This window comes from Paractinoplanes bogorensis, from assembly GCF_018829635.1.
In the GTDB taxonomy this organism is placed as follows: Bacteria; Actinomycetota; Actinomycetes; order Mycobacteriales; family Micromonosporaceae; genus Actinoplanes; species Actinoplanes bogorensis.
On sequence record NZ_JAHKKG010000005.1, the window covers coordinates 509,397 to 729,099 of the forward strand.

At 71.0% G+C, this 219,703-nt stretch carries 232 protein-coding genes, 1 pseudogene and 2 riboswitches (2 of these 235 only partly in view); of the genes and pseudogenes, 107 read left to right on the forward strand and 126 right to left on the reverse strand.

Annotated elements, in window-relative coordinates; all coding sequences use genetic code 11:
• The 3 genes in view from KOI35_RS17755 to KOI35_RS17765 are tightly spaced (each overlapping or abutting the next) and all read left to right on the forward strand, a layout consistent with a single transcriptional unit that may run on beyond the window.
• Nucleotides 1-652, forward strand: partial view of an aminoglycoside phosphotransferase family protein gene (locus tag KOI35_RS17755; RefSeq protein ID WP_215788564.1) — the 3' portion only. It extends 230 nt beyond the left edge of the window; 652 of the gene's 882 nt are visible here — the last part of the coding sequence; its start codon lies off the left edge, out of view; the stop codon is at nucleotides 650-652.
• Complete coding sequence (locus KOI35_RS17760) at nucleotides 649-912, forward strand: hypothetical protein (protein WP_215788565.1); 264 nt, start codon at nucleotides 649-651, stop codon at nucleotides 910-912. Before KOI35_RS17755 ends, KOI35_RS17760 begins: the two co-directional genes overlap by 4 nt.
• A complete protein-coding gene (locus tag KOI35_RS17765; RefSeq protein WP_215788566.1) occupies nucleotides 909-2,054 on the forward strand; it encodes a cytochrome P450 in 1,146 nt (381 codons plus the stop codon). Before KOI35_RS17760 ends, KOI35_RS17765 begins: the two co-directional genes overlap by 4 nt.
• On the opposite strand, the gene KOI35_RS17770 is transcribed toward KOI35_RS17765, so the two are convergent.
• The 7 genes from KOI35_RS17770 to KOI35_RS17800 form a co-directional block, all read right to left on the reverse strand.
• The gene (locus KOI35_RS17770; RefSeq protein ID WP_215788567.1) at nucleotides 2,021-3,208 is read right to left on the reverse strand and encodes a cytochrome P450; all 1,188 of its coding nucleotides are present in this window, start codon (nucleotides 3,206-3,208) and stop codon (nucleotides 2,021-2,023) included. The genes KOI35_RS17765 and KOI35_RS17770 overlap by 34 nt on opposite strands.
• 17 nt (nucleotides 3,209-3,225) lie before the next feature.
• Complete coding sequence (locus KOI35_RS17775; RefSeq protein WP_215788568.1) at nucleotides 3,226-4,023, reverse strand: trypsin-like serine protease; 798 nt, start codon at nucleotides 4,021-4,023, stop codon at nucleotides 3,226-3,228.
• A gap of 329 nt (nucleotides 4,024-4,352) precedes the next feature.
• Nucleotides 4,353-4,964: a maleylpyruvate isomerase family mycothiol-dependent enzyme gene (locus KOI35_RS17780; RefSeq protein WP_215788569.1), complete on the reverse strand. Its 612-nt coding sequence runs from the start codon at nucleotides 4,962-4,964 to the stop codon at nucleotides 4,353-4,355.
• Nucleotides 4,961-5,980, reverse strand: coding sequence for an alpha/beta hydrolase (locus KOI35_RS17785; RefSeq protein ID WP_215788570.1), 1,020 nt, complete (start codon nucleotides 5,978-5,980; stop codon nucleotides 4,961-4,963). Before KOI35_RS17785 ends, KOI35_RS17780 begins: the two co-directional genes overlap by 4 nt.
• 191 nt (nucleotides 5,981-6,171) lie before the next feature.
• Nucleotides 6,172-7,563: an NAD(P)(+) transhydrogenase (Re/Si-specific) subunit beta gene (locus KOI35_RS17790; protein ID WP_215788571.1), complete on the reverse strand. Its 1,392-nt coding sequence runs from the start codon at nucleotides 7,561-7,563 to the stop codon at nucleotides 6,172-6,174.
• Nucleotides 7,560-7,844, reverse strand: a complete 285-nt coding sequence (locus tag KOI35_RS17795; RefSeq protein ID WP_215788572.1) for an NAD(P) transhydrogenase subunit alpha part 2 — start codon at nucleotides 7,842-7,844, stop codon at nucleotides 7,560-7,562. The genes KOI35_RS17790 and KOI35_RS17795 overlap by 4 nt, the downstream gene beginning before the upstream one ends.
• A complete protein-coding gene (locus KOI35_RS17800; RefSeq protein ID WP_215788573.1) occupies nucleotides 7,841-8,914 on the reverse strand; it encodes an NAD(P) transhydrogenase subunit alpha in 1,074 nt (357 codons plus the stop codon). The genes KOI35_RS17795 and KOI35_RS17800 overlap by 4 nt, the downstream gene beginning before the upstream one ends.
• A 67-nt stretch (nucleotides 8,915-8,981) precedes the next feature.
• Between KOI35_RS17800 and KOI35_RS17805 the strand changes: the two genes are divergently transcribed.
• Together KOI35_RS17805 and KOI35_RS17810 are read left to right on the forward strand one after the other, a co-directional pair.
• Nucleotides 8,982-9,698 carry an acetoacetate decarboxylase family protein gene (locus KOI35_RS17805; protein ID WP_215788574.1) on the forward strand — a complete coding sequence of 239 codons (717 nt, stop codon included), beginning with the start codon at nucleotides 8,982-8,984 and terminating at the stop codon, nucleotides 9,696-9,698.
• Nucleotides 9,699-9,918: 220 nt separating this feature from the next.
• Nucleotides 9,919-11,499, forward strand: coding sequence for a methyl-accepting chemotaxis protein (locus tag KOI35_RS17810; RefSeq protein ID WP_215788575.1), 1,581 nt, complete (start codon nucleotides 9,919-9,921; stop codon nucleotides 11,497-11,499).
• A 9-nt stretch (nucleotides 11,500-11,508) separates the two neighbouring features.
• Here KOI35_RS17810 and KOI35_RS17815 read toward each other — a convergent pair whose 3' ends face one another.
• The 3 genes from KOI35_RS17815 to KOI35_RS17825 form a co-directional block, all read right to left on the reverse strand.
• Nucleotides 11,509-13,035 carry a methyl-accepting chemotaxis protein gene (locus KOI35_RS17815; protein ID WP_215788576.1) on the reverse strand — a complete coding sequence of 509 codons (1,527 nt, stop codon included), beginning with the start codon at nucleotides 13,033-13,035 and terminating at the stop codon, nucleotides 11,509-11,511.
• A gap of 48 nt (nucleotides 13,036-13,083) precedes the next feature.
• Nucleotides 13,084-14,460 carry a transaminase gene (locus KOI35_RS17820; protein WP_215788577.1) on the reverse strand — a complete coding sequence of 459 codons (1,377 nt, stop codon included), beginning with the start codon at nucleotides 14,458-14,460 and terminating at the stop codon, nucleotides 13,084-13,086.
• Nucleotides 14,461-14,529: 69 nt separating this feature from the next.
• A complete protein-coding gene (locus KOI35_RS17825; RefSeq protein ID WP_215788578.1) occupies nucleotides 14,530-16,170 on the reverse strand; it encodes an alkaline phosphatase family protein in 1,641 nt (546 codons plus the stop codon).
• A gap of 207 nt (nucleotides 16,171-16,377) precedes the next feature.
• On the opposite strand from KOI35_RS17825, the gene KOI35_RS17830 reads away from it, so the two are divergent.
• Nucleotides 16,378-18,765 (forward strand): phosphoketolase family protein, encoded by a 2,388-nt coding sequence (locus tag KOI35_RS17830; RefSeq protein ID WP_215788579.1) that lies wholly within the window; start codon nucleotides 16,378-16,380, stop codon nucleotides 18,763-18,765.
• A gap of 154 nt (nucleotides 18,766-18,919) precedes the next feature.
• Here KOI35_RS17830 and KOI35_RS17835 read toward each other — a convergent pair whose 3' ends face one another.
• Nucleotides 18,920-19,519, reverse strand: a complete 600-nt coding sequence (locus KOI35_RS17835; protein WP_215788580.1) for a hypothetical protein — start codon at nucleotides 19,517-19,519, stop codon at nucleotides 18,920-18,922.
• An 885-nt stretch (nucleotides 19,520-20,404) separates the two neighbouring features.
• On the opposite strand from KOI35_RS17835, the gene KOI35_RS17840 reads away from it, so the two are divergent.
• Nucleotides 20,405-20,881, forward strand: coding sequence for a GNAT family N-acetyltransferase (locus KOI35_RS17840; protein WP_215788581.1), 477 nt, complete (start codon nucleotides 20,405-20,407; stop codon nucleotides 20,879-20,881).
• On the opposite strand, the gene KOI35_RS17845 is transcribed toward KOI35_RS17840, so the two are convergent.
• Complete coding sequence (locus KOI35_RS17845) at nucleotides 20,878-23,112, reverse strand: putative bifunctional diguanylate cyclase/phosphodiesterase (protein WP_215788582.1); 2,235 nt, start codon at nucleotides 23,110-23,112, stop codon at nucleotides 20,878-20,880. The two genes, KOI35_RS17840 and KOI35_RS17845, sit on opposite strands and share 4 nt — an antisense overlap.
• Before the next feature lie 106 nt (nucleotides 23,113-23,218).
• Between KOI35_RS17845 and KOI35_RS17850 the strand changes: the two genes are divergently transcribed.
• The gene (locus KOI35_RS17850; RefSeq protein WP_215788583.1) at nucleotides 23,219-23,689 is read left to right on the forward strand and encodes a hypothetical protein; all 471 of its coding nucleotides are present in this window, start codon (nucleotides 23,219-23,221) and stop codon (nucleotides 23,687-23,689) included.
• Nucleotides 23,690-23,768: 79 nt separating this feature from the next.
• Nucleotides 23,769-24,809 carry a hypothetical protein gene (locus KOI35_RS17855; RefSeq protein ID WP_215788584.1) on the forward strand — a complete coding sequence of 347 codons (1,041 nt, stop codon included), beginning with the start codon at nucleotides 23,769-23,771 and terminating at the stop codon, nucleotides 24,807-24,809.
• On the opposite strand, the gene KOI35_RS17860 is transcribed toward KOI35_RS17855, so the two are convergent.
• From KOI35_RS17860 to KOI35_RS17875, 4 genes are all read right to left on the reverse strand, one after another.
• A complete protein-coding gene (locus KOI35_RS17860; RefSeq protein ID WP_215788585.1) occupies nucleotides 24,793-24,945 on the reverse strand; it encodes a VOC family protein in 153 nt (50 codons plus the stop codon). The two genes, KOI35_RS17855 and KOI35_RS17860, sit on opposite strands and share 17 nt — an antisense overlap.
• Nucleotides 24,946-25,014: 69 nt before the next feature.
• Complete coding sequence (locus KOI35_RS17865; RefSeq protein ID WP_215788586.1) at nucleotides 25,015-25,695, reverse strand: hypothetical protein; 681 nt, start codon at nucleotides 25,693-25,695, stop codon at nucleotides 25,015-25,017.
• Nucleotides 25,696-25,755: 60 nt separating this feature from the next.
• Nucleotides 25,756-26,418: a GNAT family N-acetyltransferase gene (locus KOI35_RS48960; protein WP_215788587.1), complete on the reverse strand. Its 663-nt coding sequence runs from the start codon at nucleotides 26,416-26,418 to the stop codon at nucleotides 25,756-25,758.
• Nucleotides 26,415-26,972 (reverse strand): cysteine hydrolase family protein, encoded by a 558-nt coding sequence (locus KOI35_RS17875; RefSeq protein ID WP_215788588.1) that lies wholly within the window; start codon nucleotides 26,970-26,972, stop codon nucleotides 26,415-26,417. Before KOI35_RS17875 ends, KOI35_RS48960 begins: the two co-directional genes overlap by 4 nt.
• A gap of 185 nt (nucleotides 26,973-27,157) precedes the next feature.
• On the opposite strand from KOI35_RS17875, the gene KOI35_RS17880 reads away from it, so the two are divergent.
• From KOI35_RS17880 to KOI35_RS17895, 4 genes are all read left to right on the forward strand, one after another.
• Complete coding sequence (locus tag KOI35_RS17880) at nucleotides 27,158-27,361, forward strand: hypothetical protein (RefSeq protein ID WP_215788589.1); 204 nt, start codon at nucleotides 27,158-27,160, stop codon at nucleotides 27,359-27,361.
• A 53-nt stretch (nucleotides 27,362-27,414) separates the two neighbouring features.
• Nucleotides 27,415-29,022 carry a beta-propeller fold lactonase family protein gene (locus KOI35_RS17885; protein ID WP_215788590.1) on the forward strand — a complete coding sequence of 536 codons (1,608 nt, stop codon included), beginning with the start codon at nucleotides 27,415-27,417 and terminating at the stop codon, nucleotides 29,020-29,022.
• A gap of 73 nt (nucleotides 29,023-29,095) precedes the next feature.
• Nucleotides 29,096-29,656 (forward strand): sigma-70 family RNA polymerase sigma factor, encoded by a 561-nt coding sequence (locus KOI35_RS17890; RefSeq protein ID WP_215788591.1) that lies wholly within the window; start codon nucleotides 29,096-29,098, stop codon nucleotides 29,654-29,656.
• Nucleotides 29,653-30,348, forward strand: coding sequence for an anti-sigma factor family protein (locus KOI35_RS17895; protein WP_215788592.1), 696 nt, complete (start codon nucleotides 29,653-29,655; stop codon nucleotides 30,346-30,348). Before KOI35_RS17890 ends, KOI35_RS17895 begins: the two co-directional genes overlap by 4 nt.
• Here KOI35_RS17895 and KOI35_RS17900 read toward each other — a convergent pair.
• The 4 genes and pseudogenes from KOI35_RS17900 to KOI35_RS17910 all read right to left on the reverse strand — a co-directional run bounded on the left by KOI35_RS17900 (nucleotide 30,345) and on the right by KOI35_RS17910 (nucleotide 34,098).
• Entirely contained in the window at nucleotides 30,345-31,652 is a 1,308-nt protein-coding gene (locus KOI35_RS17900) for an FAD-binding oxidoreductase (protein ID WP_215788593.1), read from the reverse strand. The genes KOI35_RS17895 and KOI35_RS17900 overlap by 4 nt on opposite strands.
• Nucleotides 31,649-32,500, reverse strand: coding sequence for a sulfurtransferase (locus KOI35_RS47450; RefSeq protein WP_246613368.1), 852 nt, complete (start codon nucleotides 32,498-32,500; stop codon nucleotides 31,649-31,651). The genes KOI35_RS17900 and KOI35_RS47450 overlap by 4 nt, the downstream gene beginning before the upstream one ends.
• A 60-nt stretch (nucleotides 32,501-32,560) precedes the next feature.
• Nucleotides 32,561-33,448, reverse strand: a pseudogene (locus tag KOI35_RS47455) (ketopantoate reductase family protein); the annotation flags it as partial.
• Nucleotides 33,445-34,098: an alpha/beta hydrolase gene (locus KOI35_RS17910; RefSeq protein WP_215788595.1), complete on the reverse strand. Its 654-nt coding sequence runs from the start codon at nucleotides 34,096-34,098 to the stop codon at nucleotides 33,445-33,447. The pseudogene KOI35_RS47455 and the gene KOI35_RS17910, both read right to left, overlap by 4 nt.
• Nucleotides 34,099-34,239: 141 nt before the next feature.
• Here KOI35_RS17910 and KOI35_RS17915 point away from each other — a divergent pair, with 141 nt between their 5' ends.
• The 7 genes from KOI35_RS17915 (at nucleotide 34,240) to KOI35_RS17945 (ending at nucleotide 40,741) form a co-directional block, all read left to right on the forward strand.
• On the forward strand, nucleotides 34,240-35,076 hold the full coding sequence (locus tag KOI35_RS17915) for a LysR family transcriptional regulator (protein ID WP_215788596.1): 837 nt from the start codon (nucleotides 34,240-34,242) through the stop codon (nucleotides 35,074-35,076).
• Nucleotides 35,077-35,104: 28 nt separating this feature from the next.
• A complete protein-coding gene (locus KOI35_RS47460) occupies nucleotides 35,105-35,944 on the forward strand; it encodes an ABC transporter permease (RefSeq protein WP_215788597.1) in 840 nt (279 codons plus the stop codon).
• Nucleotides 35,945-35,963: 19 nt separating this feature from the next.
• Nucleotides 35,964-36,983: a taurine ABC transporter substrate-binding protein gene (locus KOI35_RS17925; protein WP_215788598.1), complete on the forward strand. Its 1,020-nt coding sequence runs from the start codon at nucleotides 35,964-35,966 to the stop codon at nucleotides 36,981-36,983.
• A complete protein-coding gene (locus KOI35_RS17930) occupies nucleotides 36,970-37,737 on the forward strand; it encodes an ABC transporter ATP-binding protein (RefSeq protein ID WP_215788599.1) in 768 nt (255 codons plus the stop codon). The genes KOI35_RS17925 and KOI35_RS17930 overlap by 14 nt, the downstream gene beginning before the upstream one ends.
• Nucleotides 37,734-38,561, forward strand: coding sequence for a TauD/TfdA dioxygenase family protein (locus KOI35_RS17935; protein ID WP_215788600.1), 828 nt, complete (start codon nucleotides 37,734-37,736; stop codon nucleotides 38,559-38,561). Before KOI35_RS17930 ends, KOI35_RS17935 begins: the two co-directional genes overlap by 4 nt.
• A gap of 78 nt (nucleotides 38,562-38,639) precedes the next feature.
• Nucleotides 38,640-39,575, forward strand: a complete 936-nt coding sequence (locus KOI35_RS17940) for a hypothetical protein (RefSeq protein ID WP_215788601.1) — start codon at nucleotides 38,640-38,642, stop codon at nucleotides 39,573-39,575.
• 23 nt (nucleotides 39,576-39,598) lie between these two features.
• Nucleotides 39,599-40,741, forward strand: coding sequence for an LLM class flavin-dependent oxidoreductase (locus KOI35_RS17945; protein ID WP_215788602.1), 1,143 nt, complete (start codon nucleotides 39,599-39,601; stop codon nucleotides 40,739-40,741).
• Here the strand turns inward: KOI35_RS17945 and KOI35_RS17950 are convergent.
• Nucleotides 40,728-42,734, reverse strand: a complete 2,007-nt coding sequence (locus KOI35_RS17950) for an MMPL family transporter (RefSeq protein WP_215788603.1) — start codon at nucleotides 42,732-42,734, stop codon at nucleotides 40,728-40,730. The two genes, KOI35_RS17945 and KOI35_RS17950, sit on opposite strands and share 14 nt — an antisense overlap.
• Nucleotides 42,735-42,807: 73 nt before the next feature.
• Between KOI35_RS17950 and KOI35_RS17955 the strand changes: the two genes are divergently transcribed.
• Nucleotides 42,808-43,308, forward strand: a complete 501-nt coding sequence (locus tag KOI35_RS17955; RefSeq protein ID WP_308121047.1) for a MarR family winged helix-turn-helix transcriptional regulator — start codon at nucleotides 42,808-42,810, stop codon at nucleotides 43,306-43,308.
• A 21-nt stretch (nucleotides 43,309-43,329) separates the two neighbouring features.
• On the opposite strand, the gene KOI35_RS17960 is transcribed toward KOI35_RS17955, so the two are convergent.
• Entirely contained in the window at nucleotides 43,330-43,521 is a 192-nt protein-coding gene (locus tag KOI35_RS17960) for a hypothetical protein (protein ID WP_215788605.1), read from the reverse strand.
• A gap of 234 nt (nucleotides 43,522-43,755) precedes the next feature.
• Here KOI35_RS17960 and KOI35_RS17965 point away from each other — a divergent pair, with 234 nt between their 5' ends.
• The gene (locus KOI35_RS17965; protein WP_215788606.1) at nucleotides 43,756-44,595 is read left to right on the forward strand and encodes a tetratricopeptide repeat protein; all 840 of its coding nucleotides are present in this window, start codon (nucleotides 43,756-43,758) and stop codon (nucleotides 44,593-44,595) included.
• Between the two features lie 70 nt (nucleotides 44,596-44,665).
• Here KOI35_RS17965 and KOI35_RS17970 read toward each other — a convergent pair whose 3' ends face one another.
• Entirely contained in the window at nucleotides 44,666-45,085 is a 420-nt protein-coding gene (locus KOI35_RS17970; protein WP_215788845.1) for a MarR family winged helix-turn-helix transcriptional regulator, read from the reverse strand.
• 96 nt (nucleotides 45,086-45,181) lie between these two features.
• Between KOI35_RS17970 and KOI35_RS17975 the strand changes: the two genes are divergently transcribed.
• Nucleotides 45,182-46,969 (forward strand): ABC transporter ATP-binding protein, encoded by a 1,788-nt coding sequence (locus KOI35_RS17975; protein ID WP_215788607.1) that lies wholly within the window; start codon nucleotides 45,182-45,184, stop codon nucleotides 46,967-46,969.
• A 3-nt stretch (nucleotides 46,970-46,972) separates the two neighbouring features.
• Here KOI35_RS17975 and rox read toward each other — a convergent pair whose 3' ends face one another.
• The 5 genes from rox to KOI35_RS18000 form a co-directional block, all read right to left on the reverse strand.
• Nucleotides 46,973-48,403 carry a rifampin monooxygenase gene (gene rox / locus KOI35_RS17980; protein WP_308121048.1) on the reverse strand — a complete coding sequence of 477 codons (1,431 nt, stop codon included), beginning with the start codon at nucleotides 48,401-48,403 and terminating at the stop codon, nucleotides 46,973-46,975.
• Nucleotides 48,404-48,567: 164 nt separating this feature from the next.
• Nucleotides 48,568-49,206, reverse strand: coding sequence for a hypothetical protein (locus tag KOI35_RS17985; protein WP_215788608.1), 639 nt, complete (start codon nucleotides 49,204-49,206; stop codon nucleotides 48,568-48,570).
• 203 nt (nucleotides 49,207-49,409) lie between these two features.
• Nucleotides 49,410-49,730, reverse strand: coding sequence for a VOC family protein (locus KOI35_RS17990; RefSeq protein ID WP_246613262.1), 321 nt, complete (start codon nucleotides 49,728-49,730; stop codon nucleotides 49,410-49,412).
• 20 nt (nucleotides 49,731-49,750) lie between these two features.
• A complete protein-coding gene (locus tag KOI35_RS17995) occupies nucleotides 49,751-50,386 on the reverse strand; it encodes a nitroreductase family protein (protein WP_215788610.1) in 636 nt (211 codons plus the stop codon).
• A 96-nt stretch (nucleotides 50,387-50,482) separates the two neighbouring features.
• The gene (locus KOI35_RS18000) at nucleotides 50,483-51,661 is read right to left on the reverse strand and encodes a citrate synthase family protein (protein WP_215788611.1); all 1,179 of its coding nucleotides are present in this window, start codon (nucleotides 51,659-51,661) and stop codon (nucleotides 50,483-50,485) included.
• A 67-nt stretch (nucleotides 51,662-51,728) separates the two neighbouring features.
• Between KOI35_RS18000 and KOI35_RS18005 the strand changes: the two genes are divergently transcribed.
• The 3 genes from KOI35_RS18005 (at nucleotide 51,729) to KOI35_RS18015 (ending at nucleotide 53,655) form a co-directional block, all read left to right on the forward strand.
• Nucleotides 51,729-52,823 (forward strand): citrate synthase 2, encoded by a 1,095-nt coding sequence (locus KOI35_RS18005; protein ID WP_215788612.1) that lies wholly within the window; start codon nucleotides 51,729-51,731, stop codon nucleotides 52,821-52,823.
• 88 nt (nucleotides 52,824-52,911) lie between these two features.
• Complete coding sequence (locus KOI35_RS18010) at nucleotides 52,912-53,202, forward strand: hypothetical protein (protein WP_246613263.1); 291 nt, start codon at nucleotides 52,912-52,914, stop codon at nucleotides 53,200-53,202.
• 225 nt (nucleotides 53,203-53,427) lie between these two features.
• The gene (locus KOI35_RS18015; RefSeq protein ID WP_215788613.1) at nucleotides 53,428-53,655 is read left to right on the forward strand and encodes a hypothetical protein; all 228 of its coding nucleotides are present in this window, start codon (nucleotides 53,428-53,430) and stop codon (nucleotides 53,653-53,655) included.
• Here the strand turns inward: KOI35_RS18015 and KOI35_RS18020 are convergent.
• Both KOI35_RS18020 and KOI35_RS18025 read right to left on the reverse strand, forming a co-directional pair.
• Nucleotides 53,652-54,152, reverse strand: a complete 501-nt coding sequence (locus KOI35_RS18020; RefSeq protein ID WP_215788614.1) for an SET domain-containing protein — start codon at nucleotides 54,150-54,152, stop codon at nucleotides 53,652-53,654. The two genes, KOI35_RS18015 and KOI35_RS18020, sit on opposite strands and share 4 nt — an antisense overlap.
• Before the next feature lies 1 nt (nucleotide 54,153).
• Nucleotides 54,154-55,329 carry a serine hydrolase domain-containing protein gene (locus KOI35_RS18025; RefSeq protein WP_215788615.1) on the reverse strand — a complete coding sequence of 392 codons (1,176 nt, stop codon included), beginning with the start codon at nucleotides 55,327-55,329 and terminating at the stop codon, nucleotides 54,154-54,156.
• A gap of 41 nt (nucleotides 55,330-55,370) precedes the next feature.
• Here KOI35_RS18025 and KOI35_RS18030 point away from each other — a divergent pair, with 41 nt between their 5' ends.
• The gene (locus tag KOI35_RS18030; protein WP_308121049.1) at nucleotides 55,371-55,958 is read left to right on the forward strand and encodes a sugar O-acetyltransferase; all 588 of its coding nucleotides are present in this window, start codon (nucleotides 55,371-55,373) and stop codon (nucleotides 55,956-55,958) included.
• Nucleotides 55,955-56,899 (forward strand): LLM class flavin-dependent oxidoreductase, encoded by a 945-nt coding sequence (locus KOI35_RS18035; RefSeq protein ID WP_215788616.1) that lies wholly within the window; start codon nucleotides 55,955-55,957, stop codon nucleotides 56,897-56,899. Before KOI35_RS18030 ends, KOI35_RS18035 begins: the two co-directional genes overlap by 4 nt.
• Here the strand turns inward: KOI35_RS18035 and KOI35_RS18040 are convergent.
• Genes KOI35_RS18040 through KOI35_RS18050 form a run of 3 tightly spaced genes read right to left on the reverse strand, consistent with a single transcriptional unit; the run spans nucleotide 56,892 to nucleotide 59,163 of the window.
• Nucleotides 56,892-57,380, reverse strand: coding sequence for a DUF1990 domain-containing protein (locus KOI35_RS18040; protein WP_215788617.1), 489 nt, complete (start codon nucleotides 57,378-57,380; stop codon nucleotides 56,892-56,894). The two genes, KOI35_RS18035 and KOI35_RS18040, sit on opposite strands and share 8 nt — an antisense overlap.
• Nucleotides 57,377-58,543 (reverse strand): PrsW family intramembrane metalloprotease, encoded by a 1,167-nt coding sequence (locus tag KOI35_RS18045; protein WP_215788618.1) that lies wholly within the window; start codon nucleotides 58,541-58,543, stop codon nucleotides 57,377-57,379. Before KOI35_RS18045 ends, KOI35_RS18040 begins: the two co-directional genes overlap by 4 nt.
• A complete protein-coding gene (locus tag KOI35_RS18050; RefSeq protein WP_215788619.1) occupies nucleotides 58,540-59,163 on the reverse strand; it encodes a hypothetical protein in 624 nt (207 codons plus the stop codon). Before KOI35_RS18050 ends, KOI35_RS18045 begins: the two co-directional genes overlap by 4 nt.
• Before the next feature lie 84 nt (nucleotides 59,164-59,247).
• Here KOI35_RS18050 and glgX point away from each other — a divergent pair, with 84 nt between their 5' ends.
• The gene (gene glgX, locus KOI35_RS18055; RefSeq protein ID WP_215788620.1) at nucleotides 59,248-61,350 is read left to right on the forward strand and encodes a glycogen debranching protein GlgX; all 2,103 of its coding nucleotides are present in this window, start codon (nucleotides 59,248-59,250) and stop codon (nucleotides 61,348-61,350) included.
• Between the two features lie 322 nt (nucleotides 61,351-61,672).
• Complete coding sequence (locus tag KOI35_RS18060; RefSeq protein WP_215788621.1) at nucleotides 61,673-63,163, forward strand: hypothetical protein; 1,491 nt, start codon at nucleotides 61,673-61,675, stop codon at nucleotides 63,161-63,163.
• Between the two features lie 216 nt (nucleotides 63,164-63,379).
• Here KOI35_RS18060 and KOI35_RS18065 read toward each other — a convergent pair whose 3' ends face one another.
• Entirely contained in the window at nucleotides 63,380-63,868 is a 489-nt protein-coding gene (locus tag KOI35_RS18065) for a GNAT family N-acetyltransferase (RefSeq protein WP_215788622.1), read from the reverse strand.
• Nucleotides 63,869-64,114: 246 nt separating this feature from the next.
• On the reverse strand, nucleotides 64,115-65,374 hold the full coding sequence (locus tag KOI35_RS18070) for a YbiU family protein (RefSeq protein ID WP_215788623.1): 1,260 nt from the start codon (nucleotides 65,372-65,374) through the stop codon (nucleotides 64,115-64,117).
• Between the two features lie 91 nt (nucleotides 65,375-65,465).
• Here KOI35_RS18070 and KOI35_RS18075 point away from each other — a divergent pair, with 91 nt between their 5' ends.
• Nucleotides 65,466-66,530 (forward strand): ROK family transcriptional regulator, encoded by a 1,065-nt coding sequence (locus KOI35_RS18075; RefSeq protein ID WP_308121050.1) that lies wholly within the window; start codon nucleotides 65,466-65,468, stop codon nucleotides 66,528-66,530.
• Here the strand turns inward: KOI35_RS18075 and fliQ are convergent.
• From fliQ to KOI35_RS18095, 4 genes are all read right to left on the reverse strand, one after another.
• Nucleotides 66,527-66,799: a flagellar biosynthesis protein FliQ gene (fliQ, locus tag KOI35_RS18080; protein ID WP_215788624.1), complete on the reverse strand. Its 273-nt coding sequence runs from the start codon at nucleotides 66,797-66,799 to the stop codon at nucleotides 66,527-66,529. The genes KOI35_RS18075 and fliQ overlap by 4 nt on opposite strands.
• An 81-nt stretch (nucleotides 66,800-66,880) precedes the next feature.
• The gene (locus KOI35_RS18085; RefSeq protein WP_215788625.1) at nucleotides 66,881-67,471 is read right to left on the reverse strand and encodes a maleylpyruvate isomerase N-terminal domain-containing protein; all 591 of its coding nucleotides are present in this window, start codon (nucleotides 67,469-67,471) and stop codon (nucleotides 66,881-66,883) included.
• 13 nt (nucleotides 67,472-67,484) lie between these two features.
• Nucleotides 67,485-68,123, reverse strand: coding sequence for a hypothetical protein (locus tag KOI35_RS18090; protein WP_215788626.1), 639 nt, complete (start codon nucleotides 68,121-68,123; stop codon nucleotides 67,485-67,487).
• Nucleotides 68,124-68,149: 26 nt separating this feature from the next.
• Nucleotides 68,150-68,635: a ricin-type beta-trefoil lectin domain protein gene (locus tag KOI35_RS18095; protein WP_215788627.1), complete on the reverse strand. Its 486-nt coding sequence runs from the start codon at nucleotides 68,633-68,635 to the stop codon at nucleotides 68,150-68,152.
• A 112-nt stretch (nucleotides 68,636-68,747) separates the two neighbouring features.
• On the opposite strand from KOI35_RS18095, the gene KOI35_RS18100 reads away from it, so the two are divergent.
• Nucleotides 68,748-69,920, forward strand: coding sequence for an acyl-CoA dehydrogenase family protein (locus tag KOI35_RS18100; RefSeq protein ID WP_308121051.1), 1,173 nt, complete (start codon nucleotides 68,748-68,750; stop codon nucleotides 69,918-69,920).
• Here the strand turns inward: KOI35_RS18100 and KOI35_RS18105 are convergent.
• On the reverse strand, nucleotides 69,883-70,686 hold the full coding sequence (locus tag KOI35_RS18105; protein WP_215788629.1) for an isocitrate lyase/PEP mutase family protein: 804 nt from the start codon (nucleotides 70,684-70,686) through the stop codon (nucleotides 69,883-69,885). The genes KOI35_RS18100 and KOI35_RS18105 overlap by 38 nt on opposite strands.
• Before the next feature lie 151 nt (nucleotides 70,687-70,837).
• Between KOI35_RS18105 and KOI35_RS18110 the strand changes: the two genes are divergently transcribed.
• The 3 genes from KOI35_RS18110 (at nucleotide 70,838) to KOI35_RS18120 (ending at nucleotide 72,462) form a co-directional block, all read left to right on the forward strand.
• Nucleotides 70,838-71,188, forward strand: a complete 351-nt coding sequence (locus KOI35_RS18110; protein ID WP_308121052.1) for an ArsR/SmtB family transcription factor — start codon at nucleotides 70,838-70,840, stop codon at nucleotides 71,186-71,188.
• The gene (locus KOI35_RS18115; RefSeq protein WP_215788631.1) at nucleotides 71,185-71,676 is read left to right on the forward strand and encodes an SRPBCC family protein; all 492 of its coding nucleotides are present in this window, start codon (nucleotides 71,185-71,187) and stop codon (nucleotides 71,674-71,676) included. The genes KOI35_RS18110 and KOI35_RS18115 overlap by 4 nt, the downstream gene beginning before the upstream one ends.
• A 63-nt stretch (nucleotides 71,677-71,739) precedes the next feature.
• Complete coding sequence (locus tag KOI35_RS18120) at nucleotides 71,740-72,462, forward strand: hypothetical protein (RefSeq protein WP_215788632.1); 723 nt, start codon at nucleotides 71,740-71,742, stop codon at nucleotides 72,460-72,462.
• Here KOI35_RS18120 and KOI35_RS18125 read toward each other — a convergent pair.
• Genes KOI35_RS18125 through KOI35_RS18135 form a run of 3 tightly spaced genes read right to left on the reverse strand, consistent with a single transcriptional unit; the run spans nucleotide 72,441 to nucleotide 76,833 of the window.
• Nucleotides 72,441-73,028, reverse strand: coding sequence for a DinB family protein (locus tag KOI35_RS18125; RefSeq protein WP_215788633.1), 588 nt, complete (start codon nucleotides 73,026-73,028; stop codon nucleotides 72,441-72,443). The two genes, KOI35_RS18120 and KOI35_RS18125, sit on opposite strands and share 22 nt — an antisense overlap.
• Nucleotides 73,029-73,064: 36 nt before the next feature.
• Complete coding sequence (locus tag KOI35_RS18130; protein WP_215788634.1) at nucleotides 73,065-73,721, reverse strand: GNAT family N-acetyltransferase; 657 nt, start codon at nucleotides 73,719-73,721, stop codon at nucleotides 73,065-73,067.
• 52 nt (nucleotides 73,722-73,773) lie between these two features.
• Nucleotides 73,774-76,833, reverse strand: coding sequence for a putative bifunctional diguanylate cyclase/phosphodiesterase (locus KOI35_RS18135; protein ID WP_215788635.1), 3,060 nt, complete (start codon nucleotides 76,831-76,833; stop codon nucleotides 73,774-73,776).
• 264 nt (nucleotides 76,834-77,097) lie between these two features.
• Here KOI35_RS18135 and KOI35_RS18140 point away from each other — a divergent pair, with 264 nt between their 5' ends.
• On the forward strand, nucleotides 77,098-78,543 hold the full coding sequence (locus KOI35_RS18140; RefSeq protein WP_308121053.1) for an MFS transporter: 1,446 nt from the start codon (nucleotides 77,098-77,100) through the stop codon (nucleotides 78,541-78,543).
• Here KOI35_RS18140 and KOI35_RS18145 read toward each other — a convergent pair.
• Nucleotides 78,481-79,023 carry a TetR/AcrR family transcriptional regulator gene (locus KOI35_RS18145; RefSeq protein ID WP_308121054.1) on the reverse strand — a complete coding sequence of 181 codons (543 nt, stop codon included), beginning with the start codon at nucleotides 79,021-79,023 and terminating at the stop codon, nucleotides 78,481-78,483. The genes KOI35_RS18140 and KOI35_RS18145 overlap by 63 nt on opposite strands.
• Before the next feature lie 57 nt (nucleotides 79,024-79,080).
• On the opposite strand from KOI35_RS18145, the gene KOI35_RS18150 reads away from it, so the two are divergent.
• A complete protein-coding gene (locus tag KOI35_RS18150) occupies nucleotides 79,081-79,566 on the forward strand; it encodes a GNAT family N-acetyltransferase (protein WP_215788636.1) in 486 nt (161 codons plus the stop codon).
• Here KOI35_RS18150 and KOI35_RS18155 read toward each other — a convergent pair.
• On the reverse strand, nucleotides 79,555-80,466 hold the full coding sequence (locus KOI35_RS18155) for a 5'-3' exonuclease (protein WP_308121055.1): 912 nt from the start codon (nucleotides 80,464-80,466) through the stop codon (nucleotides 79,555-79,557). The two genes, KOI35_RS18150 and KOI35_RS18155, sit on opposite strands and share 12 nt — an antisense overlap.
• 59 nt (nucleotides 80,467-80,525) lie before the next feature.
• Here KOI35_RS18155 and KOI35_RS18160 point away from each other — a divergent pair, with 59 nt between their 5' ends.
• From KOI35_RS18160 to KOI35_RS18170, 3 genes are read left to right on the forward strand one after another with little or no spacing between them, the layout of a single operon-like run.
• Nucleotides 80,526-81,671 (forward strand): acyl-CoA dehydrogenase family protein, encoded by a 1,146-nt coding sequence (locus tag KOI35_RS18160; protein ID WP_215788637.1) that lies wholly within the window; start codon nucleotides 80,526-80,528, stop codon nucleotides 81,669-81,671.
• Between the two features lie 38 nt (nucleotides 81,672-81,709).
• A complete protein-coding gene (locus KOI35_RS18165; protein ID WP_215788638.1) occupies nucleotides 81,710-81,940 on the forward strand; it encodes a hypothetical protein in 231 nt (76 codons plus the stop codon).
• Nucleotides 81,941-81,963: 23 nt separating this feature from the next.
• A complete protein-coding gene (locus tag KOI35_RS18170) occupies nucleotides 81,964-82,425 on the forward strand; it encodes an Lrp/AsnC family transcriptional regulator (RefSeq protein ID WP_215788639.1) in 462 nt (153 codons plus the stop codon).
• Nucleotides 82,426-82,439: 14 nt separating this feature from the next.
• Here KOI35_RS18170 and KOI35_RS18175 read toward each other — a convergent pair whose 3' ends face one another.
• Nucleotides 82,440-83,162 (reverse strand): class I SAM-dependent methyltransferase, encoded by a 723-nt coding sequence (locus tag KOI35_RS18175; RefSeq protein ID WP_215788640.1) that lies wholly within the window; start codon nucleotides 83,160-83,162, stop codon nucleotides 82,440-82,442.
• A 104-nt stretch (nucleotides 83,163-83,266) separates the two neighbouring features.
• Here KOI35_RS18175 and KOI35_RS18180 point away from each other — a divergent pair, with 104 nt between their 5' ends.
• Entirely contained in the window at nucleotides 83,267-83,458 is a 192-nt protein-coding gene (locus tag KOI35_RS18180) for a CsbD family protein (RefSeq protein ID WP_215788641.1), read from the forward strand.
• 40 nt (nucleotides 83,459-83,498) lie between these two features.
• Here the strand turns inward: KOI35_RS18180 and KOI35_RS18185 are convergent, their stop codons facing one another.
• Complete coding sequence (locus KOI35_RS18185; protein WP_215788642.1) at nucleotides 83,499-84,863, reverse strand: KamA family radical SAM protein; 1,365 nt, start codon at nucleotides 84,861-84,863, stop codon at nucleotides 83,499-83,501.
• Nucleotides 84,864-85,032: 169 nt separating this feature from the next.
• Here KOI35_RS18185 and KOI35_RS18190 point away from each other — a divergent pair, with 169 nt between their 5' ends.
• From KOI35_RS18190 to KOI35_RS18205, 4 genes are all read left to right on the forward strand, one after another.
• Nucleotides 85,033-86,562 (forward strand): amidohydrolase, encoded by a 1,530-nt coding sequence (locus KOI35_RS18190; protein ID WP_246613264.1) that lies wholly within the window; start codon nucleotides 85,033-85,035, stop codon nucleotides 86,560-86,562.
• Between the two features lie 795 nt (nucleotides 86,563-87,357).
• Complete coding sequence (gene lnt / locus KOI35_RS18195) at nucleotides 87,358-88,953, forward strand: apolipoprotein N-acyltransferase (RefSeq protein WP_215788854.1); 1,596 nt, start codon at nucleotides 87,358-87,360, stop codon at nucleotides 88,951-88,953.
• A complete protein-coding gene (locus tag KOI35_RS18200) occupies nucleotides 88,950-89,738 on the forward strand; it encodes a polyprenol monophosphomannose synthase (RefSeq protein ID WP_215788643.1) in 789 nt (262 codons plus the stop codon). The genes lnt and KOI35_RS18200 overlap by 4 nt, the downstream gene beginning before the upstream one ends.
• Before the next feature lie 59 nt (nucleotides 89,739-89,797).
• The gene (locus KOI35_RS18205) at nucleotides 89,798-90,325 is read left to right on the forward strand and encodes an FxsA family protein (protein WP_215788644.1); all 528 of its coding nucleotides are present in this window, start codon (nucleotides 89,798-89,800) and stop codon (nucleotides 90,323-90,325) included.
• A 210-nt stretch (nucleotides 90,326-90,535) separates the two neighbouring features.
• Here KOI35_RS18205 and KOI35_RS18210 read toward each other — a convergent pair whose 3' ends face one another.
• The 8 genes from KOI35_RS18210 to KOI35_RS18245 form a co-directional block, all read right to left on the reverse strand.
• On the reverse strand, nucleotides 90,536-90,874 hold the full coding sequence (locus KOI35_RS18210) for an RNA polymerase-binding protein RbpA (protein WP_203809726.1): 339 nt from the start codon (nucleotides 90,872-90,874) through the stop codon (nucleotides 90,536-90,538).
• 903 nt (nucleotides 90,875-91,777) lie between these two features.
• Nucleotides 91,778-92,725: a hypothetical protein gene (locus KOI35_RS18215; RefSeq protein WP_215788645.1), complete on the reverse strand. Its 948-nt coding sequence runs from the start codon at nucleotides 92,723-92,725 to the stop codon at nucleotides 91,778-91,780.
• Nucleotides 92,726-93,055: 330 nt separating this feature from the next.
• Complete coding sequence (locus KOI35_RS18220) at nucleotides 93,056-94,207, reverse strand: coiled-coil domain-containing protein (RefSeq protein ID WP_215788646.1); 1,152 nt, start codon at nucleotides 94,205-94,207, stop codon at nucleotides 93,056-93,058.
• A gap of 791 nt (nucleotides 94,208-94,998) precedes the next feature.
• Entirely contained in the window at nucleotides 94,999-95,961 is a 963-nt protein-coding gene (locus KOI35_RS18225) for a LysE family translocator (RefSeq protein WP_215788647.1), read from the reverse strand.
• Nucleotides 95,962-96,248: 287 nt separating this feature from the next.
• On the reverse strand, nucleotides 96,249-97,043 hold the full coding sequence (locus KOI35_RS18230; protein WP_215788648.1) for an alpha/beta fold hydrolase: 795 nt from the start codon (nucleotides 97,041-97,043) through the stop codon (nucleotides 96,249-96,251).
• Nucleotides 97,044-97,204: 161 nt separating this feature from the next.
• Nucleotides 97,205-97,915 (reverse strand): SRPBCC family protein, encoded by a 711-nt coding sequence (locus KOI35_RS18235; RefSeq protein WP_215788649.1) that lies wholly within the window; start codon nucleotides 97,913-97,915, stop codon nucleotides 97,205-97,207.
• 2 nt (nucleotides 97,916-97,917) lie between these two features.
• Nucleotides 97,918-98,736, reverse strand: a complete 819-nt coding sequence (locus tag KOI35_RS18240) for an ArsR/SmtB family transcription factor (protein WP_246613265.1) — start codon at nucleotides 98,734-98,736, stop codon at nucleotides 97,918-97,920.
• A 44-nt stretch (nucleotides 98,737-98,780) separates the two neighbouring features.
• Nucleotides 98,781-99,821 carry a DUF4037 domain-containing protein gene (locus KOI35_RS18245; protein ID WP_215788650.1) on the reverse strand — a complete coding sequence of 347 codons (1,041 nt, stop codon included), beginning with the start codon at nucleotides 99,819-99,821 and terminating at the stop codon, nucleotides 98,781-98,783.
• A gap of 53 nt (nucleotides 99,822-99,874) precedes the next feature.
• On the opposite strand from KOI35_RS18245, the gene KOI35_RS18250 reads away from it, so the two are divergent.
• Nucleotides 99,875-100,888 (forward strand): phosphotransferase, encoded by a 1,014-nt coding sequence (locus KOI35_RS18250; RefSeq protein ID WP_308121056.1) that lies wholly within the window; start codon nucleotides 99,875-99,877, stop codon nucleotides 100,886-100,888.
• Here the strand turns inward: KOI35_RS18250 and KOI35_RS18255 are convergent, their stop codons facing one another.
• Both KOI35_RS18255 and KOI35_RS18260 read right to left on the reverse strand, forming a co-directional pair.
• The gene (locus tag KOI35_RS18255; protein ID WP_215788651.1) at nucleotides 100,889-101,662 is read right to left on the reverse strand and encodes a CbtA family protein; all 774 of its coding nucleotides are present in this window, start codon (nucleotides 101,660-101,662) and stop codon (nucleotides 100,889-100,891) included.
• Nucleotides 101,653-101,856 (reverse strand): CbtB domain-containing protein, encoded by a 204-nt coding sequence (locus KOI35_RS18260; RefSeq protein WP_215788652.1) that lies wholly within the window; start codon nucleotides 101,854-101,856, stop codon nucleotides 101,653-101,655. Before KOI35_RS18260 ends, KOI35_RS18255 begins: the two co-directional genes overlap by 10 nt.
• 57 nt (nucleotides 101,857-101,913) lie before the next feature.
• A riboswitch (cobalamin riboswitch) is annotated at nucleotides 101,914-101,984 on the reverse strand.
• 102 nt (nucleotides 101,985-102,086) lie between these two features.
• On the opposite strand from KOI35_RS18260, the gene mycP reads away from it, so the two are divergent.
• From mycP to KOI35_RS18275, 3 genes are all read left to right on the forward strand, one after another.
• Nucleotides 102,087-103,310, forward strand: coding sequence for a type VII secretion-associated serine protease mycosin (gene mycP, locus KOI35_RS18265; RefSeq protein WP_246613266.1), 1,224 nt, complete (start codon nucleotides 102,087-102,089; stop codon nucleotides 103,308-103,310).
• A 111-nt stretch (nucleotides 103,311-103,421) separates the two neighbouring features.
• Entirely contained in the window at nucleotides 103,422-105,674 is a 2,253-nt protein-coding gene (locus tag KOI35_RS18270) for an NACHT domain-containing protein (protein WP_215788653.1), read from the forward strand.
• A gap of 3 nt (nucleotides 105,675-105,677) precedes the next feature.
• Nucleotides 105,678-106,346, forward strand: coding sequence for a phosphotransferase family protein (locus tag KOI35_RS18275; protein ID WP_215788654.1), 669 nt, complete (start codon nucleotides 105,678-105,680; stop codon nucleotides 106,344-106,346).
• Here the strand turns inward: KOI35_RS18275 and KOI35_RS18280 are convergent.
• The 6 genes from KOI35_RS18280 to KOI35_RS18305 are packed head-to-tail and all read right to left on the reverse strand — an operon-like array spanning nucleotide 106,330 to nucleotide 113,625.
• Entirely contained in the window at nucleotides 106,330-108,102 is a 1,773-nt protein-coding gene (locus KOI35_RS18280; RefSeq protein ID WP_215788655.1) for a GH39 family glycosyl hydrolase, read from the reverse strand. The genes KOI35_RS18275 and KOI35_RS18280 overlap by 17 nt on opposite strands.
• Nucleotides 108,099-109,616, reverse strand: a complete 1,518-nt coding sequence (locus tag KOI35_RS18285) for a glucoamylase family protein (protein ID WP_246613267.1) — start codon at nucleotides 109,614-109,616, stop codon at nucleotides 108,099-108,101. Before KOI35_RS18285 ends, KOI35_RS18280 begins: the two co-directional genes overlap by 4 nt.
• A 56-nt stretch (nucleotides 109,617-109,672) precedes the next feature.
• The gene (locus tag KOI35_RS18290; protein ID WP_215788656.1) at nucleotides 109,673-110,497 is read right to left on the reverse strand and encodes a carbohydrate ABC transporter permease; all 825 of its coding nucleotides are present in this window, start codon (nucleotides 110,495-110,497) and stop codon (nucleotides 109,673-109,675) included.
• A complete protein-coding gene (locus KOI35_RS18295; protein ID WP_308121057.1) occupies nucleotides 110,490-111,380 on the reverse strand; it encodes a carbohydrate ABC transporter permease in 891 nt (296 codons plus the stop codon). Before KOI35_RS18295 ends, KOI35_RS18290 begins: the two co-directional genes overlap by 8 nt.
• Nucleotides 111,377-112,633, reverse strand: a complete 1,257-nt coding sequence (locus tag KOI35_RS18300; RefSeq protein ID WP_246613268.1) for a sugar ABC transporter substrate-binding protein — start codon at nucleotides 112,631-112,633, stop codon at nucleotides 111,377-111,379. The genes KOI35_RS18295 and KOI35_RS18300 overlap by 4 nt, the downstream gene beginning before the upstream one ends.
• On the reverse strand, nucleotides 112,630-113,625 hold the full coding sequence (locus KOI35_RS18305; protein WP_215788657.1) for a LacI family DNA-binding transcriptional regulator: 996 nt from the start codon (nucleotides 113,623-113,625) through the stop codon (nucleotides 112,630-112,632). The genes KOI35_RS18300 and KOI35_RS18305 overlap by 4 nt, the downstream gene beginning before the upstream one ends.
• 334 nt (nucleotides 113,626-113,959) lie before the next feature.
• Here KOI35_RS18305 and KOI35_RS18310 point away from each other — a divergent pair, with 334 nt between their 5' ends.
• From KOI35_RS18310 to KOI35_RS18330, 5 genes are all read left to right on the forward strand, one after another.
• A complete protein-coding gene (locus KOI35_RS18310) occupies nucleotides 113,960-115,102 on the forward strand; it encodes a hypothetical protein (protein ID WP_215788658.1) in 1,143 nt (380 codons plus the stop codon).
• A 10-nt stretch (nucleotides 115,103-115,112) separates the two neighbouring features.
• Complete coding sequence (locus tag KOI35_RS18315) at nucleotides 115,113-116,093, forward strand: RNA polymerase subunit sigma-70 (protein ID WP_215788659.1); 981 nt, start codon at nucleotides 115,113-115,115, stop codon at nucleotides 116,091-116,093.
• Nucleotides 116,094-116,123: 30 nt separating this feature from the next.
• Complete coding sequence (locus KOI35_RS18320; protein ID WP_215788660.1) at nucleotides 116,124-116,666, forward strand: dihydrofolate reductase family protein; 543 nt, start codon at nucleotides 116,124-116,126, stop codon at nucleotides 116,664-116,666.
• Nucleotides 116,667-117,052: 386 nt separating this feature from the next.
• On the forward strand, nucleotides 117,053-117,433 hold the full coding sequence (locus tag KOI35_RS49320) for a DUF6896 domain-containing protein (protein ID WP_438870609.1): 381 nt from the start codon (nucleotides 117,053-117,055) through the stop codon (nucleotides 117,431-117,433).
• A gap of 32 nt (nucleotides 117,434-117,465) precedes the next feature.
• Nucleotides 117,466-118,011, forward strand: a complete 546-nt coding sequence (locus KOI35_RS18330; protein ID WP_215788662.1) for a hypothetical protein — start codon at nucleotides 117,466-117,468, stop codon at nucleotides 118,009-118,011.
• Here KOI35_RS18330 and KOI35_RS18335 read toward each other — a convergent pair.
• From KOI35_RS18335 to KOI35_RS18370, 8 genes are all read right to left on the reverse strand, one after another.
• On the reverse strand, nucleotides 117,963-118,799 hold the full coding sequence (locus tag KOI35_RS18335; RefSeq protein ID WP_215788663.1) for a dihydrodipicolinate synthase family protein: 837 nt from the start codon (nucleotides 118,797-118,799) through the stop codon (nucleotides 117,963-117,965). The two genes, KOI35_RS18330 and KOI35_RS18335, sit on opposite strands and share 49 nt — an antisense overlap.
• Before the next feature lie 58 nt (nucleotides 118,800-118,857).
• The gene (locus KOI35_RS18340) at nucleotides 118,858-119,838 is read right to left on the reverse strand and encodes a MerR family transcriptional regulator (protein WP_215788664.1); all 981 of its coding nucleotides are present in this window, start codon (nucleotides 119,836-119,838) and stop codon (nucleotides 118,858-118,860) included.
• Between the two features lie 70 nt (nucleotides 119,839-119,908).
• The gene (locus tag KOI35_RS18345; protein ID WP_215788665.1) at nucleotides 119,909-121,099 is read right to left on the reverse strand and encodes an RNA polymerase sigma factor; all 1,191 of its coding nucleotides are present in this window, start codon (nucleotides 121,097-121,099) and stop codon (nucleotides 119,909-119,911) included.
• Nucleotides 121,096-121,500, reverse strand: coding sequence for a YciI family protein (locus KOI35_RS18350; RefSeq protein ID WP_215788666.1), 405 nt, complete (start codon nucleotides 121,498-121,500; stop codon nucleotides 121,096-121,098). Before KOI35_RS18350 ends, KOI35_RS18345 begins: the two co-directional genes overlap by 4 nt.
• 66 nt (nucleotides 121,501-121,566) lie before the next feature.
• Nucleotides 121,567-122,058, reverse strand: a complete 492-nt coding sequence (locus KOI35_RS18355; protein ID WP_215788667.1) for an AAA family ATPase — start codon at nucleotides 122,056-122,058, stop codon at nucleotides 121,567-121,569.
• Nucleotides 122,059-122,095: 37 nt separating this feature from the next.
• Nucleotides 122,096-122,860 carry a hypothetical protein gene (locus KOI35_RS18360; protein WP_215788668.1) on the reverse strand — a complete coding sequence of 255 codons (765 nt, stop codon included), beginning with the start codon at nucleotides 122,858-122,860 and terminating at the stop codon, nucleotides 122,096-122,098.
• 261 nt (nucleotides 122,861-123,121) lie between these two features.
• Nucleotides 123,122-123,667, reverse strand: coding sequence for a GNAT family N-acetyltransferase (locus KOI35_RS18365; protein WP_215788669.1), 546 nt, complete (start codon nucleotides 123,665-123,667; stop codon nucleotides 123,122-123,124).
• An 11-nt stretch (nucleotides 123,668-123,678) separates the two neighbouring features.
• Complete coding sequence (locus tag KOI35_RS18370; protein WP_215788670.1) at nucleotides 123,679-124,458, reverse strand: thioesterase family protein; 780 nt, start codon at nucleotides 124,456-124,458, stop codon at nucleotides 123,679-123,681.
• Between the two features lie 28 nt (nucleotides 124,459-124,486).
• Here KOI35_RS18370 and KOI35_RS18375 point away from each other — a divergent pair, with 28 nt between their 5' ends.
• Complete coding sequence (locus KOI35_RS18375; RefSeq protein WP_215788671.1) at nucleotides 124,487-125,116, forward strand: HAD family hydrolase; 630 nt, start codon at nucleotides 124,487-124,489, stop codon at nucleotides 125,114-125,116.
• 94 nt (nucleotides 125,117-125,210) lie between these two features.
• Here KOI35_RS18375 and KOI35_RS18380 read toward each other — a convergent pair whose 3' ends face one another.
• A complete protein-coding gene (locus KOI35_RS18380) occupies nucleotides 125,211-125,783 on the reverse strand; it encodes a chloramphenicol phosphotransferase CPT family protein (protein WP_215788672.1) in 573 nt (190 codons plus the stop codon).
• Between the two features lie 1,168 nt (nucleotides 125,784-126,951).
• On the opposite strand from KOI35_RS18380, the gene KOI35_RS18385 reads away from it, so the two are divergent.
• The gene (locus KOI35_RS18385; protein ID WP_308121067.1) at nucleotides 126,952-127,770 is read left to right on the forward strand and encodes an NAD-dependent epimerase/dehydratase family protein; all 819 of its coding nucleotides are present in this window, start codon (nucleotides 126,952-126,954) and stop codon (nucleotides 127,768-127,770) included.
• A 226-nt stretch (nucleotides 127,771-127,996) separates the two neighbouring features.
• On the opposite strand, the gene KOI35_RS18390 is transcribed toward KOI35_RS18385, so the two are convergent.
• Entirely contained in the window at nucleotides 127,997-128,365 is a 369-nt protein-coding gene (locus KOI35_RS18390; protein ID WP_215788673.1) for a hypothetical protein, read from the reverse strand.
• A 632-nt stretch (nucleotides 128,366-128,997) separates the two neighbouring features.
• Between KOI35_RS18390 and KOI35_RS48420 the strand changes: the two genes are divergently transcribed.
• The 5 genes from KOI35_RS48420 to KOI35_RS18415 all read left to right on the forward strand — a co-directional run bounded on the left by KOI35_RS48420 (nucleotide 128,998) and on the right by KOI35_RS18415 (nucleotide 131,782).
• Entirely contained in the window at nucleotides 128,998-129,546 is a 549-nt protein-coding gene (locus KOI35_RS48420) for a hypothetical protein (RefSeq protein WP_215788674.1), read from the forward strand.
• Between the two features lie 9 nt (nucleotides 129,547-129,555).
• Entirely contained in the window at nucleotides 129,556-130,080 is a 525-nt protein-coding gene (locus tag KOI35_RS18400) for an alpha/beta fold hydrolase (RefSeq protein ID WP_215788675.1), read from the forward strand.
• 71 nt (nucleotides 130,081-130,151) lie between these two features.
• Complete coding sequence (locus tag KOI35_RS18405) at nucleotides 130,152-130,499, forward strand: DUF6204 family protein (protein WP_281420147.1); 348 nt, start codon at nucleotides 130,152-130,154, stop codon at nucleotides 130,497-130,499.
• A gap of 47 nt (nucleotides 130,500-130,546) precedes the next feature.
• Nucleotides 130,547-131,293, forward strand: a complete 747-nt coding sequence (locus KOI35_RS18410) for a maleylpyruvate isomerase family mycothiol-dependent enzyme (protein WP_215788677.1) — start codon at nucleotides 130,547-130,549, stop codon at nucleotides 131,291-131,293.
• A 57-nt stretch (nucleotides 131,294-131,350) separates the two neighbouring features.
• Nucleotides 131,351-131,782 (forward strand): hypothetical protein, encoded by a 432-nt coding sequence (locus KOI35_RS18415; RefSeq protein ID WP_215788678.1) that lies wholly within the window; start codon nucleotides 131,351-131,353, stop codon nucleotides 131,780-131,782.
• A 12-nt stretch (nucleotides 131,783-131,794) separates the two neighbouring features.
• Here KOI35_RS18415 and KOI35_RS18420 read toward each other — a convergent pair whose 3' ends face one another.
• Nucleotides 131,795-132,361, reverse strand: a complete 567-nt coding sequence (locus tag KOI35_RS18420) for a hypothetical protein (protein WP_215788679.1) — start codon at nucleotides 132,359-132,361, stop codon at nucleotides 131,795-131,797.
• Between the two features lie 308 nt (nucleotides 132,362-132,669).
• On the opposite strand from KOI35_RS18420, the gene KOI35_RS18425 reads away from it, so the two are divergent.
• Both KOI35_RS18425 and KOI35_RS18430 read left to right on the forward strand, forming a co-directional pair.
• Nucleotides 132,670-133,026: a YciI family protein gene (locus KOI35_RS18425; RefSeq protein WP_246613269.1), complete on the forward strand. Its 357-nt coding sequence runs from the start codon at nucleotides 132,670-132,672 to the stop codon at nucleotides 133,024-133,026.
• Nucleotides 133,027-133,036: 10 nt separating this feature from the next.
• Nucleotides 133,037-134,245: an RNA polymerase sigma factor gene (locus tag KOI35_RS18430; protein ID WP_215788680.1), complete on the forward strand. Its 1,209-nt coding sequence runs from the start codon at nucleotides 133,037-133,039 to the stop codon at nucleotides 134,243-134,245.
• Between the two features lie 391 nt (nucleotides 134,246-134,636).
• Here the strand turns inward: KOI35_RS18430 and KOI35_RS18435 are convergent, their stop codons facing one another.
• Both KOI35_RS18435 and KOI35_RS18440 read right to left on the reverse strand, forming a co-directional pair.
• Nucleotides 134,637-134,975, reverse strand: a complete 339-nt coding sequence (locus tag KOI35_RS18435) for a hypothetical protein (RefSeq protein ID WP_215788681.1) — start codon at nucleotides 134,973-134,975, stop codon at nucleotides 134,637-134,639.
• A 168-nt stretch (nucleotides 134,976-135,143) separates the two neighbouring features.
• The gene (locus KOI35_RS18440) at nucleotides 135,144-135,515 is read right to left on the reverse strand and encodes a hypothetical protein (protein WP_215788682.1); all 372 of its coding nucleotides are present in this window, start codon (nucleotides 135,513-135,515) and stop codon (nucleotides 135,144-135,146) included.
• A gap of 356 nt (nucleotides 135,516-135,871) precedes the next feature.
• Between KOI35_RS18440 and KOI35_RS18445 the strand changes: the two genes are divergently transcribed.
• The gene (locus tag KOI35_RS18445) at nucleotides 135,872-136,318 is read left to right on the forward strand and encodes a DUF2569 family protein (RefSeq protein ID WP_215788683.1); all 447 of its coding nucleotides are present in this window, start codon (nucleotides 135,872-135,874) and stop codon (nucleotides 136,316-136,318) included.
• Between the two features lie 68 nt (nucleotides 136,319-136,386).
• Here KOI35_RS18445 and KOI35_RS18450 read toward each other — a convergent pair whose 3' ends face one another.
• From KOI35_RS18450 to KOI35_RS18465, 4 genes are all read right to left on the reverse strand, one after another.
• Entirely contained in the window at nucleotides 136,387-137,043 is a 657-nt protein-coding gene (locus tag KOI35_RS18450; protein WP_215788684.1) for an endonuclease VII domain-containing protein, read from the reverse strand.
• Nucleotides 137,044-137,309: 266 nt separating this feature from the next.
• Nucleotides 137,310-137,627 carry a mercuric ion transporter MerT gene (gene merT / locus KOI35_RS18455; RefSeq protein WP_215788685.1) on the reverse strand — a complete coding sequence of 106 codons (318 nt, stop codon included), beginning with the start codon at nucleotides 137,625-137,627 and terminating at the stop codon, nucleotides 137,310-137,312.
• On the reverse strand, nucleotides 137,624-138,058 hold the full coding sequence (locus KOI35_RS18460) for a MerR family transcriptional regulator (protein WP_215788686.1): 435 nt from the start codon (nucleotides 138,056-138,058) through the stop codon (nucleotides 137,624-137,626). Before KOI35_RS18460 ends, merT begins: the two co-directional genes overlap by 4 nt.
• Nucleotides 138,055-138,384: a hypothetical protein gene (locus KOI35_RS18465; RefSeq protein ID WP_215788687.1), complete on the reverse strand. Its 330-nt coding sequence runs from the start codon at nucleotides 138,382-138,384 to the stop codon at nucleotides 138,055-138,057. The genes KOI35_RS18460 and KOI35_RS18465 overlap by 4 nt, the downstream gene beginning before the upstream one ends.
• 125 nt (nucleotides 138,385-138,509) lie before the next feature.
• Here KOI35_RS18465 and KOI35_RS18470 point away from each other — a divergent pair, with 125 nt between their 5' ends.
• Nucleotides 138,510-139,595 carry a hypothetical protein gene (locus KOI35_RS18470; protein ID WP_215788688.1) on the forward strand — a complete coding sequence of 362 codons (1,086 nt, stop codon included), beginning with the start codon at nucleotides 138,510-138,512 and terminating at the stop codon, nucleotides 139,593-139,595.
• Here KOI35_RS18470 and KOI35_RS18475 read toward each other — a convergent pair.
• Genes KOI35_RS18475 through KOI35_RS18485 form a run of 3 tightly spaced genes read right to left on the reverse strand, consistent with a single transcriptional unit; the run spans nucleotide 139,585 to nucleotide 142,651 of the window.
• Nucleotides 139,585-140,415: a carbohydrate ABC transporter permease gene (locus KOI35_RS18475; RefSeq protein WP_215788689.1), complete on the reverse strand. Its 831-nt coding sequence runs from the start codon at nucleotides 140,413-140,415 to the stop codon at nucleotides 139,585-139,587. The two genes, KOI35_RS18470 and KOI35_RS18475, sit on opposite strands and share 11 nt — an antisense overlap.
• Nucleotides 140,412-141,281, reverse strand: coding sequence for a carbohydrate ABC transporter permease (locus KOI35_RS18480; protein WP_215788690.1), 870 nt, complete (start codon nucleotides 141,279-141,281; stop codon nucleotides 140,412-140,414). The genes KOI35_RS18475 and KOI35_RS18480 overlap by 4 nt, the downstream gene beginning before the upstream one ends.
• A complete protein-coding gene (locus tag KOI35_RS18485; protein ID WP_215788691.1) occupies nucleotides 141,278-142,651 on the reverse strand; it encodes an extracellular solute-binding protein in 1,374 nt (457 codons plus the stop codon). The genes KOI35_RS18480 and KOI35_RS18485 overlap by 4 nt, the downstream gene beginning before the upstream one ends.
• A 188-nt stretch (nucleotides 142,652-142,839) precedes the next feature.
• On the opposite strand from KOI35_RS18485, the gene KOI35_RS18490 reads away from it, so the two are divergent.
• Together KOI35_RS18490 and KOI35_RS18495 are read left to right on the forward strand one after the other, a co-directional pair.
• Complete coding sequence (locus KOI35_RS18490) at nucleotides 142,840-143,823, forward strand: LacI family DNA-binding transcriptional regulator (protein WP_215788692.1); 984 nt, start codon at nucleotides 142,840-142,842, stop codon at nucleotides 143,821-143,823.
• A 10-nt stretch (nucleotides 143,824-143,833) separates the two neighbouring features.
• On the forward strand, nucleotides 143,834-144,952 hold the full coding sequence (locus KOI35_RS18495) for a winged helix-turn-helix domain-containing protein (protein ID WP_215788693.1): 1,119 nt from the start codon (nucleotides 143,834-143,836) through the stop codon (nucleotides 144,950-144,952).
• Here the strand turns inward: KOI35_RS18495 and KOI35_RS18500 are convergent.
• Nucleotides 144,934-146,031, reverse strand: coding sequence for an NAD(P)/FAD-dependent oxidoreductase (locus KOI35_RS18500; RefSeq protein WP_246613270.1), 1,098 nt, complete (start codon nucleotides 146,029-146,031; stop codon nucleotides 144,934-144,936). The two genes, KOI35_RS18495 and KOI35_RS18500, sit on opposite strands and share 19 nt — an antisense overlap.
• Before the next feature lie 54 nt (nucleotides 146,032-146,085).
• On the opposite strand from KOI35_RS18500, the gene KOI35_RS18505 reads away from it, so the two are divergent.
• Nucleotides 146,086-146,595 carry an NUDIX hydrolase gene (locus KOI35_RS18505; protein ID WP_215788695.1) on the forward strand — a complete coding sequence of 170 codons (510 nt, stop codon included), beginning with the start codon at nucleotides 146,086-146,088 and terminating at the stop codon, nucleotides 146,593-146,595.
• On the opposite strand, the gene KOI35_RS18510 is transcribed toward KOI35_RS18505, so the two are convergent.
• The 5 genes from KOI35_RS18510 to KOI35_RS18530 all read right to left on the reverse strand — a co-directional run bounded on the left by KOI35_RS18510 (nucleotide 146,592) and on the right by KOI35_RS18530 (nucleotide 152,140).
• Nucleotides 146,592-146,948, reverse strand: coding sequence for a GntR family transcriptional regulator (locus tag KOI35_RS18510; protein WP_215788696.1), 357 nt, complete (start codon nucleotides 146,946-146,948; stop codon nucleotides 146,592-146,594). The two genes, KOI35_RS18505 and KOI35_RS18510, sit on opposite strands and share 4 nt — an antisense overlap.
• Complete coding sequence (locus KOI35_RS18515) at nucleotides 146,948-148,324, reverse strand: MFS transporter (RefSeq protein ID WP_215788697.1); 1,377 nt, start codon at nucleotides 148,322-148,324, stop codon at nucleotides 146,948-146,950. Before KOI35_RS18515 ends, KOI35_RS18510 begins: the two co-directional genes overlap by 1 nt.
• A gap of 77 nt (nucleotides 148,325-148,401) precedes the next feature.
• Nucleotides 148,402-148,893 carry a hypothetical protein gene (locus KOI35_RS18520; RefSeq protein WP_215788698.1) on the reverse strand — a complete coding sequence of 164 codons (492 nt, stop codon included), beginning with the start codon at nucleotides 148,891-148,893 and terminating at the stop codon, nucleotides 148,402-148,404.
• Nucleotides 148,890-150,689 (reverse strand): dynamin family protein, encoded by a 1,800-nt coding sequence (locus tag KOI35_RS18525; RefSeq protein WP_215788699.1) that lies wholly within the window; start codon nucleotides 150,687-150,689, stop codon nucleotides 148,890-148,892. The genes KOI35_RS18520 and KOI35_RS18525 overlap by 4 nt, the downstream gene beginning before the upstream one ends.
• Nucleotides 150,686-152,140 carry a dynamin family protein gene (locus KOI35_RS18530; RefSeq protein ID WP_246613271.1) on the reverse strand — a complete coding sequence of 485 codons (1,455 nt, stop codon included), beginning with the start codon at nucleotides 152,138-152,140 and terminating at the stop codon, nucleotides 150,686-150,688. Before KOI35_RS18530 ends, KOI35_RS18525 begins: the two co-directional genes overlap by 4 nt.
• 236 nt (nucleotides 152,141-152,376) lie before the next feature.
• Between KOI35_RS18530 and KOI35_RS18535 the strand changes: the two genes are divergently transcribed.
• The 4 genes from KOI35_RS18535 (at nucleotide 152,377) to KOI35_RS18550 (ending at nucleotide 157,079) form a co-directional block, all read left to right on the forward strand.
• Nucleotides 152,377-155,013, forward strand: coding sequence for a LuxR C-terminal-related transcriptional regulator (locus KOI35_RS18535; protein ID WP_308121059.1), 2,637 nt, complete (start codon nucleotides 152,377-152,379; stop codon nucleotides 155,011-155,013).
• On the forward strand, nucleotides 155,010-155,555 hold the full coding sequence (locus tag KOI35_RS18540) for a LuxR family transcriptional regulator (RefSeq protein WP_215788701.1): 546 nt from the start codon (nucleotides 155,010-155,012) through the stop codon (nucleotides 155,553-155,555). Before KOI35_RS18535 ends, KOI35_RS18540 begins: the two co-directional genes overlap by 4 nt.
• A 292-nt stretch (nucleotides 155,556-155,847) precedes the next feature.
• A complete protein-coding gene (locus tag KOI35_RS18545; RefSeq protein ID WP_246613272.1) occupies nucleotides 155,848-156,465 on the forward strand; it encodes a maleylpyruvate isomerase N-terminal domain-containing protein in 618 nt (205 codons plus the stop codon).
• Entirely contained in the window at nucleotides 156,462-157,079 is a 618-nt protein-coding gene (locus KOI35_RS18550) for a histidine phosphatase family protein (protein WP_215788703.1), read from the forward strand. The genes KOI35_RS18545 and KOI35_RS18550 overlap by 4 nt, the downstream gene beginning before the upstream one ends.
• Here the strand turns inward: KOI35_RS18550 and KOI35_RS18555 are convergent.
• Nucleotides 157,044-157,592 (reverse strand): DUF4279 domain-containing protein, encoded by a 549-nt coding sequence (locus tag KOI35_RS18555; RefSeq protein ID WP_215788704.1) that lies wholly within the window; start codon nucleotides 157,590-157,592, stop codon nucleotides 157,044-157,046. The genes KOI35_RS18550 and KOI35_RS18555 overlap by 36 nt on opposite strands.
• A gap of 69 nt (nucleotides 157,593-157,661) precedes the next feature.
• Between KOI35_RS18555 and KOI35_RS18560 the strand changes: the two genes are divergently transcribed.
• Nucleotides 157,662-158,525 (forward strand): dienelactone hydrolase family protein, encoded by an 864-nt coding sequence (locus KOI35_RS18560; protein ID WP_215788705.1) that lies wholly within the window; start codon nucleotides 157,662-157,664, stop codon nucleotides 158,523-158,525.
• Here KOI35_RS18560 and KOI35_RS18565 read toward each other — a convergent pair.
• Complete coding sequence (locus KOI35_RS18565) at nucleotides 158,522-158,965, reverse strand: VOC family protein (RefSeq protein ID WP_215788706.1); 444 nt, start codon at nucleotides 158,963-158,965, stop codon at nucleotides 158,522-158,524. The two genes, KOI35_RS18560 and KOI35_RS18565, sit on opposite strands and share 4 nt — an antisense overlap.
• A gap of 121 nt (nucleotides 158,966-159,086) precedes the next feature.
• Here KOI35_RS18565 and KOI35_RS18570 point away from each other — a divergent pair, with 121 nt between their 5' ends.
• Nucleotides 159,087-159,938, forward strand: coding sequence for a phosphotransferase (locus tag KOI35_RS18570; protein WP_215788707.1), 852 nt, complete (start codon nucleotides 159,087-159,089; stop codon nucleotides 159,936-159,938).
• 107 nt (nucleotides 159,939-160,045) lie between these two features.
• Entirely contained in the window at nucleotides 160,046-160,837 is a 792-nt protein-coding gene (locus KOI35_RS18575; RefSeq protein WP_215788708.1) for a lysophospholipid acyltransferase family protein, read from the forward strand.
• A gap of 274 nt (nucleotides 160,838-161,111) precedes the next feature.
• Here the strand turns inward: KOI35_RS18575 and KOI35_RS18580 are convergent, their stop codons facing one another.
• On the reverse strand, nucleotides 161,112-161,711 hold the full coding sequence (locus tag KOI35_RS18580; protein ID WP_215788709.1) for a helix-turn-helix domain-containing protein: 600 nt from the start codon (nucleotides 161,709-161,711) through the stop codon (nucleotides 161,112-161,114).
• An 89-nt stretch (nucleotides 161,712-161,800) separates the two neighbouring features.
• On the opposite strand from KOI35_RS18580, the gene KOI35_RS18585 reads away from it, so the two are divergent.
• Nucleotides 161,801-163,156: an MFS transporter gene (locus KOI35_RS18585; protein WP_215788710.1), complete on the forward strand. Its 1,356-nt coding sequence runs from the start codon at nucleotides 161,801-161,803 to the stop codon at nucleotides 163,154-163,156.
• Nucleotides 163,153-164,058, forward strand: a complete 906-nt coding sequence (locus KOI35_RS18590) for an NAD-dependent epimerase/dehydratase family protein (protein WP_215788711.1) — start codon at nucleotides 163,153-163,155, stop codon at nucleotides 164,056-164,058. The genes KOI35_RS18585 and KOI35_RS18590 overlap by 4 nt, the downstream gene beginning before the upstream one ends.
• Nucleotides 164,059-164,137: 79 nt before the next feature.
• Here the strand turns inward: KOI35_RS18590 and KOI35_RS18595 are convergent, their stop codons facing one another.
• Both KOI35_RS18595 and KOI35_RS18600 read right to left on the reverse strand, forming a co-directional pair.
• Nucleotides 164,138-164,893, reverse strand: a complete 756-nt coding sequence (locus tag KOI35_RS18595) for a hypothetical protein (protein ID WP_215788712.1) — start codon at nucleotides 164,891-164,893, stop codon at nucleotides 164,138-164,140.
• A 146-nt stretch (nucleotides 164,894-165,039) separates the two neighbouring features.
• Nucleotides 165,040-165,867, reverse strand: a complete 828-nt coding sequence (locus KOI35_RS18600; RefSeq protein ID WP_308121060.1) for a VOC family protein — start codon at nucleotides 165,865-165,867, stop codon at nucleotides 165,040-165,042.
• Between KOI35_RS18600 and KOI35_RS18605 the strand changes: the two genes are divergently transcribed.
• On the forward strand, nucleotides 165,790-166,119 hold the full coding sequence (locus tag KOI35_RS18605) for a DMT family transporter (RefSeq protein WP_215788713.1): 330 nt from the start codon (nucleotides 165,790-165,792) through the stop codon (nucleotides 166,117-166,119). The two genes, KOI35_RS18600 and KOI35_RS18605, sit on opposite strands and share 78 nt — an antisense overlap.
• Nucleotides 166,116-166,436 (forward strand): DMT family transporter, encoded by a 321-nt coding sequence (locus KOI35_RS18610; protein ID WP_215788714.1) that lies wholly within the window; start codon nucleotides 166,116-166,118, stop codon nucleotides 166,434-166,436. The genes KOI35_RS18605 and KOI35_RS18610 overlap by 4 nt, the downstream gene beginning before the upstream one ends.
• On the opposite strand, the gene KOI35_RS18615 is transcribed toward KOI35_RS18610, so the two are convergent.
• Nucleotides 166,433-166,597, reverse strand: coding sequence for a hypothetical protein (locus KOI35_RS18615; protein ID WP_215788715.1), 165 nt, complete (start codon nucleotides 166,595-166,597; stop codon nucleotides 166,433-166,435). The genes KOI35_RS18610 and KOI35_RS18615 overlap by 4 nt on opposite strands.
• An 83-nt stretch (nucleotides 166,598-166,680) precedes the next feature.
• Between KOI35_RS18615 and KOI35_RS18620 the strand changes: the two genes are divergently transcribed.
• Nucleotides 166,681-167,385 carry a hypothetical protein gene (locus KOI35_RS18620; protein WP_215788716.1) on the forward strand — a complete coding sequence of 235 codons (705 nt, stop codon included), beginning with the start codon at nucleotides 166,681-166,683 and terminating at the stop codon, nucleotides 167,383-167,385.
• 709 nt (nucleotides 167,386-168,094) lie between these two features.
• A complete protein-coding gene (locus tag KOI35_RS18625; protein WP_215788717.1) occupies nucleotides 168,095-169,099 on the forward strand; it encodes a tyrosine-type recombinase/integrase in 1,005 nt (334 codons plus the stop codon).
• Here KOI35_RS18625 and KOI35_RS18630 read toward each other — a convergent pair.
• Together KOI35_RS18630 and KOI35_RS18635 are read right to left on the reverse strand one after the other, a co-directional pair.
• A complete protein-coding gene (locus KOI35_RS18630) occupies nucleotides 169,048-169,473 on the reverse strand; it encodes an organic hydroperoxide resistance protein (protein ID WP_215788718.1) in 426 nt (141 codons plus the stop codon). The genes KOI35_RS18625 and KOI35_RS18630 overlap by 52 nt on opposite strands.
• Nucleotides 169,470-169,901, reverse strand: a complete 432-nt coding sequence (locus KOI35_RS18635; protein ID WP_215788719.1) for a MarR family winged helix-turn-helix transcriptional regulator — start codon at nucleotides 169,899-169,901, stop codon at nucleotides 169,470-169,472. The genes KOI35_RS18630 and KOI35_RS18635 overlap by 4 nt, the downstream gene beginning before the upstream one ends.
• A gap of 79 nt (nucleotides 169,902-169,980) precedes the next feature.
• Between KOI35_RS18635 and KOI35_RS18640 the strand changes: the two genes are divergently transcribed.
• Nucleotides 169,981-170,484, forward strand: coding sequence for a GNAT family N-acetyltransferase (locus tag KOI35_RS18640; RefSeq protein ID WP_215788720.1), 504 nt, complete (start codon nucleotides 169,981-169,983; stop codon nucleotides 170,482-170,484).
• On the opposite strand, the gene KOI35_RS18645 is transcribed toward KOI35_RS18640, so the two are convergent.
• Entirely contained in the window at nucleotides 170,463-171,242 is a 780-nt protein-coding gene (locus KOI35_RS18645; protein WP_215788721.1) for an endonuclease/exonuclease/phosphatase family protein, read from the reverse strand. The genes KOI35_RS18640 and KOI35_RS18645 overlap by 22 nt on opposite strands.
• Nucleotides 171,243-171,371: 129 nt before the next feature.
• On the opposite strand from KOI35_RS18645, the gene KOI35_RS18650 reads away from it, so the two are divergent.
• A complete protein-coding gene (locus KOI35_RS18650; protein WP_215788722.1) occupies nucleotides 171,372-171,830 on the forward strand; it encodes a heme-degrading domain-containing protein in 459 nt (152 codons plus the stop codon).
• Nucleotides 171,831-171,879: 49 nt separating this feature from the next.
• On the forward strand, nucleotides 171,880-172,842 hold the full coding sequence (locus KOI35_RS18655) for an NAD-dependent epimerase/dehydratase family protein (protein WP_215788723.1): 963 nt from the start codon (nucleotides 171,880-171,882) through the stop codon (nucleotides 172,840-172,842).
• Here KOI35_RS18655 and KOI35_RS18660 read toward each other — a convergent pair.
• Nucleotides 172,828-173,781 (reverse strand): pyridoxal-phosphate dependent enzyme, encoded by a 954-nt coding sequence (locus KOI35_RS18660; RefSeq protein WP_215788724.1) that lies wholly within the window; start codon nucleotides 173,779-173,781, stop codon nucleotides 172,828-172,830. The genes KOI35_RS18655 and KOI35_RS18660 overlap by 15 nt on opposite strands.
• A gap of 45 nt (nucleotides 173,782-173,826) precedes the next feature.
• Here KOI35_RS18660 and KOI35_RS18665 point away from each other — a divergent pair, with 45 nt between their 5' ends.
• Nucleotides 173,827-174,567, forward strand: a complete 741-nt coding sequence (locus KOI35_RS18665; protein ID WP_215788725.1) for an alpha/beta fold hydrolase — start codon at nucleotides 173,827-173,829, stop codon at nucleotides 174,565-174,567.
• Nucleotides 174,568-174,872: 305 nt separating this feature from the next.
• On the opposite strand, the gene KOI35_RS18670 is transcribed toward KOI35_RS18665, so the two are convergent.
• The 5 genes from KOI35_RS18670 to KOI35_RS18690 form a co-directional block, all read right to left on the reverse strand.
• Nucleotides 174,873-175,685: a sigma-70 family RNA polymerase sigma factor gene (locus KOI35_RS18670; protein ID WP_215788726.1), complete on the reverse strand. Its 813-nt coding sequence runs from the start codon at nucleotides 175,683-175,685 to the stop codon at nucleotides 174,873-174,875.
• Between the two features lie 106 nt (nucleotides 175,686-175,791).
• Nucleotides 175,792-176,403 carry a response regulator transcription factor gene (locus tag KOI35_RS18675; RefSeq protein WP_215788727.1) on the reverse strand — a complete coding sequence of 204 codons (612 nt, stop codon included), beginning with the start codon at nucleotides 176,401-176,403 and terminating at the stop codon, nucleotides 175,792-175,794.
• A complete protein-coding gene (locus KOI35_RS18680) occupies nucleotides 176,400-177,500 on the reverse strand; it encodes a sensor histidine kinase (RefSeq protein WP_215788728.1) in 1,101 nt (366 codons plus the stop codon). Before KOI35_RS18680 ends, KOI35_RS18675 begins: the two co-directional genes overlap by 4 nt.
• 17 nt (nucleotides 177,501-177,517) lie before the next feature.
• Nucleotides 177,518-178,300, reverse strand: a complete 783-nt coding sequence (locus tag KOI35_RS18685) for an ABC transporter permease (protein ID WP_215788729.1) — start codon at nucleotides 178,298-178,300, stop codon at nucleotides 177,518-177,520.
• Nucleotides 178,297-179,226 carry an ABC transporter ATP-binding protein gene (locus KOI35_RS18690; RefSeq protein ID WP_215788730.1) on the reverse strand — a complete coding sequence of 310 codons (930 nt, stop codon included), beginning with the start codon at nucleotides 179,224-179,226 and terminating at the stop codon, nucleotides 178,297-178,299. Before KOI35_RS18690 ends, KOI35_RS18685 begins: the two co-directional genes overlap by 4 nt.
• A 93-nt stretch (nucleotides 179,227-179,319) precedes the next feature.
• On the opposite strand from KOI35_RS18690, the gene KOI35_RS18695 reads away from it, so the two are divergent.
• On the forward strand, nucleotides 179,320-179,844 hold the full coding sequence (locus tag KOI35_RS18695) for a 2'-5' RNA ligase family protein (RefSeq protein WP_215788731.1): 525 nt from the start codon (nucleotides 179,320-179,322) through the stop codon (nucleotides 179,842-179,844).
• Here the strand turns inward: KOI35_RS18695 and KOI35_RS18700 are convergent.
• Nucleotides 179,841-181,949, reverse strand: a complete 2,109-nt coding sequence (locus KOI35_RS18700) for an MMPL family transporter (RefSeq protein WP_215788732.1) — start codon at nucleotides 181,947-181,949, stop codon at nucleotides 179,841-179,843. The genes KOI35_RS18695 and KOI35_RS18700 overlap by 4 nt on opposite strands.
• A 142-nt stretch (nucleotides 181,950-182,091) precedes the next feature.
• On the opposite strand from KOI35_RS18700, the gene KOI35_RS18705 reads away from it, so the two are divergent.
• From KOI35_RS18705 to KOI35_RS18715, 3 genes are read left to right on the forward strand one after another with little or no spacing between them, the layout of a single operon-like run.
• The gene (locus KOI35_RS18705) at nucleotides 182,092-183,198 is read left to right on the forward strand and encodes a sensor histidine kinase (RefSeq protein ID WP_215788733.1); all 1,107 of its coding nucleotides are present in this window, start codon (nucleotides 182,092-182,094) and stop codon (nucleotides 183,196-183,198) included.
• Nucleotides 183,195-183,872 (forward strand): response regulator, encoded by a 678-nt coding sequence (locus KOI35_RS18710; protein WP_215788734.1) that lies wholly within the window; start codon nucleotides 183,195-183,197, stop codon nucleotides 183,870-183,872. The genes KOI35_RS18705 and KOI35_RS18710 overlap by 4 nt, the downstream gene beginning before the upstream one ends.
• A 9-nt stretch (nucleotides 183,873-183,881) precedes the next feature.
• On the forward strand, nucleotides 183,882-186,047 hold the full coding sequence (locus tag KOI35_RS18715) for an ATP-binding protein (RefSeq protein ID WP_215788735.1): 2,166 nt from the start codon (nucleotides 183,882-183,884) through the stop codon (nucleotides 186,045-186,047).
• Here the strand turns inward: KOI35_RS18715 and KOI35_RS18720 are convergent.
• The 10 genes from KOI35_RS18720 to KOI35_RS18765 form a co-directional block, all read right to left on the reverse strand.
• Nucleotides 185,972-186,427, reverse strand: coding sequence for a response regulator (locus tag KOI35_RS18720; RefSeq protein ID WP_215788736.1), 456 nt, complete (start codon nucleotides 186,425-186,427; stop codon nucleotides 185,972-185,974). The two genes, KOI35_RS18715 and KOI35_RS18720, sit on opposite strands and share 76 nt — an antisense overlap.
• A complete protein-coding gene (locus KOI35_RS48965) occupies nucleotides 186,420-187,991 on the reverse strand; it encodes a PP2C family protein-serine/threonine phosphatase (RefSeq protein ID WP_215788737.1) in 1,572 nt (523 codons plus the stop codon). The genes KOI35_RS18720 and KOI35_RS48965 overlap by 8 nt, the downstream gene beginning before the upstream one ends.
• Before the next feature lie 65 nt (nucleotides 187,992-188,056).
• Nucleotides 188,057-188,908: an ATP-grasp domain-containing protein gene (locus KOI35_RS18730; protein WP_215788738.1), complete on the reverse strand. Its 852-nt coding sequence runs from the start codon at nucleotides 188,906-188,908 to the stop codon at nucleotides 188,057-188,059.
• A gap of 10 nt (nucleotides 188,909-188,918) precedes the next feature.
• On the reverse strand, nucleotides 188,919-189,257 hold the full coding sequence (locus tag KOI35_RS18735) for a DoxX family protein (protein ID WP_215788739.1): 339 nt from the start codon (nucleotides 189,255-189,257) through the stop codon (nucleotides 188,919-188,921).
• A gap of 63 nt (nucleotides 189,258-189,320) precedes the next feature.
• Nucleotides 189,321-190,256, reverse strand: a complete 936-nt coding sequence (locus KOI35_RS18740; protein ID WP_215788740.1) for a DUF3626 domain-containing protein — start codon at nucleotides 190,254-190,256, stop codon at nucleotides 189,321-189,323.
• The gene (locus tag KOI35_RS18745) at nucleotides 190,253-191,089 is read right to left on the reverse strand and encodes an undecaprenyl-diphosphate phosphatase (protein ID WP_215788741.1); all 837 of its coding nucleotides are present in this window, start codon (nucleotides 191,087-191,089) and stop codon (nucleotides 190,253-190,255) included. Before KOI35_RS18745 ends, KOI35_RS18740 begins: the two co-directional genes overlap by 4 nt.
• Nucleotides 191,090-191,146: 57 nt before the next feature.
• Nucleotides 191,147-192,076 carry a tyrosine-type recombinase/integrase gene (locus tag KOI35_RS18750; protein ID WP_215788742.1) on the reverse strand — a complete coding sequence of 310 codons (930 nt, stop codon included), beginning with the start codon at nucleotides 192,074-192,076 and terminating at the stop codon, nucleotides 191,147-191,149.
• A gap of 12 nt (nucleotides 192,077-192,088) precedes the next feature.
• Nucleotides 192,089-193,669, reverse strand: a complete 1,581-nt coding sequence (locus KOI35_RS18755) for an ABC-F family ATP-binding cassette domain-containing protein (protein WP_246613273.1) — start codon at nucleotides 193,667-193,669, stop codon at nucleotides 192,089-192,091.
• Between the two features lie 146 nt (nucleotides 193,670-193,815).
• On the reverse strand, nucleotides 193,816-194,151 hold the full coding sequence (locus tag KOI35_RS18760; protein ID WP_215788744.1) for a hypothetical protein: 336 nt from the start codon (nucleotides 194,149-194,151) through the stop codon (nucleotides 193,816-193,818).
• Between the two features lie 38 nt (nucleotides 194,152-194,189).
• Entirely contained in the window at nucleotides 194,190-194,483 is a 294-nt protein-coding gene (locus KOI35_RS18765; RefSeq protein WP_215788745.1) for a hypothetical protein, read from the reverse strand.
• Between the two features lie 15 nt (nucleotides 194,484-194,498).
• On the opposite strand from KOI35_RS18765, the gene KOI35_RS18770 reads away from it, so the two are divergent.
• From KOI35_RS18770 to KOI35_RS18790, 5 genes are all read left to right on the forward strand, one after another.
• On the forward strand, nucleotides 194,499-194,666 hold the full coding sequence (locus KOI35_RS18770; RefSeq protein WP_215788746.1) for an SDR family oxidoreductase: 168 nt from the start codon (nucleotides 194,499-194,501) through the stop codon (nucleotides 194,664-194,666).
• Nucleotides 194,663-195,610, forward strand: a complete 948-nt coding sequence (locus KOI35_RS18775; RefSeq protein WP_215788747.1) for a zinc-binding dehydrogenase — start codon at nucleotides 194,663-194,665, stop codon at nucleotides 195,608-195,610. The genes KOI35_RS18770 and KOI35_RS18775 overlap by 4 nt, the downstream gene beginning before the upstream one ends.
• Before the next feature lie 248 nt (nucleotides 195,611-195,858).
• A complete protein-coding gene (locus KOI35_RS18780; RefSeq protein WP_308121061.1) occupies nucleotides 195,859-197,367 on the forward strand; it encodes an IucA/IucC family protein in 1,509 nt (502 codons plus the stop codon).
• Nucleotides 197,364-198,854, forward strand: coding sequence for an IucA/IucC family protein (locus KOI35_RS18785; RefSeq protein WP_215788749.1), 1,491 nt, complete (start codon nucleotides 197,364-197,366; stop codon nucleotides 198,852-198,854). Before KOI35_RS18780 ends, KOI35_RS18785 begins: the two co-directional genes overlap by 4 nt.
• Entirely contained in the window at nucleotides 198,841-199,956 is a 1,116-nt protein-coding gene (locus KOI35_RS18790; protein WP_215788750.1) for an alanine racemase, read from the forward strand. Before KOI35_RS18785 ends, KOI35_RS18790 begins: the two co-directional genes overlap by 14 nt.
• Nucleotides 199,957-199,960: 4 nt before the next feature.
• On the opposite strand, the gene KOI35_RS18795 is transcribed toward KOI35_RS18790, so the two are convergent.
• Nucleotides 199,961-200,581 (reverse strand): hypothetical protein, encoded by a 621-nt coding sequence (locus tag KOI35_RS18795; protein WP_215788868.1) that lies wholly within the window; start codon nucleotides 200,579-200,581, stop codon nucleotides 199,961-199,963.
• A gap of 62 nt (nucleotides 200,582-200,643) precedes the next feature.
• On the opposite strand from KOI35_RS18795, the gene KOI35_RS18800 reads away from it, so the two are divergent.
• Both KOI35_RS18800 and KOI35_RS18805 read left to right on the forward strand, forming a co-directional pair.
• Entirely contained in the window at nucleotides 200,644-200,991 is a 348-nt protein-coding gene (locus tag KOI35_RS18800; protein WP_215788869.1) for a sulfotransferase, read from the forward strand.
• Nucleotides 200,988-201,455: an NUDIX domain-containing protein gene (locus tag KOI35_RS18805; protein WP_438870610.1), complete on the forward strand. Its 468-nt coding sequence runs from the start codon at nucleotides 200,988-200,990 to the stop codon at nucleotides 201,453-201,455. Before KOI35_RS18800 ends, KOI35_RS18805 begins: the two co-directional genes overlap by 4 nt.
• Before the next feature lie 161 nt (nucleotides 201,456-201,616).
• Here the strand turns inward: KOI35_RS18805 and KOI35_RS18810 are convergent, their stop codons facing one another.
• The 3 genes from KOI35_RS18810 to KOI35_RS18820 all read right to left on the reverse strand — a co-directional run bounded on the left by KOI35_RS18810 (nucleotide 201,617) and on the right by KOI35_RS18820 (nucleotide 203,574).
• The gene (locus KOI35_RS18810) at nucleotides 201,617-202,102 is read right to left on the reverse strand and encodes a DinB family protein (protein WP_215788751.1); all 486 of its coding nucleotides are present in this window, start codon (nucleotides 202,100-202,102) and stop codon (nucleotides 201,617-201,619) included.
• A 119-nt stretch (nucleotides 202,103-202,221) separates the two neighbouring features.
• Nucleotides 202,222-202,743, reverse strand: coding sequence for a 2'-5' RNA ligase family protein (locus KOI35_RS18815; RefSeq protein WP_215788752.1), 522 nt, complete (start codon nucleotides 202,741-202,743; stop codon nucleotides 202,222-202,224).
• A 12-nt stretch (nucleotides 202,744-202,755) separates the two neighbouring features.
• Nucleotides 202,756-203,574: an EamA family transporter gene (locus tag KOI35_RS18820; RefSeq protein ID WP_308121062.1), complete on the reverse strand. Its 819-nt coding sequence runs from the start codon at nucleotides 203,572-203,574 to the stop codon at nucleotides 202,756-202,758.
• A gap of 65 nt (nucleotides 203,575-203,639) precedes the next feature.
• Between KOI35_RS18820 and KOI35_RS18825 the strand changes: the two genes are divergently transcribed.
• Nucleotides 203,640-204,125 carry an Lrp/AsnC family transcriptional regulator gene (locus KOI35_RS18825; RefSeq protein WP_246613274.1) on the forward strand — a complete coding sequence of 162 codons (486 nt, stop codon included), beginning with the start codon at nucleotides 203,640-203,642 and terminating at the stop codon, nucleotides 204,123-204,125.
• Here the strand turns inward: KOI35_RS18825 and def are convergent.
• The 4 genes from def to KOI35_RS18845 are packed head-to-tail and all read right to left on the reverse strand — an operon-like array spanning nucleotide 204,122 to nucleotide 207,254.
• Nucleotides 204,122-204,610, reverse strand: coding sequence for a peptide deformylase (def, locus tag KOI35_RS18830; RefSeq protein WP_215788755.1), 489 nt, complete (start codon nucleotides 204,608-204,610; stop codon nucleotides 204,122-204,124). The genes KOI35_RS18825 and def overlap by 4 nt on opposite strands.
• A gap of 30 nt (nucleotides 204,611-204,640) precedes the next feature.
• Complete coding sequence (locus KOI35_RS18835) at nucleotides 204,641-205,132, reverse strand: sigma-70 family RNA polymerase sigma factor (RefSeq protein WP_215788756.1); 492 nt, start codon at nucleotides 205,130-205,132, stop codon at nucleotides 204,641-204,643.
• Complete coding sequence (locus tag KOI35_RS18840) at nucleotides 205,129-205,986, reverse strand: hypothetical protein (protein ID WP_215788757.1); 858 nt, start codon at nucleotides 205,984-205,986, stop codon at nucleotides 205,129-205,131. The genes KOI35_RS18835 and KOI35_RS18840 overlap by 4 nt, the downstream gene beginning before the upstream one ends.
• 47 nt (nucleotides 205,987-206,033) lie before the next feature.
• The gene (locus KOI35_RS18845; RefSeq protein ID WP_215788758.1) at nucleotides 206,034-207,254 is read right to left on the reverse strand and encodes a chorismate-binding protein; all 1,221 of its coding nucleotides are present in this window, start codon (nucleotides 207,252-207,254) and stop codon (nucleotides 206,034-206,036) included.
• Nucleotides 207,255-207,379: 125 nt separating this feature from the next.
• Here KOI35_RS18845 and KOI35_RS18850 point away from each other — a divergent pair, with 125 nt between their 5' ends.
• Nucleotides 207,380-207,580, forward strand: coding sequence for a DUF5999 family protein (locus tag KOI35_RS18850; RefSeq protein WP_215788759.1), 201 nt, complete (start codon nucleotides 207,380-207,382; stop codon nucleotides 207,578-207,580).
• A 143-nt stretch (nucleotides 207,581-207,723) separates the two neighbouring features.
• Here KOI35_RS18850 and gcvP read toward each other — a convergent pair whose 3' ends face one another.
• Complete coding sequence (gcvP, locus tag KOI35_RS18855) at nucleotides 207,724-210,528, reverse strand: aminomethyl-transferring glycine dehydrogenase (RefSeq protein WP_215788760.1); 2,805 nt, start codon at nucleotides 210,526-210,528, stop codon at nucleotides 207,724-207,726.
• Nucleotides 210,529-210,605: 77 nt separating this feature from the next.
• Nucleotides 210,606-210,698: riboswitch (glycine riboswitch) on the reverse strand.
• 51 nt (nucleotides 210,699-210,749) lie between these two features.
• On the opposite strand from gcvP, the gene mgrA reads away from it, so the two are divergent.
• The 4 genes from mgrA (at nucleotide 210,750) to KOI35_RS18875 (ending at nucleotide 213,756) form a co-directional block, all read left to right on the forward strand.
• Entirely contained in the window at nucleotides 210,750-211,745 is a 996-nt protein-coding gene (gene mgrA / locus KOI35_RS18860) for an L-glyceraldehyde 3-phosphate reductase (protein ID WP_215788761.1), read from the forward strand.
• A 14-nt stretch (nucleotides 211,746-211,759) separates the two neighbouring features.
• Nucleotides 211,760-212,422 (forward strand): nucleotidyltransferase domain-containing protein, encoded by a 663-nt coding sequence (locus tag KOI35_RS18865; protein WP_215788762.1) that lies wholly within the window; start codon nucleotides 211,760-211,762, stop codon nucleotides 212,420-212,422.
• Complete coding sequence (locus tag KOI35_RS18870) at nucleotides 212,419-213,171, forward strand: nucleotidyltransferase domain-containing protein (RefSeq protein ID WP_215788763.1); 753 nt, start codon at nucleotides 212,419-212,421, stop codon at nucleotides 213,169-213,171. Before KOI35_RS18865 ends, KOI35_RS18870 begins: the two co-directional genes overlap by 4 nt.
• 243 nt (nucleotides 213,172-213,414) lie before the next feature.
• Complete coding sequence (locus tag KOI35_RS18875; RefSeq protein WP_215788764.1) at nucleotides 213,415-213,756, forward strand: hypothetical protein; 342 nt, start codon at nucleotides 213,415-213,417, stop codon at nucleotides 213,754-213,756.
• Between the two features lie 112 nt (nucleotides 213,757-213,868).
• Here KOI35_RS18875 and KOI35_RS18880 read toward each other — a convergent pair whose 3' ends face one another.
• Both KOI35_RS18880 and KOI35_RS18885 read right to left on the reverse strand, forming a co-directional pair.
• Nucleotides 213,869-214,243 carry a DUF1801 domain-containing protein gene (locus tag KOI35_RS18880; RefSeq protein ID WP_215788765.1) on the reverse strand — a complete coding sequence of 125 codons (375 nt, stop codon included), beginning with the start codon at nucleotides 214,241-214,243 and terminating at the stop codon, nucleotides 213,869-213,871.
• A gap of 587 nt (nucleotides 214,244-214,830) precedes the next feature.
• Nucleotides 214,831-215,280: an SgcJ/EcaC family oxidoreductase gene (locus KOI35_RS18885; protein ID WP_215788766.1), complete on the reverse strand. Its 450-nt coding sequence runs from the start codon at nucleotides 215,278-215,280 to the stop codon at nucleotides 214,831-214,833.
• Between the two features lie 69 nt (nucleotides 215,281-215,349).
• Here KOI35_RS18885 and KOI35_RS18890 point away from each other — a divergent pair, with 69 nt between their 5' ends.
• The 5 genes in view from KOI35_RS18890 to KOI35_RS18910 are tightly spaced (at most 30 nt apart) and all read left to right on the forward strand, a layout consistent with a single transcriptional unit that may run on beyond the window.
• On the forward strand, nucleotides 215,350-215,796 hold the full coding sequence (locus tag KOI35_RS18890) for a MarR family winged helix-turn-helix transcriptional regulator (RefSeq protein WP_215788767.1): 447 nt from the start codon (nucleotides 215,350-215,352) through the stop codon (nucleotides 215,794-215,796).
• Nucleotides 215,797-215,826: 30 nt separating this feature from the next.
• Nucleotides 215,827-216,480: a nucleotidyl transferase AbiEii/AbiGii toxin family protein gene (locus KOI35_RS18895; RefSeq protein ID WP_215788768.1), complete on the forward strand. Its 654-nt coding sequence runs from the start codon at nucleotides 215,827-215,829 to the stop codon at nucleotides 216,478-216,480.
• A 10-nt stretch (nucleotides 216,481-216,490) separates the two neighbouring features.
• Nucleotides 216,491-218,983, forward strand: a complete 2,493-nt coding sequence (locus KOI35_RS18900) for a DEAD/DEAH box helicase (RefSeq protein ID WP_215788769.1) — start codon at nucleotides 216,491-216,493, stop codon at nucleotides 218,981-218,983.
• Nucleotides 218,980-219,648, forward strand: a complete 669-nt coding sequence (locus KOI35_RS18905; protein ID WP_215788770.1) for a response regulator — start codon at nucleotides 218,980-218,982, stop codon at nucleotides 219,646-219,648. Before KOI35_RS18900 ends, KOI35_RS18905 begins: the two co-directional genes overlap by 4 nt.
• A gap of 9 nt (nucleotides 219,649-219,657) precedes the next feature.
• Nucleotides 219,658-219,703, forward strand: partial view of an alpha/beta fold hydrolase gene (locus tag KOI35_RS18910; protein WP_308121063.1) — the start only. The gene runs 836 nt beyond the window's last position; 46 of the gene's 882 nt are visible here — the first part of the coding sequence; its start codon is at nucleotides 219,658-219,660; its stop codon lies off the right edge, out of view.

Below are 219,703 nucleotides of genomic sequence, written 5' to 3' on the forward strand. Positions count from 1 at the left end.
GATTCCGGCTCCTCGGAGCATCGCCCTTGATACGGCGGGGGCTCGGGCCGGGGCGCCGGCACACCTGATGACGCGGCTTCCGGGGCGGCTGTGCCTCGACGATGCCACGGACGGCGTGCTTGCCGTGCTGGCGGGTGCTCTGGCCGACATCCATCGCTTCGTGCCGGAGGGGAGCCGGCCGCGGGACTACCAGTCGTGGGCGCCGATGGGTAAACGGGTGGTTCCCGGGTGGGCGAAACGGCCGGAGCTCTGGAACGGGGCGTTTGCGCTGTTGGGGCGGGCCGCTCCGGCGTACGAGGGAACGTTCTTGCATCGGGACTTTCATCTCGGGAACGTTCTGTGGTCTCAGGGGAGGGTCACCGGCGTGGTCGACTGGGTGGAGACGTCGTGGGGGCCGGCTGCGCTGGACGTCGCGCATGCCGCGACCTACCTGGCCATGCTGCACGGGGCGGAGGCGGCAGCACGCTTCACACGTGCTTACGGCCCGCATGACGAACACGAATACTGGAGCGTCATGGACATCGTCGGCTACCTCCCCGACCCGGTCAAAGTGGCCGGACCGTGGCGTGATGCCGGCCTGGACGTCGGTGACGACCTGGCCCGTGGACGCCTCGAGGAGTATCTCGCCCAGGTACTTTCCATGGGATCGTGATCGCCGTGGACACGGGGTGGATCGAGCGGTGGCGGGCCGCTGCTGCCCGGCTGGTGGACGGGTTCGAGGCTCGGCACGGGTTTGCGCCGGCGGAGCACGAGGTCAGCGGACCGGCGACCGGGGCTGAGCTCGCGGGGTTGACCGATGACCTGGTGACCTTCTACCGCGTGGTGGCCGGGGTGCGGCTGCCCGACGTCGGCAACGGCTACTGGATTCGACGGCCCGGAGACGATTCGGGGCGCGAGGCGGAGGCGGCGTGACGATCGACTTTGCCGCGCCGGGGTTCATTCAGGATCCGTATCCGGGGCTGGCCGAGCTGCGGGCGAGCGGCGAAGTGACCTGGCACGAGGGAACCGGGCAGTACCTGGCGGCCAGTCACGCGGCGGCCAGTGCGGTGTTGCGGGACCGGCGGCTCGGGCGGTTCTGGGTCGATCGGGAACCGGCCGACGTGTACGAGCCGTTCAACCTGCTGCACCGCAACCAGATGATGGAGAACGAGCCGCCGGTGCACACGCGGCTGCGGTCGCTGGTGGCCAAGGCGTTCGGGCGGGGCCACGTGGATCGGTTGCGGCCGGCCGTGGGCGCGGAGGCGCAGCGGCTCGTTGCGGAGACGGGTAAGACGTTCGACCTGCTGACGGAAGTGGCCGAACCGCTGGCGGTCACGGTGATCGCGGAGCTGCTCGGCGTGCCCGTGGAGGACCGGAGCAAGCTGCGGCCCTGGTCGGCGGCGATCGTGCGGATGTACGAGGTGGAGCGCAGCGCCGAGACGGAGACCAGGGCGCTCGAGGCGTGTCGCGAGTTCGCGGACTATCTGCGGGACCTGGCTCGCCGCCGTACGGAGGAACCGCGCGACGACCTGATCAGCCATCTCGTGGCGGTCGGCGACCTCACGCCGGACGAGCTTGTCGCGTCGGCGATTCTGCTGCTCAACGCGGGTCACGAGGCGTCGGTGAACGCGCTCGGCGGGGGCATGGTCGCGCTGCTGCGCCATCCCGGGCAACTCGTGCGGGCGAAGGCCGACAAAGCCACGGCGGCCGAGGAGATGATCCGGTACGACTCCCCGCTGCAGATGTTCGTCCGGACGGCGGCGCACGACGTGGTGATCGCGGGCCGGAAGATCGAGGCCGGCGCCAGGATCGCGGCGCTGCTCGGGGCGGCCAACCGGGACCCGGAGGTGTTCGCCGAGCCGGACACGTTCGATGCGGGACGCGACCCCAACCCGCACCTCGGGTTCGGGGCCGGCCTGCACTTCTGCCTGGGAGCGCCGCTGGCCCGCATCGAGTTGCGGGCCGCCCTGAACGCCTTGCTGCCGCTGAACCTGGAACTGGCCGCCGAGCCGGTCAACCGGCCGACCTTCGTGCTCCGTGGCTATGAAGAAGTGCGGATCGGCAGGGTCGAGTAGCCACGCAGCACGAGACGGTCACGGCGTACGGGATCGCCGTTGAGGGCCAGCCGGGGCAGCATGGTCAGCAGCAGCGGGAACGCCACCTGCGCCTCCATCCGCGCCAGGGGAGAGCCGAGGCAGTAGTGCGCGCCCCCGCCGAACGACACCGGCTGGATGGTCGGGCGGTCGGGGTCGAAGCGGTGCGGGTCGGGATAGCGCTCGGGGTCACGGTTGGCCGCGCCGAGCAGCATCGTCACCCCGGAACCGGGAGCCACCGTGACGCCGTCGCCCAGGTCGAGCGGCTCGGTCGCGAAGCGGGACGTCAGCTGCACGGGGGAGTCGTACCGGAGGATCTCTTCCACAAAACTGGAGGCCAGCGTGGCGTCGGCGCGCAACCGGTCCGCCTCGGCGGGGTGGTCGAGGAGCAGCCGCAGGCCGATGCCGAGCAGGTTGGCCGTGGTCTCGAAGCCGGCGACCAGCAGCAGCACCAGGTTGGCCAGCATCTCTTCGCCGGTCAGGGCGCCCGCCTCGACGAGGGCCGTGGTCAGGTCTTCCTGGGGTGAATGCTGACGTGCGGCGATCAGGCCCACGAAGTAGTCCTCGAGGTCGCGGCCGGCCACGTCGGCCAGGCGCATCTCCTCGTCGGTGCTGATCGGCTCGAGGACGACGGTGAGGTCGTGGGCGCGCTGCCGGAACCACGGGCGGTCGGCCGCGGGCACGCCGAGCAGGGCGCAGATCACGCCGACCGGCAGTGGATAGGCGAAGGCGGTCATGTAGTCGGCCTCGGACGGCATCGCCTCGACCAGATCCTCGACCTGGCCGGCGATCACGTCGCGCATGGCGGCGATGCGGCGCGGCGTGAAGGTGGCCGCGGCGGCCCGGCGCACCCGGGTGTGGTCGGGCGGGTTGGACTGCAGCATGGACAGCACCACCGAGGCGACCCCGCGGTTCTCCCGCCACGTGGGCCAGAACTCGTCGTAGTTGCGGGTGTCGGCCACCCGTACGGTGGGCTCGCGCAGCAGCCGGTTCACCAGGGCGTGACTGGTCACGAAGACACCCTGCTCGGGGACGGCGATCGCCGGCGCATGGGCCCGGATCGCGTCGTAGGCCGGGTACGGGTCGTCGCGGCCCTCGGCCGTGAACAGGGAACCGATCGCCGTCAGATAGTCCATCCGACCATGATGGCCGGTCACAGGCCCGGGATGTGCCCCGACAGGAACGTCCAGGCGGCGCTGGCCCGGTCGACCCGGTTGTAGATGCCGACCCACTCCTGCGGGCGGGCCGTCAGGCTGGGGGAGCCGCAGGTGGACCGGTCGGCCGCGCCCGCGGTGACCGTGAGCAGCACCGGACGGCCGTTCCGCCACTCGAACATCGGGCCGCCGCTGTCGCCGGGCGACGAGCCGCCGTGCACCGACGTGACGAAGGTCAGCGACCCGCGCGGGAACAGGCACGGTCCGTCGTTCACCATCGCCCGCGAGGTCACCCGCACCTGGGCCGAGTGCCACGCCGCGGACGGGCCGCCGAAGCCGTAGACGCTGGCCTCGGCGGACGAGCGCAGCGGCTCGGCGGCGATCCGGGCCGGGGTCATCGTCGTGATCGGCGCCGCCAGCTGCAGCAGCGCGACGTCGTTGACCAGGCTGCCGGCGTCGTATCCGTCCATCCGGAAGACGGCCGCGACCCGCGTCGAGGCCACCCGCAGGTCTTTCGCCGGATAGGGGCGGCCGGGCTCGCGTCCGATGTTCGTGCAGTGCTGCGCGGTGACCACCCAGCCCGGCGCGACGAGCGTGCCCGTGCAGCGCAACCCGCGATCGAGCACGCCGTGATCCGCCTCGACCAGCACCACCGGCGATCCGTCAGCGGAGGCGGACGAGGAGGCGGCAGCAGCGGCGCCACCGGTCACGAGGGCCGACGCCTGCCCGGTCATCGCCCAGGCCACGAACGCGACCAGGCCGACCGAGAGGGAACGCCACCACCCCTGCCTGGTCACCGCGTCCCCTCCCGCCGGGCCGACGCCGCGTAGTCGCGACGACACCTCACGCTACGAAGAGAGGTCAACCCCGGGAACCCGCCGGGAGGCCGATGCGTTCCGCCGAACTGCCTACCCCGAAAGAGCTTTTCCCGTACGCCACGTCAAGTCAGCAACCGCACCAACCTTGAACCGGAGTCTCGCCGGCCTGATCAGTGGTCCGGGCATCCACGCCCGACCGGCGGTAGCGTCACTCACCCAGCAAAGCGTCGCAGAAGGTCCGCAGCCGCCGGGACGTCGTCCGGCGACATCAGCGGCGCCGCGCGACGGCTGGCTGCACGCGGCCAGGGCTACGTGAGCACCGGAGTGAAGGGCGTCCGCCCGGTCAGGCCCTCGATGACGTCGACCGGTGTGGCCATCGCGGCCAGCACGGACGATGTGCGGGCGAGGCCCTCCGCGGGCACGGCCGGCTCCACACCGAGGGCCCGCTCGAGGTCGAGCAGGTGGACGGTCGCCTCGACGATGCCGATGCCGAGCATCTCGGCCAGCGGTATCTGCCCCATGCCGAAGTAGTCGATGACCACGTCGTCGCCCAGGGCCCGGGCCGCGTCCAGCGCCGGCGGCCCGACGACCGCGAACGCTTCCGTCATCTGCTCCGGTGTGAACTTCGCGGCGTCGTCGACCGCCTGGCCGGACACTTGGGTGCGGGCGCTGCCGGCCACGCCGCCGGGGGCGTTGAACGAGCGAAGCAGGTCGGCCGTGGTGGCGAACGTCGGCGGGGTGTCGCGGGTCCGCGTGACGAGGTGGGTCAGCCAGTGCGGCCACTGGGCGGTGTGCGCGAACAGGGCCCGTACGGTCCACGGCTCGAGCCGCGTCGGGGTCTCCCACTGGGCCGGGGTCAGCGACGACCCGTACGAGGCCCACACCGACCAGAGCGAGCCGAGAGTGTCGTACGGGGTCATGACGCGTGCACCCCGGCCACCGCGATCAGCCCGTCGGCGAACGTCCGGCGCCAGTTCACGTAGTCGTGCCCGCCCGAGTATTCGGCGTAGGCCACCTGATACCCCCTCTTGCGCAGCGCGTCGCGCATGGCCCGGTTCATGTCGACCTGCGACGGTACCCCGCCGGGCGCCGGGAACGTCTCGAAGATGCCCACGTCCAGCGAGAACCGCACGTCGGCCACCGGTCGTTCGGCGACCTCACGGATCAGCTGCCCGGGGTGGTCGCTCGGCCACCAGAAGCTGCCCGACTGCGAGATCACCGCGCCGAAGCTCTCCGGCGCCGTCAGTCCGATGTACGCCGCGGTCAGCCCGCCCCGGGACGCGCCCGCGATCATGTTGGCCCGGGCGTCGAGGCCGGCCCCGAGCGTGTCGCGGGCCCAGGGCAGCAGCTCGCCGGTCACGAAGCCGCCCAGGTTCGAGCCCGGCGCCAGGTCGTCGTCGCGGACCGCGGTGCGGTTGGTGACGAACAGGGCCACCAGCGGCGGGATCTCGCCCGCGGCGATCAGGTTGTCGAGCACGGCGGGGATCCGCTGCACCTCGCGGGCGACCCAGCCGTCGAACACGACCAGCACCGGCAGCCCGGCCGTAGACACGCCGGACGGCTGGTAGACGACCACCTCACGGTCGAAGGGGGCCGGGCTGAGGATGCCCGGGGTCACGCCGGGGCGCGGGGCGAGCCACGGCTCGGGCGGCGCGTCGGGCAGTGTCAGCAACGAGACCCAGGCGTCGTGGTCGTCCGGGTCGGACGGGTCGGCGGCGAACCGGTAGCGCCCGGGGTTGCCCGCGTCGACGTGCGACTTCCCGCGCCCGGAGGCGTCGCGCGGCAGCTCGGCGGCGCCGTCGTGGACGAAGCAGTAGGCCGTGGTCAGGTCGGACGGCAGGACGCGGGTCGCGTACCAGAGGTCGTTGCCGGGCATCCGCTCGATCGGCACGTCGAGGCCCCACCAGACCCGGGTGCTCCGGGCCGAGCCCGCCACAGGAACGTCACCAGCCGCGAGCCGTCCCGCCAGGGCTCGACCAGCGGGGTGCCGGCCCGTGGCCACCAGTCGTGCAGGGAGGCCGGGTCCTCGAGCAGGGCGGCGATCTGCGGACTGAGCACGGCGACACTCCCGGGCGCGGCGGACGGTGAGCGATCCGCCACCGAGAGTCCCAAGTGGACCTTGTCAAGTCAAGACGCGTAGGCCGACACTCCGGCCACGAGAGCGTTCAGGCCGGCCTTGGCGTCGGCGAACAGCATGGCCGTCCGCGGGTCGGAGTAGAGCTCGTTGTCGATCCCGGCGTAGCCGTGCCCGAGCGAGCGCTTGATCACGATGACGCTGCGGGCCCGGTCGACGTCGAGGATCGGCATGCCGGACACCGGGTTCCCGGGCCGTCGGGCGGCCGGGTTGGTCACGTCGTTGGCGCCGATGACCAGCGCGACGTCCGTACGGGGAAAGGCGGGGTTGCTCTCCTCCAGGTCCTGCAGCTGCTCGTAGGGGGCGTTGGCCTCGGCCAGCAGCACGTTCATGTGTCCCGGCATGCGCCCGGCGACCGGATGGATCGCGTAGACGACCTCGACGCCGTGTGACGTCAGCGCCTGGGCCAGCGCCACCGCCTCGTGCTGGGCCTGGGCCGCGGCCAGCCCGTAGCCGGGGACGATCACGACCCGGCCCGCGTACGCGAGCTGGATCGCGGCGTCGTCGGCGGTGATCTCGCGGACCGGCGCCGACCCGGCCCCGGCCGCGACGGCGATCGCGTCGCCGGTGCCGTAGCCGCCGGCCATGATCGCGCTGATCGGCCGGTTCATCGCGTCGGCCATCAGCTTGGTCAGGATCGCGCCGGCCGCCCCGACCAGCGCCCCGGCGATGATCAGCGGGGTGCTCTCGAGCACGAACCCGGCCATCGCCACCGCGGTGCCGGTGCAGGCGTTGAGCAGCGAGATCACCACCGGCATGTCGGCCCCGCCGATCGGCAGGGTGAGCAGCACCCCGGCCGCCAGCGCGGACACCGCCGCCCCGGCCAGCGCCCACACGCCGCCGTCGAAGCCGACCACGAGCACCGCCATGACGGCCGCCACGACGGCCAGGCCGAGCGAGATCCACCGCCCGTACGGCACCACGATCGGGCGGCCCGGCACCCGTCCGGCCAGCTTGCCCGAGGCGATCAGCGACCCGCTGAACGTGAGCGCCCCGATCAGCACGTCGAGCACGCCGGTGACCTCGGCCTGGGTCGACGCCGGGCGCTCGCCCAGGGCGATCAGGGCCGCCGCGCCGCCGCCGACCGCGTTGAACAGGCTGACCAGCTGCGGCATGGCGGTCATCCGGACCCGGCGCGCGGCCACCAGCCCGGCCACCGCACCGGCGGCCGTGCCGAGACCGAGCGCCCATGCGGCGTACGGGGAAATCTCCTGACCCTGGATGAGGACGGCCAGCGTGACCAGGATCGCCAGCCCCATGCCGGCCGCCGAGACCTGGTTGCCGCGGCGGGCGGTGGCGGGCGCGTTCATCAGGTGCAGACCGAGGACGAAGGCCGTCGCGCACAGCAGGTAGATCAGGTGGACGACGGTGTCGAAGGCGCTCACGACCGGCTCCGGAACATCGCCAGCATGCGGTCGGTGACCACGTAGCCGCCGGCCACGTTCATGGCGGCGAAGAACGCGGCCACGAACAGCAGTGCGTAGCCGGCCGGGGTGGAGATGGTGGCCGCCAGCAGCATGACACCGACCAGCACCACGCCGTGGATCGCGTTGGCGCCGGACATCAGCGGGGTGTGCAGGGTGGCCGGCACCTTGCTGATCACCTCGAAGCCGACCAGCAGGCCGAGCGTGAAGACGGTGAGATCGGCCAGCAGAAGCGGGCTCATCGGCGCTCCTTGTCGAGGTCGTGCAAGGGACGGACCGTCATGGCCGACACGAGTTCGTCGTCGTCGAGGGCGCCGAGCGCGGCCACCACGTTGCGCGCGTACGCGGTGGACGCCGCCACCGGCACGGTGGAGGCCAGGTTGGGGGCGCCGATGACCGTGACGCCGTGGCCGGTGACGACGCGCGTGTCCGGGGCCGAGCCGGCCACGTTGCCGCCGCCCAGGTCGAGCACCACCGAGCCCGGCCGCATGGCGTCCAGCGCCTCCGCCGAGACGAGCAGGGGCGAGCGGCCGCCGGGCACCTTGGCCGTAGTGATGACCACGTCGAAGCGGGGAACGGCCTGGGCCAGCGAGTGGAGCTGGGACGCGGCCTCGTCGCCGGTGAGGGCCGAGGCGTAACCGTCGCTGCCGTTCTGCACCGCATCGGAGAGCGCCAGCACAAGAGCTCCGGTCGAGGCGATGTCGGCCTGTGCCGCCTCGCGGACGTCGTAGCCGGTGACCTGGGCCCCGAGCCGTCGTGCGGTGGCGATGGCCTGGAGGCCGGCCACCCCGGCTCCGAGCACGAGCACCTGGGCCGGCCGTGAGGTGCCGGCCGCGGTGACGAGCATCGGGAAGAAGCCCCCGTACGCCTCCGCGGCCAGCAGCGCCGCCTTGTACCCGGCCACGTTGGCCTGCGAGGTCAGCGCGTCGAGGGGCTGGGCCCGGCTGAGCGTGCGGGGTAGCAGGTCGAGGCTGATCGCCGTGACCCCCTGCGCGGCCAGGGTCTCGGCCAGCCCCGGATCGCCGAGCGGATCGAGCAGCCCGATCAGCGTCCGGCCGGCCGGCAACGCCGCGATGTCGTCCGGCGGCCGCACCACCACCAGGATGTCGCTCTCGGCGTAGACCTGTTCCCGCGAGCCGACGTCGGCGCCCGCCTCCACATAGGCCGGATCGTCGAACCAGGCCGACCGGCCCGCGCCCGCCTCGACCAGCACCCGCACCCCGGTTCGGCGCAGGCGGACCACGCCGTCCGGGGTCATCGCCACGCGGCGTTCGCGTCCCGCGGTCTCGCGCAGCACGCCCACTGTCGTCATCGACATAACCGAAGCCCTATCACTTCGCGCCCGCGGCGGCCACCCGGTGCCGGGTAGGGTCCACGGGATGGCGGAGCGTGTCGGTGACGGCGTCTGGACTTTGCAGGGCGAGACGGTCACTCTGCCGGTCGAGATCACTTCGGCCCGCCTGACCGCCGCCGTGTTCACCACTCCGGTCCGGTCGGCGCGGGCGGCGCTGGGGACGATCCCGGTGCGCCCGTTCACCGTGGCCGGCCGGGCGCTCTCGCTGGTCATGTGCGTGCACTACGACGAGTGGGCGCTCAAGTCGTACGACGAGGTCGGCGTCGGCCTGCTGGTCCGCGGCCCGTCCGGTCCGCCCGGCCTGCACCTGCTCGACCTGCCGGTGACCGGCGCGTTCACCCGCGAGGCGGGCCAGGACTTCTGGGCTCTGCCGAAGTGGCTGATGGACGCCGAGCTGCGCTTCTCACCCCGGGAGACCGACGTCGTGGTGCACGACCGGGCCACCGAGGTGCTGCGGGCGTCGCTGCGGCACGGGCGGATGCGACTGCCGTTCGGGGTGCGGTCGAGCCTGCCCGCTTGGTCCTATCTGGAGCATGGCGCGCAGGCGGGCGTGCTGTTGCGCGGCACCCTGCCGATGCGCCTGTCCGGGGTGAGCGTGGGTCGCGGCTCGTTCCGGGGTCACCTCGGCGATCATCCGATGGCGGCTCGGATGCGGGCGCTGGGCATGACCGGGCGGCCGCTGCTGACCGTGCACGCCGAGCGTCTGCACGGCCCGCTGGGCGAGTTCCGGCCCGCCCTTTAGAGCAAACCCGTTTTCCCGTACGCCGTGACAGCGCGCTCCTGACCAGCCTCCTAGGACGCTCTACGCGCGGTGCGCCCTGCCGCATGACGCCTCAGTGAGCGCACCTGTCCCGGATGCGTCCAAGGCGCACACGGTGCCGCCCCGCCCCGATTAGCGTGCTGACAAGGGCTTATGTCGGATCCGGGCCGCCGGTGCCCGCACCTGGGGGAGGGCACCACGCATGGGAATGCTGGCAGCGTTCGACAACCGTTCACTCCGCACCAAGATCGGGACGGCCGTGCTGGTCGGCACGCTCAGCGGCGCCCTGGTCGGCGGGGTCGCCCTGGTCACCCTGCACCACCACAACAAGGACGCGGCCACGGCCCAGCGCGAGACGATCACCGTGGACGCCGCGGCCGGCGCGTTCGCCAAGAACATCGAGGCGTTCGGCGGCAACCTGTCGGCCAGCCGGCTCTACCCGTCGCTGCGCACCGTGATCAGCCAGAACATGGAGGAGAACAAGGCCGCCGTGCAGAACGCGCTGGCCACCCTCCGTTCCGCGTACGAGGGGGATGCGACCGGTTCGGCCGAGGTGGAGAAGGCGTCCCAGGACTGGACCGCGTTCCTCGCCTTCCTGCAGGAGGACCAGACCTCGGCCACCCCGGCCCAGCTGCAGCAGGCGCTGACCCGCTACAACACCCTCTACGCGGCGCTCGGCGCCGACCAGAACGCGCTGGCCGCCCGGGCCAAGGCGCGCTCGGACGCCGCGATCAAGGACGGCGAGGCCGATGCCACCCGGGCCACCTGGCTGATCGCCGGTCTGCTCACCCTGGGTGTGGTGGTCAGCCTGCTGCTCGGGTTCCGGGTGGCGGGCCGGGTGCGGGGCACGGTCCGGGTCACCGCCTGGGTCGCGCAGGGGCTGGCCGAGGGCGACCTCACCCGTACGGCCGGAGTGAACGTCCGCGACGAGGTGGGCCGGATGGCCGAAGACCTGGACCAGGCCGTGACCCGGCTGCGCGACGACGTGGTCACCCTGGCCGGCAACGCGAACAGCCTGCACGCCGCGGCCGGTCAGCTGACCGCGGTGTCGGGAGCCGTCGGGTCGGCCGCCTCCGAGGCGTCGGCGCAGGCGGGCACGGTCGCCGCGGCGGCCGACGCGGTGTCGAACAATCTGCAGGTCGTCTCGTCCGGCTCGCAGGAGATGGGCTCGGCGATCCGGGACATCAGCGTGTCGACCACCGAGGCATCCGAGGTGGCCGTGCAGGCGGTCGAGGTCGCCTCGGCCACCAACGCGATCGTGGCCCGGCTCGGTGAGTCGTCGAGCGAGATCGCCACCGTGGTCAAGACGATCACGGCCATCGCCGAGCAGACGAATCTGCTCGCGCTCAACGCCACCATCGAGGCGGCCCGGGCGGGCGAGTCGGGCAAGGGCTTCGCCGTGGTGGCCGGTGAGGTCAAGGATCTGGCCCAGGAGACGGCCAAGGCCACCGAGGACATCTCCCGCCGGGTGCAGACCATCCAGGGCGACACCGGCAACGCGGTCACCGCGATCGGGGAGATCTCGGCGATCATCGAGCGGATCAACGGCATCCAGATGACGATCGCCTCGGCGGTCGAGGAGCAGACGGCCACCACGCAGGAGATGAACCGGACGCTGTCGGAGGCCGCGGCGGGTGCCGGTGACATCGCGGCCACGATCGGCGGGGTGTCCGAGGCGACGCGGCGTACGTCGGACTCGGTCGACGAGACCCGGCACGCCGCCGACGGTCTGGCGACGACGGCGAGCCAGCTGCAGAACCTGGTGTCGCGGTTCCGCTACTGAACGACCGGCTCAGTGCTCGAAGGCGTGGGCCATCATGGCCTGTTCCTCGAGCACTTCGCCGATCCGGGCCTGGACGGCGTCGAGCTGGGCGATCGTGTCGCTGGTGCTGCGGATCCCGCCGGCCACCGACTCGGCGCTCGACTGCAGGGCCGCGATCTGCTCGGAGACCTTCTTGGTGGCGTCCGCGGTCTCCCGGGCCAGCTCCTTGACCTCGCCGGCGACGACCGCGAAGCCCTTGCCGATCTCGCCCGCCCGCGCCGCCTCGATGGTGGCGTTGAGCGCGAGCAGGTTGGTCTGGTCGGCGATCGACGAGATGATCTGGATGACGTCGCCGATCGCCGCCGACGCGTCGTTGAGCGAGGCCACGTCGCCGGTCATGTCCGAGGCGCGGCCGACGGCCTCGTCGGCGACCCGGCTGGCGTCGGCGGTGGCGGTGCGCAGCCGCGACACGGTGTCGAGCAGGTTCCGGGCGTTGCCGGCCGCGGTCTCGGCCCCGCGGATGACGTCGAGCCGCTGGGAGACGAGCTGCTGCACATTGCGCAGTGCGTCCATCCGTGACTCGGACAGCTCCACGAACTCGGTGGTGAAGAAGTCCATCGTGCCGATGATCCGGTCGCCGCTGGAGATCGGGAAGCAGACGCCCGACCGGACGCCCGCCCGCTGGGCCGCGGGGGCGCGCACGCAGTCGGTGAGCTGACCGATGTCCCGGACGAAGACCAGGTCGCGGGCCCGCCAGGCGCGGCCGGACAGGCCCACGCCCTCGGCGAAGGTGGCGGCCAGGGTGACCCGCTTGAACTCGTCGCCGGCGTCGCCCGACTCGACCGCGAAGCGCAGGACGTTCTCCTGCTCGTCGATCTGCCAGTACGAGCCGTAGGCCCAGCCGAAGGCGGTCCGGACGGCGTCCAGCGCGGCCCGCAGGCCGCTCGAGGAGTCGTTGGTGTGGCCGAGGGCGGCGACCACGTTGGTGACGGCCAGCCGATCATCGGCGACCTGACGGGTGAAGAAGGCGGCGAGCGCGGCCACCCGGGCCTGCTCGGCCAGCCGGGCGATGGCGGTCCACTTGCTGAGCAGCGCCGGGTCGACCGGCGATTCCTCGCGCCAGCACATCTCGACCACCGCGATCACCTTGTGGCCGCGGGCGACGGGCACCACCAGGATGCCCTTGGTGCCGGCCCGCAGCGCCGCGGCGGCCCGCGCGTCGCGCTCGCCGGTGTGGCCGGCGTCGGCGAAGACCGCGTGGCTGCTGCGGATGGCCTGCCCCACGAGGCCGCCGCCGCCACTGCTGGTGCCGGCCAGGGCACCGCTGATCCGGCCGACCTCGTACTCGAGGCGGGGACCGCTGCTCTCGACCATCCAGACGCCCACGTAGTCGAGGTCGTGGAACTCGAGGTAGGTGGAGGCGTAGATACGCCAGCTGCTGGCCTCGTCGGTCACGCCTTCGAGATTGTTCACCAGCTCTTCGAGCGCCTCGATGTCCCGAGGCGGCTGACGCTGCACCACGGGCTGAATCTCGACCCGCTTTCCGAACAGACCCATGATGTCAGGCTACGGCCGGTATTGCCGGTGTTAGGTGGCTATCACGGATTATGCCGTCGCCGCGGTGAGCTCGCCGAGCGCCGCCGCGAAGATCTCGTGGTGGCGCTCGACGTCGGCCACGGTCGTCTGCGGTGCCATCAGGGCCATGTTGTGGAACGGGGTGAGCAGCACGCCCCGGTTGGCCAGGTAGGTGTGCAGGAAGTCCTCGAGCTCGCCGTCCGCGGCGGCGGCCGACTCGGTGCCGTTGCGGGGTGCGGGATCGGCGAACCGGTATTCGACCCGGGCGCCCAGCCGGCTGACCGACCACGGCAGGGCGTACCCCTCAATGATCTTGCGGAGGCCGCCCGCGAACGCGGTCGCCGTGGCGATCATCGAGTCGAAGGCGGGCTCGGTCAGCACGTGCTCGAGGCAGGCCCGCGCGGCGGCCATCGACACCGGGTTGCCGGCCAGGGTGCCGCCGACGCCGCCCATGTCGACCAGGTCGAGGTCGGTGCGGGCCAGGATCGCCTCGGCCAGCCCGGCGCTCAGCCCGTAGGCGCCGATCGGGATGCCCCCGGCGATCGCCTTGCCGATGGTCAGCACGTCGGGTTCGAGGCCCCAGGCCGCGGTGGCCCCGCCCGGCCCGGCCGAGAACGTGTGCGTCTCGTCGTTGATCAGGTAGGTGCCGTACGTGCGGGTCAGCTCGCGGACACCGGCCAGGTAGCCGGGCTCGGGCAGCACGATGCCGATGTTGGTCAGCGCCGGCTCCATCAGCACCGCCGCGACGTCGCCGTGGGCCAGCTCGCGCTCGAGGCCCTCGAGGTCGTTGAACTCGGCGACCCGGCTGGTCGTGGTCACGTCGGTCGGCGCTCCGACGTTGCCCTCGCGGCTCCGCCCGCGCCCGTCCGGTCCGACGACGATCAGCGACTCGTCGACCGAGCCGTGGTAGCAGTAGCTGTTGACCAGGATCTTCGGCCGGCCGGTGACCGCCCGCAGCAACCGGATGGCCCAGCGGTTGGCGTCGGTCGCGGTCAGGGCGAAGCTCCAGTACGGGATGCCGAAGCGCCGGGCCAGCTCGGCGCCCACGGCCGCCGCGTCCTCGGTCGGCAGCATCGTGGTCGCGCCGCCCGGCCCGGCCAGCCGACGGGTGACCGCGTCGACCACCGGCGCGGGGGAGTGGCCGGCCATCGCACCCGTGTCGCCCAGGCAGAAGTCCAGGTACTCGTGCCCGTCGACGTCGGTGATCCGGTTGCCGTGCGCGGTCTCGAAGTAGATCGGGAAGCCCGCGGCGGTTTTGTTCATCCAGGTCATCGGCACGCGGCCGAACAGGTGGTCGGCCCGCTGATAGGCGGCGGCCGAGCGGGGGCGGCGCTCCGCGAACGAGGCGCGTTCGCGGTCGGCCAGGGCGGCGAGTCGGGCGCGATCAACTCCGGAATCCGTCGGCATGGCGGCACGCTACCAACATTTCCCGTACGAAAGGGAGCCCCTTCTACTGATTCCGTATGAGTCGACGGCCTACGACGCGGGTGTCTGCTGGCCGAACGCGGTCAGGAACTTGTCGCGGAAGTCGCTCATCGGCCAGACCGGGGTGTCGGAGCGCGGGCGCAGACCCTCGGCCCAGCCCCAGCCGGTGATCCGGTCGAGCACCTTCGGGTCCTTGGCCACCAGCGTGATCGGCACGTCGTGGCTGGCACCCGCGCCGGCCGCGATCGGCGACGGCTGGTGATCGCCGAGCAGCACCATGACCAGGTTGTCGTCGCCGTACAGCTGGATCCAGTTGATCAGCGAGGTCATCGAGTAGACGATCGACTTGCCGTACTCGGCCCGCACCTTCTTGGGCTCGGCCCACAGCGCCTTGGGCTTCTGACCTTCGGCCTCCATGCTCGTGTAGATCGAGCCGTCGCCGATCGAGTTCCAGTCGGTCAGGTAGTCGGGGATCGGTGCCCACGGGGTGTGGCTCGAGACCAGCGGCATCTCGACCATCAACGGGCCGCGGCCGGGCTTCTTGTACTCGATCTCGTTGAGCTTCTTGAGCGTGTACTGGTCGGGCATCGGGGCCCAGCTGAACTTCGGGCCCTGGTAGCCGAGATTGCGCGAGTCCCACACCGCCTCGTACCCGTAGAAGTTGCCCTCGGGCCAGGCCCGGGTGGCGCCCGGCATGACGCTGACCGTGCGGTACTCCTTGTCGCGGAACGCCCGGGTCAGGGTCAGCCGGTCACTGGCGACCAGGTTGCGGTAGCGCTGCTCGTTGTTGATCCACAGCCCCGACTCGAAGGTGGCGTGGGCGAGCCAGCTGCCGCCGCCGAAGGTGGGCGAGGTCAGCCAGCCGCTGCGCGCCGCGTAGCCGGCTTTGCGCAGCTCGGCGGTGCCGTTGTCGAGCACCGGGCGGGTCATCGGGGAGAGGGCGGTGCCTTCGACCGCGCTGCGCCCGTACGACTCCACGAAGGTGAAGATGACGTCCTTGCCCTGCAGTGCGGTGAGCATCTGCGCGGGCGGAACCGTCTTGAACGGGTCCTGCTGCACCTCGCGGCGGAAGTTGGCCTCGTCGCGCAGGCCGGCGCGGGCCTGGTGGGCGCGGTCCCAGGCGTACGTGGAGGTGCTTCGCGCGGCGACCGGGATGGCACCGAACAGGCTGATGCCGAGCGCGAAGGTCAGGCCCCACGCTCCGGCCGCGCCGGCCGCTGCGATCGCACTGCGTTTGCGGTTCTTTGTTACGAGCGCGCCCACGCGGAGGACGGACCAGCTGGTCAGGGCCAGGATCGCGACGACCAGGGCGATGACCGCGACCACGGCGGCGATCGAGGCGGCGCGGCCGTACGAGTCGACGGCGAAGCTGAACGCGTCGTCGAACAGCACCCAGTCGAGCACCGGGTCGAACGGGCGGTTCAGCTCCTCGAAGAAGCCCATGTCGAGGCATTTCTCGATGACCAGGAGGCCGATGAGCGTGCCCGCGACGATGGCGAACGGCTTCTGCGCCTTCCGCGGGAGGACGGCCAGCAGGGCCAGCAGGACCGCGCCCTCGATGGGAATGCGAACGAATCCGGCCGGAGTCAGGCGCGACAGGATGTTCGGGAAGATCAGCGCGGCGAAGAGCAGGACGGCGGCGGTGATCGTCAGGGCGCGCTGGGTTCCTGGCTTTTCTATGACTGCTTTCATGCGAGCGCGTCTGGTGGTCTTTGGCGCGGCTGGCGGGCCGTCCGTTGTTTCTGGCACGACAGGGGGAACGGATGGACCGGGCTTGTCGGTTCATCGACACGCGAAAGTCACTTTCACCCAGTACCAAAGACCCTGTCGGTCGTGCTCGGGCCGCCGATAGCTTCGACCCGTCCTGCGCGAAGCGCTGCTGACGAAGGGACTCCGCGAGTGACTACGGCCGTTTCCGACCTGCTGCCCACGCTCGACGAGGCTGACCTGGCCCGTCTCGACGCCTGGTGGCGGGCCGCCAACTACCTGACCATCGGCCAGATCTATCTGCAGGCCAACCCGCTGCTGCGCGAGCCGCTCACGGCCGAGCACATCAAGCCCCGCCTGCTCGGCCACTGGGGCACCAGCCCGGGCCTGTCGTTCGTCTACGCCCACGTGTCCCGCCTGATCCGGCACACCGGGCAGGACACGATCTATCTGACCGGCCCCGGCCACGGCGGCCCGGCCCTGGTCGCGGCCGGCTATCTCGAGGACACGTACACCGAGGTCTACCCCGCCGTCACCCGGGACGAGCTCGGCCTGCGCACGCTGTTCCGCCAGTTCTCCAGCCCCGGCGGCATCCCGAGCCACGTCTCGGTGACCACCCCGGGCTCCATCCACGAGGGTGGCGAACTGGGCTACGTGCTGGTCCACGCGTTCGGCGCGGTGTTCGACAACCCCGGCCTGCTGGCCGTCGCCGTGGTCGGCGACGGCGAGGCCGAGACCGGCCCGCTCGAGGGCTCGTGGAAGGGCGTGTCCTTCCTCAACCCGAAGCACGACGGTGCGGTGCTGCCGATCCTGCACCTCAACGGGGCCAAGATCTCCGGCCCCACGGTGCTCGGCCGCAAGGACCCGGCCGAGGTCCGCCGGCTGCTCGGCGGGCACGGCTACGACGTGATCGAGGTCGAGGGCGACGACATCCCCGGCATGCACCACCGATTCGCGGCGGCGCTGGCCGAGGCGTGGGGCCGCATCCGCGAGATCCAGCGCTCGGCCCGCGAAGGCGACTGGGACGGCACCCGGCCGACGTGGCCGCTGATCGTGCTGCGGACGCCCAAGGGCTGGACCGGCCCGGCCGAGGTCGACGGGGTCAAGGTGACCGGCACGTTCCGGTCGCACCAGGTGCCGCTCTCCGGTGTGCGCGACAATCCCGGGCATCTGGCGTTGCTGGAGCAGTGGCTGAAGTCGTACCGGCCGGACGAACTGTTCGACGACTCCGGGGCCCCCGTGCCGCTGGTCCGGTCCCACAATCCGTCCGGCGACCGGCGGATGAGCGCCAACCCGCACGCCAACGGCGGGGTGCTGACCCGCGAGCTCGACCTGCCCGGCTTCCGCGACTACGCCGTCGAGGTCAAATCACCGGCCAGCGACCGGGCCGAGTCGACCCGCAAGCTCGGCGAGTTCCTGCGTGACATCTACCGCGACAACCCCGACCGGTTCCGGCTGTTCTCGCCCGACGAGACCAACAGCAACCGGCTCGGCGCGGTGTTCGAGGTGTCCGACCGGTCCTTCCTGGAACATGTCGACGCCTCCGACGTGGCGATCGGCCCCGACGGCCGGGTCATGGAGGTGCTGAGCGAGCACAACTGCCACGGCTGGCTCGAGGGCTACACCCTGACCGGCCGGCACGGCCTGTTCGCCACCTACGAGGCGTTCGCCATGGTCAGCGCCTCCCAGACGATCCAGCACGGCAAGTGGCTCGAAGAGGCCGAGCACCTGCCGTGGCGGGCCCGGGTGCCGAGCCTCAACGTGCTGCTCACCTCGACGGCGTGGCGCAACGACCACAACGGTTTCAGCCACCAGGGCCCCGGCCTGATCCAGAACGTGCTGACTCAACGCGGCACGGTCAGCCGGGTCTACCTGCCGCCCGACGCGAACTGCCTGCTGTCGGTGGCCGACCACTGCTTCCGGTCCCGCTCCTACATCAACCTGATCGTCATCGACAAGCAGCCCCAGCTGCAATATCTGACGATGGACGAGGCCGTCGACCACTGCGCCCGCGGCGCCGGCATCTGGGACTGGGCCAGCGATTCCCCCGACGATCCGGACATCGTCCTGGCCTGCGCCGACGACGTGGTGACGATGGAGACGGTGGCCGCCGCCGACATCCTCCGGCAGCGCCTGCCCGGCCTGCGGGTCCGCGTGGTCAACGTGGTCGACCTGATGACCCTGGTCCGGCCCAAGGACCACCCGCACGGCATGAGCGAGACCCAGTTCAGCGAGCTGTTCACCGACACGGTCGACGTGGTGTTCGCCTTCCACGGCTACCCGGGCGCCATCCACCAGCTGGTGCACGGCCGCCCCGACGCCGACCGGTTCCGGGTGCGCGGCTTCATCGAACAGGGCACGACCACCACCCCGTTCGACATGACCGTGCGCAACAGGGCGTCCCGCTACCACCTGGTGATGGACGCCCTCAACAACGCCCGGCGGCTGCCGCAGGGCGCGTCCGACCTCAAGGCGTGGTGCGAGTCCCAGCTGGCCCGCCACGAGCACTACGTGGTCGAGCACCTGGAAGACATGCCCGAGGTCCGCGACTGGACCCTCGGCGACTGGGCCACCTCCTGACAGCGGTTCACGTCTCGGCGCGGCCCGGTCTACTTTCCGAATATCGGGCTGCACCGGAGACGCGGCGATTTCGTGGCGGCGCCAGCCAATCCCGGCCGATCAACTCGCATGTTACAGAACTAGTGAACCGTGCGCGCTTAACGGGGTAGAGGTATCAGCGTCGGCTTTGCTTCTCAATTGAGTGGGACGTGTGCAGCCATGGTGGGTTCCAGTCTTCTCTCTGGCATACAACTTGGAAATCGTCGGTGACAGTCGATAAGACGTCTCGATCGCTGAATATGTCGTCAAGTGTTAGTGCGAGAATATCGATCGCGGTAGCGTTGTCGTCCCGCCCTCCGATGTCCTGTCGGATGGCCAATAGGAGCTCGGCATATAAGCGCAGTCGTATGAACGGTGGCACATTATTTGCGCCCGCCTGATGAAAATTCCTGTAAGCGATCAGAGCGTCAGCTGAACCGTACATGGTCAGCCATGTTGCGAAATCTCGCCGGATTCTCTGAGCTTCGCGCTGTTTCGTCTTATCGTCTATCAGCTCTTGGGCCCAATCGGCGTCCATCATCTTGGCGAAGAGCTCGACTGCAGGCTTGTACATCTCCACTTTCTTCTCTGAAAGTCGGCTCTCGAGGTCGCGAATGTGTTGAGCGTCAATCTCGCGACCTTTTATTTTTAGGGCAACAATGCCTGCAAATATTGCAGCAGAAATAGCTGCTACTGCCGACATGAGTGCGACCGCAAGAGGCTGCCACGCGTTCATGACACGCTGGAACGTAGTTCAAGCTTCGAATCCACGTCTGAACTGTTCCACTCCAGATCGTTTGCTTGACAAAACCGACGCCAAGCCTTGCTGCATCGGATGGCGAGATCTAATGCATCCACGATCCCTTCCGCGGACGTAGTCGTCCACTTCAGTGATACTCGAGCACCCTCGGGAGTGCTCGTGATTTCGTGTATCCGCGTTGAGATCTGCCGATCTGGCTTGTCGCGTGTCCGGTGCTTCGTCACCTGTGCCATTCCATCACCTATGTTCAAGTCGGTGTCGGCATGCACGTAAGCCTTTGCTGATTTCGGTGGAAGGCTCAGTTCGTCATCGATAAAATCCGCAACCTCGCGGCATACACGAAAGAAATGCTGTACGGCCCTCCTGGCTTCATCAGTGGATTTGGCTAGGCTCGCGTATGCGTAGCGTAGGTCCTCCAGTGCGGCCTCGATATCGTCGCGCCGTTCGATCCAAGGGCGGCTTGGCCCCAAGTTCAGCGTGACAGTTGGAGGGTATGCCGTCGCGAACGCGATTGCCGACTGAACGGTGACGGTAATATTCCGTCGTGTGCCGCCACAGTCTGGACAGGGCAGCCGTTCCGGTGCCGCCTCAAGTTCCCGGTCGCACTCTGTGCAATTCTCCATACTCGGCAAGGTATCAAGTGCAGCAAGCGGATTACGGACGCTGAGTGCGCCTCTTCCTGCGGCCGACGTGCTTTCGGATGCCATGCATCTGTATCGAAATCTGATCGAGCCGACGTCCTGTGCGGATCCACGGCGGATCCGAGACCGCTGGCTGGTTGCCGGGACCCCTATTTCCGTCGGTCGGGACCTCGTTGCGGTCCAGTGATCTCGCCTGACGCGGCGTGCTTATGCTCGGCCGGTGCTGATTCGTGATGCCGGACCGAACGATCTGCCCTTCCTCAAACTGATCGTGCTGGAGGCCTACAACTGGGACGGGCCGCGCTTCACACTCGACCAGATCCTCGCTGACGACCATGCTCGGCGTTACCTCGACGGCTTCCCAGGTCCCGGTGATCTCGGCGTGATCGCGATGGACGAGGCCCGGCCGGTCGGGGCGGTCTGGGGGCGGGCGTTGCCGGCCGATCGCGCGGGCTACGGATTCGTCGCGGCCGAGATTCCCGAGCTCACGGCCGGGGTGCTGCCCGATGCTCGCGGGCGCGGGATCGCCACGGCCCTGCTCGACGCGGTGATCGGAGTCGCGCGGGAGCGGGGTTTGCCCGCGCTCAGCCTCAGCGTCGAGGACGGTAACTCGGCCCGCCGGCTCTACGAGCGGGCCGGCTTCGAGGTGGTCGGGCGCAACGGAGGCTCCGACACCATGCTTCTGCGCCTGAGCTAGCCGGCGATCGCCGACGTGCTCTGGCCGGCGATCGCCGACGTCAGGGCGAAGTCGGGGTCGGCGACCGGGCGGCCGTAGTGGTAGCCCTGCAGATAGCGGTAACCCAGCCGGTGCAGCGCCTCGGCCTGGGCGGCGGTCTCGACGCCCTCGGCCACCGCGACCAGGCCCAGACCCGAGCTGACCTGGAACAACGCCTCGGCGATGACGGTGTGCCGGCCGGCCTCGGTGACCTGGTCGACGAACGACTTGTCGACCTTGAGGATGTCCACCGGCACGGTCTGCAGCAGGCCGAGCGACGAGTGGCCGGTGCCGAAGTCGTCCAGCGCGATCCGCACGCCCAGAGCGCGCAGCTCGTGCAGGGCGATGACCGCCTGGCCGCCCTCGAACACGGCCGTCTCGGTCACCTCGACGGCCAGGCACGCCGGCGGCAGGCCACTGTCGGCCAGCGCGGCGGCCACCGTAGCGGCGAAACGTGGCCGGGCCAGCTGCCGGGCCGACACGTTGACGCTCACCCGGCGGGGTGCGGCGTCGCCCAGTTCGGCGCGCCACTCGGCCAGGCGGCGGCAGGCGGTGCGCAGGATCCACTCGCCGAGCTCGACGATCAGGCCGTTACGCTCGGCCACCGGGATGAACGCGGCCGGGCTGACCACGCCGCGGACCGGGTGCTCCCACCGGACCAGGGCCTCCACGGCGGCGACCCGGCCCGACGGCAGCTCGACGATCGGCTGATAGACCACCCGGAACTGGTCCTGGTCGAGCGCGGCCCGGATCTCCGCGCCCAGCCGCACGAACTCGCCGGCCCGTTCGTCGAGCGCGGGCGTCCACCGGCGTACGGGCTCGCCGGTCTGTTTCGCCGCATACATGGCCGCCTCGGCCTGGCGCATCACCTCGACCGGGGTCAGCCCGGTGCCGCCGGCCAGACCGATGGCCACGCCCAGATAGAGCTCGTGCCCGCCGGCCACGACGGGCGCCGTCAGGATGGACGCCAACTGCGCGGCGGTTGCGCGCGCCTCGTCCGCACTGGCCGAAACGAGCAGGATCGCGAACTCGTCGCCGCCCATCCGCGCAACGACCGACGATTCCGGCGCTGCGGCCGACAACCGCGCGGCCAGCAGACTCAGCACCTGGTCGCCGACGGGCCGGCCCAGCTCGTCGTTGACGTTCTTGAAACCGTTCAGCCCGAGCAGCACCACCTGCGGACGGCCCGCGGTCAGGGCCTCGCCGAGAGCCAGCTCGAAACGGCGGCGGCTGGCCAGCCCGGTGTGCGGATCGTGCATGGCCGCGTGCGCGAGTTCGGCCGAGCGGCGGCGCACCTCGTACACGAAACCGCTCATGCGCGCGATGACGAGCAGGATGAGCGCACCGGCACCGATCGACACGGACAACCGGCCGACCGGGTCCTGGCCGATCCGCGGCACGAGCAGCAACGCCGGCGCCAGCAGCGAACACACACCGAACAACGCCAGCCGGCCCGGACCGACCCGGGCCGAGACCCGTCCCGTGGCCGGCCGCGCGGCCATCGACGGGTGCAGCGCGGCGGCCGCCCACATCACGTACGAAAGCAGGAAAATGGGGTCGGTCGGATGCGTGCCCGCGCTGGAGTAGAGCGGGATGACCGCGAACGCCGTGTCCCCGGTGAGCATCAGTGCGATCGAGGCCACCAGCAGGTGCACGCTCGGCGTGCGCCCGCCGCCACTGGTGAACAACCGGGCCAGCAGGGCGATGAGCAGCACATCCATGACCGGGTAGGCGATCGACACGACATGTTCGGCCACCGAACGGCCGGCCTCGGCGGCCACCGGATGCAACACGAAGATCCAGAAGACCAGGCCCGCGCCGGTCGCCACGATCGCGGCGTCGATCAGGTCGCCGACCGAGCTGCGGCGCTGCCGCACGAGCAGCAGCAGACCCGCCGCGAGCAGCGGATAGCAGCCGAGATAGAAGGCGTCGGCGACCGACGGGTACGGCGACAGGTGCAGGACGTTGTCGTAGAACTCCCAGGTCAGGTCGCCCAGCACGGAGACGATCTGACCGGCCGCGATCAGGTACCACAGGGCCGGCCGCGCGGGGCGGTGCAGCCGCACGCCGAGCAGGATCGCCGCCGCCGACAGCGCGCCGATCGTGTCGTAGGCCAGGCTGGCGGTCAGGCTTCCCTCGCGCAGCACGTACTGGCCCGCGATCGCGGCCAGCCCGCCCGCGAGCCACCAGACCCAGAGTCGTCCCTGCTTCACGCCCGGTCATCGGAACCCCGCTCGTGCGACCTGAGCGACTGTCATGGACTTCACAAGATCAGGTGCAGTAGCCTCCGGAGACCACAGATCCAAGGGGGTGGATGCCGTGGCCCGTTCCGCAAACCTGATGATCCCGGCCCCGACCGTCGGCATGCTCAGCATTCCGGCCCGTGCCGTCACCACCGGCGAGCCCCATCCGACCTGGGTCTCCGTCCGCGTCGGGGTGCGAGGACCGAAGATTTCCCTCCCGTACGACCGTACGAGCGCCGCGAGAGTGCGGGTGTGGGCCTGGTACCGGCCGCTCTACGCGATCTTGACGCTCGTGGTCGGCGGCTACGGCATCTGGCGGATCACCCAGGAACACACGTTCCCGCTGGATGCCCTGGCCGCCTCGGCTCTGCTCTACCTCGGCGTCCTCGTCTTCCGGATCCGCGTCCACCCGGAGGCGACCGACGACGGCGACGTCTTCCTGCCCGGCGTGCATGACGACGTCGCCGCCGAGTGGCTCGACGCGAACCCGTCGATCTACCAGCACGACCCGCCCCGGACCTTCTTCCGCAGGGGGTTCCCCTTCTGACCCCCGGCCGCGGGCGTTTCGTTGCTGGCGGCCGTCGCGCATGATCTAAGGAGGGGCGGACGGCGACGGGGGTTGATGGATGCGGCGGTCTCGCAGCGATCTGAGGTCACGACGCGTCTATTACGGAGCCCTCGGCCTCATCCTGCTGCTCGGTGCCGCCCTCACCGCGATCGGCGTCCCGCTCGACGGCGCCGCCCAGGACGTGCTGATCAACCTGGGGTCATCCGTGCTGGGGGTGTTCCTGGTCGCGGTCGTGCTCGAGCCGATCATCAAGTTCGGCCGCCGCTACGAGGAGCAGATCCACGGTGGGTTCCCGCACCGCCGCTTCCTCGACGGCATCGCGAGCTGCTCGCAGCGGGTCCGCATCATGGGCGCGTGGCCCTACGTGATGGAGGCCCAGTGGCGGGCCGAGTTCCTCGACGCGTTGCTGGCCGCCATCCGGCGCAACGCACAGGTCGAGATCCTGATCCTCGACCCGACCAGCCCGGCCGCGCTGCAACGCCGCTCGGACATGCGCGACTCGAGCGAGATCTCCCACCTGGTGACCGAGATCCTGGCCGCCCTGGACACGTTCCGTGCGCGTATCCCGCGCGAGAAGCAGACCCGCTTGCGCGTACGCATCTACAACACGCTCCCGCCCGCCCGTCTCTACCGCTGGGACAACCGGGCACTGAGCTCGTTCTTCCCGGCCGGTGACCGCTGGGGTTCCGACGTACGCCACTACGAGACGAACGTGACGTCCGGCCTCGGCCACTTCGTCGACGACCAGTTCTCGCTCATCTGGAACGACCCGCGCTCCCGCGACCTGACCACCTACCTGCGCCTGCCGGTCCGGATCCAGGCCACCGGCCGGACGTTCCAGGTGCGCTACGTCGTGCTCGACGACGGCGTCTACGCGATCGACCCGGCGCTCACCGACAGCCTGATGCGCAACGCCTCCACCGACTGGCGGGTGTGCGTGCTCGACGCGGCCGAGACCGAGTACACCGCCCAGGGCGTCCCCGACGACGATGACGAAGCTTGGGAGTCGCTCCTCGAGTTCTACACCCTCAAGTACGGCGAGCCGCCCACCCCCGGCCGGCTCCCCGGCGCCGTCCGCCTCGTCACCCGTGGCGGCTGAGCGGGGACGTGTCGCCGACGAGCCACAGATGACCGAACGGGTCGAAGTAGCCGCCCTGGCGGTGCCGGCCCCAGGACATCTCGTGGTCGCGGACAAGATCGTGGCTCTCGGCGCCGGCTGCGGTGGCGCGAGCCACCGGACGCCTCCGCCGCGTCCGGCACGGCGAGCATGAGCGAGATCTGGGCCATGACCGGAGTATGCGCGGTCAGAAGTCGATGACGACCAGCCACTCGCCGCCGCGCTGGGGGCGGTAGCCCAGCCGGCCGGCCAGCAGGCGCACCACGGCTGGGAGGTGGGCCGCGCCGTAGATGACGGCGACGTCGATGTGCTCGTGCCGGCGCTCGTGGTGAATGCCGGTGAGCGTCGCCAGCAGCAGGTGGTCGCGTTCCTCGAGCAGCATGCGGTGCAGGATCGCCGGGCGCAGGCGGGGCTCGCTGTCGTCGCTGATCTCGAAGTTGCGGCGCAGCAGGAAGTCTCGCCCGCCGATCGCCATGGTCACGGTCAGGTAGGGGACCATCGTGATCAGGTCGAGCCAGCCCCACAACGGCATCCGCCGGTGCCGGCCGGGGATGACCTCGCCGTCGGGCCACACGGTCGGGACGCCGAGGGCCCGGTAGTCGATGTTCTGGTGCACCAGCGGCCCGCCCCGGTGCTGCCGGGTCAGCCGCAGTGCGGTGAGGTAGGCCAGGCCGGTCGAGCTGGGCCCGTCGTACATCTCGGCCACGATCAGGTCGCACGTGGCCAGGCGGCGGGCGAGTTGCTGGTAGTAGTCGGGCCGCCCGAGATGGACGGTCGGCAGCAGGACGAAGCGGAGCGGGCTCTCGCGGTGCCGGAGAACCAGCACCACCGACCGGAGCCCGAACACACTGACCTCGGTGAGTTGCATGACCCGAACCTCCCCCCGGTGCAGGTCAGACCAGGGTAGGAAGGCCGTGCCAGCCGGCCGTCAGCCGCGGGAGTGCCAGTTGACCTGGCCGACCTCGGTGAAACCGACCGACTCGTAGAGCGGCCGCCCCACGTCGGTCGCGACCAGGCTGTGCGGGCGCTCGGGGGCGACGGCGATCGCGGCTGTCATCACCGCCCGGCCGAGGCCGTGGCCGCGATGCTCGGGGAGCGTCGCCACCCAGTAGACGCCGTTCGACTCGCCGTCGTCGTAGGTGTAGGCGCCGGCGGCCGGCACCCCGTCGCAGTAGGCCAGCCAGACCCGCCAGCCGGGCAGCTCGAGCACCCGCGGGGGCAGCGCCGTACCGGTGCGGAGCGGCTGGTAGCGCCGCAGCGGAAAGCCGTCGATCATCACCCGCTCGGCCACGGCCAGATCAGCGGCCGACCGCACCTCAGCCGCGCGGGCGGCGGGCGGTGCCGGGGCCGCACCGGGCGGGCGCACCATGATCGGCAGCCGGTCCACCCCGTCGACCGGCGGGCCGAACGCGTCTTCGTATGTGAAAGGGCGCCCGGCCGGTGGCTCGACCGCGCCGGGGGCCAGGGCGATCATCCGGACGAAACCGGGGAACTCGGCGCGGAACAGTGCAGCGCTCTCGGAGGCCTGCGACGGCTCCAGGGACCTCCACATGCGGGTGGCGTTGCGCAGGTAGACGCCGGACGGGCTCACGACCGGCCGAACCCGACCTCCGCGGCCGGCACGACCTCTGCCGTGCGACCGGGGGCCGACGTGTATGACCAGTACAGATTGGTGTGCGCGACGACCTGGCCGGGCGGGGGAGCACCCCACGCGGAAAGGTCTTCGGTCGTGTGGGCATCGGCGGCCAGCGTGACGTCGTAGCCCCGCGCGAACGCACCGTGGATCGTCGCCCGGATGCAGGCGTCGGACTGCGCCCCGGCCACCACCAGCCGGCCCACCCCGAGCCCGGTCAGGATCGACTCGAGCGCAGTGGCCTCGAACGAGTCGCCGTAGGCCTTCTCGATCGACGGGTCGTCACCCGCCGGGGTGAGCTCGGGCACGATCTGCCAGCTCTCGGAGCCGTGGACGAGATTGTCGTCGGTCTGCTGCACCCAGACCACCGGCACCGACTCGGCGCGGGCCCGGGACACCAGGGAGGCGATGTTGGCCAGCACGCTCTCGCGCTCGTAGCCGTTGGCGACGACACCGTTCTGCACGTCGACGACCAGCAGCGCGGTGCCGGTGCGGCCTTCCAGCGTGGTCATGAAGCATCCCCCTCGACTCGATCTGTCCGTCACAACATAGAGGGACCCCCCGACAAAAAAGGCGGGACAAGGCAGAGAGAACTGAACCGGAGACGGACCACGACGCGTGTGGAAGGGACCACGGGGAGGGACGAGAATGTGGAGCACTGTTGAACCCGGCGGCCACCCCGCCCGTACCTCACGGCATGTGGGATGACGGGCGGTTGCTGGCAGCGCTCGCCGCGCTGCCGCCCGAGGCCTTCATCGAGGGCCCGGCCGACGGCGACGAACTGCGATGGCGGCGCACGGCCCGGCGGCTGCGGCGCGAACTCGGCGCGGAGCCGACCTCCGCACCCCCGGAGGGTTACCTGGCCCCGGTTCTGGAGCTTCGGCCTACCCCGGGGGACTGACCGGACGGTTTCGCCGGTTGACCGGCGACCCCATGATGGGGCGCGGTGATCACATGACAACGGATGAATCGGGACGAGCCGACCGGCTCGCGGCGGTCGCCGAGCTGCGGGAGCGGGCCGGCGGCACCGACCCGGAGGCCGCGGTGGCCGCCCGCGCCGCGCTCGGACGGCTGACCAGCGACGACAGTCGCCAGGTCTCGTCCGCGGCCGAGGAGGCCCTGGCCGCGACGTCGATCGCGCTGGACCCGCCGCGGATCGACTTCGGACCGGTCTCGCCCGGCACACCCCGCCTGTCCGCCTCGGTGAGCATCATCGGCGCGCCGACCGCGCGGGCGTCCCGGATCAAGGTCACCGGGCCCGGGCTTCGGGCCCGTATCGCCGGCGACCAGCTGCAGGTGCAGTGGCTGCCTGGTGCGGGCACGCTGAGCGGCAAGGTCTCGCTCGACGGCCCGGCCGGGGCCGCCGACCTCACGGTGACCGGCCACCTCGGGTCGGGCCCGCTCACCGGTTTCGCGGCTGAGGCCCGGCAGACCGCGTTGGAGCAGCTCGGCAGCCTGCGACCGGTCGCCGTGGAAAGAAAACCACCGAGGAGAAGCGGCAAGGGGCTGATCATCGGCCTCGCGGCCACCCTCGTGCTGCTGGCCGGAACGGGTATCGCGGCCGCCGTCTCGACCAACCGGTCCGCGACGCCGGCCGTGTCGGCGCCCCCGTCGGCCCCGCCGACGACGAAGCCGGCTCCGCCCCGGGAGGAACGCCTGGCCAGCGTGGACAAGCCCACCGTGGCGGGCACGATCCGGGTCGGCGACGAGCCGGAGGGCGTCGCGGTCTCGCCGGACAGCCGGACCCTGTACGTCGCCAATCAGAGCTCGCGCATCCTGTCGGTCGTCGACCTGTCCACCCGTACGGTGAAATCGGTGACGCTCCGCAACACCGCCCGGTTCGTCGCCGTATCGCGGGACGGCAAGCGGGTCTTCGTCTCGATGTACGAGAAGGATCTCAGCGGCAGCGGGGTCGCCGTCGTCGACGCGGAGAAGCTGACCGTGCTGCAGAACCTGCAGACCGGGGTTCAGCCGTACGCCCTCTCGGTCGCGCCCGACGGCCGCCTGTGGGTGCCGATCCACGGTGGCCGCAACGTCGAGGTCTACCGGGCGGCCGACCTGACCCTGACCGGCCGGGTGTTCGTGCCGGAGAACCCGCACGCGGTCTCGTTCGACGCCGACGGGCAGCGCGCGTTCACCCCCGACCACGAGTCGAGCACGGTCTCGGTCATCGACACCCGCAACGACCAGCGGCTCCGTTCGATCCCGGTGAGCGCCTTCCCGCACAGCCTGGCCGTGTCACCCGACGGCCGTACGGTGGTGGTCGCCTGTTTCGGTGCCAACGCGGTCGACATCATCGACACCGTCACGCTGGCCCGCCGCGGTCCGTTCCGGGTCGGCACGAAACCGCAGGCCGCGGCGTTCGCGACCGACTCCGGGCACGCCTATGCGGTCAACGAGGCGAGCAACTCGGTGTCCGTGGTGGACCCGCGGACCGGCCGGGTCACGGCGACTGTCCCGGTCGGCCGCAGCCCGCGCACTATGGCGGTGTCGCCGGACGGACGATTCGGGTACGTGTCCAACGGCGACGACGACACGGTCACCATTTTGCGGGTGAGTTGATGCCCGAACGTGTGATTGCCGCGGTGCAAGCAGATCTGGGCATGATCACGTGACGTGGCGGGAAAGGACGGCAATGGCTTCGTGGTCGCGACGGCGGGAGAGCAGCGCCGATGAGGTGCTGATCCGCCGGCTGTACGAGGAGCACGGCGGTGCCCTGCTGGCGTACGCCACCCGGCTGATGGGCGATCGGCCCCTCGGCGAGGACGTGGTGCAGGAGACCCTGATCCGGGCCTGGCGCAACCCCGAGGCACTGACCAACGACAAGGGTTCCGTACGCGGGTATCTGTTCACGATCACCCGCAACATCGCGATCGACCGGCACCGGGCCCGCCAGGCCCGCCCGGCCGAGGTGGCCGAGACACCGGGCAGCACGCCGGTCGAGAAGGACCACGCCGACCAGGTGGTCGACTCGATGGTCGTGCTCGGTGCCATGGAGAAGCTCTCCGACGAGCATCAGCAGGTGCTGAAGGAGATCTACTTCCAGGGCCGCTCGGTCGAGGAGGCCGCCGAGTCGCTCGGCGTCCCGGCCGGCACGGTCAAATCGCGCAGCTACTACGCGCTGCGACGATTACGCGAGGCGATCGCCGAGAAACCGGTACCGTCGCAGGTCGTCGCGGAAGGAGCAGCGGGATGAGCGAGCACGACAACGAGCTGCTCGGCGCGTACGTCCTGGGTGTGCTCGAACCGGACGAGCGGGCCGGGGTGCAGACCCACCTGGACGGCTGCGAGCAGTGCCGCAAGGAGGTCGGCGAGCTCCGCGAGATGGAGGCCGCGCTCGGCGAGCTGCCGCCCGAGGCGCTCATCGACGGCCCGCCGGTCGACGGCGAGCTGCTGCTGCAGCGCACCCTCAAGCAGGTGCGCGGGGAACGTACCCGCGGCGAGCGGCAGCGGCAGGCCGTCTGGCTGTCCGCGGCCGCGGTGGTCGCGGTGGCCGTGCTCGGCGGTGGCGTGCTGCTGGGCCGGGGCACAGCGCCGTCCGAACCGGTCGCCGGGGGTGAGGTCGTCCCGACGGTCGGCTCCGACGTCCGTACGGGCTCGGCGACCGACTCCGGCACCGGCGCCACGATGACCGTGGCCCTGAGCCCGGCCGCCGGCTGGGTGCGGGTGCACGCGGCCGTCAGCGGCATCGCGGCGGGCGAGCAGTGCCGTCTCATCGTGGTGGCCAAGGACGGCTCCCGCCGCGAGGCCGGCAGCTGGCTGGTCTCCGAGAAGGCGGCCACCGAGGGCGGCACGGTCGACGGATCCGCCCTGGTCGCCCCGGCCGACGTCGCCTCCGTGCAGGTGGAGACGTTCGCCGGCCGCCCGCTGGTGACCGTGCCGGTCTAGATCGCCTTGCCCGGGTTCAGGATGTGGCCCGGGTCGAACAGGGCCTTGATGCGGCGCTGGAGGTCGTGGCTCACCGGCCCGGCCTCCCGCGCCAGCCATGCCCGTTTGAGGGTGCCGATGCCGTGCTCGCCGGTCAGGGTGCCGCCGAGCGACAGGGCCAGGGCGAAGATGTCGTCGGCGGCGCGGGTGACGGCGTCCGGGATCGTGGTGGCGGCCGGGTCGGCCACGATGATCGGGTGCAGGTTGCCGTCGCCGGCGTGGGCGAGCGTGCAGATGGGCACGTCGTGGCGGGCGGCGATGGCGGCGATGGCGGTCACCGCTTCGGCCAGGCGGGAGCGGGGGACGGCGATGTCCTCGATCAGCGGGCGGCCCAGCCGTTCGATCGCGGGCAGCGCCCGACGTCTCGCCGCCAGCAGCGCGGCCGGGTCGTCGCTCACCTCGACCGTACGGGCGGTCTCGGCCAGGACCTTCTCAGCCACCAGTTCGTCGCCGGGGGCGTCGGTCTGGACGATCAGCAGGGCGCCGGCGTCGTCGAAGCCGCCGATTGCGCGCAGGGTGGCCGCGTCGAGCAGTTCGGCCATCGCGGGTTGGATGCGGGCCGAGGTCAGCGCCACGGCGGCCGCGGCTGCGCGGGCGACGTCGTCGAAGGTCGCGGCCAGGGTGACCGCGGCGCGGGGGAGCGGGCGCAGGCGCAGGGTCGCCTCCACCACCACGCCGAGCGTGCCCTCCGAACCGACGATCAGGCCGGTCAGGTCGTACCCGGAAACGCCTTTGAGGGTGGACCGCCCGGTGCGCAGGCGGCTGCCGTCGGCGAGCACGACCTCCAGGCCGAGGACGGCGTCGCGGGTGACCCCGTACTTGGCGCAGCGCAGGCCGCCGGCGTTGGTGGCGATGTTGCCGCCGATGGTCGAGATCTCGAAGCTGGCCGGGTCGGGCGCATAGCTCAGGCCGACGGCGGTGGCCGCCCGGTCGAGGTCGGCCGTGATGACGCCGGGCTCGACCACCGCGGTGCCGTCGTCCGCGTCGAGGGCCACGATCCGGTTCATCCGGCTCAGATCGAGCACCACCGTGCCCGCGCCGGCCGTGGTCGCGCCGGTCAGCGCGGTTCCGGCGCCGCGTGGGACCACCGCCGTACGGGCCGCGTTCGCCAGCCGTAGCGTCCGCGCGACCTCCTCCGCACCGGCCGGGAAGAGCACGGCCGACGGCAGGCCGGGCGGGGCCCACCCGGAGCGGTCGGCCGACTTCGCGCGCAAAATGTTCGGATCGACGGAAAAGGCGACGCCGCTGCCTACCCACCAGCTCACGCCGGATCGCCCTTTTCGAGGGGCCGGTCCGGGTCGGACGACCAGGCCGACCACGAGCCCGGATACAGCGCCGCGTCGATCCCGGCGATGGTCAGCGCCGCGATCTCGTGCGCCGCGGTGACCCCGGATCCGCAGTAGACGCCGACCGGGCCCGCGACGTCCTGGAAGCGCTCCGCGAGCTCCGGGGTCTTCAGGAACCGGCCGTCGGCCAGGTTGCCGGTGGTGGGCTTGTTGACCGCGCCCGGGATGTGCCCGGCCCGCGGGTCGATCGGCTCGACATCGCCCCGGTAGCGTTCGGCCGCGCGGGCGTCGATCAGCGTCCCCGACCCGGGCCGCGCGGCCGCCTCGTCGGCGGTGAGCGTGGGCAGATGACCCGGCGTGAGCGTGATGTCTCCGCCCGGCTGGGGACGGGCCTCGCCCGGCACCGCGGCGTGCCCGGCGGCGGTCCAGGCGGCCAGTCCGCCGTCGAGGATCCGCACGTCGGGGACCCCGGCCCAGCGCAGCAGCCACCACGCCCGGGCCGCGGACAGGCCGCCGTTGTCGTCGTAGACCACCACGCCCCGCCCGCGGGTGATGCCCCACCGGCGGGCCGAGGCCTGCAGGTCCTCGACGGTGGGCAGGGGATGGCGACCCTCGCCCTCTCCGGCCAGCTCGGTGTCGAGGTCGACGTAGACCGCGCCCGGGATGTGCCCGGCGCGGTAGTGGTCGGCGCCGTGCGGGTCGCCCAGCTTCCAGCGCACGTCGAGCAGCACCGGCGGCGGGGGCGGCTCGGCCACGCGGGCGTAGAGCTCGTCCACGCCGATCAGCACCGACGCCCGATGCCGCTCGGCGCCGACCGTGGCGGCCAGGTCGTCCTCGCCGAGCGAACCGGCCGGGGTGCCCGCCGCGGCGGCGCGGTGCACGCGGGCCTGGACGGCGGCGTTCAGCGGGGCCGACCGGCCGTGCAGCCGGGCCAGCAGCACGATCTCGCCGCTCAGGTAGTCGATCTCGGTGCGGGTGCCGCGGGCCAGGCTCTGCCAGGTGGAGTTGCGGCCGCGGTCGCGCCCGGGGATCTCGGCCACCGAGAACGGGACGTCCGGGCGGGGCGCGGGAGTGATGCCGGCCGCGGCGAACACGGACCGGGCCTCCTCGCGCAGGGCTTCGATCGCGGCGTCGCGGGCCGCCGAGGGCGGGTAGAGCGCGTCGAGCCCGTTGACCAGATTGCCGAGCAGCTTGGTTGCCTTGTGCCCGACGATGTCATCGGTGACATATGTCGGGATGGCCGCCTGGCGCAGGTCAGCCGCAACCTCTTCGGCGCGGGAATCGGCTCCGGACGGGAATCGGCCCAGCCACACCACGGCCGGAGCGGGCGCGGCCGGGTTCACCACCTCACCGGCGACCAGATACTGCGCCGGAATCCAGATGACCGCACCGAGCACGGTCGCGAACGAGCGCAGCGCGAGCCGCTCGTTGACGAGCCCGTTCTGCAGGGTGACGGCGGGCAGGGCGGCCGCCGCGGTGGTGCCTCCCCGCACGGGCTGCCAGGCCCATTCCCGTACGGCCTCGGCCGTGTCCTGGGCCTTGGTGGCGAACACGAGCACGTCGTCAGCCGTCAGCGAGACCTCGGCCGGCCCGGCGGCGACCGGGATGTCGACCCGGTGCTCGCCGTCCGGGCGTACGTAACGAAGGCCCCGGGCCCGGATCGCCGCCAGCTGGGCCCCACGGGCGATCAGGAGCGTGGTGATCCCGGCCCGATGCAGTTCGGCGGCCAGGGTCGCGCCGACCGCGCCCGCCCCGACGATGACGTATCGGCTCATCGCTGCACCTGCGCGATCACCGGCAGATCGGCGCCGAGCCGCAGGCGTTCGAGGAACAGCACGACGGTGGCGGCGACCGTCCGGTGGGTCACGTCGTTCAGCACGTCGTGCTTGCCGCCCGCGATGGCCACCAGTGTGCCCGGATACAGCGGGCGGGCCTCCTCGAGCGGGCTGATCGTGTCGGCGTCGCCGTGCAGCCCGAGCGAGGGCAGCGTGACTCCGGTCGCGGCTTCTCCCGGAGCGACCGAGAGGCCGCCCCGGAGCGCGCCACCGCCGGTCAGGACCCGCTGGTGGTTGGGGCAGGAGGTACGCGCCTCGACCTCGGCCTCCCAGTTCGTCAGGTTGACCGGCCGGGGCACGGGGAGGCCGGCCAGCACGATCGCGTCCAGCCCGGGCACCTGACGGGCCGCGAGGTCGAGCGCGACCAGCGCGCCGGTGTCCGACCCGACGATCACCTTGGGACCGGGCAGGCCGTCGTCCACCAGCAGCTTCTCCACGCCGGCGCGGTCCGGGACGCGGACCCGGTAGCCGTCGGCGGCGATCCGCCGGCCGAACCGGGCGTACGCCGCGGCGGTCTCACCCCGTCCGGGGGCGACGATGACCGTGCCCCGCGGTGCGATGCCCTCGGGTTCGTCGTAGGCGTTCGTCATCTCTTTCCCGTCTATCGACACAGTAGGATATGACCGCCAGCATGACCTGCGAGCCCGGCCGGTGTCCAACGACGATCCCGCATCGGAACCGAACGCGATCGCTTATCAATGGCTTATCAATTCGTTGTTAGCGTCCGGCCCATGGCCCAAGTGCTCGACATCGTCTCGCTCCGCAGCCTGGTCGCCGTGGCCGACTGCGGCGGCTTCCACCGGGCCGCCACCACCCTGCTGATCAGCCAGTCGGCGGTCAGTCAGCACCTGCGCCGGCTCGAGAAGGTGATCGGCCGCCCGCTGGTCGAGCGCCGGGGCCGGGGCGCCGCGTTCACCCCCGACGGGCAGGCGCTGCTGGCCGAGGCGCGGCGGATCCTCACCGCCCACGACGACGCGCTGCGCCGGCTGGTCGGGGCCGAGCGGCCCGCGGTCACCGTCGGCACCACCGAGCACGCCGCCGCGCTGATCCTGCCCGCCGTCGCGGCCGCGCTGCCCGAGCATCAGGTGCGCTTCCGCATCGACCGGACCCGGCGGCTCGACGACGCCATCGACCGGGGCGCGCTCGACCTGGCCGTCCATCTGGCCGAGGCCTCGTCGTCGCCCGGTGTGCCGGTCGGGCCGCTCGCGCTGAGCTGGTACGCCGCCCCGGGTTGGGCGCCTCCGGCCGGGCGGGCGTGGCCGGTGGTTGCCATCGAGGAGCCCTGCATGCTGCGCCGCCGTGCGCTCGCCGCCCTGGCCGCCGAGGGCCTGGATCCGTACGTGGTCTGCGACAGCGGCTACGTCGCGGGTGTGCTGGACGCCGTGCGCAGCGGCCTCGGCGTGGCCCTGATGGCGACCGCGGCCTCCACTCCGGACGGTGTCGCCGTACGGGAAGACCTGCCCCCGGTCGAGCCGGCCGAGCTGAGCTTCCGGGCCCGCGCCGGCGCCGACCCGGCTCTCGCGGCGGCCGTCGTCGACGGGCTGCGAACCGCCCTCGCCCTTGCTTAAAACCGATAGGCACGGTAGGAATTAGCGCGTGACCACCACGCTCTCCCCTCCCGCTGTCGTGCGGCCGGCCGCACCGGTACCGCGGAGCGACCGCCGCCGCCGGATCGCGCTCCGGGTGCTGGCCCTCGTCATCCTCTACGGACTGTGGGAGGTGGCCGCCCGTACCACCCGGAACCCCACCTTCATCCCGTCCGCGGGCGCGGTCTGGCACCAGCTGATCCAGACCTCGACCGTCCACGACGGTGTTCGCGGCTACTCCGGCCACCTGCTGATCGAGCACCTCGGCGTCTCGTTGCGGCGCATCCTGATCGGCTCGGTCATCGGTGTCGCCGGCGGTCTCGTGCTGGGCGTGCTGATGGGCGTCGTGTCCTGGCTGCGGGTGGTCACCGAGCCGGTCGTCACCTTCGTCCGGGCGCTGCCCCCGCTGGCCTACTTCAGCCTGTTCATCATCTGGTTCGGCATCGACGAGACCCCGAAGCTGTGGCTGCTCTCCATCGCCGCGCTGCCCCCGGTCGCCGTGGCCACCGCGGCCGCCGTGCAGGGCGCGCCGACCGGGCTGGTCGAGGCGGCCCGTGCGCTCGGCGCCGGCCGGTGGGCCGTGGTGCGCGACGTGACTCTGCCGAACGCGCTGCCCGAGATCTTCACCGGGGTGCGCCTCGCGGTCGGCATGGCCTACAGCTCGGTTGTCGCCGCCGAGACCATCAACGGCGTCCCCGGCATCGGCGGCATGGTCCGCGACGCCCAGCGCTACTCGCAGACCGACGTCGTCGTGCTCGGACTGTTCGCCATCGGCCTCTCCGGCCTGCTCATCGACGCCCTGCTGCGGACGGCCGAGAACCGGCTGATCCCGTGGCGGGGCCGTGCCTAGACAGGGGTTGTTCCGCAAAATGCGAAAGATCATTGCCCTCGCGTCCGTCCTGGCCCTGGCGGCCTGCGGCAACGGTGCGGCCAGTGGGGGCGCCGACCCCTCGACGAAATCGATCCGGATCGCCTACCAGGCCTTCCCCAGCGGCGACCTGATCGTCAAGAACCAGGGCCTGCTCGAGAAGGCGCTGCCCGACTACAAGATAACCTGGACCAAGTTCGACTCCGGCGCCAGCATCAACACCGCCTTCGTGGCCAGGAGCATCGACATCGCGGCCATCGGGTCCAGCCCGGTCGCCCGCGGGCTGTCGGCCCCGCTGAACATCCCGTACCAGGTGGCCTTCGTCCTCGACGTCGCCGGGGACAACGAGGCGCTCGTCGCCCGCAACGGCAGCGGCGTCACCGACGTCAGGTCGCTCAAGGGCAAGAAGGTGGGTACGCCGTTCGCCTCCACCGCCCACTACAGCCTGCTCGCCGCGATCAACCAGGCCGGGCTGAAGGAGGGCGACGTGAACATCGTCGACCTCGAACCGCAGGACATCCAGGCCGCCTGGACGCGCGGGGACCTCGACGCGGCGTACACCTGGCTGCCGTCCCTGGCCGAGATCAAAAAGACCGGCCAGGTGCTCATCTCGAGCCGCGAGCTCGCCACCGCGGGCAAGCCGACCCTCGACCTGGGCGTGGTGTCGACCGACTTCATCACCAACCACCCCGAGGCCGTGGACGCGTGGCGCAAGGTCGAGGCCCAGGCGCTCGAGCTGATCGCCGCGGACCCGGCCGCCGCGGCCAAGGCGGTCGGCGCCGAGCTCAACCTGAGCCCGGAGGAGGCCCAGGACCAGCTGTCGCAGGGCGTGTTCCTCAAGCCGGCCGACCTGGCCTCCGACGAGTGGCTGGGCACCCCGGGCAAGGTCGGCAAGCTGGCCGACAACCTGGTCAGCGCGGCCGAGTTCCTCAAGGGCCAGCAGAAGATCGACGCCGTCCCGGCCCTGGCCGACGTGCAGAAGGCCGTCTACGTGCAGGGGCTCCCCGATGTCCTCAGCTGACACCGCCATCGAGCTGTCCGAGGTCGTGCACCGCTACGGCGACGTGACCGCGGTCGGGCCGATCAGCCTGACCGTGCCCGAGGGCGAATTCCTGGTGCTGGTCGGGGCGTCCGGCTGCGGCAAGAGCACGCTGCTGCGCCTGATCGCCGGTTTCGAGGAACCGACCTTCGGCACCGTACGGGCGGCCGGCGAACCGCCCGTACCCGGGCGCGGCGCCGGATTGGTCTTCCAGCAGCCCCGCCTCTTCCCGTGGCGCAGCGTCGGCGGCAACGTCGCGCTGGCCCTGAAATACGCGGGCCTGCCCGCCACGCCCGCGCATGTGGACGCGCTGCTGGCCCGGGTCGGCCTGCACGACGTGGCCCGCCGCCGCACCTGGCAGATCAGCGGCGGCCAGCAGCAACGCGTCGCCATCGCCCGCGCCCTGGCCGTCGAGAACCCGCTGCTGCTGCTCGACGAACCGTTCGCCGCCCTCGACGCGCTCACCCGTGAACGCCTCCAGGAAGACCTGCGCGGATTTTCCCAGGGCCGGACGTCCGTCTTCGTCACCCACAGCGTCGACGAGGCCGTCTTCCTCGGCACCCGCGTGGTCGTGCTCACCCCGCGCCCGGGCCGGATCGCCCTCGACCTGCCCATCCCGTTGCCCCGCACCGGCATCACCCCCGACGAGTTGCGCCGCCGGCCCGACTTCGCCGCCCTGCGCGCCGAAGTGGGAGCGGCCGTCCGAACCCGTTCCACCGAGGAGGTCCCCGCATGATTCTCGATCACCTGTCGCCGCACTTCGGCGCCGTCGTGCACGGCGTCGACCTGCTGGACGCCGACGCCGCCGAGATCCGGGCCGCCCTGGTCCAGCACAAGGTGCTCTTCTTCCGCGACCAGAAACTCGACGACGACGCCCAGATCGAACTCGGCCGGCGCATCGGCGAACTCACCGCCGCCCACCCGGTCGTCGGCGGCGTCGACGCGGAACACCCCGAGGTGTACGCCCTCGACAGCACCGACAACGGATTCGCCGACGTCTGGCATACCGACGTCACCTTCATGCGGCGGCCCCCGCTCGGCTCGATCCTGCGCGCCGTCACGCTTCCGCCCACCGGCGGCGACACCAACTGGGCCGACGCGCAACTGGCCTACGACTCGCTCTCCGCGCCGGTCCGCTCGTTGGTGGACGGACTGGTCGCCGTCCACGACGGCAACCGCGAGTTCGGCTACTACCTGGCCCAGCGCCGGGGCGGCCGCGGCAACGAATGGGACGGCGAGGTGGTGACCAAGCTCGAGCCCATCGAGCATCCGGTCATCCGCGTGCACCCCGAGACCGGCCGCCGGGGCATCTTCGTCAACCCCGGCTTCACGTCGCACATCGTCGGCGTCTCCGAGTTCGAGAGCCGGGCCATCCTCGACCTGCTCTACGCCCACCTGACCAAGCCCGAACACATCGTGCGGCACCGGTGGCGCGCGGGCGATGTCGCCATGTGGGACAACCGCAGCACGTCGCACTACGCCAACCGCGACTACGGCACCGAACGCCGCATCATGCACCGGATCACCCTGCGCGGCGATGTTCCGGTGGGCGTTTCGTAAAGATCAAGTTCGCGGGCGGAACGGAATTCTTCCGGCGCGCGTCGAATCCCCCGTGACTGATCACGGGGGAGGGCACCGATGAGACGCCGGGCGGCCTGGTTCACGATGACGGTTCTGCTCGCGGGCTGCGCGTCCACGACGCCGGAGACGCCGCCCGGACCCGGTGGGCCGGCGTCGGGCGCGGTCCCGGCGCCCGGCTCGGCGGCCACCCTGGACCGGCTTCGCGAACGTGCCCGCGTCGTGCTGGCCAACTACGACGCGGCGCTGGCGAAGAGCAAACTCGTCCTGGTCCCGGGGCAGGAGTCGCGCGAGGTCGGAGCGCTCGAGCCGGCCAACGAACACCTGAAACAGGTGATCGGTGCCGGACGTCTGCGCCCGGCCGGCGAGCTTCCCGGGGCGCCGCGCGAGAAGGGCGAAGCGGTGTGGCCGACCGGCGAGCGCGTCTCGCTCTCGGTCATCTCTGCGGCCGAAGGGCTGAGCCGCCTGGCGCAGGGCCGGGACTGCGCCGGCTGTGTGCCGCACACGGTCACCGCCGCGCGCCTGACCACCATGCGGGTGGCGACCTCGCGCGGTCCGGCGACCGTGCCGGCCTGGGAGTACACGTTGCAGGGCACGAAGATGCGCGTGCTCCGGACCGCCCTCGACAGCGGCCCGACGTCGGTCGACCCGCCCGCGGGCAACCCCGACGACATCCCGGACGGCAACGCACCCGAGTCGTTCCGGGTGGAGGGCCGGCGGCTCATCCTGAAACTGGTCGGCCCGGCCGAGGGCGCCGACAAGCCGTGCGGCGAGGACTACCGGCCCGAGGCGGTGGAGGGCGAGAACGCCGTGGCCGTGCTGGTCCAGCGCCGTCCCTACAGCGGCCCGGAGCCGAGCACACCGTCCGGAACCGAGTGGGGCTGCACCCTTGTCGGCCACGAGCGCTTCGCCACGGTCACCCTGACGGCGCCGCTGAACGGCCGGACCGTGCTGGAGGTCCAGCAGGGCCAGCCCGTACCTCTATCGACTTTATAGGAAATGGGGCTAGGGTGGCGGGCATGGACTTTCACTGGTTCCTGCCCACCAACGGCGACAGCCGCGACATCGTGGGCGGCGGCCACGGCACCCCGGTCGGGTCGGCCGGCGGCGTGCGCCCGCTGACCGTCGGCTATCTCGGGCAGATCGCGCGCAGCGCCGAGCAGCTCGGTTTCGTCGGCGCGCTCACCCCGACCGGCGCCTGGTGCGAAGACGCGTGGCTGACGACCGCGATGCTCGCCTCGGTCACCGAGCGGCTCAAGTTCCTGGTCGCCTTCCGGCCCGGGCTGCTCTCGCCGACGCTGGCCGCGCAGATGGCGTCCACGTTCCAGCGCCTGTCCGGCGGGCGGCTGCTGCTCAACGTGGTGACCGGGGGCGAGTCGCACGAGCAGCGCCAGTACGGCGACTTCCTGGACAAGGACGACCGCTACGCCCGTACGGGGGAATTCCTGGGCATTGTCCGTTCGCTCTTCCGCGGTGACACGGTGACGTTCGAAGGTGCGCATCTGCGCGTCGAGGATGCGCGTCTGAGCAAGCTGCCCGAACCGGCTCCGGCCATCTATTTCGGTGGTTCGTCAAAGGCGGCCGGGCCGGTGGCGGCCGACCACGCCGACGTCTACCTGACGTGGGGTGAGCCGCCGGACAAGGTCGCGCAGAAACTCGACTGGATTCGCTCGCTCAAGCCGGACATGCGGTTCGGCATCCGGCTGCACGTCATCACCCGCGACACGGCCGACCAGGCGTGGGCCGAGGCCGACCGGCTGCTGCGCGGAGTGAGCGAGGCGGACATCGCGGCGGTGCAGGCCGGGCTCCGCCGCAGCGAGTCCGAGGGGCAGCGCCGCATGCTCGACCTGCACGGCGGTTCCCGTGACGGTCTGGTCGTCTCGCCCAACCTGTGGGCCGGGGTGGGCCTGGTCCGCGGTGGCGCCGGCACCGCCCTGGTCGGCAGCCATCAGGAGGTGGCCGACCGGATCCAGGAGTACGCGGCGCTCGGCATCGACGAGTTCATCCTGTCCGGCTACCCGCATCTCGAGGAGGCGTACTGGTTCGGTGAGGGCGTGCTCCCCGAACTGGCCCGTCGCGGCGTGTGGCAGCACCCGGCCGGCGCGGGTGCTGCCGCTACGACTGCCATCCCGTTCGCGGGAGTGCCGGTCAGCTCGCGGTGACGCCCTCGGCCGGGGTGTCCGCCGGTGCGCGGTGCCGGCGGGACGGCCACCAGAACCGGTCGCCGCACATCGTGGCCAGCGCCGGCACCAGCACGGTCCGGACGAGCAGGGTGTCCAGCAGCACGCCGATGCCCACGATCACACCGATCTGGGTCAGCGTGATCACCGGCAGCACCCCGAGCACCCCGAACACGGCCGCCAGCAGGATGCCCGCGCTGGTGATGACGCCACCGGTGACGGCCAGCGCGTGCACCATGCCGTCCCGGGTGCCGCGGGCCGGTGTCTCCTCCTTGGCCCGGGTGACCAGGAAGATGTTGTAGTCGACGCCCAACGCGACCAGGAACAGGAACGACAGCAGCGGGACGCCGGTGTCGAGCGCCGGATAGTCGAACACGTGCCGGAACAGCCAGCTCCCGGCGCCCAGCGCGGCCCCGAAGCTGGCGATGACCGTGATGAGCAGCAGCACGGGAGCGACCAGAGCGCGCAACAGACCGATCAGCACGAGCAGTACGACGATCAGAACTGCGGGCACGATGACGGTCAGATCGCGGCGGGCCGCGTCCCGGTCGTCCAGCCCGGCCGCCACGCTGCCGCCGACCAGCGCTTGTTCGCTACGGACGTTCTCGCGCAACGCACGGACAGCGTCGTACGCCTCCGGGGTGTCCGGCGCCGCGGTCAGCACCGCGCTGATGGTCGCCACGTCACCCGCCTGCTCGCCGATGCGCGCCGAGGCCACGCCGGGCGTCCTGGTGACGATGGCGAGCACCTCTTCGGCCCGGGCCGGGGTGGTCACGATGGTCGCCGGGTCGGTGGCCCCGGCCGGGAAGTACCTGCTGACCGTCTCGAGCCCGTCCACCGCCTCGGCCTCGACCCGGAACTGGTCGGCCTGCGAGAGCCCCAGCTTGGTGCCGATCAGGCCGCTGCCGAGCACGGCCAGCACGGCCACGGCGGCGGCGGTGACGACGACCGGACGGTGCGACACGGCCCGGCCGATGCGCGCCCACAGGCCCTGGCCGGCCTCGACCCCGGCCTGGCCGACGCGCGGGACGAACGGCCAGAACAGTCCGCGGCCGCAGACGAGCAGGGCGGCGGGCAGAACGAACAACGCGAACACCGCGGCGATCGCGATCCCGGCCGCTCCGGCCACACCGAGCGCCAGGTTCTTGCCCAGGCTGGCCAGCAGCAGGGTGAGCAGGCTGAGCACCACCGTGCCCGAACTGGCCAGCACGGCCGGGCCGGCGCCCTTGAGCGCCACGCGCATGGCCTCGAACCGGTCCTCGTACCGGTGCAGCTCCTCGCGGTAGCGGGAAATGATCAGCAGGGCGTAGTTGGTGCCGGCGCCGAACACGAGGACCGTGATGATGCCGTTGGTCGAGGCGTCGATGGCCAGGTCGGTGTGCCGGGACAGGATGGCCACCACCGACCCGCTCAGCCGGTCGGCCAGGCCCACCACCGCGAGCGGGACCAGCCAGAGGACCGGGCTGCGGTAGGTCACGAGCAGCAGCAGGGCCACGACCACCACGGTGACGATGAGCAGGCGCAGGTTGGCGCCGGAGAAGCTGTCGGCCAGGTCGGCGGTGAAGCCCGCGCCGCCGGTGACCTGCACGGTGATGCCCGGGGGAGTCTGGGATCGCATCTGCTCGCGCAGCTGCCCGACCGCGTCCACGATCTGCTCGGCCGAGTAACTCGCGGGGTACGGCTTGGAGACGATCGCCGCATCCTTGCCGGGCGCGACGATGGGCGTACCGAAGGAACCGATCGTCCGTAGCTCGTCCTCGGTGAGCGGGGTGCCGTCGTCCTTGGCGAAGACGATCAGGGCCGGGTTGACCTGCCCGGACGGCAGTTGCCGCTCGAGCTCGGCGACCCGGGTCGACTCGGCCGCGCCGGGCAGCGAGGCGGTCGGGTCGTTGGTCGTCTCGAGCGGGCCGGCGAAGGCGAGCACGCCACCGCCGATCAGCATCGCGATGATCAGCGTGAGCCAGGCGCGTCGCATGAACCCTCCACGGTCAAGTATCTCGACGATCGAGATTCTTACCCATCGGTGGAGGATCTGCAACACTGGCGCTGTGAACGAGCGGGACGATCTGCGCGCGGATGTGGTCGACCTGCTGCGGCTCTACAGCATCGAGGCGCAGCACGTCGCCCACTCCTTCGCCGCGCAGGAGGGGTTGCACTTCACCGACCTGCAGGCGCTGATCGCGGTCATGCACGCCGAACGCCGCGGCGACCCGCTGACGCCCGGCCGGCTCGGCGAGAGTCTGGGCCTGTCGTCGGGTGCCACCACGGCGGTGATCGACCGGCTGGAAAAGGCCAACCACTTACGCCGTACGCGGGAAAGTGCCGACCGCCGTGTCGTGCATCTGCGCTACGGGGAGCCCGGCATGGAACTCGCCGCGGCCTTCTTCCGCCCGCTCGGGGTGCGCAGCCACGCGGTCATGGACGAGTTCACCGCCGACGATCTCGAGACCGTGCGCCGGTTCTTGAGCGGAATGCTCGGTGCGATCACGGATCACCATCGCGACCTGCGCACCCGAACTCCTACCCGGCGCACAGGTCCCGACGCTTAACCGCGCGGCGCCGGCCGCCGATCAGACAGTCACGTCGATGAGGGCGGCCCGGTGCACGTTCAGCACCCGGCGGCTGTCCTGCACGGCGGCCCGGTCGGCGGCGATGATCTGCTCCTCGGCCCCGGCCACGAAGTCGGCGCGCAGGCGCTGGACGTCGGTGTGCAGGTGGACCAGGCTGATGTGGGACATCCAGGGGCTCGACGTGATCGTCATGTCTGTTCCTTAACTCTTCCGTGAGGGGCTGCCGGGCTCGTCCGTGAGCGCCGGCCGTGTCGCCGCCCGGGGGTGGGCGGTTCCACATCGCCGGGAGCGGCCGGGGTCGGTGGCTGCTCCGCGTTGGCAACCACTCTCGATCGGCACTGCCACCGAGCGGTTGAGGATTTCCGGCAACCCGAAGGCACCCATCGGGTACCGGGTTCCGCGCCCGCCGCCGCCGATCACACCACCGTGCAGACGGAACTCCTTCTCGACCAAGCCGGCGACCTGATCTCCACCGGGCGCGCCGGACAGGCCGCGACCCTGTTGACCCCGCTCGTCGGTGCCGAGCCCGGCAACGGCGTAGCGTGGCTGCTCATGGCCCGTGCGCGGATGGCCCTCGGCTCCTACCCGGAGGCGCTCGAGGCTGCCCGGACGGCGCTGGCCCTGGAACCGCAGGGGGTCGAGGAGCTGTTCTGGGTGAGCGCCGCCTACACCGCGCTCGGCCGGCACGAGCTGGCCATCACCGCCGCTGTCGCCGCCTGCGACGAAGACCCGGGCAACCCGCGGACGGCCGAGCGCCACGGTCGCGCCCTGCTCGCGGCGGGCCGTACCGCCGAGGCGACGCTCGTCCTCGAGGCGGCCGCCGAGATCGCCCACTACGACGCCGACGTCCAGGTCGCGTACGGGATGGCCCTGTTCGCCGCCGGTCGCCCGCTGAGTGCCCGCGAGCTGTACGCCCGCGCGCTGCGGCTCGACCCCCAGCACGCTCGTGCGCTGGCCGAGTTGCGCCGTCTGAGCGCGGCCGAGCAGCAGATCAAGGACGCCGATTCCCTCGTACGCGTGGCCGACGAGTTCGCCGAGTCGCTGCGCGTCCCCGCCGGCGGTGTGCGCCGGCGCACCGATCCGGCCCGTTCGGCCGCGGCGCACCTGGCCGCGGTCACGTTCGCGGTCTGCCTGGGCGCGCTGCTGGTGCTGGCCGTCCTGACCCGCCTGGCCGGGGTCGACGTCCCGGCCCCGATGTTCGTCTCGATGTTCTGCGTGACCGGCGCCGCGGCCTGCCTGACCGCCCACACCCGCCGCAGGCGATAAGGCCAGTTTCATAGCTGGGGCGGGGCTGCGGAGGGGCCCGGATCCCGCCCGGCGGCGTCTCGCGGAAGCCTCAGCCGGTCGGATCGTCGCGGAGAGACCGCAGCAGGCGGCTCAGCTCGGTGCGGTCGGCGGGGGAGAGGGTGGCGAAGAAGCTCTCGCCGGCCTCGCGGCGGGCGGCCCGGATCTCGCCGCTGACCCGCCGGCCCTCGTCGGTAAGTGTGACCAGCACGGCCCGGCGGTCGGCCGGGTCGGGGCGGCGCCCGGCCAGCCCGCGCTGCTGCAGGTCGTCGACCACCTCGGTGGCCGAGCGGGGCGCGATGCGCAGATGCTCGGCCAGGGTGCCGGGCCGCAGGTCGCCGTGGTGGGCCAGGACGCTGATCGCGCGGCCCAGCGACGGTGAGAGCTCCCACGGGCCGAGGGCCTCTCGGGTGCGGTGACGTAGCCGGCGGGACACCGCGAAGAACGCCTCGAGCAGGCCGTCGTCGTCCACCTCGTGCACGGGAATACCGTACCAGGGACTTCTGTTGTTCCCTCATGTTGAGGTAACCTCAGCAAGTCCTGTACCCGTACGGAAGAAGGTCCGTCCTTGGAAAGCCCCGTCGAAGGCCGCACCCGCGGCAAGAAGAAGCCCACCGCCGCCGAGATCGCGCAGGCGAAATCCGTCTCCCTGCGGCGCATCGGCGCCCTTTTCACCGACCACCGCGGCGCGCTCGCCGTCGTGATCCTCACCCTCGTGGCCTCGTCCGTCGTCGGCATGGCCAGTCCGTTCCTGTTGCGCGAAGTGATCGATTCCGCGCTTCCGGACAAGAACGTGCAACTGCTCGTCTGGCTCGTGATCGGCATGGTCGCCGTCGCCGCCGTCACCTCCGCGCTCGGTGTCGTGCAGACCTGGATCTCGACCACGGTCGGCCAGCGCGTCATGCACCGCCTGCGTACGGACGTCTTCGCGCACCTGCAGCGCCAGTCGATCGCGTTCTTCACCAGAACGCGCACCGGCGAGGTGCAGTCGCGCATCACCAACGACATCGGCGGCATGGAAGCCGTCGTCACCTCCACCGCCACCTCGATCGCCTCGAACCTCACCACGGTCGTCGCCACCGCCGTCGCCATGGCCGCCCTCTCGTGGCAGCTGTCCCTGGTGTCGCTGCTCGTGCTGCCGCCGTCGATCTGGCTCACCCGCCGGGTCGCGAGCATGCGCCGGGCCATCACCGCGCAGCGCCAGCGCGAGCTCGCCGACCTCAACGTCATCATCGAGGAGGGCCTGTCCATCGGCGGCGTGCAGCTGAGCAAGACGATGGGCACCGGCCCGGCCCAGGTCGGCCGGTTCACCGACTCGTCGAGCCGGCTGATCGACCTCGAACTGCGCTCCGAACTGGCCGGTCGCTGGCGGATGGCCTCGATGAGCATCGTCTTCGCCGCCATCCCGGCGATCATCTATCTGGCCGCCGGCCTGCCGATCACCTCGGGTTCGATGAGCATCGGCACGCTGGTCGCCTTCACCGCCCTGCAGGCGAACCTGTTCCGCCCGCTGATGGGCCTGCTCAACGTGGGTGTCACGGTCACCAGTTCGCTCGCCCTGTTCGCGCGCATCTTCGAATACCTCGACCTCCCGGTCGACATCGCGCCGCCGGTGCGTCCCGTCGCGGTCCGTTCGCCGCGCGGCCACCTGCGATTCGAGGACGTCACTTTCTCGTACGCCGAAAGCCCCGCCGCCGCCGTAGCGGGCGTGATCCTCGACGTGCCCGCGGGGACGTCGCTCGCCCTGGTCGGCGAGACCGGTTCGGGCAAGAGCACGATCGCGGCCCTGATCGCCCGTCTGTACGACCCGACCGCGGGCCGCATCACGATCGACGGGGTCGACCTGCGCGACATGTCCCTGGAGACACTGTCCTCGATCGTCGGCGTGGTGTCGCAGGAGACCTACCTGCTGCACACGACCGTCCGCGAGAACCTGCGCTACGCCAAGCCCGATGCCACCGACGACGAGATCGAGGCGGCCGCCCGCGCCGCCCAGATCCACGAGCTGATCGCCTCACTTCCCGACGGCTACGACACGATGGTCGGCTCGCGCGGTCACCGCTTCTCGGGCGGCGAGAAACAGCGCATCGCCATCGCGCGCACGCTTCTGCGCGATCCGCGCATCCTGGTGCTGGACGAGGCGACGAGCGCCCTGGACAACGAAACTGAGCGAGCCGTGCAACGAGCCTTCGACGAACTGTCCGTCGGCCGCACCACGGTCACCATCGCGCACCGCCTGTCCACCATCCGTGAGGCCGACCAGATCGCGGTTGTCGACCACGGCCGCATCCTCGAGTCCGGCAACCACGACACCCTGCTCGGTGTGGGCGGCCGCTACGCCGCCCTGGCCGCGTGACCGTCAGACGGCGGCGCCGAACCAGCGGGTCAGGCTGTGCCGAAGTGACGGCTGGTCCTCGCCGGCCCAGGCGACGTGGCCGTCGGGGCGCAGCAGCACAGCGGGCTCGTCCAGTTCCTCGCTGACGTCGGCGACGTGGTCGACCCGGTCGGCCCATCCGCCCGCGGACAGGCGGCCGGTCTGGTCGAGCAGCAGCCCGCGCCCGCCACGCATCAGCTCGAACAACCGGCCGCTCTTCAGCCGGATATCGCGCAGGCGCCGCCCGACCAGGTCGGTTCCACTGCCGAAGTCGTAGCGGACGTCGATCGCGGTGATGCGCTCGATGAAGTAGCGGTTCACCTCGTCGAGATCCATGAGCCTGGAGAGCAACCGGCGCACCGCCTGCGGGCCGGGTTCGGTCGACAGCACCTGCATCTGGGCCCGGGTCAGGTCGAGCACGTCGGCGGCGACCGGGCGGCGTTCCTGCTCGTAGGTGTCGAGCAACAGGTCCGGAGCCCGGCCGGTGACCGTCGCGGCCAGTTTCCAGCCCAGGTTGAACGCGTCCTGCAGACCCAGGTTGAGCCCTTGGCCGCCGACCGGGGGATGGACGTGCGCGGCGTCGCCGGCCAGCAGCACCCGGCCGTCCCGGTAACGCTCGGCCAGCCGGGTGGCGTCACCGAACCGGGACAGCCAGCGCGGCTCGTGGACGCCGAAATCGGTGCCCGCGACCGCGCGCAGCTGTCGGCGGAAATCGTCCAGCGTGGGAGCGGTCGTGCGGTCCTCGGCGACCCCGTCGGCCGGTACGACCACCCGGTAGAACCCGTCCCCGAGTGGCCCGAGCCCGAACGCCTTCTGCGTGCGGCGGACCTCGGCCACCCGGGCGGCGATCTGCTCGGCGGGCATGTCGGCGCGCATCTCGCCGAGCAGCGTCTCGACCCGGGCCGGATCGCCCGGGAACCCGATGCCGAGCAGCTTGCGTACCGTGCTGCGGCCGCCGTCGCATCCGGCCAGGAAACGAGCACTCACGAGGTCGCCACCGGCCAGCCGGACGGTGACACCGGTGTCGTCCTGGTCGAGGCCGGTCACCTCGGCGCCGCGCCGGATGTCGGCGCCCAGCGCGACGGCGTGGTCGGCCAGGATCCGGTCGGTCTTCGGTTGCGGGATGGCCAGGATGTAGCCGTGTGCCGTGTCCAGGTGCTGCGGCCACGGCTTCTCGATCCCCGCGAAGTACCCGCCCGCCTGGAACGTATGACCCTGCTCGAGGAACGTGCCGAGCAGGCCGCGCTGATCCATGATCTCGATGCTGCGGACGTGCAGTCCGAGCGAGCGCACCACCGGCGTGGGTCGCGGCTCGCGGTCGAGCACCAGAACGTCCACGCCGTGCAGTCGGAGCTCGGCCGCGAGCATCAGACCGGTCGGACCGGCACCCACCACGATCACGTCGAAATCAGCCACGAGACGGTTCCCCCCCCGCACATAGTTCGCGAACGCCACGATTCTGCGTCCGGGCCCGGGTCTTGCCGCAAGCCCCGGTGTCCGGTATACGTTGGGAGAGCGGGAAGAACCGCACTTCAGACCACAAACACGAACGCCCCGGCCGACCGGCCGGGGCGTTCGGTTTACTTCTTGCCCTTCTTGCCCTTCTTGCCCTCGGGCGGCGGCGTCGGCAACTTGGGCGCGCTCTTGGCGTAGTCGACGACGATCGGCTTGCCGATACGGACAAGTTCGCGCGCTCGTTTACGCACGTCCTCGGCGCTGGTGTGCTTGCCGGCCGGCACGTGGATGGCCACATTGCCGACGAAGCGCAGCAGGTCGTTGACCGTTCCCGGGAAGATGTTGCACAGTTCGGCCGCGGCGAGCAGTTGCGACTCGGGGACAGCGGCCACGTAGTCGGACAAGCCCGCGTCCCACGCCTTGGCGTGCACCAGGTAGCCGGCCGGGAGCATTCCGGGTCCGCCCAGGTCGGCCAGCAGCTTGGTGCGGTCGCCCTTCTCCGGCTTGGCGTTGAGCACCATCCAGACGAAGCCGACGCCACCGAGCAGACCGACGGTGACGAGCGCGGCGGTGGCCGAGCCGGCACCCTTGAGGATCACCACGAACAGGACGACCAGAATGAGCGCACCGGCCATCATCTCGGCCGTTCCGTCACGGGCCTCGGAGTCCTCGGAACTGTCGACGGCACGCGAGATAACGCCGTCGTAGATCCGGTCCTCCGGCTGCCACCGGTCGTCGCGGACCGGCAGAGTCCGCTGGGCCATGGGCGGGGTCCTTCCTCACAGGTCGCCGAATTGCGATACCCCGCTATCGGTCGGCGCCCCGCCCTTCTTTACGCCTTCACGGCCGCGCTTGGCTGCTCTACGGGTGCAGTACGGCTGCACGCTGTTCTCCCAGCCGCACGCATTCTCCCGGCCGCACGGCCTTCTTGCGGCCGTACGCCATCCCCACGCAGCCGCGCCCTTCGCTACTCCTCGACGCAGAACTCGTTGCCCTCGGGATCGCGCAGCACGACCAGCCCGTCGACCTCCCACGCGAACGTTGCTCCCAGCTCCGTCAACCGCTCGACCTCGGCCGCCACGTCACCGCCGGGCGCCCGCAGGTCGAAATGCAGGCGCAGCTTGCTCTCCTTGGGCTCGGGAACGCGCTGGAACCACAGGTTCGGTCCACCCCAGCCCGGCGCCTCCACGAACGCCTTGGCCTCGGTGGCGTCCTCGTCCAGTTCCCCGCCGAGCGTCGCCGCCCAGAAACGCGCAACCACGAGCGCGTCCGCGCAGTCGAAGGTCAAGCTTTTGACGTACGCGGGCATCACGAATACCGCTCGTGGAAGACAACTTCGCTCAACGGCCGGCGCTTCGGCTGCGACCACTTGCCGCGCTCCGGATAGCCGAGCGGGATGAGCGCCATGGTCAGCGCGTTGTCGGGCAGACCGAGCAGCTCCCGTACGCCGTCCTCGTGCCCCGCATACAGTGTGGTCAACGTGGAGCCGATGCCGTAGGCCCGCGCGGCCAGCATGAGCTGCTGCACAGCACCGTAGATGGACGAACCCAGCCGCGGATTGGCCGACTTCCGCGCCCCGATCAGCACCGGGAAGATCCACACCGGCGCTTCTTCGAGGTGGGCCGCCAGGTGGTCGGCCGCCCGGAACGACGCCGCACTCATCCCCTGCGGATCGTCCGCGTTGAGGATCTGCTCGCGTCGCGACCCGTAGTTCTTCTCCCACCCTTCGCGATACCACTCGGCGATCTGCCGCTTGACCTCCGCGTCGCGCACCACGATCCACGCCCACTGCTGGCTGTTGCCACCGCTGGGCCCACGAACAGCAGCATCGAGAATCGCCGTGACGACATCGTCCTCGATCGGCCGCGTGGACAGATAGCGGCGAGCAGGCGTCGAATGCAGCGCCTCGAGCAGGGGCAGGCTCCGCGGATCTTCAGTTGACATGACCGGACCCTACCGCGAGCACTCACCCCACCGTCCGCAGCGCGCGATGTGCACAAACCGAGTCGTCGGGCTGTCGGTTGGGCGTGTTGCGGGTCGTCAGGCCGGGGTGCGGCCTGCGTATTCGCCGGATGGGCGGAAGCGGGACGGGCGGTCGGCGTACTCCTCCAAGGCGTGCGCGATCCAGCCGGCCGTGCGGGCCACGGCGAAGATTGTCTCGCCGGCGTCGGAGGGCATTCCGTACTCGACGGTCAGTGCGGCCAGGGCCAGATCCACGTTCGGCCGGACGCCGGATCGGGCGCGCATCACGTCGGTCAGGCGCTCGGCGGCGTCGCGGGCGCGCGTGTCGCCGAGCATCTCGAGGAGCGCGGCCGCACGGGGGTCGCCGTCGGGATAGAGGCGATGGCCGAAGCCCGGCACCGGGTCGCCCGAGCGCAGCCGGTCGGCGATGACGTCGGTCGGGTCGGGGCGGTCGATGACCGCGGCGAGCAACGGATGGGCCAGGCTGCTGGCCGCACCGTGCAGCGGCCCGTCGAGCGCCGCCAGCCCGGCCCCGACCACCGCGTAAGGGTGCGCCCGGGTCGACGCGGCGACCCGGGCGGCCAGAGTGGACGCCGCGATGTCGTGATCGGCCAGCAGAATGAGCGCCGCGTTCAGCAGGTTGTGCTCGCGGGGGGACGGCTCCCAAGCCGTGAGCCGTCCCCACAACATGTCCGCGATCTGCTTGGCCCGGCCGGACTCACGCGCGGCGGGCAGGGCCGCGACCATGGTGCCGAGCAAGGTGCGGCCGGTGGCTACGACTGCGCCGGGAGACGTGTCGAAGCGGAGTGGGTCGCCGGCGGCGGCTGCGGCGACTGTCACGCGCAAGCGGTCGGTGTGGCGGGCCGTTGCGGGGAGTGGGGCGGTTACCGCCCGGGCCAGGTGCAGCAGGGCCGGGTCGGGGAGGAACGCGGCATGGCGGCGGGTGCCGGTCCAGAGGAGTTCGACCACCTCTTCGAAACCGGCCACGTGGGCCAGGGCGACCACGTCGTGGCCGCGGTAGTGCAGGCGGCCGTCGCGGATCAGGGTGATTCCGGTCTGGATGCCGGGGGTGCCGGGGCGTTTGCGGCCGGCCAGGAACGCGTCGACCTCGCGGCGGTCGAACAGGCTGTTCTTGCCGTCGGCGTTGCGGCGGCTGTCGAGCAGGCCGCGGCTTACGTACGCGTAGACGGTGGCCGGCTTGACGCCGAGCAGGCGGGCTACCTCGGCGGTGGTCAGCAGCGGCGCCTCGTCGGTCATGTGGACATGCTCTCATGTTGACTGCATCAACGTTGACGTCAACATGTTGGCGTTCCATGGTGTGGGCATGATGACGGTGAACCCAGGACTTGCCGGTGTCGTCGCGTTCGACACCGAGATCGCGGAGCCGGACCGGGACGGCGGGGCGCTCCGCTACCGCGGCGTGGACATTCGGTCGCTGGCGGGCGTGGTGTCGTTCGGCGACGTGTACGGGCTGCTGGCCGACGGCACGTTCGAGTCGCCGCTGGAGCCGGTGGCGGCGGTTGTCCCGCCGGTGTCGACCGGGGACGTGCGCGTGGACGTGCAGGCGGCGGCCGCGGCCCTGGGGCTCCGGCCGCTGATCGACCTGGACGAGAAGGCCGCCCGCGCCGACGTCGCCCGGGCGTCGGCCGCCATGCTCGCCGTGGTCGCGGCCTCGGCCCGGGGAGCGGAGCTGCCGCCGGTGCCCGAGCATCGGGTGGCCGAGGGGGAGGACGTCACGTCCCAGTTCATGATCCGGTGGCGGGGTGAGCCGGATCCGCGGCACGTCGCCGCGATCGACCGGTACTGGGTCTGCGCGGCCGAGCACGGCATGAACGCGTCGACCTTCACGGCCCGCGTCGTGGCCAGCACAGGGGCTGATGTCGGGGCGTGCCTGTCCGCGGCCACAGCGGCGTTGTCCGGTCCGTTGCACGGCGGCGCACCGGCCCGGGCGCTGGGCATGGTGGCCGCCGTGGAGCGGGGTGGCGACGCCCGGGCGTACGTGAAAACGGTCTTGGACAGCGGACAGCGGCTGATGGGCTTCGGGCATGCCATCTATCGCGCCGAGGATCCGCGGGCCCGCATCCTGCGCGAAGCCGCGCGCGAACTGGGCGCCCCGCGGTACGAGGTCGCGCTCGAGCTGGAGAAAGCCGCCCTGGCCGAACTGCGCGAACGCAAACCGGACCGGGTGCTCGAGACGAACGTCGAGTTCTGGGCCGCGATCGTGCTCGATTTCGCCGAGGTGCCGGTGGACATGCTCGCCGCGTTGTTCACTTGTGCGCGAACGGCCGGCTGGAGTGCGCACATCCTCGAGCAGAAACGGCTGGCGAAGATCATTCGCCCGTCGGCCGACTACGTGGGACCGGCCGAGCGGGACGCGACCGCGCTGCCGGGCTGGGATCGCGCCGTCAAGCGCCGCTAGACAGCCCGCGTCGCTTGTGCGGGATCGCGGTGTGAAGCGCTGCCGGGCCGGCCGCGCCGCATGGACGGGATGGGTGAGGAAGGTCGGCATGTTTGCCGCGCCGCGGGACGGGCAGGTCAAAGAGGACACCAAGCGGGGGCTGACGAGAGGAGTTGCTGTGTCCGGCAACGAGCACGAAGTGAACCGCAGCGCGCGTACGGGAAAGTTCGTCAAGGAGAGCACGGCTGAGCGCAACCCGCGCGAGACGACCACCGAGCAGGTGGGCGGCGAGCACACCGGCGGCGACCGTGAGGTCAAGCGCAGCACGGTGACCGGCAAGTTCGTCACGGACACCACCGCCGATCTGCATTCCTCCACAACGGAGTCGCAGCAAGTCTGACGCCGGGCGACCGCGGTGGTGGTCGCAGCAAGTCTGACGCCGGGCGACCGCGGTGGTGGTCGCAGCAAGTCTGGTGTCCGAAGTCCGGGGATCGCGGTTGGCGTGGCCGGAGACCGGGGGATTCCGGCCGGTGTGACGTGCGGCGACTGACGTGGGTCGCGGCCGGTGTTGATCGGGCACCGGAAATCGGTCGCGGAGAGACGATGCCCCGGGCACCATGCGGGTATGGGTGGTGCACCGGGGGGATTCACGTATCGGGTCCGCAAGAACGGGGACGTCGAGCTGCTGCATCATGGGCGGCCGGCGGGTGTGTTGCGCGGGGCGGCCGCGGCGCGGTTCCTGGCCGAGGTCGACGAAGGCGATCCGCAGGAGTTGATGGCCCGGCTGACCGGCAACTACCGGCACGGCAACGAGCGGGTGGCCCGCAACCATCCCCGCAACCGCGGGCGCTAGGCGCGGATCTTCGCGAGCAGGGCCGGCACCCAGTGGTCGCCGTATCGGGCCTGGAGGTCGAGCCGCGCCCAGTCGCCCCCGGTGACCCGGCCCCGGCAGAATGCCGTGCCGCACCGGCAGGGCATCGCGAACCCGGGAACCCCGGTGCTGGTGGCGTAGTCGTTCGTCAGTTCCTCGCCGGCGGCGATGTCGCGCCGGGCCACCAGCGTGTACGGCGCGGCCCACCAGAGATTCGGGTCGCAGCTGTGGTTGCCCTTGCCGTTCGGGGTGTCCGGCGGCAGCACCAGGTGGATGTCGTCGTCCACGGTGATCGTGTCGACGTAATCGGTCGCCGGCCGGAGCAGCGCGGCCGTGGACACCAGCCGGCCGCCGAGCCGGGACACCCGCGCGTCCACGGCGATCGGGGCGCGCGCGAACAGGCCCACCCCGGAGATCGGCGACGCCCGCACCTCGACGGCCGGGTGCAACCAGCAGCCGGTCTCCGGTGCGGGCCACATCTCAGTCGTCGATCGCCTGGTAGATGGTGGTCCAGAGGTCGTTCCACATCGGGAGCGACTGGTCGCCCATGTGGGCCCGCTGCAGGATGACGACCGCCGACAGGTCTTCGGCGGGGTCGTTGTACCAGGCCGTGCCCCAGAATCCGGACCAGCCGTAGCTTCCGGCCGACGGGCCCAGGCCGGTGCGCCGGGTGATGACGGCCGTCCCGAAGCCCCAGCCCTGATGGCGGAAGTAATCGGGCCGGAAGCCGGACAGCGTGGTGACCGCCTTCTGCTCCGGGGTCAGGTGGTCGGTGGTCATCAGGGTCACCGACGGCCGCGAGAGCATCGCGCCGCCCCCGGCCAGCAGCGCGGAGGCGAAGGCCAGGTAGTCGTCGGCGGTCGAGACCAGCCCGCCGCCCCCGCTCTCGAACGCGGCCGGGCGGCTGAACCGGCCGTCGGGCGCGTCCGCCACGACCCGGTCTTCGGAAGGGGAGTAGCCGGTCGCGAACCGGCCGAGGCCGGCCGGGTCCACACTGAACCCGCTGTCTTTCATGCCGAGCGGTTCGAAGACGCGCTCCCGCAGCGCCTCGCCGAGCGACGTGCCGGTCGCCCGGGCGATCAGGGCGCCGGTCAGGTCGGCCGACGTGTCGTACATCCAACGGGTGCCCGGCTGCTCGACCAGCGGCAGAGTGCCCAGTTGGCGCAGGAACCCGTCCAGATCGGGCGCGCCGACCTCGCCGAGCGCGTCGGCGATCGGGACCGTGCCCGGTTCGGCGATGGCCATGCCGGTGCCGGGCGTGAACGTCAGCAGATCTCGGAGCGTGATCGGGCGTACGGCGGGAACTGTCTTTTCCAACGGCCCCAGCGGATCGGCCAGAACCCGCATGCCGGCCAGTTCGGGCAGCAGGTCGTCGACCGGGTCGTCGAGCCGGAGCGTGCAGTCTTCGACCAGGGTCATCGCGCACGCGGCGACGATCGGCTTGGTCATCGACGCGATCCGCACGATCGTGTCGCGGGCCATCGGGACGCCGGCGCCCGCGCCCTCGAACGCGAGCGTCCCGGCCGCCTCCACGTGCGTCTCGCCGTGCCGTCGCACCGCCACCGCCAGACCCGGCACGAAGCCGGTCTCGACGTGCCGCTCGAGCAGCGGGCGTAAGCGAGCCAGGCGTTTCTCCGACAATCCCCCGATGGTCATGGGCCGCATCCTACTGTCGGATCTCTGAGAGGGTGGGGACCGTGAATATCGAGGAACAGCGGCAGCACATGCTGTCGGGGGCGATGTACGACGACCTCACCGCGGAGCTCGTGTCGGCCCGGCAGCGGACGGTGTTGCTGAGCACCGAGTACAACGCGAGCTTCGGGCAACCACAGGCCGTACGGGAAACGATTTTGAAACGCCTGTTGCGCAGCGTGGGGGAGGGTTGTCACTTCGAGCCGACGTTCCGCTGCGAGTTCGGGTTCAACATCGCCGTCGGTGACCGGTTCTACGCGAACTTCGACTGCGTGCTGCTGGACGGCGGCGGGATCACGATCGGCGACGACGTGCTGTTCGGCCCGCGGGTCGGCATCTACACGAGCAACCACGCGATCGACCCGGACGAGCGGGCGGCCGGCGCCTGCTACGCCAAGCCGGTGACGATCGGTGACCGGGTCTGGGTCGGCGGCGACGTGACCATCAACCAGGGCGTCACGATCGGTGCGGGGTCGATCATCGGCTCGGGGAGCGTGGTGACACGATCGGTGCCGACGGGCGTGATCGCCGTGGGTAACCCCGCCCGGGTGTTGCGCGAGATCACGGACGCGGACAGGAGGGGCGGGAAATGAGCCGGGTCGGTGTGATGTTGCCGCGGGATCTGCCGGTGCAGGAGATTTTCCCGTACGCCCGCAGGGCTGAGGAGCTCGGCTTCGACGAACTCTGGGTGGTGGAGGATCTCGGGTTCCGCGGCGGGGTCGCGCAGGCCGGAGCGGTGCTGGCCGCGACCGCGCGGATCACCGTCGGCATCGGCATCCTGCCCGCCGGTGCGCGTAACGCGGCGTTCGCGGCCATGGAACTGGCCACCCTCGCGCAGTTGTTCCCGGGCCGGCTCATCGCGGGCATCGGGCACGGCATGCCGGACTGGATGCGCTCGACCGGGGCCTGGCCGGCCAGCCCGCTGACGCTGCTCGAGGAGTACACGGTCGCCGTCCGCACGCTGCTGCGCGGCGAGCCGGGCCCGCCGGCCGGCCGGTACGTCCAGGTCGAGGGCGTCGTGATCGGCGAGAAGCCGCAGGTCGTGCCGAAGGTCGTTCTGGGCGTACGGGGTCCGAGGTCGATCGCTCTGGCCGGGCGGGTGTCCGACGGGGTGCTGCTGGCCGAGCCCGCCGCGCCGCCCTACGTGGCCGGGGCGATCGGGCAGATGGGCCACGACGGGCTCGAGGTCATCACGTACGACGCGGCGGTGGTCGGCGACGACGGCCGGGCCGCCCGCGACCTGGTGCGGCCCGGCCTGGCCTGGACCGGGGAGCCGGACTGGGCGCCGCACCTGGCCGCGATGCCGTTCGCGGACGAATTCGCGCACCATCGCTCAACCTCGGCCGGGCCGGAGGAGTTCGCCGCGACCATGCCGGACGAGTGGGTGCGCGAGCTGTCCCTGGCCGGCACCGCCGGCGAGGTCCGCGCGCAGGTCGCGGCCCGGCACGCCGCGGGCGCGACCAGCGTGGTGATGATCCCGGCCGAGCCCGACCGGTTCGACGCGCTGACCCGGCTGGCCCGGGTGCTCAGTTAGCCAGTTCGCGCATCGCCTTCATGTAGCGGCCGGTCGCGTAGCGCTGCACCAGCTTCGCGACCGGGCCGCCGAGCCGGGTCAGCAGGGTCGCCGGACGGCTGAAGGCGCGGATCTCGAACCGGACCGAACCGTCGGCGTCCAGCCGTACGAGAAAAGCCTCTTCGCCCGCCTCGGGATGCCCGGGCAGCGTGCCGTAGGCGAAACCGCGCCGGTCCGGCTCGTCGACCACGTAGACGACCCGGCACGGGATGGTCATGCCGTAGAAGCGCAGCCGGGCCTCGGCCCCCTCGGCCGGGCGCGGCAGCTCGCCGACCGGGCGCATCCCGGCGATCCGGTGCATCCGCCAGGCGAACAGACCGTCCGCGGCCCGCTCGAAAGCCGCGCGACCGTGAGCGATGCGCTCATCGCGGACGACGTGCGCGTATCCGGCGGGCATCCGCTCGTCGCGGGTGGCGCCCACCTCGGCGTACGTGAGGCTCATGGGGTGACCCCGCGCAGCCGGAGCAGTTCGTGGCGGGCGTGCGCCACCCGTGGGGTCTCCTCGCCGCCCGACGAAGCGATCTCGTGGGCCAGGTCGCCCGCGCTCTCGACCAGCAGGCGGGCCCGGCGCCCGTTGCCGACCAGTTTGGCGAAGTGGCGGCGCTGCTGGTGCAGGCCGCTCACCGCGTCCAGCAGCGGCTGGTCGACCACGCCGTTCTCGACCTCGGGAGCGAGCAGATCGCGCATCCACGCGCGTTCGGTGGACGACGCCATCCGCCGCACCACGGACAGCACGACCAGGGCGAGCGGCATCAGGATCAGGTAGGGCCCGACGACGGTCAGGAGCACGTTGCCCGCGAACAGACCGGACGCGTCGTCCCAGGCGAAGTGCAGGAACATGCTGGCCAGGCACACGATCACACCGCGGACGACATGACGCTCGCCCTGGGCCCGGCCCAGGATCCACATCACGCCCGCGCAGAAGACCGCGCTGAACAGGGCGTGCGACGTGATGCCGACCAGGCCGCGCAGCGCCAGGATGTACAGCGAGGACTCCAGCTGCCCGGCGCCGAAGGTCGAGGTGGCGTTGTTGTACGCGTACAGGACGTCCTCGGACACCTGGAACCCGAGCCCGATGAACGCACCGATGATGAACCCGTCATACGCGCTGCGAATCAGCCGCGGCGCCAGGGCGATCAGCAGGATCAGGCCGAGCGCCTTGCTCCACTCCTCGTCGATCGGCGCGCTGAAGCCCGCGCCCCAGGTGCTCGCGCCGGTCGGGCCGAGCAGTTTCTGCCAGATCTCGAGCAGGGCGGTGTTGGCCGGCAGGGCGATCCAGAACGTGGCGGCCACGGCACCCCAGACGAAGCCGGTGGCCAGCAGCCCGCCCGGCTGCGCGGTGTAGCGGTTCTGCCGCCGCAGGAACAGCAGCCACGGGATCAGGTAGATCGCGAAGAACAGGATGCCGCTGGTCAGGGCGACCCGGTAGGTGCTCGACCCGGGACCGAAGTACTTGACCATGCCCACCGCGCCCGCGCCGACCCCGATCAGGTAGATCCAGAAGGCCGGGTTGTGCGGCTGCAGGAACCGGTAGGGGGTGCCCCACCCGGACTGCTCGATGGACGCCAGTTGTGCGTTCTTGGCCGGACTGCTCGTGACTGTCATTCGCTCGCTCCCGGGGTGATGCTGCGCAGGAACGTGTCGATCTCGCCGGAGTACTGCTGGAACTCGCCCGGCACGGTGCTCGCGTCGATCAGCAGGGCCGGTGCGTTGTCGGGTGAGGTTGCCGACATCTTGAACGCGGCGAGCAGTTCGTCGCCGCCCGGACCGCTCGCACTGCGCACCACACCGACCAGCCCGGACGAGGTGGTGAACGTGCTGGGCGCGCCGGAGATGTTGGCGTCCGGGTCTTCGGCGCTGATCACCTGGCTCAGGAACGCCGCGGCGCTGCCCGTGAACGCGGCCCCGGTCATCTGGATCGTCGCGCCGCCCTTGACCAGCTTGACCTGGTCGTTGGTCGGGCTCACGCCGGTGTTGTCCCTGGTCAGGGCGCCGTCTTCGAGCTGCCAGCCGACCGGGGGCACGGCCGTGGCACCCTCGCCCAGGTCGAGCACGTCGCCCGCCCGGGTCGGGTTGTCCCACGGGACGACCGCGTTCAGCGCCGGCCAGCCGTAGATCAGCAGCAGCGCGACGACGAGAACGAACAGCGCCGGCTTCAGTTGCCGCCGATCCAGGCCGAACCATCGATGTTCGACCGGCACCCAACCCGGTAACTCTGTAGTCATGAGACCCCCTCGGACAACAACCTAGTGCCGGGGACAGTCGATCGCGCGGATTGACGGGAGCGGTTAGTGGGAAGCAACGCCCGCATGAAGATCTGGCCTGGCAACCCCTACCCGCTCGGTGCGACATATGACGGGGGTGGCACCAATTTCGCCCTTTTCTCCGAGATCGCCGACCGGGTCGAGCTCTGCCTGTTCGACGACGACGGCAAGGAGACCCGGATCGACCTTCCGGAGCGGGAAGCCCTCGTCTGGCACGGCTACCTGCCCCGGATCGTGCCCGGCCAGCGCTACGGATATCGGATCCACGGCCCCTACGACCCCGCCAACGGCCTGCGCTGCAACCCGAACAAACTGCTTCTCGACCCGTACGCCAAGGCCATCGACGGGCGCAACGACTGGAACGAGGCGCTGTTCGCCTACCGGTTCGGCGAGCCCGATTCCCGTAACGACGACGACTCCGCCCCGTACGCCCAGAAATCGGTGGTGATCAACCCGTTCTTCGACTGGGGCAACGACCGGCCGCTGCGGGTCCCGTTCCACCAGACGGTCATCTACGAGGCGCACGTGAAAGGCATGACCGAGCGCCACCCCGACATTCCCGAGGACGTCCGCGGAACGTATTCCGGACTCGCCCACCCGGCGATGATCCGCTATCTCAAGGACCTCGGCATCACCGCCGTCGAACTGATGCCGGTGCACCAGTTCGTGCACGACAGCACCCTGGTCGACCGCGGCCTGACGAACTACTGGGGATACAACACCATCGGCTTCTTCGCCCCGCACAACGGCTACGCCTCGTTCGGCGGCCACGGCGGTCAGGTGCAGGAGTTCAAATCGATGGTGAAAGCGCTGCACCAGGCCGGCATCGAGGTGATTCTCGACGTCGTCTACAACCACACCGCCGAAGGCAACCACCTCGGGCCGACACTGTCTTTCCGCGGCATCGACAATCCCGCCTACTACCGGCTGGTCGACGAGGACAAGCAGTACTACTACGACACCACCGGCACCGGGAACAGCCTGAATGTGCGGCACCACGAATCGCTGCGCCTCATCATGGATTCGCTGCGCTACTGGGTCACCGAGATGCACGTCGACGGTTTCCGGTTCGACCTGGCCGCCGCACTGGCCCGCGAATTCCACGCCGTCGACCGGCTGGCCGCGTTCTTCGACCTGGTCAACCAGGACCCGGTGGTCTCCCAGGTCAAGCTGATCGCGGAACCGTGGGACGTCGGCGACGGCGGCTACCAGGTCGGCGGATTCCCGCCGCTGTGGACCGAATGGAACGGCCGCTACCGCGATTCGGTCCGCGATTTCTGGCGCGGCGAGCCGTCCTCGCTGGGCGAGTTCGCGTCCCGTTTCACCGGCAGTTCCGACCTGTACGAGATCGACGGGCGCCGGCCGATCGCGTCCATCAACTTCGTCACCGCCCACGACGGTTTCACCCTGACCGACCTGGTGTCCTACAACGAGAAACACAACGACGCCAACGGTGAGGGCAACCGCGACGGCGAGAGCCACAACCGCTCGTGGAACTGCGGCGTCGAGGGTCCGACCGACGATCCCGACATCGTGGCCCTGCGGGAACGGCAGAAACGCAATTTCCTGGCCACCCTGCTGCTCTCGCAGGGCGTCCCGATGATCGCCCACGGCGACGAACTCGGCCGCACCCAGAACGGCAACAACAACGTCTACTGCCAGGACAACGACATCAGCTGGGTCGACTGGGACGACGCCCGCAACCAGGACGTGCTGACCGGATTCACCCGCCGCCTGAACGAACTGCGGGCCAAGCACCCGATCTTCCGCCGCCGCCGTTTCTTCACCGGCGACACGGTCGACGGCGTGCCCGACATCGCCTGGCTGCGCCGCGACGGCCAGCCGATGACCGAGGCCGACTGGAACACCCGCAGCGGCATGACGATGACGGTTTTCCTCAACGGGCACGGCATTCCGGAACGCGACGCCCTGGGCGAACCGATCACCGACGATTCGTTCCTGCTGCTGTTCAATCCGCTCGGTGACGCGGTGCAGTTCACGCTGCCCGACAAGAATTTCGGCCGCACCTGGGAAGTCGTCGTCAATACGGCCGATCCGCTGCTGGCCACCCGCCGCAAAACCGCGAAAGCGGCCTCCCAGATCGACGTCACCGGACATACGCTGGTTGTTTTGCGCTGTCGCTATTAAGAGCCTTTTGTCCCGGCGGGGTGGTGGGTACGGACCGTCGCTCCCGCGGGGACCCGGGCGGGGTGAGCAGGGCGCTGGCGCGCCCAGAACGCTCACCCCACCCGGGCGGCCTGCGTGAGTGGTTGCGCCCGGAAAGCCTGCCGGTTGCGCCCGGATTGATCAGTCGATTCGGACATGGCGAAACCTCGAAATGGGCCTTTCCGCTCCGAGGGGTGCAGTTCGGGACTGATGCATAGGGATCGCACCGGCGGCTACCCCACACGCATTGATCGTGTTCTCGGCTGCGACGATCGCGGCTCCTGCGCACACTTCGGGGGCCGACGTGAATGACGAGATTGAGCCGACCGGCGACGAAGAGGGCGAATCGTCCGGTGACGGGATCGAGCCAACGGCTGATAACGAGATCGAGCTGATCAGCGACGGTGACGGGATGGCCGTCTTCGGGAACGCGGCCGCCGTCGACCGGTTTCTGACCGCCGAGAATCTGCCCTCCAAGGACCTCGGGATGCAGCGGATCACGTCCGCGCTCAAGACCGGCTCCACGGTGGCGAAGGCGGCGTCCGAGATCTCGAAGCACTCGGGTCGCTGGGTGATGCTGTCGGCCGACTCGGCGCGGAAGATGCAGCATCACGGCCTGATGAAGGGTTCGGCGTCGCACCTGAGCCGGGCCGTGCTGACGACCCGCAAGGGCGAGATCAGCGGGCTGCTCGAGATCGTGCGGACCGGGAAGACGGTCGCTACGTTGAGTAACCCGGCCGCGCTGGCCGCGGCCGCCGCAGCGATGGCGCAGCAGTCGATGCAGCAGAAGATGGACGAGATCACCGATTATCTCGCCGTGATCGACCAGAAGGTCGACGACGTGCTCCGCGGCCAGAAGGACGCCGTGCTGGCCGACACGGTCGGTGCCGATGTGGTCATCGGCGAGGCGCTGACCGTCCGGGACCGGGTCGGCCGGGTCTCCGAGGTCACCTGGTCGAAGGTGCAGGCGACCTCGTTCACGGTCACCAGGACCCTGGCCTACGCGTTGCGGCAGCTCGACGCCCTCGCGGAGAAGGTCGAACGCCAGGACGACATCGCCGAGATGGCCAAAGCGGCTCAGGAGACGGAGCGCAAGGTGCCGGAATGGCTCGCCGTGCTCGCCCGGAGCGTGCAGATGCAGGACGCGATCGCCCTGCTGGAGCTCGACCGGGTGCTCGACTCGTCCCCGGACGAACTGGACCGGCACCGCCTCGGGCTGAGCGCGGCCCGGGAGAACCGGATGGACCTGATCGCGCAGGCCACCGACCGTCTGCTGGCCCGCATGGACACGGCCGCGCGCACCGCCAACAAGAGGGTGCTGCTGAATCCGGTGTCGTCGCCGGCCGTGGTGCGGTCGAGCAACCGGGTCATGGCGGGTGTGCTCGACTTCCGGGACTGGCTGGGGATCGAGAACAGCCAGGAGACCCGCAAGGTGAGGCGCTGGCTGGACGCGGCCGGCGACGGCGTCAACGCGGCTCTGAACACCGGCCGGGGCGCCCTCGACGCGACCGTGCACCACGGTGGGCGGGCGCTGACCGCCACCGCACAGCACAGCGGCCGGGCGCTCGAAGTGGCGGCGGATCAGGGCAAGGGCGCGCTGGACGCCACGGCCGGAGCCCTCGATGTCGCAGCGCAGCACGGAAAGGCGGCGCTGGATGCCACGGCGGGTGCTCTCGACGTCGCGGCTCAGCACGGGAAGGACGCGGCCGACGCTGCGGCCCAGGCTGGGAAGTCGGCCCTCGGGGCCGCCAAGTCGGTCGTGGGTAAGCTGCCCGGCTTCCGGCGCGGCAAGTAGGGCGGTCGAGCGCCCGCCGGCGGGTCCACTGGTCGTCGAAGCCGGTGCCGAGCGTGGGAAGCCGGCTGCCCACTCGGCCGTCAGGGCGGGTCAACGGAATTGCCGGCCGACTTTCCGGGACGCGGCGGACATCAGTCGGGCGCCGGGATGGGTAGCGGGTGAGGCGGTGTCACCGCGGCGACGACTCGGGGCGCGTCGGGCGTGGGCGGGGCGGTGTCAGTGCGGGGACGACTCGGGGTGGGTGGGCAGGCGCAGTCGCATGGCGGGGTCGGAGGTGCGGGTGAAGCCCAGCGAGGAGTAGAGCGGCTCCGCCGTCGGCGTGGCGCGCAGGTCGGCCACGCCGGCGCCCTGGGCGCGGAACCAGTCGACCAGTGCTGACGTGCAGGCCCGGGAATATCCGCGGCGGCGGTCGGCCGGGTCGGTCGCCACGTTGAGCATGTAGCCGACCAGGCCGGCCGGGTTGGCCGGGCCGCCCAGCCGTTCCTCGATGATGCCGACCGCGCACGCCGCCAACTGCCCCGATCCGCGGTCGACGACGAACGCGGCCATCGTCGGCGACGGGGCGGACAACCGCCGCACCAGGATGGACGCTGCGGAACGGCGCCAGCCGTTCTCGTCCGAGCCCTCGGGGATGTCGAACAGCACTGCCCGCAGCCGCACCAGTTCCGCCGCGTCCGCCGCCGTTGCCCGCCGCACTTCGATCATGCGGCGAGCGTATAGCCGCGCCGGGTTCCGCCCTGTCTTTGAGCGCGACCACTCACTCAGGTCGCCGTGGCGCGAGGAGCGCTCTGGACGCGCCAGCGGCCAGCTCCTCGTGTCGCGGTCCCCGCGGGAGCGACGGTCCGTACCCACCACCCGGCCGGGACATCAGGCACTTGACCTTGATTTCCTGAAGCACCGTAGGAGCGACGGCTCACCCACCACCCGGCCGGGACATCCGGCTCTTGATCTTTAAGAGGCGAGCCCCAGGCCGCGGCGGCCGACCTCGTTGAGCTCGCCCTCCTGGAAGCGGTTCTTCCAGTCGCGCTCGTAGTGCTCGGCCGGGAAGTCGGACGGGCTGGAACCGGTCAGGAAGGCCTCGCGGACCGACGCCGCGTAGGCCTCGTTGCGGTCGCACCACGGGGCGGCGGGGATGTACATGACGTTGCCCCAGCCGCGCTGGTCCTGGATCGGGGCGACGCTGTGGATCATGTCGCAGTGCCACCAGACGGAGTCGCCGGCCTTGACGTCGGGGATGCCGGACAGCGCGTCCATCAGCATGTCGTGCCACTTGTGGCCGGCCGGGAAGACCTGGTTGACGGTGACGCCGCACATGTCGTCGTCGGGGACGTCGGTGAGCAGCGGGCGCAGCATCAGGTAGGCCATCGCTCCGGGGATCGGCACCGTGTGCAGGACGCCCTGGTCGTGGTCCATGTCGGACAGCGCCGTCCAGCCCTGGAACGTGCGGAACGCCGAGCACATGGTCGAGCCGGGGTATTGCGGGCCGGACGTGCGGTAGGCGGCGTCCCAGGGGTCGTATTGCTCGACGGAGCCGTCGAACAGGTGGCGGAACGCCTTCTGGTAGGCCTTCGTCATCCACAGGTCGAGGGTGCCGGGGTCGAGGTGGGTGCCCAGGCCGGCCGAGTCGGCGCCCTCGGGGCGGCGGCGGATGCGGTCGGGGTAGAGGGAGTCGCGCTGCGGGTCGAACCACTGGGTGCCGTCGGCCGCGGTGTGCTTCCACTGGCTGTTGAGGAACGCCTGCACCGTGGCCATGCGTTCGCTCTGCCGGGCCTCCATCTGGGCGTGCGACCAGTAGATCGGGTAGATCTCGGGCTTGGAGCCGACGCTGCCGAAGAAGTCGTCGCCGGGGCCGCGGTAGTTCTCGAAGAACTCGTTCTCCTCGACGTAGCGGACGATGTCGGCGTCCCAGCCGAGGGCCTGCTCGCGCGGGAAGTGGCCGCGCACCACCATGCAGCCGCGTTTGCGCAGCTGGGAGGCGTCGGCGGTGCCGTTCGCGATGTCGTCGTAGGTGATGACCGGCCACACCTGCTCACCGCGGGCCTTCGCCGCCACGATCTCGGCCACCTCGGCCCCGACCTGGCGCTCGACCACGGCGAAGACCTCGTCGACCGTCCGGCCGGAGGCCTCGATCTGTGCGCGCAGCGCGGCCTTGATCTCGCGGGTGGCGCCGGTCAGGTCGGACGGCGTCTCCTCCCAGTGGGGGAGCGGCATGGCGGGCCTCCTTCTAGTCATGGGCCTTTACTGGAAACGACCGTACGGGGTGGGGGCCCTTCTAGGCAAGGGGCCTGACTAGAATGGCATCGTGGATCCGGCCAAGATGGTTCGCTCGCTCACCGACGAGCAGGTGCTGCGCGCCCTGATGCGGCATCCGCGGCTGACCCGGGCCGAGCTGGCGACCGAGACCGGCATCTCGAAGCCGACGGCGGGCGAGAGCGTGCGCCGCCTGAGCGAGGCCGGCTTGGTCGTCGACACCGGGGAGCGCACCCCGGGCGGCCGGGGGATGGGCCGGGTCGGCTCCTATTACTCGCTCGCGCCCGATGTCGGGACGGCGCTGGCGGTCAGCATCGCTCCCGAGGGGGTCGTCGCCGAATACATCAATGCCTACGGCGATTCGATCGCGCGCGCCGAGGCGGGTGTCGGCCGGCCCGCCCGGCCCGACGATGTCGCCGAGGCGCTGGGCCGGGCGGTGGCGGAGTTCTCCTTTCCGGTGCGGTTCGCCGTGGTGAGCGCGGCCGACCCGGTCGACCGGCACACCGGGCGTCTGCGCCAGCTGCCCGACGCGCCGTTCCTGCTGGGCGAGATCGATCCGGTGGCTGTGCTGGGCGAGCGGGTCGACGGTCCGGTGCTGGTCGACAACGACGTGAACTGGGCGGCCGAGGCCGAGCGGAAGGCGGCCCCGCTCGACGACTTCGCCTACGTCTTCCTCGACGAGGGTCTGGGCTGCGCGATCGTCAGCGACGGCGAGGTGCGGCGCGGTCATCACGGCCTGTCCGGCGAGGTGGCCCACCTGATCACCGAGGGTCCGGGTGGGCGGGCCATGCCGTTGATCGAGGTGTTCGGTGAGCTGGGCCTACGCCGGCCCGGCACGACCGCGATCGACGTCGAGCGACTCCTCGACACGCGCCCACCCGAGGTGGTCACGGCGGTCGGTGGCCTGATCGCCGCGCTGGCCACGCTTATCGACCCCGAGCTGGTGGTCATCGGCGGCCGCTGGGGCACACCGTTGCTCGGCGCGCTGGCCGACGAGACAGATCAACAGCCTCGTCCCGTACGCTTGCAGGCCGCCGCCGTACAGCAGGAACCGTCTCTGGCCGGGGCCCGCGCCGAAGCCCTCGATCGGCTCCGGTCCCAGATCATCGGGCCTTAAGCGGCGATCAGCTCCGGGATGCGCCCGAACAACTGCGTGGTGTAGTTGACCATCTCGTGCAGCATCCAGTTACCCGAGAAGAGCAGCGCGGCGCACACGGCGGCCGCCTTCGGGACGAAGGACAGCGTCGCTTCCTGGATCTGGGTGACGGACTGGAACAGCGAGATGGCGAAACCAACCGCGAGCGACGTCAGCAGCACCGGGGCACACATCTTGGCCGCGATGGTCATGGCCTGCAGGCCCAGCTCGACAATCATCGTGTCGGTCATACCCCTCTGTTCGGGCCGGGGGCGCGCCGAAGAAGTGCAGACCGGTTGCAGTTCGGTGAGAGCGGCCGGAAATCCTCAGGTTCAAACCACCGAAAACTTCTCGGGAAGGGACGTACGCCCCGTCAACGCCCGCAGCAGCACCGGCCCCTCGCCGAGGGCGACCGCGATCCGGGCCGCCAGTAGCGTCGCCTCGGACACCGCGGCCGGATCGAACTCGACCGGCACACCGGCCGCGACAGCCACATCCGTCCCGTGCACCACCAGCTCGAACGTGCGGGTGGGGAGCCAGTCGCGCACCCGCATGCCGCCGACCGGGGTGGCCACCACGTCGTCGTCGCCGGCCGCGGCCAGGGCCTGGGTCGCGCGCCCGGCCAGTTCGCCGGCGATCGGAAGCGCGTCGGCGTCGGACACGGCGAGCGCGGCTGCCAGGACGTCGGCGGGCACATCGCGGACGAAGGCGAAGTAGCCCTCGGCGGCGGCGACGTTGATGCCGTCGGCCCGGGCGCCGAGCACGGCCGGCACCTGGGTCAATGCCGAGCTGATGGTGTGTCCGATCAGTGAGCGCAGCGTCCAGTCGCCCAGGCCGGGCCCGTCCAGGCGGTCGGCGGGCACCCGGCCGGCCAGATCGACGAACGTGACGGCGGCCGAGCGGAACGTGCGGCGATAGTCCACGCCGCCAATCTAGTCAGGACTCCCCGTCGGCGCGGTGCCGCCCGCCGGTGTAGTCGTGCTGGGCGATGTCGTCCGCCTCGTGCCGTCCGTGATAGCCGGGTTCGGCGTGCGTGCCGGGTTCGGCGTGCGTGGCGGTCTGCGGCAACCCGGACGGTCGCGGCGGCCGGGGCGCGGCTTCGACCGGGTTCACGCCCAGCCCGGACGGCGGCGGCGTGGCCGGCAGCCCGGACGGCATGCCCCCGCCCACCTCGGGTTCCTTCTTGCGTGACACGGCCGGTGCCGAGGGATCGAGCGGCGAGGGCGGCGTCGGATAGGGCACCCGTTCCGTCGGAGCGGGAACGGGCCTTCCCCCGTACGGGAGGGAACTGTGCTCTTCCTCGAGTCGCTTGACCTTGGCCCGGGCCCGCCGTCGCGCCACCATCGCGACCACCAGCCCGGCCGCCGGCGTCGCCATCACGAACCACGACATGAACGGCGATGACGGCGCGGCGATCATCAGATAGCCCGCGTAGCCGAGGAAGGCCAGGCCGACCAGCACGTCGAGGACACGCAGGATCAGGCCCTGGCCGAGCCCCAGCACGGCGAGGATGAGGAACAGCAGGCCGCCTGCCGCGAGGGACCCGGCGTACGCGAGAAACTCGGCGTCCGACATCAGGTCATTGTGACCATTTCACGCGGTTATCGGTGCCATTTCTGGTTGAGCCATCCGTTGCAGTCCCAAACCTGCACCTGTGTCCCGTTCCGGGTGCCGCCCGCGATGTTCTGGTCGAGGCAGCGGCCGTCGTGCCGGTTGGTGATGCTGCCGTCCGGGCGGACGTCCCACTTCTGGTTGTCCCAGCCGTTGCAGACCCACACCTGCACCTTGGTGCCGTTGCGGACGCCGCCCGCGATGTCCTCGTCGAGGCACCGGCCGTCCCACGAACTGCGGATCGAGCCGTCGGGGTAGTGCGTCCACTTCTGGTTGCGGTTGCCGTCGATGCACTGCCAGGTCTGCACCTTGGTGCCGTCGTGGGTCGGGGTGGAGATGTCGGCGTCCAGACAGCGGCCGTCGTGGCTGCTGATGAACAGTCCGGTCGTGGCGGCCGAGGCGGGCCCGGCCGGGACGACGAGCGCGGCCAGCGCGATCAGCGCCGCCACGGAGAATTTGCTTGCTACCGCTCGCATCGGAGCCTTCTCTCTTCACGAGATGCGGCGGGGGGCCAAGTGGATCGTAGGCGCGTTTACCGCCGCCCGAGCGGGGAACGCGAAGCCGCCGAGCCTGACTAGGCTCGGCGGTGTGCCCACCCTGACGACGCATGCTGATGCCGTAGCCGCCGCCACCGATCTGGCCGCCGCCCTCGCTCCCGGCGCCGCCGAACGTGACCGCAACGGTGCCGAGGTCGTGCCCACCGAGGCGCTGGCCCGTCTCGACTCCTCGGGCCTGCTCGGCGTCACGATCCCGGTCGAGGACGGTGGGCCCGGACTCGGCCCGTCCACCCTGGCCGAGGTGACCCGCCTGATCGCGGCGGCCGACCCGGCCATCGCCCAGGTGCCGCAGGCCCACTACCTGCTGGTCGACATCCTGGCCGTGCACGGTCCGGAGATCCGCAAGCACCTGTACGCGGATGTGCTGGCCGGACGCCGGATCGGCAACGCGCTGGCGGAGCGGGGCGGCAAGCACGCTCAAGACCTGAGGACGAGGATCGCCGGCGGCCGCCTGAACGGCGTCAAGTACTACACGACCGGTGCCCTGACCAGCGCCTGGATCGCGGTGAGCGCGATCGGCGAAGACGGCCGCCTGGTGCTGGCCTTCGTGCCCCGCGACGCGGCCGGGGTCGCCGTCGACACCGACTGGGACGTCATCGGGCAGCGGGCCACGATCAGCGGCACCGCGACCTTCACCGACGTGCCGGTCGAGTTCGCGCTCGACTACACCCGGGCCTACGAGGTGCCGCAGCAGCTCGGCGCCCGGGCCCAGCTCGTGCACGCCGCCATCGAGGTCGGCATCGCCGGGGGAGCCCTCGCCGACGCCCGGGCCTATCTGCGCGACAAGGCGCGGCCGTCGACCGAGGCCGTCCGGGCCTCTTTTTCGAGGGCGGTCGAGGACCCGCACGTCATGTACCGCTACGGCCGGCTCGCCACCCGCGTGCGCGCCGCCGAGGCCCTCCTCAAAGACGCCGCCCGTACGCTCGACGCGATCGGTCTCGTGCCGCCGTCAGCGTCGTCGGCGGCGGAAGGCTCGCTCGCCGTGGCGGCGGCCAAGGCGTTCGGCAGCGAGGTGGCCGTCGAGGCCGGGTCGGAGCTGTTCGCGTTGTGCGGCACCAGTTCCGCCGCGTCCAAGTACGACCTCGACCGGCACTGGCGCAACGCCCGCACACACAGCGTCCACGACCCGGTCGACTGGAAGTACCACCACCTGGCGGCGTGGGAGCTCAGCGACCTCCAGCCGCCGAACCACGGGCAGCTATAGCGGCGATCTCGTCGCCGGCCAGCGAGGCCGCGCGGAACGTGGTGGTGCCGGTGTCGAGCAGTTCGCGGGCGGCGTTCCGCAAGGCGCCGTACGCGGCCCAGGCCAGCGAGCCGCCGGTCGAGACCCGGCGTACGCCCAGCTCGGCGAGTTCGGCCGTCTCCGGGGTGCCGGCCAGGGCCAGGACGTTGATCGGCGCCGGCACCCCGGCCACGACCCGCGTGATGTCCTGGGGCGTGATCAGGCCGGGCGCGTACGCGACGTCGGCGCCCGCCGCGCGGTAGGCCCGCAGTCGGGCGATGGTGTCGTCCAGGTCGTCGTGTCCGTAGAGCAGGTTCTCGGCCCGCGCGGTCAGGACCACGCCGTAGCGCGCGCAGGCTTCCTTGGCGACGGCCACCCGCGCCGCGCCAGTTTCGAGCGTCTCGACCTGGCCGGTCGCCGGGTCGTAGTCCTCGATCGAGATGCCCGACGCGCCCGCGGCCGCCAGCGCCTCGACTGTCTCGGCGATGTCGTCGTAGCAGCGCTCGGCGTCGACGTTGAGCGGCACGGCGATCACGGTCGTCAGCGCCCGTACGTGCGCGGCCAGCTCGTCCAGCGTGACCTGCTGGTCGGCCTTGCCCAGGGCGGCGGCCAGCCCGGACGAGGTCGTGGCCAGCGCCGGGAAGCCCAGCTCTTCGAGGATCCGGGCCGAGCCGGCGTCCCAGGGGTTCGGCATCAGGAACATCCCGGCGTCGTGCAGCGACCGGAAGCGTGCGCGCATCTCGTCCATGTTTCCGAGCTTAAAGGCTGTTTTTCGAGCAGCCGCCGCCTCCCCCGCCCACCCTGGGACAGCGGACGGCGGCACCTTACGCCACCCGTCTGACAACTCCGGTCGTTGTCCACAGCTCGCGAACCCGTAACCGATGAGTTACGCTTTCGCGGTGGACGATGTGACGGCGGCGATCGCCGATCCCGTACGGCGGCAGATCCTCGAACTGCTCCGCGCCGGTGAGCTGCCCGCGCGCCGCATCGCCGAACGCTTCCCGATCAGCCGCCCCGCCGTCAGCCGTCATCTGCGGGTGCTCCGGGAATGTGGGCTCGTCCACGACACCCTCACCGGGCGGGAGCGCGTCTACCGGGTCGATCCGGCTCCGCTGGCCGAGGTCGGCGACTGGATCGCCGGCTTCGCGCGGCCGGCCGGCTTCTGGGGGCCGCGACTGGACGCGCTCGAGACCGAAGTTCACCGCACGCGGCGCGATCGGCGTGCCCAACGACTGGAGGACACCGCATGACCAATCCACCGACCGGCCGCCTCGTGCCGACGACGACCGGCACCGACCTGGTGATCAGCCGCTCGTTCAAGGCCGGCATCGACGACGTCTGGGCCAGCGTCACCGAGCCCGAGCGCACCGCCCGGTGGTACGGCCGGTGGACCGGCGAGGGCGGCCCGGGGCAGATCATCAAGGTGCAGATGGCGTTCGAGGAGGGCGCCCCCTGGATGGAGATGCGCGTCGACGTCTGCGAGCCCCCGCGGCGGCTCGCCGTGACCAGCGTCGGCGAGGACGGCTGGCAGCTCGAACTCGTGCTGACCGAGGCGGGCGGACGCACCGAGCTGTCGCTGGTCCATCACCTGCCCGGCACCGAGGGTGTCGGCGAGATCGGGCCGGGCTGGGAGTACTACCTCGACATGCTGGTCGCGGCCCGGGAGGGCACCCCGCAGCCGATCTTCGACCATTACTACCCGTCGATGAAGGCATACTTCGAGGAGTTGCGCCCCTGAGCGGGACACCGTCTCCGTCGATGCGTTACCGTGCAGCCTCGAAACAGGGGAGGGCGGCTGGCGATGGTCGATCTGGAAGCCGGGCAGACGGTACGCGGGCATCGCGTCGACGCGGTCGCGGCGGCGGCCATCGTGCTCACCGTCGACGCCGTGTTGTTCCTCGTGGTCGCCGTCATCGGGGTGCCGTTCCTGATGTTCGTCTTCGGCGACGAGGAAGGCACGTGGGCCAGGCTCTGGCCGTACGCGGCGGCGTGGCTGGTCGCCGTGGTCCTGGCGGCCGTCTGCACGGCCACAGTGCTGCGGCTCTCCGGTTTCGGCTCGTACTCGGTGCGCCGGGCCGGCACGGCCGCCGCCCTGGGCACCGCGGTCGCCGCCGCCGTGCTGGCCGCGGCGTCGATCCGCTCGACGCCGAGCCTGGTGCTGATCGCCCTGCCGTTCGCCGTGGCCAACCTGGCCGCCGCGCTGGTGCTGGCCGGTCCCGAGCGGGCGAGCGCGGTGGCCGAGCGGTTCACGATCTTCCGCCCGGCACTCGAAGAGACCCCGGTCCCGCCGGATGAGCCGGAGCCCGCGCCGGTGGACGAATCCGTCTACGAGCGCCCGGCCGAGCCCGACGAGCCGGTCCGCACCCACGACACGATCGACCTGCTGGCCCACGGCGCCCGTCCGCGCCCGTCGGTGTCGCCCCGGCGTTCGCGCGGCCCGGCCGCCCTGCGCACCCACGCGGGCATCCAGCTGCCCCGCCGCGCCCGCCGCCCCCGCGCCGGTCAGTCCACCCGGAAGAGCTGAGCCGTCTTCTCGACCCGGTCGCGATAGCCGGCCCACCAGCCGGCATCGACGTCGGGCATGTTGTCGTTGGTCCGGCTCAGTCCGGCCGCGCCGTCGATGAGTTCGCGCACGATGTCGGCGTGCCCGGCGTGCCGGTAGAGCTCGGCCGTCATGTGTACGAGGATCTGGTGCAGGGTCACCTCGTCGCGACCGGCCTGCCACCACGGCACCCGGCCCGGCCCGTCGAGGGGGAGTGCCTCGATGGTCGCGTCGGCGTGCGCCCAGATCCGGCGGCCGAGCGCGACGATGTCGTCCCGGCTCTCGGACTCGGCCGCCCACATGTCGGCATTCGGGTCGGCGTCGTCGTCCAGCCAGGGCAACGGGTCGGGGAACGGCCGGCCGAACGTCACGCCGAAGTAGACCGCCTCCATGAGGGCGCAGTGCTTGAACAGGCCGAGCAGGTTGGTGCCGGTGGGCACGAGTGGCCGGCGGACGTCGTAATCGGACAGTCCGTCGAGCTTCCAGAGCATGGCTTCGCGGCCGGTGCGGAGATATCGGTGCAGCACGGCCTTGAACGCGTCAGTCATGCGCCGAATAGTGCCATCCGGCCACGTGTCGAGTAGTCAGAGGCGGCGGTAGGAGGCGAACACGACCTCGTGGTTCACCTGGAAGCCGAGCCGCTCGTAGAGCCGGATCGCCGCCGCATTTTCCGCCGCCACGTGCAGGAAGGGCAGGTCGCCGCGTTCCAGGATGCCGGCCGCGACCGCCATCGTCAGGCGGGCGGCGAGGCCCTGACCGCGGAAGGCCGGGTCGGTGCAGACCGCGGACACCTCGGTCCACCCCGGCAGCCGGAACCGCTCGCCCGCCATCGCCACCAGCCGGCCCTCGTGCCGCAGGCCGAGGTAGTTGCCCAGCTCGATCGTGCGCTTGCCGAACGGGCCGGGCTGGGCCCGCTCGACCAGGTCGAGCATCTCGGGCACGTCGGTCTCGGTCAGCCGGACCGTCTCGGGGTCGTGGACCCCGGTCATGGTGTGGCCGGCCATCTGCACGCCGGCGATCACCATCACCGGCTTCCAGCCCTTGGGCGGATGGATCGCCGGGGCGGTGAGCAGCGCCCGGTCGGTCAGGCCGGCCAGGTCGTCCCAGGCGTGGCGGTCACCGGGATCGGCGACCGCGCACCAGGGTCCGACATCGGAGAGGAAACGGGCGGCGTCACCGGACGCCTCGGCGAAGCAGGCCTGCGGCCCCGACAGGGCGGCCCACACGGGATTCTCCAGCACCCCTTCGACCCTGCCGTGCCGCGCCCATGACCGCTAGTGATTAAGCGGAAATTCAGGCCGCCGAGAGATCGGTCAGGGGCTTGCCGGAGCGCGGGCGGGCGACGATCTCGTGCGGCCAGACCGGCTTCGAGAACAGGTAGCCCTGGCCGTACGGGCAGCCCATGCCGGCCAGTTCGGCCCGCTGACCCTCGTCCTCGATGCCCTCGGCGACGACGGCCAGGTCGAGGTTGCGGGCCAGCGTGACGATCGCGTCGACCAGGGCCCGCTGCTGCTCGCTGCCGAGGATGTCGTCGATGAAGGACTTGTCGACCTTGAGCACGTCGACCGGCATCTGGCGCAGGTAGCTCAGCGACGAGTAGCCGGTGCCGAAGTCGTCGATCGCGATCCGCACGCCCAGGGCCCGCAGTTCGCCGAGGTCGCTCCAGACCTGCTCGGCGTCGCGCAGCAGCAGGCTCTCGGTGATCTCGAGCAGCAACCACTCGGGGCGGGCGCCGCTGTCGGCCAGGGCCTGGCGCACCTGCTCGACGAAGCCGGGGGTGCGGAACTGGCGGGCCGACACGTTGACGCTGACGTAGCGCAGCGTGCTCTGCGGGTCGTTGTCGCGCAGCCGGGCGAACTCGGTCAGCGCCGCGCGCAGCACCCACCGGCCGATCTCGACGATGGCGCCGCTCTCCTCGGCCACCTCGATGAAGTGGTAGGGGCCGAGCAGGCCGCGGGCCGGGTGCTGCCAGCGGACCAGCGCCTCGACGCCGACCGTGTCGCCGCTGCCGAGGTCGACGATCGGCTGGTACATGACCGCGAACTGCTCGCCGTCGATCGCCTCGTGCAGCGCGGCCCGGGTCTCGAGGCGCTGCACCATCGCGGTGTGCAGGTCGCTCTGGTAGCGCTGCCAGGTGCCCTTGGTGTCGCCCTTGGCCTGGTAGAGGGCCAGGTCGGCGTGGCGCAGCAGTTCGGTGGCCGAGCCGGCGTCGCGGTTGGTGGCCACGCCGACGCTGGCGGCGCCGCTGACGATGTGGCTGCCGCCGAGGCCGTCGTTGACCTCGACCGGCACGGCCAGGGTCTTGACGATGCGTTCGGCCAGCACCTCGGCGCGGGTGGCGTCGCCGCTCTGCTCGAGGAGGATGGCGAACTCGTCGCCGCCCATCCGGGCCGCGGTGTCGGCCAGCCCGATGATCTGCGAGATGCGCTCGCCCACGCTGACCAGCAGCTGGTCGCCGACGGCGTGCCCGAGGGTGTCGTTGACCTCTTTGAAGTCGTCGAGGTCGACGAAGAGGACGGCGATGGTGGCGTCGTCGCGCTCGGCTACCGAGAACGCCTGCTCGAGGCGGTTGCGGAACAGCACGCGGTTGGCCAGCCCGGTCAGGCCGTCGTGGAAGGCCAGGTGGGACAGGTCGTCGGCGAGGCGGCGCTGGTCGGTGACGTCGCGCATGGTCAGCACCAGGCCGCGTACGGTCGGGTCGTCGCGCAGGTCGCGGCCGGTGCACTCGATCTGCAGCAGCCGGCCGTCGGCGCACAGCACGGCCAGGTCGGTCGCCTCGGACTGGTCACGGCCGGTACGGATCGACTCCAGCGTGTCCAGCAGCGCGGTGTGGTGGCTGATCGCGATCAGCGCCGACAGCGGCGTGCCGGTCAGGTCGGGGTGGCCGAGCACGGTCTCGGCCGACGGGGAGGCGTACGTGATCCGGTCGTCGCCGTCGACGATGAGGATGACGTCGGACGCGTTCTGGATCAGGGTGCGGAAGTAGGCCTCGCTGTTGCGGCGGTTCACCTCGCCGGTCAGCCCGATGCGCTGCAGGACGACCTCGAGCTGGCCGAGCAGCGCCTCGAACGACGGCTGCATCTCGCGCAGCACCGGGGCCGGACCGCGGAGCACACCGGCGCCGACCCGTCCCTCGCCCGGCAGCGGCATGGTGGCGTACAGGAAATGCTCGAATTCATCACCGGCGACGCCCTCGGGCAGCTCGGTGATCGGGAGCAGGCGCATGCCGGGCTGGTGGGGCACGCCGGCGGTGGCGGTGATGCTCAGGCGGTAGGGCTGGTCGGCCGGCATGAGCGCGCCGACGGCCGTGCGGACCGCTTCGGCCGCCTCCGCCTCGGTGCTGGCCGCGAACACGACGGCACTGGCCTGATGCAGGGCGCGCTCGCGGGCCCGGGCCTGCCGCTGGGCCACCGCGAGGCCGTTGACCCGGCCCAGCACCAGCAGGAACATCAGCGCCGCGGCGGCCGCGATGACCGGCGCGTCGACGACCCCGCCGCGGGCCGCCTCGACCTCGTGGCCGTTGATGTATTCGACGTAGAGGACGGCCGGCGCGATCAGGGCGGCCGTGGCCATCAGCACCAGGCGGCCGGTACGCAGATCGGTGCTGACCTGCTGCGGCAGCTTCTCGGTGAGCATCGTCATGGACGGCATGAGCGCGGCCCAGCCCATGACGGCGTAGAACACGATCCAGCCCAGGTCGACCGGGCCGCCCAGCGACCACGCGCTGTTGAGCTGGCTCTGGCCGTAGAAGGTGTCGCTGATCAGCAGGCCGACCATGGCGATGACGATCGCGACGAGGGCCCGCGGCTTGCGGCCGGGACTGGTCAGCATGCGCAGCGTCAGGGCGAGCGCGAGGACGTCGCCGAACGGGTAGCCGATCGAGACCAGCTTCTCGAGGAAGGACAGGTCGTGCGAGCGCGTGAACGGCGCGATCCAGTAGACCCAGGAGAGCAGGCCGATGCCGACGGTGGGCACGAGCGCGTCGAGCAGCGCGGCCCGGTTGCTGGCGCCGCCGCGGGACCGGACGAAGAGCAGGAAGCCGCCCGTGAGGAACACGTAGACGAGCAGGTAGAGGATGTCGGTCGGACCCGGGAAGGCGGGCTCGTGGCCGAGCACGAGGATCAGGTTGTAGAGCGAGTCACCGGTGGTGAAGAAGACCAGCCCGGTGGCGATCAGATACCACGGCAGGGGACGCGAGGGGCGATTGAGCCGTACGCCCACCACGATCATCGCGGCCGACGAATAGCCGAGCAGGGCCCACGTCACGAGGTGCGCACCGGGGAAGGCGTAGTAGACCGCGGTCAACGCCACGATCCACACGCCGAACGCGGCGCGAGCAGCTCGCGTCGTCATCGGCCCCCCTCCAGTTGTCCGGCCCGTCGCGCTTTTGATCGGGCGGCCCGGCCCCGGCCTAAGCATTTGGTGGGATCTCACGACTCCCGGGCGCGCCTATCGTCACTTTTTGGACGACCCTGTCCGACTTTTCGATCTCCGTCGCGACACGTGCCATTGTCGGCGAAGAGACACGGCTCCGACAGCCCGTCGCGGAAGTCGATCGTCACGCGGGACACACTAGAACTCCGGTTACTCCCCGCGCCGCCGGGGAATCGCTCCCGGGTGACGAACGACGAGTCCACGCGCTGGAAGGCGCTCACGGTCGCCCTGGTGGCGGGCTTCATGACCCTGCTCGACGTGAGCATCGTCAATGTCGCCCTGCCCTCGATCCGCGACGAGCTGCAGTTGAGCCCGGCCGAGCTGCAGTGGGTGCTGTCCGGCTACGCGCTCACGTTCGGCCTGCTGCTGGTGCCGGCCGGCCGGTTCGGCGACGCCCGTGGCCGGCGCGACGTCTTCATCGCCGGGCTGGTTCTGTTCACCCTGGCCAGTGCGGCCGCCGGGCTGGCCCAGTCGGCCATGTGGCTGGTCGTGGCCCGGCTCGTGCAGGGCGCGGCCGCCGGTGTGGTCAACCCGCAGGTGTCCGGACTGATCCAGCAGATGTTCGCGCCCCGGGAGCGCGGCCGCCCGTTCGGCCTGCTCGGTGCCACGATCGGTGTCTCCACCGCGGTCGGCCCGCTGCTCGGCGGCATCCTGATCGCCACCATCGGACCGGCCGACGGCTGGCGCTGGATCTTCTATCTGAACGTCCCGATCGGCATCGTCGCCGTGTGGCTCGGCTACCGGTGGATCCCGGTCGCCACCGAACGCAAGCGCCGCGAGAGCCTCGATCCGCTCGGCGTGCTCCTGCTCGGGGTGGGCGTGGTGCTGGTGCTGCTGCCGCTGGTGCAGGAACGCGAGTGGCACGGATCGGGGAAGTGGCTGCTGGTGGTCGCGGGCGCGGCGGTGCTGGCCGGGTTCTGGGCCTGGGAACGGCACTACGGCCGCGCCCGTACGGCCCTGGTCGAACTCGGTCTGTTCCAGGTCCGCTCGTACGCCCTGGGCGCGCTGATCGGCCTGCTCTACTTCGCGGGCTTCACGACGATCTTCTTCATCTACACGCTGTACCTGCAGAGCGGCCTCGGCTACAGCGCACTCGAGGCGGGCCTGGCCATCACCCCGTTCGCGGTCGGGTCGGCGGCCGCGTCGGCGATCGGCGGCCGGTTCGTGCAGCGGTTCGGCCGGCACATGGTCGTCGGCGGGCTGGTCGCGGTGATCGCCGGTCTGGTCGCGACCGACCTCGCGCTGCGGCTCGTGCCGGGTGCCGGCGGGGGCTGGGCGGCCGCGCTGCCGCTGCTGGTGGCGGGCGTGGGCAGCGGGTTTGTGATCAGCCCGAACCAGACGCTGACCCTGGCCGAGGTGCCGGTCGCGCGGGCCGGCAGCGCCGGGGCGGTGCTGCAGACCGGTCAGCGCATCGGCACGGCGATGGGGATCGCGGCCGTGGGCTCGTACTTCTTCAACCGGCTGGCCGCGGGCCAGGGCGACTGGGGCGGCGCCTTCCGGGGTGCGCTGTGGCTGACGGTCGGCTTCGTGGCCGTCGCCCTGGTCGCCGCGCTGGCCGACGTGCTGTCAGGGCGGCGTGAGCGCGTGCCGGACTCCGGCCGTGACGCGGCCGACGTCCCCGGTCGCTAGCACGTCGAGCAGGGCGCCGCGCAGGACGGCCAGGACGGCGGTGCGGTGGGCCAGACCGGCGGGGGAGTCGCGGTCCTCCGCCGGTTGCGATCTCGCCAGCACGTCGAGCCAGTCGCCCACGGTCTCGGCCGCGAACCCGGCCCACGGCCCGTCGGTGGCGCCGAGCGAGCGGGCGTAGGCCTCCACCCACAGGCGCAGCAGCGACGCGTTCGCGGGGGCGGTCAGCCATTCCCACACCGCGAGCCCGGCCGCGTCGGCGCCCAGCGGCAAGTCCTTGCTTAAAACGGACAATTCGTCGGCACGGGCCCGAGCCAGGAGTGAACGGATCAGCCCGTCCTTGCTCTCGAAGAGGAACAACAGCACGCGAGGGCTGGACCCGATGGCGGCGGCGATCGGCCTGAGCGACATATCGGATATGCCGTGTTCCCGTACGTACGTGTAGGCCTTCTCCAGAAGCTCGTCCCGCCGACCCCGCGTCACACGAGTTAGTATGCCAACTGAAACGACCGTTTCAGTGGTGAAGCCGGAGGTGGCGGAATGATCCGGGAACTGGGGCACCCAGGCGATCTCGGCTGGGTGATCCAGGCGCACGGCGAGCTCTACGCCTCGGAGTGGGGCTGGGACACCTCGTTCGAGGCCCTGGTCGCGCGGATTGTCGCCGACTTCGCGGCCGGCCACGACCCGGAGCGGGAGGCGGGCTGGATCGCCGAGCTGGACGGCGTACGGGTGGGCTCGATCTTCTGTGTCGACGGCGGCGACGGGACGGCCGTGCTGCGCATCCTGATCGTGCACCCGGACGCGCGCGGGCACGGCGTCGGCGGTGAGCTGGTCGACACCTGTCTCGGCTTCGCGGCCAAGGCCGGGTACGACCGGATCCGGTTGTGGACGACGAACCTGCAGGGGGCCGCGGGCCGGGTCTACCGGGACCGCGGGTTCGAGCTGCTCGCCGAGGCGCCGCACGAGGGCTTCGGCACCGGCGAGGTGGTCGGGCAGACGTACGGGAAAATGCTCTCAGCCGGCTAGGGCGTCGACCAGGCGCTTGGCCGAACTCGCCAGGTTCCACCGGTCAGCCAGGGCGTACAGCGCCTCCGGGTCCTTCGGCGAGCGTGGCATGGTCGCGTCGAACTCGGGCAGCTTCACATCGAGCGCCACCTTGCAGACCGGCAGCGCCCGGGTCAGGTAGTCGCGGGCGTCGCTCAGCTTGGTGCGAACGCCCGGCGCGAACCCGGCGTCGGGATCGTCCAGCGCGGCCAGGATCTCGTCGACCCCGCCGTACCGCATGATCAGCCGGGCCGCCGTCTTGTCGCCCACGCCGGGCACCCCGGGCAGGCCGTCGCTGGCGTCACCGCGCATGGCCGCGAAGTCGGCGTACCACTTCGCGGGGACCCCGTACTTCGCCTCGACCAGGGCGTTGTCCGCGTCCTCGAGTTTCGACACGCCGCGTCCGCAGTAGAGCAGCCGGGTGCCGCGCTCGTCGTCGACCAGCTGGAACAGGTCGCGATCGCCGGAGACCACCTCGACCGGCCCGGGCTGGGTCGCGGCCAGGGTGCCGAGCACGTCGTCGGCCTCGTAACCGTCGACGCCGAAGGCCGGGATGCCGACCGCCGCGAGCACCTCGAGCAGCACCGGCACCTGCTTCTCGAGCGCGGGCGGCACCACTTCGACGTCGCCGTGGGCCACCCGGTGCTTCTTGTACGACGGCACCAGCTCGACCCGCCAGGCCGGCCGCCAGCTGTTGTCGAGCGCGCACACCACCCGATCGGGCCGCCGGGTGCGCACCAGCTGGGCGATCATGTCCAGGAAGCCCTTGACCGCGTTCACCGGCTCGCCGGCGCTGGTCATGGCGGCCTTCTCGGGCACGCCGTGGAAGGCGCGGAAGTAGAGGCTGGCGGAGTCGACGGCGAGCAGCGGCTGTGCGGTCACCGTGCCACCTTAACGGCACCCTGTCGCCTCTCGACCCTAACGACCGTTAAGCTGGCGTGGTGACAGTCGACCGGATGCTGCCGACCGCCGAAGCCCACGACCTGCTCGACCTGACCCGGGAACTCTGCGAACGCGAACTGGCACCGAAGGCCGCCGATTTCGAGGCGCGCGGCGAGTTCCCCCGCGAGGTGATCCGCACGATCGGGCGCTCCGGCCTGCTCGGCCTGCCCTATCCCGAGGAGTGCGGGGGCGCCGAGCAGCCGTACGAGGTCTATCTGCAGGTGCTGGAGACCCTGGCCGGCACCTGGCTGGCCATGGCCGAGGCGGTCAGCGTGCACACCCTGGCCTGCTATCCGGTCTACGCCCACGGCAGCGAGGCCCAGCGCAAGATGCTGCCCGACATGCTCGGTGGCGAGATGCTGGGCGCCTACTGTCTCTCCGAACCTCAGGGCGGCAGTGACGCGGCCGCGTTGCAGACGAAGGCGACCCGCGACGAGGACGGTCACTGGGTCGTCAACGGCACCAAGGCCTGGATCACGCACGGCCGCGATGCCGATTTCTACAACATTTTCGCCCGTACGGGCGGACCCGGCGCCCGCGGCATCTCCTGTCTCCTGGCCGACGCGGGCACCCCCGGCCTGCACCCGCAGAAGGCCGAGCGGGTCATGGGTCTGCGCTCGTCGGCGCCGTCCCCGATCGTGTTCGACGACTGCCGGGTGGACGCCGACCGGCTGGTCGGCGCCGAGGGGCAGGGCTTCACGATCGCCCTCGAGGCCCTCGACGCGGGCCGGCTCGGCATCGCCGCCTGCGCCGTCGGGCTGGGCCAGGCCGCCCTCGACTACGCGGTGTCCTACGCCCGCGAGCGCGAGCAGTTCGGCCGCCCGATCGCCGACTTCCAGGGGCTGGGGTTCCTGCTGGCCGACATGGCGACCCAGGTGTCGGCGGCCCGGGCCCTGCTGCTGTCGGCGGCCCGGCTCAAGGACGCGGGGCGCCCGTTCTCGATCGAGGCGGCCAAGGCCAAGCTGTTCGCGACCGACGTGGCGATGCGGGTGACCACCGACGCCGTGCAGGTGCTGGGCGGGGCCGGCTACGTCAGCGACCACCCGGTCGAGCGCTGGTTCCGCGAGGCCAAGGTGCTGCAGATCGTCGAAGGCACCAATCAGATCCAGCGGCTGGTGATCAGCCGGTCCCTCGTCCGGGACTGACACGTTTGCGCCGGGTGATCTTCGGTAATCCTGCTGCCATGGACAACATCGAAGGCGTCACCGTGGCCGTCGCCGGTTCCCAGATCGAGGCCGACCTGATCGTCGGCATGCTGCGCAGCAACGGGCTGCGGGCGATCGCGCTGGCGGACGCGGCCGGCGGCCTCGACCCGGCGCTGGCCGTCACCGACGGCGTGCAGGTGCAGGTCAACCCGTCGGACGAAGAGACGGCCCGCGCGTTGCTGGCCGACGCCGAGCGGAACGCGGAGTAGATCGGTTCGGTAGGGTGGCGCCCGTGGAAGAGATCGACCGGGCGATCGTGGGCGCCCTGACCGCGGACGGCCGCCTGTCCTACACCGATCTCGCCGAGCGGGTCGGCCTGAGCGTGTCGGCCGTGCACCAGCGCGTGCGGCGGCTCGAACAGCGGGGCGTCATCGCGGGCTACACGGCCAAGGTCTCGTACGAGGCGCTCGAGCTGCCGCTGACGGCGTTCGTGGCGATCCGCCCGTTCGATCCGTCGCAGCCGGACGACGCGCCCGAGCGGCTGGCCCACCTGTCCGAGATCGACTCGTGCTACTCGGTGGCCGGCGAGGACTTCTACATGCTGCTCGTCCGGGTCGGCAGTCCGGCCGACCTCGAGCGGCTGCTGCAGGAGATCCGGACAGCGGCCAACGTCACCACCCGGACGACCGTGGTCCTCTCCACGCCGTACGAGAATCGCCCCCCGCGCATCTCCGACTCGGTCAGCGCTTCCTAGAGCCGGCGGTCCTTTCAGGCGCGCGTCGCGCGGGCACACTCGGTGATGTAGGGAAGCTGGAACTCGGTGCGGCCGACCAGGTCGGGATGCGTGGCCATGAGCCGGCGTACCTCGCTGAGCAGGGCGGCCCGCTCGTCGGGGGAGAGCAGGATGACGTAGCTGCGCGACGCCACCATGTCGATCAGCCGCTCGGGGCCGAGCGTCTCGGTCCACTCGAAGTGCGCGATCTCGACCGGCCCGAACGGCTCGCCGACGGTCGTGTCGCGTTCGGACTCGGTGCTGCCGATGATCTCGCCGAGGCGGCGCACCCAGTCGGAACGCTCGTCGCGCAGGTTCCACAGCAGACCGATCCGGCCGCCGGGGGAGAGCACCCGGGCCACCTCGGGCGCGGCCCGGGCCGGATCGACCCAGTGCCACGCCTGGGCCACCAGCACGGCGTCGGCCGAGCCGTCGGGCAGCGGAATCTGCTCGGCGCGGCCCAGGTGGGCGGGGACACCGGGCACGGCCGTCCGCAACTGGTCGAGCATGCCCTCGGACGGCTCGACCGCGGTCACCGGCAGGCCACGGTCGCGGATCTGGCGGGTCAGCTTGCCCGTCCCGGCCCCGAGGTCGATCACCCGGGGTGTGCCCGGCGGCAGCAGCCAGTCGAGAGCGGCGGCGGGATAGGTCGGCCGGCCCCGCTCGTAGATCTCGGCGGCCGGCCCGAACGAGTTGGCGTGTGCGGCGCGGTCGTTCATGTTGACCATGGTATCGATCCGCGACGATCGGGGGGCGGCGTTGTTTGAGTCCGGGCTTGCGCGGGAATCCTCTGAGCACGCCGAAAACCACGGAGGACTGAGCAATGAGCTTCACTGACAAGGTCAAGAACGAGGCCGAAGAGCTGACCGGCAAGGCGAAGCAGGCCGTGGGTCGCGCGACCGACAACGAGCGGCTGGTGGCCGAGGGCCAGGCTCAGGAGACGGCGGCCAACGCCAAGCAGGCCGGTGAGCACGTCAAGGACGCCGGCAAGGACGTCAAGGACGCCTTCAGCTAGGTCAGACATACGAAAAGGGGGCCCGAGGGCCCCCTTTTCGCTATTCCGCTGCTTCCTGGGCTTCCTGCTTGCGCCACCAGTCCTGACCCGACTGGGGGAGCGTGTCGATCGGGTCGTAGTAGGCGTAGAGCTTGGACAACGCCTCGTCGTCGTTCTGCTCGATCGAGGTGCGGTAGTTCTTGGTCCAGTACGAGATGCCGTGCTCCCGGTCGTACTCGCTGACCATGTGCACCCAGCGCTTGCCCACGAACGGCACGTCACACACGATCCGTGGCGTCGCGTAACCGGGCAGGTAGCCCATCATGTCGTGCTGCAGCTGCTGGGCGTGCCACACCGGCACCCGCCAGTGCTCCGCGTTGGGGATCATGTCGCACATGTAGAAGTAGTACGGCAGGATCCCGGCCTCGCCCTGCAGCCCGAAGCACAGGTCGAGCAGGTCGGCCGTCGTCGCGTTCACGCCCCGCATCAGCACACCCTGGTTGCGCACGTCGCGCACGCCCACCTCGAGCAGCGTCTGCGCGGCCTTGGCGACCAGCGGGGTCAGCGAGTTCACGTGGTTGACGTGGGTGTGCACGGCCAGGTTGACGCCCCGCCGCTGGGCCGTGATGGCCACCCGGTGCAGGCCCTCGACCACGTCGTTCTGCAGCCAGTGCTGAGGGAGGCCCATCAGTGCCTTGGTCGCGAGCCGGATGTCGCGCACGGTCGGCACCGAGAGCAGACCCATCAGGTACGCCTCGAGCTGCTTCCACGGCACGTTCGCCACATCACCGCCGCTGACCACCACGTCGCGTACGCCCGGGTGGGCCTTGAGGTAGGTCAGGTGCGCGTCGTAGCGGTCGACCGGCTTGAGCGACAACTTCAGCTTGTCGACCGTCGGGGTGCTGTTACCGACCAGGTCCATCCGGGTGCAGTGCCCGCAGTACTGGGGGCAGGTGGACAGCAGTTCGGCCAGGACCTTGGTCGGGTAGCGGTGGGTGAGCCCCTCGGCCACCCACATGTCGTGCTCGTGCAGCGAGTCGCGGGCCGAGTGCGGGTGCGACGGCCAGTCCAGGTGCCGGTCGGTCGCCACCGGCAGCATGTAGCGCCGGATCGGGTCGGCGTAGAACGACTCCGTATCGGGCGTGGCGTCCGGCACCATCGTGTTGAGCATCTGCGGCGGGATCAGCATCGACATCGTGGCCAGGCGTTTCTGGTCGGTCTCGAGGTCGTCGTAGAAGCTCTTGTCGAGCAGGTCGCCCATCACGGCGTACAGCTGCTTGACGTTCTTGACGCAGTTCACCCGCTGCCACTGCGCCGACTGCCACTGCTCGGCGGTCACGTCACGCCACCCGGGGAAACGTGTCCAGTCCGGTTCGACCAGGGGGCGGCGGCGGTACTCGTACGGCTGTCCGGCGGGCTGAGTCACTGACGCCTCCTTTGGCGATCGTTCCGTCCCCACCCACGCTAGCGGAGAATTTCCGGCACAGTAAACATCAGGCTGGAGAATTTACGGTACGGATACCGGACTGTGCCCATGATTTCCGGCGTGACGGGCCGGTAGGTGGACAGAGCACCGATCCGGAAGACTGGCCGTCATGAGCGAAACCCCCTCGGTCCTGTTCACCCACGGCCGCTTCTACTCCGCCGCCGACCCGCGGGCCACCGCCATGCTGGTCCGCGACGGCCGGATCGCCTGGCTGGGCGCCACCCCGGACGCTCCCGCCGCCGACCGCACCGTCGACCTCGAGAACACGCTGGTCACCCCCGCCTTCGTCGACGCGCACATCCACGCCACCGACACCGGTCTGGCCATCGACGGATTGGACCTTTCGCCCGTACGGACCAGCGGTGAGCTTCTCGAGGCGGTGCGCGCGTTCGCGGTGACCCGTCCGCCGGGCGCGGTCGTGCATGGTCACGGGTGGGACGAGTCGACCTGGGCCGACCAGACGCTGCCGACCGCGGCCGAACTCGATCGCGCCGCCGAGGGGCGGCGGGTCTACCTGTCGCAGGCCTCGGTCCACTCCGCTCTGACCTCGCCGGCCCTGCTCGACGCGGCGGGCCTGCCGACCGGCGAGAGCCTGGTCAAAGAAGAGAAGCACCACGCCGTACGGGCCCTCGCCCTCAACGACCTCAGCCCGTCGCAGCGCACCACGGCGCAACGGGCCGCCCTCACCCGGGCCGCCTCCCTCGGCATCGCGGCCGTGCACGAGTGCGGCGGCCCCGGCACGTCCAGCGAGGCCGACCTCACCTCGGTCCTCGCGCTGAGCGGGCAGGGCCTGCCCCGGGTGTTCGGCTACTGGGGCGAACTCGGGGGTGCCCTCAAGGCCAAGGAACTCGGCGCGGTCGGGGCGGCCGGTGACCTCTACGCCGACGGTGCCCTGGGCTCCCGGACGGCGTCGGTCCGCGAGCCGTTCCTCGACGGGCACGGCGGCTGCGGCGAGGCCTTCGTGACCGCCGAGCAGGCCGCCGAGCACCTGCTCGACTGCGTCACGGTCGGCGTGCAGGGCGGCTTCCACGCGATCGGTGACGCGGCCATCGAGACCGTGCTCGAGGGGTTCGCGCTGGCCGCCAAGACGGTCGGGGTCGACGCCGTCCGCGAGGGCCGGCACCGGGTCGAGCACGTCGAGCTGATCGACAAGGCGATGATCGCCCGGATGGTCGAATTCGGGGTGGTCGCCTCGGTGCAGCCGGTCTTCGACGCGCTGTGGGGCGGCCCCGACCGGATGTACGCGCAGCGCCTCGGTGTCGAGCGGGCGATGACCTCGAACCCGATCGGCGCGATGTACGCGACCGGCGTGCAGCTGGCCTTCGGCTCCGATTCGCCGGTGACGCCGCTCGACCCGTGGGCGGTCGTGGTGGCGGCCGCGGCCCCGCGCAACCCGGTCTACCGGATGAGCGTGCGGGCGGCGTTCGCGGCCTCGACCCGGGGCGGCTGGCGGGCCGCCCTGGTCGACGACGCGGGGGTGCTGGCGCCCGGGGCGGCGGCCACCTTCGCGGTGTGGGAGACGCCTGCGGGCGTACGGGAAGGGTTGCCTGTTCTTCTGCCCGACGCCGAGGGTGCGACTCCGGATCGGCCGGTGTGCCGCCGGACGGTCCTCGACGGCGAGACGATCTTCGAAGCCTGACGGTCTCGGACGGGTGTCGCCGGCAAATTTGGCACTACCGGAATCCGGACACCGGGCAGGTGACGGTCAGTGAGCCGCCCGCCTGGCCCGGGCCGGGTGTCCGTGACCCGCGCGTCCGCTCCTGGACATCCTTTCCCGTACGCCCTCAAGCCGTCTTACGCGGGGCATATCCGCTGGACGCGTCCGGGGGAGGGCGGTGCGGGGGCCACGGTGATCGACTGGCCCGGCGTCCCACCAGTCGGCACGCCGGTGGAGATCGATCACTGTCAGCCCGATGACCGGTGGTGAACAGCCTGTAGCCCGAACGGGTACGGCACATGACACGCCGACGAACCCGACACGCCCGGGAGCGTGTACGGCGGTTGACAGGACCGCGGGGGACGGACGTACCGTCGTCCAATCCTGAGCACGGAGAGCGACTCTTGTCCGCTCCGTTCTCCCGCCCACTGGCCCGCAGTCCTCGCAGGGGTCGCGCGTTCAGCCAGGTCCAGGGGGCGGGGGTCGGCGGGGCGGTGCGGACCGGTCGCGTCCGCGGTGGGCCCGAGGATCGAACGGCGCCAGTAGACAACGGCGTGACCCGCGCAGCCGGCGCGGAGCACGCCGGTCCGAAGGTGACCGCGACGTCCGTACGGCCCACCGGCCGTGCCCGGGACGGCAGAAGGCACACGAGGCGCGTCCCGTCCGGGCCGCGCCTCGTCCCTCCTCTCCTCCCGCTTTGTTCTCGGATCGATGCACGGCCCGCCCCGCCTGTCCGATTCCGGCCGGACGGGGGCAGGTAGCCTTCCGCGAGTGGAAATGACGTTGCAGCCCCCGGCTTCGCCGCAGGTCACAGCGGCGACGGCACCGCCTCCGCTGCGGTTGCCGGTCGCCCTGGTGCTGGCCGTGCTCGCGGGCGGGGCGCTGCTGGTCGCGCTGCCGCCGTACGGGCTGTGGTGGCTCTCCCCGGCCGGCGTGGCCCTGTTCGCCGCGGCGGTGCACCGGCGACGGTTGCGGGCCGGGTTCTGGCTCGGGTTCGTCACCGGGCTCGTGCTGTTCGTGCCGCTGCTCTGGTGGACCAGTTTCGCGGCCGGGTGGCTGCCCTGGATGCTGCTGTCGCTGGCCGAGTCGGTGATCTTCGGGCTGCTCGGCCTGGCGTCGGCCTGGCTGTCGCCGGTGATCGACCGGTGGCGCGGGTCGTGGCCGCTGCTCGCCGGGCTGCTCTGGGTGGCCCAGGAGGCGCTGCGCGACCGGGCCCCGTTCGGCGGCTTCCCGTGGGGGCGGCTCGCCTTCAGCCAGGACGACGGCCCCGCGCTGCGCCTGGCCGCGTACGGGGGAGCCCCGCTCGTCACCTTCGCCGTGGCCGCCGCCGGTGGTGCCCTGGTCGCGCTGGCCTGGCGCCGGTGGCGTCCCCCGGCCGCGGGCCCGGCCCTCGGGTTCGCCGTCGTGGCCGGCGCGCTGATGGCCGGCCCGCTGCTCGTCCCGGTGTATCAGCCCGGTGCCGAGACGGCCACCGTCGCCATCGTGCAGGGCAACGTGCCGCGGCTCGGGCTCGACTTCAACGCCCAGCGCCGCGCTGTGCTCGACAACCACGTCTCCGGCACGGAGAAACTCGCGGCCGAGGTCGCAGCCGGCCGCCAGAAGCAGCCCGACGTGGTGATCTGGCCGGAGAACTCCAGCGACATCGACCCGCTGCGCAACTCCGACGCCGCCTCGGTCATCTCCCGCGCGGCCGACCTGATCAAGGCGCCGATCCTGGTCGGCACCGTGCTGCGCACCGACACCCCGGGCGACATCGAGAACGCCGGCATCCTGTGGAACCCGGGCACCGGCCCCGACCTCGAGCAGAAATACGTCAAGCAGCACCCGGTGCCGTTCGCCGAGTACGTGCCGCTGCGCCCGGTCGCCCGGCTGGTCACCGACAAGGTCGACCTGGTCCGCAACATGTTGTCCGGCGACCACGTGGGGGTCCTGCGCACCGGCCGGGTCGCCATCGGTGACGTCATCTGCTTCGAGGTGGCATATGACGACATCGTCCGCGACACTGTGACTTCAGGGGCACAGGTGTTCGCGGTGCAGACCAACAACGCCACCTTCAACGAGGCCGAGGCTCGTCAGCAACTCGCCATGGTGCGGTTGCGGGCGGTCGAGCACGGCCGGGAGGCGCTGATGGCCTCCACGGTCGGTGTGTCCGCGTTCGTCGGAGCCTCGGGTCAGGTCTATGACGAGAGCGGCTTCAACACCGCCGCGGTGATGGTGCGTGACATGCATCTGGACGGTTCCACTACGCTGGCCACTCGTCTGGGCCATTGGCCCGAGATGGCGATGGTCGCGTTGACGATCCTCGCCCTGGCCGGTGCGCTGCCGATGCGCCGCCGCCGGCGCACCACGAACGATGCTGCGGAGGCACGGTGAGCGAGGCGGAAGGTTACCCCGGGGTGGGGCGGGTTCTAGTGGTGATCCCGACCTACAACGAGGCGGACAACATCCGCCTGATCACCGAGCGGGTCCGCCGCGCGGTGCCCGTGGTCGACATCCTGATCGCCGACGACAACTCGCCCGACGGCACCGGCCGGATCGCCGACGAGCTGTCCGAGGCCGACGACCACATCTTCGTGCTGCACCGGGCGGGCAAGGAAGGGCTCGGGGCGGCGTACAAGGCCGGTTTCGCCTGGGCCAAGAACAAGGGCTACGACGCCGTCGTCGAGATGGACGCGGACGGCTCCCACGCCCCCGAGGAGCTCCCCAAACTGCTCGACGCACTGGGCGACACCGACGCCGTGCTCGGCGCCCGCTACATCCCCGGTGGCAGCGTGCACAACTGGCCGGTGCGCCGGCTGCTGCTCTCCCGGGGCGGCAACATCTACATCCGGATGGCGCTGCGCATGCCGTTCCGCGACGCCACCGGCGGCTACCGCGCCTACCGCATGCCGGTCCTCGACGAGATCAACTTCGAGACGGTCGCCTCCACCGGCTACTCGTTCCAGGTCGAGCTGGCCTGGCGGGCCTATCAGGCCGGTTTCCGGATCGCCGAGGTGCCGATCACGTTCACCGAGCGCGAACACGGCGTCAGCAAGATGAGCGGCAACATCTTCAAGGAACAGCTGCTCAGGGTCACTCTGTGGGGCGTGCAGGCGCGCCGTGAGGCGGTCCGCAAGCGGTTCGGCCGGAAGGCGGCCGAAGGCTCGACCTGGCCCTAAGCGCAGTCTCAGGAAGCCGTGTCAGACTGGGAGAGGTCAACCTGACACGGAGGGACCACATGCGTCGTCGAGGGCTCGCCCTGCTGCCCATCGCTCTGCCCCTGCTGGCGTTCGCCGAGATCGTCACGTTCATCGCGGTGGCCCACGCCATCGGGTTCGGGTGGGCGATCCTGCTCGGCGGCTCGGCCAGCATCGCCGGCATGGTCCTGCTGCGCCGTGAGGGCATCAAGGGGTGGCGCCGCTTCCAGGCGGCCGCCGCCGAGGGGCGTCCCGCGGGCAAGCAGGTGTCCCACTCGCTGGTCGGACTGCTGGGCGCGCTGCTGCTGGCGATCCCCGGCTTCGTGACCGCGGTGGCCGGTCTGCTGCTGGTGCTGCCCCCGGGCCGTCAGCTGGCCCGGCGCCAGGTCGAGCGCTACACCGAGCGTCAGGTGGGCGGGGCGATGGCCGGTGACCTGTTCGGTGCCCGCCACGTCCGCGTCGACACCGGCGAGCCGATCGTGGTGATCGACGAGGAGCCCCGGCCGGCGCAGCGCACGCCCGCCGGCGCCATCGAGGGCGAGGTCGTCGAGGGCGAAGTCATCCGCTGACGTCGCCCCTCCGGGCCGTTCCCGGGGCGGCCTCTCACAGCTCCGGCTCCGTCCTCTGGTCGAGCTCGGCCTTCGGGTGACCGACCCCAGCCGCAACGCGTCCTCCCCGAGCATCCGCCGCAGCCGCGCCTGATTCTCCGGCGCCTTCTCCAGACGCGAAAAAGGTCGCCCCCGTCGGGGGCGACCTTTTCTTGTTTGCTCCGGCCCGGGTCAGCGGCCTCGGCGGGTGCGGACCTCTTGGAGCCGCTCGTTGAGGATGTCCTCCAGCTCCGAGATCGAACGCCGCTCGAGAAGCATGTCCCAGTGGGTGCGCGGCGGCTTCGCCTTCTTCTGCTCCGGCTCGTTGCCGTCGACCAGCCGGGCGACGCTGCCGTCGAACTTGCACTCCCAGGTGACCGGCACCTCGGCGTCGACGGCGAACGGGACCTCGAACTGGTGACCCTTCACGCAGAGGTACTCTCGGGTCTGCCGGGGCGCCAGCTCGGTGTTGCGGTCGGACTCGTAGCTGACTGCGCCAAGACGGCTGCCGCGCAGCATGCGTTCGCCCATGGTGGCTTTCCCCTCGCTCGTGGTGCTGCTCTCGTTGGTGTAACGAAAGTGGCGTCCGTCGGATTCCGATGATGATCCCGACGGGCGCCGAGACTGCGGACCACCGTTGTGACGGCGGTGTTAACGCTACGAGCGTAACCGCCCGCGGCCCTTACCCGTCACCGCGAACCCCCGACGAAGTGGACCTTGGTCCACTTTACGGCTTATGAGAGTTCTCCAGGTGGTGCGATCTCGGTCACTCGGTCGAGTTACCCCGCAATTCACCACCGTGTTCGGCTCCGCGATGACCAGAATTCGTCCGCCGGTCGCCGAACCTGAGCACAACCGACGGTTCGGCCGTTGTCTGTTCGCTTCACCACATGCCGCTCGACCAGGCCGCCGCGTGCTTGTCCGATGCCCGCGCCGGTCCGACGTGCACGTTCTTCGCCGTCTGCATCATGCCCCGTCCGATCCATGCCGGCGAGTATGTCGCTCGCGATCTGCGTCGCCTGCTGTGGGCCGGCGCGTGTGCGGTGTTCGCTCTCTGCGTCATGCCCCCGTCGGATCCAGGCCGGTGAGTGGGTCGCTTGCGATCTGGGTCAGGTCGTCGCCTGCTGCGGGCCGGCGTGTGCGTCGCTTGCGTTCCGGGTCAGGTCGTCGCCTGTTGTGGGCCGGTGAGTGGGTCGCTTGCGGTCTGGGTCTGGTCGTCGCCTGTTGTGGGCCGGCGTGTGCGGTGTTCGCTGTCTGTGTCATGCCCGCGTCGGGTCGAGGCTGGTGGGTGGGTTGCTCGCGATCTAGGTCAGGCTGTCGCCTGCTGTGGGGCGGCGTGTGCACTGTCCGCGCCGGCGGCCGTCTTGTCGGGGTCCGCGGGTGCGTTGCCAGCAGCCTGCTCCGGCTGGGCGTGTGCCGTGGGCGCTGTCTGGGTCAGGCTGTTGTCTCCTTCGTGCGCCACATGCCGGGCGGTAGCGGGGTGGAGGTGCTGCCGCTCGGGGCCGGGACGGTGGGGCTGCTGTCTCCGCGCAGCGCGTCGGCCCGGGCCGCGGCGGCGACGGACATGCGGCGGAACGCGTCGAGGCGGGGCGTGTTCTCCTCCACGGCACGGGCCTGCTGCTCGGCCAGCACCACCGTCAGGCGGCCGACGAAGCCGGTCTCCTGCTTGCACCGGACGTCGGCGAGGGCGGTCCGCTTCTCCTCGGCCGAGGGCGCTGTGCCCTGCTTCCAGCGCGGGTCGGTCTCGGCGTCGGCGGGTACGGCGTACGGGAAACCGGTCTTTGTCATGCACTCACTCCACCGGCGTGTCGCGGCGGTCGCGCGCGGGTCGGCGTAGGTGAGCGTCATGGTCCGGTCGCGGAGCTGCTGCAGCCAGGTGAACTCGGCGGGTTGCCAGCCGAGCCTGGCGTCGGCCTCACCGGCGCAACCACCCGCGGGCACGCCGGGCGCGCCACCGTGCAGATAGGGCGCCTGCTGCGGGCTGGCCGGAGCGGCCGGGGCGATGTCCCAGTGGTAGCCGAAGCCGCTCGCCAGCCCGTCGTCGGCCAGCCCGAACCGGTTGGCACGGTCGCGCAGCAGGTCGAAGTCGTTGCGGGCGCCGCCCCGCCACGCCTGGCCGAAGCGTCGCATGCAGGCCGTGGTCAGCCGCTTGACGACGACGTCGAGGTCGTTGGCCTCGGCCGGGCGCGGCGCATAGCGGTCGAGCGGCATCGTGGTGGCGGCCGCGACGATGGGAGCCGGAGCGGTCATCGCCTCCGGGGCCGGTTGTCCGGGCGCGTGCGTGCACCCGCCGGCCAGCGCCGCGACGATGGCGAGGCGCCCGCTGTGTGAGAGCACGAGCCGAATCCGGGCCCGCCCGGCCGTGTGACCCGCCGTTGGCATGCCGAGGAATGTACCGGCGTGCCGCCGCCGCACAATCCCTCTCAGGGGTTGATGTGCACAGGGCACCCGGGCCGGGTGCCCTTTTCGGATCGTGCTGACCGCGTCGTGTGGGCCGACTCTGACTCCAGAAGCGACCATCGGTCGGCCCGGCGCGCGGCCGGATCTCATGCGGCAGCGGTTGTTCAGGTGCTTGCGTCGGCTGCGGTCGGCCGGGTCGGCGGTTGTTCAGGTGCTTGCGTCGGCCGCGGGCGGCTGGGTCGGTGGTGTTCAGGTGTGGGCGTCGGCGGTGTTCGGGCGCGGGCGTCCTGCGGGCGGCTGGGTCGGTGGCGTTTAGGTGCGAGCGTCGGCCGCGGTCGGCTGGGTCGGCGGGCGGGTGCTGCCGAGGCTGGCCAGCGCCGAGGCGAGGTCGGTGATCTGCGACGACAGCTGGGCGGCCCGGTTCTGGGCGGCTTCGGTGTCGGCGAGAGCGGTGGCCAGGCGGCGCTCGAGATCGGCGCGGTCGCGGATTGCGCGTTCCCTCTCTTCGCTCGCCCGATCCCGGTCGCTTTTCGCCTGGTTCCGCTCTTCCGCGACCCGGTCTCGTTCCTCCCTCGCCTGGTCCCGCTCCTCTTGTGCCTGGTCTCGTTCGGACAGAGCCACCGCGGTCTCGCGGCGCATGGCCTGCAGGGTCCGGTCGGCCGCGTCACGCTGATCGGCGATCTCGCGCCGCGCGGTGGCCAGCGCCGACTCGGTCTGCTGGGTCTCGGCCCGGGCGGTGTCCCGCTCGCTGCGCAACTCCTCGTTACGGGCCGACGCCGCCTCGGCCTCGCGCAGGGCCGATGCCAGCTCACGCTCGGTGGTGTCCCGTTCCCGCCGGACGTCGGCGAGCTCCCGGCGCGTCCCGCCCAGTTCCTCGCGGGCGGCGTCCCGGTCGGACTCGGCCCGCTCCCTGAGGGCCGCCGCCGCAGTGGCCGCCTGCTGGGCCTCGTCCCGGGCCTGCCGAGCCTCACCGGCCTCGGCCTGGGCGGCGTCGGCCACGCGAACCGACTCCTCGGCCCGCTGGACGGCCTCGTCCCGCTCGGCACCCGCCGCGACCGACAGCTGCTGCGCTGTGACTGTCTCGGCCGCCGACCGCTCGGCGTCACGGCGGGCATCGTCACGTTCGGTGTGCGCGGCCGCGATGCGCCCCGATGTCTCGGCCCGGATCTCGGCGACCTGCCGCTCCACCCCTGACGGCGACAGTTCGGAGTGCAGCGCTTCGGTGAGTGAACCCACGAGCTGGTCGAGACGGTCCACGACCTCCCAGGTGCGGGCGACCTCGCCGGCGAGCCCGGGGGAGGAGCGGTGCCGCATCCGTACGTTGCGTGAGGCGCGCTGGCATTCCCCGTCGTTGTCCCGGCAGTAGCGGAAGGGCCGCCCGGCCGACGCGCGCTGCGGCACCGGCCGTCCACAGTGCGCGCAGGGCCGGGACTCGGTCGCAGAGGCTTCGTCGTTCTCGTTCATCGCAAGGTCACCCTAGGCGCGCCACACCCCGGATCCCCGCCACGACACGGCCCCGTCACTCCCGATCCCAGCGCCGATCGGCAAGGGCGGCCTAACCCTTTCAACCTAGCATCCTAGGACGCCCAAGCGATGGTGCACGGTGTCTCACGACTTCACTCTGGCCAAAACCACAAAGGAATCAACGGCATCCCGCCTTTTTTCAGGACGGGGTGCTGCCGCTTGAGGTCGGGATGCCGCCCCGCCTTGAGATCGTCGACTGGGTGCGGAGGCTGGTGACCGAGCACGATGGTGACCGAGCACGATGGTGGCTCGAGACCGAGCGCGGCGATTGCCCGGGGCGCCGGGGCGTTCGGTGGCTGCGGACCGTTGGTGGCGGCGGACCGTTCGGTGGCGGCGGGGGCGTTCGGTGGCTGCGGACCGTTGGTGGCGGCGGACCGTTCGGTAGCGGCGGGGGCGTTCAGTGGCGGCGGGGCGACGTTTCCTCTTCTGAACCTGTCTCGCGACTCCTCCAGAGAGCTTCGCGATTCGCGTTCAGAGTCTCCATACGCGCAGTCGGCCCCGGCGGGTGACCGACCGTGGCTGCCGTGCGGCACCGGCAACCGCTGGGCCTAGGTGTCCGCCGCCCTGGGCCGGGATGGCCGTGCCCAGGTGGCCGCGGGTGGAGAACGGTGCGTTTTCGCCGGTCTCAGTGCCGATGCAGTCGGCGTCGGCGGGATGGGGTCGGCCCGGGTGAGGAAGTGCTCGGGTGAGGAATTGCTCGGGCGTGACGTGCGGATCGGTGGCTGTGCCGGTCAGCGGGCCTCGGTGGCCAGGCGCAGGCCGAAGCCGACGATGACGACGCCGGTGATGCGGTCGAGGACGCGGCGGGCTCGGGGGCGGCGTAGCAGGGTGCGGAGGCGGCGGGCTGCGGTGACGAGCACTGTCGACCAGATCAGGCCCAGGGCTACGTGCACGCCGGCCAGGAGGACGCCGTAGAGAAGGGGGGACGCGCCGGACGGGATGAACTGGGGGAGCAGGGCTACGTAGAACGCGCCCATCTTGGGGTTGAGCAGGTTCGTCAGGAGGCCACGGCGCCAGCCGGACACGAAACCGCCGCGCCGGCCTGACGGGAGCGCGTCCGACGGGAGCGCGTCCGACCTGCTGGATGTGATGCCTCGGCCGTCCGGAGCGTCGGGTGGGAGCTCGTGCGATGCGGGTGAGCTGGGAGTGGGCGGTCCGTCCGGAGCGTCGGGTGGGAGCTCGTGCGATGCGGGTGAGCTGGAAGTGGGCGGTCCGTCCGGAGCGCCGGTCGACACGTCGTGCGGTGTGGGTGAACTGGGAGTGTGTGGTCCATCCGGGGCGCCACTGGACGCTTCGTGCCATGCGGCGGAGTTGGGCGGCTGGCTGGGCGCGGCTCGGTGCTGGGTGTCGGCCGGCTCGATGATGGTCTGATGCGGACTGGGTGTGACCGTGGTCCGGCGTGGGTGGCGGGTGGACCAGAGCATGCGGGCGCCCATCCAGATCAGGTAGGCGGCGCCGGTCCAGCGGACCACGTCGTAGGCGAGCTGGGATGCGGTCAGCAGGGCGGTGATGCCGGCTGAGGCGAGGATGCCCCAGGCCAGGGTTCCGGTCTGGATGCCCAGGACGACGCCCCAGGCACTGCGGGCCGACTGGATGGTGGCGGTACGCAGGATCAGTGCGGTGTCGAGGCCGGGAGTGAGCGTGAGCAGGCCCACGACCAGCACGAAGGACCACAGGGCGGCCATCGTTGTCATGGTCGTAACCTAGCTTTGCACCTGACGGCCGGCCTAGCGCCAATCTCACCCCGTTGGACCTCGCCATCTCCCGCCTGCCCGGGACCTGCATGTGGACGGACGGCTTGAGGAGGAGCGCCCCCCATCGGCGCCGAACCGGAGCTCCAGCGCCTCACGGGCGCTCTGCGGATCCCACCGTCCCGCAGCGGTGGCACGACGACTTCCTCGCCGCGTACCGGTGGGTGGCGGGAGCAGCGCCACGGCCGGCCCGCACCGCCGGACGTGGCGGAGCGGGCGGGGTTGAGGGCTCAGGCGGCCAGGAACTCCTTGATCGCGGGGGCCAGGGCGGCCGCCTTGATGATGTGGGTCTGGCCGGGGATGGTGCGGTATTCGGCCTTGGGCAGCGCCTCGCTCAGGGCGCGGGCGGCGTTGCGCATGTATGCCGGGCTCTTGCCGCCGTCCATGACCAGGGTGGGGGCGCTGACCGAGGACCAGCGGGTGGGGTCCAGGGGTGTGCCGCGGCTGGTGTCGCCGAGGATGTGCAGGTCGTACGGGAGGGTGGGGGCCAGGCCTTTCAGCTTCTTCCAGTTCGGCGTGAGCTTCATGATCGTGATGACCGGGCCGGGCACGCCGACGTCGCGGAAGAAGGTCTTGAGGGCGGTGGACTCGTCGCCTTGGGCGATCATCGCCTCGATGTCGGGAGTGAAGGTGTCGGGGCGTGCGGGGCGGCTGTTGTCGACGATGAACGGGGGCTCGTAGAGCGCCATCCGGGTGAAGCCGGGCAGGCGGTTGGCGGCGTCTGCGGCCAGCACGGCGCCGGACGAGGCTCCGAACAGGAACGCCTCACCGCCGGCGGCCTCGAGCAGGGCGGCCAGGTCGTCGATCTCGCGTTCGGGCGTCCACGGCTGGGTGTTGCCGCTCGCGCCGCGGCCGCGCCGATCGTAGAGGTGGACGGTGAACGTGTCGGCCAGTTGCGCCGCGAGGGCGCGCGCGGGGCCGAAATCGCGGTGGCACATGCTGCCGTCGACCAGGACGAGTGCCGGTCCGCGCCCGGTCGTCTCGTAGGCGATCGTGGTGCCGTCGGCGGAGGTCACAGTAGGCATCGGAGCCGCTCCTGAGCGGGAAGAAAGAGATCAGCGGAAGGGGAACGGGCGCGAACAGGGAGACGGCGGGCGAGGTCAGCGGGTGTAGAGGGCGCGAACAGGGAGACGGCGGGCGAGGTCAGCGGGTGTAGAGGGCGCGAACAGGGAGACAGCGGGCGAGGTCAGCGGGTGTAGAGGGCGGTGAGGAAGGCTTCCTCGGCGGCGGGGTCGGGAACCACGGGTGGGAAGACGATGTGGGAGGCGACCATCGGGCCGTGGAAGCCTTGGAGGTAGCGGTACAGGACGTTCTCCGTACGGAGGCCCAGGGTCTGGCCGTTGGTGTGGAAGACCTCGGCGCCCTCGCTGGTCAGGTCGCCGGGCTTGGGTGAGGCGCTGAGGCCGAGGGCGTCGTAGAGGGTGGTCCAGGCCGCGTCCCAGTCGCTGATCATGGGGCCGAAGGCGGTCACCGGGGTGCCGGTGCGGCCGGCGAAGTGGGTCAGGTAGGTGACCAGGGTGACCAGGAACATCTCGGTGCCGGTGCTCATCGCCTCGAACTCGGTCTCCCAGTCGTCGCCGGGCAGGAAGCCGTGGTTGACGATGCGGAGCGTGGTGGCCGCACCGTCGCGGGCCTCGACCAGGAACTCGGCGGCCTGGAAGCGGCCGTCGGGGGCGGGGCCGGTGCGGTAGGCGAAGCGGGTGGGTGGCTCGGCGGCGGTGATGGTGGCGGGTGGCAGGGCGGCCTCGCCGAATGCGGTCCGCACGGTGGTGGCGTCGATGTCGGTGCGGCCGAGATACCAGGACGAGACGCCGGGGCCGGTGGCGATGGCCGCCCAGATCGTCTCGGGGTCGGCCGGGACCGTTGCTTCGAAGGTGAGCTCGAAATCCTTACCCATGATCAATCCTCGGAGTCGGAGGAGGGCCGCGTGGGCCCGGGAGAAGGTTGCGCGGAGTCGGAGGAGGGCCGCGCGGATTCGGGAGAGGGCCGCGTGGGCCCGGGAGAAGGTTGCGCGGAGTCGGAGGAGGGCCGCGCGGATTCGGGAGAGGGCCGCATGGGTCCGGGAGAAGGTTGCGCGGAGTCGGAGGAGAGCGGCGCGGCGTCGGGAGAGAGCGGCGCGGCGTCGGGAAGGGACGCAGCGGATGCGGCTGAGTCGAGGGCCGGGTGGACGGCGACGACCAGGCGGTGTTTGCGGCCGGTCTCGCTGTGGTAGCGGCTGAGCAGGCCGGCGATCGCGGTGGACAGTTCCTCGGCGAAGGCGGCCCGGTCGGCGGGGGTGGCGAAGCGGATCTCGCCGTCGAGCGCGAACGTGGCGACGCGCTGCTGGGCCCGGGCGGAGCCGGTGATCAGGGCGCCGACGTCGCGGACCAGGCGGGCGGCCAGGGCGAGCAGCCAGCGGGCCGACAGGCGGTCGGGGGCGCGGCCGGGGTCGGGGGCGACGGCCGCCATCGCGGTGGGGGAGATGACGTAGGAGGCTGCGGTGGCCTGCATCATCCGTTCGGTGACGTTGCCCTTGCGGCGTTCCTCGACCAGCGTGACCAGCCCGTGCTGTTCGAGGGCACGCAGGTGGTAGTTGACCTTTTGCCGGGGCAGGCCGATGCGGCCGGCCAGCATGGTGGCCGAGCCGGGCACGGCCAGCTCGGCCAGCAGGCGGCTGCGGATCGGGTCGAGGGAGATCTCGGCCGCGGCCGGGTCTTCGATGACGGCGACTTCCTCCATGCGGACCACCCTCCCACCGAAAACAAAAATTGTCTAGAGCGAAATCATGGTCGGTGTGCGACGAGGGAACGGCACAGCTCGAGGTCGCCGAGCACGGCCGTGCTGTCGGTGATCTGGTCGATCGACCCGGTGAGGGGACGGGCCCGCAGGTCCGGGTCGGTGATCGCGTCGTGCAGGGCCGAGGCGAACCGGTCGGCGCCGATCACCGCGTAGCCCCGGTCGAAGAACTCGCGGCGGGTGGCCGGGAGCTCGGCGGCGAGGCCCAGCGCGTTCTGCCGCTCGGCGAGCAGCTCGAGGGCGGTGCAGAGCGCGTCCTCCCGCTCGTGGGCGGGGTCGGCTCGTAAGGCGGCGTCGAGGTGGACGGTGACCGGGTCGGGCGGGAGGGCCGCCATCAGCCACTTCGGGTAGAGCGGCCAGCGGCGGGTGAGCAACAGGGCCAGGCGCGCGATCTCGCGGGTGAGCCGGGCGGTGAGAACCCGGGCGCCCAGGTCGTCCCCGGCCTCGGCGGCGCGGGCCGGGAACGGTTCCTCCTCGGCGAGGCGCTGCCATTGTGCGGCCAGCACGTAACGCCAGAGGTCGGGGGGATACCAGCGCACCTGCCCGCGTACGCGGGAAAGGGTTTGATCGGGATCGTGGAAGACGGCGCCACCGGTGATCTCGGCCAGACGCTGCCACGGCGTGGCCAGCCAGTCGAGCGTGGTCACGCCGGCGGCGGGATCGAACCCGAGCCGACCACGGCACCAGCGGGGGAAGGACGTGACGGTGACGTAGTGGTCGACCGGGCCGTCGGTGTCGGCCATCGAGCGGACCCGGGCGCCGGGCGGTTCGAAATGGGTCGGCCAGCCGTGGAACCGTTTCGGCAGGTGCTCGCGGAGGCGGGTGTCGAGCTCGCCGGTGTCGTCGTCGACGAACAGTTCGAGGCGGGGACCCCAGTCGTGGTCGGTGGATCTGGGCGTGTCGAGACCGAGCACGTCGGAGCCGGGACCGAGACGGGCGGCGGCGTGCGGACGGTCGCTGAGCAGCGGGCGGACCGCCTCGGCGTAGAAGAGGCGGGAGAGTGTGAGGCCGGGCTGGAATGCGGTCATGCGCGAGAAGCTAGCGGTCCCCACCGACAAATTCCGCTCGTTAAGGTCAGCCTGTGGAAAACCTGCTCCGTCCGGGATGGACCGCCGAGGAACTTGTCCACAGCACGGCCAACGAGGTCACCGGAGGGGTATGGCGGGTTCGCCGGGACGGTGGCACGGCGATCCTCAAGATCGCGACGCCGCGGCGGGCGGGTGCGGCCGCGCATCTGGCCGCCAGCGATGATCCGGGGCACTTCAACTATTGGCGGCGCGAGCCCGAGGCGTACGCGTCGGGACTGGTCGCGTACGGCATGGTCGGTCTGCCCGGGCCGGAGATCTACGAGCAGGTGCCCGGCCCGGACGGGTCGGTGGCGATGTGGCTGCAGGACGTGACCGGGCGGGCCGGGACGACGGCCGGCGTGGCCGACCTCGGCGAGGTGGCGGTGCAACTGGGTGAGACGCACGCGCACTGGCTCGGCCGGCCGCCGACGTACGCGTGGCTGGCCCGCGACTGGCTGCGGGACTACACCCTCGCTCAGCCGGTCGACGACGACCTGGACTGGGATCACCCGGTGCTGGCCGGCGTGTGGCCGGTCGCGCTGCGCAAGGGGCTGCGCGAGCTGTGGGAACGGCGTACGGAGATCCTGGCCCGGGCCGACGAGCTGCCCCGGACGTTCTGCCACCACGACGTGTGGCCGATGAACCTGGTCCTCACCGCGGACGGGCCGGTGCTGCTGGACTGGGCCTACTGCGGGCCGGGGGCGATCGGCGAGGACGCGGCGAACCTGGCCCTCGACACGTTCTTCGACGGGCTGATCGACATCGCGCTGCTCGACGACGTGCTCGAGGTGGTCGCTGAGCAGTACCGGCGCGGGCTGGACGGCGCGGTCGCCGATGACACGATCCGCGCGGCGATCATGATCTGCGGGGCGGCCAAGTATTTCTGGCTCGCGCCGCGGATGGTGATGGCGGCGGCCCACGGATTCAGCCGGAAGCAGGGCTACGACGGCCGGGGCATCGAGGCGATGCTGGCCGGTCGGGCGCCGGTGCTGACTGTGGTCGCGAAATGGGCCGCCGCCGTCCTCTGACTAGGCGGGGACTGCCTCCCGGGCCGGCTCGCGGGAACCGGTCGACACCAGGGCGGCGAAACCGATGCCGAGCACGGTCCACATCACCGTCTGGGTGCCGAGCGAGGCCAGCCGGAACGACCAGAGCAGGTCGGGCGGGAACGTCGCGGGGACCTCGTTGATGTTGGGCAGCAGGGCGTAGCCGACGACCACGACGACCAGGAACCCGACCACCGCGGCGGCGGCCCGGCGCCACTCGGTGGGCTGGGTGCGCTGGGCCACGACGGCCGCCCACACCGCGACCAGGCCGATCACCAGGATCGCCAGGTAGCTGATGGTGCGCTGGTTGATCGTGTCGGGGTCACCGACGGCGGGTGGGTTGGGCGGATATTTCACGTACGGGACCAGCACCACCCCGAGCAGCGCGGCGCCGGCCAGACCGAGGGCGGCCCGGGTGTCGCTCGGTGTGCGCAGACGGCGCCGGAGCAGCGTGTACGCCGTGGCCAGGATGCCGCCGAGCGCGATGCCGTACAGGCCGGTGGCGAGGAACAGCCCGCCCTTCTGACCGTCGCGGCTGACCAGCGGCTCCTCCTCGGCGGCCGAGGTCTGCGGCTCCGCGGCGGCCTGGGCGGCCGAGGCGGCCTCCTCGATCGAGATCGCGGCGTCGACCTTGGGCTCGCCGAAGAAGAACGCGAAGGTGCCGGCCAGCAGACCGGCGATGAGGCCCGCGAGCAGGCCCCGGAGCAGCAGGGCGCCGAACGTGGCCGGCGCCTTCGAACCCGCGCTCAGTGGCACGGGACGCCGAGCAGGTGCCGGCCGTCGTGCATGAGCTCGTGCAGGTACATGCCGCTGCGCGACACCGCACCCTGGTCGAACGCGACCAGGTAGGTGATCAGGAGCATGAGTCCGACGACGGCGAGCGCCGTCCAGAGCAGCCGCGGGGAAACCGCGGGTGTGCTCAGCGGGCCGGCGGTGGTGGCCTTGGGCATGACGAACAAACCTCCTTGCGGGATGACGCGTCCCGTCCGACAGGCTGCGACACGTGAGTGTCCTGACTCACGGGCACCGGAGTGCCCGCTTACAGTGGCGCGACCGCACCGGAGTCTCACCGGTTTCCCTCACGACGCCGCAGATGGTGTCCACAACCTAACTGTGCGGAAGCTGAACGCACAACCAGGTCTTGTCGCACCCGGTCGATACGATCCATCCGAATCCGCCGATGGGGGAGCGAGTGATGATCGGGCGCCGGTTGATGGCCGTGGTGGCGGTGTGCGCCGCCCTGCTGGCGGTGCCCGCACCGGCCCGGGCGGCGGTGGTGTGTCCGACCGTCGCCCAGGCCAAGCCGGTGTTCGCGGGGGTCCCGCTGGAAGACCAGTCCTACGATCCGGCGCGGCTCGCGCCGTTCGCCACGGGCGCCGGGGTGCGGGTCGCCGTGATCGACTCGGGGGTCGACGCCACCCACCCCCAGCTGCGCGGACACGTCAGTCAGGGCACCGACTTCCTGCACGGCGAGCGGTCCGGCCGGCAGGACTGCAACGGCCACGGCACTCACGTCGCCAGCATCATCGCGGCCCAGCCGGTCGACGGCACCGGGTTCCGGGGCCTGGCCCCCGACGCGGTGATCGTGCCGGTGCGGATCAGCGAGCAGGAGGAGATCGACGGCAAGGCGGTCGGCGACGACGGTTCCCCGGCCCAGTTCGCCGACGCGATCGACTGGGCGGCCGGTCCCGGCGAGGCCGACGTGATCAACATCTCGCTGGTGATGACCGGGGACAACGACGCCGTACGGGCGGCGGTCGAGCGCGCCATCGCCCGGGGTGTCGTGGTGGTGGCCGCCGCGGGTAACAAGGGCGCGCCCGACGACGGCAACCTCGATCCCTATCCGGCGCTCTACCCGGGTGTGATCGGCGTCGGGGCGATCACCCCGGCCGGGGTCCGCGCGGTGTTCTCCCAGCGGGGCGAATACGTCGACCTGGTCGCCCAGGGTGCCCCGGTCACGGTCGCCTCCCGGATCGCCGGGCACGAGTCGGTGCAGGGCACGAGCTTCTCGGCCCCGTTCGTGTCGGCCACGGCGGCCCTGCTCAAGCAGCGCTTCCCGGCGCTGACCCCGGCCGAGGTGCGGCAGCGGCTGGTCGCGACGGCCGACCCGGCGCCGGGCGGCACCCGCAGCGACGAGTACGGGTTCGGTGCGCTCAACCCCTACCGGGCGCTGACCGCCTCACTGGGCCCGGCCGGTGGGCCGGAGCAGGTACCCGCGGCCATGACCATGACCGACCCGAAGGTGGCCGCCCTGGAGGCCCGCCGCGAGCGGTCCCGCGACAACGCTCTGCTGTTCGCCGCCGTCGGGGCCGGGCTGGTGCTGCTGCTCGGCGTGGTCGCCGTCGTTCTGCGCCAGGGCCGCCGCCGCGGCTGGCACCCGGCCACCCCTGCCGACCACGACTGACCGGCGGGGGCCGGTGCGTGGCTCCGTCTGACGGGCAGCAGGTCGCCGCGAGACGGTACAGCCCCCGAACGGTCGTTGTCGTCCGGTAACTGTGGACGGCACCATGGTCCGGTGACCGGCAACGGGCGAGCGCGCCGTACCGTCGTCATTGTCGCCGGGATCGCGGTGGCCATCGTCGGCGCGACGTGGTGGATGCTGGCCCGCGACACCCGAGGTGCCGAGATCGCCAACGTGATCGCCCTGCCGGTCAGCCTGCTCGGCCTGCTCGCGACCGTGCTCGGCTGGTCTCTTCGGTCGTCCGTGCCCGGCGGCGACAAGTTGGACACAGCCGTGGCCGACCTGGCCCGTGACATCGCCCGCCAGGAGTCGGCGGAACTGCAGCGGCTGCTCGCCGACACCGGCGACAGCCGGCCCGCCGACATCGGATTCGTGCAACCGAGCGTTGCCTGGGCCCGGTGGCGCACCGACGGCGGCGGCACCGAGGGGTCCCTCGGACAGATCGCCGACTTCTACTCCGGGCTCGACCGGGGTCGCCTGGTGATCCTCGGCGAGCCCGGAGCGGGCAAGACCGTGCTGGCCATCGAACTGTTGATCAACCTGTGCCGCCAGCCACCCGCGGCCGGGACGCATCGGCGGGCCCCGCTGCGGTTGAGCGCCTCCACGTTTCCCGGTTCGGACGAGGGCTCACCGGAACACGTCAACGGCGTCCTGGATGCGTGGATGACCCAGCAACTGATCACTGTGTACGGCCAGTCTCGAAGTACGGCCCGCGAGTTGGTGCGACAGGGCCGGATTCTGCCGGTCCTCGACGGCCTCGACGAGATGGATCATGGTGATGGTGCGGCGCGGCGAGCCCGCTCGCTGATGACGGCCCTCAACTACCCCGTCGGCACCGGACTGCGCCCGGCCGTTGTCACGTGCCGGGAGCAGGACTATCGGCGACTGGCCGGCGTCGATCACGAAGGGACGGCTGTTCAGGACGCCACCCATGTCGTGGTACGGCCCCTGACCACCACGCAGATCGGGCAGTGGCTGGCGTACCGCTTTCCGGACCAGGATGCGCCGGACGGAATGGAGCGTCGCTGGCGGCCCATCCTCAAACGACTTGTTGATCGGCCGGGTGGTGCCCTCGCGACGAGTCTGGCATCGCCGCTGCGACTGTTCCTGACCGTGACGATCTACCGCGACCCGCAGTCCCGGCCGCGGGAACTGCTCGACCTCAAGGGCGGCGACCTCGACCGGCACCTGTTTCAGGAGTTCATTCCAGCCGCAACCGCGCAGCACCGGCGGCGGGACGGCACCCGGTACGACCCGCACGACGTCCGCCGGTGGCTGACCACTCTGGCCGGTCACCTCGACCATATGGAGGGTGAGGGCCGGTCCAACGCCGACATCCGGGTCGACGAACTGTGGCGTTCGGTGCCCGGCGTCGCGACCCGCAATCTGGTTGCCGTCGTCGTTGTCCTGGCCGCCCTTACTTGTGGGGTGGGCGTCGGCTCGTTTCGCAACGGGAACTTCCTGCCGGTAGGTGCCCTGCGATGGGTCGCCTGTTCGGTCTACTTCGTTGCCGTCTGCTGGGCGTTCCGGCGTTCGATCGGTGATTCCACCGACATTCGCCGCATTCAACTTGGCCGGATCTCGACGAGTTCCGGCCGTCGGCAGATCTTCCGCGGGGCCCTGTTCGGGGCGGCCGCCGGCATTCCGGTCGTGGTGATGTACGAGTGGATCGACTTCAATCCGATCACGTCGCCGCACGGCGCCCTTCTGTTCCTTCTCGGCCTGGGCGTGGCCGGCGTTACGGTCGGCTCCGTCATCGGTGGTGTCGTGGGCGGGCTGGCGATCCGGCCCGTCAGCGTGGGACGGCCGGGTGAGGTCCCCGCCGGGGGCATCGCCTACGACGTCCTGGTCGTAGGCTTGTCGCTCCTCGTACCGACACTCGCGGAGTTTCTCGGGTACGGGATCGCCTACGTGTTGAACTACGCCGTCGACTCCGCGGGATTCTGGACCGGGGTCGGCGCGGCAACCAGAGACCTGGCCGGGGCCGGATGGTCGTACCGGCTGCAGGTCTTCTGTGTGGGGTTGATGCTCGGTGTCCTGCTGAGGTCGGCCTCGCCGTGGCCGCGATATCTGATCGCGGTTCACCGGCTGTCCCGCGCCGGGCTCTTTCCCCGGCGGCCGACGCGGTTTCTCGACTGGGCGTACGACGCCGGACTGGTGCGCCTGTCCGGGATAGCCGTCCAGTTCCGGCACCGCGAGTTCCAGGCCTGGCTGTCCCGCACCCCGGACGCGGACGGCCCGGGAGCCGGTACCGACCGGGCCAGTAAGGTGCCCGGAGTAAGCAGGGGGCCGCAGGGGAACGGGTAGGGGATGCAGCCGCTTCGGCACGGGTACACGAACGACACCCGCGGGGACGGGGCCGTCGTGGTCAAGCGCTACCAGGGCGGCATCGACGAGGTGCTGCGCCGGGGGACCGAACTGGGCGTGCTCGAGCGGCGGCCGGCCGGCATGCCGGTGCCGCGCGTGCTCGGGGCTCCGGAGGGGGCGTTGCGGCTCGAACAGCTCAGCGGCATGCACGGCCAGGATCTGATCGACGAGGGCCTCGCGCGGCCGGTGCTGCGCAGCTGCGGTGAACTGCTGCGCCGGTTGCAGAAGGTCGACGTGAGCCAGGTCTTCCCCGGCGCGGCGGCCGGCACCGGGTGGGTTGTCGTGCATGGTGACTTCGGGCCGAACAACATGCTGTTCGATCCGGACACGTTCCGGGTGACGGGTTTGCTCGACTGGGAGTGGGCGCACCCGGGCGACCCGATCGAGGATCTCGCGTGGTGCGAATGGATCGTCCGGCGGCACCACCCGCGCGCCGTCGAGGATCTGGGGGAGCTTTTCTCCGGGTACGGGGTCCGGCCGTCCTGGGCCCGCCGGCAGCAGAGCGCCGCGGCCCGTTGCGAAAGCTTCGTCGAACGCTTCCGCAACGGGCCTGCCCCGGCCCGCCGGAAATGGCAGGAGAATCTGACGCTGACTCTCAGCTGGGCGGAGTGAGCGGGCGGAACTCCAGGAACACGATGCCGGGGTTGGGCAGCTCGACGATGACGTCCTTACCGGGGGCGACCCGGCGCGGCGCCTCCGACTCGGTCAGACGGTCGGCCGCCCGCAACTGCTCCCACTGCTCGTCCGACGGCCACTCGCCGTCGAAGCCGATCACCCCGTGCGTCCGGTCCACCCGCCACACGCGCATCAGGTGCGGTGTGGTGAGGCCGGGTCGGACCACGACCGTACGGAGAAGGCGGTTGTCGCCGTTGATCTTCGAATGGTCGAGGGTGCTGTTCCAGAGCAGCAGGCCGAGGCCGCCGTCGTCGTAGCGTGATGCCCAGGCCTGGACCAGGCTGCCCGCGCCGTCTCCGGTCAGCGTCGCCGGGAGTTCGTGCGGTCCGAGGCGGGCGGCCAGGGACAGCGCCCAGAACTTCGGCTTGGCCAGACCGCCCACGGTGAGCAGCCCGAACCCGCCGTGCAGCAGACGTTGCGGGCGGCCCAGCTCCTCGAAGTGGTCGCTGGCCACCCACGGCGCGAGCGCGTCGATGCGGCCGGCCGCCGAGCGCATGCCGGACAGCAGGAACGCGGCCGCGAACACCGAGTCGTTGACCCGGCTGCCGTGGGTCGCGGTGACCCCCCACTCGGTCCACAGCAGCGGCCGCCCGTCGGCGAGGGGCCGCAGGTCGAGCGGGATCGTGCCGTAGACGTGGGTGGACAGGAAGTCGGCATCGCGCGGGGTGTCCTCGACCCAGCCGACCGCCGCGGTGGCCGGACCCCCTACCCGCAGGGCCGAGTCCACGTCGCGGACCGCGGCCGCGGTGACCTCGTAGAGCCGCCAATACTCCTCGGGGGTGCCCGACCAGAACACCGACAGGTTGGGCTCGTTCCACACCTCGAACCACCACTGCGACCGCACCTCGTCGAGCCCGTAACGCTCCACGACGTGCCGGGTGAACGCGCGGATCAGGTCGGCCCACCGGTCCCAGTCACGGGGTGGAGAGATGATGCCGTGATAGGTGAAGACCGTCCGTGACGGGTCACGGGCCAGGTCGTGCGGCATGTAACCGAACTCCACGACCGGAACCAGTCCCAGCGACCGGACCAGATCGAAGATCTCGTCGACGCGGGTGAAGTCGTGGACGGGTTCGCCGTCGACCTCGCGGTAGACGCCGTTGTCGTCGCCCAGGATGTGGTGCGCGCGCACCGACCGCACGCCCAGCTCGTCGTGGACGCGGTGCAGCGCGGCGGTCAGGTCGGCGCCGATCACGTGCCCGCCCGTCGTCTCGACCAAGAGCATGTGCGACAGGTGCTCCGAGCCGACCATGGCCTCCCAGACGCGGGGGAGTGGCGACTCCCCATCACCCACGATCGCCGTGACCGTCTCCTGCGCCTCGGCAGACGGCGTCACCGGTGTCGAGAGGGGCCCCAGAGCGGTCACCGTTTCGAGCGCGGCGACGGCATAGAAACCGCCGCGCCCGTCAGTGGTGTCGGCGTAGGGCCCGTGCGGCACGGCCAGGACGTCCCCGCCACCGTGGTCGACGACCTCGAACGGGCCGTCGGCGGTCGCCGCGCGATGGACCGCGTACCCGATCGCGCCGGGCACCGGTTCCCAGGTCACGGTCACCTGTCCATGGCCGGCCACCGCCGTCACCCCGGTGGGTGCGGGCAGGCGGGATTCCTGCGGTTTCCCGGGGGTACGGTCCTGAGCGCCCCCGCCGCCCATCAACGCCGCCCAGCTCGAGCGGGCCTGCTCCTCGATCGTCATGAGCGCCCCCCGAGCTGCGGCAGCTTCTGCCCGGCCGGGACGTTGAACGTCTCCCGCGCGAGCAGCGGCCGCACCGCCCGCTCGAACCCCGGCGTCACGAACGCCTTCTTGACCACGTCACGGGCGAGGACGTTCCCGATCGCGCCCATGATCATGGACTGGTCGAGCGACAGATACCGCTGGGCCACCGTGCCCGAGCGCACCGCGACTGCGTCGTAGAACCCTCCCGGCCCGTACGCGCGCAGGTCGCTCTTGATCCTGGACAGGTTGGCCCGGGCGGGACCGGGAGCGTACGGCAGAGCGAGGAACGCGGCGTGCGGCGTGACCACCCCGTCGCCGTAGACGGCGGGCGGCCCGGCCGGACGGCAGTCCCCGAACCCGGCGTCGTACTTGCCGCCCTCGATGTCGGACGGGTACCCGTCGGTGTCCATGCCCATCGCGTCCACGCCGTAGACCCCGTACCCGCCGAAGGGGTTGGAGGCCGGCGAGAAGCCCCAGTACCCGTACCGGGCGTCGGCCAGGCCGTGCTCGATCTGCGCGGCCACGGTCGCCGGATGGTTACGGCCCCAGCTGCGCGGGCCCCACTGCGCCTCGGGCACGAACAGGTCGGGCATCAGCGCCTCGAACATGTCACCACCCCACGACGGCACGAACGTGATGCCGCGATACCGGTACGAGCCCTCGTAGACCTGACGTCCGAGGTGGGTGGTGGTGAACCCCTGCGGCTGCATCTCCTGCCAGGAGTAGTCACAGTTGTCGGGCAGCGTCCGCATGGTGTCGAAGTAGGCGGTGGCCGGGATGTGGCCTTCGGCGATTCCCAGGTACGTGGCCATGCGCGGCTCGGTCACCGTGATGTCGTAGTGGTTGCAGGTGAACCACACGGCCTGCTCCGGAGAAGCCACCGAACAGCCGGGCGGCTGCGTGTCCCAGAACCCGCCGCGGATCAGGCCGCGGGTGCCGATGGGGGAGGTGGCGGCCGGATTGAAGTAGAAGCCGAAGTTCATCCTGCTGCGGATCGCGGCCGCCTTGGCCCGCAGCGACGGGAACGAGCCCTCGATCACCTGCAGGCCGGCGGCCAGCCAGCCGTTGTCGACGCTGGACAGGAACGGGGTGACCTGGGTGCCGTCGGGCAGGACCGTCAGGACCGCGCCGGTGTGCGGGTCGTACCAGTTGTAGAACATGCCCGATTTGTCGTGGTGCTTCAGCGCTGCGAGGGTGTCGAGCGTGCGGCCGACGCGGCGCTCCGCCTCTTTCGGCGAGACGATTCCGAGGGAACGGGCGACCAATGCCGACCACATGTACCCGCCGATGTTGGTCGGTGACGTGTACGCGGCCGGCGCCGACAGGTCACCGGGGATGTTGTCGGCGACGAGCCCGGTGGCGGGATCGGTCATGGCGACCAGGGACTTCCACGTGTCCTTGGCATAGGTGCGCAGCGGGTCGGCCGCCTGCGCGGGGACGGCAGCGGTCAGGATCAGGACAAGGGACACCAGGGGAGCGAGCAGACGTCTCAAAGGGATCACCTCAGGGTGTGTCGTTTCGCGAGCGAGCGAGCGTGCGAGTGGGTCGGCTACTTGAGCCCGGTGGTGGCGATGCCGCGCATGAAGTGCCGCTGCAACGCCAGGAAGACGATCAGGACGGGGACGACGACCACCACGGCACCGGCCAGCAGCAGTCCGTAGTAGATGCGGTTCTGCCCGATCGCGTACAGGGCCAGAGCCACCGGCAGCGTGTACTTGTCGTCGGTCGTGGCCACGACGAGGGGCCACAGGAAGTTGTTCCACGAGCTCAGGAACGTCAGGATCCCCAGCGTGGCCAGGGCCGGCTTGCACAGCGGCAGCACGACGCGCCAGAAGATCCGCCACTCGCCGGCCCCGTCGACCCGGGCCGCCTCGATCAGGTCGTCCGGGATGGCCAGGAGGAACTGCCGCATCAGGAAGACCCCGAACGGCCCGGCCAGGAAGGGCAACACCAGTCCCGCGTACGAGTTCGCCAGTCCCAGATTGCTGACCAGCACGAACTGCGGCACGAAGGTCACCATGCCCGGCACCATGAGCATGCCCAGCACCGTGAGGAACAGTGCCTTGCGGCCGGGGAAGTCCAGCTTGGCCAGCGCGTAGCCGAGCAGCGAGCAGAACAGCAGGTTCCCCAGGGTCACCAGCACGGCCACGATCGCCGAGTTGGCGAAGTACTGCGGGAAGTCGAGCCGGTCGAACAGGTCCCGGTAGTTGGCGAACGTCCACGTGGACGGCCACCACGTCGGCGGCACCGACCGGATCTCGGACTCCGGCTTGAACGAGGACAGCAGCATCCACACGAACGGGCCGACCACCACGAGAAGACCCGCGCACAAAACGGCGTACAGGGAAATCTTGGCTATTCGATCTTTAGTCATCGCGGCTCCCGAGCAGACGGAACTGCAGGACGCTCAGCGCCACGATCGCCACGAACAGCACGTACGACGCGGCGGCCGCGTAGCCGTAGTTGCCGAAACCGAACTGGTTGTAGATGTGGTAGCTGACCGACAGGGTCGAGCTGAGCGGCCCGCCCTGGGTCATGACCAGCGGTTCCTCGAAAAGCTGCAGATATCCGATGCCGGTGATGACCGCACCGAACAGGAGCGCGGGACGCATGAGCGGAAGGGTGATCCGCCGGAACTGGGCCCACCGGCCGGCACCGTCCAGCGTGGCCGCCTCGTACAGGTCGTTCGGGATGCCCTGCAACGCGGCCAGGAAGATCACCATCAGCGAGCCGAAGTTGCGCCAGGCCGCCATCACGATGATCGAGGCGAGCGACGTCCGGGTGTCGCCCAGCCAGTTCGGGCCGTCGATGCCGACCAGGGCGAGCAGGTTGTCGACCAGGCCGGCCTCGGGGTCGAGCAGGAACCGCCAGATCACCGCGATGGCGACGATGCTGGTGACCACGGGCAGGTAGAAGCCGACCCGGAACACCGCCCGGAACCGGATCAGGCCCGAGTTGAGCCCGTTGGCCGCGGCCAGGGCCGCCACGATGGTGAGCGGCACCCCGACGACCACGAAGACCAGCGTGTTCAGCGCCGACCGCAGGAACAGGTCGTCGGAGAACAGGCGGGTGAAGTTGTCCAGGCCGACGAAGTTCACCGACAGGGGTGTGCGCAGGTCGGTCGCCCGCATGTCGGTGACGCTCATGATCAGCGAGGCCAGCACCGGCAGGAGCGCGAACACCAGGAACAGCATGGTGAACGGGGCGGCGAACGCCCAGCCGGTCCATCGTCGTCTCCGGGCGGGAAGAGCGGTCACGACCCCGTACCGATGGAATCGGCCTGGCTCTGCACCGCCTTCAGCGCGGCCGCCGGATCCGACCCGCCCACGCACACCTTCTCGGCCTCGGTGTCGAACGTGGCCGACACCTGGGTCCAGGTCGGGAACGACGGCGGGGCCTTGGCCGACTTGAGCTGCTCACCGAACACCTTGAGCATCTCGTCGCCGCCGAGCGCCGAGTCGTCCCAGGCCGACTGCACGGCCGGCAGGTCGCTGACCGTCTGGTACCACTTGGCCTGCACCTCGGGCTTGCTCAGCCACTGCAGGAACTTCCAGGCGGCGTCGCGGTTCTTGGCGTCCTTGAACACCGCGATGTTGCTGCCGCCGATGAACGAGGTCGACGACTTCTCCGACGGCATCGGGGCGACCGCGAACTTACCCTTGGCGCCCTGGTCGTTGAGGATGCCGACGTGCCACGGACCCGACATGAAAGCGCCGATCTCCCCGCGTACGAAAGCAGGTTCCAAGGCTCCTTCGGGCAGGTTGGTCGGGGCCAGCTTCTCCTTGAAGAAGGACTGGTAGTAGGTGAGCGCGGCGGTCATCTCGGGGGTGTCGAACGTGTACTTGTCGCCGGTCGCGATCTCGGCGCCGTTGGACCAGCCGAACGGCAGGATCGACTGCCAGCTGCCGGTCTTGCCCGGCTGCAGGTTGATGCCCCACTTGGCGCCGGCCTTGGCCTGCAACGCCTTGGCCATCGCCTTGAGGTCGTCCCACGTCTTCGGCCCGTCCGGGAAACCGGCCTTGGCCGCCAGATCCTTGCGGTAGAAGATGCCGCGCGTCTCGACGTACCAGGGCACGCCGTACGGGGTGTCGTCGACCACGGTGGTGTCCCACGCGCCCGGGAAGAACGAGTCCTTCTGGAAAAGGTCGGTCGGTGTCGGGTCGAGCGCTCCCGTCTTGGCGATCTCACCCTGCATCGTCGTGCCGATCATCGACACGTCCGGGGTCGCCTTGGCCGCGATCGCGCTCGAGATCTTCTGCTGCGCCGAATCCCACGGCACCGCGGTCACGCTGACCTTGGCGTCCGGGTTCTCAGCGGTGAACGCCTTGGCGAACTCGCCCAGCTTCTCGCCCTCGGTGCCCATCGCCCACACGGTGATCTCGCCGCTGGCCTTGCCCTCGGCCACCGTCTTGGCGGTCTCGGAGCCGCCACCGGAGTCCCGGCCGCATCCGGTCATACCCGCTATCAGGGCCGCGCTTGTCGCCACGGCCAGCCATCGCTTCCTGATCATCGATGCACCTCCTCGTGCACGCCGCAGCTGCGCCGGATCACCACCTCGGTGGCGAGGATCCGCCGGCGCGCTGCCGCTCTCTGGTTTGGTGGTTCGCTGATACGCCGGTGCAGCCACCGCGCGGCCGTCGCCCCGAGCTCGCGCATCGGCTGGCGCACCGTGGTCAGCCCGGCGAAACGGGCCGCCAGCAGGTCGTCCCAGCCGGTCACGGCCAGGTCTTCCCCCGCGGCCAGCCGCAGGCCGAGCGCCAGTTCGTCGTTGGCGCAGATGACCGCGTCCGGCCGGGTCCGCATGATGTCCCCGGCCGCCGCCTCACCCGAATCAAGATCAAGCCCGTTTCCCCGTACGAGGGTGAGCCGCGCCCTTCTGGTCTTCAGCGCTGCTTTCACGCCCTCGTACCGTCCCGCGACGTCGGGCGAGTCGTCCGGGTCGCCGAGAAACGTGATGTCCCGGTGGCCGTGCTCGAGCAGGTGCTCGGCCAGGGCCCGGGCGGTGCTGGTGTTGCCCGCCCGCACGGTGTCCACCCCGTCCACCGGGTCGCGGGCCAGCAGGACGACCGGCAGCCCCGTGCTGGCGATCCCCGCGACCACGTCGTCGTCCACAGTGCGGCCCATAACGGTCAGCCCGTCGACCCGCCCCGCCAGTTCCTTCACGGCGGCCGCCGGATCGCGCCGCCCGTTGGTGGCCAGAATCAGCACACTGCTGCCCGAGGCGGCCGCCGCCGCTTCGTAGCCCAGCACCACTTCCGCGTAGTAGGGCCCGACCAGGTCGGGGAACACGATGCCGTTGGCCGCGTGCCGCCCCTCGGCCAGCGACCGGGCCGAGCCGCTGGGCGTGAACCGCAGCTGCTCAGCGGCGGCCCGCACCCGTTCCCGGGTCTCCGGCGTGACCAGGTCGGAGTCGCGCAGAGCACGCGACACAGTGGCGATCGAGACGCCCGCGAGCTGGGCCACCTGATAGATGGTGGCCTTTGAAAGCGCTTTCATCGCCATGGCGGCAACGTAACCCCGCCGTCATACCCCCGAAACTCGAGAGTCCGGCGGTCGCATCATGTGCGGCTACCCACAAAGCCCATCGATGCCCGTCAAAGCGGGCGAGTCCTGTGGACAAGCGGGTGGTCTGCTTTGGTGCTGTGCGTAGGGTCGCTTCCTATTCCCCTAGGGCGGGCGGGGGCTCGGGATGGGGCCTCGCTGACCTTCACGTCATGATCTTGCGGCGAGTGCCGCGGTCATCGCCGGGCTGAGCCTGTCCTTCAGCTCCGGGCCGGTCGAAGGCAACGTCAACCTGATCGGCCGGTGTCTCTGGGGTCCCGTTAGGCTGCGCGCCATGATCCTGCGCCGTCTTGGCTGTGCTGCTGCTCTCGCGATGGTCGGAATCGGGGTGGCGGCCACCCCGGCGGTGGCGGCGGCGCCCGCGGCCGATCTCAACGTCGCGACCGTGACCGTGCCCAGCGAGGTCGCGCCCGGATACGCGTACAACTTCCGGTTCATCGGTGGGCGCGTGGGCAGCGCCGGGGCCGGCATGGACAACAAGAGCGTGCGGATGGTGCTCACCGTTCCCGCCGGCACCGTCTATGCCGGGCCGGGCAAGGCCACCGACGCCGATGCCGGGCCGTGTACCCAGCAGGGCAACAAGATCACCTGCGCGGTCACCAAGGGTGGCGTCTACTACAACGGCTACTACCCGTTCGCGATGAACCTGCGGATGCCGGCCGCCGCGCCGGTGGGGGAGAAGCTGTCGTTCAGCATGGCGATCTCGGCGAACATCGCCGAGACCAACCCGGCCAACGACTCGGAGACCTTCTCGGTCGACAGTGTTCCCGCGGTCGACCTCGGTATCACCGCCACCGAGCCGGTCATCGAGGGCACCGTGGCCACGTACAAGCTGGTCGTCCGCAATCACGGCACCACGCCGGTGCGCAAGTTCGTGCTCGGTGAGACGTTGGCGGGCTACAACATGTGGTACGGCCAGTACGCCGGGGACGGCGCCAAGTGCCAGTCGAAGATCGGCGGCAACGAGTGCGTCGTCGAGCACGAACTCGCGCCCGGCGGCGACTACGAACTGACCCGGACCGTCGACGTCGTCAAGAACAGCGACCTGCGGGGCGAGCAGACCATTTCCCCGTACGTGTACGACGTGCCCACCACCTACGCCTGGGACCGCTGGGTTCCGACGGTGGTCGACGCGGCCAACAACAAGGCGCCGTTCACGATCGACTTCACCGAGTGGCGTCCCGCGCCCGCGTCGCCGTCCCCCTCCGTCACACCGTCGGCCACCGCATCGCCGACGACTCCCGGCGGGACGGCGGCACCGGCTCCCGGCGACGGCGGCGAGGGCGGCGGGGGCGAGGGCGGCGGCCTGCCGATCACCGGAGCGCCGACCCTGGTCGTGGCCTCGGCGGGTGTCGCGCTGCTGGTCGTCGGCGCGGGGGTGCTTCTGCTGACCCGGCGCCGCCGTACGGTCGGGTAGCCTCGCCCGGATGGACCTCGCGGACGCGGCCGAACGCTACCGTGGTGAGCTGCGCGTGCACTGCTACCGCATGCTCGGCTCCTACGACGAGGCGGAAGACCTCGTGCAGGAGGTGTTCCTGCGCGCCTGGCGGGGCCGCGACGGCTTCCAGGGCCGCTCGTCGCTGCGGGCCTGGCTCTACCGGATCGCCACCAACGCGTGCCTCGACCACCTGGACGGCCGGGCCCGCCGGGTCCTGCCGCATCACGTCGGGCCGCCCGCACGGTTCCACGAGACGCGGGTGGTGCCGGGCGAGGTGGCCTGGCTCCAGCCGTTCCCCGACGACCTGTGGGTGGCCCCGCGCGACCAGGGCCCCGACGAGGCCGCGGTCGCTAAGGAGACCCTCGAACTGGCGTTTCTGGCCGCCATTCAGCACCTGCCGGCCCGGCAGCGGGCGGCGGTGATCCTGCACGACGTGCTGGGCTGGCCGGCCCGGGCCACGGCCGAGGTGCTCGACGGCACGGTCGCGTCGGTCAACAGCGCGTTGCAACGGGCCCGGGCCACGCTGCGCACCCACCTGCCACCGGGCCGGAACGACTGGTCACCGGCCCGGCCGCCCAGCGAGGACGACCGCAAGCTGCTGCGGCGCTACATGGAGGCCGTCGAGCGGGGCGACCTCGGCGCGATGGCCGAGCTGCTGGCCGAAGACGTCCGGACCACCATGCCCCCGTACGCGGAATGGTTCCTCGGTCGTCCTGCCGTGCTCGAGGCGCTGTCGAAGAGCTGGGACGCGGACGGCCCCGACTATGTGGGCGCGTTCCGGGTCGTCGAGGCTGCCGCCAACGGGCAGCTCGCCGCGGCGACGTATGTGCGTGGGCCGGGCGAGGAGGCGTACGGGGGAATGGGAATCGGCATTTTGGTCATCGGCGACGGGCGCATCACCGAGATCACCGCTTTCCACACACCGTCGCTCTTTCCGGTGTTCGGGTTGCCGCCGACGCTGGACCGATGAGGTTTCGCCGCGGCTACCGTCTCAATGACCATGGCGAAACTTCTGTACTCCGCGACGATGTCCCTGGACGGCTTCATCGCCGGCCCCGACCATGACATGACCTGGATGACGCGGCTGCCCGACACCGGACCGCACGAGGTCGCCGACAGCATCTGGAAGCAGGTCGGCTCGCTGCTGGTCGGCCACAACACGTACTACGGCAACGACCCGAACGAGGGCACCGACGCCGAGGGCGCGTTCGGCGGGGTGTGGTCGGGGCCGCAGTTCGTGCTGACCCGCACCCCGCCCACGTCGCCGGTCGAGGGTTACACGTTCCTGACCGACCTCGCTGAGGCTGCCACGGCCGCGGCGGATGCGGCCGGTGACAGTTACGTCGCGGTGCTGGGCGCGGGGATCGCCGCCGACCTGCTGGCGGCCGGCCTGCTCGACGAGATCCTGGTGTTCATCGCGCCGGTGCTGCTCGGCGCGGGCACGCCGCTGTTCCGCCACCCCGACGGCACCGAGATCGCCCTGGAGGAGATCTCGTCCACGACCGGTCCGTCGCCGACGATCTGGCTGCGGGTACGCAAGTAGGACTCGCCCTGTGGCCGTTCGCACGCGGCCGCCGCCGACCTGGGCGGGTTCGCCTCGCTGCTTGTCCTCTACGACGGGGCCGAGGTGCTGCTCAAACCGGTGCCCGGCAGCATCGCCGACCGGATCGGCGCGCTGCCGGCGCTGGGCCGGGCCGCCGGTCCAGGCCCGATCGTGACCCGTGCCGGCCCTGTCCGCGGCTGTGGTCCAGCCGTAGGCCCGCTCTCCACCCGCACCGGACTGGCGGTGGGCCTGACGATCACCGCCGCGGCGCTGCCGCCCGGCCTGGCCGGTGCGGCGCGGGCGCCGGCTGATCACGCCGCCCGCTTTCGCCGCGTAGCGCTCGGCGAAGCGCGGTGGGTGATCCGTTGGTCTCACATAATCGGTATGTGGTCGCTGAGTCAGCTGCCGTCCAGGACGTTCGGCGGTTCGTGGACGCACTGCGCGAGACCCGGAGTCGTCTGATCCGGGATCTGGCGCCGATCCGGAATGTGTCGGATCTTCTCTCCGCGGTCCGGTCGGCTCGGACGTTGCCTCGCAGCGGTATCCGGTATGGCGTTCACGGTGCCGGCTGCAGCATGGCCGCTGACGGCGGGCGTGAGGTCGACGTTGATGTCATCGACAGGGTCGAGGCGTTCGATGCCTGGCGGATCTGCTGGTTCCTCGATGAGGTGGCCGATGGCGGGCTCACGACCGTGGACATCGAAGCGGCCTGCCGCCGTCTGGTTGCGGCCGGCGAGTGGTTCGCGCCCGTGCCGTATTTCGAGTAGGAGAGGAACGGCGCTGTGCGAAGATCCGCACTATGGCGTCCTCCCAGCTCCGTCGGGCCGTCGCGTCCCGCAAGCTCGTGCGCGTCGGACGGTCCCCGCGCAACGCCGACCGGGTCGACGGTTACGTGGTCGCGGTCGGCTCCAAGTGGGCCCTGATCGCGCAGGTCGGCGACGGCGGCTTCTTCGAGGGCCTGGTCGCCGTCCGCGTCAAGGACGTCGTGAAGGTCCGCACGGACCGCTCGTTCGCGGGGCGCTTCGCCCGGACCCGGCCCGAGTGGCCGCCCACCGCCCCGCCCGGCCTCGACCTGGACACGACGGCCGGCCTGATCGCGGGTCTGAGCGCGATCTCGCCCCTGGTCGGCATCGAGCAGGAGAGACGGTTCCACACGGAGATGTCGTGGATCGGTGTCGTCCACGAGGTCGCCCGGCCGTGGCTGTGGCTGCGTGAGGTCCGGCCCGACGCCACCTGGTGCAAACGCCCGCACGGCTACCGGCTCCGCCACATCACCCAGGTGTTCGTCGACGACCGCTATCTCACCGGACTCGCCGCGATCGCCGGGACCAGCCCCAGGCACTGATCGAGCGACTCCTTCGCGGCCGGCAGCAGGGGCAGCCGCACGTCGGCGGTCGGGATCCGGCCCGCCGCGTGCAGGACGGCCTTGATGACGGTCGGGTTCGGTTCGGCGAACAGCGCCAGCGACAGCCGGGCCAGCCGATGCCCGAGCGTGGGCGACCACGAGCCGATCAGGGCCGCGTAGTCGGCGGTCGCGACGTGCGCCGAGGCCACGATCCCGCCGTGCGCGCCGAGGGCCAGCATCGGCGACAGGAAAGCATCGTCGCCGGCCAGCACCGCAAACCCCGGCGGCGGCGACGCCATGAAGGCGATCACCTCGGCGTCGATGCCCCCGGCGGCCAGCTTGATGCCGGCCACCCCGGGGATCTCGGCGATCCGCTGCAGCGCCGGCGCCGACAACGCCTGCCCGGTCCGGTACGGGACGTGGTAGACGACCAGCGGCACGGCACTGCGGGCGGCCACGGCGGTCAGGTGGGCGACCACGCCGTCCTCGCCGGGGCGGACGAACGGCGGCACCAGGGTGAGCGCGGCCGTGGCCGACCGCGGAATCGTGGCGCCGCCGACGATCAGCCGGGCCGACCGGTCCCGGGTCACCGCGGTGAGCCGGTCGAGGACGGCGGCCTGTTCGGCGGCGGACAGTGACGACGGCTCGGCGGTGGTGCCGAGCGCGACCAGCCCGGTCGCGCCGGCGTCGAGCATGTCGTGGGCCAGGCGCTCGAGGGCACCGAGCGCGACGCTGCCGTCGGGCGCGAACGGGGTGATCAACGGGACGTACAGGCCACGGAGAGTCATGCGGGCCACGGTGTCAGGGCGTACGGGGAAAGGTCTATTTAATTCTGCGACGCGATTGTTAAGCGTTGCTGAAGTATGCGGCGCACGCGACGTTGTCCGGAGCCCCGGCCGCGAGGGCCGCCGCCACCAGGCGATCGACCACCACCTGAGGGTCGGCCGAGGCCGCCAGCGTGTCCGCCAGAGCGGGCACGACCGTGTACAGGCCGTCCGAGCAGAGCAGGTACCGGTCGCCGGGCCGGACCGTGCGCAACGCGATGTCGGCCTCCACCCCCTCTCCGTAGCCGAGTGCGCGTGACAGCAACGCCCGCTGCGGATGCGCGGCCGCCTCGGCGGGCGACATCGTGCCCTGGTCGACCTGGGACTGGACCCAGGTGTGGTCCTGGGTCAGCCGGGTCAGGATCCCGTCGCGCAGCAGGTAGGCCCGCGTGTCACCGACATGCACCACAGCCAGCCGCGACCCGTCACGCAGCAGTGCGGTCAGAGTGGTCACCGACGGTTCGTGGAGAGCCCGATGGGCCGCCTCCAAAGCCGCGGGCAGGGTAGCCGGTGAAGCGCCGGTCAGAGCTTCGATCGCGACGTCCGCGGCGTTCCCACCGCTACCGTCGGCGACGGCGACCATGTCTGTCCCGGCATAGGCACGGTCCTCGTTCGTGGCGCGGACGTGGCCGATGTCGGTCGCCGCCGCATAGGTGAAGTGCATGCTGGTGTCTCCTCCGGACAGGTGCCGAACGAGGTCGGAGGTCAGCCGGGCCCGGGCCACCGCGTCGGCGCTGACCCGCTGCCAGAAGCCGGCGACCGCATCGGCCGCAGCCGTGGGCGGCAACGCGCAGACGGTCGCGATCTCGGCCAGCGGCATGCCGATCTCGCGCAGCCGCCCGATCAGCCGAGCATGCGAGACCTGGGACTGGTCATAGAACCGGTACCCGGTCTCGGCGTCCACCGCGGCCGGCCGGAGCAGCCCCGACTCGTCGTAGTGCCGCAACGCCTTGGGCGTCAGCCGCGCCGCCCGGGCGAACGCGCCGATCGTCAGCAGAGCCACCGTGACATCCTCCTCGCACCGGTCACCGCGACCGGCACGGCCCACGCTGGGCCTTACCCCAAGGTCAAGGTCAAGCCCGGTTTCCCGTACGGGCGTGCAGGCGCGCCGCCCGCAAGGTCAGGTACTGCCTTTCCGGCTCGCTGGTCGTCGCCCCCGCGGCCAGGCGGTAGGCCGCCGCGGCCCCGGCGTCGTCCCCCGCCAGTTCGAGCAGATGCCCCCGGGTGGCGGCGATCCGGTGGTGCCCGGCCAGCCGGGCCTCCAGCAAGTCGACGAGCGCCAGCCCCGCCGCCGGCCCGTCGACCATGGCGACCGCGATCGCCCGGTTCAGCGCCACCAGCGGGTTCTCCGTGATCCGTTCGAGGATCCCGTACAGGGCCTGGATCTGCGGCCAGTCCGTCGCGGCCACCGATTCGGCCCGGTCGTGCAGCGCCGCGATCGCCGCCAGCAGCTGATATTCGCCGACCCGGCCGCGCCGGAACGCCGCGTCCAGGATCGTCGTGCCCTCCTTGATCGCGGCGGCGTCCCAGCGCGTGCGGTCCTGCTCGGCGAGCGGCACCAGGCTGCCGTCGGTTGCGGTGCGGGCCGGGCGGCGCGCGTCGGTGAGCAGCATCAACGCCAGCAGCCCGGCCACCTCGCCGTCGTCCGGCATCCGCTCGTGCACCATCCGGGCCAGCCGGATCGCCTCGGCCGACAGCTCGACCCGGTGCACCGCCCCGCCACTGCTCGCGTACCCCTCGTTGAAGATCAGGTAGAGCACTCGCAGCGCGGCCGGTAGCCGTACGGCCGACGAGTCGAACGGCACCCCGCGGATCCGCTGCTTGGCCCGGCTGATCCGCTGGCCCATGGTCGGTTCGGGCACCAGGAACGCCCGCGCGATCTCGGCCGTCGTCAGCCCGCCGACCGCGCGCAGGGTCAGGGCGACCGCCGCGGTGTCGTTCAGCGCCGGATGGCAGCACAGAAACAGCACGTCGAGCGTGTCGTCCCACTCGTACGCCTCCACCACCGGCTCGCGCAGAGCGGCCTGGACCTCGCGCCGCCGCCGGGCCTGGTCGCCCCGCAGTTGGTCGAGCATCTTGCGGGTCGCGGTCTGGATCAGCCAGCCGCGCGGGTTCTCCGGCACCCCGCCGACGGGCCAGTGGGTCGCGGCGGCCAGCAGCGCCTCCTGAGTGGCGTCCTCGGCCGCCGCGAAGTCTCCGAACCGGTGCGTGAGCACGGCGGCGACCTGCGGCGCGAGGGTGCGCAGCAGGTCGCCCAGGCTCACTGGAAGGCCTCGAAGTCGGACTCGTCCATCACCCGGCGCACGCCGATCGGCTGCTCCAGCGGCACCCCGCCCGGCCCCGGCACCGCCGAGACCCTGGCCGCGATCGCGAAGGCGCGCTGCTCGGAGACCACGTCGACGATCTGGAACCCGGCCAGGAACTCCTTCGACTCCGGGAACACGCCGTCGGTGACCACCGGCGGACCGCCGTCGCTGGTCACCTCGCGGGCGAACCCGGGCCCGGTCAGCGCGTGCTGGTCGACCAGTTCACCCGAGTCGAGCAGCTCCTGCCGCAGCGCCCCGTAGTAGTCCATGTGGGCCCGCACGTCGTCCGGCTTCCACTCGTCCATCGGCGTCTCGCTGGTGCCCGGCCGGTGGTCGACGATCAGGATGTACCTCGGCATGGTTGCGCTCCGCTCTCGTGTCGACGATTCATACCCCGAACGAAGCCGATCCGCTGTCTTCGACAGCTACGGCCGGAGAATTTCCGGGTTTCTCAGATCGGCGTGGTCGATCAGCACGTCGGCGCGGCTCTGCGGGTCGCACGAGGCGAAGTAGAGCCGCTGCCCGCCGACATAGCGGGCCTGGCTCGGATGCCCCGGATCCGGGTGCGAGCCGTCGCGGGCGGCCATCCGCGGCACGGTCACCTCGAACGGGGCGTCGAGAAAGATCGTCATTTCCCAGTACGCCCGTAGTTCCACCCGCTGCAGGAACAGTCCGTCCACGACCAGCACGGCATCGGCCGGTGCCCGGAGCACGTCGTCGATCAGGGCGGGGTAGTCGTAGCTGTCGAGCCAGAACCCTTCGGGGGAGGATCGGCCGCGCCGGTGTCGTACGGGAGCCGGGTGGAGAAAGCCGTCGGCCGAGACCTGCACGACGAGCCGCCCCCGGGCCCGGAGGCTGTCGGCCAGCTCGCCGGCGAAGGTCGTCTTGCCCACGCCGTCCACCCCGTCGACGGCCACCCGCGGGGCGCCGGCCGGGACCAGGGCGGCGACGCGGTCACTCGTAGTAGAAATCGGCGGCCTCGACCGTACGGGACGGCTTCTTGATGCCCGAAGGCTTGCCGTGCGCGGAGAACTTCGTGGTCATCTTGACCGTCTCGTCGGCGATGACCGTGGCGTTGACGACGGTGACGAACCCGTTGGCGTCGGTGGTCGCGGTGAACTTGGAGTCGGGGCCCATGATGCTGAACACGCGGATGCTGGGCGCGCCGAGCGGCAGGAACTCCTCGGAGTCGGCCGGGTTCGGGTCGAACGTGCCGGCGTACGAAAGTGGCCCGGTCTTGCGCACGGTCTTGAGCGCCTTGGTGAACGTCGCCAGCCCCACCGGGTCGGTCATGTCCATCTTTTCCGGCGCGTACTCCTTCAGCCGCGACATGTCCAGATGCACCCAGCGGCTCGAGTACTCGGACTTGTGCCAGGCATCCTTGCCGATCATGACGGCCTCGAGGTCGTGCGGATAGGTGCCGCCCGAATACTTGAGGTCGAGCTTGAGCTTCTTGCTCTTCAGGTCGAACACGCCGGTGCCGCTGACCTTGCCGTACTTGTCGGGCAGGGCGCTGCTCACGCTGTATTTGTAGGTGGCGTTGTGGGTCTTGCGCAGGGCAGCCTGGAACACCTCGATGGCCGGCGTCTCCGCTGGTGTCGTCGCCTTCGGTGCGGCGCTCCCGCCACCACCGGCGGGCACGGCCCGCACAGCGACCGCAGGCACACCACAGCCGGCCAGCAGGGCGACCGCGAGCAGGGCGGGACCGAAGCGCTTCAAGATTTCCCCCGATGTACGAAGCAGCCAGGGCACCTTAATCGATCTCCGGGAGCGGTGATGACCCCTTTCGATCCGTACGTGTTCTCCGAGGACTACCCGGCGATCCTCGGCGAGAGCCTCGATCCTGGGGTCCCGGCGTGCTGTATGACCTGGTGGCAGCCAGTCGTGGCCGGCCGGGGCACGGGTGTTCGCTCACAGCGCTCGGCTCGTCGGCCGCTTCGGGTTTGTGGTGCACGGCATAGATCCGCGGCGGGATCCTGACTAACGCTGCATGATCCAGACCGGCAGCGGGTGGTCGAGCTCGCCGATCACGCGCCAACCGGCCCGGCGGTAGAAGCCGACGTTGGCCGGGTTGCTGGTCTCGAGGATCGCGGGCAGGCCGTCCGCCTCGGCGCGCTCGAGGCCCGCGTGCATGACGGCCTGGGCCCAGCGGCGGCCGGTGTGGGCCGGGTGGGTGCCGAGGACGCCCAGATACCAGAACGGGAACGTGGGCAGGGCGTCTTGCACGGCCTCGTCGTACGTGCGGACCCGCTTCAGCTCGTCCTCGGGCAGCACGCCGGCCAGGTCGTCGTCGGGGTGCACGACGTCCGGCGGCTCCCAGATGGCGGTCGCGGCGCCGTTCTGGATCGTCCAGACCGAGCGGTGCCGGACGCGCTTGTCGAAACAACTGCCGAAGAACGCCTCCGCGTACGCGGGATAGGTGTCGTCGTCGGGGAAGAGATACCGCAGCACGGGATCCTTCCCGAACGCGGCCACCAGCGCGTCGACGACGGCCGGACGGTCCTCGGGGCGGGCTACGGTGATCACAGAATCCGACCCTAGACCCGGACGGCGGCCAGTTGGGTCGCCTGCGCCACCAGCGTGTCGGCCGAGTCCCAGACCTCGACGGTCTCGTCCATCCGGTTCGAGGTGATCTCGCTCGATCCCATGACGAACCGCAGCGGGCCGGGTGCGGGCAGCCGCCGTACATACGCGGTCAGGCTCAGCGTGGGCGCCCAGCCATTGACACCCAGGGTGAGCGAGATCGGGGGAGCGGGGTCGGTGGCGATCAGCAGGCTCAGCGGATCCCAGTCGGCGCCGTCGGCGAACCGCAGCCACCCGGCGGTGCGCCCCTCCCGCGACGGCTGACCCATCGCGAACCCGAGCACCGACGGGTCGAGACGGTGCTCCACCAGGTCGAGCAGCGGCACCGGGAACGGCGACCCGGGCGCCTCACTCGGCAGCCGGAAGCACTCCTCCTCGGGCGGCAGCGCGGGCGGTTTGGCCCGGCCCCACCACGGCTCGGCCGAGTCGAGCACACCCTGCGTCACCAGGGCCTCGGCGCACGGATGACCGTCCTGCTCGAGGCGCGCCCGGTACTGCCCCGCGCTGCGCCCGGCCCGCAGCACGTCGACGGTCACCGTGGCCGGCCCGGCGGTCGGCGGCCGCAGGAAGGTCGTGCTCATCGCGACCAGGTGCGGAAGCTCGGCCTGCTCGGCCACCGCCCGCCCCAGCACCGCCATGATGTAGCCACCGTGCAGCTTGTCGCCGATCGCCCACTGCGGGTCGAGGTCGGCCCGGCCCGCGACCACGGCGGTCGCCCCCGCGAAGCTCTTCATGCGTCCTACGCTGCCCTACGATCCGGGCGTGTACAAAGCGATTCTGCTTGACGTGTTCGGCACACTTGTCGTCGACGACGACGGCCCCTACATCGCCGAGCTGGCCGCGATCGCCGGCGTTTCCCCAGCTCAGCTCGAGCAGGAGTGGAATGCGAGCCTCTGGGCGATGGCCGACGGCGCGCACGGGCCGGCCTTCCGCACCCTGGCCGACCTCAATGCGTCCAGCCTGGCCGAGGCTTTTCCCGTACGCCTCCCCGCCCGCCCGTTCGGCCCGCCGGAGCTCTTTCCCGACGCCGTACCGTTCCTGGCCGCCCTCGACGTGCCGGTGTGCCTGGTCTCCGACGCCGACCGGGCCCCGCTGACCGCCATCCTGGAGACCCTGAACATCACCGTCGACCACGTCGTGACCAGCGAGGACGCGCGCGCCTACAAACCCCGCCCGGAGCCGTTCCGGATGGCTCTCGCGCGACTCGGCCTGGGCCCGGCCGACGTGATCCACGTCGGCGACTCACCCGCGTCCGACCTGGTCGGGGCGGCGGCGATGGGCATCGCGACCGCCTTCGTCAACCGCGCGGGCCGCCCCGCACCGGACGGCGTGCACCCCACCCGCACCGTCTCACGCCTCACCGACCTGCTTCCCTACCTGACCGCGCGATAGGGGCGGCCGGCTGTTCCGGGTTGCTCGCGCGCCTGCTGCGCGCCCTGCTGCTCGCGCGTGCTTACTGCTCGCGCGCCCTGCTGCTCGCGCGTGCTTACTGCTCACGTGCCTGCTGCTCGCGCAGTCGCGCGAAGGCGTTCGGCTCCGTGAGCCGATCGAGTTCGCGGACGATGATCCGCGCGCATTCGGCGGGCGTGGTGTTCGTCGTATCCACCGCGATGTCCCACGCGCCGAGCGCATAGATCGCAGCCTGCGAGCGTGCCAGCCCGACCGGCCGGTCACCGCGGGCCCGTTCCCGCCGCTCGAGCTCTTCGGCCGAGCAGCGAACCTCCACCAGCGTCACGTCGAAGCCGTCCAGCGTCGCGACCAGGTCGGCGACCCGCCACGACTCGCTCAGCGGATAGTCCATGATGACGTCGTTGCCGGCCGAGGCCAGCCCCGCCACGAGCCGGTGATACCCGACCCGGGTCCGCACCAGCATCGCCTCGATCTCGCCGTCGTCGAGCACCCGGGTGTGCACGGTCGACCGCATCTCCCCGATCGCATCCATGGGCACGAAGAACCACGGCTCCGCCAGCAGCGGCAACAGAGCCCGCCCGATGCTGGTCTTGCCCGAACTGGACGCCCCGTTGAGCAGAATGACCCGCCCCCGCCGCTCACCCGTCACGGGGAGACCCTAACGCCGCCCGTTCCGGGGACTGGTTCCGGTGAGCGGCGCGACAGCTCGGCACCTCTCACGCGCTCGTGGCCTCGGCGACCGCGCCCAGACCCCCGGCCGCGAATGGCGCCGGCGGACCGTGCTGCGCGAAGCGCGCCGTTCCTTTTTACGGCGTCAACGCCGCTCGAGCTCGCCGGCCGAGCAGCGCACCTTCACCAGCGTCAACGGACTCGCTGTAGCCCCGACTGAGCACTGCGACCCCGATCGCGTCGTGCAGCCAGCCAGGCGCGACCGGCCATCGGGCGGCGCAGCGCGAGGCGAAAACGTTCCTCATCCGGACCAACCGGCAGCGGCGCTTGCTGCGAGAGTCACAGACACTTTCCAGATCGCCGATGCTGACAACGTCCTGCGACTCTCGAGCCAGCCGCCATAAGCACATGCAGGCTGGTCGCTGGCGTGGGTTCAGGTCGAGCAGCCCCGGCCGTCGCCTGGCGCAGCCTCTCGGTCATCTCGGCGATGTAGGCCCGCCGGTTTCGCACGGCCGCCCCCGCCTTGTTCAAGGCAGGGCCGAGCGGAGACGCATGGTTCTGGTGATGGCGCTGGACCGACCGCGAAGGCCTGCATCGACGGGCTCGTGGACGCCGGCGTGTCACTTACGGGGTCGGGTTGAGCGCGAGCGCCTGGAGCAGGTGGTGACGGAGATGGGCGAGAGGCTCCTCTCACCGACTCGACCACCTGGCCCACGCTATGGCCACTGACTCGAACCTACTTCCTATCTTCCTAGGATGGCTTACGCGCAGAGATCAAAGGCACAAAGGACGAGCGACCCTGCGGGCCGCCCGCCTACCTCGACCACAAACAACTTGGCCAGGCCCTGCTCGACCCCGTCCAGCAGGCTATCGTCCATGCGCGTTCGGAGCGTTCGGGCCGGTTCTCGTCCGCCGCTGCTGGACGTCGCGGATGGCGTGGCGAATGAGGTTGTGGCGGGCTGGGACGACCTGACCGAGCCGGCGCCGCATCCGCCAGGGCGGAGGTTGGCGGCGGACCAGGTCCTCGACATCGGCGCTTGTCCGGGATGCACTGGGGCCGCATCGAAGGGACACCGTGGTCGCCACCTCACGGGATCCGTCGGGCGGGTCCGTGGTCAGATTGTTCTGTGCATGAGCGACGGATCGCTGTGGTCACCGGCACTTCCGGTCGCGTGGGGACGGCTGTCGCGACTGCCCTGGGTGCGGCGGGCTGGATGGTTCGAGGGGTCGACCGGGTGGCCGGCCCACGTACCGGTGTCGTCGGGGACCTGCGGGATGCCGAGGCGCGGCGGGGTGTTCTGCGCGGTGCGGATCTGCTGGTCCACGCGGCTGCCCTGCACGCGCCGCACGTCGGGCGGGTTGACGACCGGGAGTTCCGGGCGGTCAACGTCGACGTCACCGAGGCGCTGCTGGACGAAGCCGATCGGGTGGGTGTCGGGCGCGTGGTCTACATCAGCAGTACCAGCGTGTATGGGAGCGCGTTGGTGCCTACCGATCGGGCTGTGTGGGTGGACGAGGGCTTGGAGCCTCGTCCGCGCGACATCTATGACGAGACGAAGCTGGCTGCTGAGCGGCTGGTCGGCTCGGCCGTCATGTCGTCGGTCGTCCTGCGGATCGCCCGGTGTTTCCCGGAACCGCTGCCCGTGCTGGCCACCCATTTCCTGCATCGGGCGGTGGCTCTGGAAGACGTCGCGGCGGCCGTTGTGGCTGTCGCCGAGCCGAGCGCCCCGGCCGGGACGTTCAACATCGCCGGGCCGTTCCCGTTCACCCGGGCCGACTGCGTGGAGCTGCACGTTGACGCGGCCGGCCTGATCGCGGCGCGGCTTCCCGAGGTGGCTTCCGTTTTCCGCGTACGGAATTGGACGCTGCCACGCACGATCGACCGGGTCTACGACTCACGGGCTGCTGTCGAGGCGTTCGGTTATCACCCGGTTCACGGGATCCGTGAGTTGCTGGGCCTCCACTGAAGCGTGCCGCTCGCCTGATCGCCGGACGGATGGCCGGTGAGCTGCTGGTCCTCGACAGAAGGGTGCCGCTCGCCAGGTCGCCGGGCAGAACGCCGGTGAGCTGCCGGCCCTCCACCGAAGGAAGGGTGCCGCTCGCCGGGTCCCCGGGCAGAGGGCCGGTGAGTTGCTAGGCCCCGCTGAAGGGTGCCGCTCCCTGGCCAAGCCCGACATACGTACCGGCATCGCCTCAGCTCTCGACGTCCTGCCGCACCTGCCGCCTCGTGCGGCCCTGCTCGCCAGGCCGCCGGGTCGGGCGGAGGAAGGCGTCGCTCTGGTCGTGCGACATCACCGTGGTCTCGGCGCTGTGTGCTTCGACCTCGATGCGCGCCCGGCCGGCGGCGGGCCGGGCGAACTCGGCCAACTGTGGCGCGGCGGCCGCGCGGACGGTGTGGACGAGGGCGGCCGCCCGATGCTCGAAGGCAACTGCCTTGTCCCACCCGGGTGTCGTCGCCGGGTCGTGGTCGACGGTGGTGGGGAATGCCTGTTGGAGGCTGGCTTCCAGGTCGGTGGTCTGGTCTACGTCGGCTACGGCGTGATGAGCGTCGGCCCCGGCCACATCTCTGTCGACGCTGATCAAATGGTTCCCGGATCGGCCGGACCGGCCTGGCCATTATGGGTTCCGGCGGTGCGGTCGGAGGCCGGGACATGCGGGCCCGGTAGCCGGGGGCGATCGTGCTCTGTGTGCGACTCAGCGAGGCGGCCAGCTCATTGGCGAGGGTCTGCTGCCCGTCGGGGCGATCGTGCTCTGTCTGCGGCTCAGCGAGGCGGCCAGCTCATTGACGGGGGTCTGCTGCCCGTCGGGTGCGAGGCGGCCGACGCGGTCTCGCAGCGCCGGACGGCCGGGGCGCGGCCGGAGTTGTCGGTGACGGAGTGGGCTGCGGAGTCGAGGGCGTGGCGGCCGCCCGGATCAGTTGGTCTCTGACGTCCGCGGGGGCCGTAGATCTGGGTGACGACCTGGTCGAGCCGGTGGGCGTCGGTGCGGAGCCGCCGTGGGCGATCACTGCGGCAAGTACCAGGACCCGATATTCCCCATGCGCCGGGGTGATTGCCGGGAGGTCACACGCACGGCGTCTCGGGTGTGGTGTGGGTGGTGACGCTTGGGGGCGTACGGGGAAATGGGTGGTCCGGTGTGGATTTGCGTGGTGGCTCGGCGTGAAAGTGTCGGGGGGTCGTGGGAAACTTCCGCGCGTGGCCGATGACAAGGGTGGGTTGGAAGCGGCGTCGCTGATCGCGGTCGAGGGGGGCGGCTGGTCGGGGTTGTTGTTCGACAATCCGGTGGTGGGGCTGGGTCCCGAGTTGACGTGGTCGTGTGTGGTTCCGCTGGCGCCGGTCGACGGGGAGTCGTTGACGCTCGATGTGGAGTGGTTGCCGTGGGCGGCGGCGGATTGGCGGACGCTGAGCGGGGTGGAGGTGGCGTGTTCGTCGTTTGCCGAGCCGGTGGAGGCGTCGGTGCGGTTCCAGGGCCATTTCCGGTACGACGTGGTGGCTCTGCGGGTGGCCGGGCAGGACGGTTCGCGGGTGCGGGTGGTGGCCACGTTGTCCGGTGATCTGGACGGTCTGGGGCCGGCGGAGTTCACGGTCGAGGCGTGGCTGGCTTTTCAGGGGTTTTCGGTGCAGTTGCGGGAGGTGTCGTCGGCTGAGGCGGCGCGGGCGCGGCTGGGTGGGTTCGTCGATGTGGCGGGGCTGGCCGAGGTTGCTGATCCGCGGGGCATCGCGTTCCGGTTCGCGCCCGGTTAGTTTCGGCGCATGGCCGATGCGGTGGTGGTTCCTGGGGGCAGTCACGGCAGCTACGCGGGTTTGCTGGCTTATGCGGGTGGTGTGCCGCAGTTCCGGGGTGCCACGGTGCACCGTCATGACTGGACCGAGGCGCCGCCGGCGGAGTTGTCGGAGTCGTGGGTGTGCGGGCAGGTGCGGCCGGTGCTCGACCGGTTGGGTGGGCAGCCGTTGCTGGTCGGGAAGTCGCTGGGGAGTTTCGCGGCGGGTCTGGCGGCGGAGCGGAGTCTGCCCGCGGTGTGGTTGACGCCGTTGTTGTCGGTGCCGTGGGTGCCGGCGGCTCTGGAGCGTGCGACGGCGCCGTTTCTGCTGGTCGGCGGCACGGCCGACAAGGCGTGGGATCGGGCTGCGGCGCGGAGGCTTTCCCCGTACGTGGTGGAGGTGCCCGCCGCTGATCACGGGATGGTGGTGCCGGGGCCGTTGACGGACACGATCGCGGTTTTGGCGCGGATCGTGGTGGCGATCGACGAGTTCCTCGACGACATCGGGTGGCCGTAATCCGGTTCCGTACGGTGCTGGTTCGGCTGATACTGGCTCTTCGTGTGTTGTCGGGTGACGGAGGATTCGGCATGAGCCGGGCTGTGCGGGTGACCGTGCGTGGCAGTTTCGACGGGTTGAGTGCTGAGCAGATGGCGGCGCTGGTGGCGGACGGTCCGGCCCACGATTTCATGAACACGCAGTACACGGCGGACGGTTATCTGGCCTATGACCTGCCGGGGCGGCCGTTTTTCACGTTCCGGTTCGCTGAGGAGGCGCCGGATGCCGAGGGGGTGCCGGAGGCGGGTCTGCGGGCGCAGATCAAGGCCGAGGAGTGGTTGGCCGCCCATGGTTATCCGTTCAAGAACGTGACGGTGCAGGTGGTCGACATGGCCGAGGTGCCGTTGGGTAAGCGGGGCCGTCGTGAGGCGTCCCGCTGATCCGTTATTCGGTTTCGCCGGGCCGGGGCTGGTGGTAGACAGCGCGGGTGAGTCTTGACTTCGACGAGTTGCTGCGGTTGATCGACGAGCGGTCGGCCGCGTTCCGGGCCGTGGTGGCGTCGGCGCCTGACCTTGATGTGCGGGTGCCGTCGTGCCCGGAGTGGACGTTGTTCGATCTGGTGCAGCATCTCGGTGAGGGGCGCCGGAAGTGGGCGGCCATCGTGGCGGCGGGGCCGGCGGATGCTCCCGCGCCGAAGCCGGTGTGGGCGAGCCCGGCCCCGCGGGAGTCGCTCGACGGGTGGATGGCCGCGTCGACCGGGCTGATGCTGGACGCGTTGCGGACCGCCGGCCCCGACGGTGGGTGCTGGACGTGGTGGCCGGGCACGGCGACGCCGGAGACCGCGGCCGGGGTGGCTCGGCATCAGTTGCAGGAGTTCGCGGTGCACACCTATGACGCGCAGCTCGCCGTGGGGTCTGCGGAGCCGTTGCCCGAGGTGGTGGCGCTCGACGGCGTGGAGGAGTTCCTGCACACGTGCGGGACGACCGAGGTTCCTTGGCCGTACGAGCCGGTGGTGCTCGCCTACCAGACGACCGAGGGCCCGTCCTGGAGTGTGCGGCTGGACGGCGACGGCGCCCACGTCAGTCACCCGGCCACCTCGGCCGATGCCGTCATCACCGCCTCGGCGAGTGAGCTGGTGATGCTCTTCTACGGGCGGATCACCCTGGACGCGGTGAAGCTGGACGGCGATCGGCGGCACTACGAGCGCCTGATCGACTGGGACCCGACGGCGTAGCGCCGGTCTTCGCCGGTTCCGGGGGCCGGGGCCGCGTTTCCGCTGCAGGATGACTGTATGTGGCGGCGGGTGGTCTCCTGGGTGGTGCTCGTGGGGACGTCGGCGCTGTTCACCGGCTGCACCGCCTCGGACGAGGTCGAGGGCGGTGCCAGCCCGGTCCCGCCGTCGTCCCTGCCTGTGCTTGCCTCACCGGACGCCGGGCGGGAGCTCGTGCGGGTGACCGACCACACCGGCAGTTGGTCACAGAGTGTGGGCGGGGACGAGGACACCGGTGCGGTCGACTTCTCCGTGACCTGCGTGGGTGGCGGATTCCTGGTGGTCACGTACCGGGTCGCCGGCGCCGCGAAGGCCTTGGCCAGGATGCCCTGCGACGGCGGGGAGGTCTCCCGCAACCGGGACGACTCGATCGGCCCGGGGCCGATCACCGTCACCGTCGAGCCGGACGGCGATCAGCGGTGGTCTGCGGTCGTCGCGCGTGCCACCGGGTAGCGGACCGTTTGGTCAGGTGGTGGCGGGCTGGTAGGACAGGCCGTCGGTGGCTGGGGTCAGGATGGCGGCGTAGCCGGTGGCGATGGAGTGGTCGTCGAGTTCGAAGCCGATGTGGGCGCGGCGTAGCGGGACCTGTGTGTGGACGGCGGTGGCGATGCCGGCCAGCCATCGGTCCAGGTCGGCGCGCCACCGCAGGGTTTCGGGGCCGCTGCCGGGGCTGAACGGGAAGCCACCGATCCGGCGGTCGGTGCGGGCCAGGGCGCCCATGGGCAGGTAGAGCTCGAGTTCGTCGGTGTCGTCCTCGTCGTAGCGGGTCAGGAAGGCGCCGCACACGGATCGGCGGCCCGACGGCAGGGTCACGGTGCCGCACAGGTGGTCGTGTTCGCGGAGGCCGGCCAGGCTGAGTTCGCTGTCGGCAAGTCCGAGGCGGTCGTGGCATCCGTGGACGTCGGCGGCGCGCCACAGTGCCTGGAGTGCCCGCTCGGCCCGGTGGTCGTCGGCGGCGCCCAGGTCGAGCGAGAGCTCGTAGAAGCCGCCACGCCAGTTCGCCTCGTCGCTGAGGTCGTCTGCGGAAGCCATGGCACCAGGATCCCGGATCGTGGTCTTCCCCCGTCTCCCGCCCGGCCTGGCCGGCCACGGGTCGCCTGGTTGTTGCCGGCCGGATCGGGGGTGCCCGTTGTGCTCGAGTTTCTCAGGCAGCCGGAGGTCGCGCAGCGGCCCGGCACGGTCGCCTTGGTCGCGCGGAGCCTCCGGTTCAGGATTGGTGCTGGTGTGGAGTCGACGAGGCGTACGGGAGCGGGATTTTTTTTTATGTGGTGTCGATGGGGGCACTTTTCGAACGTCGTGTGGGTGTGCGGCGCAGGGCCGTGCCGGGTGAGAGCCGGAGGATGACCGTGAAGTACATGCTGCTGATCAACGCTGGGGCTGTGGGCGAGGACGGGGTCAACAACGACTGCACGGTGCAGGACTGGCAGACGTTCGACAAGGCGGTGCAGGAGGCGGGGATTTTCGTGTCGGGGGAGTCGCTGGCTGATCTGGTGACGGCGACGACGGTGCGGGTGGCCGCGGACGGGACGCGCAGTGTGGTGGATGGGCCGTTCGCGGAGACGCGGGAGGTGCTGGGCGGCTTCTATGTGATCGACGTGCCGGATCTGGACGCGGCGCTGGACTGGGCGGCGCGGTGCCCGGGGTCGTGGGGCAGCGGTTCGGTGGTGGTGCGGCCGGTGGCGGACTTCGGTGCCTGAGCGCTTCCCGATGGTGCAGCACGATGCGGTGGAGGCGGTGTTCCGGGAGGAGCACGGCCGGTTGCTGGGGGCGCTGGTGCGGCGGTTCGGGGATCTGGACCTGGCCGAGGAGGTGACGTCGGCGGCGATCGAGGCGGCGCTGGTGCACTGGCCGGTGCAGGGGGTGCCGGAGCGGCCCGGGGCGTGGCTGATGGCGACGGCGCGGCGTAAGGCGGTGGACCGGTTGCGGCGGGATCGGACGTACGCGGCGAAGCTGGCTCTGCTGCACGTCGACTCGGTGACGGAGATCCCGGAGGGTGCGGAGTTTCCGGACGACCGGTTGCAGTTGTTCTTCACCTGTGCGCATCCGGCGCTGGCGGAGGACGCGCGGGGTGCGTTGACGTTGCGGTGCCTGGCCGGGTTCAGCACGGTGGAGGTGGCGCGGGCCTATCTGGTGCCGGCGGCGACGATGGCGCAGCGTCTCGTCCGGGCGAAGAAGAAGATCCGGGAGGCGCGGATCCCGTTCCGGGTGCCGGGTGCGGACGAGTTGCCGCAGCGGTTGCCGGGGGTGCTGCAGACCCTGTATTCGATTTTCACCGAGGGGTATGCGGCGCAGCGGGCCGACCTGGCCGACGAGGCGATCCGGCTGGTGCGGATCCTGCACGGGCTGTTGCCGGGCGAGCGGGAGGTGACCGGCCTGCTGGCGTTGATGCTGCTTGTGCACGCCCGGCGGGAGGCCCGGATCGGCGTGGACGGGTCGCTGGTGCTGCTCGGTGACCAGGACCGGGGGTGCTGGGACGCGACGATGATCGCCGAGGGGCTGGCGCTGGTGCCGCGGGCCCTGGCCGGGGCGGCCGGACCGTACGGGGTGCAGGCGGCGATCGCGGCCCTGCACGACGAGGCGGCGGACGTGGCGACCACCGACTGGCCGCAGATCGTGGCTCTCTATGACGTGTTGCATGCCCTCACCGCATCCCCCGTCGTGGCGTTGAACCGGGCCGCCGCCGTCGCGATGCGGGACGGTCCGCTGGCTGGTCTCACCCTGATTGACGCTTTGACGGACGACGAGCGTTTACGGGACTACGCGCCTTTGCACACCGCCCGCGCCGACCTGCTGTTCCGCGCCGGGATGGCCGGGGAGGCGGCCGTGGCGTACGGGAAAGCGCTGGATCTGGCCGTGACCGACCTCGACCGGGCCCACCTGCGCCGGCGCCTGAGGGAGATCACCGACGGACCGTGACGAGCGCCTGGCCGTGGCCGGCCTGCTCGACACCCTGAACCCGCCGGCTGTCCGGCGGTCCCAGAGATCGCAGCGACAGCACGACCCGCTACGCCGGTCACCTGCCCCAAGCACTTTCTTCTCCTGGTCGTGCCGACCCTGGTGTCCTCCGCCCTTCGTTGTGACGGGCGAGTACCGGCCCGCAGTAGGTCAGAGTTCAGACCTCGACGGTGTTGGAAATGGTCCCTGCCATACGTTCAAAACCGGTGCTGATGTAGGCGCTTCATAGTGAGCGGAGTAGCACCGAGCCTTTGTGTGGATTCCATTGTTGAGACCGGACGGCCGGTGGTATCACCACCGGCCGTTTGCAGGAATCGGCGAGGGGTTGGCCGTCTGTGCCCCCGATCCTCGGCTATCCGACGGGACTCGGTGCTTGGCCGCGCCGCAGGATGAAACTGATCGCGTATCCTCCGGCGTTGTCCGCGAACTTGTTTCCTATATCCCATGGGCAAATGATCAGAGTGCCGTTGCCGGCCAATCCATATCGGCCCATGTTGCGACGCGCGAAAGTCGCATTTTCAACGTGTTTGGGACGGTTGCTGTCCCGTCGGTCCCTGTTGCCGTTATTGAACTGAATCCAACGGTCCTTCGAATTCTCGCCACCGCTGTACCACGTTCCCTGCACTGCCGGAGAGCAGATCAGCAGGCCGCCCTCCTGCCGGGCGAACTCACTATCCTCGTCCGAGGACACCTTGAAACCCCAAGGGTCGCGGGCCTTGGCCTCCTGGATCCTCTCCGGAAACTCCTTGTTGATAGCGTCGCCGATGGCCTTGATGACCGGTATCGCCTCGGGGTGTCCGACGAGAGTGGCGGTCAGGTCTGCGCCGGCGGTGACGACGCTGACGATGCTGTCGACATACTAGTTCTTGACCTCCTTGGCGAACGTGGCCACACCCAGGGCGTAGACGATCTCGATGGTGTCGCCGTCGCGGAACCCGTTGACGCCGATACCGAAATTGTTCGACGCGGAGATGAACGCAACCATCCCAAAATCGAGATCACTGTTCCAGTCGACGAATTGGCCGAACCCGTCCGGAGAACCATCCACCGCACCTACGGTCGACTTGGCCAGAGCGTCAACCGCGACATTGCCGGCCGGTGCAACCACATCGGCCTTATGGGCCACCTGACCCTTGAGCGCCAACGCAGCGTAACTCGGCCGGGTCCGGATCTTTCGACCCTTGGCGGCGATCTTCGAGTAACTGCCACTGGGTATGGAGAAGTCAGCCATCTCGCCCCCGGCGCCCTCCGTGCCGCCGGGCCACTCCCGCGACACTCGACGCCCTACCCCCTAACGTGCACGCCTCCGTAAAAGCCGGTCGACGCTTATGTAACAAACACGACTGGCAACTTTGGCAGTGGATCGTCCAGCGGGGGCCATCCCCTCAATTGTGGAAAGCCGAGCGGAAGAGTGATCGGCCGAGCTGAGCTGATGAGGGCGACATGCTCGGAAGTGCGGCTTGGGTCTCCTCGGGCTCGGCTTCGCGTGGTGGTGGCAGCACCCCGGCGGGGACGGGTGTTACGACCATGGGCGGCGCGGCGGTCGGGCCGAAGGATGAAGGGACCGCCGTCCGGGGAGGCCGATCCATGGTGTACGTCAGAAGTCAGGTTCAGCGGGTCCCGATCCGGGGTTGGCTGGTCGTCTATCTTGTCGCGCTGGGCGGTTCGGCTCTGCACGGGCTGGCCCTGACGATCGGCTCGCTGGTGGTCGCCGCGGATCCGTCGCGGGCCGGACTCGTCTCGTTCGTCCCGGCGGCGTCGCTGGCGGTCTACGTCGTGACGAATGCGCTGCTGGTCCTCTACACCGTGGTGCTGTATGTGCTCGTGGCGCGCCGGCGACGTTCCGCGATCGGGCACAACGTCGTCTTCCACGTGTTGTCGCTGGTTTTCCTGGCGGGTTGGCATCTGCTGGGCATGAAGTCGACGGTCGGCCTGGCGATCGACGCCGTCCCTCCTGTGGTGATGGCCGCGTACATCCTGACTTCTGAGCGGGTTCGCCGGACCCTCCGTGAGCCCGAATTACTGGATTACTAATACCAGCAATCCAGTAATCCAAAAACGGACATAATTCGGTTACCCCATAATGACTCTTCTGTTGTAACTCAACTTGCGACGACCGGGATGTCGGTGGCGGACGCGACGACGGTTCTGGTGGCGCCCTCAGGAAGGTGGATCTCGTGGTCGCCGATCCGGACTGTCACGGATCCCCGGAACTGGAACGTGCGGAAGGATCCCTCCGGGGCCGCGGCGTCGACCACCCGCAGCCGGGACAGCGCGGGCAAGCTCGGCGCGACAGTCCCGGGGTCCAGCTGCAGGTATGCGGCCGCCGCGGTCAGGATCGCCGGTGAGTCGCGGGCGTGGCCGATCAGGGAGTTGCAGCCCGCGCAGAGCAGCCCGCGGACCCGGCCGGTGCGGTGGCAGTGGTCGACCACCAGCTTGAACGACACCGCCGGTGGGCGGCCGTCGAGTCGCGGCCGGCCGGTGTTGGTGGCCGGGATCTCGTTCTCGTGCTGTCGGCAGACGGCACACCGGTAGTCCTGGCTCGCCCGCAGTGCGTCGTACTCCTCGACGGAGATGCCGTACTTGTCGCGCAGGTTCGCTGCGCGGACGCCGTCGGGGCCGATTCGCAGGCGGTGCCGGCGGTTCACCTCACGCTTGGCTTCGAGGCAGGAGCGGCAGCTCTTGCGCTGTTGACCGGTAGCGGTGACGAAGGATTCGGGTGGGCGGAGTTTGTGGCAGCGTGGGCACGGGACGTCCATCCGCACACGCTATGGGCCGGGTATGACAGATTCCGGCGTGGCTTCGACTTCGACGGGTGGGCGGGCCTGCTCGAGATCGACCCCGGGGCACGAGCACGCGCCGGTCGCGGCCGGACTCGTGGCGGGCTGCTGCGCTGCGGCCGCTGGTCGGTCGCATGATCGCCGACGCCGGCGGTGGCGCGTTGGCTCCGGACACCACGGTGGGCCGGTTGTCGCAGCGGCTCGGGAACTGGTGGACGGTGAACGGGGCTGGCCGGGTGTTCGGTTCAGCAGCCGCAGGTCCCACCACCGCATCCGCCGTTGGGGCCGCCCGCAGCGGCTTCCCGCCGGGCGTTGCGGCGTCGGTGCAGCCACCACACGGCCAGCGCGGTCGCGGCCAGCCCGGCGGCGACGGCGAGCAGGGTCTGCTCCAGGAGGGCTGCGCCCGTGCCGGTCAGGATGCCGGCGGTGATGAGTAGCGGGAGGGCGCAGCACGCGGCGCAGGCGAGTGCGGCCAGCCCGCCGGTGACCTTGCTGCTTGTCGGCGGGCCGTTGTCTGCGGGTGTGTCCGCCGACGGGCTCGTGGATGCGGTGGGCGGGTTCATGCGGGCTCTCCGTGGGGGCGTTCGGTGGTGCCGATGGTCAGCAACGGGAGGGGGCAGTCGGGGCAGGTGCAGTGGGTGAGGCTGTCGCAGCGGGCGTCGAGCACGTCGGTGAGGGCGGCGCGGATGGCCGTCAGGTCGGCGATCTTCGCGTCGATCTCGGTGATCTTGGCGATGGCGCGTTGCCGGAGGTCGGCGGTGGGGTGCCGGCGGCGGCCGGTGTCGAGCAGCTCGGCGACTTCGTCGAGGGTGAAGCCGAGACGCTGTGCCGCCTTGATGACGCTCAGCAGGGCGACGGTGTCCGGCGGGTAGAGGCGGTGCCCGCCCAGGGTGCGTGCCGGTTCGGCCAGCAGGCCGCGGCGTTCGTAGTAGCGCAACGTCTGCAGGTTGACCCCGGCCGCCGCGGCGACCTGGCCGCTGCGCAACTCGCTCACGCCGGCGCCGCGGCCGCGCGGGTGGCGAGCGCGTCGAGGACGTCGACGTGTGTGGGAGGCACCTCGACATCCACCTGTACGACTGCTCCGCGCGCCGTGAAGGTGAAGGTGAAGAAGGAGCAACAGGCGCTTTCCCGGTCGGTCAGGTCCTGGGCGGTTGCCTCCGCGGCCGGGTCGAGGTGCCACCGCAGCGCCGTCGGGGAGAGTCGCTGCTGGCTGCGCAGGGCGGTGGCGAACAGGTCATCGAACTCGGCCAGCCGCAGCGGCCGGTCCACGGTCGGCAGGGTGCACGTCTCGGGCACCCATGCCAGGTCATCGCTGGTCATGCCCTGACGGTAAGCGTGTACCCGGGTACAGGATGCAAGTCGTGCTCGTCGGCCGGCACACCCGCGCGGAGGTGCGGCGCTGCGGCCGCTCGCCGGGTCTGTAGTGGACTGATAGCGTGCCGGGCATGCGTCGTCGGGGGGTGCTGCTGCTGGCGGCCGGGCTGCCGTTCGGACTGAGGAGCGCGCCGACCGGCCTGCGGGGACGGGCGGCGGGGCTTCTCGCGCGGGAGGACCATCTGGTCCGGCCGGCCAATCAGGATCGGCTGCGTGGGCTTGTGCTGCGGCTGCCCTGGAGCGTTGTGCAACCGGAGCCGGAGGTCGGGTTCAGCGACGCGGCCACGGCGGCGCTGGATCGGGCCGAGGCGGTGGCGCCGGACGCGGGGTACCCGTTTCTGAAGCTTCGCCTGGTCGCCGGGTCGGAGTCGCCGGACTGGGCGCTGCGGCTGGGGGACGGGCCGCTGACCGGGTGGCTGGATCCGGAGGACGACAGCCGCCACACCGTCCCGCAGTGGTGGCACGACGACTTCCTCGCCGCGTACGAGAGGATGCTCGACGGGCTGGCCGGTGCGCTGCGGGGCCGGCCGCGCTGGGTCGAGGCGACCGTGTCGGCGACGTGCACGCTGTATGCGGAGCCGTGTGTCAAACAGCTCGGTGTGGCGGCCAACCGGGACCAGGCGGTCGCGGCCGGCTACACCGACGACAAGGACCAGGCCGCGTTGAAACGGGCGATGGCCGCGCACCACCGGATCCTCACGCCGCTGGGGGTCGCGTCGTCGGTGGCCTACAACCCGTGGCAGACGGTCGCGGACGGCGCGGTGCAGGTCAGCCCGGCCACCACCATCGCCCTCATGGAGCATCAGAGGACCACCATGGGCCCGTACGGCGTATGGGCCAACAATTCGCTGAGTGCTCGCTGGGAGGGTGGCGAGCCGGTGCAGACCCGGTCCGGCTACGAGGCGATGTACCAGCACATGGCGGCGGCGGCCGGGGCCGGGCATCCGGTGCAGTTCCAGACCGCGACGCTCGCCAAGATCCAGGCGGCGGGCGGGTCGGCCTACGCCACCGCCTCGTGGGCGGCCCGGCACGGTGCCGTCTCGGCCGAGCTTCCGCGGGGCTGGGAGCAGGACACCGGCGACGTGATCGACCAGGGCCGCGCCGGCGAGCTCAACGACCGGTTCGCGGCGAACGCGGCCCGCACCGTCAGCCCTTGACGGCGCCGGTGAGGCTGAACGCTCCGCCGAAGACGCGGGACATGGCGGTGTAGAGCAGCACCACCGGCAGGGTGTAGAGGATCGCGAACGCGGCGAGCTGACCGTAGGCGACCTGCCCGTACGTGGAGAAGAACGTGTAGATGGTGACCGAGGCGGGCTGGCTGTCGGGGCTCTGCAGCAGGATGAACGGCACGAAGAAGTTGCCCCACTGGGTGACGAACGTGAAGACGAACACCACCGTCAGGCCGGGCACCATCAAGGGCAGGATGATCCGGCGCAGGGACTGCAGCCAGCCGGCCCCGTCGGTCCAGGCGGCCTCCTCCAGTTCGACCGGGACCGAGTCCATGAAGTTCTTCATCATCCAGATGGCGAACGGCAGCGACGACGCGGCCATGAACAGGATCAGCGCGGGCACCGAGTCGGTGAGCTCGAACTGGCTGTACATCGTGTAGACCGGCACCATCACGGCGGTGATGGGCAGGCCGGTGGAGAACAGGATCCCGTACAGGAAGAGCCGCCCGAAACGGCTGCGGTAGCGCGACAGCGGGTAGGCGGCCAGGGTCGCGGCGAACACGGTGATCAGCGCCGTGCCGCCGGAGATGATCAGCGAGTTGAGGACCGGCCGGAAGATGGTCTCGGCGTTGAGCACCTCGCCGAAGTTCTCCCACGAGAACTGCCAGCTGATGTCGGCCGACAGGGCCGCGCCGGGCTGGATCGACGCCACGATCAGCCACAGGAACGGCAGGAAGAACGAGATCGCCACCAGGGCCAGGACGAGGTAGGCGGCCAGGCGCATCGGGCCGCGGCGGGGGCCGGTCACAGGTTGTCGACCTTGATGAGGCGTACGTAGATCAGCGAGAAGATCGCCCCGATGACCAGCAGGACCAGGGCCATCGCGGTGCCGTAGCCGAGCTTGTAGAACTGGAACGACTCCTGATACATGTAGATCGGCGTGGTCGAGCTCTTGGTGCCGGGGCCGCCCTTGGTCATCACGTAGATGAGGCCGAACGCGGCCAGGGTCTGCAGGGTGATCAGCATCAGGTTGCTGACGATCGACCGGCGGATCAGCGGCAGGGTCACCGACCGCAGCCGCTGCCAGGCCGACGCCCCGTCCATGGCCGCGGCCTCGTGCAGTTCCGGGGGCACGTCGTTGAGCGCGGCCTGGTAGACCAGCATCGAGAAGGCGGTGCCGCGCCACACGTTGGCCAGGATGACGGCCAGCATCGGTGTGGTGTAGAGCCAGTTCTGGTCGAGCCCGACCCAGCCCAGGATGCCGTTGAGGGTGCCGTCGCGGTGCAGGTACGAGTACCAGCAGAACCCGGCCACCACCTCGGGCACCGTCCACGCGGCGATGACCAGGCCGCTGACCACGCCGCGGGTGCCGGCGTTACGGCCGCGCAGCAGCAGAGCGATCAGCAGGCCGAGGGTGTTCTGCCCGATCACGGCCGACCCGACCACGAAGACCAGGGTCAGCCACAGCGAGTTCCAGAACTGGGCGTCGTGCCACATCGTGGTGAAGTTGTCCACGCCGATGAAGTTGACCTCGGCCGAGCCGGTCAGCGCGACGTCGGTGAACGCGCTGTAGACGGCCCAGAGCAGCGGGCCGGCGAAGAACACCACGAGCAGCAGCAGGGCCGGGACGAACGCCCCGAACCTCGCTGCCCGCGGTGCGGTGGCGGTCGTCATGACGCGGTGGTCACCTTGTCCGGCCCGCCGACGGCCGAGGTGACCTGTTCGGCGAACGTCTTGGCGGCGGCGTCGACCGGGGCCTGGCCGGTCATCACCGACTCCATGGCGACCTGGATGGCGTTGGAGACGTTCGGATAGTCCGGGTAGGCGGGCCGGAAGTGGGTGACGTCGACCAGGCCGGTGAAGAACTCGAGCGACGGGTTGGACTCCAGGTAGCGGGGGTCGGCCGCCACGTCCTTGCGTTCGGCGATCTGCCCGGCGGCGATGTCGTACTTGAGGGTGTTCTCCTTGTTCAGCATCGTGGTGACGAAGTCGAACGAGGCCTTCTTGTCCGCGGCGTGCGCGCCGACCGACAGCAGCCAGCCACCCGACATGCTGGTCTTGCCGGGCGCCTCGCCGTTCTGGGTGGGCATCGCGGCGTAGCCGAGCTTCTCGGTCCACTGCGGCCACGGCTTGCTGCCCGACTCGATCCAGGTGCTGCTGGTCCACGAGCCGTCGAGGCTGATGCCGAGCTTGCCGGTGGGGAACAGCTCGGTGTTGACCTTGGTGCCCCAGTTCGGGTCGAGGGCGTCCTGCGGGTCCGGCGCGAGCTTCTCGTCGAAGATCGTCTTGATGAAGCCCAGGGAGTCGTTGAAGCCCGGGCTGCCGACGATCCACTTCTTCTGCGCGTCGTCGTAGAGAGTGTGCTTCGTGCCGTACAGGAGCATCTCGAAGCCCTGCATGGTGGCGCCCTCGCCGGCGCCCTTGCCGGAGTAGACGTTGAGCGGGGTCACGCCGGGCACCTTCTGCTTGATGGTGCGGGCCGCGGCCAGGACGTCGTTCCAGCTCTTGGGCTCCCACGGCACGGTCAGGCCGGCCTTTTGGAAGATCGTCTTGTCGTACCAGAGGGCGCGGGTGTCGGTGCCCATCGGTACGCCGTAGGTCTTGCCGTCCTGTGCCTTGCCGGCGGCCTTGGCGGCGTCGGTGAACTGGCTCCAGTCGGCCCAGCCGCTCAGGTATTCGTCGATCGGGGCGAGGAACCCGGCCTGGATGTCGGTGTTGATCAGGAAGGTGTCCTCGTACATGACGTCGGGTGCGGTCTTGGGGGACCGGTTCATCAGCGAGAGCTTGGTGTAGTAGTCGTTCTCGGCCGCCTCGATCGGCACCAGCTCGACGGTCCAGCCGGCGTGCGCGGCCTCGTACTCCTTCTTCACGTTCTGCAGCTGCGCGTCCAGCTGGATGAACGCCCCGAACTTCTGGTAGGCGACGGTGATCGTCTTGTCGCTGTCGTCGCCGCCGGACCCGCCGCAGCCGGCCGAGGCGGTGGTCAGGGCCAGCGCGGTCAGCGCGGCGAGAACGTGTTTGGGCCGCATCAGGACTCTCCTCACGATCGCAAGATCCAAATGAGGGTTATTCAGGGCGGTGGAGACCCAGTGCCTTGACCTGCGGAAATCCGTGGTTGCGGTAGGCCCTGAATAACCCTCATTGAGTATCGTCTCTGTAAACGTTCTCTGAAAACGTAATCAGATACGCTGAGCCGCGCAACCGCTGTCGTACGAGAATCCGGAGTGACACGGTGACCCAACGCCGGCCCACGATGCACGACGTCGCGCGGGCGGCCGGGGTGAGCCCGGCGACGGTCTCCCGCGTGGTCAACAACGAGCGCTACATCCGGGAGGAGACCCGCGCCGCCGTCGAACGGGCCATCGCCGAGCTGGGCTTCGAACGCAACGAGGCAGCCCGGTCGCTGCGCCCCGGTCAGACCACCGACACCGTCGCCCTGGTCATCGAGGACGCGGTCAACCCGTTCTGGTCGGCGGTGACCGACGGCGCCGAGGAGGTGGCCCGCCGCCACCAGCACATGCTCGTGGTGGCCAGCACCCGGCAGAGCTACGACCGGGAACGCGACCTGCTGCGCGACCTGGTGCTGCGCCGCCGGGTCGACGGGGTGCTGGTGGTGCCGACCGCGCACACCCAGCGCGACCTGCACGCCGAGCTGGGCCGGTGGGCGCCGATGGTCTTCCTCGACCGGGTGCCGGCCGGGGTGCCCGCCGACGCGGTGGTGCTCGACAACCAGGGCGGCGCCCGGCAGGCCGTGCAGAGCCTGGTCGAGCAGGGCTACCGCCGGATCGCGTACGTCGGTGGTGACCCGTCGGTGACGACCGGCCGGTCCCGGCTGGCCGGTTACAAGCAGGCCCTCAAACGGGCCGGGCTGCCGTTCGACCCGGCCCTGGTGCGGCTCAACGCGCACACCGTCGGCGACGCCCGCACCGCCGCGGCTGACCTGATCGAAGCGGGCGAGGTGGACGCCTTCTTCGCCGACAACAACCGCATGTGTGTCGGCGTGCTGCACGCCGCCCGGGGCGCCCGGGTCGGGGTGGCCGCGTTCGACGACATCGAGTTCGCCGACCTGCTGCCCCACCCGGTCACGCTGGTCACCTACGACGCCGCCGCGTTCGGCGCGCACGCCGCCGAGCTGCTGTTCGCGCGGATCAACGGCGCCGGCACCTCGCCGAAACGGTCGGTCCACCGCACCACGGTGGTCACACGCGGCGGCTAGCCTCGGCGGCGTGGAACTGACGGCCGGTCACGCCCGGCGGATCTGGTTGCGGGCGCAACGGCTCGACACGCCCGAGCCGTTCGGGGCCGGACCGGAGGCGGTGGCCGCGGCCGTACGCCATCTCGGGTACGTGCAGATCGACACCATCCACGTCATCGAGCGGGCCCACCACCACATCCTGTTCAGCCGCGTCCCCGGCTACCGGCGGGCCGACCTGCAGCAGGCGCAGAGCACGGACAAGAGCGTGTTCGAGACGTGGACCCACGCCCTGTCGTACGCCCCGGCCGAGGACCTGCGGTTCTTCCTGCCCCGGATGCGGGAGCTGCGGACCGGCCCCTGGCTGAAGTGGCACGCCGCCGCCACCCCGCAGGACGTGCGGCGGGTGGTGGCCCGGGTCCGCGGCAACGGGCCGCTGACGATCCGCGACATCACCGACGACGTGCTGGTCGACAAGGACTGGCTGTGGGCCAGCCGGAAACCGTCGAAGCTGGCCCTGGAGATCGCGTTCAGCTGGGGACTGCTGACGGTCAGCCGGCGCGACGGCATGGTCAAGACGTACGAGCTGATGGACCGCCATTTCGGATGGACCAGCCCGCCGCGCCCGGCGACCGGACGGCAGCAACTGACCTACCGGCTCGACCGGGCCCTGCGCGCGCAGGGTGTCGTGAGCCTGGCCTCGATCTGTTTCCACCGGCCGAACCTGAAGCCGACCGTCCGCGCGCTGCTCGAGCAGCGGGTCCGGCGCCGGGAGCTGGTGCCGGTGAGCGTGGCCGGCGTCGAGCACTGGGCCGCCCCCGACACCCTGGACGCCAGTCCCGCCGCGTCGGAAGCGGTGCATCTGCTGTCACCGTTCGACCCGCTGATCATCCAGCGGGAACGGCTCGAGCGGTTCTTCGGCTACCGGCACGTCTTCGAGGCGTACCTGCCCAAGGCCAAGCGCCGGTACGGCTACTTCGCCCTGCCGGTGCTCGTCGGTGACCGGGTCGTCGCCGTGCTCGACCTGAAGACCGACCGGGCCGCCGGGAAGCTGCTCGTGCAGCAGTGGACCCGGACCGGGGACCCGGTGCACCGGGCCGCCATCGAGGCGGCGCTGGACCGGTTCGAGCGGTTTCAGCTGGCCGGCGCATAGTCGGCACGGCGGGACCGGTCGTTCATCCAGGCCGGGATACGCAGGACGCCGGGATGACGGGCCTCCCAGCCCAACTGCCACACCGTGCTGCGGCAGACGAACTCCTTCAGCCGCGCCCCGGCCCGCCCGGCCAGGTGGCGGTCCACGGCGACGTCGTCGCGGCCGGACATCTGGAACAGCCCGGAGCGGCGGCCCAGGCTCAGGCCTTCGCCGAGGAAACCCATCACGAACGGCCGCGGATCCCGGCCGGACAGGCGGGCGATGACCGTGTCGGCGGCGGCCATGCCGAGCGGGCCGGCGGCCTGGCAGCTCATCCGCAGCGGGCGTCCGGACGGGGCCGCGCAGTCGCCGGCGGCCACGATGTGCGGGGAGTCGACGCTGGTCAGGGTCTCGTCGGTGAGCAGCCGTCCGGCCGGGTCGGTGGTCAGGCCGCTGCGCGCGGCCAGATCGGGCACGGCGAAACCGGTCGTCCACACGGTGACCGGGCTGGGCCGGGTGCTTCCGTCGGCCAGCTCCACGGTGTCCGCGGTGACGGCGGTGACCCGGGCGTCGACCATGCTGACGCCGAGGCGCGTCAGTGAATCGGCGACCACGGCCCGGCCGCGTGGGTGCAGGTACGGGTTGAGCGGGCCGATCAGCGTGACCGTGGTGCCCTGCTCGGCGAGTTCGGCGGCCAGCTCGATGCCGGTCGGCCCGGCCCCGACAACGGTGACGGCGTCCGCGTGCGTATCGAAGAGCCGCTGGGCCGACGACAGGTCGGCCACCGACGAGCTGTGGGCGGGGCCGCTGCCGACGGCGTACACGAGGTAGTCGTACGAGAGGACAGCGCCCGTGGACAGGGTGACGGTGCGGTCCGGGGCGCTGATCGTCTCCACGGTCGCGGTGATCCGGCGTACGCGGGAAGAAAGCACGTGATCGAAAGGGACGACCGGGTCGTAGGTGCCGGCCGCGAGCTGGTGCAGGCGGATCCGTTCGACGAAGGCGTCGCGTGGGTTGATCAGGGTGACGTCGGCGTGGCGGGACAGGCGGTTGGCGGCCAGCACCCCGGCATAGCCGCCGCCGGCAACAAGAATGTTCATGGCCACAGGGCACCGCCCGGACCGGGTTTGTGACAGCTGACTAGCGTGGGCGGCATGCCGATCTCGCCGTACATCACCGGGCTGCGCGCCCACATCGGTCACGACCTGCTGCTCCTGCCGGGCGCGAGCGGGGTGGTCCGCGACGATGACGGGCGGATCCTGCTGATCCGGCGCTCGGACAACGGCCGCTGGTCGCTGCCGGCCGGGATGATCGACCCCGGGGAACAGCCGGCCGCGGCCGCGTTGCGCGAGATCGAGGAGGAGACCGGGGTGATCGCCGAGATCGACCGGCTCGGCGGGGTGGCCATGCACGAGGCGCAGTATCCGAACGGCGACCGCTGCGAGTATCTGGCCGTGTGGTTCCGCTGCCGGGCGGTCGGCGGCGAGGCCCGGCCGGACGGCGACGAGACCCTGGAGGTCCGTTGGTTCGCCCCGGACGAGCTGCCCGAGGTCGGGGAGCTGACCACGCTGCGGATCAAGACGACGGCCGACCCGGACGGCCCGCCGTGGTTCGCCCAGCCCGGCGAGACGTACACCGAGCTGGGCCGGCGCCACGGGCTTTAGAGTCCGAGGGCCACCCGCACCAGCGCGAGCGCTGTTTCGGGTGGCACCCCCAGGGCCGAGACCTTTTCCGCGTACGCGGTGGCCGCGCGCTGGGCCTGGGCCGAGGTGCCCGCCGCCCGGGCGGTGATGACCGTGCCCAGGCGGCCGCGGGTCTCCACGAGGCCGGCCAGTTCGAGCTCCCGGTAGGCACGCGCGACCGTGTTCACGGCCAGACCCAGGTCGGCGGCCAGGGCCCGTACGGGAGGAAGCTTCTCGCCCGCCACCAGAACCCCCGTGGAAGCCAGCTCGGCGATCCGCAGCCGGACCTGCTCGTACGGGGGTGTGGCGGCGTCGTGGTCGATGACGATGTCCATCAGAGCAGTCTGGGGGGTGTGTTGCCCGCGGCGACGATGGCGCGGCGCATCGGCACCAGGGCGAGCAGGATTCCACCGATCACGAAGAACACGACCAGGCTGATGATGCCGAGCCGGTAGCTGTCGGTGAGCTGGAAGATCAGGCCGAACAGCAGCGGGCCGAGCCAGCTGGTGCCCTTGTCGCTGATCTCGTAGAAGCCGTAGTACTCGCCTTCCTTGCCCTCCGGGATCAGCTGGGAGAACAGGCTGCGGCTGAGCGCCTGGCTGCCACCGAGGACCAGGCCGATGCCCGCGCCGAGCAGCATGAACGGCAGCGGCTGACCGGACGGCAGCCAGAACGCGGCCCCGATGACCAGCATCCACAGCACCAGGCTGAGCAGGACCGTCTTGCGGGCCCCGATGCGGGCGGCCAGGGCGCCGAGCAGCAGCGCGCCGCCGAAGGCGAGGAACTGCACGATCAGGATGGTGACGATCAGGGTGGACTGGCCGAGGTCGAGTTCCTCGCTGCCGAACTGGGCGGCCAGGGCGATCACGGTCTGGATACCGTCGTTGTAGACCAGGTAGGCGAGCAGGAAGAACAGCGTCAGCGGGTACGCCTTGAGGCTGCGCAACGTGTGCCCGAGCTGCTTGAACCCGTCGGTCAGCACGTTGCCGCGCTGCTCGGTGGCCCCGGCCGCGGGGTGCTCGCGGAGCCAGCGCAGCGGCAGCAGGGTGAACACGGCCCACCAGACGCCGGCGCTGACGATGCAGAACCGGGCGATGTCCATGGTGCGCTGGTCGTCGCCGTCGATCGACAGCAGCACCACGGCGACCAGGTTGGCCGCCAGCAGCAGCCCGCCGCCGAGGTAGCCGAGGGCCCAGCCGCGGCTGGACACCTTGTCCCGTTCGTCGGGGCCGGCCAGCTGGGGCAGGAACGAGTTGTAGACGACGATCGACGCCCCGAACGCGATGTTGGCGATCAGGAACAGGATCCCGCCGAGCCAGTACCGGTCGCCGGTGACGAACACGAACCCGATGGTGGCGGCGGCGCCGAGGAACGCGGCCGAGGCCAGCAGGGGCTTCTTGCGCGGGGCCCGGTCGGCGATGGCCCCCATGATCGGCAGCACGAAGACGGTCAGGAACACCGAGAGGCTGACCACGTACGGGAAGAAGGAGCCGGCGGCGACGCTGATGCCGAACGGGTGGACCCGGCCGGTGCAGTCGTCGGTGCCCAGGGGGCACCCGGCGGCGATCTCGGCGGTGGTGGTCAGGAACGGTCCGAGGAAGACGGTGACGACCGTGGTCGAGAAGGCCGAGTTGGCCCAGTCGTAGAAGTACCAGCCCGTGCGTTCCCGGCGGGCGGGGGCGGCGACGGTGTCAGTGCCGGGTGCGGCCATGTGCTCGGCTCCAGATGTCGATCGTTGGCGCCGAAACTATGTCATCCCGCTCAGCGGCATGGACAGGGCCCGGATACTCAGTTCTGCTGCCACCAACGGGCCAGGGTGCTCGTGGCCGGATCCTCGGAGTCGGCGAGGGCGGCCCACGGGTCCTGGGCGTCGGGCAGGTCGACGCCGGCGTATTCGGCGAGCTCCTCCGGGCGTACGGGAAGAGGGGTCTGATCGTCGATCCCGGCGTGGACGACGCCGAGGCTGCCGGTGTCGATCCAGGGGAAACCGTCGACGGGTTCGGGCAGGTCACCGACGTCGACGGTGGGCGGGAACACGTCGAGCGGGTCTTCGGTGACGACGTCGGCCGCGGCCGCGTGCTCGTGCAGCACCTCCTCCGGCAGCTCCACGGGGGCCTCGGCGTGTTCGACGTGCTCGGGGATCTCGGGCGTGTCGTACAGGTCGTGGTGCTCGTCGTACTGCGGCTGGTCGAGGTGCCCGAAGTCGTCGTGCCCGGCGTGCGGGTCGTCGAAGATCGGGAAGTCCTCGTGGTGGTCGCCGAAGTCGTGGTGGTCGCTCATCGGTTCTCCTCGTCGTGCGGCACGGGGGTCAGCACCCGGGCCCGGGTGAGCGCGGTGTCGGTGGCGCGCAGCTTCGCGCGGACCGTGTCGAGTTCCTGCTGGGCGGCGGCGCGTCGCCGGGAGCGCCCGGCGGCGTCCTCGGCGGCGGCCGCGTCGATCTCGGCGATGTGGGCGTCCAGGTCTTTGAGGCGTTTCTCGACGGCGTCGTCGACGGCCACGCTGAGCGCGTACTGCAGGTCGGTGAACCGGTTGGCGATCTCGTCGGCCAGGGCGGCGCGGGCCTCGCCGAGCACGTCGCGCAGCCAGATCCGGGCCTGCTGCCGGTCGGTCTGCACCCGCCGCCGGTAGAGCACGTAGCCGCCCGCGGCCAGGCCGAGGCCGATCCCGGCGACCGGGATGAGCAGGCCCCCGCCGACGGCCAGGACGGACGCGCCGAGCATGGCGCCGCGCCCGGCCATGAACGCGATGCCGCCGGCCGACAGGGCGATGAGCAGGTTGTCGGCCGAGCCGTCGCGCGGCGGCGCGGCGTCCAGGGCGTGGCGCAGGGTGGCGTTGAGCCGGCCGAGCATGGCGGCGCGTTCCGCCTCGTCGAACACCGACGCCAGGACCTTCTCGCCGACCTGGGCGAACGTGTCTTCGAGCTGCTGCGACAGCTGCACCGCGACGGCCTGCAGTTCCGCGTCGAGGCGTTCGGGCAGCTTGGCCAGGGCCTCGCCGCGCCCCTTGTCGATGCTCTCGGAGAACTCCTGCTGGACGCCGGCGATGCGGGTGCGCAGCATGCCGACGGTCTCGACCCGGGCCCGCTGGGTCTCGGTGCTCAGCAGCAGCGTCCACTGCCGGGACTCGGTGCGTTTACGCGCGGCCAGGGCGGCCCGTTCGGCCCGCAGCTGCGCCGTCCGGACCGGGTCGGCCTCGACCGCCCGGACGCGGTCCTCCGCGACCGTTTCCAGGCGGACGAGCTCGCCGCGGGCGGCGCGGAGCACGTTGGCCAGCTCGAGCTGGTGCCCGCGGCCGCCCAGTTCGACCAGGGCGTGCTGCAGTTCGGCGATCTTCGACGCGTCGATGAGGGCGGCCTGGTCGGCCGGTCCGGCGTCCACGGCCAGTTCGGCCAGGGCGGACGACACGGCGAACCAGGACGCCGACGCGAACCGCGGGGCGTGGGCCTGCAGCAGGGCCTGGTTGTCGTCGAGGATGCGCCGCCACCCCGGATACGCGTCGATCTTGGTGAGGGCGAACACGACGATGTCGATGCGTTCGCTCGCCGCGACCAGGAAGTCGAGTTCGGGCCGCGACAGCGGCGCCGACGCGTCGGCCACGAACAGCAGGGCGGTGGCCCGTTCGACCGCGGCCAGGGCGACCGCGGTGTGGGCCGGGTCGAGCCCGCCGACGCCGGGGGTGTCGAGCAGGCTCAGGTAGCGCAGCATCGGCGCCGGGTGCGACACCTCGATGCGGCGGGCCCGCTGCGCGCCGGTGGCCCACGAGGCCAGGTCGTCGATGGTGATCGGCTCGGCGGCGCCGGGCAGCCATGCCCGCATCCCCGGTTCACCCGGCACGAACTGCAGGTAGGTGGCGGTGGCCACGGCCGCGTCGACGGGGGACAGGCCGGGGACGCCGAGCAGGGCGTTGATCAGGGAGCTCTTGCCGCGTTTGGTCTCGCCGACGACCACCACCTGGGGGCGGGTGACCCGGCGGCGGCGCAGGTCGGCCAGTTCGGCACCGGCGTCCGGGTCCTGGGTGCGGACGTACGCCAAGGTGTCCTTGACCGTGCTGTCGAGCACCGGAGTCAGGTCGGTCATGACGTCCGCACCTGCTGCGCCAGAATATGAAAGCCCCGGTGGGCGACGTGGGCGATGCGGGACTGGGCCGGGCCGGCCCCCGCCACCGCGTAGACGCGCCACCGGTTGGCGGCGGCGACCGCGGCCGTGGCCAGCTCGTCGGCACCGGCGTCGGGCAGTCGCAGGATCCACCGCGGGTCGTCCGAGGTGGCCAGGCGGGTCAGTTCCTGCTCCCAGTCGGCGGGCAGCGGCACGGCGCCGGTCGCGACCCGCTGGGCGGCGTCGAGCAGCCGCAGCCGGTGGTAGGCCGGGTCGCGCAGCAGCCGTTCGACCGCGTCGCGCAGCCGCTCGCGGTCGCCTTCGTCGCGGGTGTGCCCGGCGAGCCGTTCGAGCCGGGACAGCGCCCAGCCCGCCTTGATCGCGTCGGACCGCCACCGGAACGCCTCCTGCAGCGTGTGCTGCAGCCGCGGGAATCCGGACGCGGCGACCAGCCGGCGGACCAGTTCACCGGTGGACAGGCGCGGGTCGGCGGCCAGCTGGGCCAGCGCGAACCCGATCCCGTACAGGTCGAGCAGCTGCAGCAGCCGCTCGCGGTGCTCGGCGCCGACCGGGCCGGGCCGGGTGCGGAACAGGTCGGCCGACGCCGTCGTGATCTTCAGCTCGGCCGCCGGCAGCTCGCTGAGTTGCTGCAACGCGTCCCGGTCGGCGCCGGTCAACCGGCCCGACTCGCCGGTCTCGGCCAGCAGACCGACCACCGGGACAACGTCCGACACCGTACGGGCGAGGAGCTGGGCCTGCTGATCGGCCAGCGGAGCGACCACCGGCCACGGGTCACCGGCCCCGCCGACCAGGGTGTCGACCTTGCCGAACACGCCGAGCGCGTTGATCGGGCTCGACGCCAGCCGCGCCGACGCGTCCCGGAAGGCTTCCAGCGCCCGTACGTCGTCGGCCCGCACCGCCTGCGTGAACACGTAGACGACGGCCTCGGCGGCGGCGACCTCCCCGGCCGAGTCGGCGTCGATGTCGGCGTCGAACGGGGCGGTCGAGGTGCCCACGGCCTCTTCGGCGCGGGCGCTCACGATCGTGTCGGTCGACGCCAGCCCGGGCGTGTCGACCACGGTCAGGTCGATCAGCTTCTCACTGGTGAGGGTGACATCCACGTAGGCGACCCGCGAGGCGGGCACACCGAGGCGCTGCGGGATCATCCCGTCGTCGTCGAGCGGCAGGCTCTTGCGCTCCCCGTCGCGCAGCACCACGTCGACCCGGTCGGCCGGCCCGTACCGGAACCGGGTGACCACCCGGGTGCACTCACCGACCGCGGTCGGCGCCACCCGGCGCCCGATCAACGCGTTGACGAGTGTCGACTTTCCGGCTTTCAGGCGACCCGCGATCGCAACCCGTAACGGCTCACCGAGCCGATCACGGATCTGAATGAGCTGGCCACCGGCCTCTTTCCCGACACGGGACGCCATTTCGTCACAGAGCGTCGCTACGCTGGCGCTCAGCGGGCCACTCACCATGACTCGTCAGCCGGGCACACTGTCGGTGAGAATGTGCAGACCACGGCCGGTGTCACGCGAGGCCCTCCTGATCGACTCGGGGCGGGCTGACAGGGGCACCGCCGCAGGCAACAGCCTACGGACAGCGCACGACCGGGGGATCCCAGGTTCGTGCCACGCACACCGAGAAATCGGGGAGAGGGGATCAGGTGGCGGAAGCGCTGCAACAGGCGGCCGCCATGCTGCAACGCCCCGGCCTCGTCGTGCTGACCGGCCCGCCCGGCAGCGGCCGCAGCACCGCACTGCGGGAGCTGACGGCCGCCGTGCCCGGCCCGGTCCACACCGGCGGCGGACTGGCGATGCTGCAGACCGTGCCGGCCCTGGCCCTGTCGCGGGCGGTGCGGGCCCGGCTCCCCGCCCACGACGTGCACCTGCTGGCCGAGGCCGTGCGCTCCCGCGTCCGGGCCGGGCTGCTCGTGCTCGACGACATCCAGTACGCCGACCCGGCCACCCTGGCCGCGCTGCCCCTGCTCGCCGCGCACTGCCGGGTGCTGGTCGCGTTGCGTACCCCGCACCGCCTGTCCGCACCGGCCCTGGACGAGCTGCGGACGGCGGCGACGGCCTGGGTGCAGATGCCGCCGCTGACCCGCGACGAGGCGCTCGAGCTGGCCCGGCGCACGGCCGGCCACCTCGACCCGGCTGTTGTCTCCGCCGTCGTCGATCGGGCCGGGGGAAACCCTCTCGCGATCACCGCGCTGGCCCGGCAGGCGGCGGCGGCCAAGCCGGGTGCGGGGCCGGGCATCGACCAGGTGGCGTACGCCATTGCCTCCGCTCTCGCCGACCTTCCCCGTCCCGCCCGTACGGCTCTGGCCGCGCTCGGTCTGCTCGGGCGGCCCGCCCCGGCTGCCCTGCTCGGGGCGGGCGCCAACGACCTGATCGCCGCGGGTCTGGTGGCGCCGGTGGCGGTGCTCGCGGGGGCCGAGGCCGGCTCCGGTCGGCACGCCGCTTCCGAGGCCGGCGTCTCTGCTCCGGACGGCGGCTCGACTGCACGGCACGCTGCCGATCCCGGTATTTCTGCCGCGGCCGCCGGGGATCTGCTTCTGGTGCCGGTGTCGACGTATGTGGCCGAGACCGCGGCCGGGCTGCTCGACGCGGCCGCCCGGGTCGAACTGCACACACGGCTGGCCGAGCTGACACCGCCGGCCGAGGCGGCTCGGCATCTCGCGGCAGCCGGTGACCTCGCCGGGGCCCACCGGCGGGCCCTGGAGGCGGCGGACCAGACGAGCGGCGGGGACCGGGCGGCGCTGCTGCTGTTCGCCTGCGAGCTCGACGTGCCGATCGACTCCCGGGTCCGGCTGGCCGCCGCCGACGCGCTGCTCACCGCGGGCCGGGCGTCGGCCGCGGCCCAGGTGCTGCGGCCCGGTCTCGGCCCGGAAGCCGACGTGCTGCGCGGCGAGGCGCTGCTGCAGGCCGACAACCCGCAGGCCGCCCGCGACGCCGTGCGGGCGATACCGGACGCGGCGACCGGGCCGGTGCTCGCCGGCCGCGACCGGGTGCTGCTGCTGGCCGAGCTGGCCGCCGACCCGGACGCCGCCCAGGACCTGGCCGACAAGATCAGCGCCCGGCATCCGCAGCCCTCACCGGGTGTGGCGGCGGCGTTGGCGGCGGTTCAGGCCCGATTCCGTACGCCGGGATGGGACGCCGCCCTGACCACGGCGGCGCACAGTGCCGACCCGTTGATCGCCCGCTGGTCGGCGTGGCTGCTGGTCGAGCAGCTGGCGGCCGACGGACGGCTCACCGAGTCGGCCGACATCGCGCTCGACGCGGCCCGGTCCGCCGCGGACGATCTCGCCTACGGCTGGCAGACCCGGTTCACCGCGGCTGCCGACTGGGCCCTCGCCCTGCGCGGTTCCATCCCCGGCGAGCTCGCTCCCTCCGCCTCTGTGCCGGACGGGGACGTGCAAACGTCCGGTACGGGAAGCCGCCCGGGTCTCGGGGACGGGGTGGTGCGGCGGGACGCGGCTGACGGCGTACTGGGAAGGGTGTTGAATCTGACCGATCGGGCCCTGCCGGACGAGGCACGCGGGTATGCGACGGCGGCGACGGCGCTGATCGAGGCCGACACCGGGTTGCTGGCGGCGGCGCGGGCGCACCTCGACGCCGGGCCGGCGCATCCGGCTACGGCGTGGGTGGCGCAGGAGACGGCGTGGCTCGACGGGCAACCCGACCGGGCTCGTGAGGCGTCCTCCGTGGACGGCGGCCTGCTCGCCGGACTGCATGCGATCACCGCCCGGTGGGCCGCCCACGATCTGGGTGTTCAGTCGGCGCCGCCGATTCCGGGCGGGCTTCCCGGCGCTGCCCGGCGTACGCTGACCGCCTGGGCCACCGGCACCGGCTTCACCGCGGCCGCCGAGGGCTGGAAACCGATCGCCCTGCGCGAGCGGATCCGCTGCCTGATCGCGGCCGGGGTGACCGACACCGACCCGGCCCGGGCCGTCGCCGCCCTGCTGAGCGCAGAGCAGCTCGCCGACGCGGCCGGGCTCACCGTCCTGGCCGGACGGGCCCGCCGCGGCCTGCGCCGGCACAACGTGCACCGTGACACCCGCAGCCCCCGCTCGGGGGATCAGCTGACCCGCCGTGAGACCGACGTCCTGCGGCTGGTCGCGGCCGGCGAACCCACCCGCCGGATCGCCGGCCAGCTCGGCATCTCGGCCGAGACGGTCGACACCCACATCCGCGCCGGCATGCGCAAGCTCGGCGCCCGGACCCGAACGGAAGCGGCCGCCCTGGCCTTCGCGAATCCCTCACCCGACGACATGTCTGACACGCTCAAGGATGGCCGGTGACCAGACAGACCGACGCTCCCCGCCACGTCGTCGCCAATCCCGGCGACGCCGACACCGTGCTCCGGCGCCTCACCCGGGACGGATGGGTGGCCCGGGACGGCTTCGCCCTGCCCGACCCGGCCTGGGACGTCACCGGCAGCCGCCTCGTGCTGCACGGTCGCATCGGTGACCCCGACACCCTCCAACTGGCTGTGCTGGCCGCCGCCCGCGGCGCCGGGATCGTCGCCGTGTGCGACGCCGAGTCGCCGCTGGGCCGGGCCCTGCTCGACGACCTGGCCCGGCTCGGACCCGTCCACCAGGGCGTGGCCGAACCGGCCGGCACCAACGACACGGTCGCCGACCTCGTACCCGAACAGCGGGCCCTGCTCGACCGGCTCGCCTCGGGCGACACGATCGCCGCGGCCGCCGCGGCCGAGTTCCTGTCCCTGCGCACCGCCAACCGCCGCATCGCCGAGGCCCGCGCGTTGTTCGGCGTCCGCACCACCCGGGAGGCCGTTCTGGCCTACCTGCGCCAGCGCGGCGCTCCGCCCCGCTCACACTGACGGTTCGCTCGGCCGCCACCGAGCCCCGTCCCGCCGCGGTGGTGCTGCTCTGCGCACCACCCGAGCCGGCCTGGCGCATCGTTCCGCTCAGCCCTCGCTCCAGTCCGGCGCGAACCCGTCCCGCCGCGGTAGTGCTGCTCTGCGCGCCGCCCCAGCCCTCGGTCCGGGGTGGCGCGAACCCGTCCCGTCGCGGTGGTGCCGCTCTGCGCGCCGCCCCAGCCCTCGGTCCGGTCTGGCGCGGAGCGGAAGAAATCGATTGCGCGCCGACCCTGGGACGCAGCTAATGACTTTCATGATCGCTGACGACGTCACCCGGGCCGCGGCCCTCGCTCGCACCACGTTCGCCGCGGCCGCCGAGCTCGACTGGGACAAACCGGCGGGTGAGCTCGAGTGGAGCTGCTGGGAGACGGTGGAGCATCTGATCGACGACCTCATGGCGTACGCCGCGCAGCTCGCCCCGGCGCAACCGTCGACCACCACGCACGTCCCGTTCGGGTGGCAGCATTTCCGGGAGGGCGGTCCGGAGCTGACCGTCTTCGTCGACCGTAAGGAAGGCCCGGCCGGGTTGCTGCAGGTCTTCGAGGTGAGCGCGGCCATCCTCGCCGCCCTGGTCGCGACGGTCCCCGCCGACCGGGTGTCCTATCACTGGTTCGGGCCGTCGGACGCGTCCGGGTTCGCCGCGATGGGGGTCACCGAGATCCTCGTCCACACCCACGACGTGGCCGCCGGGTTCGGGCTCGACTGGTCGCCGCCGGTGGAGCTGTGCGCCGGGGCGTTGCGCCGCCTGTTCCCGGACGCGCCCGCCGGGCACGAGCCGTGGCCGGCCCTGCTGTGGTGTACCGGCCGGATCGACCTGCCCGGCCATCCCCGGCGGACGTCGTGGACGTGGGACGGCACCCCGTCCGCGTGAGGATCATCCTGGTGCGCCACGCCATGCCGGCGCTCGAGCCCGGCGTCGCCCCGCATCGGTGGCGTCTCGGGGCCGAGGGGCGGGCGGCCGCCGGTCAGCTGACGCTCCCCGCAGATGGCTATCTGGTCGCCAGCAGCGAACCCAAGGCCGCCGAGACACTGTCGGCGGCCGGCCTGGTGCACCGCGGACCCGGCTCCGGCGATCAGCAGATCCACGCCCCCGGTTCGGCCGGAGAGCGCCCCAGCAGGCTGGTGCATCGCGAACCCGGTAGCGACAGGGCCTGCACAGCACAGTCCGCCCGGCTGGTGCATCGCGATGCCGGTTTCGACGAGGTGCGCCGCCCGCACGAGTGGCGCGACGACCACCGTGCGCGGGCCCGCGCCTACGTCGACGGGGCCGTGCACCCCGGATGGGAGCCGCGTGATGAGGTGGCCGCCCGGTTCGAGGCGGCGATCGTCCGGCATGCGGCCCGCGCCGCCGGTCGGCCCCTCGTCGTGGGCAGTCACGGTATGGCGATCACGTGCTGGCTGGCCGCTCAGGGGCGGTTGGCTGTGCCGCCGGGGCAGTTCTGGGCGGCCCTAGCCTTTCCCGGCGTCGTCGAGGTCGTCCGGTAGTTCCAGGTACTGGTCGTGGACCAGGGCGAGCCCCAACCGGGCCAGCCGCTGCAGGGTGTCGGCGCGATAGGAGATCACCACTGTCGCCGTGGTGATCTCGCCGTCCGGGTAGCGGCCGGCCCGCATCCAGATCACGACCATGATCCCGGCCCGCATGCCCAGCTGCGTGCGGGCCCGGGCGAGGCCTTCGCCGTACGGCTCGATCTCGTCGAGCAGGGCGGTCACCACCGATTCGGTGTCGAACGTCTCGGTGTAGTCGGACGGCTCGTACGACCAGGTGCTGTGCCGCTTCGGCGGCCTCTTCCCGCCGTGCGACACGTCGCCGCGCCGCCACGCGTGGGTGGGTGTGAGACCGACCAGCTCGGTCACTGCCTGCGGGTCGAACGCCAGCTGCTCCTCGTCGGCCGCGCTGTAGGGCGGCGACCCGGCCGGATCGTAGTCACGTTGCACGTAGAGGTAGGCACGTTGTTCGCAGCCGGCCTCGATATAGGCGGGCGGGGAGTCCTCGGTCATCGGGGCAAGCCTGGCCAACTGGGGCCCGCGGCGCCACCGATTTCCGGCGGCGTGGCACCATTCGCGGTCGTGGATGCCGGCTGGAAGCAGTTGCTCGGACCGTGGCCGTCCCGCGTGGAGCTCGACGCGGAGACGGTCGAAAGCGTGGACTGCGGCTCGTACACGCGGGAGAAGGTCGTCTATTCGGTCGGCGCCGCAGAGCGGGTGCCCGCCTACGTCTGCGTGCCGAAGTCGCTGACCGGGCCCGCCCCGGCCGTGTTCTGCCATCACCAGCACGCCGGGCAGTTCGGACTGGGCAAGAGCGAAGTCGTCGGGCTGGCCGGCCACCCCGATCAGGCGTATGCGGCCGAGCTGGCCGAGCGTGGCTTCGTGACGATCGCGCCGGACGCGCTCGGTTTCGAGGAACGCAACTGGAGCCCCGACGGCGAGTCGAACGTGTCGTGGTGGGAACTCTCCACCCGCCTCGTACGCGGGGAGACACTGCTGGCCCAATGCCTGCACGACATCTCCACCGCGATCGACTATCTGGTCGCACGGCCCGAGGTCGACGGGTCGCGGGTCGGTTTCCTCGGGCACTCCTACGGCGGGCGGATGGCGTTGTGGGCGCCCGCGACCGACACGCGGATCAGGGCGTCGGTGTCGAACTGCGGGTGCATCCCGTTCCGGCTGTCGGCCACCCCCGACACCGGTCTGCAGGCCGAGACGGTGGTGCCCGGCTTCACCGCGGCCGGCTACGACCTGGAGGACGTCGTCGCCTCCTATCCGCCGTCGACCGCCCTGCTGATCTCGGCCACGAGCGACGACAAATGGAGCCGCGGCGCCGCCGAGCTGGCCGCGGCCGGGGGCGAACTGGCCGCGTACGAGGGAAGGCATGTCTTCACCGCACCGATGCGCGCCCACGCCTACGCCTTCCTGGCCCGCCACCTGGCCTAACCGCCGAACGCCAGCAGCGCGCCGCGCCCGTCGAAGCGGGCCCCGCCCGCCCAGGCGATCTCCCACCGGTTGCCTTCCGGGTCGGCGATGTAGCCCGACCGGCCACCCCACGGCCGGTCGACCGGCTCTGCCACCGCTGTCGCCCCGGCCGCAACGGCTGCCGCATAAGCGGTGCCGACCTCGTCGCGGGAGTCGACGTTGCAGGCCAGCGTGACCCCGGACCAGCCGCCCAGCGGCGCCGCGCCCTCGGGCACAGCCTCGGCGGCCAGATCACCGACCGGGAACAGGGCCAGCAGCACCCCGCCGAGCAGGAACGACGACCAGCCGTCGTCCGCGCCGTCGGCCTCGGGCCAGCCGAGCCCCCGGTAGAAGGCCCGCATCACCGGCATGTCATGCACGCCGAGCGTCACCACGGTCAGCCGCGCCGGAATCGATGTCATGCCGGCGATCCTGCTCCGGGGGTACGACAATTCCGTGCTGACGGGTGGCCGACACCATCGACGGCCATGAGGCGGTAAGGTCGGCCACGCTCTTTGTAGGCGTCACCGGGCGGGGGCCGAAGTGACTGAAGCGGTTCGCCGGGCCTGGCCACGATCGGCGCGCCTCGACGCCCCGCACATCCTGGAACGGATCGCCGAGATCACCGGTGTGCGGCTCGTCCTGGAAGGCCCGGCCCCCGGCGGTGAGGTCGGCGCGGCCTATGTGCGCTGGCCCGACGGGCGCCGCTCGGTGCTGACCGAGGGCCGCTCCCGCAGCGGCCCGCTGGTCGACCGGGCCCGCAACGCCGGAGTGCCCACCGCCCGCCACGAACTGGCCGCCCACGTCGACGGGGCCCGCGTCATCGTGCAGCAACGCCTCCCCGGGCAACCACCCGAGCAGCCCGACGCCCACCTCGTACGGCAGATGCTCGCCATCAACGACCGGCTGGCCGGGCTGCTCGCCGACGTGCCCGCCCCGAAACCCAGCGACCTCCACCTGATCGGCGACGGGCCAGGCTTCTGCCTGCACCAGCCCCTGCAGGAACACAGCACCCGCTCGGCCGCCCTGCTCAGGCGCATCCACGAGATCGGCGCCACCGGCACCGTCATGATCGGCGACGACCTCGTACACATGGACTTCCACCCCGGCAACGTCCTCGTCGACCCGACCGGCCGGGTCACCGGGCTGATCGACTGGGACGGCGCCACCCGCGGCGACCGCCACTTCGACCTGGTCACCCTGCGGTTCGTGCTCACCGGCCGGTCCGCCGCCCTGCTCACCCCCCTCGACCAGCGCCTCGCCGGGCTCTCCGACCGCCGGTACAACGCCTACTGGGCACACATGAGCCTGCGAATGGTCGACTGGTCCATCCGCCACCACGACGCCACCGCCGTCGACCACTGGCTCGACGTCGCCGAGTCCGGTTTCCGCTGACCGGCCCCTGAGCGACCAGGACCGGCTCCCGGACGAGGACCGGACCGGCGAACCGTCCGACCGGGCGATCATGAGCCCGGCCCCGCCGTGCGACCATGGACAACCTTATGGAAAGCCGTTCACCTTATGCCGCCGCCCCGTTCATGTGGCGGTTCATGCTCGTCCTCGCCCGCATCATCGTGTTCCCCCTGTGCCGGCTGCGGGTCACCGGCGACATCTCACCCGAACTGCGCCGCGGCCCGCTGATCCTGGCGTCCAACCACGTGAGCCCGTTCGACCCGATCGTCATGACCGCGGCCTGCCACAAGATCCGCATCGCGCCCCGCATCATGGCCACCGGCGGCCTGTTCGACGCCCCCATCGCCGGCGCCGCCATGCGCAAGGCCGGGCACATCCGCGTCGACCGGCGCTCCGCCACCGTCGCCGACGCCCTGCCCGCCGCCGCCCGCGCCCTCAAGGACGGCGCCCTCGTACTCGTCTACCCGGAAGGCCGCATCGGCCTCGACCCGTGGATGTGGCCCGAACGCGGCAAGACCGGCGTCGCCCGGATGGCCGCCCTCACCGGCGCCCCCGTCCTGCCGGTCGCCCAGTGGAACACCCACGCCGTGCTGCCCTACACCACCCCGAAGCACCTGCTGCGGTCCCTGCTGCGCGCCGTCCGGCACCGCCCGGTCGTCCACGTCCGCTTCGGCACCCCGGTCGACCTGACCCACCTCACCGGCACCCCCGGCGCCCAGGCCATGCAGGCCACCCGCCTCATCATGGCCGGCATCGACGCCACCCTGGCCCCGCTGCGCACCAGCGAGATGGAAACCCCGCACTACGTCGACACCACCCGGGCCGAAGACCTTTCCCGCGTACGGCCGCGCCGCCACGCCGACAACCACGTCACCCACTGACGGAGTTTCGGACGATCCCGGCCCAGGACCGCGCCGCGGCGAGCAGGGCGGTGCCGAGCCGGCCAGGCGGCGGTGGTGGCGGTCCCGCTCCCAGGTCCGGCTCACCCCGCAGGCATGGGCGCCGCCGTTGGTCGAGAGGCTCGGTCGAGGCGGCCGATGCGGACCGACCACTCGACGCACGCCCGGCGGAAACGTGCGGATAGAAGACGGGGACCCGTCTCACCGGTGAGCCTTCGACTGACCGATGGGATGTCCAACCGGCAACACGGTGAGATCAGCGCTCCGCGGAGGTTCTGATGGTGGCGGTGGCGCGCGTGTGCATACGTTCGCCCTGAACGCCGAGCAGGGCCAGGATCTCGGCCGGCTGGCTGCCGGCAGCACCGAACCAGTGCGGTGCCCGGGTGTCGAACTCGGCCGCCTGGCCCGGAGTGAGCAGCATCTCCTGATCACCGAGGACCAGTCGGAGCGTGCCGTTGAGGACGTAAAGCCATTCGTAACCGTCGTGCGTGTTCGGCGCCGGTGTCGCCGGCGGGCCCTCGCCGGGCAGGATCAGTTTGTACGCCTGGATGCCGCCGGGTCTGCGGGTCAGCGGGATCAGCGTTTTCCCGTTGCGGGTCACAGGGCGCAGGTGCACCCGTGCGTCGCCGGTAGGCGGCCCGTCGAGCAGGTCGTCGACCGAGACGGCATGTGCCGCGGCCAGGGCAAGGACCTGTTCGAGGGTGGGCAGGCGGTGCCCCTTCTCCAACCGGGACAGGGTGCTGACCGGAATGCCGCTGGCCACGGACAGCGCGGCGAGGGTTGCGCCGTTGCGCTGTCGTATCGCTCGCAGCCGCGGGCCCAGGTTGCGCAGAGTCTGCTCGATCGCGGTGGGCACCGGTCAAGTTTGACAGATCCGCAAAAAATTGCCGGTGATTGCCGGAGCCGCACTCACGCTGGACCCGTTCCGAATGATGGGAAGTGAGTATGCGCTCCTCCATGGCCGGCCGCCTGGCCGTCCTGTTCCTGACCCAATTGATGCTGGTCGTCGACACCACCATCGTCAACGTCGCCCTGCCCCGCATCGGCACGCAGCTCGGGTTCTCCGACGCGGGACTGAGCTGGGTCGTGACGGTGTACGCCCTGTTCTTCGGCGGCCTCATCCTGCTCAGCGGCAAGATCGGAACGCTGATCGGCGCCCGCCGTGCCTTGCTGACCGGTGCTGCGATCTTCGTCGTCGCCTCGGCGGCGGGTGGGCTCGCCTCCACCCCGGGGATACTGATCGCCGCGCGGGCGTTTCAAGGCGCCGGTGCTGCCCTGGCCGCACCGAGCGTGCTGGTCCTGCTGACCGCCATCACCACCCCGGGCCCGCAGCGGGCGCGGGCGATGGCCCTTTTCGTGCTGGCCACCGGAAGCGGCGCAGCCGCCGGACTGATCATCGGCGGCCTGCTCACCGAGGCATTCGGGTGGCGGTCGGTGATGTTCGTCAACGTCCCGGTCGGCGTCGCGATCCTCGCAGGAGGATTCGCCTTCCTCACCGAACTGCCCCGCACGAAGCAGAAGCTCGACGTCGGTGGCGCTGTGACCTCGACTCTGGCCATGGCCGCGGCGGTCTACGGCTTCACCCTGATGGGTGACAAGGGCTTCGCCCACCCGGCGGTCATCGCCGCTCTCACCGTCGCGGCCGTCGCTCTCGCCGTACTGATCGCCGTCGAGCGGGGCAACCCCGACGCGGTGCTGCCACTGAGCTTCTTCAGGTCCTGGCACAGTTCCGGACCTCTGCTGGCCATGCTCGTCATCCCCGCCGGGCAGGTCTGCTACCTGTACTTCACCACCCTGGTCACCCAGCAGCAGCTCGGCTACACGCCGGTGCAGACCGGGATGATTCTGGTGCCGTTCACTCTCGCACTGATCCTGGCCAACCAGCTCACCCCACACCTGCTGAGCCGGCACGGTGAACGTCTGATCGGTTCGCTCGGCATCGCAGGCCTGACGGCGGGCATCGCCGCCATGGCGTGGGCGGTCAGCGGCCCCGTCACGGTCACCACCCTGATCCTGCCCTCGGTGGTACTCGGTCTGTCCGCCGGGCTGACCTTCGCCCCCGTCACCGCCATGATCATGAACCGGGCCCCGGACGGCAACACCGCGGCGGCCGCGAGCCTGCTGCAAGGCATGCAGCAACTCGGCGGCGCCATCGGCCTGTCCGTGATCATCGCCGGCGGCCACACCTATGCCGGAGCCTTCCTGGCCACGGCCGCCTTCCCCCTCATCGCCCTCGCCCTGTTCACCCGGGGCACCCGGCACAGCAGTCCCCTCACCGCCACTGCGAAAGGACACTCATGAAAATCTTCCTCACCGGCGCGGCCGGTTACATCGGCGGTGCCGTCGCCGCCCGTCTGGTCGCCGACGGGCACCAGGTCCGCGGCCTGGTCCGCAACCCGGCCCACGAACCGCTGCTCACACAGGCCGGAATCACCCCCGTACGCGGCACCCTCGACGACACCGACCTGCTCGCCGCCGAAGCGACCACCGCCGACGCGGTGGTCAACGCAGCCAACAGTGATCATCGCGGCGCCGCCGAGACGTTACTGGGAGCCCTGCGCCACACCGGCAAGCCACTGGTTCACACCAGCGGATCCAGCCTGATCGGCGACGACGCCCAAGGCGACCACACCACCGCGGCGATCCACGACGACACCGACCAGATCGTCGCCGACGCCCACCCCATGCGGCAGGCCCGCTTCGCGATCGACACCATGCTGGTCCAAGCAGCCGACGACGACGTACGAACCGTCGTCCTCTGCAACTCGCTGATCTACGGCACCGGACGGGAACCACGGCCGGACACCGTGCTCCTGCCGCCGCTGATCGACCAGGCCCGTGCCAGCGGCATCGTGCGGGTCGTCGGCCAGGGCCACAACCGATGGTCGAACGTCCACATCGACGACGTGGCCGCGTTGTACTCCCACGTCCTCACCAACCCGGCCGCGACCGGGTTCTACTTCGTCGAAGGCGGTGAGGCCTCATTCAGGGAGATCGGCACGGCGATCGCCGACCGCTTCGGCCTGGGCCCGGTCCAGCCCTGGAGCCTCGACGAGGCCGGACAAGCCTGGGGCGAGGGATTCGCCCGCTACGCTCTCGGCTCGAACAGCCGAGTCCGCGCAACCCGGGCCCGGCAACTCGGCTGGACCCCGGCCCACACCTCCATCACCACCTGGATCCGGGACGAAATGAAGATCGGCTGACCAACGCCCCGGCACCGGCCCCGCTCGTCGCGACACTTTCCGAGGTCGCGGCGAGCGGCGTCAGCCGCACCTAGCTAACTCACGGCTTCTCGCCCAGCTCGGCCAGCCGCGCCTCGACCTCGGCCAGCTCGGCCCGCAACCGCCGCGCCTGCTCCTCGGCCTCGGACCGCTCGGCCGCCATGATCTGATCCACCGCCTCCTGCACCCCCGGCACATCCACCAGCGCCACCATCCGCAACGCCTCGGCCGGACGGATCACATAAGGCTTCGCGAGGGACTTCGACCCCTGCGACGCCGCCACCATCCACTCGCCCTCGCCATAAGACAGAGTGACCGTCAGCGCCGGCGGCGGCTTCGGCTTCGCCGCCCGGGCAGCCGGTTTCCGCGGCGCAGTCACGTCATCCCCACCCTTTCGCGGCGCCGGCGCGCCCGCCCTATCCTCGCGCGGCGCCTCCACGACAGCCGGCGCGACACTCGCAGCGGTGGCCGGCCCGCCACGCCGCGAACCGTTACGCGACCCGGGCGCCGGCTGATCGAGCACGAAAGCCGGCCCCGCCGGCACCGGATCTGGCTCCGGCGCGGGAGGCGGCACCGCCTTACGCGCGGCCGCACCCCGCGGCGCCACCCGCAGATCACCGGGGGAGAAGGGCAACTCGTCACGCCCGAACCGCACCGTCACCCACTCCTCGGACTCGGCCGGATCACCCAACCCGATCACCTGCCCGATCTGCCCCACCATCTGCCCCGCCGCCTCGGTGAACTGCACCCGCGGCTTACGCCCCGACGCCAGCCCGTCGCGGATCACCTGCAACTCGTCGGTGCTCAACCCCGCCATCACGCCACCCTTCGAACGTTTGTATGAAGACTTCTACCAGGCCCCACCGACAAAACCGCGCCCGGGGGACACCGGCGGCGTGTCCAGCCCCACCACCCCGTACGGAAAAAGCCACGCGAGCACTCCGCCCGTACGGGAAAACGCTCCTAGAACAACGGCGACCGGCCGGTCACACAGAACTCCCGGCCCAGCGGATCACGCAGCGTCGTCCAATCACCGGGCACCCGCCGCACCACCTCGGCACCCAGCGCGACCAGCCGCTCCACCTCGGCCTCGACATCGGAGCAAGCCAGATCCACATGCATCCCGGCCACACCCGCATCGAGCCGCTGGAACAACAACTTCAGCGGCATACCCGCACCACGGACAAGATGCTCGAACTGGGGCAGATCCGACGCCTGCCGTGCCCACCCGGTCAACGCCGACCAGAACGAAACCTCACGATCAAAAGCGTTCCCCGGTACGTCCACACACAGCTGATCAACCGCACTCACATGCCCACCGGGCCACGCCACCGGAGCCGGCCGCACCGACTCACCCGCCCACCGCACCAGGCAGAACACCACACCGGCGGGGGAGCGCAACACCACCAGATCCCCCTCGTCACCGACCACCGCAGCACCCAGCCCGACCGCCTCCACGGTGGTCGCCGTCACGTCGATCACATGCAGATCCAGATGCGTACGCGGGGGAGAAGAGGGCAAGATCTGCACGCGTAAATACGCATCACCGGCCGCCGGCACCAACGTCGCGAAATCACCCCGCCGCGGCGACCTCGTCGACCCCGTCACATCCAGCCAGAACCCCTCCGCCACCAGCGACGGCGAATCCAGAAACCCCGTGATCCAACGCACCTCAGCCACACCCGGACGGTACAGATCCGAAGGAGCCCCCCGATGAAGTGGCCCGCTCTCGCCGCCGCCATCACATCCGAAGTCACCGCCAGCCTCGCCCTGCGCGCCGCCGTCGACCACCCCGCCTGGTACATCCTCGTCGTCGCCGGATACAGCCTCTCCTTCGTCCTCATCTCCGTCATCCTGCGACTCGGCATGCCCATCGGCGTCGCCTACGGCATCTGGGCCGCCAGCGGCGTCGCCCTCACCGCCCTGGCCGCCGCCGCCATCTTCGGCGACCCCCTCACCTGGGTCATGGGCCTCGGCTTCATCGCCATCATCGGCGGCGTCCTGCTCATCGAACTCGGCTCCCACCCGGAACCCGCCGCATGAGCTTCGTCTTCCTCGGTCTCGCCATCGCGCTCGAGATCAGCGCCACCATGGCCCTGCGCGTCTCCGAAGGACTACGCCACAAGAAATGGATCGCCCCGATCCTCGCCGGCTACATCGCCTCGTTCACGATGCTGTCCCTCTCCCTGCAAGCGGGCATGCCGATCGGCGTCGCCTACGGAATCTGGTCAGCCATCGGCATCGCCGGGACAGCGGTGATCGCACGGGCGGCGTTCAAAGAACCGCTCACCCGCACCATGGCCGCCGGCATCGTCCTGGTCATCGGCGGCGTCCTGCTCGTCGAACTGGGCAGCCACTAGTCGCCGCTGAAAATCAGCCGCCGGTGATGCGGGCGCCCCGGAGCGGGCAGGAGCAGCTCCGTCAAAGCGATCAGCGGTTCCGTCGCCGGCAGCTTCCCGAGCTCGGCGATCACCATGACCGCCTGGCGCGCGTTGAACGTCGTGTCGTCGTACTCGTCCACGCCCGCCAGCAGCGGAAACGAGGCCGGATCGGCACACGGCTGCCACATCACCCTCGGCGGTGACCTCGGAGACGAGCTGCCCGGTGTATTCGACGACCCGCACACTGATACCCACGCGCAGCAGTATCGCGCAGGGGGAGTGGCACACTGCCGCGGTGATCCTGAGGCACTACCTGAACAGCTTTCACCCACCGGTGGACGAGGCCGTACCGACCGACGCCACGTCGTGGACGGGGGAGGAGCCGTTCTGGCCGGCGTTCCTGCTCTCCGTGGGCGGCTCCGAGACGGCGGCGATCGCGTTCGACGCGGATCCGGCTGACGTCGAGGAGTACGCGGAAGACCTGCACCGGCCGGACAACTGGCCGTACGTGGTCGTGCCGCTCGCATCCGGTCACCGTGTCTACGTGTTGTTCCGCAACTACGAAGACGACTCCGGGTGGGACTACCTCCTGCAACCGGCCGGCGCCGACAGGGTGGCCACGTTGGCGGCGCTCGAGGGGCACTTCCGGGGGCCCGCGTTCTCATGGCCGGAGCTCGTGGCCGTCGCGAACCAACCGGACCACGGCCAGAGCGCCGCCGAGCGACTACGTCTGTTGCTGCCCGCCATGGGCGATGACGACCTGCCGGATGATGCCGAGCAGGTGATCAGTGCGGCCTTCGTCGCCGTCGGCGGGCGTCCGCGATATCAGCGCGATGTGGCGCGGGAGCTGATGTTGGCCAGTCAGCGTTTCTGGGGGTCTGTCTCGCCTGAGGATCGCCGCCTGGCGGTCTTCGGCCTGGGTTCCTGAACTTCTGGTGGGCGGCCCGATACCGGCCGGCAAACGATCAACCTGGATGCCCGCGACGCCCGATCCATCGACCAAATCTCAGGTCGTCAATGCATCTTATGTCAACTTAGCGCTGGAGAGAGGTGCGCTGGGCGCCTCTTGAAGACCGGCCGCTCTGGCGCTGCTCGCCGTCCGGGACGGCAAGGTCACGGGCGTTGTGCTCCAGACCGACGACGACGTGCTCTGGCGCCTTCTCGGCGTTAGCCGCCCCGCAGGTCGGTTGACGCCACGGGCCGGACTGCGTCACGGACGACGCCTCGGCTGACGGCGGGGTTCACCCGACTTGCCGGCGGTCTTTGGAGGGCGCTGCGCGCCCGGTCCGGCGGGAGTTCTGTCAGAGCCGTTTTCCCAGGATTTTGGCGGTGTGCGAGCAGTTCGCCAGGCTGTTGCGAAGCTTCGGAACGAATTCAAGATCGCCGAAAGCAGCCATCCCTAGCCCCCGCCCACCTCGGGGCTTGGTGGGACGCTACAACACGACAAGGGCTGCGCACCCGGCCCTGTCCACAGGCGCCGGCGCCGCTCGAAACGATCATGCGGGACTGTCCACAGGCAGAAAAGCGTCCGATGTGTCTTCACGACGGGGCGCGTCCTGGTGAAGCCACATCGTGACCAGCAAGAACGCACTGACCGAGACTTTCGCAAAGCATCTGATTAGTGCATAATATGGCTTATGCAGGATAATCGCGACTTTCCGGTCAGCGAGCTCACCAGTGATTTTCTCGCGGCCCGAGCCACCAGGAAGCCTTCGGTGCACACGCTGAAGGCGTACGAGCGGGACCTGACCTTGATCGTCGATCTGATGGACCGGGAAGTCGTCACTCTGGGTGACCTCTCCCCCAGGAATCTGCGTCTGGCTTTTGCCGGATTTGCGAGCTCCCGCGCCCCCGCCTCAGTGGCCCGGGCCTGGTCGAGCTGGAACGCTTTCTTCACGTTCCTGGTGACCGAGCAGGTGGTGGCCGGCAATCCGATGTCGGCCGTCGACAAGCCTCGCTTGCAGGCCCACTCCCCTAAGCCGTTGCGGGGTGAGGACACGCCGGAGCAGTTGCTGGATGCCGTGTCGCGGGTGGATGAGCGTCAGCGGGATCCCTGGCCGGAGCGGGATGTGGCGGTGCTGGCTCTGGCTCTGTGTGCGGGTTTGCGGTTGTCGGAGATGCTCGCTCTGCGTACGGGGTCGTTTCTGGGGCGTCCGGGTGAGCGGCGGGTGGAGGTGGCCGGTAAGGGTGGGCGGCCGCGGACGGTGCCGATCGAGCCGGAGCTGGATGCGGTGGTGGAGCGGTATGTGGAGAGCCGGCGGGTGCGGTTCGGCCGGGTGCGGCCGGATGAGGCGTTGATGGTGGATCGCAAGGGTGCTCCCCTGCAGCGGGGTGGGCTGCAGTATCTGGTGAGTTCGTGTTACCGGCGTGCGGGTGTCAATGACCGTGTTCCGCGGGGGGCTCAGTTGCACGCGCTGCGGCATACGTTCGCGACGCGGCTGGCGGAGGACGGGGCCAATGCGAGCGAGATCATGCGGTTGCTGGGGCATGCGTCGCTGGCGACGTCGCAGAACTACATCGAGGTGACGGCGGAACAGCAACGCGCGGCCGTACGGGCGAACCGTACGAACCGCGCGTTGGGAAAGCTGGGTCAGGCGACGGACAGTTTCACGTCGATGTTGCCGCGGGTGGCGTTGGAGTAGGGGCAGACCTGGTGGGCGGCTTCGAGCAGGGCGAGGGCCTTGGTCTCGTCGACGCCGGCGAGTTCGGCTTCGATGGTGGCGTTGAGCTGGAAGCCGGGGGTGCCGTCGGGGTATGGGCCGATGCCGACGTCGACGGTGATGGCGGTGTCGGTGAGGGTGATTTTCTCGTTGCGGGCGACGAGTTTGAGGGCGCTGTGGAAGCAGGCGGCGTAGCCGGCGGCGAAGAGTTGTTCGGGGTTGGTGAGGGCGCCGCCGGGGCCGCCCATTTCCTTGGGGACGGCGAGGTCGAAGTCGAGGACGCCGTCGCTGGAGCGGACGTGGCCGTTGCGGCCGTCTCCGCTGGCGGTGGCGGAGGCGGTGTAGAGCGTGGTCATGCGGTGGTTCCTTTCTGAGGGATGCGGCTGAGCAGGTGGATGAGCTGGTGGAATTCGTCGACGGTGAGGTCGACGGCGCAGGCGATCTGTTCGGGCAGGCCGGCGAGTTGGTCGCGCAGGCGCAGGCCTGATTCGGTCAGGGAGACGACGACGGTGCGTTCGTCGCTGTTTCCCCGGTCGCGGCGGACGTGTCCGGCGGTTTCGAGTCGTTTGATCAGGGGCGAGAGGGTGCCGCTGTCGAGTTTCAGGCGAGTGCCGAGGTCGCGGACTGTCGTTGGGCCGTGGTCCCAGAGGGCGACGAGGACCAGCAGTTGGGGGTAGGTCAACCCGTGGGGTTCGAGCAGTGGCCGGTAGACGGCGGTCATGGCGCGGCTGGCGGCGTAGAGCTGGAAGCAGACCATCTGGTCGAGCGTGCTCGGGGTGACCATGCGGAGAACGGTAGTGCGCAATTCAGTTGTGCGCAACTGATGTGTGGTGTTGATCGCAACTGTGTGTGAACATGCTGCGGTGCCGGATATCCGTTTCGTACAGCTCTCCCCCGCCGCCCTGTCCGCGTTGATCGCCGGTGATCTGGGGGCCGCCAGTGCCGCCGCGGGGGCCGAGCTGAGTTCGTTCCTGGTGGATGAGGCCTGGTTGTGGGTTATCCGTCTCGACGAGGTGGTGGCTGATCCGGCGGCCGGTGAGTGGATCGCGCGGGCCGCGGTGGCCGAGCCGGAGGGTGTAACTGTCGGTCACGGAGGGTTTCATGGGCCCCCGGACGAGGACGGTGTCGTCGAGGTCGCCTATTCGGTGGCGCCGGAGCATCGGCGTAAGGGCTACGCCAAGGCGATGCTGCGTTCGCTGCTGGAGCGGGCGGACGGTGATCCGCGCGTGACCGCCGTACGGGCAAGTATCCGTCCGGACAACATCGGGTCGCGGGCGACGATCGCCGGGTTCGGGTTCAGGAAGATCGGCGAGCAGTGGGACCCGGAGGACGGTCTGGAGGACGTCTACCTGAGGCGGTCGAGCTGAACGACCAGGGGCAGGTGGTCGGAGACAGCCGGCCGGGGTGTGGAGACCTGCACGACGCGGCCTAACGTGTCGATGCCGTGAGGGTCGGCCAGGATGTGGTCGAGCTGGGCGCGGGGCATGGGGCTGGGGAAGGTGGCGGCGCGGCCGAGGGTGCGCCAGCCGCTGACGGCGCGTACGGGCCGGGCCGGCATGTTGAGGTCGCCGAGCAGCACTCTGGGGGCCGGGAGACCCCGCAGCGCCCGTACGGCGTGGCGCAGTTGCCGCAGGTTCCAGCCGGGCACGAACGACAGGTGGGTGGTGGCGACGGTCATCGGCCCGTGGGGGGTGTCGAGGACGGCGGCGAGCAGCACCCGGGGTTCGTCCTTGAGCAGGCGCAGCCCGTTGTCGGGGTCGTAGATGGGTGAGCGCATCGGGGCGCCGGGCAGGGTGGTGATCTGCCAGCGGGTGACCGGGTAGCGGCTGACCAGGGCGATGCCGTAGAGCGGGTGTTCGTTGTCGTCGTCGCTGCGCCACGGTTGCCAGGTCTCCCCCGGCGTGCCGACGACGGCGGCGGCGAAGCGGTGGACGGGTGCGCCGAGGGCGTCGGCGGCGATGGCGGTGAGGTCGAGCAGGCCGCTGCGGGGCTGGGCCTTGTCGACCTCCTGGAGGCCGAGGACGTCGGCGTCGAGGTCGGCGACGGCTCGGGCGACGCGGTCGGCGTGTACCGTGCCGTCGGACAGGGATCGTCCGTGCAGCAGGTTGAAGGTGGCCAGGCGCACGAGTACGAACCCTAACGAAGATGGGAGTGCCGATGTTCATCAAGGCGCTGTGCTGCTCAGTGATGATCTTCATCGCTCTTGCGGCGATCGGGATCTGGTTGCAGCGGTCCCGGCGTCGATAATGCCCGCATGACCGATGATCTGATCGCCGAGCTGGTGGCCCAGGAGGCCGAGCTCGAGCTGACCCGTTTCGACAACGCGGACGCGTGGCGCCTGGGCAGCCTGCTGGTGCAGCTGGCGACCGAGCGGGGGCTGCCGGTGGCTATCGACATCCGCCGGGGTGCGCAGCAGCTGTTCCATGCCGGTCTGCCGGGCAGTGTGGCCGACAACGACCGGTGGATCGAGCGCAAGGTGCGGGTGGTCGAGCGGTACGGTGCGTCGTCGTTCCTGGTCGGGCGTCGGCTGGCCGCGAAGGGTCAGGAGCTGGACGCGGGGATGGGTGTCGACCCGGCCGACTATGCCGCGCACGGTGGGGCGTTCCCGATCCGCATCCGCGATGTCGGGGTTGTCGGCGTGGTGACGGTGTCCGGTCTGCCGCAGGCCGAGGACCACGCGCTCGTCGTGGAGGCGTTGCGGGCTTTTCGCTGACAGGAGAAAGACCTTCCGTTTCCCGTACGGGGGCAGGCATGGTCCCCGCATGAGAGTGCTGATCCTGGGCGGTTCCGGTTTCGTCGGCCGGTCCGTCGCCGACGAGGCCGTGCGCCGTGGCTACGACGTGACCGTGTTCAACCGGGGCCGGCGCAGTGCCCCGGCCGGTGTGACGACGGTGACCGGGGACCGTGAGGGCGATCTGAGCGCGCTGGACGACGGCACGTGGGACGCGGTCATCGACACCTGGTCGGCGCGGGGTGAGGCCGTACGGCGGACGGCGGAGCTGCTGAGCGGCCGGGCCGGGGTGTACTCGTACGTGTCGAGCCGTTCGGTGTACACGGGTGAGCAGAACGAGAGGGCCGAGGACGCGCCGCTCGTGGACGTCAGCGACGAGGGCTATGCCGGGGACAAGCTGCGCGGTGAGCTCGGGGCGGCCGCGTTCGACGGTCCGGTGCTGCTGGCGCGGGCCGGGCTGATCCTCGGCCCGTACGAGGACATCGGCCGTCTGCCGTGGTGGCTGAACCGGCTCGCGCGCGGCGGCCCGACCCTGGCGCCCGGGCCGCGGGACCTGCCGTTGCAGTACATCGACGCCCGCGACCTGGCCAACTTCCTGCTCGACAACGCCGGACGCCGTACGGCGGGCCCGTTCGACCTGGTCAGCCGGTCCGGGCACACCACCATGGGTGAGCTTCTCGATGTGGTCAACGAGGTCACCGGCGGGCACGCCGAGCTGCGCTGGACCGGCCCCGAGGTGATCGAGGCGGCCGGGATCCAGGGGTGGACGCAATTGCCGATCTGGTTGCCGCCGGGTGAGCTGCACACGTTCCTGCATCAGGGGGACGTGTCGAAGGCGTACGGGGAAGGCCTGGTGTGCCGCCCGGTCCGCGAGACGGTCGCCGACGCCTGGGCGTGGCTGCAGTCCCTGCCCGGCGACGCCCCGCAGCGCGCCGACCGCCCGCGCGTCGGCCTGGACCCGGCGGTCGAGGCGAAGGTGCTAGCCGAGCAGTGACGCCAGGCGGGCCGCGCCGACGTTGCCGCCGGAGATGATCACACCGATGCGGGCCGGCTCCCCGCCGGTGAGGCGACCGGCCAGCAGCGCGGCGAGTCCCGTGGCGCCGCTGGGTTCCATGACGAGTTTGAGCCGGTCGACCGCGAACCGCAGGGCGTCGCGGATCTCGTCGTCGCTGACCAGCACGATCTCGTCGACGAGCTCTTTGTTGATCGAGAAGGTGAGTTCCCCCGGGGTCGGGGCGGCCTGCCCGTCGGCGATGGTGCGGGGCACGTCGATGGTGACGCGCTCCCCCGCCTTCAGCGACAGGTAGGTGTCGTTGCCGGCCTCGGGCTCCACACCGAGGACGCGGATGCCGGGTTGCAGGCCTTTCGCGGCGATGGCGCTACCGGCGATGAGCCCGCCCCCACCGACCGGCACCAGGATCGCGTCGAGCTGCCCGACCTCGTCGAGGAGTTCGAGGGCGGCGGTGCCTTGCCCGGCGATCACGTCCGGGTGTTCGTACGGCGGGATCAGGGTCAGCCCCCGCGAGTCGGCCAGCGCCTGACCGATCTGCTCCCGGTTACCGGTGTACCGGTCGTAGGTGATGATCTCGGCCCCGTAGCCGGCCACGGCGTCGAGTTTCGAGCGGGGCGTGTCTTCCGGCATGACGATCACCGCGGTGGTGCCCAGTTCCCGGGCGGCGAGCGCGACGGCCTGGGCGTGGTTGCCCGACGAGTAGGCCGCGATCCCCCGGGCGAGGGCTGCGGGCTCGAGCTTGCGGATCGCGTTGTAGGCCCCGCGGAACTTGAACGCCCCGATCCGCTGCAGATTTTCGGCCTTGAGAAAGACTTCCGCGCCGGTACGCTCGTCCAGGGTCCGCGACGTGATCACCGGCGTGCGGTGCGCGACCCCTTCGATGCGCGCGGCAGCGTCCCGGACGTCCTGCAGGCTCACCATCAATTCGTTTCCCCTCGACCCACGGCCGGCGTAGCGTGCGCGGCGATGACGCTATCCCATGAGTCTGACGGTTCCGGTCCAGCAGTCCTGTTGCTGCACTCCACGGTCTGCGACCGCCGCATGTGGACCCCGCAGGTGCCCGCCCTGGTCAAGGCCGGTTTCAGAGCCATCAGGCCAGACCTTCCCGGGTACGGCGACACGCCCGTCCCGACCGCACCGACGGACGTGGCCGCCGAGGCGCTGGCCCTGACCGGCGACGGCCCGCTACACCTGGTCGGCTCATCAGGCGGCGGCGTGGTGGCGCTCGAGATCGCCGCCCGCTGGCCGTCCCGCGTCGCGTCCCTGACTCTGCTGTGCACGGCCGCGCCCGGCCTGGTCCCGTCACCAGCGTTACGCGCGCTCTGGGACGGCGAGAACGCCCTGCTGGAGGCAGGCGACGTTGCGACCGCCACCGAGCTGAATGTCCAGACGTGGCTGGGCCCGCAAGCCTCCGACGAGGCACGTGCCCTCGTACGGGAAATGCAGTCACATGCTTTCAAGGTGCAGTTGGCCGCCGACGAGCCCGACGAGATCGAGATCGACTGGACCCCAGACGCGATCACTGCACGCACACTGCTGGTGTCAGGCGCTCACGACTTACCAGACTTCGCAGCGATCGCCACCAGTTTGGCCGCAAGCCTGCCCCAGGCCAGGCATGTAGAGCTGGACTGGGCAGGCCACCTACCAAGCCTGGAAGACCCAGCCAAGATCAACGAACTCCTGCTGACCTTCCTACGTTCCAGCTGACGTTACGCAGAGCCGGCCCGACAGAGGCAGTGAGCAGTAAAGGGTGAGTCAGCACGGACCCCCGCACGGTGGCTACGGAACGCCCCCACTACGGACATCCCACAGTGCCAGCCTTTGACCTGACCCCAGCCATTCCACGGCCAGGCACCGGACGCCTGCCCCGCCCACGACGAACACCACCCCCGCCTCCGGTGACAGCTCTTGACCTGAACCGCACCAAACACCAGGTCAGGCAGGGGGCCGATCTCCCACCACCAAGACGAACAGCGTCCCCCTGGTTGATGTTTTGATCTTGCCGACCCGGGTCAGGCCGCCGCAGGCAGGCCCTGCAGGTCGGTGACGGCGAGGCGGGACACCATGGAGGTACGGGCGGCGATCTTGGCCGCGTACAGGGCACGCTTACGAGACACACAGCCGGTAGGAACCGGAGCAGGCTGCTGCAACATGTGGACCGTCAACCCGGTCCGGAGCAGAGCCAACGCCTCGGTCCGCAACTGCGACACCCGAGACTCGGACACCCCAAGCTCAGCGGCAACCTCGGACAGGGGCCGCTCCCGCAGGAACGACGCCTCCACGACATACCGGAGCTTCGACGGCAGCACAGCCACCGCATCATGCAGATACCCGATCCGCTCCCGGTAGATCAGCATCTCCTCCGGGTTACGGGCCGGCTCGGTGACCATGTCGCCGGCGGTGAAGCCCTGCAGTGACAACACAGCGGCCCGCTGCACGTCATCCTGGGTGTTCGACAGTTCACTGACCGCGACACCAAGCAGGGCGGCGAGTTCCTCGGCAGTCGGGGTGCGGCCGAGCTGCACGGTCAGCTCCTGGCGGGCTTCGTCGGCGCGGCGGGCCCGGGCCCGGACCGAGCGGCTGGCCCAGTCCATCCCCCGCAGTTCGTCCAGCATCGCGCCGCGTACGCGCTGGGCCGCGAACCGGCCGAACGGGATCCCCCGGTCCGGATCAAAGGCGCGGGCCGCGGTGACGAGAGCCGTATACCCCGCCGACGCGAGGTCGTCGCGGTGCACGTGGGGTGGAACCTTGAACAGCATCTCCCGGACCATGTGGCCGACCAGGGCCATGTTGTCCTGGACCAGCGTGTCGATGTCGGCGTTCATCGGTGGTTCCCCCTTGTCGTGGCTGACAAGAGGGAACTTTCGTGGCGGCCGGGTGCAGAAGAAGGTGGCTACCGGGTGCTGCTGGGTTGCATCGGAACCGGAATCCTCAAGTGAGCAGCCACCCGTTCTCCCCGGCCAGCCGCACGGCTTCGGCGCGGGTGCGGGCGCCGGTCTTGCCGATGGCGGCGGACAGGTGGTTACGGACCGTGCCTTCGGACAGGTGCAGTTCCCGCGCGATGTCGGCGACCGTCCCGCCGTCGGAGGCGGCCCGCAGCACCCCTGTCTCGCGTTCGGTCAGCGGGGAGTCGCCCTGGGCCAGGGACTGCGCGGCCAGGCCGGGGTCGACCACGCGTAACCCTTCGTGGACGCGGCGGACGGCGTCGGCGAGCTGCCGGGCCGGGGTGTCCTTGACGATGAATCCGCCCGCCCCGGCCGCCATGGCCTGGCGCAGGTAGCCGGCCCGCCCGAAGGTGGTGACCATCAGGACCCGGCAGGTGGGTTGCACGGCGAGCAGGGCGCGGGCGGCGGCGACCCCGTCGAGGCCGGGCATTTCGACGTCGAGCAGGGCGACGTCGGGTTCGCTGGCCCGGGCGGCGGCGACCACCTCGTCGCCGCGGCCGACCTCGGCGACGACCTTGAGGTCGGGTTCCATGTCGAGCAGGGCGGCCATGGCCCCGCGGACCAGGGCCTGGTCGTCGGCCAGCAGCAGTTTGATCATGTCGGTACCTCCACCCGCACCCGGAAGCCGGGTTGGTCGTCTCTGGTGCCCGCCGTCAGCTGTCCTCCGGCGGCGTCGGCGCGGCGTCTCAGCCCGGCCAGGCCCTGCCCGGAGGAGGACCCGGCGGGGCCGGTCCCGTCGTCGACGATCTCCACACACCCCGGGGCCAGGGACACCCGGACGTGGCGGGCCCCGCTGTGCCGGACGACGTTGGTGACGGCTTCGCGGATCGTCCAGGCGAACAGTTCCCGGTGGCGGCTGGGTACCTCGTCGGCGGCGCCGGGCAGGTCGGCCTCGACGTTGGCGGCGGCCAGGGCCTCCCGGGCGGCGGCGATCTCGCCGGGCAGGGAGATCCCGCGGACGCCCATGGCGGTGGCCCGCACGTCGGCCAGGGCGTCGCGGGCCAGGGTCTCCAGGTCGGCCAGTTCCCGGCGGGCCCGGTCGAGGTCGACGTCGAGCAGCCGCTGGGCCAGTTCGGCCTTGACGGTGACCACGGTCAGCGAGTGGCCGAGGATGTCGTGCAGGTCGGCGGCGATGCGGGCGCGTTCGTCGGCCACCGCCCGGTCGGCCAGTTCCCGCTGCGCCACGACGAGGCGGGCCTGGCGTTCCATGGCGGCCCGGAAGCCGTAGGTGGCCAGTGAGCCGAGGAGCACGGCGAGGCCGTACTGGCCGTCGGTCCAGCCGGGCACGACGTGCGGCAGGATCTCGGCCGCGGCGGCCAGGGTGAGCGCGAGCGGGGCACCCTGGGCCAGTGGCAGGTTCACCATGGCCAGGGCGGCGATGTAGACCAGGCAGGTCAGGGCGTTGTCGCCGGCGCCGGGGATCTGCAGGCCGAACAGGGCCAGCAGCAGGGTGATGCCGAGCCAGGTGCGCACGGCGTGCCGGGCCGGGCCGCCGGTGCCGCGGCGGATCTGCCGGGCCCGGCTGACCAGGAACAGGTAGCCGGCCGCGAACACCACCACGGAGATCAGCCCGGCCGTACGCCAGTACAGGTTGGGCTGCCCGACCAGGGCCTGCACGTTGTTGCCGAGGTAGAACAGCCAGACGGCGGCGAACAACCACCCGTAGCGTCCCGGGCCGGTCGCCGCCGTCGTCATGGGAAGGAATCTACGGTTCACACGCGGGCGGTGTCGCGCCGGAACCGCCACATCGCGCCGGCCGCGAACAGGGCCGTCCACACGACCACGTTGAGCACGGCCGCCCACAGGTTCCCGTCGTGGGTGAGCGGGAAGCGGGCGATCTCGCCGACCCCGTAGACCGGGGTGAACTTGGCGATAGTGGCGAAGGTGTGGCCGAGGGTGTCCAGCGGCACGAACAGCCCGCCCGCGAAGGACAGGATGGCCAGGGCCGGGCCGAGGATCTGCATGACGTTCTCGCTGGGCAGCAGGTAGCCCATGAACAGGCCGAACGCGGCGAACACGAGGGCGCAGACCCAGGCCAGCAGGCCGCAGAACACCCAGGCGGTGGCCGGCAGCTGCGCCCCCGCGAAGGCGCCGACCACGAGCGCGACGGCCACCGACACGGCACCGATGATCATGGCCAGGACCAGTTTCACCGCGACGTAGGCGGCCGGGCGCAGCGGGGTCAGCCGCAGCTGCCGGCTCCATCCGGCGGCCCGTTCGATGGAGACCATCGCCCCGCCGGAGGTGGTGGCCAGCATGGCCCCGTACACGGCCATGCTGATCAGGATGTAGCCGGTGACGTTGCCGTCGCCGATGCGTTCGGTCTTGTAGTCGCCGCCGGTGCCGAAGAGCAGGAAGAAGACGGCGGGCATGACGAAGGTGAAGATGACGGTGCGCCGGTTGCGCAGCATGCGGCGCAGCTCGAGTCCGATCATGCCGGGGCTGAACCCGCCGAACCGGGGCAGGCGGCGTTGGGCAACGGCCAGGGTGGTCATGATGCGGTCTCCTCGTCGGCCGTCAGGGCCAGGAACGCGTCCTCCAGGTTCCGGGAGGTGATCTCCAGGTCCCGGGCGCCGGTCTCGGTGAGCAGGTAGCGGGCGATGCTGTCGGTGTCGTTGCCGTGCAGCCAGACGCTGTCGCCGCGGATCTCGGTGCGTTCGACGCCGGCGATCGCGGTCAGTTCGGCCTCGGTGGCGCCGGGCCAGGTCGCGCGGACCGTGCGGCCGGCGGCGAGGGCTTTGACCTCGGCCGAGGTGCCGTCGGCGACGATCCGCCCGCGCCGCACGAACACGACCCGGTCGGCGTACGCGTCGGCCTCCTCCAGGTAGTGGGTGGCGAAGATGACGGTGCGGCCGCGGCGGGCGTCGTCGCGGATCGCCGACCAGAACTCGTGCCGCCCGGCGACGTCCATGCCGGTGGTCGGCTCGTCGAGGATCAGCAGTTCCGGGTCGGGCAGCAGGGCCATCGCGAACCGCAGCCGTTGCTGCTGCCCGCCCGAGCATTTGCCGACGAGGCGTTTGGCGACGTCGGTGAGCCCGGCCCGTTCGATCGCCTCGCCGACGGCAGTGGCCGGTTTGCCGAACAGCACCGCGGTCAGCCGCACCGTCTCCTCGACCGTGTAGTCCTTGAGCAGCCCGCCGGTCTGCATGACGGCCGAGACCAGGCCGAGCGCGACCGCGTCGTGCGGGCGCTGCCCGTACACCTGGACCCGGCCGGAACTCGGCTGGGACAGGCCGAGCAGCATGTCGACGGTGGTGGTCTTGCCGGCGCCGTTCGGGCCGAGCAGGGCGACCACCTCGCCCGGCCGGATGCGCAGCGAGATGCCGTCGACGGCGGTCACGGCGCCGAAGCGTTTGACGACGCCGTCCAGGTCGACCGCGGCCACGCCGGTGGCGGTGGCGGCGGTGTCAGTGAGGGTCATGGACCTATCGTGGGCCGTGCAACGGCCCGGCCCGGCTGTTACCCGTCACGAGCCCGGCATGACATTCGTCAGGGCGTCCCTGAGAATGCGTCGATGGAACCCACCCACAGCGCCCTGATCGTGACCGTGCCCGAGGCCGAACCGTTCGTCGCCGCCCACCGGGACCGCTACGACCAGGCCGCCGCGTGGGGCGTGCCCGCCCACATCACCGTCTGCTACCCGTTCCTGCCGCCGGACCGGATCGACGGGCACGTGCGGACCGGCCTGCGGCAGGCCGCGGCCGGGGTGCCCGCGTTCTTCTGCTCCCTGACCGCGGTGTCGTGGTTCGGTGAGCGGGTGGTGTGGCTGGCCCCGGAACCGGCCGGCCCGTTCCGGGCGCTGACCGCGGCGGTGACGGCCCGGTTCCCGGCCGCCCGCCCCTACGACGGCCTGTACGACGAGGTCGTCCCGCACCTGACGATCGGCCACGACCACGACCCGGCCGACCTGAAAGCGGCCGCCGACGACGTGGCCGGGCACCTGCCCGTCCCGGCCCGCATCACCGCGATGCGGCTGACCGTGGGGACACCGGTGCCCGGCTCGTCGTGGTCGGCCCTGGAGGAGTTCCCCCTGGGTTAACGGCCGGCGGGTTCCAGCTCCTTCTCCCCGGCCACGGGCGCGGCCAGGTGGCGGGTCAGTCCGGCGCCCTCCACGTCGACGTCGGGCAGCAGCCGGTCGAGCCAGCGCGGCAGCCACCACGCGGAACGGCCGAGCAGGGTCATCACCGCCGGCACGATGATCATGCGGACGACGACGGCGTCGAACAGGATGGCGATGCCCAGGCCGAAGCCGATGCTCTTGATCACCGCGTCGGGGCCGAGCATGAACCCGAAGAACACGCTCATCATGATCAGCGCGGCGGCGGTGACGACCCGGGCACCGTGCCCGAACCCGCTGACCACCGCCGCGCGGGCCGGCGCCCCGTGGACAAAGTCCTCGCGCATGCGGGTCACCAGGAACACCTGGTAGTCCATGGCCAGGCCGAACACGATGCCGATGAGCAGGATGGGCAGGAAGCTGATGATCGGGCCGGTCTGCGACACCCCGAACACCTCCGCCAGCCAGCCCCACTGGAACACCGCGACCAAGGCGCCGAAGGTGGCCGCGACCGACAGCAGGAAGCCGAGGGTGGCCTTCAGCGGGACCAGCAGGCTGCGGAACACCAGGGTCAGCAGCACGAACGCCAGCCCGACGACCAGGGCGAGGTAGGGCAGCAGGGCGCCGGCCAGTTTCTCGCTGACGTCGAGGTTGAGGGCGGTGGTGCCGGTGACGCCGAGGGTGCCGTCGACGTCGCGGATGGCGTGGACCAGGTCCTCGGTGGCGGCGTCGTCGGGGGCGGTGGCCGGCACCACGGTCAGGATGGAGGTGTCGCCGGCCGGGTTGGTGACCGGCGGGGCGACCATGGCGACACCGTCCAGGCCCTTGATGGCGGTGGTGACGGCGGCCGCGTCGCCGGCGTCGGTGACGACCGTGAGCGGGCCGTTGAACCCGGGACCGAACCCGGCGGTGAGCAGGTCGTACGCCTTGCGCTGGGTGGTGTCGGGTGCCGCCGTGGCGTCGGTGGGCAGGCCGAGGCGCAGGTCGGTGGCCGGGATGGCGATCACGCCGAGCAGGGCCACGGCGGCGACCAGGACAGCCACGGGGCGCCGGGCGATGACCCGCACCCACCGCACGCCGAGTGCGGGCTTGGCGGCCTGGTCCCGTACGGGGGAAGGCTTGATCTTTGTCCCGGCGATGCCCAGCAGGGCGGGCAGCAGGGAGAGCGCGATCAGCACGGACACCGCCACGGTGCCGGCCGCGGCCACCCCCATCTGGGTCAGGAACGGGATCCCGACCACGGCCAGCCCGGCCAGGGCGATGACCACCGTCAGGCCGGCGAACACCACCGCCGACCCGGCCGTCCCGACCGCGCGTCCGGCGGCCTCGGCCCGGTCGTGCCCGGCGGCCAGCTCGTGCCGGTACCGGGACACGATGAACAGCGCGTAGTCGATGGCCACGGCCAGGCCCAGCATCATGGCCAGGGTGCTGGTGGTGTCGCCGAGGTCGGTGAACCCGGACGCGATCCCGATGGCGGCCGCCCCGATACCCACCCCGACCAGGGCGGTCAGCAGCGGCAACCCGGCCGCGACGAGGGATCCGAACGTGATGACCAGGACGACCGCGGCCACCCCGAGCCCGATGATCTCGGCGATCGGGGTGTGCCCGGAGACCAGCAGCGCGTCACCGCTCATCTCCACGGTCAGCCCGGCGTCGCGGCCTGCCTGCGCCGCCTGGTTCAGGCCGTCGCGGGCCGCATCGGTCAGCTCCGTCGCCGGCACACTGTAGGTGACCTGGGCGTAGGCGACCGTCCGGTCCGGGTTGAAGGCCGGCTCGGCCACCGCCGCGACCTGCGGCGAGCGTTTCAGCGCGGCCATGGTGGCGTCCACCGCGGCCTGGTCGACGGGCTGCCCGGCGAACACCACCCGGGCCGACGCGGTGTTCCCGGCGGCCTGCGGGAACCGTTCGGTGAGCAGGTCGATGGTCTGCTGGGCGGGGGTGCCCGGAATGCTGAACGACGAGGTCGTGGGCTTCTGCAGCAGCACCATGCCGCCGGCCACGGCCATCAGCACCGCCAGCCAGGCGAGCGCGACCGTCCAGCGGCGGCGGAACGAGAACCGGCCCAGCCGGTAGAGGAACGTAGCCATGCCCAACACCGTCCCGGGGATCAGCGCCGGTTTCGTCGTCCGTCCGCGGTCGGCGCCTACTACGGCCGCAGTAACCGGGCCGGGCGGGCACTACCGCGCCCGGACGACGGCACCACCCGCACGCACCGCATACGGTCTAAGGGTGCTGAGACGAAGGTGGCTGGTCGATCTGCTGCTGGCCGGGCTGGCCGTCGGCGCGGTGATCGGTGACGAGATCCGCGGCGGCGCCGTCCGGCCGGTGGCGATCGCCGTGACCGCCGTCGTGGCGATCCTGGCCCGGCACCGCTGGCCGGTCCCGGCGATGGTGGCCGTCGGGGCGGCGCTGACCGTGACCATCGCGGTCCGGGCGCCGTCGCAGGCGCTGCTGCTCACCCTGGGCTTCCTGATGTACCACTTCATCCTCCACACCACCTACAAGCGGGCGTGGCTATGCTCGGTCGGCGCCGCGACCGTGCTGTTCGCGGTGGGGATGATCGCCGACCCGGGCGTGTGGTGGTCGCTGCAGTCGCTCGGCCTGTACGCGTGGATCGGCGGGGGCGGCGCGGTCGGGGAGGCCGTACGGAACCGGCGGGCCTACATCGCCGAGATGACCGAACGGCTGCGCCAGGCCGAGCACACCCGCGAGCAGGAGGCCCGCCGCCGGGTGATGGACGAGCGGCTGCGCATCGCCCGCGAGCTGCACGACGTCGTCGCCCACCACATCGCCGTCATCACCGTGCAGGCCGGGGCGGCCGGGCACGTCATCCAGCAGCACCCGGAGCAGGCCGGCCCGGTCCTGGAGGTGATCCGGCGGGCCTCCGACGACGTGCTCCGCGAGATCAAGTCGGTGATCGGGGTGCTGCGCGACCCGGGCGAGGCCGACCCGACCGCACCGAGCCCGGGCCTGGACCAGTTGCCCGCCCTGCTGGCGAATTTCGACGTGCGCTACGACGAGAGCGGCGAGCGGCCGGAACTGCCCGCCATCGCCGACCTGGCCGCCTACCGGATCGTGCAGGAGGCGCTGACCAACGCCCACCGCTACGGCGACGGCCCGATCACCCTGCACCTGACCCACGCCCCCGGCACGGTCACCGTCGAGGTCAGCAACCGGATCGCCGGCCGCGGCGACGGGACCGGGTTCGGGCTGATCGGGATGCGGGAACGGGCCGCCGCCGCGGGCGGTAGCGTCACCGCCGGACCCGACGGCGACCGGTTCCGGGTGACCGCCGTCCTGCCCGCCCACGCCCACGCCTTGGAGACCACACCGTGACCATCCGGGTCCTGCTCGCCGACGACCAGGCACTGATCCGCGCCGGCTTCAAAATGATCATCGACGCGGAGCCGGGGATGCAGGTCGTGGCGGAGGCGTCCGACGGCCGTGAGGCGGTCGAACTGGCCCGCACCCAGCGGGCCGACGTGGTGCTGATGGACATCCGCATGCCCGGCATGGACGGCCTGGAGGCCACCCGCCGCCTGTCGGCCGACGACAGCCTGGCCGGGGTCCGCGTCCTGGTCGTCACCACGTTCGAGGACGACGACAACGTCGTGCTGGCGTTGCAGGCCGGGGCCAGCGGATTCGTCGGCAAGAACGTCGCCCCGGCCGACCTGCTGCAGGCCATCCGGGTGGTCGCCACCGGCGAGGCGCTGCTGTCCCCGGCCGCCACCCGCGGGCTGATCGGCCGGTTCCTGGCCGACCTGCGCCCACCCGCGAGCACCGCGGCGTTGACGGTGCTGACCGACCGGGAACGCGAGATCCTCATCCTGGTCGCCCACGGCCTGAGCAACGACGAGATCGCCGCCCGGCTGTTCCTGTCCCCGCTGACCGCCAAGACCCACGTCAACCGGGCCATGGCCAAGCTCGAGGTCCGCGACCGGGCCCAGCTGGTCGTCCTGGCCTACCAGAGCGGCGTGGTCACGCCCGGGGACCCGCTGCCCGGCGGTTAGGGTCGGATCATGACGGAATGGCTGCCGGAACGTGTCGCCGCCGCCGAACGCGAGGTCGGCACCACCTTCGACCTGACCGCCTGCGTCCGGGAACCCATCCACCGGCTCGGCGGCGTCCAGTCGTACGGGGCGCTGCTCGCCGTCCGCGACGGCAAGGTCACGGTGGCCAGCGGCAACGCGGCCGAGGTGCTGGGCATCGACGTCCCGGACGACGACTCGTTCCTGACCGCCGGGCAACGCGACACCCTGTGGTCCCTCGCTGACGCCGACACCGGGCAGACCGCGATGATGCCCCTGGAGCTGGGCGCCCGCCGTTTCGACGTCACCGTGCACCGCTCCGACGGCCACCTCGTGCTCGAGTTCGAACCGGCCCCCGACACCCCGGAGTTCGGCACCCTGTACGCCCCGGTCCGCTCGGCCCTGACCCGGCTGCAACGGGCCGGCACCGTCGTGCAGGCCTGCCAGGCCGCCGTCCGGGAGATCCGCGAGATCACCGGCTACGACCGGGTCGTCGCCTACCGGTTCGAATCGGCCGACGGGCCCGGCGAGGTGATCGCCGAGGAGGTCGTCGACGACTGGGAACCGTGGCTCGGCCTGTGGTTCCCGGCCACCGACGTGCCCCCGCAGGCCCGCCGCCTGTACGAACGCAACTGGATCCGGGTCATCGCCGACGTCGACGACACCACCGCCCGGCTCGACCCGCAGACCCTGCCGGAGACCGGGGAACCGCTCGACCTGTCCCTGTCGGTGCTGCGCACGGTCTCCGAGTTCCACCTGGAATATCTGCGCAACATCGAGGTCACCTCGTCGATGTCGGTGTCGCTGCTCGACGGCGGCCGGCTGTGGGGGCTGATCGCCTGCCACGGCCGCCACGCCAAGGCGCTGAGCCCGCAGACCCGGGCCGCCTGCGAGTTCTTCGGCGTCGCCCTGTCGCTGCACCTGGCCGCCCTGCGCGAGCGCGACGAGGCGGCCGCCCGGGAACGCTCGCGGGAGGTCATCGCACGGCTGCTCGAGCGGTACTCCACCGATCTTCCCGTACGGTGGTCGCAGAACCCGGCCGGCCTGGAGAAGGTCATCGACTGCGACGCCGTGGTCGTGCGCACCGACGGCACCCTGTCCGCGCACGGCATCGACCCCGCCGCGGCCGCCCCGGTGCTGGCCGCGGTCGAGGTGCCCCCGCCCGGCGAGGTGTGGCACAGCGACGCCGTGGGTGACGGCGAGTTCGCCGGGGCCCTGGTGCTGCCGTTCGGCACCGGCGGCGACTGCATCGTCTGGCTGCGCCGCGAACGCACCGTGCCGCGCCGCTGGGCCGCCGACCCCCGGACGCCGGTGATGCTCGGCCCGCACGGCCGGCGCCTCACCCCGCGCGGCTCCACCGCGGTGTTCCTGGCTTCGGTGCGGGGCCGCAGCACCCCGTGGACCACCACCGACCTGGCCATGGCGGTCGAACTGGGCCGGGCCGTCATGGGGGTGGCGATCGCCCAGGCCCGCCGGCTGGCCCTGCTCAACGTCGACCTGGACTCGTTCGCCCACGCCGCCGCCCACGACCTGAAGGAACCGCTGCGCGGGATCGCGAACACGTCCACGTTCATCATCGAGGACGCCGCGGCCGGCCTGGACGCGACCACCGTACGGCGGCTGGAATCGATCCAGCGGCTCGCCACCCGGATGGACGAGCTGCTCAACGCCCTGCTGTACTACGCGCGGCTGGGCCGCACCGAGCTCGACCGGTCGTCGATCCCGTTGCGCGACGCGGTGGCCCGGGCGCTGGAGATCGCCGGGCCGAGGCTGGCCGACGCGCAGGTCGTCCTGGACATGTCTGACCTGTCGGGCGGGTTGGACGCCGACCCCGTGCTGCTCGACCAGGTGCTCGTGAATCTGCTGGTCAACGCGGCCAAGTACGCCCGGCCGGGCGGTGGGCACGTCGTCGTCGGCTTGGAGCACCACGCCCTGTTCGTCCGCGACGACGGCATCGGCATGCCCGGCCACCTGCGTGAACAGGCGTTCCAGCTGTTCCGCCGGCTGCACCCGGAGGCCGCCCGCGACGGGTCCGGGGCCGGCCTGGCGATCGTGCGGCGCATCGCCGAACGCCACGGCGGTCAGGCCTGGGCCGACGAGTCCCCCGGCGGCGGCACCACCGTGTGGGTCACGTTCGGCTCCCGTGACCTCCAGTAGTCCAGGGTCCGGCTCAGCACGCTCTGGAACAACGCGAAGTTGATCGGCTTGTAGATGTAGCTGTCGGCGCCGGCCGCGTAGCAGGCGTCGGCCTCGGCCTGGTCCTCCGATGAGGTGAACACGACCAGCCGCAGCCCGCCCAGGTCGGGCCGGGCCCGCACCTGGCGCACCACGTCGAGGCCGCCCTCGCCGGGCATGTTCAGGTCGAGCAGGACGAGGCCGGGCCGTTCGGCGCCGTCGGCGGTGAGCCGGTCGAGGACGCCGGTGCCGGAACGCAGGAACTCCAGCCGCACGTCGGGATGCGAGCGGCCGATGGCCCGGGCGATCGCCTCGATGTCGGAGTCGGAGTCCTCGACCACGAGGACCAGGTCGTCACTCATCGTCGCGCCGCACGGCCAGCAGGGCGATGTCGTCGGTCGCGGCGGCGGACCGGCTCAGGTCGTCGACCAGGGCCTGCGGGCCGGCGTCACGCAGCCGGTCGAGGGCCTGGCCGAGGGCGGCGTCCTCGAACATCCGCCCGTCCGGGTCGCGGCTCTCGGTGAGCCCGTCGGTGAACATCAGCAGCGTGTCCCCGGCGCCCAGCTCGAGGGTGGTCGGTTTCAGCTTCGGCACTTCCAGGACCCCCAGCGGTACGCCTCCCCCACCGGCCCGCCCGGCGGGGCCGCCCGCCCGCATCAGCACCGGCGCCGGGTGCCCGGCCGACGTCCACTCCACGGTCCGCCGGTCGGCGCTGATCAGGGCCACCCCGGCCGTGATGAACCGCCACGACCCGTCCAGGTGCAGCCGCGCGTTGAGCCGGGTCAGCGCGCGCAGCGGTGACAGGCCCTCCTGCAGCAGGGCGGCCAGGCTGTGCCGGGCCATCCCGGTCAGCGCGGCCGCGTCCACCCCGCGCCCGCACACGTCGCCGATCAGCGCCGCCACCTCGCCGTTGTCGCGGACCACGACGTCGTAGAAGTCGCCGCCGACCTCCAGGACCCGGTCGCCGACCGTGTAGGACGCGGCCAGCCGCAGCCCGTCGACGCCGGGCAGCCGGGTCGGCAGCAGGTGCTGCTGCATCCGCACGACCTCCTGCCGGCGCTGCTCGTAGAGGGTGCTGTTGTCGATGGCCAGGGCGGCCCGGGCGGCCAGGTCGCGCAGGAACGCGGCCGGCGGGATCCGTTCGGGGTCGCGGTCGAACAGGAACACCAGCAGCCCGATGACCCGGCCCCGGGCCCGCAGCTCCTGGGCGTGCTCACCCGGGGTGGCCAGCCGCTCGACCGCCCCGGGATCGCGCAGCATCGCGTCCAGGCGGCGCATGTCGACGTGCACGGCGCTGCGCAGCTGCGGTTTGCCGTCGGCGTAGACGAACACCAGGCAGCCCTCGGCGATCGCCGGGACGGCCATCCGCGGCACCCGGTACATGGTCTGTTCGGTGTCGAGCACCGCGTCCATCTGCAGCGACGCCTCGGCCAGCAGCGCGTCGCGGATCTGCTGCTGCTGTTCGTCGCGGACCCCGGACAGCCGGCGGATCGCCTCCCGGGTCACCCCGGCCACCTGGGCCAGGCAGTCGCTGACGAAGCTCAGGTCGGCGGTGTCGTCGACGGCGAGCAGGAACGAACCGCCGGCCGTGCCGGGCTGGTCGAACCGGACCGCCACCACCGCGGTGATCCCGAGGTCACGCAGCTCGTCACCCGGGTCGAGGACCCGCACCGGACCGGCCTCGGCGGGAGCCAGGGCCGCGGCGAGAGCCTGCCGTTCCCCGGTCAGCGGCAGCCCCCGCCATCGATAGGCGACAACAGCGGTTCCCCGTACGGCATGACGCAGCCCCCACACCGCGCACACGCCCGGCAACCGCTGCAACGGTGGGAGTACCAGGTCGGCCAGCTGCTCGCGGGAGCTGATGGCCACGGCGGCGCTCCACAGGCGGTGCAGCGTGCCCGCCCACCCCGCATCGATCTCCGACACCTGTCCTCACCCCCTCGGCGGCGGCCAGTATCCCGAATTGATTGCCGGACGGCAACTTTCTCGGATCACGTGTCGAGCAGGGCCGCCACCAGCCGGTCGGTCGCCGCGGCCGGGGCCCGGGGCAGGAACAGCGACGGCTCGACCAGTTCGACCTCCAGCACGCACGGCCGGCCGTCGTCGTCGCGGACCAGGTCGATACGGGCGTACAGCGGCACCCCGAACCGGCCCGTCACCACATCGACCGCCCGCTGGGCCACGGCGATCTGGCGTGGATCGGCCTCGTACTCCGCAGTGGTCTCCTCGGCGAAAAGGTCCTCGACCAGCCCGGCCCGGGGCAGCGCGACCCGCTTGCTCGCGGCGTGACTGTACCGCCCGGCCAGGAACACCAGCGGCCATTCCCCGTCGGACGCGACCGACTTCAGCAACGGCTGCACCAGCACACTCGCGCCGAGGCGCCGGATGTGCGCGGTGGCCGCCGCCCGGTCGCCCGGCCCGTAGGAGGCGGCGTCGCGGCTGCCCGCCCCGACCGCCGGCTTCACCACGAACTCCCCGTCCGGGAACTCCGCCTCCTGACCGGGCTCGACGAAATCGGTCGGCGTGACCGGCACCCCCGCCGCGGCCAGGTCGATCAGATAGTGCTTGTCGAGACTCCACCGCACCATCGGCACCGGATTACGCAGGTCGGTCACCGCGGCCGTCCGGTCCAGCCAGCCCACGAACTCACCCAGGCGCTCCGGGTAGTCCCACGTCGACCGCAGCACCGCCCGGTCGTAGCCGTCCCACACCACGTCCGGGTCGTCCCACGCGACCACGTCGACGGTCGCCCCGGCCGCGCGCAGGGCGGGCAGCGCGAACTCCTCGTCCTCGTCACGGCCCAGCGCCGCCCGCGCGGACACCCACGCCAGCCTCTCGATCATGAAAGGAACGTTACAGGTGCAGCACCCCGGTGATCAGGGCGGCGATCTCGGTGACGAAGAAGATCGCCCACCCGGCCAGGTTGCGCGACCCGACCCGCAGATGCGCGACCAGCGCCCCGCAGAAATACAGCACCAGCCCACCCGCCGCCAGCACCCCCAGCCACGGCACGGCGAACCCGGCGACCAGCCCGACCGTGCCCGCGGCCAGCAGCGACCCGAGCACCGGCACCCACCGCCGCGGGATCCGCTTGATGTCGGCCTGCGCCTTCGGATACTCGTGCCCGGACAGATAGACGACGGCGGCGAACCCGGTGAAGACGGCCGCGATGACCGTGACAGTGACATACATGCCACCAGGGACGACCGGGACGATCAATTCGTGACAGTCAGCAGCGTGCGGGCCGTCGCCCAGTCACGCGGCGGCCGGGGTGCCGCACAGGACCAGGATGTGCCAGACGTACTTGAGCAGTTGCAGCACCTCGGCCGGGGTGCCGAACGACGACCACGTGGCCGGCTCGTGGGTGGCCCGGCCGACCAGGGCGGCGTCGATCACGTCACGGCCGTAGTGCGACGACAGGGCGCGGACCAGCGGCGGGATCTCCGGGCCCTTCAGGTCGGCCGGGAACCCGTCCACGGGCAGTTCGAAACCGGGCGACCACCGGAACCCGGGGGCCAGGGAACGCAGGTGCGCCTCCACCGGCGTACGGGAGAAGGAAGGGTCGGCCACCACGGCCGTGACATGCTCGCCCAGCGTCAGCCCACCGTGGACCTGGGCCTCCACGTAGTGGTCCATCGCCCGCCCGGCCGCCGGACGCGCCGCACCCAGCGCCGCCACCCACTCCGCGGGCGACGCCGCCGGCAGATTCAAGGCCCGGCCGGTGCGGGCCACCTCGTCCAGCAGCGACGCCCACACCGCACCGAACGTGTCCGCCGTGCCGAACACCGACGGCTCGGTGAACGAGTCGCCGTGACTGAACGTGGCCCGGGCCAGCACCGACGGCGCCAGCACCAGATGACAGCTGCCGAAACGCGGCGAGGCACCGTCGGGGTAACCGGCCAGGTTCAGCCCGCCGTAGACCGGCCGGCCCGCCGCACCCGTGTAGACACCGGGGAACATGCGCTGCTCCCACCGGTCCCGGTCACCACCGGCGTACGCGGTCAGACCACCGTTGGAGATACCCGTCTCGAACTGGCTTCGGTACACCCCCTCGGCGGCCAGGCACTCGGCCACGGTCCGGCCGTCGGCCAGCAACCGGTCCGGATGGAAGCTGACCGTGATCGGCGCGACCACCGGCACCGGAGCCGGCTCCGGGAACCGCTTCCGCACGTAGGCGAGAGCGCCCGTCACTTCGGTTCGATCACGTTGAACGTCAGCAGCAGCATCAGGACCACACCGAGCGCCACCCGGTACCAGATGAAGATGCTGTACGAGTGCCGCGAGATGAACTTCAGCAGCCAGTTCACCGAGAAGTACGCCACCACGAAGCTCACCGCCGTCGCCACCAGGGTGTTCGTCCAGCCCACCCCGTCGGCGATGTTGCCCGCCTCCTGATAGCCCTGCAGCACCGACGCCCCCAGCAACGCCGGGATCGACAGGAAGAACGACAGCTTCGTCACCGTCACCCGGTCGAAGTCGCGCAGCAGACCGGCCGACATCGTCGCCCCCGACCGCGACACCCCGGGAATCAGCGCCAGACACTGCACCGTGCCGATGATCAGCGAATCCTTCCAGGTCACATCCTCCTGATGCTTGACCTGGGTGGCCGCATGATCAGCGAACGCCATCACCCCGGACCACAGGATCAGCGCACCCGCCACGAACCACAGGCTCCGCAACGTCGTCTCGATCTGATCCTTGAACAACAGCGCCACGATCACGATCGGGATCGCACCGAGCAGCACCGCCCACCCGAACCGGAAATCCGGGTTGTCCCGCTTCTCCTTGCTGAACAGCCCGGCCAGGAACGCCGGCACGACCCGCGCGATGTCCTTCCACAGGAAAATGATCGTCGCCAGCACCGCACCCGACTGGATGATCACCGTGAACGCGGTGATGTCCGGGTCGTCGATCCGATACCCGAGCAGCTTCTCCAGGATCGTCAGGTGGCCGGTGCTCGACACGGGCAGGAACTCGGTAAAGCCCTCAACCGCGCCCAGCAGCACCGCTTCGAAGATGTTCAAACCCCGACCGCCCCTTTTTGATCCGCTTTACACCGCGGACGAGCATAGGGGGCGCCGTCACCCCTGAGCGCGGCGGGCACGCGCGGCAGCCAGGGTGTAGGCCGGATCACGGTCCAGGTTGTGCCGGTCGCGGTCATACCGGCGGGTGGTCCGCGGATCGGCGTGCCCCATCGCGTCCTGCACATCCTCCAGCGGCACACCCTCGGCCCGGGCCGCCGTGGCGAACGCGTGCCGCAACGAGTGCGGCGACAACTGCTCCGCCGCCGCAATCCCGGCCTCCGACGCCAGCCGCCGGATCAGCCGGAAGATCGCATGCCGATCCACCCGCCCACCGGTCGACGTCATGAACAGCGGGCCCTCCCGGTCACCGCGTACGGCCAGATAGGTGTCCAGGGCCTGCGCGGCCGCCGGGGTCAACGCCCGCCGCCGCTGCTTGCTGCCCTTCCCCACGAACCGGACCGTCCGATGCCCCCGCTCCCAGCCCACATCCTCCAGATCAAGACCGACCAGCTCACTGACCCGCAGACCCAGATCGGCCAGCACCGTCATCATCGCGCAGGTCCGCTCACCCTTCCCGGCCGCCGCGCCCAGCAGCGCGTCGACCTCCTCCGGGGTCAGACCCACCGTCGCCGAATGGTCCCGCGACACGAACGGCCGGTCCGCCCCCGACACCGGATTCGCGTCCACCGCCCGGATCTTGACCAGGAAGTCGTACCAGCTCGACAAGCCCGACAACTTCCGCGCCACGGTCGCCGCCGCCAGCTGCTGCGACTCCAGATTCCGGGCGTACGCGTTCACGTCCAGAAAAGACGCCCGCAACGGCTCCCGCTCGACCGACGCACACCACGCCAGCCACGCATGCACATCCCGCCGGTACGCCGCCCGGGTGTGCTCGGACAACCGCCGGTTCGCCAGCCACACCTCGGTGACCTGCTCGGCCGCCCCGACCTCGGCCAGTTCCCCGCCCTGCCTCGGCACCAGCTGCATGCCCCCATCGTGTCAGCTTTCGATCACGACACCGTCCGCGACATGCCAGCGCCGCCCGAACCCGACCGCCTCCGCGAAATACCGGTCATGCGTCACCACCAGCAACGTCCCCCGATACCGGCGCAACGCCTCCTCGATCACGTCGAGCGCGTCCAGGTCCAGGAAGTTCGTCGGCTCGTCCAGCAGCAACACCCGGGCCGGGCTGTTCACCAGCACCGCCAGGACCAGCCGGCGCAACTCACCGGCCGACAACGTCCGCACCTGCACGTCCCACTGGTCCGGCCCGAACTGATGGCCCTGCAGCAGCTTCTCCGCGTCGTCGGGATACACCGGCACCCGCGACCGGAAGAACTCCATCACCGTCGCCTTGCCGCGCAGCCCGTCCGTGGTCTGCGGCAGCACGGCAGTGTCGTCCGTCGCCAGGGCGTTCAGCAGCGACGTCTTGCCGGCACCATTACGCCCCGTGATCAGAATCCGGTCCCCACGCCGTACGGTGACGTCAGCGCTCTTGATCAAGATTTTCCGGCCGGCCCGCACCGTGAGCCCCCGGGCCTGCAGCACAACCTCGTCGGTGTCGTCCTGATCAGCCGGAAAGGCCAGGGTCAATGGCGGACGCGTCTTCGGCTGCGCGATCCACCGGACCGACTCCATCTGCCGCCGCAACCGCCGCTCCCGCACCTTCGCCTTCCGCGCCACCAACCGGGCGACCCGCCGCAGATGCGGACCCGCCACCCCGAGCCCGGTGGCCTTCTCCACCCCGATCGACTGCTGCTTCGTCCGCTCGATGTCCGCCTCCCACCGGCGGCGATCCTTCTCCTGCGCCTCAAAATCGAGCAACAGCCGCTCCCACCGCCGCTGCTTCTCCACCCGGTACGCCGTGTAGCCACCACCCGGATAGTCCTGCACCTCGGTGTCGATGCCGTCCAATTCGAGGACCCGCGTCACCACCGCATCGAGAAACGCCCGATCATGGCTGACAGTCAAGACCCCTCCCGCGTACGCGGTCAGCCAGCCCTGCAACCAGGCCATGCCCTCGGCGTCCAGGTGATTCGTCGGCTCGTCCAGCAACAACACATCCGGCTCGTCCAGCAACGCCCGCGCCAGCAGCAACCGCGCCTGCTCACCACCGCTCACGTTCCCCAGCGCGAGGTCGTCCGGCAGATGATCGATGTCCAGGCGCTGCCGGATCTCCGCGATCCGCGCCTCCGCCTTCCACCCCTCCAGCGCCGTCCACCGCTCCTGCACCGCCGCATACTCACCGAGAACGTCGTCGCCCGCCTCCAGACGACGCTCCAGCACCCGCATGGCGCTCGTGGCCTCGGCGACCGCGCCCAGGCCCTCGGTCAGAAACGCGCCGACCGTGCCCTCCGGGTCGGGCATCTGCTGCGCCACATACCCGATCCGCGTGTGCGGCCCATACGTGACACTGCCCCGGTCCGGCGTCAGCTCACCCGCCAGCACCCGCAGCAACGTCGACTTCCCGGCCCCGTTCGGACCCACGATCCCGACCCGGTCACCGTCGTGCACCACCAGATCGACATGCTCGAACAGCGGATCGCCGTCGTGGGAACGGCTGAGATCAACGGCTTTCAACAAGAGCCACACTCCAAGGGGCGAAACACCGACAGGACGCTTACCGACGTCGGTTCGCTCTCACATGGAGAAAGGCACTCCCAACAACTGGGCAACAGGTACGCCGACCACCCTGCCCCGCCCGGCGCGACTCCGCAACCGATATGTCAGCACCCGAGCCGCGCGTCGGCCGACCCGCCCGACGTGCCGACCGCTTCACCGTCGACGGTGGCCACGATCTCGTGTCCCGCCGGCACCTCCGACCCGAAGGCGGCCCCGACCGGGATCGACCCGCTCGCGATCAGCTCACCGGCATCCCGGAACTCCACCGTCACCCGATCACCGTCGCGATGCGTGACGCCGGCCGGCACACAGACCTCGAGCTGCCGGGTCGGTGTCTTGTCGTCGTTCGCGCACCCGGCCGGCACCAGCAACAACACGACCACCAGTCCGACACGTCCCGAGGTCAGCACGCGCTCACTGAACCACACGTCCACCACCACGCCCGGAGTTTTCCGGCCGACGAGGCCTGTCGCGGCATTTACCTCATTTGTGCGTGGGGGCTGCGGGGCCAGAGCAGGAGGGCCTGGTCGACGAAGCGCATCAGTTCGGCGTGGGTGATGCCGCCGCCGGCCTGGACGGAGAGGCCGTGGTTGAGTGCGACCAGATAACCGGCCAGAGCCGCCGGGTCGGCGTGGCCGGGCAGGTCACCCTCCTGGGCTGCGCGCATGAAGCGCTCGGTCAGCAAGGTGATGCCGAGCCGCCGTTGGCCGGCGAGTTCGTCGCGGATCGGTTCGGCTTCGGCGCTGCAGGTCAGCCCGGCCTGCACGGTCATGCCATCGACACCGAGATGAACCCGGAATCGGGCCCGGCCGCCGAGGCGATGACCGGCCTGACCTCGCTGGGTCGCTACGGGCGACCCGAGGAGATCGCCGGCGCGGTCGCGTTCCTGGTCGGGCCGGACGCGTCCTACATCACCGGAGCCACCCTCAACGTGGACGGAGGCCAGTCGGCATGACCGTCGTCGTCCGCATTCACCAGCACGGCGGCCCGCCGGTACTGCGCGTCGAACAGGCCGAGGTGGGCGAACCCGGCCGCGGCCAGGTCCGGTTGCGGCAACAGGCCGTCGGCGTCAACTTCTTCGACACGATGGTCCGCCGCGGCGAGGTCGGATTCCCGCTCCCGGCGGTGCTCGGGGTGGAAGGCGCCGGCGTCGTCGAGGCGGTCGGTCCCGGTGTGACCGGCTTCGCTGTCGGTGACCGGGCCGGATACTTCTTCGACCCGGGCGCGTACGCCGGGGAGCGCCTGATCGCCACGGCCTCGCTCATCCCGCTGCCCGACGACATCAGCACCGAGCAGGCGGCCGCGTTCCTGGCCGGCGGACTGACCGCATGGATGGGCCTGCGCGCGCTGCACCGACTCGAGCCGTCGCAGACCGTGCTCGTCCAAGGCGCCTCGGGCGGGGTCGGGGCGCTCCTGTCCCGCTGGGCGAAAGCCCTCGGAGCGACAGTCATCGGCGTGGCGGGTTCACCCTCGAAGGTCGACCGGGTGCCGGCGCCCGCGCTGTGGTCAGGAGATCCGGACTTCGCCGGGAAACTCCGGTCGATCGCGCCGCGCGGGGTGGACGTGGCCTACGACCTCGTCGGCCAAGCCACCTTCGACCAGGTGACGAGCGCGGTCCGCGACGGTGGGCGGATCGTCGCGATCGGCGCCGCCACGGGCCGGCCCCAGGGCGGCACGGACCTGCGGCGGCGGGGCGTCGAGGTGCTCGGCGGATCGACGCCGCAGTACGTCAACGCCTCGACGGTCGGTGCGGCCTCGGCCGAGTTGTTCGGAGCCGTCCGCGCCGGTGTCTTCGCCGACCTCGACCTGGTCCGCTATCCGCTGGCCGACGCGGAGCGGGTCCACCGGGACATCCAGGCCCGTGCACTGACCGGCCTGCCCGTTCTCACCGTCGGCTGAGGGTCGGGATGGTCGAGTCGGATAGACGACCCGGCGGGCCGCGTTCACCTCACCGTGCCGTCCGAAATGGAAGGCGGGATGTCGTTGATTCCTTTTGCTTTTGGGTTCTTGGATCTGAGGGCTCGGTGCGCCGGTGTTCAGGCGCACAACCTGTAAGGCATCCTAGGATGGAGATTGGTTACTGCGTTCTCGCTCACCCGGAGCCGCCCCGCGTGGATCTTGTCGGGGATGTGGGGACAATTGATCGCGTGCCGCCACCCGCTGACCCCGCCCAGCACACCGCCGGTCCCCTTCGGACCCGGGCGGAACTGGCATCCCGGCGGCCCGATCTGCTGGCGGCCTACGACACCGAGCTCCCCGGTGCCCGCGCGGCCGTCCTGGCCCGCCTGCTCGGCGCCCTCGACCGGGAACCCCTCCCCGGCCTGACCAGCCGGCGACCGGGCGAAGCAACGATCGCCGGGGTCACCGTGAGCTATCCGGCCGACTCCGCTCAACCGTTCGCCATGGTCGGCCCCGGTCTGACCGCAGGCGGCCACCAGGACCCGGGCGAGCTCACCCGCCGCCTCTGGGGCGACGTCCCCCTGGCCACCGAGATCGACAACAGCGTCGCCAACCTCGCCCTGGCCCGCAGCACCCGCAAACCCCGCCACACCCTTCCGACCGGGCCGGACGCGCTCGGCCTGATCGAGCAGACGGTCACCGACGGCCACCCGCTGCACCCCTGCTGCCGCACCCGCGGCGGGATGACCGTCGACGACGTCCTCGCGTACGCGCCGGAACACTCCCCGGTCATCCGCCTGCGCCGCCTCCGCGTCCCCCAGGACCGCTGGTACGGCACCGCCGCCCCGATCCTCTACGCCCACCCGTGGCAGGCCGACCGTCTCGCCGGCGCCTACCCGTGGCTCGTCCCGGACGGGGAGACGGGTCCCGTACGCCCCCTGATGTCCTTGCGCACCGTCGCCCCGACCGACGGCGGCCCGCACATCAAGACCGCCGTCGACGTGCAGATGACCAGCGCCGTCCGCACCGTCTCGCCCGCCGCCGTGCACAACGGCCCGCTGCTGTCCCGGCTGCTCAAACGCCTCACCGACGGCGAACCGATCGACATCCTCACCGAGATCGCCGCCGGCGCCGTGATCGTCGACGGCGAACCCAGCCGGCAACTCGCCCACGTCATCCGCGAGGCCCCGCAGCTGCAGCCGGGAGAGACCGCTGTCCCGCTCGCCGCGGTCCCCCTGCTGACCGGGCACGACCCGTACGCCTGGATGACCGACCTCGCCGACGTCCTGTTCGCCCCGCTCATGCGGGTGCTGGCCCGCGGCGTCGCGCTCGAGGCCCACGGCCAGAACACTCTGGTGGTGCTCGACCAGGGCCGGCCGACCCGGATCCTCTACCGCGACCTGGGCGGCGTCCGGGTCAGCGCCCGCCGCCTCCGCGACGCCGGGATGGACCCGCCGCCCCTGCACGGCGACCTGCCCAGCGACGACCCGGCCGAACTGCGCACCAAACTCGCCGCGGCCGCCTTCTCCACCGTGGCGGCCGAGCTGATCGCCGCGTTCACCCGCACGCGGGATGCCGACCCGGACCGGCTGTGGGGCATCGTGACCCGGGCCGTCCGGGCCACCGGCACCGAGGACGTGCCGTACCTGCTGAAAGAACCGCTCCCGATCAAGGCCACCACCGCGATGCGGCTGGCCGCCGACCCGCTCGACGACCGATGGGCCCTGATGGACAACCCGATGACGGGACACGCATGAACAAGACCCTGCGCCCGGAACGGATCGCGCACACCGAGGCCGCCCTCGCCGTCCACGCCCCCGAGCTGGTCCCCGGCTTCCTGGCCGCCCTGCCCGAGGCCGCCGACACGGTCGGACGGCGGCTGCGCGGTGCCCTCGTCCGGGAAGGAATCAAAGACATGGGCCCGGGGGTGCGGCACGGCTTCGGCCGCGTCGAATACCCGAGCGCCGGCGTCGACGACCCGGTCGACCTGCTCGACGGGATCGACGCGCCCGGATTCGCGGCCGAGATCCGCAACGCGGTGATGAACCTCGCCATCGCCATGGCCCGCCCGCACCCCAAGGCCGGCGACGACCCGGACGAGCAGGCCATCGCCCTGGAACGCCTCGCCGTGGCCGGGCACAACCTGCACCCCTGCGGCCGTACGCGGCTGGGCTGGGACACCGGCGACGTGCTGGCCCACGACCTGGAGGCCGAAAGCACCCGCCTCGGTTTCGTCGCCGTCCGCAGCGACCTGCTGATCGGCGACGACGTCTTCCCCGAACTCGAGGCACCGGCCGGGTTCACCGTGCAGCCGGTCCACGCCTGGCAGCGCGACAACGTCCTGCCCGAGCGCTACCGCGAGATGATGGCGGCCGGCCTGCTCAAGATCCTCGACGCCGAGCTGACCGCGATCCCGACCGCAGCCCTGCGCACCCTGCTGCTGCCCGGGACCGGCCAGTACCTCAAGGTGTCCCTCGACATCCAAGTCACCTCGACCCGGCGCAGCATCAGCATCGCCAGCACCCGCAACGGCCCGGCCGTGTCCCGGCTGCTGCACGAACTGGTCGACGACGACCGGATCCTGCTCATGGCCGAGACGGCCGGGGCCGCCATGCCGCTCGGGTCCGGCCGCGACCTGTCCGCGATCCGCCGCGACGGCCTGGCCGGACGCCTCGAACCGGACGAGCGGGCCGTTCCCGGGGGCGCCCTGCCGTTCCTGCTCGACGAGCTCGTCACCGGCGACCCGGGGGCCTGGCTGCGGGCGTACGGGGAAATGGTCATCCCCCCGCTGATGCGCCTCACCGCGCAGGGCGTCGCCCTCGAAGCCCACCTGCAGAACTGCCTGCCCACCTTTGTCGGCGGACGCCCGCACCGGCTCGCCCTGCGCGACTTCGCCGGGCTGCGACTGCACCAGCCGCGTCTGGCCGCCGCCGGGCACCACATCGACCTGTGGCCCGGCTCGGTCGTCGCCGCCGACACCCTCGACGTGTTCCGCGCCAAGATCGGCTACACGCTGTTCCAGGCCCACCTGGGCGAACTCGTGCTGCGCCTGGGCGACCACGGCCTCGACGAGGACGAGGGCTGGCGGATCCTGCGCGCGGTCGTCGACGAGCACGTCACCGGCGACGACCACGCCGCCTTCACCGCGCCCATGGTGCCGCACAAGGCCCTGGTCCGGATGCGGCTGGCCGGCTCGGGCGACATCTACGTGCCGGTGCGGAACCCGCTGCATGCGCCCGCCTGAACACGTCATGGCGGCGCTGCTCGAGCTCGAGCGGCCCGCCTGCGCCTACGTCTACGACACCGCCAAGCTGCGCACGCGAGCCGCCACGGTCCGGCAGAACCTGCCCTCAAAGGCTTCCCTCCTGTACGCCGTGAAAGCCAACGGCCACCCGGAGGTGCTCGCCGCGCTGGCCCAGGAATGCGACGGCCTCGAAGTCGCGTCCGGCGGCGAACTCCACCTGGCCCGGGCGGCGGGCGCCGACCGGATCGTCTTCGGCGGCCCCGCCAAGACCGACGCCGAACTCACCGCCGCCCTCGACGCCGGCGCCCAGATCAACGCCGAGAGCATCCACGAACTGCACCGCATCGCCGCCCTGCGCCCCGGCACCGAGGTGGTGCTGCGGGTCAACCGCAGCGGCCCCGGCCTGTCCGGCAGCCACCGCATGACCGGCACCGCCACCCCCTTCGGCGTCGACGAGGCCCAGCTCGGCGACGCCCTGGCCGTACCCGGCGTCCGGATCATCGGCTTCCACCTGCACGCCGTCTCCAACAACCTCGACGGCGCCGCCCACGCGGCTTTCGTCCGCTCGTCCCTCGACTGGGCCATGGCGACCGGCATCCGCCCGCGGGTCGTCAACGTGGGCGGCGGCTTCGGCGTCGACTACCTCAGCGACACCTCGATCGACCTGACCCCGCTGCGGTCGGTGGACGTCCCCGACGGCGTCGACCTGATCTTCGAACCCGGCCGCTACCTGGCCGCCGACGCCGGCTGGTACGCCGCCACCGTGATCGACGTGAAGACCACCCACGGCCGCACCTTCGCCGTCCTGCGCGGCGGCACCCACCACTTCCGGCTCCCCGCCGCCTGGGGCTACGACCACCCGTTCACCGTCCTGCCGGTCGACGACTGGCCCCACCCCTACCCGCGCCCGGCCGCCACCGGCACCCCGGTCGACGCCGTCGGCGAACTCTGCACCCCCCGCGACGTCCTGTGCCGCGGACGGCACGTCGACCGGGTCCGGGCCGGCGACCTGCTGGTCTTCGGCCGCACCGGCGCCTACGGCTGGGACATCTCCCACCACGACTTCCTGCGCCACGACCCGCCGCGGTTCGTCATCCTCTGACCCGTCAGAGCAGCTGGATCTGGCCGTGCACGATGGTGACCGCCACCCCGACGGCCGCACTGAGCGCCTGCGCGAGCGCGGCATCGGCCGCCGGCACCCCTTCGGCCGGCGGACGGATGTGCTCGCCCTGCAAGGTGATCCCGTCGAACTCGGAACCGAAGTCTCCGAACGCCTCGGGCTTGAAGTTCTCGAACAGGCCCGTACCCGCGCCGATGGCCTCGATCCGCGCGCTCGCCCGCTCGATGTCGGCCGGGGTGTACTTGCGCAGCCGGACAGTCAGCGGAATGTCCCGGCGTCGCGCCTCGTCCAGGATCTGCCGCTGCACCTGGTCGGCCGGGCCGTGCCAGTCCACGACGACGGACCCGGCCTGCGGCTCGGTCGTCGTCTTGAGGAAGCCGCTGGTCCCGATGCCGGGTCGGGCCTGGATCCACCTCTCCAGATCGGCCAGCACCAGCTCGCGCTGCCAGACGGCGTCGCTCTCGGCGGACGCCACCGGGCCGGGATCACCGGCGCCGGCCGGGGCACCGCGCCCGGCGACGACGCCGACGATCGAGACACCGACGGTGGCGGCCACGGCGACCAACACCGCAAATCGAGGCAAGACGCCGCCTCTGTCGATGATCATGCGGCAGGCTACCCCGGATATTCCGTTGCGGGCAGCGACGGCCGCCCGCTTAGGTGGGAATCATGCCGGGACCAGTGTTCGTGGCGGGAACGGGACGGTCGGGCACCTCGCGGATCGCCGACATCATCGGCGAACACCCGCTCATCCACCGGATACCGATCGAGACCCGGTTCATCCCCGACCCCGGCGGGCTCCGCGACGCCGCCGACGCCCTCAGCGTCCGCCGCTACATCGAGGTCAGGGCCGAAGGCCTCGCCGCCGACTGGCCGGCCGAGCGCGCGACACTGTTCGAGCAGCTCGGCGTCGACGACCACGCGACCCCGTCGACCTTCGACCCGCGCCTGCTCGACCGCCGGCACCCCGCCGTCGACGGCCTCGACGACATCATCACCGCGATGGGATACGAGTGAGACTGCGCCATTCCGCCCGCGCCATCATCGCCACCGACGACCACCGGGTCCTCCTCGTCCGGCACACCATGGACGACACAGCCGTCTGGGCCACTCCCGGCGGCGGCATCGAACCCGGAGAGACACCACTCGAAGCCCTGCGCCGGGAACTCGTGGAAGAAGTCGGCCTCACCCTCACCTCTACCCCACCGCACGTGTGGCACCGCGAATACCTCGGAGCTCCCTGGGCGCCCGGCTACGACGGCGTGATCAACGACTATTTCCTCGTACGCACGAGCGAGTTCACGCCCCACGGAACCCTGCCCCTGGCCGCCGAGAACATCACCGACACCCGCTGGTGGCCGCTGGCCGACATCGCGTCGTACACCGGCCCCGACCTGTTCGGGCCCCGCAACCTGGCCACCCTCTTGACCGCGCTCCTGACCGAGGGCGTCCCACCCGCCCCGATCACCCTGACCCGTTAAGGCCTGTTCCATGACTGGGGTGGGAGTGAGGCGGGGTCCAGATTTCGTCTGGTGGTGGCCCGTGGAAGTCCGGCTCCCGGTGTTGGAACCGGGCTTTCGCGGGACGCCGCCAGGCGGGATCTGGGCCCCTCCGTAGCCCCGCCTCAGTCATGGAACAGGCCTTACCGGCCGGTCGCCCCGTCGATCTGCTCCCGCAGAATGTCGGCGTGCCCGGCGTGCCGCCCGGTCTCCTCGATCATGTGCACCAGCACCCACCGCCGCGACGCCGCCAAACCCCGCCCCGGCGGACGCGGCGCCGGGGCGGTCAGGTCGTCCCAGCCCGCCACAACCTCATTCGCCCGTACGGCGGTCTCCCGGTAATCGGCCAGCAACCCGTCGACGGTCTCCGTGCGGCCCGGCTTGAACGTCCGCTTCATGTTCGTGATCGGCTCCTCCAGGAAGTAGAACCGCTCCACCGCGGTCAGGTGCTTGATCAGCCCGAGCAGGCTCGTCCCCGACGGAACGCCCGCCGTCCGCACCTCCGGCTCGGGCACCCCGGACGCCTTGTCGGCGATCGACTCCCGCAGGTAGTCCAGGAACCCGACCAGGGTCGACTTCTCGTCCGGCGCGGTCCAGGCCGGCCCGGTGTCCTTGCGTTTCGCTGCCATCGGCCCAGCATGGCCAGCCGAGATCCGAACTACCGAAGATCGTTGCGGAAGCAGCAAACCCGCTCTTCGGGGGCTGCTTTTGATTCCGATGTGCGGTTGATCCCTGCGCGTAGAGCGTCCTAGGATGCTAGTTCAGGAAACGTTCCGACCGGGCCCACCGGGCCGCTCGCCATCGTCACCCGCACGATCCCGGTCGGGACCATCGCGAACGGCGGCTGCCCCGGCGGCTCGGCGGTCACACCCAGGGTGATGTGCGGGCGGTAGTCCTCGCCGACCAGGCCCAACGGCGGATGCCCGAGCTGGAGGAACTCCTGATGCAGCTCGTCGAGTTCCGGAGTCCGGATCATCTCCAGACCGAAGTAGTAGCCGCCCGCCGGAACGTAGTAGTCGCCGGCCGGTACGACCGTGTACAGCAGCCCGATGATCTTCGGCGCGAAGCTCCGCCCCCGGTGCGGCACGGTCGCCGCGGCGATGCCGGCCGTGGCGTCGTCAGCGCAGTCGAAGTGCACGACCGACACGTGCGGCGGCGCCTTCTCCCCCAGCAGCATGAGGGGCTCGTGCCCATCCCCGATTGCGTGCGACAGCTCGACCAACGACCGCGACACGTCCGCGTCCGGCCGGAGCACCACTCCGTAAGCCACACGGCCATTGTCTCAGGCCATGTCCTCCCGGGGTGGGGAGCCGAGCGCCACCCCGGCCACGACCAGCAGCACCCCGGCGATCTCGGCCGGGCTCGGCACCTGGGCCAGCACGATCACGCCGATCACCGTGGCCACCGCGGGCAGCAGCGACACCATGAGGGCGTAGGTGCCCCGAGCGAGACGTGCCATCGCGAGCTGGTCGGCCACGTACGGGATGACCGAGGAACACAGGCCGACCCCGGCCGCCGCGGCCAGCAGCGCCGGATCGGTGAACGCGGGAAGAGCCGGCCCGACGCCGAACGGCAGCGCCATCAGCGCCGCGATCATCATCGACAGGGCCAGACCGTCGATGCCCGGCACCACGGACGAGCGCGCCACGCGGTGACCCAGCACGATGTACAGAGCGAACAGGACCGCGTTCACGGCGGCGAACACGAAGCCCAGCGGTTCGGCCACCAGCCGCACATCACTCAGCAGCGCCACGCCCCCGGCCGCGGCGACCAGCGCCAGCACGTTCCGCCTGGTCCGGGCGGCGACGGCGGCCAGCACGATCACCGGCAGGAACTCGATCGCGGCCACCGTGCCCAGCGGCAGCCGGTCGATGGCGAGATAGAACACGCTGTTCATCGCGGCCAGCACGGCACCCCACGCGATCAGCAGCCGGCTCGGGATCAGGCGCGGCCGGCGCCACACCGCGAACACCACGGCCGCGGTGAGGATGCGCAGCCAGGCCACGCCGAGCGCGTCGATGCGGGCGAACAGCAGCACGGCCAGCGCCGGGCCCAGGTAGTGGAAGACCGCGCTGACGACGAAGTACAGATACGGCGGCACGCCTTCTAGTCTCGAAACACGGCGGGCGCATGACCATGAGCGTTCGAAGGCCCGGGAGGCTCCCGATGGCGAATCACGAAAGCCTGGACGCACGAAACCTTCGCAACGGAAAAACGGCCCTGGACGACGCCAACGTGCGGTTGCTCGCGGCCCTGCGGGACGACCCCCGGGCGAGCACCGCCGAGCTCGCCCGGCGGATCGGGATGTCGGCGCCGGCCGTACGGGAACGCCTGTCCCGTCTGGAGGAGAGCGGCGTCATCCGCGGGTACCGCGTGGACATCGACCCGGCCGCCATCGGGCTGCCCGTCGCCGCGTGGGTGCGGATCCGTCCCGGCCCCGGGCAGCTGCCGAAGCTGGCCGCGCTGGCCGAGGCCACCCCGCAGGTCAGCGAGTGTCACCGGATCTCGGGCGAGGACTGCTTCCTGATGAAGGTTCACGTGGCCACCGTCGAGGCCCTCGAACCGCTGCTCGACCGCTTCCTGATCCACGGCCAGACCCACAGCTCGTTCGTGGTGGCCACCCCGGTCGCGCCCCGGTCTCCCAGCGTCTAGGCGCGGGGCAGGCGGCGGATCTCGCGGAGCGCCTGCCGGCGGACGTCGCCGGTCAGGGTGTCGATGTAGAGGGTTCCGTTCAGGTGGTCGGTCTCGTGCTGCAGGGCCCGGGCCAGGAAGCCGGTGCCGTGGATGACCAGCGGCTCACCGTGCCGATCGAAGCCGGTCGCCGTCACCGCGTCGGCGCGCCTGGTCGGGAAGTACAGGCCGGGGATGGACAGGCAGCCCTCGTCGTCGTCCTGCTCGCCCTCGAGGCCGGACAGCACCGGGTTGACCAGGTGGCCGACCACGTCGTCGACGTTGTAGGAGAAGACGCGCAGGCTCACGCCGATCTGCGGGGCGGCCACGCCGGCCCGGCCGGGCTCGCGGACCGTGTCCTCCAGGTCGTCGACCAGCGCCTGCAACTCGGCGTCGAACGAGGTGACCGGGTCGCACTCGGTGCGCAGCACCGCGTCGCCGAAGATCCTGATGGGCCGGACTGTCATGGTCCACAGGTTATCGGCGTGCCGGACGGCTCAGCCGAACAGGGCCAGCTGCTCCTCGGCCAGCAGTTCGCGCAGCTTGGTCAGCGAGCGCCGGGTCTGGCTCTTGACCACGCTCACCGGCAGCTCGAGCACGTCGGCCACCCGCTCGACGCTGTAGTCCTCGAAGTAGCGCAGGATCACGATGGCCCGGTCGCGTTCGGGCAGGCAGGCCAGCGCCTCCAGCATGGTCAGGCGCAGCTCGGGGCTCTCCCGGTAGGCCGGCTCGTGCAGCATGGCCGAGGCCGACTCGGACGACGAGCGCCGCCGGCGGTGATCGAGGAAGACCCGGAGCAGGATCTTCTGCGCGTACGCCATCAGGTTGTCGGACTGGGCGGCCCGGCGCCACGACAGGAACAGTTTGGTCAGCGCGTTCTGGGTGAGGTCCTGCGCCAGATGCCAGTCGCGGCACAGCATGAACGCCGTGGTGCGCAGCCGCTCGGCGTGCGCGTTCGCGAACTCGACGAACTGGTCCTCGTCGGTCATGAGGTGAACACCGGCGCCCCGCCGAACCGCGCCTCGCCCTGCTTGATCAGGTCGGCGTCCATGGTCACGCCCCACCGCGGATCGGCCGCGATCCGGGCCGCCTCGTCGGGGCTCAGCACCACCCGGCCGGGCGGGTTGGTGCGCCCGTCGCCGGCCAGGCAGGACGCGACGTCGACCTGCACGGCCGTGCCGTCGGCCCAGCGCGCGACCACCACCGTGCTCTGCAGGCAGTTGTCGGGCACCTGGGAGACCGACACGTTCGGGGTGGTGCCGCGCGGCCCGTCGGCCGGCAGCTTCCCGAGCATCATCCGGACCATGCCCGGCCCGGCCCCGCGATCGAGGTACATCTGCACGTAGAGATCTTCGTTACTCGACACCGCCGCGTGACTCGTCCGTCCGGGCGGGAGTAACTGGGTCAGAAGGTGAAGCATGGCCCCCGTTGTCGCTTTCTTCCGCGGTCCGGCGGCGGAATCGGTGCCGCTTGGGATGGCCAAATTACGCTCCGGAGACCGGGTCGTGGGGGGCGTTGCCGTGATCGGCACAGATCCGGGAGACACGGGAGCCTTCTGCGCCGCCGCCCGCCCGAGCGGCCCGCCCGTCGGCGGTGCCGGCAGCGGCCCGGACTGATCGGCCGGCTCGGCCACCACCGGACGCCGCGGTTCGGAGTGCGCGGCGAGGCTGCCGGAGAGCAGGATCACCAGCACCCCGGCCGCGCCGGCCCCGGCCACCCCGATGCGGCGGCGCCGACGGGTCCGCCGGCCGGCGCGCACCGCGGCACCCACCACGTCGCCCAGCGGTGGCGGCCGCTCGCTGTTCAGCTCGGCCCGCATCAATGCCCGGAGGTCTTCGTTCACAGAAATGCCCTTCCCGCACCCATTACGAGCAAAGACGTAGCGGCGGATCAGTTCGGTGACCGCTGTGGTGAAACCGGGCTCAGGGCCGCCTTGATCGGGGCCAGCTTGGCCGCGGCCTCGGCCACCTCGGCCTCCGGGTCGCTGTCCCAGACGATGCCGCCGCCGGCCCAGGCGTGCAGGCGGGCACCGTCGGCGGCGACCGTGCGGATGGTCAGGCCCAGGTCGAGGTGGCCGGGGCCGATCCAGCCGACGGCGGCCATGCTGACGCCACGGCCGACCGGTTCGAGCCGGGCGATCTCGCCCAGCGCGGCGATCTTGGGGGCGCCGGTGACCGAGCCGCCGGGCATCAGGGCGCGCAGCAGGCCGGCCAGGTCGAGCCGGCCGGCGATCGGCGCCGACACGACCGACTCGGCCTGCCAGAGTCCGGACCACCGGCGTACGGCGAAAAGGTCTTGAACCTCGACCGGACCGACCCCGGGCAGACGGGCCAGGTCGTTGCGGGACAGGTCGACGATCATCACGTGCTCGGCGCGTTCCTTGGCCGAGGCGAGCAGCTCGCGGCGACCGGCGGCGGTGGCCGGACGGGTGCCCTTGATCGGGCGGGTGATGATCCGACCGTCGCGCACCTCGACCAGCGTCTCGGGCGACGCGGTGGCCAGAGCCCAGCCGGAACCGGCCAGAACGCCGCCGTAGCGCGCACCCGGCAACGCGGCCACCCGGCCCAGGGCCGGAAGGGGATCTCCCGTGTACGGCGCGCTGGTGTGCCCCACGACGTTGACCTGATAGACGTCACCGCGCCCGATCGCCTGCCGGACCTCCGACACCGCCGCGGCGTGCTCGTGCGGGGTCCACGACGGCGTCCACTCCCCCAGCGCGAAGTCTGAGGAAAATCCGGGCTCTGTCGGCCCAGAGTCGTGGGCATAGACAACTGCATAGACGTCCGGGATCGACGGCACCGGACTGGCCGCCCCGAGCGGCGCCCCGGCCATCACGGAACCGGCATCGGCCGACACGTAGAGTGCCGCTCCACAGATCGAGCCAGCGCCGGTCGGACAGACCTGGGTGGCCGTTCGGCCAATGTTTCGCACGCCCAGTCCGTTGTCCTCGAGGTACCCGGAGACAAGCTCTGCGGGGTCACCACCGTCGCCCAGGAACCACTGGAAGCTTGCTGACGCTCGGTGACGGCCCAGGCAGGACGCCGGAGCGGCCGGCGGGCGAGCGAAAGGGGGTGTCGGATAGTGGCCGATCGACCGGCTTCCGTGGACCATCGGATACGAGGATTCTGTCAATGGCGACACCGTCACCCGCTCGATCCGTTGTCGTTCGATTTGAGGTAACGTCCGTCACCGTCGTTGTGAGTCATCACACAACCCCCCGACCGGAGCAACACACAATGTGCCAGCACCTGAACCCCTGTCCCAGCGCAGACGCCATCGACCGGGAAGCCGCCAAGACCGTGGCGACCTGCCGCGAGCAAGGCTGGAGCCTGCTCTGCAACGGTGTCATCGTCTTCGAGGACACCGGCGAGATCCTGCCCGACGGCACCATGATCGAGCCACACCGGGGACCCGCCCGGCACGCTCTCGCGGCCTGACCTGAGAGGCCCCTGAGAGGCCGTTGAGAGAGCCCGGAACGCGGCGGCGCCGAAACCCGACTCAGCTACCGAGCGTAGTCGAACGATACCCCCGCCGACCCGGGCGAGGCGCGCCCAGCGGGCCGGACGCGCCTCACGTGACCTCAGTCCTCGAACGCCTCCGGCGCGGGGCACGAACAGACCAGGTTCCGATCCCCGTACGCCCCGTCGATGCGGCGCACCGGCGGCCAGTACTTCGCCGTCCGGTCCACCCCTTCGGGGAACCCGGCCACCGACCGCGGGTAGGCGTGCTCCCACTCGTCGGCCGTGACCGCCGAGGCCGTGTGCGGCGCGTTCGACAGCGGGTTGTCCTTCGCCGGCCACACCCCCGCCGCCACCTGGTCGATCTCGCCCTTGATGGCGATCATCGCGGCCACGAACCGGTCGAGCTCGGCCAGGTCCTCGCTCTCGGTCGGCTCCACCATCAGCGTGCCGGCCACCGGGAACGACATCGTCGGCGCGTGGAACCCGTAGTCGATGAGCCGCTTGGCCACGTCGTCGACCGAGACACCGGTCGACTTGGTGATCGGCCGCAGGTCGAGGATGCACTCGTGCGCCACCAGGCCGTTGTTGCCCGCGTAGAGCACCGGGTAGTGCTCCCGCAGCCGCGCGGCCACGTAGTTGGCGGTCAGCACGGCCGTGCCGGTCGCCGCGGCCAGCCCGTCCGGGCCCATCATCCGCAGGTAGGCCCACGAGATCGGCAGGATCCCGGCCGACCCGTGCGCCGCCGCCGACACCGCGTGGTGGTCACCCGGCTCCAGCGGGTCGCCCGGCAGGAACTCCGAGAGGTGCGCGCGCACCGCGACCGGGCCCACGCCGGGGCCGCCGCCGCCGTGCGGGATGCAGAACGTCTTGTGCAGGTTGAGGTGCGACACGTCGGCTCCGAACTTGCCCGGCCGGGCAAAGCCGACCAGCGCGTTCAGGTTGGCGCCGTCGACGTAGACCTGCCCGCCGGCGTCGTGCACGGCGGCGCACAGGTCGGCGATCGAGGTCTCGTACACACCGTGGGTCGACGGGTAGGTCACCATGATCGCCGCGAGCGACTCAGCATGCTTGGCGATCTTGGCGTGCAGGTCGGCCATGTCGACGTTGCCCAGCTCGTCACACGCCACCACGACGACTCGCATGCCGGCCATCACGGCGCTGGCGGCGTTCGTGCCGTGCGCGCTCGACGGGATCAGGCAGACGTCGCGGTGCGTCTCGCCGCGGGACCGGTGGTAGCCGCGGATGGCGAGCAGTCCGGCCAGCTCACCCTGCGAGCCGGCGTTGGGCTGGACGCTGACCGCGTCGTACCCGGTGATCTCGGCCAGCCAGCCCTCGAGGGTCGACACCAGCCGCTCGTAGCCGGCCGTGTTCGACGCCGGCGCGTACGGGTGGATGTTGGCGAACTCGGGCCAGGTGACCGGTTCCATCTCGGTGGTGGCGTTCAGCTTCATCGTGCACGAGCCCAGCGGGATCATGCCGCGGTCCAGCGCGTAGTCCCGGTCGGAGAGTTTGCGCAGGTAGCGCAGCATGCTGGTCTCGGAGTGGTGGGAGCTGAACACCGGGTGGGTCAGGTATTCGCTGGTCCGCCCCAGGGGCTTCGCCCCACAGACAGCAGGAGCAGTTTCCCGTACGCCGAAAGCCGCCAGAACCGCAGCCACGTGCGCCGGGGTCGTCGTCTCATCGGTCGAGATCGACACCCGGTCGGCGTCCACCAGCCGCAGGTCGATCCCCGACGTGGCCGCCGCCGTGACCACCGCCGCCGCCCGGCCCGGCACGACCGCCGTGACCGTGTCGAAGAACGCGTTGTGGACGACCTCGACCCCGCCCGCGGTCAGGCTGCCGGCCAGGGTCAGCGCGTGGTCGTGGACCCGTTTGGCGATCGCCTTCAGACCCTGGGGTCCGTGATAGACCGCGTACATACTGGCCATCACCGCCAGCAGGACCTGGGCCGTACAGATGTTGCTGGTCGCCTTCTCGCGGCGGATGTGCTGCTCACGGGTCTGCAGAGCGAGGCGGTAGGCCGGGGCGCCGTCCGCGTCCTTCGACACGCCGACCAGCCGGCCGGGCAGCGACCGCTCGAGCCCGGCCCGCACGGCCAGGTAGCCGGCGTGCGGGCCACCGAAGCCGAGCGGCACGCCGAACCGCTGGGTGGTGCCGGCCGCGATGTCCGCGCCGATCTCGCCCGGCGCCCGCAGCAGCGTCAACGCCAGCAGGTCGGCGGCCACCGTGACCAGTGCGCCCTTGGCGTGCGCGGCTTCGATCAGGGCGGCGTGGTCGCGTACGGCACCCGAAGCCCCTGGGTATTGCAGGTGCAGACCGAAGAACTCGTCCGGCAGCGCATCGCCCGCGTCGAGGTCCACCAACGCCAGCTCGATGCCCAGCGGCTCGGCCCGGGTCCGCAGGACGGCGAGGGTCTGCGGAAGCGTGTCGGCGTCGACGACGTACACCTGGGACTTGACCTTGGAACCCCGCTTGGCCAGGGTCATCGCCTCGGCGACGGCGGTGCCCTCGTCCAGCATCGAGGCGTTGGCCGTGGTCAGCCCGGTGAGGTCGGTCACCATGGTCTGGAAGTTGAGCAGCGCCTCGAGCCGCCCCTGGCTGATCTCCGGCTGATACGGCGTGTACGCCGTGTACCAGGCCGGGTTCTCCAGCACGTTCCGCCTGATCACCGCGGGCGTGTGGGTGCCGTAGTAGCCCAGGCCGATCATCGAGGTGGTGACCCGGTTCTGCGCCGCGATCGCCCGCAACTCGGCGATCGTCTCCTCCTCGGAGGCGGCGGCCGGCAGCTCCAGCGTGCCGTGCCAGCGGATCACCTCGGGGATCGCGGCGTCCATCAGGGCGTCCAGTGACGCGTACCCGATGGCCTTGAGCATGTGGGTCTGCTCGTCGGTGTCCGGCCCGATGTGCCGGTTCGCGAACGTCATGAGACGGCTCCTAAGAGAGGTCGACTAATCGGCCTCCCCCTCTGTCACGCCGCGGGCAAGCGGATGCTCCAGAGTCGTCTGCCCACGCGGTCCTTTTGCCTGAGAGGTTCCGGGGAGGATTTGCCCCTTCGGCGCCGAGATGAACCCTCGGTCTCTCCCGCATGGCTGGCACCCAACCTACCAGCGATCATGGAAGGGGCCGCTATCTCTAGGGTGGGGTTGTGACCTACACCCCCGCGGGCGACCGCTACGACACCATGCCCTACCGGCGGACCGGGCGAAGCGGGCTCAAGCTGCCCGTCATCTCGCTCGGGCTGTGGCACAACTTCGGCCACGAGCGTCCCTGGCAGCGCCAGCGCGACATCGTGCGCCGCGCGTTCGACCTCGGCGTCACCCACTTCGACCTGGCCAACAACTACGGCCCGCCGCCCGGCAGCGCCGAGGAGAACTTCGGCCGGATCCTCGGCACCGACCTCAAGGCGTACCGCGACGAGATCGTCGTGTCGACCAAGGCCGGCTACGACATGTGGCCCGGCCCGTACGGCGACTTCGGCTCCCGCAAATACCTGGTCAGCTCGCTCGACCAGTCGCTGAAGCGGCTCGGCCTCGACTACGTCGACATCTTCTACCACCACCGGCCCGACCCGGAGACCCCGCTCGAGGAGACCATGGGCGCCCTCGACGCCGTGGTCCGCGCGGGCAAGGCCCAGTACGTCGGCCTGTCCAACTACAACTCGGAGCAGACGGCGGCCGCCGCGGCCATTCTGCGCGAGCTGGGCACACCGCTGCTCATCCACCAGCCGTCCTATTCGATCCTCAACCGCTGGATCGAGAAGGACAACCTGCTCGACACCCTGTCCTCCGCCGGAGCGGGTTGCATCGCCTACAGCCCGCTGCAGCAGGGCCTGCTGACCGACCGCTATCTCGGTGGCATTCCCGACGACTCCCGGGTCCGCACGAGCCGTTTCCTCAACGAGGACGCCCTCGACAACCAGACCCTCGGACGCATTCACGCGCTCAACGACATCGCCAAGCGCCGCAACCAGTCCCTGGCCCAGATGGCCCTCGCCTGGGCGCTGCGCGACGAGCGCATGACCAGCGTCATCATCGGCGCCAGCAGTGTCGAACAGCTCGAGAACAACGTCGCCACCATCGCCCACCTGGCCCTTTCCGAGGCCGAGACCGGCGATATCGACGGGACTGTTCTCGACCTCTGACCTATCGTCACCGCATGATCGAACACACGATCCTCGGCGTCGTGGTCGGTTCCCGGGCCTACGGACTCTCCGGCCCCGATTCCGACCACGACCGCCGGGGCGTGTTCGCCGCACCGACCCGCGCGTTCTGGAGCCTCGACAAACCGCCCACCAATTTCGACGGCCCGCTCCCCGAACAGTTCTCGTGGGAGATCGAACGCTTCTGCACGCTCGCCCTGCAGGCCAATCCGACCGTCCTCGAAGTGCTCTGGTCGCCGCTGGTGGAAACGCAGACCTGGGCCGGTTCGGAACTGTTGTCCGTGCGGCACGCCTTCCTCTCGCGAAAGGTCGCTTCCACGTACGGCGAATACGCGCGCGACCAGCTCACCAAGGTCGCGTCCCGCCGCGAACGCACCGGCGAGACCAACTGGAAACAGGCCATGCACATGATCCGGCTGCTGATGGCCGGCGCCCACGTCCTTTCCACCGGCGAAGTGCTGGTCGACGTCACCCACACCCGCGAACCCCTGCTCGCCATCCGGCGCGGCGACCTTTCCTGGGACGCGGTCGTCGACCAGGCCACCACATTGCAGGCCGCCCTCTCCGCCGCCGCGACGACCACGGCCCTGCCCGCCGATCCGGATCGCGACACCATCAATCAACTGCTTTCCCGCGTACGGGAAAAGGGGCTGGAATGACGACCACCGTGCCCACCTGGTCGGCCGAAGTCGTGGCCGAACTCCCCTATCCGGTCGTGTTCGCCACAGTCAGCGGTGCCCACCTCTACGGATTCGCGTCGGTCGACTCCGACCTCGACCTGCGCGCCGCCCACATCCTGCCCGCGGCCGAAGTGGTCGGCCTGCACACCGGCCCCGAAACGGTCTCGAACTCGGGAATCCGCGACGGCGTGGAACTCGACGTCGTCTCCCACGACCTGCGCAAATTCGCCCGCCTGCTGAACAGCCGCAACGGCTACGTCCTCGAGCAGTTGCTGTCCCCGCTGGTCGTCACCACCACTCCCCTGCACGCTGCGCTGGTGGAATTGGCGCCGTCGTTCATCACGTCCGGGCACGCCCACCACTACCTGGGGTTCGCCACCTCGCAGGAGAAGCTGTTCACCCAGACCGGCGGACTCAAGCCGGCCCTGTACTGGTTGCGCGTCCTGCTGACCGGCATCCACCTGATGCGTACCGGTTCCCTCGAGACAGATCTGGGGCTGCTCGGGTCGTCGCTGCCCTATGTGCGGTCGCTGATCGACCTGAAGCGCTCGGCCGAGAAGGGCCCGTTCCCGTCTGATCTGGAAACGCAGCTCCGCTCGGACGCGGCCGCATTGCGCATCGAGCTGGAATCGGCGCGGGACAGTTCCGCCCTCCCCGCACATCCGCCGGCCGAGGCGGTCGAAGCGCTGCACGATCTGGTGGTCCGGACCCGGCTCGCCACCGCCTGAGCGTCGCGTCATGGGTTCGCCGTCGGTCGGGCGGTGCGCTTTGGGTTCGCGTCCGGTGTTTGGCTCGCCATCAGACGGGCGTCGTATCTCGATACCGGGGGTGAATGGTTGACGGCCTCACGGCGTACGGGAAACGGTGTTGTGCTCGTCGCCTTTGGATTTTGTGGTGTGCGGCTCCGCCGCTAAGGCATCCTAGGAGGCTAGGAGTTATGTTTGCGGCGGGTGTCGGTTTACCCTGATCACATGTCCGCCGCTGTTCGTACGCCTGTTCACCTCGCCCGGCCCCACCGGCCGGTGCTCGTGGCGGGCACGCTGACGGAATTGCGCGGCCCGACGAGCGGATTCGTCGAGCTGCCGTTGCGCCTTTGGTGGGGCCCGCAGCGCGCATTCGATCTGAGCGAGCCGACAATGCTCACCTGGATGTACGAGAACGTGCTGCGCGAGGCCATTCGCGTCGAGGAACTGCGCGAGCATCTGCACGGCCCGACCCTGATCCGGGTGTGGGGCGAGCTCAACCTCCCCCGCGGCGTGCGCCTGGCCTGGGAAGCACGTCACCCCCGCCTGCGGCTCCCCGTAACTGTCTAGTTCAGTTCGTCACCCGGCGCCCCCGCCTGGTTGTCCAGCTCAGCGCGTGACCCGGCGCCTCCCCTGGCTGTCCAGTTCAGCGCGTGACTCAGCGCCTCCCTGGCTGTCCAGCTCAGCTGGTCACCCAGCGCCGGACCAGTTCCTTGACCTCGGCTTCGTGCTCGGCCACGAACTCGAGGCCGGGAAAGTCGACGACGGCCCGATCCGGGGCGGGCCAGGTCATCAGGCCGGACGGGTCGTCGAAGGTGAAGCCGGCGCTGTCGGCCCGGACCTTCGCGCCGCGATGGAAGATCAGCTGCAGCCGGCCGCGGGGCTGCAGACGAAACGTCACCCGGTCCTCGCCGTCGTAGCGGAAGCTCGGCGCGTTCCACTTGATGTGCTCGCTGATCCCCGGGTCGGCGGCCAGGATCACCGCCCGGAGCCGCAGCACGCCGTCCTTGAGCGGGTGCTGCAGGTCAGCCAGATACTCTTCGACGTCCGCCGGCAATCGGGGGCTCCCACCTGGTCGGATGGACTTGCATCGGTTTACCAGCTCATTCGCGCCATGCGGCGCTCCCAGGCACTGGCGGCACTGGACGCGATCATGAGCCTGGGGTGGGACACACGCTACTTCTCCTCCGACTCCCGGTGGGGGTCCCGGGCTGGAGATGGCGGCCGGGGTGTTCGGGCGGGCCTTCGACCACGAGTCGGTGATGAGCCCATGCCGAGACGACGTCTTCGCGGGCAGCGTGAACGAGCCCGCGTTCACCGGCGGCGACGGCTTCCTGGAGGCCACCGTCGTCCTGCGGCGGCACACCGGCTACGACCGCTGGCATTGCGGCGAGGTCGACCAGCCCGACGGCGATGACCGACAGCGCCGGGTGGTTGTTCCCGATGCTGCTCGACGAAACCGGCCACGAGTGCGGGCGCTTCGCCGAGGCCTGCAACAAGACCGAGATTTTCGCCCACACGCCGCTCACCGCCACCATCGGTGTCCGCGACCGCGATGCTGAGCAGGACCGCGCTGGTGAGGTGGGCGACAAACGACGATGTGGAGATCAGCGTAGGCCGTCGACAGCAACGACGGCATGGCGTTCACTTGGCGAGACGCGTCATCAGCCGGCCCATGAGGGTTTTCGCCCACGGGTGGTACCGGGTGTTCTGGAACGCCGTCACGGTCCAGGTGGATCCGTCACGGCGCAGGACCGTGGTGTTGGTCGAGAGCCGCTTGGCCGACGGTGTCGCCCGGTTCCTCTGCCACCGCATGATGATTCCGGCCCGCTGGACGACGACCGCGGTGTCGGGGTCGGGGAAGTGCACGGCACGTTCGACCACGGCCAGCCGGGAACCCTTCATGATTCCGGCGAAGAGGGGCTGGTGACCGTCGGCGATCTCCTGCCGCCCGGTCATGACAGTGCCGTCGAACGCCACGTAGGTCGCGTCCGCCGCATGAAGAGCGGCGTACGCGTCGGCGTCGCCGTCACGCCAGCAGGATTCGAGGGCGGTCAGCAGATCGAGGACGTCCGGGTGGGCGGTGGTGGTCATCGGGCGCTCCTGATTTACTTAGATCCAGCGTACTAATTACTACGGCGAATCTAAGCATTGGACGTACGAGTGTCAACAGCGGATGAAACCCACCTCGGCCGGGACCTCAGCAGCGCGGTGATCCTGTATCACCAGGCCGTGGCGGCCCGCGTCGGCTTGTCCGCGGGCGACCTCAAGACGCTCGAACTGATCGGCACGCACGGGCCGTTCAGTGCGAGCGAACTGGCTCGTCGCACCGGCCTCACCGCCGCGGGGATCACCAGCGTCATCGCCCGGCTCGCCCGCGGCGGCCACGTCGTGCGAGAGACCGATCCCACCGATCGCCGGCGCGCCGTGATCCGGGCTGCGGACACCGACCATCCGGAGCTCGCCGAGGTGTTCACCCGCCTCGGCGCCGCGCTCGGCGGAGTCATCACCGACTACGACCCGGCACAGCGCGCTGCGATCGTGAGCTACCTGCGCCGCATGATCGACGTTCTGCGCGAGCAGACGATCCTGATCGGACCCCAGCCCTAGCCAGTGCGCCAGTTTCACTAGGCTGACGCGATGGGCCGCGTCGACGACTTCTACTCCGAGGTGGCCCGGGTCGCGCTGACGGTGGCGGCCGAGCACGGGTTCGTCCTCGGCGGTGGGTTCGCCTGGCTGGTCAACGGGCTTGTTCAGCGCCCGACCGAGGATGTCGACCTGTTCACCGACGCGGCCGGTGGGGTGGCCCGGGCCGCGGACGAGGTGGCGGCGGCGTTGCGGTTGGCCGGCTACCGCGTCGTACGGGAAGAAGGGGATGAGCTCTTCGAAGGCATGGACGAGGACCTGCAGGAATTCCTGGTCGCCACGGATGATCAGGCGCTGCGGCTCACGCTCTGCCGCCTCGACCGGCACCGCACGCCGGTGGTGATGGAGCTCGGGCCGGTCATGCACCTCGACGACCTGGTCGCGACCAAGGTGGCGGCCCTGGTCAACCGGCGTGAGGTGCGCGACTACATCGATGTGGCGGCCGCGCTCGAACGGTATCCGCTGCACGATCTGCTGGCGCTCGCCCGGAACGCCGACCCGGCGCTCGACCCGGAAGACATCGCCGACGCGGGACGTTATCTGGATCGGCTCGACGATGCCCGGTTCACGCTCTACGGGCTCAGCCGGCGACAAATCCTCGACCTGCGGGAACGCCTCGCACCATGGCCGCGCACGTCCTCCATATGATTGACGGACCATGACATTGACTGACCGCCTCCCGGGCACCAACGATCCCGACGCCGTGTTCGACGCCTTCCAGAAATGGGCGACGGAGCAGGGCCTGGCCCTCTACACCCATCAGGAAGAGGCGCTCATCGAGATCGCCACCGGGGCGAACGTCATCCTGAACACGCCGACCGGCTCGGGTAAGAGCCTGGTCGCCACCGGCGCGCACTTCGCGGCCCTGGCCGACGGGCGCACCACCTTCTACACGGCGCCGATCAAGGCGCTGGTCAGCGAGAAGTTCTTCGCCCTGTGCGCGACCTTCGGGGCGCACAACGTCGGCATGCTCACCGGCGACGCCAGCGTCAACGCGGACGCACCGATCATCTGCTGCACGGCCGAGGTGCTGGCCAACCTGGCCCTGCGCGAGGGGGCGGACGCCGACGTCGGCCAGGTCGTGATGGACGAGTTCCACTTCTACGCCGAACCCGACCGCGGCTGGGCGTGGCAGGTGCCGCTGATCGAACTGCCGCAGGCCCAGTTCATTCTGATGTCGGCGACACTCGGCGACACGACCCGCTTCGTCGACGATCTGTCCCGGCGTACGGGGCGGGAAACCGCCGTCGTGGCCAGCGTGGAGCGTCCGGTTCCGCTGATGTTCTCGTACGCGATGACGCCCCTGCACGAGACGATCGAGGAACTGCTGTCGACCAAGCAGGCACCGGTCTACATCGTGCACTTCACGCAGGCCGCGGCCCTGGAACGGGCGCAGTCGCTGATGAGCATCAACATGGCCACCCGCGAGGAGAAGGACAAGATCGCGGCGGCGCTGGGCAACTTCCGGTTCACGGCCGGCTTCGGCAAGGTGCTGTCCCGGCTGGTGCGGCACGGCATCGGCGTGCACCACGCGGGCATGCTGCCCAAATACCGGCGGCTGGTCGAGACCCTGGCCCAGGCCGGCCTGCTCAAGGTCATCTGCGGCACCGACACGCTGGGCGTGGGCATCAACGTGCCGATCCGCACGGTGCTGTTCACCGGCCTGTCCAAGTACGACGGCATCAAGACCCGGCTGCTCAAGGCGCGCGAGTTTCACCAGATCGCCGGACGCGCGGGCCGGGCCGGATTCGACACGCTGGGCTCGGTGCTGGTGCAGGCGCCCGAGCACGTGATCGACAACGAGCGCGCGCTGGCCAAGGCGGGCGACGACCCCAAGAAGCGGCGCAAGGTCGTCCGCAAGAAGCCGCCGGAGGGCACGATCGGCTGGGGCCAGCCCACCTTCGACCGGCTCGTGTCGGCCGAGCCCGAGCCGCTGACCAGCTCGTTCCAGGTGTCGCACGCGATGCTGCTCAACGTCATCTCCCGGGGCGGCGACCCGTTCGCGGCGATGCGCCACCTGCTGACCGACAACCACGAGGAGCCGGCCGCTCAGCGCCGCCACATCCGCCGGGCCATCGCCATCGCGCGCGCTCTGATGGCGGGTGGCGTCATCGAACGTACGGAGGAAGGAACTTACCGCCTCACCGAAGATCTGCAGCTGGACTTCGCGCTCAACCAGGCGCTGTCGCCGTTCGCGCTGGCCAGCCTGGAACTCCTCGACTCTTCCGATCCGGCTTATGCCTTGGACGTGGTCTCGATCATCGAGTCGACGCTGGAGGACCCGCGGCAGGTGCTGAGCGCGCAGCGGCAGAAGGCGCGCGGTGAGGCCGTCAACGCGATGAAGGCCGAGGGCATCGAGTACGAGGAACGGATGGTGCTGCTCGAGGACGTCACGCACCCGCGCCCGCTGCTCGAACTGCTCGAGGCCGCCTACGAGACGTACCGGCAGGGCCATCCGTGGGTCGCCGACTACGAGCTCAAACCCAAGAGCGTCGTGCGGGACATGTACGAGCGGGCGATGACCTTCACCGAATACGTGTCGTTCTACGGGCTCTCGCGGTCCGAAGGTCTGGTGCTGCGCTATCTCGCCGATGCCTTCCGGGCACTGCGGCAGACCGTGCCCGAGGACGCCCGTACGGAGGAACTCACCGATCTCATCGAATGGCTCGGCGAGCTCGTCCGGCAGGTCGACTCCAGCCTGCTCGACGAGTGGGAGCGGCTGCGCAATCCGGGGGCCGAGATCGAGGAGGTACGCCTCGACGACAAGCCGCCCGCGGTCACCCGCAACGTCCGCGCGTTCCGGGTGCTGGTCCGCAACGCGATGTTCCGCCGGGTCGAGCTGTTCGCCCTGCGCCGCTGGAACGACCTGGGCGAACTCGACGGCGAGCACGGCTGGAAGGCCGACGACTGGCAGGACGCGATCGAGGACTACTTCGACGAGTACGCGACGCTGGGCACCGGCCCCTCCGCCCGCGGACCGGCGTTCCTGCACATCGAGGTCACCCCGGCCGCGTGGGTCGTCCGGCAGGTGTTCGAAGACCCGGACGAGGACCACGACTGGGGCATCGAGGCGACCGTCGACCTGGCCGCGTCGGACGAGGCCGGTGCCGCCGCGATCGTGGTCACGGCGGTCGGACCGCACTCGGCATGACCCGCATCCTGGTCGTGGACGATGATCCGCAGATCGTGCGCGCTCTGCGGATCAACCTGCGTGCCCGCGACTACGAGGTGGACGTGGCCGTCGACGGGGCGACCGCGCTCAAGGCGGCCGCCGCCCACCACCCCGACCTGGTCGTGCTCGACCTCGGCCTGCCCGACCTGGACGGCACCGAGGTGATCCGCGGGCTGCGCGGCTGGAGCAGCGTGCCGATCATCGTGCTGTCCGGGCGGGCCGACGGCAGCGACAAGGTGGCCGCGCTCGACGCCGGCGCCGACGACTACGTGACCAAACCGTTCGGCGTCGACGAACTGCTGGCCCGCATCCGGGCGGTCACCCGGCGGATGCAACCGGCCGGCACCCCCGCCGGGCCGGTCACCGTCGGGAGACACACGATCGACCTGACGACGCATACGATCACTCCGGACCAGCGGCTCACCCCGACCGAGTGGCAGCTGCTCGAACGGCTGCTCCGCAACCCGGGAAAGCTGATCACCCAGCGGAGCCTGCTGCACGACGTGTGGGGTCCGCAGTACGACACCGAGACGAACTATCTGCGGCAGTACATGGCGCGGCTGCGCCGTAAGCTCGAGGACGACCCGGCCCGGCCCCGGCATCTGCTCACCGAACCCGGGATGGGTTACCGCTTCCAACCGTGAGGGGGCATCGTGGCGTTCACCGACGTCCGCACCGGCGACGGCCGCCGGCTCCGCT

What these genes read in the sequence shown, in the direction of transcription:
- KOI35_RS17770 (WP_215788567.1), bottom strand. Translation starts at nt 3,208, where the DNA reads ATGGACTATCTGACGGCGATCGGTTCCCTGTTCACGGCCGAGGGCCGC.
- KOI35_RS17780 (WP_215788569.1), bottom strand. Translation starts at nt 4,964, where the DNA reads ATGACCCCGTACGACACTCTCGGCTCGCTCTGGTCGGTGTGGGCCTCG.
- KOI35_RS17795 (WP_215788572.1), bottom strand. Translation starts at nt 7,844, where the DNA reads ATGAGCCCGCTTCTGCTGGCCGATCTCACCGTCTTCACGCTCGGCCTG.
- KOI35_RS17800 (WP_215788573.1), bottom strand. Translation starts at nt 8,914, where the DNA reads ATGACGACAGTGGGCGTGCTGCGCGAGACCGCGGGACGCGAACGCCGC.
- KOI35_RS17805 (WP_215788574.1), top strand. Translation starts at nt 8,982, where the DNA reads ATGGCGGAGCGTGTCGGTGACGGCGTCTGGACTTTGCAGGGCGAGACG.
- KOI35_RS17810 (WP_215788575.1), top strand. Translation starts at nt 9,919, where the DNA reads ATGGGAATGCTGGCAGCGTTCGACAACCGTTCACTCCGCACCAAGATC.
- KOI35_RS17815 (WP_215788576.1), bottom strand. Translation starts at nt 13,035, where the DNA reads ATGGGTCTGTTCGGAAAGCGGGTCGAGATTCAGCCCGTGGTGCAGCGT.
- KOI35_RS17820 (WP_215788577.1), bottom strand. Translation starts at nt 14,460, where the DNA reads ATGCCGACGGATTCCGGAGTTGATCGCGCCCGACTCGCCGCCCTGGCC.
- KOI35_RS17825 (WP_215788578.1), bottom strand. Translation starts at nt 16,170, where the DNA reads ATGAAAGCAGTCATAGAAAAGCCAGGAACCCAGCGCGCCCTGACGATC.
- KOI35_RS17835 (WP_215788580.1), bottom strand. Translation starts at nt 19,519, where the DNA reads ATGAACGCGTGGCAGCCTCTTGCGGTCGCACTCATGTCGGCAGTAGCA.
- KOI35_RS17855 (WP_215788584.1), top strand. Translation starts at nt 23,769, where the DNA reads ATGCGGCGGTCTCGCAGCGATCTGAGGTCACGACGCGTCTATTACGGA.
- KOI35_RS17865 (WP_215788586.1), bottom strand. Translation starts at nt 25,695, where the DNA reads ATGCAACTCACCGAGGTCAGTGTGTTCGGGCTCCGGTCGGTGGTGCTG.
- KOI35_RS17875 (WP_215788588.1), bottom strand. Translation starts at nt 26,972, where the DNA reads ATGACCACGCTGGAAGGCCGCACCGGCACCGCGCTGCTGGTCGTCGAC.
- KOI35_RS17880 (WP_215788589.1), top strand. Translation starts at nt 27,158, where the DNA reads ATGTGGGATGACGGGCGGTTGCTGGCAGCGCTCGCCGCGCTGCCGCCC.
- KOI35_RS17885 (WP_215788590.1), top strand. Translation starts at nt 27,415, where the DNA reads ATGACAACGGATGAATCGGGACGAGCCGACCGGCTCGCGGCGGTCGCC.
- KOI35_RS17890 (WP_215788591.1), top strand. Translation starts at nt 29,096, where the DNA reads ATGGCTTCGTGGTCGCGACGGCGGGAGAGCAGCGCCGATGAGGTGCTG.
- KOI35_RS17895 (WP_215788592.1), top strand. Translation starts at nt 29,653, where the DNA reads ATGAGCGAGCACGACAACGAGCTGCTCGGCGCGTACGTCCTGGGTGTG.
- KOI35_RS17910 (WP_215788595.1), bottom strand. Translation starts at nt 34,098, where the DNA reads ATGACGAACGCCTACGACGAACCCGAGGGCATCGCACCGCGGGGCACG.
- KOI35_RS17915 (WP_215788596.1), top strand. Translation starts at nt 34,240, where the DNA reads ATGGCCCAAGTGCTCGACATCGTCTCGCTCCGCAGCCTGGTCGCCGTG.
- KOI35_RS17925 (WP_215788598.1), top strand. Translation starts at nt 35,964, where the DNA reads ATGCGAAAGATCATTGCCCTCGCGTCCGTCCTGGCCCTGGCGGCCTGC.
- KOI35_RS17930 (WP_215788599.1), top strand. Translation starts at nt 36,970, where the DNA reads ATGTCCTCAGCTGACACCGCCATCGAGCTGTCCGAGGTCGTGCACCGC.
- KOI35_RS17935 (WP_215788600.1), top strand. Translation starts at nt 37,734, where the DNA reads ATGATTCTCGATCACCTGTCGCCGCACTTCGGCGCCGTCGTGCACGGC.
- KOI35_RS17940 (WP_215788601.1), top strand. Translation starts at nt 38,640, where the DNA reads ATGAGACGCCGGGCGGCCTGGTTCACGATGACGGTTCTGCTCGCGGGC.
- KOI35_RS17945 (WP_215788602.1), top strand. Translation starts at nt 39,599, where the DNA reads ATGGACTTTCACTGGTTCCTGCCCACCAACGGCGACAGCCGCGACATC.
- KOI35_RS17950 (WP_215788603.1), bottom strand. Translation starts at nt 42,734, where the DNA reads ATGCGACGCGCCTGGCTCACGCTGATCATCGCGATGCTGATCGGCGGT.
- KOI35_RS17960 (WP_215788605.1), bottom strand. Translation starts at nt 43,521, where the DNA reads ATGACGATCACGTCGAGCCCCTGGATGTCCCACATCAGCCTGGTCCAC.
- KOI35_RS17985 (WP_215788608.1), bottom strand. Translation starts at nt 49,206, where the DNA reads ATGGCCCAGCGGACTCTGCCGGTCCGCGACGACCGGTGGCAGCCGGAG.
- KOI35_RS17995 (WP_215788610.1), bottom strand. Translation starts at nt 50,386, where the DNA reads ATGTCAACTGAAGATCCGCGGAGCCTGCCCCTGCTCGAGGCGCTGCAT.
- KOI35_RS18000 (WP_215788611.1), bottom strand. Translation starts at nt 51,661, where the DNA reads ATGACCGACGAGGCGCCGCTGCTGACCACCGCCGAGGTAGCCCGCCTG.
- KOI35_RS18005 (WP_215788612.1), top strand. Translation starts at nt 51,729, where the DNA reads ATGATGACGGTGAACCCAGGACTTGCCGGTGTCGTCGCGTTCGACACC.
- KOI35_RS18010 (WP_246613263.1), top strand. Translation starts at nt 52,912, where the DNA reads ATGTTTGCCGCGCCGCGGGACGGGCAGGTCAAAGAGGACACCAAGCGG.
- KOI35_RS18015 (WP_215788613.1), top strand. Translation starts at nt 53,428, where the DNA reads ATGGGTGGTGCACCGGGGGGATTCACGTATCGGGTCCGCAAGAACGGG.
- KOI35_RS18020 (WP_215788614.1), bottom strand. Translation starts at nt 54,152, where the DNA reads ATGTGGCCCGCACCGGAGACCGGCTGCTGGTTGCACCCGGCCGTCGAG.
- KOI35_RS18025 (WP_215788615.1), bottom strand. Translation starts at nt 55,329, where the DNA reads ATGACCATCGGGGGATTGTCGGAGAAACGCCTGGCTCGCTTACGCCCG.
- KOI35_RS18035 (WP_215788616.1), top strand. Translation starts at nt 55,955, where the DNA reads ATGAGCCGGGTCGGTGTGATGTTGCCGCGGGATCTGCCGGTGCAGGAG.
- KOI35_RS18040 (WP_215788617.1), bottom strand. Translation starts at nt 57,380, where the DNA reads ATGAGCCTCACGTACGCCGAGGTGGGCGCCACCCGCGACGAGCGGATG.
- KOI35_RS18045 (WP_215788618.1), bottom strand. Translation starts at nt 58,543, where the DNA reads ATGACAGTCACGAGCAGTCCGGCCAAGAACGCACAACTGGCGTCCATC.
- KOI35_RS18050 (WP_215788619.1), bottom strand. Translation starts at nt 59,163, where the DNA reads ATGACTACAGAGTTACCGGGTTGGGTGCCGGTCGAACATCGATGGTTC.
- glgX (WP_215788620.1), top strand. Translation starts at nt 59,248, where the DNA reads ATGAAGATCTGGCCTGGCAACCCCTACCCGCTCGGTGCGACATATGAC.
- KOI35_RS18065 (WP_215788622.1), bottom strand. Translation starts at nt 63,868, where the DNA reads ATGATCGAAGTGCGGCGGGCAACGGCGGCGGACGCGGCGGAACTGGTG.
- KOI35_RS18070 (WP_215788623.1), bottom strand. Translation starts at nt 65,374, where the DNA reads ATGCCGCTCCCCCACTGGGAGGAGACGCCGTCCGACCTGACCGGCGCC.
- fliQ (WP_215788624.1), bottom strand. Translation starts at nt 66,799, where the DNA reads ATGACCGACACGATGATTGTCGAGCTGGGCCTGCAGGCCATGACCATC.
- KOI35_RS18090 (WP_215788626.1), bottom strand. Translation starts at nt 68,123, where the DNA reads ATGTCGGACGCCGAGTTTCTCGCGTACGCCGGGTCCCTCGCGGCAGGC.
- KOI35_RS18095 (WP_215788627.1), bottom strand. Translation starts at nt 68,635, where the DNA reads ATGCGAGCGGTAGCAAGCAAATTCTCCGTGGCGGCGCTGATCGCGCTG.
- KOI35_RS18105 (WP_215788629.1), bottom strand. Translation starts at nt 70,686, where the DNA reads ATGGACGAGATGCGCGCACGCTTCCGGTCGCTGCACGACGCCGGGATG.
- KOI35_RS18115 (WP_215788631.1), top strand. Translation starts at nt 71,185, where the DNA reads ATGACCAATCCACCGACCGGCCGCCTCGTGCCGACGACGACCGGCACC.
- KOI35_RS18120 (WP_215788632.1), top strand. Translation starts at nt 71,740, where the DNA reads ATGGTCGATCTGGAAGCCGGGCAGACGGTACGCGGGCATCGCGTCGAC.
- KOI35_RS18125 (WP_215788633.1), bottom strand. Translation starts at nt 73,028, where the DNA reads ATGACTGACGCGTTCAAGGCCGTGCTGCACCGATATCTCCGCACCGGC.
- KOI35_RS18135 (WP_215788635.1), bottom strand. Translation starts at nt 76,833, where the DNA reads ATGACGACGCGAGCTGCTCGCGCCGCGTTCGGCGTGTGGATCGTGGCG.
- KOI35_RS18150 (WP_215788636.1), top strand. Translation starts at nt 79,081, where the DNA reads ATGATCCGGGAACTGGGGCACCCAGGCGATCTCGGCTGGGTGATCCAG.
- KOI35_RS18165 (WP_215788638.1), top strand. Translation starts at nt 81,710, where the DNA reads ATGGACAACATCGAAGGCGTCACCGTGGCCGTCGCCGGTTCCCAGATC.
- KOI35_RS18175 (WP_215788640.1), bottom strand. Translation starts at nt 83,162, where the DNA reads ATGAACGACCGCGCCGCACACGCCAACTCGTTCGGGCCGGCCGCCGAG.
- KOI35_RS18180 (WP_215788641.1), top strand. Translation starts at nt 83,267, where the DNA reads ATGAGCTTCACTGACAAGGTCAAGAACGAGGCCGAAGAGCTGACCGGC.
- KOI35_RS18190 (WP_246613264.1), top strand. Translation starts at nt 85,033, where the DNA reads ATGAGCGAAACCCCCTCGGTCCTGTTCACCCACGGCCGCTTCTACTCC.
- lnt (WP_215788854.1), top strand. Translation starts at nt 87,358, where the DNA reads ATGACGTTGCAGCCCCCGGCTTCGCCGCAGGTCACAGCGGCGACGGCA.
- KOI35_RS18205 (WP_215788644.1), top strand. Translation starts at nt 89,798, where the DNA reads ATGCGTCGTCGAGGGCTCGCCCTGCTGCCCATCGCTCTGCCCCTGCTG.
- KOI35_RS18210 (WP_203809726.1), bottom strand. Translation starts at nt 90,874, where the DNA reads ATGGGCGAACGCATGCTGCGCGGCAGCCGTCTTGGCGCAGTCAGCTAC.
- KOI35_RS18215 (WP_215788645.1), bottom strand. Translation starts at nt 92,725, where the DNA reads ATGCCAACGGCGGGTCACACGGCCGGGCGGGCCCGGATTCGGCTCGTG.
- KOI35_RS18220 (WP_215788646.1), bottom strand. Translation starts at nt 94,207, where the DNA reads ATGAACGAGAACGACGAAGCCTCTGCGACCGAGTCCCGGCCCTGCGCG.
- KOI35_RS18225 (WP_215788647.1), bottom strand. Translation starts at nt 95,961, where the DNA reads ATGACAACGATGGCCGCCCTGTGGTCCTTCGTGCTGGTCGTGGGCCTG.
- KOI35_RS18230 (WP_215788648.1), bottom strand. Translation starts at nt 97,043, where the DNA reads ATGCCTACTGTGACCTCCGCCGACGGCACCACGATCGCCTACGAGACG.
- KOI35_RS18235 (WP_215788649.1), bottom strand. Translation starts at nt 97,915, where the DNA reads ATGGGTAAGGATTTCGAGCTCACCTTCGAAGCAACGGTCCCGGCCGAC.
- KOI35_RS18240 (WP_246613265.1), bottom strand. Translation starts at nt 98,736, where the DNA reads ATGGAGGAAGTCGCCGTCATCGAAGACCCGGCCGCGGCCGAGATCTCC.
- KOI35_RS18245 (WP_215788650.1), bottom strand. Translation starts at nt 99,821, where the DNA reads ATGACCGCATTCCAGCCCGGCCTCACACTCTCCCGCCTCTTCTACGCC.
- KOI35_RS18260 (WP_215788652.1), bottom strand. Translation starts at nt 101,856, where the DNA reads ATGCCCAAGGCCACCACCGCCGGCCCGCTGAGCACACCCGCGGTTTCC.
- mycP (WP_246613266.1), top strand. Translation starts at nt 102,087, where the DNA reads ATGGGGGAGCGAGTGATGATCGGGCGCCGGTTGATGGCCGTGGTGGCG.
- KOI35_RS18275 (WP_215788654.1), top strand. Translation starts at nt 105,678, where the DNA reads ATGCAGCCGCTTCGGCACGGGTACACGAACGACACCCGCGGGGACGGG.
- KOI35_RS18280 (WP_215788655.1), bottom strand. Translation starts at nt 108,102, where the DNA reads ATGACGATCGAGGAGCAGGCCCGCTCGAGCTGGGCGGCGTTGATGGGC.
- KOI35_RS18290 (WP_215788656.1), bottom strand. Translation starts at nt 110,497, where the DNA reads ATGACTAAAGATCGAATAGCCAAGATTTCCCTGTACGCCGTTTTGTGC.
- KOI35_RS18300 (WP_246613268.1), bottom strand. Translation starts at nt 112,633, where the DNA reads ATGATCAGGAAGCGATGGCTGGCCGTGGCGACAAGCGCGGCCCTGATA.
- KOI35_RS18305 (WP_215788657.1), bottom strand. Translation starts at nt 113,625, where the DNA reads ATGGCGATGAAAGCGCTTTCAAAGGCCACCATCTATCAGGTGGCCCAG.
- KOI35_RS18310 (WP_215788658.1), top strand. Translation starts at nt 113,960, where the DNA reads ATGATCCTGCGCCGTCTTGGCTGTGCTGCTGCTCTCGCGATGGTCGGA.
- KOI35_RS18315 (WP_215788659.1), top strand. Translation starts at nt 115,113, where the DNA reads ATGGACCTCGCGGACGCGGCCGAACGCTACCGTGGTGAGCTGCGCGTG.
- KOI35_RS18320 (WP_215788660.1), top strand. Translation starts at nt 116,124, where the DNA reads ATGGCGAAACTTCTGTACTCCGCGACGATGTCCCTGGACGGCTTCATC.
- KOI35_RS18330 (WP_215788662.1), top strand. Translation starts at nt 117,466, where the DNA reads ATGGCGTCCTCCCAGCTCCGTCGGGCCGTCGCGTCCCGCAAGCTCGTG.
- KOI35_RS18335 (WP_215788663.1), bottom strand. Translation starts at nt 118,799, where the DNA reads ATGACTCTCCGTGGCCTGTACGTCCCGTTGATCACCCCGTTCGCGCCC.
- KOI35_RS18350 (WP_215788666.1), bottom strand. Translation starts at nt 121,500, where the DNA reads ATGCCGAGGTACATCCTGATCGTCGACCACCGGCCGGGCACCAGCGAG.
- KOI35_RS18370 (WP_215788670.1), bottom strand. Translation starts at nt 124,458, where the DNA reads ATGAAGAGCTTCGCGGGGGCGACCGCCGTGGTCGCGGGCCGGGCCGAC.
- KOI35_RS18400 (WP_215788675.1), top strand. Translation starts at nt 129,556, where the DNA reads ATGGCCGATGCGGTGGTGGTTCCTGGGGGCAGTCACGGCAGCTACGCG.
- KOI35_RS18405 (WP_281420147.1), top strand. Translation starts at nt 130,152, where the DNA reads ATGAGCCGGGCTGTGCGGGTGACCGTGCGTGGCAGTTTCGACGGGTTG.
- KOI35_RS18415 (WP_215788678.1), top strand. Translation starts at nt 131,351, where the DNA reads ATGTGGCGGCGGGTGGTCTCCTGGGTGGTGCTCGTGGGGACGTCGGCG.
- KOI35_RS18420 (WP_215788679.1), bottom strand. Translation starts at nt 132,361, where the DNA reads ATGGCTTCCGCAGACGACCTCAGCGACGAGGCGAACTGGCGTGGCGGC.
- KOI35_RS18425 (WP_246613269.1), top strand. Translation starts at nt 132,670, where the DNA reads ATGACCGTGAAGTACATGCTGCTGATCAACGCTGGGGCTGTGGGCGAG.
- KOI35_RS18430 (WP_215788680.1), top strand. Translation starts at nt 133,037, where the DNA reads ATGGTGCAGCACGATGCGGTGGAGGCGGTGTTCCGGGAGGAGCACGGC.
- KOI35_RS18440 (WP_215788682.1), bottom strand. Translation starts at nt 135,515, where the DNA reads ATGGCTGACTTCTCCATACCCAGTGGCAGTTACTCGAAGATCGCCGCC.
- KOI35_RS18445 (WP_215788683.1), top strand. Translation starts at nt 135,872, where the DNA reads ATGGTGTACGTCAGAAGTCAGGTTCAGCGGGTCCCGATCCGGGGTTGG.
- KOI35_RS18450 (WP_215788684.1), bottom strand. Translation starts at nt 137,043, where the DNA reads ATGGACGTCCCGTGCCCACGCTGCCACAAACTCCGCCCACCCGAATCC.
- merT (WP_215788685.1), bottom strand. Translation starts at nt 137,627, where the DNA reads ATGAACCCGCCCACCGCATCCACGAGCCCGTCGGCGGACACACCCGCA.
- KOI35_RS18465 (WP_215788687.1), bottom strand. Translation starts at nt 138,384, where the DNA reads ATGACCAGCGATGACCTGGCATGGGTGCCCGAGACGTGCACCCTGCCG.
- KOI35_RS18470 (WP_215788688.1), top strand. Translation starts at nt 138,510, where the DNA reads ATGCGTCGTCGGGGGGTGCTGCTGCTGGCGGCCGGGCTGCCGTTCGGA.
- KOI35_RS18480 (WP_215788690.1), bottom strand. Translation starts at nt 141,281, where the DNA reads ATGACGACCGCCACCGCACCGCGGGCAGCGAGGTTCGGGGCGTTCGTC.
- KOI35_RS18500 (WP_246613270.1), bottom strand. Translation starts at nt 146,031, where the DNA reads ATGAACATTCTTGTTGCCGGCGGCGGCTATGCCGGGGTGCTGGCCGCC.
- KOI35_RS18505 (WP_215788695.1), top strand. Translation starts at nt 146,086, where the DNA reads ATGCCGATCTCGCCGTACATCACCGGGCTGCGCGCCCACATCGGTCAC.
- KOI35_RS18510 (WP_215788696.1), bottom strand. Translation starts at nt 146,948, where the DNA reads ATGGACATCGTCATCGACCACGACGCCGCCACACCCCCGTACGAGCAG.
- KOI35_RS18515 (WP_215788697.1), bottom strand. Translation starts at nt 148,324, where the DNA reads ATGGCCGCACCCGGCACTGACACCGTCGCCGCCCCCGCCCGCCGGGAA.
- KOI35_RS18520 (WP_215788698.1), bottom strand. Translation starts at nt 148,893, where the DNA reads ATGAGCGACCACCACGACTTCGGCGACCACCACGAGGACTTCCCGATC.
- KOI35_RS18525 (WP_215788699.1), bottom strand. Translation starts at nt 150,689, where the DNA reads ATGACCGACCTGACTCCGGTGCTCGACAGCACGGTCAAGGACACCTTG.
- KOI35_RS18530 (WP_246613271.1), bottom strand. Translation starts at nt 152,140, where the DNA reads ATGGCGTCCCGTGTCGGGAAAGAGGCCGGTGGCCAGCTCATTCAGATC.
- KOI35_RS18545 (WP_246613272.1), top strand. Translation starts at nt 155,848, where the DNA reads ATGATCGCTGACGACGTCACCCGGGCCGCGGCCCTCGCTCGCACCACG.
- KOI35_RS18555 (WP_215788704.1), bottom strand. Translation starts at nt 157,592, where the DNA reads ATGACCGAGGACTCCCCGCCCGCCTATATCGAGGCCGGCTGCGAACAA.
- KOI35_RS18565 (WP_215788706.1), bottom strand. Translation starts at nt 158,965, where the DNA reads ATGACATCGATTCCGGCGCGGCTGACCGTGGTGACGCTCGGCGTGCAT.
- KOI35_RS18575 (WP_215788708.1), top strand. Translation starts at nt 160,046, where the DNA reads ATGGAAAGCCGTTCACCTTATGCCGCCGCCCCGTTCATGTGGCGGTTC.
- KOI35_RS18585 (WP_215788710.1), top strand. Translation starts at nt 161,801, where the DNA reads ATGCGCTCCTCCATGGCCGGCCGCCTGGCCGTCCTGTTCCTGACCCAA.
- KOI35_RS18590 (WP_215788711.1), top strand. Translation starts at nt 163,153, where the DNA reads ATGAAAATCTTCCTCACCGGCGCGGCCGGTTACATCGGCGGTGCCGTC.
- KOI35_RS18595 (WP_215788712.1), bottom strand. Translation starts at nt 164,893, where the DNA reads ATGGCGGGGTTGAGCACCGACGAGTTGCAGGTGATCCGCGACGGGCTG.
- KOI35_RS18605 (WP_215788713.1), top strand. Translation starts at nt 165,790, where the DNA reads ATGAAGTGGCCCGCTCTCGCCGCCGCCATCACATCCGAAGTCACCGCC.
- KOI35_RS18610 (WP_215788714.1), top strand. Translation starts at nt 166,116, where the DNA reads ATGAGCTTCGTCTTCCTCGGTCTCGCCATCGCGCTCGAGATCAGCGCC.
- KOI35_RS18625 (WP_215788717.1), top strand. Translation starts at nt 168,095, where the DNA reads ATGCAGGATAATCGCGACTTTCCGGTCAGCGAGCTCACCAGTGATTTT.
- KOI35_RS18630 (WP_215788718.1), bottom strand. Translation starts at nt 169,473, where the DNA reads ATGACCACGCTCTACACCGCCTCCGCCACCGCCAGCGGAGACGGCCGC.
- KOI35_RS18635 (WP_215788719.1), bottom strand. Translation starts at nt 169,901, where the DNA reads ATGGTCACCCCGAGCACGCTCGACCAGATGGTCTGCTTCCAGCTCTAC.
- KOI35_RS18650 (WP_215788722.1), top strand. Translation starts at nt 171,372, where the DNA reads ATGACCGATGATCTGATCGCCGAGCTGGTGGCCCAGGAGGCCGAGCTC.
- KOI35_RS18655 (WP_215788723.1), top strand. Translation starts at nt 171,880, where the DNA reads ATGAGAGTGCTGATCCTGGGCGGTTCCGGTTTCGTCGGCCGGTCCGTC.
- KOI35_RS18660 (WP_215788724.1), bottom strand. Translation starts at nt 173,781, where the DNA reads ATGGTGAGCCTGCAGGACGTCCGGGACGCTGCCGCGCGCATCGAAGGG.
- KOI35_RS18665 (WP_215788725.1), top strand. Translation starts at nt 173,827, where the DNA reads ATGACGCTATCCCATGAGTCTGACGGTTCCGGTCCAGCAGTCCTGTTG.
- KOI35_RS18670 (WP_215788726.1), bottom strand. Translation starts at nt 175,685, where the DNA reads ATGAACGCCGACATCGACACGCTGGTCCAGGACAACATGGCCCTGGTC.
- KOI35_RS18675 (WP_215788727.1), bottom strand. Translation starts at nt 176,403, where the DNA reads ATGATCAAACTGCTGCTGGCCGACGACCAGGCCCTGGTCCGCGGGGCC.
- KOI35_RS18680 (WP_215788728.1), bottom strand. Translation starts at nt 177,500, where the DNA reads ATGACGACGGCGGCGACCGGCCCGGGACGCTACGGGTGGTTGTTCGCC.
- KOI35_RS18685 (WP_215788729.1), bottom strand. Translation starts at nt 178,300, where the DNA reads ATGACCACCCTGGCCGTTGCCCAACGCCGCCTGCCCCGGTTCGGCGGG.
- KOI35_RS18690 (WP_215788730.1), bottom strand. Translation starts at nt 179,226, where the DNA reads ATGACCCTCACTGACACCGCCGCCACCGCCACCGGCGTGGCCGCGGTC.
- KOI35_RS18695 (WP_215788731.1), top strand. Translation starts at nt 179,320, where the DNA reads ATGGAACCCACCCACAGCGCCCTGATCGTGACCGTGCCCGAGGCCGAA.
- KOI35_RS18700 (WP_215788732.1), bottom strand. Translation starts at nt 181,949, where the DNA reads ATGGCTACGTTCCTCTACCGGCTGGGCCGGTTCTCGTTCCGCCGCCGC.
- KOI35_RS18715 (WP_215788735.1), top strand. Translation starts at nt 183,882, where the DNA reads ATGACGGAATGGCTGCCGGAACGTGTCGCCGCCGCCGAACGCGAGGTC.
- KOI35_RS18720 (WP_215788736.1), bottom strand. Translation starts at nt 186,427, where the DNA reads ATGAGTGACGACCTGGTCCTCGTGGTCGAGGACTCCGACTCCGACATC.
- KOI35_RS18730 (WP_215788738.1), bottom strand. Translation starts at nt 188,908, where the DNA reads ATGATCGAGAGGCTGGCGTGGGTGTCCGCGCGGGCGGCGCTGGGCCGT.
- KOI35_RS18735 (WP_215788739.1), bottom strand. Translation starts at nt 189,257, where the DNA reads ATGTATGTCACTGTCACGGTCATCGCGGCCGTCTTCACCGGGTTCGCC.
- KOI35_RS18750 (WP_215788742.1), bottom strand. Translation starts at nt 192,076, where the DNA reads ATGCAGCTGGTGCCGAGGCAGGGCGGGGAACTGGCCGAGGTCGGGGCG.
- KOI35_RS18765 (WP_215788745.1), bottom strand. Translation starts at nt 194,483, where the DNA reads ATGACCGTGCAGGCCGGGCTGACCTGCAGCGCCGAAGCCGAACCGATC.
- KOI35_RS18770 (WP_215788746.1), top strand. Translation starts at nt 194,499, where the DNA reads ATGAACCCGGAATCGGGCCCGGCCGCCGAGGCGATGACCGGCCTGACC.
- KOI35_RS18775 (WP_215788747.1), top strand. Translation starts at nt 194,663, where the DNA reads ATGACCGTCGTCGTCCGCATTCACCAGCACGGCGGCCCGCCGGTACTG.
- KOI35_RS18785 (WP_215788749.1), top strand. Translation starts at nt 197,364, where the DNA reads ATGAACAAGACCCTGCGCCCGGAACGGATCGCGCACACCGAGGCCGCC.
- KOI35_RS18790 (WP_215788750.1), top strand. Translation starts at nt 198,841, where the DNA reads ATGCGCCCGCCTGAACACGTCATGGCGGCGCTGCTCGAGCTCGAGCGG.
- KOI35_RS18795 (WP_215788868.1), bottom strand. Translation starts at nt 200,581, where the DNA reads ATGATCATCGACAGAGGCGGCGTCTTGCCTCGATTTGCGGTGTTGGTC.
- KOI35_RS18800 (WP_215788869.1), top strand. Translation starts at nt 200,644, where the DNA reads ATGCCGGGACCAGTGTTCGTGGCGGGAACGGGACGGTCGGGCACCTCG.
- KOI35_RS18810 (WP_215788751.1), bottom strand. Translation starts at nt 202,102, where the DNA reads ATGGCAGCGAAACGCAAGGACACCGGGCCGGCCTGGACCGCGCCGGAC.
- KOI35_RS18825 (WP_246613274.1), top strand. Translation starts at nt 203,640, where the DNA reads ATGGCGAATCACGAAAGCCTGGACGCACGAAACCTTCGCAACGGAAAA.
- def (WP_215788755.1), bottom strand. Translation starts at nt 204,610, where the DNA reads ATGACAGTCCGGCCCATCAGGATCTTCGGCGACGCGGTGCTGCGCACC.
- KOI35_RS18835 (WP_215788756.1), bottom strand. Translation starts at nt 205,132, where the DNA reads ATGACCGACGAGGACCAGTTCGTCGAGTTCGCGAACGCGCACGCCGAG.
- KOI35_RS18845 (WP_215788758.1), bottom strand. Translation starts at nt 207,254, where the DNA reads ATGGTCCACGGAAGCCGGTCGATCGGCCACTATCCGACACCCCCTTTC.
- KOI35_RS18850 (WP_215788759.1), top strand. Translation starts at nt 207,380, where the DNA reads ATGTGCCAGCACCTGAACCCCTGTCCCAGCGCAGACGCCATCGACCGG.
- gcvP (WP_215788760.1), bottom strand. Translation starts at nt 210,528, where the DNA reads ATGACGTTCGCGAACCGGCACATCGGGCCGGACACCGACGAGCAGACC.
- KOI35_RS18865 (WP_215788762.1), top strand. Translation starts at nt 211,760, where the DNA reads ATGATCGAACACACGATCCTCGGCGTCGTGGTCGGTTCCCGGGCCTAC.
- KOI35_RS18870 (WP_215788763.1), top strand. Translation starts at nt 212,419, where the DNA reads ATGACGACCACCGTGCCCACCTGGTCGGCCGAAGTCGTGGCCGAACTC.
- KOI35_RS18875 (WP_215788764.1), top strand. Translation starts at nt 213,415, where the DNA reads ATGTCCGCCGCTGTTCGTACGCCTGTTCACCTCGCCCGGCCCCACCGG.
- KOI35_RS18885 (WP_215788766.1), bottom strand. Translation starts at nt 215,280, where the DNA reads ATGACCACCACCGCCCACCCGGACGTCCTCGATCTGCTGACCGCCCTC.
- KOI35_RS18895 (WP_215788768.1), top strand. Translation starts at nt 215,827, where the DNA reads ATGGGCCGCGTCGACGACTTCTACTCCGAGGTGGCCCGGGTCGCGCTG.
- KOI35_RS18900 (WP_215788769.1), top strand. Translation starts at nt 216,491, where the DNA reads ATGACATTGACTGACCGCCTCCCGGGCACCAACGATCCCGACGCCGTG.
- KOI35_RS18905 (WP_215788770.1), top strand. Translation starts at nt 218,980, where the DNA reads ATGACCCGCATCCTGGTCGTGGACGATGATCCGCAGATCGTGCGCGCT.